Annotated in this window: 157 protein-coding genes, 2 tRNA genes and 3 pseudogenes (2 of these 162 cut by a window edge); 74 read left to right on the top strand and 88 right to left on the bottom strand. The window is 60.7% G+C overall.

Annotation, left to right across the window (positions count from 1 at the left end; translation table 11 throughout):
* The 10 genes from LOY28_RS02525 to LOY28_RS02570 all read left to right on the top strand — a co-directional run.
* On the top strand, window positions 1-1,384 hold the 3' portion of the coding sequence (locus tag LOY28_RS02525) for an N-acetylmuramoyl-L-alanine amidase (protein WP_019582199.1). It extends 47 nt beyond the left edge of the window; only the last 1,384 of its 1,431 coding nucleotides appear in the window; its start codon lies beyond the left edge, outside the window; the stop codon is at window positions 1,382-1,384.
* Complete coding sequence (gene mutL, locus LOY28_RS02530) at window positions 1,381-3,291, top strand: DNA mismatch repair endonuclease MutL (protein WP_018928503.1); 1,911 nt, start codon at window positions 1,381-1,383, stop codon at window positions 3,289-3,291. Before LOY28_RS02525 ends, mutL begins: the two co-directional genes overlap by 4 nt.
* Complete coding sequence (miaA, locus tag LOY28_RS02535) at window positions 3,291-4,262, top strand: tRNA (adenosine(37)-N6)-dimethylallyltransferase MiaA (protein WP_258613015.1); 972 nt, start codon at window positions 3,291-3,293, stop codon at window positions 4,260-4,262. The genes mutL and miaA overlap by 1 nt, the downstream gene beginning before the upstream one ends.
* A gap of 94 nt (window positions 4,263-4,356) precedes the next feature.
* The gene (hfq, locus tag LOY28_RS02540) at window positions 4,357-4,617 is read left to right on the top strand and encodes an RNA chaperone Hfq (protein ID WP_007902656.1); all 261 of its coding nucleotides are present in this window, start codon (window positions 4,357-4,359) and stop codon (window positions 4,615-4,617) included.
* A 12-nt stretch (window positions 4,618-4,629) separates the two neighbouring features.
* Window positions 4,630-5,931: a ribosome rescue GTPase HflX gene (gene hflX, locus LOY28_RS02545; RefSeq protein ID WP_007939591.1), complete on the top strand. Its 1,302-nt coding sequence runs from the start codon at window positions 4,630-4,632 to the stop codon at window positions 5,929-5,931.
* Between the two features lie 96 nt (window positions 5,932-6,027).
* Window positions 6,028-7,200, top strand: a complete 1,173-nt coding sequence (hflK, locus tag LOY28_RS02550) for an FtsH protease activity modulator HflK (protein ID WP_018928501.1) — start codon at window positions 6,028-6,030, stop codon at window positions 7,198-7,200.
* The gene (hflC, locus tag LOY28_RS02555) at window positions 7,200-8,069 is read left to right on the top strand and encodes a protease modulator HflC (protein ID WP_007939589.1); all 870 of its coding nucleotides are present in this window, start codon (window positions 7,200-7,202) and stop codon (window positions 8,067-8,069) included. Before hflK ends, hflC begins: the two co-directional genes overlap by 1 nt.
* A gap of 318 nt (window positions 8,070-8,387) precedes the next feature.
* A complete protein-coding gene (locus LOY28_RS02560) occupies window positions 8,388-9,575 on the top strand; it encodes an ATP phosphoribosyltransferase regulatory subunit (RefSeq protein WP_007939588.1) in 1,188 nt (395 codons plus the stop codon).
* A 54-nt stretch (window positions 9,576-9,629) separates the two neighbouring features.
* Window positions 9,630-10,922, top strand: coding sequence for an adenylosuccinate synthase (locus LOY28_RS02565; protein ID WP_018928499.1), 1,293 nt, complete (start codon window positions 9,630-9,632; stop codon window positions 10,920-10,922).
* 138 nt (window positions 10,923-11,060) lie between these two features.
* Window positions 11,061-12,995 (top strand): methyl-accepting chemotaxis protein, encoded by a 1,935-nt coding sequence (locus LOY28_RS02570; RefSeq protein WP_018928498.1) that lies wholly within the window; start codon window positions 11,061-11,063, stop codon window positions 12,993-12,995.
* A 96-nt stretch (window positions 12,996-13,091) separates the two neighbouring features.
* Here the strand turns inward: LOY28_RS02570 and LOY28_RS02575 are convergent, their stop codons facing one another.
* From LOY28_RS02575 to LOY28_RS02590, 4 genes are all read right to left on the bottom strand, one after another.
* Window positions 13,092-14,657 carry an iron ABC transporter permease gene (locus LOY28_RS02575; RefSeq protein ID WP_258613016.1) on the bottom strand — a complete coding sequence of 522 codons (1,566 nt, stop codon included), beginning with the start codon at window positions 14,655-14,657 and terminating at the stop codon, window positions 13,092-13,094.
* Entirely contained in the window at window positions 14,657-15,667 is a 1,011-nt protein-coding gene (locus LOY28_RS02580) for an extracellular solute-binding protein (RefSeq protein ID WP_018928496.1), read from the bottom strand. Before LOY28_RS02580 ends, LOY28_RS02575 begins: the two co-directional genes overlap by 1 nt.
* Window positions 15,668-15,994: 327 nt before the next feature.
* A tRNA-Leu gene (locus LOY28_RS02585) sits at window positions 15,995-16,081 on the bottom strand.
* A gap of 164 nt (window positions 16,082-16,245) precedes the next feature.
* Window positions 16,246-16,332: transfer RNA gene (locus LOY28_RS02590), tRNA-Leu, on the bottom strand.
* 226 nt (window positions 16,333-16,558) lie between these two features.
* On the opposite strand from LOY28_RS02590, the gene rnr reads away from it, so the two are divergent.
* The 11 genes and pseudogenes from rnr (at window position 16,559) to LOY28_RS02645 (ending at window position 33,448) form a co-directional block, all read left to right on the top strand.
* Entirely contained in the window at window positions 16,559-19,189 is a 2,631-nt protein-coding gene (gene rnr, locus LOY28_RS02595) for a ribonuclease R (protein ID WP_018928495.1), read from the top strand.
* Window positions 19,186-19,953: a 23S rRNA (guanosine(2251)-2'-O)-methyltransferase RlmB gene (rlmB, locus tag LOY28_RS02600; protein WP_018928494.1), complete on the top strand. Its 768-nt coding sequence runs from the start codon at window positions 19,186-19,188 to the stop codon at window positions 19,951-19,953. The genes rnr and rlmB overlap by 4 nt, the downstream gene beginning before the upstream one ends.
* A 234-nt stretch (window positions 19,954-20,187) precedes the next feature.
* A complete protein-coding gene (rpsF, locus tag LOY28_RS02605) occupies window positions 20,188-20,610 on the top strand; it encodes a 30S ribosomal protein S6 (RefSeq protein ID WP_007939579.1) in 423 nt (140 codons plus the stop codon).
* A 28-nt stretch (window positions 20,611-20,638) separates the two neighbouring features.
* Window positions 20,639-20,869: a 30S ribosomal protein S18 gene (gene rpsR / locus LOY28_RS02610; protein ID WP_002551829.1), complete on the top strand. Its 231-nt coding sequence runs from the start codon at window positions 20,639-20,641 to the stop codon at window positions 20,867-20,869.
* Window positions 20,870-20,905: 36 nt separating this feature from the next.
* Window positions 20,906-21,799, top strand: coding sequence for a hypothetical protein (locus LOY28_RS02615; RefSeq protein WP_019582207.1), 894 nt, complete (start codon window positions 20,906-20,908; stop codon window positions 21,797-21,799).
* Window positions 21,800-21,818: 19 nt separating this feature from the next.
* Window positions 21,819-22,265: a 50S ribosomal protein L9 gene (gene rplI / locus LOY28_RS02620; protein WP_007939577.1), complete on the top strand. Its 447-nt coding sequence runs from the start codon at window positions 21,819-21,821 to the stop codon at window positions 22,263-22,265.
* Window positions 22,266-22,401: 136 nt separating this feature from the next.
* Window positions 22,402-23,799 (top strand): replicative DNA helicase, encoded by a 1,398-nt coding sequence (gene dnaB / locus LOY28_RS02625; protein WP_019650685.1) that lies wholly within the window; start codon window positions 22,402-22,404, stop codon window positions 23,797-23,799.
* A 259-nt stretch (window positions 23,800-24,058) separates the two neighbouring features.
* Window positions 24,059-26,363, top strand: a pseudogene (locus LOY28_RS02630) (YgiQ family radical SAM protein).
* A 344-nt stretch (window positions 26,364-26,707) separates the two neighbouring features.
* The gene (locus tag LOY28_RS02635) at window positions 26,708-29,983 is read left to right on the top strand and encodes a DUF2126 domain-containing protein (protein WP_258613017.1); all 3,276 of its coding nucleotides are present in this window, start codon (window positions 26,708-26,710) and stop codon (window positions 29,981-29,983) included.
* A gap of 88 nt (window positions 29,984-30,071) precedes the next feature.
* On the top strand, window positions 30,072-32,558 hold the full coding sequence (locus tag LOY28_RS02640; protein WP_064616026.1) for a circularly permuted type 2 ATP-grasp protein: 2,487 nt from the start codon (window positions 30,072-30,074) through the stop codon (window positions 32,556-32,558).
* On the top strand, window positions 32,558-33,448 hold the full coding sequence (locus LOY28_RS02645; protein WP_019582213.1) for a transglutaminase family protein: 891 nt from the start codon (window positions 32,558-32,560) through the stop codon (window positions 33,446-33,448). Before LOY28_RS02640 ends, LOY28_RS02645 begins: the two co-directional genes overlap by 1 nt.
* A gap of 129 nt (window positions 33,449-33,577) precedes the next feature.
* On the opposite strand, the gene LOY28_RS02650 is transcribed toward LOY28_RS02645, so the two are convergent.
* On the bottom strand, window positions 33,578-33,769 hold the full coding sequence (locus LOY28_RS02650; RefSeq protein WP_018928487.1) for a hypothetical protein: 192 nt from the start codon (window positions 33,767-33,769) through the stop codon (window positions 33,578-33,580).
* Window positions 33,770-33,837: 68 nt separating this feature from the next.
* Window positions 33,838-34,425: a TIGR00730 family Rossman fold protein gene (locus tag LOY28_RS02655; protein WP_018928486.1), complete on the bottom strand. Its 588-nt coding sequence runs from the start codon at window positions 34,423-34,425 to the stop codon at window positions 33,838-33,840.
* Window positions 34,426-34,770: 345 nt separating this feature from the next.
* Here LOY28_RS02655 and azu point away from each other — a divergent pair, with 345 nt between their 5' ends.
* A complete protein-coding gene (gene azu / locus LOY28_RS02660; protein WP_064616027.1) occupies window positions 34,771-35,217 on the top strand; it encodes an azurin in 447 nt (148 codons plus the stop codon).
* Between the two features lie 71 nt (window positions 35,218-35,288).
* Here azu and nadE read toward each other — a convergent pair whose 3' ends face one another.
* The 3 genes from nadE to LOY28_RS02675 all read right to left on the bottom strand — a co-directional run bounded on the left by nadE (window position 35,289) and on the right by LOY28_RS02675 (window position 38,445).
* Complete coding sequence (nadE, locus tag LOY28_RS02665) at window positions 35,289-36,116, bottom strand: ammonia-dependent NAD(+) synthetase (protein WP_018928484.1); 828 nt, start codon at window positions 36,114-36,116, stop codon at window positions 35,289-35,291.
* A 4-nt stretch (window positions 36,117-36,120) separates the two neighbouring features.
* On the bottom strand, window positions 36,121-37,347 hold the full coding sequence (gene pncB, locus LOY28_RS02670) for a nicotinate phosphoribosyltransferase (protein WP_019650677.1): 1,227 nt from the start codon (window positions 37,345-37,347) through the stop codon (window positions 36,121-36,123).
* A gap of 186 nt (window positions 37,348-37,533) precedes the next feature.
* Complete coding sequence (locus LOY28_RS02675) at window positions 37,534-38,445, bottom strand: LysR family transcriptional regulator (RefSeq protein WP_111455418.1); 912 nt, start codon at window positions 38,443-38,445, stop codon at window positions 37,534-37,536.
* A gap of 187 nt (window positions 38,446-38,632) precedes the next feature.
* Here LOY28_RS02675 and LOY28_RS02680 point away from each other — a divergent pair, with 187 nt between their 5' ends.
* From LOY28_RS02680 to LOY28_RS02715, 8 genes are all read left to right on the top strand, one after another.
* On the top strand, window positions 38,633-40,123 hold the full coding sequence (locus LOY28_RS02680) for an aldehyde dehydrogenase family protein (protein WP_018928481.1): 1,491 nt from the start codon (window positions 38,633-38,635) through the stop codon (window positions 40,121-40,123).
* Window positions 40,124-40,217: 94 nt separating this feature from the next.
* Window positions 40,218-41,501 (top strand): FAD-binding oxidoreductase, encoded by a 1,284-nt coding sequence (locus tag LOY28_RS02685; protein ID WP_018928480.1) that lies wholly within the window; start codon window positions 40,218-40,220, stop codon window positions 41,499-41,501.
* A 363-nt stretch (window positions 41,502-41,864) separates the two neighbouring features.
* Window positions 41,865-42,998: a branched-chain amino acid ABC transporter substrate-binding protein gene (locus LOY28_RS02690; protein ID WP_018928479.1), complete on the top strand. Its 1,134-nt coding sequence runs from the start codon at window positions 41,865-41,867 to the stop codon at window positions 42,996-42,998.
* A 171-nt stretch (window positions 42,999-43,169) separates the two neighbouring features.
* On the top strand, window positions 43,170-44,084 hold the full coding sequence (locus LOY28_RS02695) for an ABC transporter permease subunit (RefSeq protein WP_007939055.1): 915 nt from the start codon (window positions 43,170-43,172) through the stop codon (window positions 44,082-44,084).
* Between the two features lie 3 nt (window positions 44,085-44,087).
* Window positions 44,088-45,368 (top strand): high-affinity branched-chain amino acid ABC transporter permease LivM, encoded by a 1,281-nt coding sequence (gene livM, locus LOY28_RS02700; protein ID WP_018928478.1) that lies wholly within the window; start codon window positions 44,088-44,090, stop codon window positions 45,366-45,368.
* A complete protein-coding gene (locus LOY28_RS02705) occupies window positions 45,365-46,237 on the top strand; it encodes an ABC transporter ATP-binding protein (RefSeq protein WP_018928477.1) in 873 nt (290 codons plus the stop codon). Before livM ends, LOY28_RS02705 begins: the two co-directional genes overlap by 4 nt.
* Entirely contained in the window at window positions 46,234-46,950 is a 717-nt protein-coding gene (locus LOY28_RS02710) for an ABC transporter ATP-binding protein (protein ID WP_086944073.1), read from the top strand. Before LOY28_RS02705 ends, LOY28_RS02710 begins: the two co-directional genes overlap by 4 nt.
* Before the next feature lie 745 nt (window positions 46,951-47,695).
* Complete coding sequence (locus LOY28_RS02715) at window positions 47,696-48,463, top strand: SDR family oxidoreductase (protein WP_258613018.1); 768 nt, start codon at window positions 47,696-47,698, stop codon at window positions 48,461-48,463.
* Between the two features lie 120 nt (window positions 48,464-48,583).
* On the opposite strand, the gene LOY28_RS02720 is transcribed toward LOY28_RS02715, so the two are convergent.
* The 7 genes from LOY28_RS02720 to LOY28_RS02750 form a co-directional block, all read right to left on the bottom strand.
* Window positions 48,584-49,711 carry an AGE family epimerase/isomerase gene (locus tag LOY28_RS02720; RefSeq protein ID WP_018928474.1) on the bottom strand — a complete coding sequence of 376 codons (1,128 nt, stop codon included), beginning with the start codon at window positions 49,709-49,711 and terminating at the stop codon, window positions 48,584-48,586.
* A gap of 125 nt (window positions 49,712-49,836) precedes the next feature.
* Window positions 49,837-50,409 carry a HupE/UreJ family protein gene (locus LOY28_RS02725; RefSeq protein ID WP_018928473.1) on the bottom strand — a complete coding sequence of 191 codons (573 nt, stop codon included), beginning with the start codon at window positions 50,407-50,409 and terminating at the stop codon, window positions 49,837-49,839.
* Window positions 50,410-50,437: 28 nt separating this feature from the next.
* Window positions 50,438-51,052, bottom strand: a complete 615-nt coding sequence (gene ureG / locus LOY28_RS02730) for an urease accessory protein UreG (RefSeq protein WP_018928472.1) — start codon at window positions 51,050-51,052, stop codon at window positions 50,438-50,440.
* Between the two features lie 23 nt (window positions 51,053-51,075).
* On the bottom strand, window positions 51,076-51,750 hold the full coding sequence (locus tag LOY28_RS02735) for an urease accessory protein UreF (protein WP_018928471.1): 675 nt from the start codon (window positions 51,748-51,750) through the stop codon (window positions 51,076-51,078).
* The gene (gene ureE, locus LOY28_RS02740; RefSeq protein ID WP_018928470.1) at window positions 51,747-52,247 is read right to left on the bottom strand and encodes an urease accessory protein UreE; all 501 of its coding nucleotides are present in this window, start codon (window positions 52,245-52,247) and stop codon (window positions 51,747-51,749) included. The genes LOY28_RS02735 and ureE overlap by 4 nt, the downstream gene beginning before the upstream one ends.
* Before the next feature lie 215 nt (window positions 52,248-52,462).
* Window positions 52,463-53,095 carry a TetR family transcriptional regulator gene (locus LOY28_RS02745; RefSeq protein ID WP_018928469.1) on the bottom strand — a complete coding sequence of 211 codons (633 nt, stop codon included), beginning with the start codon at window positions 53,093-53,095 and terminating at the stop codon, window positions 52,463-52,465.
* A 159-nt stretch (window positions 53,096-53,254) separates the two neighbouring features.
* Complete coding sequence (locus tag LOY28_RS02750; protein WP_258613019.1) at window positions 53,255-53,773, bottom strand: hypothetical protein; 519 nt, start codon at window positions 53,771-53,773, stop codon at window positions 53,255-53,257.
* Window positions 53,774-54,152: 379 nt separating this feature from the next.
* Here LOY28_RS02750 and LOY28_RS02755 point away from each other — a divergent pair, with 379 nt between their 5' ends.
* A complete protein-coding gene (locus tag LOY28_RS02755) occupies window positions 54,153-56,228 on the top strand; it encodes an AsmA family protein (protein ID WP_258613020.1) in 2,076 nt (691 codons plus the stop codon).
* 25 nt (window positions 56,229-56,253) lie between these two features.
* On the opposite strand, the gene LOY28_RS02760 is transcribed toward LOY28_RS02755, so the two are convergent.
* Window positions 56,254-57,198: a LysR substrate-binding domain-containing protein gene (locus LOY28_RS02760; RefSeq protein WP_018928466.1), complete on the bottom strand. Its 945-nt coding sequence runs from the start codon at window positions 57,196-57,198 to the stop codon at window positions 56,254-56,256.
* Window positions 57,199-57,319: 121 nt separating this feature from the next.
* Between LOY28_RS02760 and LOY28_RS02765 the strand changes: the two genes are divergently transcribed.
* The 3 genes from LOY28_RS02765 to LOY28_RS02775 all read left to right on the top strand — a co-directional run bounded on the left by LOY28_RS02765 (window position 57,320) and on the right by LOY28_RS02775 (window position 59,263).
* Complete coding sequence (locus LOY28_RS02765; protein ID WP_018928465.1) at window positions 57,320-57,958, top strand: FMN-dependent NADH-azoreductase; 639 nt, start codon at window positions 57,320-57,322, stop codon at window positions 57,956-57,958.
* Entirely contained in the window at window positions 57,959-58,264 is a 306-nt protein-coding gene (locus LOY28_RS02770; protein ID WP_007903452.1) for a multidrug efflux SMR transporter, read from the top strand.
* Window positions 58,265-58,372: 108 nt separating this feature from the next.
* On the top strand, window positions 58,373-59,263 hold the full coding sequence (locus tag LOY28_RS02775; protein WP_258613021.1) for a triacylglycerol lipase: 891 nt from the start codon (window positions 58,373-58,375) through the stop codon (window positions 59,261-59,263).
* A 100-nt stretch (window positions 59,264-59,363) separates the two neighbouring features.
* Here the strand turns inward: LOY28_RS02775 and LOY28_RS02780 are convergent, their stop codons facing one another.
* Window positions 59,364-60,239: a DMT family transporter gene (locus LOY28_RS02780; RefSeq protein WP_258613022.1), complete on the bottom strand. Its 876-nt coding sequence runs from the start codon at window positions 60,237-60,239 to the stop codon at window positions 59,364-59,366.
* A 98-nt stretch (window positions 60,240-60,337) separates the two neighbouring features.
* Between LOY28_RS02780 and LOY28_RS02785 the strand changes: the two genes are divergently transcribed.
* The 3 genes from LOY28_RS02785 (at window position 60,338) to LOY28_RS02795 (ending at window position 62,696) form a co-directional block, all read left to right on the top strand.
* On the top strand, window positions 60,338-61,126 hold the full coding sequence (locus tag LOY28_RS02785) for a helix-turn-helix transcriptional regulator (RefSeq protein ID WP_258613023.1): 789 nt from the start codon (window positions 60,338-60,340) through the stop codon (window positions 61,124-61,126).
* A gap of 72 nt (window positions 61,127-61,198) precedes the next feature.
* On the top strand, window positions 61,199-61,504 hold the full coding sequence (locus LOY28_RS02790) for a PsiF family protein (protein ID WP_018928461.1): 306 nt from the start codon (window positions 61,199-61,201) through the stop codon (window positions 61,502-61,504).
* Window positions 61,505-61,682: 178 nt separating this feature from the next.
* Entirely contained in the window at window positions 61,683-62,696 is a 1,014-nt protein-coding gene (locus tag LOY28_RS02795) for an AI-2E family transporter (RefSeq protein ID WP_018928460.1), read from the top strand.
* Window positions 62,697-62,826: 130 nt separating this feature from the next.
* Here the strand turns inward: LOY28_RS02795 and LOY28_RS02800 are convergent, their stop codons facing one another.
* A complete protein-coding gene (locus tag LOY28_RS02800; protein WP_018928459.1) occupies window positions 62,827-64,101 on the bottom strand; it encodes an Hsp70 family protein in 1,275 nt (424 codons plus the stop codon).
* A gap of 296 nt (window positions 64,102-64,397) precedes the next feature.
* On the opposite strand from LOY28_RS02800, the gene LOY28_RS02805 reads away from it, so the two are divergent.
* Entirely contained in the window at window positions 64,398-65,345 is a 948-nt protein-coding gene (locus LOY28_RS02805; protein ID WP_018928458.1) for a DnaJ C-terminal domain-containing protein, read from the top strand.
* Window positions 65,346-65,370: 25 nt separating this feature from the next.
* Entirely contained in the window at window positions 65,371-65,676 is a 306-nt protein-coding gene (locus LOY28_RS02810) for a chaperone modulator CbpM (RefSeq protein ID WP_018928457.1), read from the top strand.
* 163 nt (window positions 65,677-65,839) lie between these two features.
* Here LOY28_RS02810 and LOY28_RS02815 read toward each other — a convergent pair whose 3' ends face one another.
* A complete protein-coding gene (locus LOY28_RS02815; protein ID WP_258613024.1) occupies window positions 65,840-66,967 on the bottom strand; it encodes a sensor histidine kinase KdpD in 1,128 nt (375 codons plus the stop codon).
* A gap of 241 nt (window positions 66,968-67,208) precedes the next feature.
* Between LOY28_RS02815 and LOY28_RS02820 the strand changes: the two genes are divergently transcribed.
* Window positions 67,209-72,128 carry an NEL-type E3 ubiquitin ligase domain-containing protein gene (locus LOY28_RS02820; RefSeq protein WP_258613025.1) on the top strand — a complete coding sequence of 1,640 codons (4,920 nt, stop codon included), beginning with the start codon at window positions 67,209-67,211 and terminating at the stop codon, window positions 72,126-72,128.
* 67 nt (window positions 72,129-72,195) lie between these two features.
* Here the strand turns inward: LOY28_RS02820 and ureC are convergent, their stop codons facing one another.
* From ureC to LOY28_RS02940, 24 genes are all read right to left on the bottom strand, one after another.
* A complete protein-coding gene (gene ureC, locus LOY28_RS02825) occupies window positions 72,196-73,896 on the bottom strand; it encodes an urease subunit alpha (RefSeq protein ID WP_086944061.1) in 1,701 nt (566 codons plus the stop codon).
* A 184-nt stretch (window positions 73,897-74,080) separates the two neighbouring features.
* Window positions 74,081-74,389, bottom strand: a complete 309-nt coding sequence (locus LOY28_RS02830; RefSeq protein ID WP_018928453.1) for an urease subunit beta — start codon at window positions 74,387-74,389, stop codon at window positions 74,081-74,083.
* Window positions 74,389-74,922, bottom strand: a complete 534-nt coding sequence (locus tag LOY28_RS02835) for a GNAT family N-acetyltransferase (protein WP_018928452.1) — start codon at window positions 74,920-74,922, stop codon at window positions 74,389-74,391. The genes LOY28_RS02830 and LOY28_RS02835 overlap by 1 nt, the downstream gene beginning before the upstream one ends.
* A 6-nt stretch (window positions 74,923-74,928) precedes the next feature.
* Complete coding sequence (locus LOY28_RS02840) at window positions 74,929-75,462, bottom strand: GNAT family N-acetyltransferase (RefSeq protein WP_018928451.1); 534 nt, start codon at window positions 75,460-75,462, stop codon at window positions 74,929-74,931.
* Between the two features lie 9 nt (window positions 75,463-75,471).
* Window positions 75,472-75,774 carry an urease subunit gamma gene (gene ureA / locus LOY28_RS02845; protein WP_007937143.1) on the bottom strand — a complete coding sequence of 101 codons (303 nt, stop codon included), beginning with the start codon at window positions 75,772-75,774 and terminating at the stop codon, window positions 75,472-75,474.
* A gap of 48 nt (window positions 75,775-75,822) precedes the next feature.
* Window positions 75,823-76,662 carry an urease accessory protein UreD gene (locus LOY28_RS02850; protein WP_064616043.1) on the bottom strand — a complete coding sequence of 280 codons (840 nt, stop codon included), beginning with the start codon at window positions 76,660-76,662 and terminating at the stop codon, window positions 75,823-75,825.
* A 31-nt stretch (window positions 76,663-76,693) separates the two neighbouring features.
* Window positions 76,694-77,392, bottom strand: a complete 699-nt coding sequence (gene urtE / locus LOY28_RS02855) for an urea ABC transporter ATP-binding subunit UrtE (RefSeq protein ID WP_007937147.1) — start codon at window positions 77,390-77,392, stop codon at window positions 76,694-76,696.
* 57 nt (window positions 77,393-77,449) lie between these two features.
* Window positions 77,450-78,319 (bottom strand): urea ABC transporter ATP-binding protein UrtD, encoded by an 870-nt coding sequence (gene urtD / locus LOY28_RS02860; protein ID WP_018928448.1) that lies wholly within the window; start codon window positions 78,317-78,319, stop codon window positions 77,450-77,452.
* The gene (gene urtC, locus LOY28_RS02865) at window positions 78,316-79,395 is read right to left on the bottom strand and encodes an urea ABC transporter permease subunit UrtC (protein WP_258613026.1); all 1,080 of its coding nucleotides are present in this window, start codon (window positions 79,393-79,395) and stop codon (window positions 78,316-78,318) included. The genes urtD and urtC overlap by 4 nt, the downstream gene beginning before the upstream one ends.
* Window positions 79,395-80,897 carry an urea ABC transporter permease subunit UrtB gene (urtB, locus tag LOY28_RS02870; RefSeq protein WP_018928446.1) on the bottom strand — a complete coding sequence of 501 codons (1,503 nt, stop codon included), beginning with the start codon at window positions 80,895-80,897 and terminating at the stop codon, window positions 79,395-79,397. The genes urtC and urtB overlap by 1 nt, the downstream gene beginning before the upstream one ends.
* Window positions 80,898-81,087: 190 nt before the next feature.
* Window positions 81,088-82,353, bottom strand: a complete 1,266-nt coding sequence (gene urtA / locus LOY28_RS02875) for an urea ABC transporter substrate-binding protein (RefSeq protein ID WP_007937152.1) — start codon at window positions 82,351-82,353, stop codon at window positions 81,088-81,090.
* A 237-nt stretch (window positions 82,354-82,590) separates the two neighbouring features.
* Window positions 82,591-82,959, bottom strand: coding sequence for a DUF6124 family protein (locus LOY28_RS02880; RefSeq protein WP_258613027.1), 369 nt, complete (start codon window positions 82,957-82,959; stop codon window positions 82,591-82,593).
* 403 nt (window positions 82,960-83,362) lie between these two features.
* A complete protein-coding gene (locus LOY28_RS02885; RefSeq protein WP_258613028.1) occupies window positions 83,363-84,373 on the bottom strand; it encodes an iron ABC transporter permease in 1,011 nt (336 codons plus the stop codon).
* The gene (locus tag LOY28_RS02890; protein ID WP_258613029.1) at window positions 84,370-85,317 is read right to left on the bottom strand and encodes an ABC transporter substrate-binding protein; all 948 of its coding nucleotides are present in this window, start codon (window positions 85,315-85,317) and stop codon (window positions 84,370-84,372) included. The genes LOY28_RS02885 and LOY28_RS02890 overlap by 4 nt, the downstream gene beginning before the upstream one ends.
* Window positions 85,314-86,102 (bottom strand): ABC transporter ATP-binding protein, encoded by a 789-nt coding sequence (locus LOY28_RS02895; protein WP_258613030.1) that lies wholly within the window; start codon window positions 86,100-86,102, stop codon window positions 85,314-85,316. Before LOY28_RS02895 ends, LOY28_RS02890 begins: the two co-directional genes overlap by 4 nt.
* Window positions 86,103-86,327: 225 nt before the next feature.
* On the bottom strand, window positions 86,328-87,707 hold the full coding sequence (locus LOY28_RS02900) for a PepSY domain-containing protein (RefSeq protein ID WP_258613031.1): 1,380 nt from the start codon (window positions 87,705-87,707) through the stop codon (window positions 86,328-86,330).
* A gap of 124 nt (window positions 87,708-87,831) precedes the next feature.
* On the bottom strand, window positions 87,832-89,949 hold the full coding sequence (locus LOY28_RS02905; protein ID WP_258613032.1) for a TonB-dependent copper receptor: 2,118 nt from the start codon (window positions 89,947-89,949) through the stop codon (window positions 87,832-87,834).
* 225 nt (window positions 89,950-90,174) lie between these two features.
* A complete protein-coding gene (locus tag LOY28_RS02910) occupies window positions 90,175-90,642 on the bottom strand; it encodes a DUF2946 domain-containing protein (RefSeq protein ID WP_258613033.1) in 468 nt (155 codons plus the stop codon).
* 21 nt (window positions 90,643-90,663) lie between these two features.
* The gene (locus LOY28_RS02915; protein ID WP_258613034.1) at window positions 90,664-91,143 is read right to left on the bottom strand and encodes a copper chaperone PCu(A)C; all 480 of its coding nucleotides are present in this window, start codon (window positions 91,141-91,143) and stop codon (window positions 90,664-90,666) included.
* Window positions 91,144-91,191: 48 nt separating this feature from the next.
* Complete coding sequence (locus LOY28_RS02920; protein ID WP_019582256.1) at window positions 91,192-91,590, bottom strand: DUF2946 domain-containing protein; 399 nt, start codon at window positions 91,588-91,590, stop codon at window positions 91,192-91,194.
* 48 nt (window positions 91,591-91,638) lie between these two features.
* Window positions 91,639-91,950, bottom strand: coding sequence for a hypothetical protein (locus tag LOY28_RS02925; RefSeq protein ID WP_018928436.1), 312 nt, complete (start codon window positions 91,948-91,950; stop codon window positions 91,639-91,641).
* A gap of 253 nt (window positions 91,951-92,203) precedes the next feature.
* Window positions 92,204-92,926, bottom strand: a complete 723-nt coding sequence (locus tag LOY28_RS02930; protein ID WP_258613035.1) for a cobalt-precorrin-6A reductase — start codon at window positions 92,924-92,926, stop codon at window positions 92,204-92,206.
* Window positions 92,923-94,020 carry a cobalt-precorrin-5B (C(1))-methyltransferase gene (locus LOY28_RS02935; RefSeq protein ID WP_258613036.1) on the bottom strand — a complete coding sequence of 366 codons (1,098 nt, stop codon included), beginning with the start codon at window positions 94,018-94,020 and terminating at the stop codon, window positions 92,923-92,925. Before LOY28_RS02935 ends, LOY28_RS02930 begins: the two co-directional genes overlap by 4 nt.
* Entirely contained in the window at window positions 94,013-95,224 is a 1,212-nt protein-coding gene (locus LOY28_RS02940) for a bifunctional cobalt-precorrin-7 (C(5))-methyltransferase/cobalt-precorrin-6B (C(15))-methyltransferase (protein WP_019582259.1), read from the bottom strand. Before LOY28_RS02940 ends, LOY28_RS02935 begins: the two co-directional genes overlap by 8 nt.
* A 143-nt stretch (window positions 95,225-95,367) precedes the next feature.
* Between LOY28_RS02940 and cobG the strand changes: the two genes are divergently transcribed.
* From cobG to LOY28_RS02965, 5 genes are all read left to right on the top strand, one after another.
* Window positions 95,368-96,669: a precorrin-3B synthase gene (gene cobG / locus LOY28_RS02945; RefSeq protein ID WP_309475736.1), complete on the top strand. Its 1,302-nt coding sequence runs from the start codon at window positions 95,368-95,370 to the stop codon at window positions 96,667-96,669.
* Window positions 96,662-97,288: a precorrin-8X methylmutase gene (locus tag LOY28_RS02950; RefSeq protein ID WP_007937188.1), complete on the top strand. Its 627-nt coding sequence runs from the start codon at window positions 96,662-96,664 to the stop codon at window positions 97,286-97,288. Before cobG ends, LOY28_RS02950 begins: the two co-directional genes overlap by 8 nt.
* Window positions 97,288-98,019, top strand: coding sequence for a precorrin-2 C(20)-methyltransferase (locus LOY28_RS02955; protein WP_018928431.1), 732 nt, complete (start codon window positions 97,288-97,290; stop codon window positions 98,017-98,019). Before LOY28_RS02950 ends, LOY28_RS02955 begins: the two co-directional genes overlap by 1 nt.
* A complete protein-coding gene (gene cobJ, locus LOY28_RS02960) occupies window positions 98,019-99,719 on the top strand; it encodes a precorrin-3B C(17)-methyltransferase (protein ID WP_018928430.1) in 1,701 nt (566 codons plus the stop codon). The genes LOY28_RS02955 and cobJ overlap by 1 nt, the downstream gene beginning before the upstream one ends.
* Window positions 99,720-100,194: 475 nt before the next feature.
* Complete coding sequence (locus tag LOY28_RS02965) at window positions 100,195-107,262, top strand: TcdA/TcdB pore-forming domain-containing protein (protein WP_258613038.1); 7,068 nt, start codon at window positions 100,195-100,197, stop codon at window positions 107,260-107,262.
* A 119-nt stretch (window positions 107,263-107,381) separates the two neighbouring features.
* Here LOY28_RS02965 and LOY28_RS02970 read toward each other — a convergent pair whose 3' ends face one another.
* The 14 genes and pseudogenes from LOY28_RS02970 to gcbA form a co-directional block, all read right to left on the bottom strand.
* Window positions 107,382-107,978 carry a MarC family protein gene (locus tag LOY28_RS02970; protein ID WP_018928428.1) on the bottom strand — a complete coding sequence of 199 codons (597 nt, stop codon included), beginning with the start codon at window positions 107,976-107,978 and terminating at the stop codon, window positions 107,382-107,384.
* 82 nt (window positions 107,979-108,060) lie between these two features.
* Window positions 108,061-110,835, bottom strand: coding sequence for a hybrid sensor histidine kinase/response regulator (locus tag LOY28_RS02975; protein ID WP_018928427.1), 2,775 nt, complete (start codon window positions 110,833-110,835; stop codon window positions 108,061-108,063).
* 99 nt (window positions 110,836-110,934) lie between these two features.
* Complete coding sequence (purD, locus tag LOY28_RS02980) at window positions 110,935-112,230, bottom strand: phosphoribosylamine--glycine ligase (protein WP_007937200.1); 1,296 nt, start codon at window positions 112,228-112,230, stop codon at window positions 110,935-110,937.
* A gap of 189 nt (window positions 112,231-112,419) precedes the next feature.
* Window positions 112,420-114,027, bottom strand: coding sequence for a bifunctional phosphoribosylaminoimidazolecarboxamide formyltransferase/IMP cyclohydrolase (gene purH / locus LOY28_RS02985; protein ID WP_018928426.1), 1,608 nt, complete (start codon window positions 114,025-114,027; stop codon window positions 112,420-112,422).
* An 81-nt stretch (window positions 114,028-114,108) separates the two neighbouring features.
* Entirely contained in the window at window positions 114,109-114,429 is a 321-nt protein-coding gene (gene fis, locus LOY28_RS02990) for a DNA-binding transcriptional regulator Fis (RefSeq protein WP_007907419.1), read from the bottom strand.
* Entirely contained in the window at window positions 114,426-115,436 is a 1,011-nt protein-coding gene (gene dusB, locus LOY28_RS02995; RefSeq protein ID WP_018928425.1) for a tRNA dihydrouridine synthase DusB, read from the bottom strand. The genes fis and dusB overlap by 4 nt, the downstream gene beginning before the upstream one ends.
* A gap of 185 nt (window positions 115,437-115,621) precedes the next feature.
* Entirely contained in the window at window positions 115,622-116,860 is a 1,239-nt protein-coding gene (locus LOY28_RS03000) for a DUF3426 domain-containing protein (RefSeq protein ID WP_258613039.1), read from the bottom strand.
* 30 nt (window positions 116,861-116,890) lie between these two features.
* The gene (gene prmA, locus LOY28_RS03005) at window positions 116,891-117,769 is read right to left on the bottom strand and encodes a 50S ribosomal protein L11 methyltransferase (protein ID WP_018928423.1); all 879 of its coding nucleotides are present in this window, start codon (window positions 117,767-117,769) and stop codon (window positions 116,891-116,893) included.
* Between the two features lie 325 nt (window positions 117,770-118,094).
* Window positions 118,095-119,453: an acetyl-CoA carboxylase biotin carboxylase subunit gene (gene accC, locus LOY28_RS03010; protein WP_018928422.1), complete on the bottom strand. Its 1,359-nt coding sequence runs from the start codon at window positions 119,451-119,453 to the stop codon at window positions 118,095-118,097.
* 17 nt (window positions 119,454-119,470) lie between these two features.
* Entirely contained in the window at window positions 119,471-119,935 is a 465-nt protein-coding gene (gene accB, locus LOY28_RS03015; RefSeq protein WP_018928421.1) for an acetyl-CoA carboxylase biotin carboxyl carrier protein, read from the bottom strand.
* A 48-nt stretch (window positions 119,936-119,983) separates the two neighbouring features.
* Entirely contained in the window at window positions 119,984-120,436 is a 453-nt protein-coding gene (gene aroQ / locus LOY28_RS03020) for a type II 3-dehydroquinate dehydratase (protein ID WP_007937215.1), read from the bottom strand.
* Between the two features lie 132 nt (window positions 120,437-120,568).
* Window positions 120,569-122,311, bottom strand: a complete 1,743-nt coding sequence (locus LOY28_RS03025; RefSeq protein WP_258613040.1) for a protein-disulfide reductase DsbD — start codon at window positions 122,309-122,311, stop codon at window positions 120,569-120,571.
* 182 nt (window positions 122,312-122,493) lie between these two features.
* Window positions 122,494-123,000: pseudogene (locus LOY28_RS29995) on the bottom strand (methyl-accepting chemotaxis protein); the annotation flags it as partial.
* 1,491 nt (window positions 123,001-124,491) lie between these two features.
* Window positions 124,492-126,162, bottom strand: a complete 1,671-nt coding sequence (gcbA, locus tag LOY28_RS03035; RefSeq protein WP_018928418.1) for a diguanylate cyclase GcbA — start codon at window positions 126,160-126,162, stop codon at window positions 124,492-124,494.
* 290 nt (window positions 126,163-126,452) lie between these two features.
* Here gcbA and LOY28_RS03040 point away from each other — a divergent pair, with 290 nt between their 5' ends.
* The 6 genes from LOY28_RS03040 (at window position 126,453) to LOY28_RS03065 (ending at window position 133,112) form a co-directional block, all read left to right on the top strand.
* Window positions 126,453-127,520: a DUF2333 family protein gene (locus LOY28_RS03040; RefSeq protein ID WP_064616066.1), complete on the top strand. Its 1,068-nt coding sequence runs from the start codon at window positions 126,453-126,455 to the stop codon at window positions 127,518-127,520.
* 3 nt (window positions 127,521-127,523) lie between these two features.
* Window positions 127,524-128,081 carry an NUDIX hydrolase gene (locus tag LOY28_RS03045; protein WP_018928416.1) on the top strand — a complete coding sequence of 186 codons (558 nt, stop codon included), beginning with the start codon at window positions 127,524-127,526 and terminating at the stop codon, window positions 128,079-128,081.
* 175 nt (window positions 128,082-128,256) lie between these two features.
* Window positions 128,257-128,628: a translation initiation factor Sui1 gene (locus tag LOY28_RS03050; RefSeq protein WP_007914613.1), complete on the top strand. Its 372-nt coding sequence runs from the start codon at window positions 128,257-128,259 to the stop codon at window positions 128,626-128,628.
* 220 nt (window positions 128,629-128,848) lie between these two features.
* On the top strand, window positions 128,849-130,762 hold the full coding sequence (speA, locus tag LOY28_RS03055; protein WP_018928415.1) for an arginine decarboxylase: 1,914 nt from the start codon (window positions 128,849-128,851) through the stop codon (window positions 130,760-130,762).
* 233 nt (window positions 130,763-130,995) lie between these two features.
* Window positions 130,996-132,318 (top strand): contractile injection system protein, VgrG/Pvc8 family, encoded by a 1,323-nt coding sequence (locus tag LOY28_RS03060; RefSeq protein WP_258613042.1) that lies wholly within the window; start codon window positions 130,996-130,998, stop codon window positions 132,316-132,318.
* Window positions 132,315-133,112 (top strand): DUF4123 domain-containing protein, encoded by a 798-nt coding sequence (locus tag LOY28_RS03065; protein ID WP_258613043.1) that lies wholly within the window; start codon window positions 132,315-132,317, stop codon window positions 133,110-133,112. Before LOY28_RS03060 ends, LOY28_RS03065 begins: the two co-directional genes overlap by 4 nt.
* Window positions 133,113-133,135: 23 nt before the next feature.
* Here LOY28_RS03065 and LOY28_RS03070 read toward each other — a convergent pair whose 3' ends face one another.
* Together LOY28_RS03070 and LOY28_RS03075 are read right to left on the bottom strand one after the other, a co-directional pair.
* On the bottom strand, window positions 133,136-134,476 hold the full coding sequence (locus LOY28_RS03070; protein WP_018928412.1) for an MATE family efflux transporter: 1,341 nt from the start codon (window positions 134,474-134,476) through the stop codon (window positions 133,136-133,138).
* A gap of 85 nt (window positions 134,477-134,561) precedes the next feature.
* A complete protein-coding gene (locus LOY28_RS03075) occupies window positions 134,562-134,855 on the bottom strand; it encodes a hypothetical protein (RefSeq protein ID WP_018928411.1) in 294 nt (97 codons plus the stop codon).
* 191 nt (window positions 134,856-135,046) lie between these two features.
* Here LOY28_RS03075 and LOY28_RS03080 point away from each other — a divergent pair, with 191 nt between their 5' ends.
* The 5 genes from LOY28_RS03080 to LOY28_RS03100 all read left to right on the top strand — a co-directional run bounded on the left by LOY28_RS03080 (window position 135,047) and on the right by LOY28_RS03100 (window position 139,587).
* Window positions 135,047-135,349, top strand: coding sequence for a MazG-like family protein (locus LOY28_RS03080; RefSeq protein ID WP_258613044.1), 303 nt, complete (start codon window positions 135,047-135,049; stop codon window positions 135,347-135,349).
* Window positions 135,349-136,098 carry a methyltransferase domain-containing protein gene (locus LOY28_RS03085; protein ID WP_018928410.1) on the top strand — a complete coding sequence of 250 codons (750 nt, stop codon included), beginning with the start codon at window positions 135,349-135,351 and terminating at the stop codon, window positions 136,096-136,098. The genes LOY28_RS03080 and LOY28_RS03085 overlap by 1 nt, the downstream gene beginning before the upstream one ends.
* A gap of 12 nt (window positions 136,099-136,110) precedes the next feature.
* Window positions 136,111-136,740, top strand: a complete 630-nt coding sequence (locus tag LOY28_RS03090) for a DUF4136 domain-containing protein (RefSeq protein ID WP_258613045.1) — start codon at window positions 136,111-136,113, stop codon at window positions 136,738-136,740.
* A gap of 53 nt (window positions 136,741-136,793) precedes the next feature.
* A complete protein-coding gene (locus LOY28_RS03095) occupies window positions 136,794-137,351 on the top strand; it encodes a DUF4136 domain-containing protein (protein ID WP_018928408.1) in 558 nt (185 codons plus the stop codon).
* 253 nt (window positions 137,352-137,604) lie between these two features.
* Window positions 137,605-139,587 (top strand): pilus assembly protein TadG-related protein, encoded by a 1,983-nt coding sequence (locus LOY28_RS03100; RefSeq protein WP_258613046.1) that lies wholly within the window; start codon window positions 137,605-137,607, stop codon window positions 139,585-139,587.
* Here the strand turns inward: LOY28_RS03100 and LOY28_RS03105 are convergent.
* Window positions 139,557-142,322 carry an ATP-binding protein gene (locus LOY28_RS03105; RefSeq protein WP_258613047.1) on the bottom strand — a complete coding sequence of 922 codons (2,766 nt, stop codon included), beginning with the start codon at window positions 142,320-142,322 and terminating at the stop codon, window positions 139,557-139,559. The two genes, LOY28_RS03100 and LOY28_RS03105, sit on opposite strands and share 31 nt — an antisense overlap.
* On the bottom strand, window positions 142,319-142,759 hold the full coding sequence (locus LOY28_RS03110) for a TadE/TadG family type IV pilus assembly protein (protein WP_018928405.1): 441 nt from the start codon (window positions 142,757-142,759) through the stop codon (window positions 142,319-142,321). Before LOY28_RS03110 ends, LOY28_RS03105 begins: the two co-directional genes overlap by 4 nt.
* Before the next feature lie 75 nt (window positions 142,760-142,834).
* On the opposite strand from LOY28_RS03110, the gene LOY28_RS03115 reads away from it, so the two are divergent.
* The 3 genes from LOY28_RS03115 to LOY28_RS03125 all read left to right on the top strand — a co-directional run bounded on the left by LOY28_RS03115 (window position 142,835) and on the right by LOY28_RS03125 (window position 145,438).
* Complete coding sequence (locus LOY28_RS03115) at window positions 142,835-143,305, top strand: prepilin peptidase (RefSeq protein WP_018928404.1); 471 nt, start codon at window positions 142,835-142,837, stop codon at window positions 143,303-143,305.
* A 109-nt stretch (window positions 143,306-143,414) separates the two neighbouring features.
* The gene (locus LOY28_RS03120) at window positions 143,415-144,218 is read left to right on the top strand and encodes a response regulator transcription factor (RefSeq protein ID WP_018928403.1); all 804 of its coding nucleotides are present in this window, start codon (window positions 143,415-143,417) and stop codon (window positions 144,216-144,218) included.
* Window positions 144,219-145,063: 845 nt separating this feature from the next.
* Window positions 145,064-145,438 carry a DUF6124 family protein gene (locus tag LOY28_RS03125; protein ID WP_086944033.1) on the top strand — a complete coding sequence of 125 codons (375 nt, stop codon included), beginning with the start codon at window positions 145,064-145,066 and terminating at the stop codon, window positions 145,436-145,438.
* A gap of 57 nt (window positions 145,439-145,495) precedes the next feature.
* Here LOY28_RS03125 and LOY28_RS03130 read toward each other — a convergent pair whose 3' ends face one another.
* From LOY28_RS03130 to cpaB, 5 genes are all read right to left on the bottom strand, one after another.
* A complete protein-coding gene (locus LOY28_RS03130) occupies window positions 145,496-146,386 on the bottom strand; it encodes a type II secretion system F family protein (protein WP_064616076.1) in 891 nt (296 codons plus the stop codon).
* A complete protein-coding gene (locus tag LOY28_RS03135; protein WP_258613048.1) occupies window positions 146,383-147,267 on the bottom strand; it encodes a type II secretion system F family protein in 885 nt (294 codons plus the stop codon). Before LOY28_RS03135 ends, LOY28_RS03130 begins: the two co-directional genes overlap by 4 nt.
* 10 nt (window positions 147,268-147,277) lie before the next feature.
* Window positions 147,278-148,558, bottom strand: a complete 1,281-nt coding sequence (locus LOY28_RS03140) for a CpaF family protein (RefSeq protein ID WP_018928399.1) — start codon at window positions 148,556-148,558, stop codon at window positions 147,278-147,280.
* Window positions 148,555-149,760: a pilus assembly protein gene (locus LOY28_RS03145; RefSeq protein WP_258613049.1), complete on the bottom strand. Its 1,206-nt coding sequence runs from the start codon at window positions 149,758-149,760 to the stop codon at window positions 148,555-148,557. Before LOY28_RS03145 ends, LOY28_RS03140 begins: the two co-directional genes overlap by 4 nt.
* Window positions 149,761-149,846: 86 nt before the next feature.
* Window positions 149,847-150,779, bottom strand: a complete 933-nt coding sequence (cpaB, locus tag LOY28_RS03150) for a Flp pilus assembly protein CpaB (RefSeq protein ID WP_018928397.1) — start codon at window positions 150,777-150,779, stop codon at window positions 149,847-149,849.
* A gap of 327 nt (window positions 150,780-151,106) precedes the next feature.
* Between cpaB and LOY28_RS03155 the strand changes: the two genes are divergently transcribed.
* The gene (locus LOY28_RS03155; RefSeq protein ID WP_258613050.1) at window positions 151,107-151,304 is read left to right on the top strand and encodes a Flp family type IVb pilin; all 198 of its coding nucleotides are present in this window, start codon (window positions 151,107-151,109) and stop codon (window positions 151,302-151,304) included.
* 85 nt (window positions 151,305-151,389) lie between these two features.
* Window positions 151,390-151,800 carry a response regulator gene (locus LOY28_RS03160; RefSeq protein WP_111455400.1) on the top strand — a complete coding sequence of 137 codons (411 nt, stop codon included), beginning with the start codon at window positions 151,390-151,392 and terminating at the stop codon, window positions 151,798-151,800.
* Window positions 151,801-151,841: 41 nt separating this feature from the next.
* On the opposite strand, the gene LOY28_RS03165 is transcribed toward LOY28_RS03160, so the two are convergent.
* Both LOY28_RS03165 and LOY28_RS03170 read right to left on the bottom strand, forming a co-directional pair.
* Entirely contained in the window at window positions 151,842-152,696 is an 855-nt protein-coding gene (locus tag LOY28_RS03165; RefSeq protein ID WP_258613051.1) for a MaoC/PaaZ C-terminal domain-containing protein, read from the bottom strand.
* 2 nt (window positions 152,697-152,698) lie between these two features.
* Window positions 152,699-154,051, bottom strand: coding sequence for a 3-oxoacyl-ACP reductase (locus LOY28_RS03170; protein WP_258613052.1), 1,353 nt, complete (start codon window positions 154,049-154,051; stop codon window positions 152,699-152,701).
* A 192-nt stretch (window positions 154,052-154,243) separates the two neighbouring features.
* Between LOY28_RS03170 and LOY28_RS03175 the strand changes: the two genes are divergently transcribed.
* A complete protein-coding gene (locus LOY28_RS03175; protein ID WP_064616081.1) occupies window positions 154,244-155,521 on the top strand; it encodes an acetyl-CoA C-acetyltransferase in 1,278 nt (425 codons plus the stop codon).
* On the opposite strand, the gene LOY28_RS03180 is transcribed toward LOY28_RS03175, so the two are convergent.
* Window positions 155,522-156,550: a bile acid:sodium symporter family protein gene (locus LOY28_RS03180; protein WP_258613053.1), complete on the bottom strand. Its 1,029-nt coding sequence runs from the start codon at window positions 156,548-156,550 to the stop codon at window positions 155,522-155,524. It abuts the gene before it with no gap.
* A gap of 84 nt (window positions 156,551-156,634) precedes the next feature.
* Here LOY28_RS03180 and LOY28_RS03185 point away from each other — a divergent pair, with 84 nt between their 5' ends.
* Window positions 156,635-157,426 (top strand): helix-turn-helix transcriptional regulator, encoded by a 792-nt coding sequence (locus tag LOY28_RS03185; RefSeq protein ID WP_018928390.1) that lies wholly within the window; start codon window positions 156,635-156,637, stop codon window positions 157,424-157,426.
* A gap of 179 nt (window positions 157,427-157,605) precedes the next feature.
* Here LOY28_RS03185 and LOY28_RS30000 read toward each other — a convergent pair whose 3' ends face one another.
* Entirely contained in the window at window positions 157,606-158,373 is a 768-nt protein-coding gene (locus tag LOY28_RS30000) for a methyl-accepting chemotaxis protein (protein WP_370694472.1), read from the bottom strand.
* 90 nt (window positions 158,374-158,463) lie between these two features.
* Window positions 158,464-159,552, bottom strand: a pseudogene (locus LOY28_RS30005) (cache domain-containing protein); the annotation flags it as partial.
* A gap of 444 nt (window positions 159,553-159,996) precedes the next feature.
* Between LOY28_RS30005 and LOY28_RS03195 the strand changes: the two are divergent.
* Both LOY28_RS03195 and LOY28_RS03200 read left to right on the top strand, forming a co-directional pair.
* Window positions 159,997-160,890: a PA4780 family RIO1-like protein kinase gene (locus LOY28_RS03195; protein WP_018928388.1), complete on the top strand. Its 894-nt coding sequence runs from the start codon at window positions 159,997-159,999 to the stop codon at window positions 160,888-160,890.
* 72 nt (window positions 160,891-160,962) lie between these two features.
* A complete protein-coding gene (locus LOY28_RS03200; RefSeq protein WP_096481218.1) occupies window positions 160,963-162,180 on the top strand; it encodes an MFS transporter in 1,218 nt (405 codons plus the stop codon).
* Here LOY28_RS03200 and cueR read toward each other — a convergent pair.
* The 3 genes from cueR to LOY28_RS03215 form a co-directional block, all read right to left on the bottom strand.
* On the bottom strand, window positions 162,134-162,547 hold the full coding sequence (cueR, locus tag LOY28_RS03205; protein WP_007940146.1) for a Cu(I)-responsive transcriptional regulator: 414 nt from the start codon (window positions 162,545-162,547) through the stop codon (window positions 162,134-162,136). The two genes, LOY28_RS03200 and cueR, sit on opposite strands and share 47 nt — an antisense overlap.
* Window positions 162,544-164,937 (bottom strand): heavy metal translocating P-type ATPase, encoded by a 2,394-nt coding sequence (locus LOY28_RS03210; RefSeq protein ID WP_258613054.1) that lies wholly within the window; start codon window positions 164,935-164,937, stop codon window positions 162,544-162,546. Before LOY28_RS03210 ends, cueR begins: the two co-directional genes overlap by 4 nt.
* A 94-nt stretch (window positions 164,938-165,031) precedes the next feature.
* A complete protein-coding gene (locus LOY28_RS03215) occupies window positions 165,032-165,415 on the bottom strand; it encodes a hypothetical protein (RefSeq protein WP_018928385.1) in 384 nt (127 codons plus the stop codon).
* 161 nt (window positions 165,416-165,576) lie between these two features.
* On the opposite strand from LOY28_RS03215, the gene LOY28_RS03220 reads away from it, so the two are divergent.
* The gene (locus LOY28_RS03220) at window positions 165,577-165,774 is read left to right on the top strand and encodes a heavy-metal-associated domain-containing protein (protein WP_018928384.1); all 198 of its coding nucleotides are present in this window, start codon (window positions 165,577-165,579) and stop codon (window positions 165,772-165,774) included.
* A gap of 109 nt (window positions 165,775-165,883) precedes the next feature.
* The gene (locus tag LOY28_RS03225) at window positions 165,884-167,080 is read left to right on the top strand and encodes a multidrug effflux MFS transporter (protein ID WP_258613055.1); all 1,197 of its coding nucleotides are present in this window, start codon (window positions 165,884-165,886) and stop codon (window positions 167,078-167,080) included.
* 8 nt (window positions 167,081-167,088) lie between these two features.
* Here the strand turns inward: LOY28_RS03225 and LOY28_RS03230 are convergent, their stop codons facing one another.
* Window positions 167,089-167,259, bottom strand: a complete 171-nt coding sequence (locus LOY28_RS03230; protein WP_018928382.1) for a hypothetical protein — start codon at window positions 167,257-167,259, stop codon at window positions 167,089-167,091.
* Between the two features lie 163 nt (window positions 167,260-167,422).
* Window positions 167,423-168,436: a zinc-binding alcohol dehydrogenase family protein gene (locus tag LOY28_RS03235; protein ID WP_258613056.1), complete on the bottom strand. Its 1,014-nt coding sequence runs from the start codon at window positions 168,434-168,436 to the stop codon at window positions 167,423-167,425.
* A gap of 119 nt (window positions 168,437-168,555) precedes the next feature.
* On the opposite strand from LOY28_RS03235, the gene LOY28_RS03240 reads away from it, so the two are divergent.
* The 3 genes from LOY28_RS03240 to LOY28_RS03250 all read left to right on the top strand — a co-directional run bounded on the left by LOY28_RS03240 (window position 168,556) and on the right by LOY28_RS03250 (window position 172,055).
* Window positions 168,556-169,485: a LysR family transcriptional regulator gene (locus LOY28_RS03240; protein ID WP_019651868.1), complete on the top strand. Its 930-nt coding sequence runs from the start codon at window positions 168,556-168,558 to the stop codon at window positions 169,483-169,485.
* Between the two features lie 316 nt (window positions 169,486-169,801).
* Window positions 169,802-170,536: a helix-turn-helix transcriptional regulator gene (locus LOY28_RS03245; protein WP_028940370.1), complete on the top strand. Its 735-nt coding sequence runs from the start codon at window positions 169,802-169,804 to the stop codon at window positions 170,534-170,536.
* 136 nt (window positions 170,537-170,672) lie between these two features.
* Window positions 170,673-172,055: an MFS transporter gene (locus tag LOY28_RS03250; RefSeq protein WP_258613057.1), complete on the top strand. Its 1,383-nt coding sequence runs from the start codon at window positions 170,673-170,675 to the stop codon at window positions 172,053-172,055.
* A gap of 55 nt (window positions 172,056-172,110) precedes the next feature.
* On the opposite strand, the gene LOY28_RS03255 is transcribed toward LOY28_RS03250, so the two are convergent.
* From LOY28_RS03255 to LOY28_RS03275, 5 genes are all read right to left on the bottom strand, one after another.
* Complete coding sequence (locus LOY28_RS03255) at window positions 172,111-173,064, bottom strand: adenosine deaminase (RefSeq protein ID WP_018928377.1); 954 nt, start codon at window positions 173,062-173,064, stop codon at window positions 172,111-172,113.
* A gap of 81 nt (window positions 173,065-173,145) precedes the next feature.
* On the bottom strand, window positions 173,146-174,111 hold the full coding sequence (locus LOY28_RS03260) for a 2-oxoglutarate and iron-dependent oxygenase domain-containing protein (protein ID WP_258613058.1): 966 nt from the start codon (window positions 174,109-174,111) through the stop codon (window positions 173,146-173,148).
* 136 nt (window positions 174,112-174,247) lie between these two features.
* Window positions 174,248-175,330: a BMP family ABC transporter substrate-binding protein gene (locus LOY28_RS03265; RefSeq protein ID WP_018928375.1), complete on the bottom strand. Its 1,083-nt coding sequence runs from the start codon at window positions 175,328-175,330 to the stop codon at window positions 174,248-174,250.
* 277 nt (window positions 175,331-175,607) lie between these two features.
* Entirely contained in the window at window positions 175,608-176,966 is a 1,359-nt protein-coding gene (locus LOY28_RS03270; RefSeq protein WP_258613059.1) for an 8-oxoguanine deaminase, read from the bottom strand.
* Window positions 176,967-177,165: 199 nt separating this feature from the next.
* Window positions 177,166-177,852, bottom strand: coding sequence for an SDR family oxidoreductase (locus LOY28_RS03275; protein WP_258613060.1), 687 nt, complete (start codon window positions 177,850-177,852; stop codon window positions 177,166-177,168).
* Window positions 177,853-177,944: 92 nt separating this feature from the next.
* Here LOY28_RS03275 and LOY28_RS03280 point away from each other — a divergent pair, with 92 nt between their 5' ends.
* Window positions 177,945-178,358, top strand: coding sequence for a hypothetical protein (locus tag LOY28_RS03280; RefSeq protein WP_258613061.1), 414 nt, complete (start codon window positions 177,945-177,947; stop codon window positions 178,356-178,358).
* On the opposite strand, the gene LOY28_RS03285 is transcribed toward LOY28_RS03280, so the two are convergent.
* Genes LOY28_RS03285 through LOY28_RS03295 form a run of 3 tightly spaced genes read right to left on the bottom strand, consistent with a single transcriptional unit; the run spans window position 178,355 to window position 181,964 of the window.
* Window positions 178,355-179,281 (bottom strand): ABC transporter permease, encoded by a 927-nt coding sequence (locus tag LOY28_RS03285; protein WP_018928371.1) that lies wholly within the window; start codon window positions 179,279-179,281, stop codon window positions 178,355-178,357. The genes LOY28_RS03280 and LOY28_RS03285 overlap by 4 nt on opposite strands.
* A complete protein-coding gene (locus LOY28_RS03290) occupies window positions 179,281-180,387 on the bottom strand; it encodes an ABC transporter permease (protein ID WP_018928370.1) in 1,107 nt (368 codons plus the stop codon). The genes LOY28_RS03285 and LOY28_RS03290 overlap by 1 nt, the downstream gene beginning before the upstream one ends.
* An 11-nt stretch (window positions 180,388-180,398) precedes the next feature.
* Window positions 180,399-181,964, bottom strand: coding sequence for an ABC transporter ATP-binding protein (locus LOY28_RS03295; protein ID WP_018928369.1), 1,566 nt, complete (start codon window positions 181,962-181,964; stop codon window positions 180,399-180,401).
* Between the two features lie 30 nt (window positions 181,965-181,994).
* On the opposite strand from LOY28_RS03295, the gene LOY28_RS03300 reads away from it, so the two are divergent.
* Window positions 181,995-182,171 (top strand): hypothetical protein, encoded by a 177-nt coding sequence (locus LOY28_RS03300; RefSeq protein WP_258613062.1) that lies wholly within the window; start codon window positions 181,995-181,997, stop codon window positions 182,169-182,171.
* A gap of 370 nt (window positions 182,172-182,541) precedes the next feature.
* Here the strand turns inward: LOY28_RS03300 and LOY28_RS03305 are convergent, their stop codons facing one another.
* The 3 genes from LOY28_RS03305 to LOY28_RS03315 form a co-directional block, all read right to left on the bottom strand.
* A complete protein-coding gene (locus LOY28_RS03305) occupies window positions 182,542-183,123 on the bottom strand; it encodes a YigZ family protein (protein WP_019582316.1) in 582 nt (193 codons plus the stop codon).
* A 7-nt stretch (window positions 183,124-183,130) separates the two neighbouring features.
* Window positions 183,131-183,781, bottom strand: a complete 651-nt coding sequence (locus LOY28_RS03310) for a TetR/AcrR family transcriptional regulator (RefSeq protein ID WP_018928367.1) — start codon at window positions 183,779-183,781, stop codon at window positions 183,131-183,133.
* Window positions 183,782-183,891: 110 nt separating this feature from the next.
* On the bottom strand, window positions 183,892-184,812 hold the full coding sequence (locus tag LOY28_RS03315; RefSeq protein ID WP_007940170.1) for a LysR family transcriptional regulator: 921 nt from the start codon (window positions 184,810-184,812) through the stop codon (window positions 183,892-183,894).
* Window positions 184,813-184,938: 126 nt separating this feature from the next.
* On the opposite strand from LOY28_RS03315, the gene LOY28_RS03320 reads away from it, so the two are divergent.
* The gene (locus tag LOY28_RS03320) at window positions 184,939-186,288 is read left to right on the top strand and encodes an aspartate aminotransferase family protein (protein ID WP_018928366.1); all 1,350 of its coding nucleotides are present in this window, start codon (window positions 184,939-184,941) and stop codon (window positions 186,286-186,288) included.
* 63 nt (window positions 186,289-186,351) lie between these two features.
* Window positions 186,352-186,776 carry the start of a CoA-acylating methylmalonate-semialdehyde dehydrogenase gene (locus LOY28_RS03325; RefSeq protein WP_019582319.1) on the top strand. The gene runs 1,069 nt beyond the window's last position, so the window shows 425 of its 1,494 coding nt (coding positions 1-425); the start codon lies at window positions 186,352-186,354; its stop codon lies beyond the right edge, outside the window.

A 186,776-nucleotide genomic window follows, 5' to 3' on the forward strand; every position in this document is an offset into this window, starting at 1 on the left:
GGTGTTGTTTTTGGCGGTGACCGTCGACGCTGTGGCCGAGACGAAGGTCAACAGTGTTCGCCTTTGGCGGGCGCCGGATAACACTCGACTGGTGTTCGACCTGACGGGGCCTGTCCAGCACAGCGTCTTTACCCTGACCGCACCGGATCGGCTGGTAATCGACATCAATGGCGCGACGCTCGGCTCGCCGCTGAACGTCTCCACGGCCAACACGCCGATCACGGCAATGCGTTCGGCACAGCGTACGCCGACCGATTTGCGGGTGGTCATCGACCTGAAAAAAGCCGTCACGCCGAAAAGCTTCACCTTGGCGCCGAACGCCCAGTACGGCAATCGCCTGGTAGTCGACCTGTTCGACAACGCGGCCGATGCCGCGCCACCGCCTGCGCCAACACCGTCTGTGGCCACGGTACCCGCCGTACCCGTCACGCCGTCCGAGCCTTCGATCAAGCTGCCACCCGCACCGGCTGGCAAGCGCGACATTATCGTGGTGATCGATGCCGGTCACGGCGGCGAAGACCCGGGCGCCTCGGGCTCTCGCGGTCAGCGTGAGAAAGACGTGGTGCTGGCCATCGCCCGTGAACTGCAGCGTCAGGTCAATGGCATGAAAGGTTTCCGCGCCGAACTGACCCGTACCGGCGACTACTTCATTCCATTGCGCGGCCGTACCGAAATCGCCCGCAAGAAGGGCGCCGACCTGTTCGTTTCGATCCACGCCGACGCCGCGCCGTCAGCCGCAGCGTTCGGTGCGTCGGTGTTTGCCCTGTCTGACCGCGGCGCTACGTCGGAGACCGCCCGTTGGCTGGCCGACAGCGAAAACCGTTCCGACTTGATCGGCGGTGCCGGCAACGTCAGCCTCGACGACAAGGACCGGATGCTCGCCGGCGTGCTGCTCGACCTGTCGATGACCGCTTCCCTGACATCCAGTCTGAACGTTGGCCAGAAAGTCTTGAGCAACATCGGTCGCGTCACGCCGCTGCACAAACAACGTGTCGAGCAAGCCGGGTTCATGGTGCTGAAGTCGCCGGACATCCCGTCGATCCTGGTGGAAACCGGGTTCATCTCCAACGCCAACGAAGCCTCGAAACTCGCGGCATCGAGCCACCAGCAGGCGCTGGCGCGCTCCATCAGCAGCGGCGTGCGGCAATTCTTCCAGCAGAACCCGCCGCCGGGCACCTACATTGCCTGGCTGCGCGATTCCGGCAAGATCGCCCAAGGCCCACGTGACCATCGCGTGAGCCCCGGTGAAACCCTGGCGATGATCGCCGTGCGTTATCAGGTGTCTGCGGCCACCTTGCGCAGTGCCAACAACTTGCAAAGTGACGAGCTGAAGATTGGTCAGACGTTGACCATTCCAGGCACTGAACTGGCGGCCAAAGAATGAACCAGGTGCTGACCAACACGGCGCGTATCGAGCTACTCAGTCCACGGCTGGCGAACCAGATTGCCGCTGGTGAAGTGGTTGAGCGCCCGGCCTCGGTGATCAAGGAGTTGCTGGAAAACAGCCTCGACTCCGGCGCCAAACGCATCGATGTCGATGTGGAGCAGGGCGGTGTCAAGCTGCTGCGGGTGCGCGACGATGGCAGTGGCATTTCCGCCGATGACCTGCCTTTGGCCCTGGCCCGTCACGCCACCAGCAAGATTCGCAACCTGGAAGACCTCGAACAGGTCATGAGCCTGGGGTTTCGTGGTGAGGCGCTGGCCTCCATCAGTTCCGTGGCGCGTCTGACCCTGACTTCCCGCACTCGCGACGCCGATCAAGCCTGGCAGGTGGAAACCGAAGGCCGGGACATGGCGGCTCGCGTGCAACCAGCGGCTCATCCGGTGGGCACTTCGGTGGAAGTGCGCGATTTGTTCTTCAATACCCCGGCGCGCCGCAAGTTTCTCAAGACCGAAAAAACCGAATTCGATCACCTGCAAGAAGTGATCAAGCGTCTGGCGCTGGCGCGGTTCGATGTGGCGTTCCATCTGCGCCATAACGGCAAAACCATCCTCAGCCTGCACGAAGCCCATGATGACGCGGCCCGCGCCCGGCGTGTGGCGGCGATCTGCGGGGCGGGCTTTCTGGAGCAGGCGCTGCCGATCGAAATCGAACGCAATGGCCTGCATTTGTGGGGTTGGGTCGGGTTGCCGACCTTCAACCGCAGCCAGGCGGATTTGCAGTATTTCTTTGTGAATGGCCGTGCCGTGCGCGACAAACTGGTGGCGCACGCAGTGCGCCAGGCTTATCGCGACGTATTGTTCAACGGTCGGCACCCGACATTCGTGCTGTTTTTCGAAGTCGATCCGGCGGGCGTCGACGTCAACGTGCACCCGACCAAGCACGAAGTACGCTTCCGTGACGGGCGCATGGTTCACGACTTCCTTTACGGCACTTTGCATCGCGCCTTGGGTGATGTGCGGCCGGAAGACCAGTTGGCCGCGCCTGTCGCGACAGCCATGGTCCGGCCAACCGGTATCGAAGCCGGCGAGTTCGGCCCGCAGGGCGAGATGCGTCTGGCGGCCAATGCGCTGCTGGAGCAGCCTCAGGCCCAGCCGTCCTTCAATACTTCGGCGGGCTCTGGCGCCGGTGCCGGTTATCAGTATCAATACACGCCGCGACCTCAGTCCGGCGTGCCCGTCGCCGAAGCCCAGGCGGCCTATCGCGAGTTTTTCGCGCCGTTGCCCGAGGCCAATGCGGTCGCGCTGCCGGCCGGGCAAGATGACATTCCGCCGCTGGGCTATGCACTGGCGCAGCTCAAGGGCATCTACATTCTTTCGGAAAACGCCCAAGGCCTGGTGCTGGTAGACATGCATGCCGCCCATGAGCGGATCATGTACGAACGGCTGAAAGTCGCCATGGCCAGCGAGGGGTTGAGCGGTCAGCCATTGCTGGTGCCGGAATCCCTGGCGGTCAGCCAGCGCGAAGCCGACTGCGCCGAAGAAAACGTCGCCTGGTTCCAGCGTCTGGGTTTTGAATTGCAGCGCCTTGGCCCGGAAACCCTGGCCATCCGGCAAATCCCTGCGTTGCTGAAACAGGCCGAGGCCAACCGACTGGTTAGCGATGTGCTGGCGGATTTGATGGAATACGGCACCAGCGACCGGATTCAGGCGCACCTGAACGAACTGCTCGGCACCATGGCCTGCCACGGCGCGATTCGCGCGAATCGGCGCCTGGCCTTGCCGGAAATGAACGGCCTGCTGCGGGACATGGAAAACACCGAGCGCAGCGGTCAATGTAACCATGGCCGACCGACCTGGACCCAACTGGGCCTGGACGATCTGGACAAACTGTTCTTGCGCGGTCGTTGATGAGCCAGTTCCCTCCCGCGATTTTCCTGATGGGGCCGACGGCCGCCGGCAAGACCGACCTGGCCATCGAACTCACCAAGGTCCTGCCCTGCGAGCTGATCAGTGTCGATTCGGCGCTGGTTTATCGCGGCATGGACATCGGCACCGCCAAACCCTCCAAAGAGATCCTGGCCGAATTCCCGCATCGTCTGATCGACATTCTCGACCCGGCCGAGAGTTATTCCGCCGCGGATTTCCGTCGCGATGCGTTGCAAGCCATGGGCGAGATCACCGCGCGGGGCAATATTCCGCTGCTGGTGGGCGGCACAATGCTCTATTACAAGGCTTTGCTCGAAGGTCTGGCCGACATGCCGGCGGCCGATGCGGACGTTCGTGCGCAAATCGAAGAAGAGGCTGCACGCCTTGGCTGGCAAGCCCTGCACGATCAATTGGCGGTGATTGATCCGCAATCCGCGGCGCGAATTCACCCGAACGATCCGCAGCGCCTTAGTCGTGCACTGGAAGTTTATCGCGTCAGCGGCCAGAGCATGACTGAGCTACGCTTGCGACAATCTGCGCAAAGTACTGAAGCAGCCGCTTCGGGACTGCAACAATTGCCCTATACTGTCGCGAACTTGGCCATCGCTCCGGCAAATCGCCAGGTACTGCACGAGCGCATTAAACAAAGATTCACAAATATGTTGGAACAGGGATTCGTCGACGAGGTCGTAGCCCTGCGAGATAGAGGTGACTTGCATTCCGGGTTGCCGTCTATACGTGCAGTAGGTTATCGACAAGTCTGGGATTACCTGGATGGCAAGCTGACGCAAGCCGAGATGCAGGAGCGTGGAATCATTGCCACGCGCCAATTGGCGAAGCGCCAGTTCACCTGGCTGCGCAGTTGGGCTGATTTATACTGGTTGGACAGCCTCGATTGCGACAATCTGCCGCGCGCCTTGAAATACCTCGGGACCATCTCCATATTGAGCTGAGTCCTTGCAATTGCCGTCTATCCTTGGGGGTGTGACGGCCCCAAGCCATCTGTTTACCTATTTTTTATATTGAATCCTTAAAGGAGTGCGGCACATGTCAAAAGGGCATTCGCTACAAGACCCTTACTTGAATACTTTACGTAAAGAGAAAGTGGGGGTTTCCATCTACCTGGTCAACGGGATCAAACTGCAAGGCACGATCGAGTCTTTCGACCAGTTCGTTATCCTGCTGAAAAACACCGTCAGCCAGATGGTTTACAAACACGCTATCTCTACAGTGGTGCCAGTTCGTCCAATTCGTCTGCCTAGCGCAACCGAATCCGAAGCAGGCGACGCTGAGCCAGGTAACGCCTGATAGGAGTCTCCTTTGTTCTTTGAGCGCCACGGTGGTGGTGAGCGGGCAATTCTCGTTCACTTGGATGGTCAGGACCCTGAGGCGCGCGAAGATCCGCAGGAGTTTCAGGAGTTGGCAATTTCGGCTGGTGCCGAGACCGTCGCGTTTTTTAACGTGCCGCGTCATCGGCCAACCGCCAAAACCCTGATCAGCAGCGGCAAGGTCGAAGAGTTACGCGACCTGGTCAAAGCCGAACAGGTCGATCTGGTGATTTTCAATCACATCCTCACGCCCAGTCAGGAACGTAACCTCGAACGTATTTTCGAGTGTCGCGTGATCGATCGCACGGGTCTGATTCTCGATATCTTTGCCCAACGCGCCCGCACCCATGAAGGCAAGCTCCAGGTCGAACTGGCCCAGCTTGAGTACATGAGTACGCGTCTGGTTCGCGGCTGGACTCACCTTGAGCGGCAGAAGGGCGGTATCGGCCTGCGCGGGCCGGGTGAAACCCAACTGGAAACCGACCGGCGCCTGTTGCGGATTCGTCTACGTCAGATCAAGGGGCGCCTGGAAAAGGTCCGCAGCCAGCGCGAGCAGTCTCGTCGCGGGCGCAAGCGTGCTGACATTCCGACGGTTTCACTGGTTGGTTATACCAACGCCGGCAAATCGACGCTGTTCAACTCGGTCACCGATTCCGACGTCTTTGCCGCCAACCAGCTATTCGCGACCCTCGACCCGACCTTGCGCCGACTAGAGCTCGAGGACCTCGGGCCGATCGTGCTGGCCGACACTGTGGGCTTCATTCGTCACCTGCCGCACAAACTGGTCGAGGCATTTCGAGCTACGCTCGAAGAGTCGAGCAACTCCGACCTGCTGCTGCACGTGATCGATGCGCACGAGCCTGATCGTATGGCCCAGATCGAACAGGTCATGGTGGTGCTCGGGGAGATCGGGGCACAAGACTTGCCGATCCTTGAGGTATACAACAAACTCGATTTGCTCGAGGGGGTTGAGCCGCAGATCCAGCGCGATGCCGATGGCAAACCGCAGCGGGTCTGGTTGTCGGCCAAGGACGGTACCGGCCTGGACTTGCTCAAGCAGGCAGTGGCGGAACTGTTGGGCAGCGATTTGTTTGTTGGCACCTTGCGCTTGCCGCAACGTTTTGCTCGACTGCGTGCGCAGTTTTTCGAACTCGGTGCGGTGCAAAAAGAAGAACACGACGAAGAAGGCATCAGCCTGCTGGCCGTTCGCTTGCCACGGATCGAATTGAATCGACTCGTGAGCCGCGAAGGTCTGCAACCGATGGAATTCATCGAGCAACACACTTTGCAATAAAAGCCTGAGAAAGCGGTTGTGCCGCGGTGACAGGCATTCTGTAGCATTGGTCGGCGCGCCGTGGGTGCGTCTTTGCTTTATCAGATGGAGAGCGCTATGGCTTGGAATGAGCCGGGTGGCAACTCGAATAATCAGGATCCTTGGGGTGGCAAGCGCCGCAATAACGGCGACCGCAAGGGACCACCGGATCTCGACGAGGCCTTCCGAAAGCTGCAGGAAAGCCTGAACGGGTTGTTCGGTGGTGGCAAGAAACGCGGTGATGAGGGTGGTGGTCCGGGCAAGAGTGGCGGCTTTGGTGGCCTGCTCGGCATCGGTCTGACCGTGCTCGCAGCCGTGTGGCTGTACAGCGCTGTCTACGTGGTCGACGAGCAGGAGCAGGCCGTGGTGCTGCGCTTCGGCAAATATTATGAAACCGTCGGCCCGGGCCTGAACATCTATTTCCCGCCGATCGATCGCAAGTACCTGGAAAACGTCACGCGTGAGCGTGCCTATACCAAGCAGGGTCAAATGCTGACTGAAGACGAAAACATCGTCGAAGTGCCGCTGACCGTGCAGTACAAGATCAGCAACCTGCAGGACTTCGTGCTGAACGTCGATCAGCCGGAAACCAGCCTGCAGCATGCGACCGACAGTGCCTTGCGCCACGTGGTGGGTTCTACCGCCATGGACCAGGTGCTGACCGAAGGTCGTGAATTGATGGCCAGCGAAATCAAGGAGCGTCTGCAACGTTTCCTCGATACCTATCGCACCGGTATCACCGTCACTCAGGTCAACGTACAGAGCGCTGCTGCACCGCGTGAAGTCCAGGAAGCCTTCGATGACGTGATCCGCGCCCGTGAAGACGAGCAGCGTTCGCGTAACCAGGCTGAAACCTACGCCAACGGCGTCGTGCCGGAAGCCCGTGGTCAGGCCCAGCGCATCCTCGAGGATGCCAACGGTTACCGCGACGAGACCGTCTCCCGCGCCAAGGGTGAGGCTGACCGCTTCACCAAACTGGTGGCCGAGTACCGCAAGGCGCCTGAAGTTACCCGTCAGCGTCTGTACCTGGACACCATGCAGGAAATCTTCAGCAACACCAGCAAGGTTCTCGTGACCGGCAACAAGAATGGCCAGAGCAATCTGCTGTATCTGCCGCTGGACAAGATGGTCGAGGATGGTCGCCGCACCAGCACTCCGGTGACCGGCGCAGCAGCCAGCAGCAATGAAGTGAATGTGCGTGCGGCGGCTGATCTGCAGCAACAGCAGGCACGTACCAGGGAGAGTCGCTGATGAGCAATAAATCGCTGATCGCCCTTATTGTCGGCGTCGTCGTGGCGATCGTTGCCTGGAACTGCTTCTACATCGTGGCTCAGACCGAGCGTGCGGTGTTGCTGCAGTTCGGTCGCGTGGTCCAGGCCGATGTTCAGCCAGGCCTGCATGTGAAAGTGCCTTACGTTAACAAGGTGCGCATATTCGATGCGCGCCTGATGACGCTGGATGCACCGACACAGCGCTTCCTGACGCTGGAAAAGAAAGCCGTGATGGTCGATGCCTACGCCAAGTGGCGCGTGAAAGATGCCGAGCGCTTCTACACCGCGACTTCCGGCCTCAAGCAGATTGCCGACGAGCGTCTGTCCCGTCGTCTGGAGTCGGGCCTGCGTGACCAGTTCGGTAAACGCACCCTGCACGAAGTGGTATCCGGTGAACGTGATGCGCTGATGGCAGACATCACCGCTTCGCTGAACAAGATGGCGGAAAAAGAGCTGGGCATTGAAGTTGTCGATGTCCGGGTCAAGGCCATCGACCTGCCGAAGGAAGTGAACCGCAGCGTGTTCGAGCGTATGAGCACCGAGCGTGAGCGTGAAGCTCGCGAGCACCGCGCCAAGGGTAACGAGCTGGCCGAAGGCATCCGTGCCGACGCCGACCGTCAACGCCGCGTGCTGCTGGCTGAAGCCTATCGTGAATCCGAAGAGGTTCGCGGTGATGGTGATGCCCAGGCTGCTGCGATCTACTCCAAGGCATACGGCCAGGATCAGGAGTTCTACGCGTTCTACCGTAGCCTGCGTGCCTACCGTGAAAGCTTCGCGAACAAATCCGACGTCATGGTCCTGGACCCGAGCAGTGACTTCTTCCGTTACCTGGAAAAAGCCAAGCCTTGATACGACGTTGACCTGAATCATCCCCCCGCCTGGCGGCTAAAGCCTCGGGCGGGGTGATCCTTTGGGAAAACGTGTGTATGATGCGGCAGCCGGGAAATTCCCGGCTTTTTTGCGTCTGCACGTTTGATTGCTGTTTTTATGCAGGCGCCCGAGTTGAATGACTCGACAGGTTTTTCGAGGAAAGTGGTTGGCGAAGCCGGTTCCAGGCTTTTCGCCACGTTGTTCATGCGCGGGGTTTATGCACATGAGCCGATCATTTTCTGCTTCACTCAAGGCTCGCCCAAAGGCTTGCTGCCCGGATCATAGGGGAATGGCGTAATGGCAACGGTAGACCGCTGGCTGCTGCCAGATGGCATCGAAGAAGTACTGCCACCGGAGGCTGCGCGCATCGAAGTTGCGCGTCGCCAGGTGTTGGATCTGTTCCAGAGCTGGGGTTACGAGTTTGTCGTGACTCCCCATATCGAGTACCTGGAATCCCTGCTGACCGGCGCAGGCCAGGACCTCGATCTGCGCACCTTCAAGGTCATCGACCCGCAGTCGGGCCGGCAGATGGGTTTCCGTGCCGACATCACGCCGCAAGTGGCGCGCATCGATGCGCACACCCTGCGTCGCGAAGGCCCGAGCCGTCTGTGCTATGCCGGTAGCGTGCTGCATGCTCAGCCACGTGCGTTGTCGTCCTCGCGCAGCCCGATTCAACTGGGCGCCGAGTTGTACGGCGATGCCAGCCCGAGCAGCGACGTGGAAGTCATCAGCCTGATGCTGGCCATGCTGCAACTGGCCGATGTGCCGGATGTGCACATGGACCTCGGGCATGTCGGCATCTACCGCGGCCTGGCCCGCGCCGCCGGTTTGTCCGGCGAAGTCGAGCAACAGTTGTTCGATGCATTGCAACGTAAAGCCATCGACGAGGTCATTACCTTGACCGAAGGCCTGCCTGCCGATCTGTCGGGCATGCTGCGAGCGCTGGTCGACCTGTGTGGCGGTCGTGAAGTGTTGAGCGCTGCCCGCGAGCGTCTGGCCAATGCGCCGGCGCCTGTTCTGGCGGCCCTGGACGATTTGCTGGCGATTGCCGAGCGTCTGTCCACGCGTTTCCCGGAGTTACCGCTGTACTTCGACCTGGGCGAATTGCGCGGCTACCACTATCACACCGGTGTGGTGTTCGCCGTGTTCGTGCCGGGTGTTGGCCAGTCCATCGCTCAGGGCGGTCGTTACGACGATATCGGTGCCGACTTCGGTCGCGCCCGTCCGGCGACAGGCTTCTCCACCGATTTGAAAACCCTGGTGACCCTGGGGCGTGCTGAGATCGAGCTACCGTCTGGCGGTATCTGGATGCCTGACAGTACGGATGCAGCACTCTGGCAGCAGGTTTGCCAGTTGCGCAGTGAGGGTCAGCGTGTCGTTCAGGCATTGCCTGGGCAGCCTTTGGCCGCCGCCCGTGAAGCGGACTGCGACCGGCAATTGATTCAGCAGAACGGGCTTTGGCAAGTATCGCCACTGGCTTCTTGAGTTTTCCTGCCGGCCGCCGCCGGCACCAAGTTTGCGCGAATGAGGACAAGTGTTATGGGTAAGAATGTCGTAGTCCTGGGCACCCAATGGGGTGATGAGGGCAAAGGCAAGATCGTTGATCTGCTGACCGAACATGCTGCCGCCGTAGTGCGCTACCAAGGTGGCCACAACGCTGGTCACACTCTGGTGATCGACGGCGAAAAAACCGTCTTGCACCTGATCCCGTCTGGCGTGCTGCGCGAAGGCGTGCAGTGCCTGATCGGTAACGGCGTGGTGGTTGCACCCGACGCCCTGCTGCGGGAAATCAACAAGCTGGAAGAGAAAGGCGTACCGGTGCGCGAGCGCCTGCGTATCAGCCCGTCCTGCCCGCTGATCCTGTCCTACCACGTAGCACTGGACCAGGCCCGTGAAAAGGCCCGTGGCGAGCTGAAGATCGGCACCACCGGTCGCGGCATCGGCCCGGCTTACGAAGACAAGGTTGCCCGTCGCGGTCTGCGCATCGGTGATCTGTTCCACCGTGAGCGTTTCGCCGCCAAGCTGGGCGAGTTGCTGGATTACCACAACTTCGTACTGGTCAATTACTACAAAGAGCCAGCGATCGACTTCCAGAAGACGCTCGACGAGTGCATGGAATACGCCGAGCTGCTCAAGCCGATGATGCTCGACGTCACCGCAGAGCTGCACAACCTGCGTCGTGCCGGCAAGGACATCATGTTCGAAGGCGCCCAGGGCTCCCTGCTGGACATCGACCACGGCACCTACCCGTACGTCACCAGCTCCAACACCACTGCTGGCGGCATCGCCACCGGTTCGGGTGTTGGTCCGATGTTCCTGGACTACATCCTCGGCATCACCAAGGCTTACACCACGCGCGTCGGCTCCGGTCCGTTCCCGACTGAGCTGTTCGACGACGTTGGTGCGTTCCTGGCCAAGCGTGGCCACGAGTTCGGCGCCACCACTGGCCGTGCCCGTCGTTGCGGCTGGTTCGATGCCGTGATCCTGCGTCGCGCTATCGATGTGAACAGCATCTCGGGCCTGTGCCTGACCAAGCTGGACGTGCTGGACGGCCTGGAAACCATCAACATCTGCGTAGGCTACAAGAACGAAGATGGTGCAGTGATCGACGCACCGACCGACGCCGACAGCTACATCGGCCTGGAGCCGGTGTACGAGCAGATGCCGGGCTGGAGCGAGTCGACCCTGGGTGCCAAGACCCTGGAGGAGCTGCCTCAGGCTGCGCGCAACTACATCAAGCGCATCGAAGAGTTGGTCGGCGCGCCGATCGACATTATTTCGACGGGCCCGGACCGCAACGAAACCATCGTTCTGCGTCACCCGTTCGCTTAATAAGTCGTTGATGTAAAACACAAAGGCCCCTTAATCGGGGCCTTTGTCGTTTATGCCTGTTGGACGGCATGACCTTTGCTGTGAATATCGCCTTCAGAATGCCATCAATTTAATGGCGTTAGAGTAGAGGGATTTCCTGTGTCGGCCGTTCTCTCACTGTTACAAAGCCGTTTGTTGCGGCCCGTGTTCGTTACCCTTGGTATCGCCCTTTTGGTGCAGGTGCTGGTGGCTGTCGCTCTGACCCGGAGCACGGTGACTGCGCTGGAAACCGATCTGGGCGTGCGCTTGGGCTCCGATAGCCAAAAGCTCTCCGGTGAGCTGGAGCAGGCGGGGCGTGAAGTCACGTCGAGCCTGGATAACCTGTCCAGCAATACCCGTCAGCGCCTGACCGCTGGGCTGTCTTCACGTTTGAAAGACGAGCAGGCTCAACTGCGTACGACGCTGGAGAAGGACCTGAAGGACTCGGCCAATGACATGGCGCAACTTCTGGCGTCGGTCGCACCCCGCGCCATGTGGGACAGCGACATTCCCACCCTGTCCGAATTCGCTCGCCGCGCCCAGCGCAATCCCAACGTGTTGTTCGTGGTCTATGACGACGCCACGGGCCAGCACCTGACGCGCTATCTCAACCGGGAGAACGCGATCAACAAGGCGCTTCTGGAGAAAGGCCAGGGCGAGCGGGCGTTGGACAAGGTGCTGGACGCAGCGAAGAGCGATCCGTCGGTCTACTACCTCGAAGCCTCGATCAGTCCCAATGGCGTGGAAATCGGCAAAGTCTTGATGGGGGTCTCAACTGCCTCTGTGGAAACCGATCTGGCGGCGCTGGACAAGCGCTTCTCGGCGCTGATCGCCAGCAGCGATCAATTGGTGGGTGACAGCCTCAAAGGTGCGGCGGCCGACAGCGCAACGGCGATGCGCGGACGTCTGCAATCGGCGCAGTCCACTGCTTCTGAAATGAAAGCCAACACCACGGGCGCCGTACAGGAAGCCGCAGGGGCTTTGCGCTGGCGCATCGGCATGGGCCTGGCGGTGGTGGGTTTCGGTGTGCTGCTGTTACTGGCGGTGGTGCTGGGGCGTCGAGTGGTCAATCGCCTGAAAATGCTCATTGTCGCGATGGATGACCTGGCGGCAGGCGAGGGCGACCTGACCAAGCGCGTGCAGATCAACAGCCAGGACGAGATCGGCGACATGGCCTCGGCGGTCAATCGCTTTGTGGATAAATTACAGCCGATCGTGCGTGAGGCGGGTGATGTGGCCCAGCGTACCGGTGTGGAAATCGGCGCCATGACTTTGCGTAATGCTGGTGCCGATGCGGCGGCTGGCATGCAGCGCGATGAAGTGGCCGAAAGCCTGCGCGCGTTGTCGCAAATGGCTGACGAGGCTCAGTCTGAAAGCCACGCCATGCAGGCCGCTTTGCAGCAGGTGGTGGACATTCGTCAGGCCACGGATGAGAACACCCGGACTTCGGCGAAAGTCGGCAGTCTCATCGAGGCATTGGCCGGACAAGTCGACACCGGCGCGAAAGTCATCGAGCGTCTGGCGCAGCAGAGTGAGCAGATTGAAGTGGTGCTGACGGTGATTCACGGGATCGCCGAACAAACCAACTTGCTGGCGCTGAACGCGGCCATTGAAGCGGCGCGTGCCGGCGAGACCGGTCGCGGGTTTGCTGTGGTGGCGGACGAGGTGCGGGCGCTGGCGAGCAAGACCCAGAGCTCCACCGGTGACATTCAGGCGCACATCGTTGCACTGCAGCAGGGCGCGCGTGAGGCCGTCGCGGCAATCGGGCAGGCTGGGCGTCAGGCCAGCGAAGGTCTGCTGGTGTTGCGCGATAGCGCGCGGTTGCAACAGTCGGTGCAGGCGTCGGTCGAGCAGGTGCATGCGGCGATCGGCCTGGCGACCCAGGCCGCGGCGCATCAGGCGCAAGGTGCGCAGGCCGTGCGTGGGCGGGTTGAGACCATCCATGCTCAAGCTGAGAAAGCAGCTCAGGCGGTGGTGGAGACCACGGCCAGCGGCAAGGTGCTGGATGGGTTGGCGGCGCAGCTGAAGGCGAGCCTGGGGCAGTTCAGGGCTTAGGTTTCTCGTTCGCAGGTCTGGTGCCTTCGCGGGCAAGCCTCGCTCCTACAAGGGCTACGTAATCCTTGTAGGAGCGAGGCTTGCCCGCGAAGCTTTTCAACGACTCAAATACATCCGCGTCGTCAGCAGATACACAGGCAACCCCGACACCACAATCAACAACGCCGCATAAGGCGCCGCCGCCGCGAACTCCACATTCGCGGTATGCGCCCAGACTTCCGTCGCCAATGTATTGAGCCCGGTCGGGCTCAGCAGCAGCGTCGCCGTCAGTTCCTTCATCGCATCCAGAAACACCAGCGCAAACGCAGCACCCAGGGCGGGAAAGATGATGGGCAGGGTCACCCGACAAAACGCGCTGAAAGACGACGCCCCCAGCGTGCGTGCGGCCTCTTCCAGCTGCGGCGCGGCCTTGTTCAGCGCGGTGCGAATCGGTGCCTGCGCCAGTGGCAGAAACAACAGCGCATAGGCAATCAGCAGCAACGCCGAGGTCTGGTACAGCACTGGCACATAATGCAGGGCGAAATACACCAGGGTCAGCGCTATCACCAATCCCGGCAGTGCATGCAGCAGATACGGCAAGCGCTCGGCCCAGATTGCCAGTCGGCCTTTATGGCGCACCACCAGCAACCCCACCGGCACCGCCAGCACCAGGCACAGCGCAGCGCCACCGAGCGACAGCGCCAGCGACGAGAGCAATGCCTCGCTGATCGCGGCCACCGGGAACGCTGCCGACGAACCCACCATCAACCAGTACGCCAGCATTCCCAGTGGAATGCCGCTGCCGATGATCGCCAGCAGCAAGCAGTAAAGTTGTCCCACAGCCGCCCACGGCCCGAGCCGAACCTGCTCCGCATGCCGAGCAGCGCCCTGGCCGGTGCGTACGTGACGGCCTTTGCCGCGCACGCGTAACTCAAGCCATAGCAGCACCAGGCACAGCGCCAGCAACACCGCAGAAAGCATCGCTGCATTGGCGTTGCTGAATTCCAGTTCGAACTGCTGATAGATCGCCGTGGTAAAGGTTTGCAGGCCGATGATCGACAGCGCGCCGAACTCCACCAGCATGTGCAGCGCAATCAACAGTGAACCGGCCAGCAGTGATGGCCAGAGCAGGGGCAGGGTGATTTTGAAGAATACACCCCAACGATTCTGCCCCAGGGTGCGGGCAGACTCTTCAAGAGAGGGGTCGAGATTGCGCAGCGTTGCCGCGACCGGCAGAAAGATCAGCGGGTACTTGGACAGCGTCATCACCAGAATCGCCCCGCCCAGCCCTTCGAAGTGAGCACTCAGGGATACCCAGGTGAAGCTGCTGACAAATGCCGGCACCGCGAACGGCAGGCACAGGATCACGCCCCATAATCGCCGTCCCGGCAGATTGCTGCGCTCCAGCAGCCAGGCGAGTGACAAGCCAATCACGCCGCAGGCCAATGTGACGCCCAGCATCAGCGCCAGGGTATTGCGCAGCAGGCCAAACACGTAGGGCCGCCACAGCAGATGCAGTGCCTCGGCCCAGCCGGCTTGCCAGGTTTTGAGGCCGACATAGGCCAGCGGCAACAGGCTGAGTACCACCAGCAGCAGAACCGGTAGCAGTAGCCAGATCGACGGCCGCTTGCGCCTTGGCATGTAACCCCCATGCGAAGCGGGGGCGGATAACGAGGCGCTCATCAGTTCAAGCCAACGTCACGTTCCAGGTCCAGGGCTTCTTCGGCGTTGCCGAGATCGGCTGGCGTGACGTTCGGCGCTTGCAGTTCGCTGAACGGCTTGAGACCGCGATCCGATTCCATGCCCTTGTGCAGCGGGTATTCAGCGGTGGTCTGGGTGATCACACGCTGACCTTCTTCGCTGGCCATGTAGGCGAGCAATTGCTGGGCTTCTTTTGGATGTTTGCTGGATTTCAGTACGCCAGCGCTGGAAACGGTGATCAGTCCGCCGACGTCGCCACCGGTGAAGTAATGCAGCTTCGAGTCGAGTTGGCCTTTTTCACGCTGTAAGGCGAACCAGTAGTAGTTGTTCACCAGCACGGTGGCGACTTCGCCATTTTCCACGGCTTTCAGTGCAACCATGTTGTTGCTGTAGGTTTTGCCGAACGCACGCAGGCCGGTCAGCCATTCTTCGGCGGCGTCCATCCCGTGGACCTTGATAATCGCCACCGCCTGTTCCTGGAAGGCGCCGCTGCTGGGCACGAAGCCAACCTTGCCTTGCCATTTTGGATCGGAGAATTCCATGACCGACTTGGGCAGGTCTTTTTCGTCGATCAGTTTAGGGTTGAAGGCGACGACCCGGACCCGCGCGGTGATGCCGATCCAGGTGCCATTGCCGGCAACGTAGTCCTTGGGCAGGACTTCAAGTGTGGCGGCATCGGCTTTCGCCAGCAGGCCTTGTTCGCCGAGCTTGTTCAGCGGTGGCGATTCTTCGGTGTAGATCACATCGGCAGGGGAGCGATCGCCTTCTTCGACGATCTGGCTGGCGAGTTGGTTGCTGCTGCCCTTGCGCACATTGACGTGAATCCCGGTCTTGGCTTCGAAGGCTTTGGCGACGGCGTCGCCGACTTCCTTGTGTTGACCGTTATAGAGTGTCAGGGAAACCGGATCGGCGGCTTGGGTGAGGGGCGTGGCGAGTGTCAGGCCGAGGAGGGTGATGGTCAGGCCGCGGCGCAGGGTATTTCGAAGCATCATTCGCAGGGTTCCTCACTGTCGCATTGCAAAAACTTGAAACAATGATAAACGATATTGCTTCTCAAGTGCGCCTTGCTGGGCGGGTGAGGGTTTGCTAGAGGGGCTGGTGCAGATCTTTGTGGCGAGGGAGCTTGCTCCCGTTCGGCTGCGGAGCAGTCGCAAACCGGGCAATAAGGATTGACTGAAAGAATGAGGGGGGCGCTTCGCAGCCCAGCGGGAGCAAGCTCCCTCGCCACAAAGGGCGGCTATGGCTTCAAAGGCCAGAAACGCAAAAACCCGCTTTCGCGGGTTTTTGTGAAATTCAAGATCGTGACCTTGAATTTGAATTGGTGCCCAGAAGAAGACTCGAACTTCCACGACCTTACGGTCACCAGCACCTGAAGCTGGCGTGTCTACCAATTTCACCATCTGGGCATGATCTTCAGCGTTGCCGCTGTTGATGTGGCGCACTATACGGAGAGCATTTTGATCTGTAAACCCCTGATTTAATTTTAATAATTCAGAAGCCTGGAATGCAAAAACCCGCTTTCGCGGGTTTTGTGTGAGCCTTGAAATTGATCTAATCTCAAGCTCGAAATTGGTGCCCAGAAGAAGACTCGAACTTCCACGACCTTGCGGTCACCAGCACCTGAAGCTGGCGTGTCTACCAATTTCACCATCTGGGCAGTATCGGCAGCGCTAGTGCGTCGTCGATGGCGCGCACTATACGGAGCGTCTTTTTAACTGTAAACCCCTGTCATCAAAAAAACCTGGAAAATTTTACCGGCGGCATTCAAATCAGCTTCGCGGTGTCGATAAAGGGCTTTAGATGGGCTGTCATAGCCTGAAATTTCCCGTTTCATTACGCCTATGCCAAACTAACCCGCATATAGACAAGGTGAAAACTCTCTAATGGCCGATTGGCAGTCCCTCGATCCCGAGGCCGCTCGTGAAGCGGAAAAATATGAAAACCCTATTCCTAGCCGCGAACTGATCCTTCAGCACCTTGCTGATCGAGGTTCGCCTGCTAACCGCGAGCAGCTGGTCGAAGAGTTTGGTCTGACCACAGAAGACCAGATCGAAGCCCTGCGCCGCCGCCTGCGCGCCATGGAGCGCGACGCTCAACTCATCTACACCCGTCGCGGCACTTATGCGCCGGTGGACAAGCTCGACCTGATCCTGGGCCGCATCAGCGGTCACCGTGACGGTTTCGGCTTCCTGGTCCCGGACGACGGCAGTGACGACCTGTTCATGAGCCCGGCGCAAATGCGCCTGGTGTTCGATGGCGACCGTGCCCTGGCCCGTGTTTCCGGCCTCGACCGTCGCGGTCGCCGCGAAGGCATGATTGTCGAAGTGGTGTCCCGCGCTCACGAGAGCATCGTCGGTCGTTACTTCGAGGAGGGCGGTATCGGTTTCGTCGTCGCAGACAATCCGAAGATCCAGCAAGAAGTGCTGGTGACGCCAGGTCGCAATGCCAACGCGCAGATCGGTCAGTTCGTTGAAGTGAAGATCACTCACTGGCCGACGCCACGCTTCCAGCCGCAAGGCGACGTGGTCGAGGTGGTGGGCAACTACATGGCACCGGGCATGGAAATCGATGTTGCCCTGCGCACCTACGATATTCCGCACGTCTGGCCTGAAGCGGTCTTAAAAGAAGCCGCCAAGCTCAAGCCTGAAGTCGAAGAGAAAGACAAAGAGAAGCGCATCGACCTGCGTCATCTGCCGTTCGTGACCATCGACGGTGAAGATGCGCGCGACTTCGATGACGCGGTCTACTGCGAAGCCAAACCGGGCAAGCTGCGCCTGTTCTCCGGTGGCTGGAAGTTGTACGTGGCGATTGCCGACGTTTCCAGCTACGTGAAAATCGGTTCGGCGCTGGATAACGAATCCCAGGTTCGCGGCAACTCGGTGTACTTCCCCGAGCGCGTGGTGCCGATGCTGCCTGAGCAGTTGTCCAACGGCCTGTGCTCGCTGAACCCGCACGTCGATCGCCTGGCCATGGTTTGCGAGATGACCATCTCCAAATCCGGCGAAATGACCGACTACTGCTTCTACGAAGCGGTGATTCACTCCCATGCCCGCCTGACCTACAACAAGGTCAGCGCCATGCTGGAAACGCCGAAAGCCACCGAAGCGCGTCAGCTTCGCGGTGAATACACCGACGTTCTGCCGCACCTCAAGCAGCTGTATGCGCTGTACAAGGTTCTGCTGGCGGCTCGTCACGTGCGCGGCGCGATCGATTTCGAAACCCAGGAAACCCGGATCATCTTCGGTTCCGAGCGCAAGATTGCCGAAATCCGTCCGACCGTTCGCAACGATGCTCACAAGCTGATTGAGGAATGCATGCTGGCGGCCAACGTGGCCACCGCCGAATTCCTGAAGAAGCACGAAATCCCTGCGTTGTATCGTGTCCACGACGGCCCGCCGCCGGAGCGTCTGGAAAAACTGCGCGCCTTCCTCGGCGAGCTCGGCCTGTCCCTGCACAAAGGCAAGGACGGTCCGTCGCCGAAGGATTACCAGGCTTTGCTCGCGGGCATCAAGGATCGTCCGGATTTCCACCTGATCCAGACCGTCATGCTGCGTTCGTTGAGCCAAGCGGTGTACAGCGCCGATAACCAGGGCCACTTCGGCCTGAATTACGAAGCCTATACCCACTTCACTTCGCCTATTCGCCGCTACCCGGACTTGCTCACGCACCGGGCGATTCGCAGCGTCATCCATTCGAAAATGGACACCCCGCACGTTCGCCGTGCCGGCGCGATGACCATTCCGAAGGCGCGGATCTATCCGTACGACGAAGCGACCCTGGAGCAGCTCGGCGAGCAGTGCTCGATGAGCGAGCGCCGTGCCGACGAAGCCACTCGCGACGTAGTGAACTGGCTCAAGTGCGAGTTCATGAAAGACCGTGTGGGCGAATCGTTCCCGGGGGTGATCACCGCCGTGACCGGTTTCGGCCTGTTCGTCGAACTGACCGATATTTACGTCGAAGGCCTGGTGCACGTCACCGCGCTACCGGGTGACTACTACCACTTCGATCCTGTGCACCATCGCCTCGCCGGTGAGCGTACCGGTCGTAGCTTCCGCTTGGGCGACACCGTTGAAGTGCGCGTCATGCGCGTCGACCTCGACGAGCGCAAGATCGACTTCGAGATGGCCGAAAAAACCATCAGCGCACCGATCGGTCGCAAAAAGCGCGGCACTGAAACCGCAGCGCCTGCTATCAAAACAGCTGCCGAGCCGGTACTGGCCAAGGCCGGGCGTCGTCCTGCCAAGGAAAAGGCCGTCGAAGCCTATCGTCCGAGCGATGCGGCGGCAAAAAATGCCGAGTTGCGCAAAAGTCGTGAAATGAAACAGGCATTGCTGTCTGAAGCGAAAAGCGGCGGTAAAGCGGCGTCTGGGGGAAAGACCGGGCGGTCGGCGCCTGACAAGGCCTCCGGCGGCAAGCCAGCCAAACCGAGCAAACACCGTAAAGGCCCGCCAAAAGCGGGTTCCGCTCCAGCCGCCAGAAGCGGCGGGGCGCGTAAACCTAAGGCCAAGTCATGAGTCAGTTGGAAAAGATCTACGGCGTGCACGCGGTAGAAGCGTTGCTGCGTCACCACCCAAAACGTGTCAAGCAGATCTGGCTGGCTGAAGGCCGCAGCGATCCGCGCGTTCAGACGCTGATCGAACTCGCTGCCGAAAATCGCGTGGCTGTCGGTCAGGCTGAGCGTCGCGAGCTGGACGCCTGGGTTGAAGGCGTGCACCAGGGCGTGGTGGCGGACGTGAGTCCGAGCCAGGTCTGGGGCGAGGCCATGCTCGACGAGCTGCTCGATCGCACCGAAGGCGCGCCTTTGCTGCTAGTGCTCGACGGCGTGACCGATCCGCACAACCTCGGCGCTTGCCTGCGTTCGGCCGATGCGGCCGGCGCGCTGGCGGTGATCGTGCCGAAGGACAAATCAGCCACGCTGACCCCGACGGTTCGAAAAGTTGCTTGTGGCGCGGCGGAAGTGATTCCGTTGGTCGCCGTGACCAACCTGGCGCGCACCCTGGAAAAACTCAAGCAGCGCGGCTTGTGGGTCGTCGGTACGGCGGGCGAGGCTGAACAGGATCTGTATCAGCAGGACCTGACGGGCCCGACCATCCTGATCATGGGTGCCGAAGGTAGCGGCATGCGCCGCCTGACTCGCGACCTTTGCGACTATTTGGTGCGCCTGCCGATGGCTGGCAGCGTCAGCAGCCTCAACGTGTCCGTCGCCACCGGCGTCTGCCTGTTCGAAGCGCTGCGCCAGCGTGGCGTCAAAGCCGCCGGGACCGCCAAAAAGTCCTGAGACTCCTCTGCAGGAGTCGCCGCAGGCGGCTCCTGCAAGTGTTCGGCTTTCCAGTCGAAGTGATTGTTCAAATAATCACCAATTGCCTTGCACCTCCCTCGACCCTTCTCTACAATTGCGCCCCTTGCTGTGACGGCAGGCACGTATGTGTCTATCGCAAGCAAGTCCATAAGTGTCATTCACTCCTTGTCTGACCGCTTTTGAGCGGCAGGCTACAACCCGTAAGGAGCATTCATGCGTCATTACGAAATCATCTTTTTGGTCCACCCGGATCAAAGCGAGCAAGTCGGCGGCATGGTTGAGCGTTACACCAAGCTGATCGAAGAAGACGGCGGCAAAATCCACCGTCTGGAAGATTGGGGCCGTCGTCAACTGGCCTACGCAATCAACAATGTTCACAAGGCTCACTACGTGATGCTGAACGTTGAGTGCACTGGCAAGGCCCTGGCCGAGCTGGAAGACAACTTCCGCTACAACGATGCAGTGATCCGTAACCTGGTCATCCGTCGCGAAGAAGCCGTTACCGGCCAATCCGAGATGCTCAAGGCTGAAGAAAACCGCAGTGAGCGCCGTGAGCGTCGCGACCGTCCTGAGCACTCCGACGCTGAAGGCGTTGACAGTGATGACAGCGACAACAGCGATAACGCTGACGAGTAATCCACGGACCTTTTGAGGAGCCTATTACATGGCACGTTTCTTCCGTCGTCGTAAATTCTGCCGCTTCACCGCTGAAGACGTGAAAGAGATCGATTACAAAGATCTCAACACTCTGAAAGCTTACGTATCCGAGACCGGCAAAATCGTTCCAAGCCGCATCACCGGTACCAAAGCACGTTATCAGCGTCAGCTGGCCACCGCTATCAAGCGCGCCCGCTTCCTGGCCCTGCTGGCCTACACCGACAGCCACGGCCGCTGAGACCGGGCAGTCGACACGTAGCAAAGGATTGAATGCATGCGCGCCTTAGCTGAGTTCATCATGCGCGGCCGTATGCAGGCCACTCTGGTAGTGGCCGGATGCGCAACATTGCCGTTGTTGTATTGGTTGGGTGCTGCCGCTGGATGCCTTGTGCTCCTGCGGCGCGGATTGAAGGACGCCGTTGGCGTACTTGCTCTGGGACTGCTGCCGGCGTTGATCTGGTGGCTTTTCTTCGACGACCCACGGGCACTTCTGGTGCTGCTGGGGTCTTCGAGCCTTGCGTTGGTTTTGCGCGCAAGCGAGTCCTGGAACCGCGTGCTGCTGGTCAGCATAGCGATGGGATTGGTGTTTTCAGTGGTGCTGGGGGCGGCTTTTGCGCCCCAGATCGAGATGCTGGCGCAGGCTTTGATAAAAGTCATGCCGTCGCTACTCGGTGAGGTCTACCAGCAATTGTCGGTAGACGAGCAAGCGCGCTTTGCGTCCCTGATTGCACCGGTCCTGACTGGCCTGATTGCGGCGTTGTTGCAAATCGTCAGTGTGCTGAGCCTGATTGTCGGGCGCTACTGGCAGGCGTTGTTGTACAACCCGGGTGGTTTTGGTCGCGAGTTTCGCGCCATCCGAATCCCGCTGGGACCGGCGATGTTGCTGCTGGCGTTAATGCTTCTGGGGCCAAATCTTGGCCCGCAGATGGCCATGTTGACGCCGTTGTGCAGCGTACCGCTGGTGTTCGCCGGGCTGGCCCTGATTCACGGGCTGGTGGCGCAAAAGCGACTGGCCAAGTTCTGGCTGGTGGGGTTGTACGTCACGCTGTTGCTGTTCATGCAGCTGATCTATCCGTTGCTGGTGGTTCTGGCCATCGTCGACAGCCTGATTGATTTTCGCGGTCGTTCGGCACCGAAAGATGCCGATAGCGCGAACGGTGAAGGTTAAAAGTTAAGAGGATTTTCACATGCAACTGATCCTTCTGGAAAAAGTCACCAACCTGGGCAACCTGGGTGACAAAGTGAACGTTAAGGCTGGTTACGGTCGTAACTACCTGCTGCCATACGGCAAAGCTACCGCTGCGACCCCAGCCAACCTGGCTGCGTTCGAAGAGCGTCGCGCTGAGCTGGAAAAAGCCGCAGCAGACCGTAAAGCATCGGCTGAAAGCCGCGCCGCCCAACTGGCTGAGCTGGAAGTGACTATCACTGCCACCGCCGGTGACGAAGGCAAGCTGTTCGGTTCGATCGGCACCCACGACATCGCTGATGCACTGACCGCCTCTGGCGTTGAAGTTGCAAAAAGCGAAGTTCGTCTGCCGAACGGCACTATCCGCAACGTAGGCGAATTCGACGTAGCCGTGCACCTGCACGCCGAAGTTGAAGCCACCGTACGCGTTGTCGTGGTAGCAGCTTAAGCAGCACTTGTCGGCTGGCACCCTCGGGTGCTTGCCGGTAACATCGGGCACGATCCTGTTTACAGGTCGTGCCCTTTGTCTTTCTGCAGTTCCTGATTTTCACAACCTCTGCTTCTCCTGAATAAACCAAGTGGCCATGAACGATATCTCCGCTCCCGAGCAATACGATCTGCAAACCGCTGCCCTGAAGGTGCCGCCGCATTCCATCGAGGCCGAACAGGCCGTGCTCGGTGGGTTGATGCTGGACAACAACGCCTGGGAACGCGTGCTCGATCAAGTCTCCGACGGCGATTTCTATCGGCATGACCACCGCCTGATCTTCCGGGCCATCGCCAAACTGGCGGACCAGAACCAGCCAATCGACGTCGTGACCCTGGCCGAGCAATTGGACAAGGAAGGTCAGACGTCCCAGGTCGGCGGTCTCGGTTACCTTGGCGAACTGGCAAAAAACACGCCGTCCGTCGCCAACATCAAGGCCTATGCCCAGATCGTTCGCGAGCGGGCAACCCTGCGCCAGTTGATCGGCATCAGTACCGAAATCGCCGACAGCGCTTTCAACCCTGAAGGCCGCACCGCCGCCGAGATTCTCGACGAGGCCGAACGGCAGATCTTCCAGATTGCCGAGGCTCGTCCGAAAACCGGCGGCCCGGTCAGCGTCAACGACCTGCTGACCAAGGCCATCGACCGCATCGACACCTTGTTCAACACCGACAACTCGATCACCGGCCTGTCCACCGGTTACACCGACCTCGACGAGAAGACCAGTGGCCTGCAACCGGCCGACCTGATCATCGTCGCCGGCCGTCCGTCCATGGGTAAAACCACCTTTGCGATGAACCTGGTGGAAAACGCCGTGCTGCGCAGCGAGAAGGCTGTCCTGGTTTACTCCCTCGAGATGCCAGGCGAATCGCTGATCATGCGTATGCTGTCGTCCCTCGGTCGTATCGACCAGACCAAGGTCCGGGCCGGTCGCCTGGAAGACGACGACTGGCCACGCCTGACGTCGGCGGTCAACCTGCTCAATGATCGCAAGTTGTTCATCGACGACACGGCGGGTATCAGCCCCTCGGAAATGCGTGCCCGGACCCGTCGTCTGGTGCGTGAGCACGGTGAGATCGGTCTGATCATGATCGACTACCTGCAACTGATGCAGATCCCGGGGTCCAGTGGTGACAACCGGACCAACGAGATTTCCGAGATCTCCCGGTCCCTGAAAGCCCTGGCCAAGGAATTCAACTGCCCGGTGGTGGCACTGTCCCAGCTCAACCGTTCCCTGGAACAACGCCCGAACAAGCGCCCGGTGAACTCCGACTTGCGGGAATCGGGAGCGATCGAGCAGGACGCCGACGTGATCATGTTCGTTTACCGGGACGAGGTGTATCACCCGGAAACCGAACACAAAGGCATTGCCGAAATCATCATCGGCAAGCAGCGGAACGGCCCGATCGGCTTTATCCGCCTGGCCTTCATCGGCAAATACACCCGATTTGAAAACCTGGCGCCGGGTAGCTACAACTTCGACGACGATGAATAACCTGCGCGGGGACTTTGTGGCGAGGGAGCTTGCTCCCGCCGGGTTGCGTAGCAACCCCAAAACCTGAGTCATCCTGTTTCAGGTGCACCGTATTTGCATATGTTGCGACTGCTTCGCAGTCGAGCGGGAGCTAGCTCCCTCGCCACAGGGGTTGCGTATATCGCTCGCTGATTTCCGACCATAGCCGTCGGAATTGGTCAAAATTTGTGCTATATTCCGCGCCCGCGAAATTCAATGAAAGCCAACACCGGTTATCGACATGCAAGCAGCCAAGCCGTTATTTGACTATCCCAAGTACTGGGCCGAATGTTTCGGGCCAGCGCCATTCCTGCCCATGAGCAGGGAGGAGATGGATCAGCTCGGCTGGGATTCCTGCGACATCATCATCGTCACCGGTGATGCCTACGTCGACCATCCGTCGTTCGGCATGGCGATCATCGGCCGGCTGCTGGAGGCCCAGGGCTTCCGCGTCGGGATCATCGCGCAGCCGAACTGGCAGTCCAAAGACGACTTCATGAAGCTCGGCGAGCCGAACCTGTTTTTTCGGTGTCGCGGCCGGCAACATGGACTCGATGATCAACCGTTATACCGCCGACAAGAAAATCCGTTCCGACGACGCCTACACTCCCGGTGGCCTGGCAGGCAAACGTCCGGACCGCGCGAGCCTGGTTTACAGCCAGCGCTGCAAGGAAGCCTATAAGCACGTGCCGATTGTGCTCGGCGGCATCGAAGCCTCCCTGCGCCGCATCGCCCACTACGATTACTGGCAGGATCGGGTGCGTAACTCGATCCTGATCGACGCCTGCGCCGACATCCTGCTCTACGGCAACGCCGAGCGTGCGATCGTCGAAGTCGCCCAGCGCCTGTCCTACGGCCACAAGATCGAAGACATCACCGATGTGCGCGGCACCGCGTTCATCCGCCGTGATACGCCGCAAGGCTGGTACGAAGTCGATTCCACGCGCATCGACCGTCCGGGCAAGATCGACAAGATCATCAACCCGTACGTCAACACCCAGGACACCGCCGCCTGCGCCATCGAGCAGGAAAAGGGGCCGGTTGAAGACCCTGGCGAGGCTAAGGTCGTACAGATCCTGGCCAGCCCGAAAATGACTCGCGACAAGACCGTCATTCGTCTGCCGTCGGTTGAAAAAGTCCGTGGCGATGCGGTGCTTTACGCTCACGCCAACCGCGTGCTGCACCTGGAAACCAATCCGGGCAACGCCCGCGCTCTGGTGCAAAAGCACGGCGAGGTAGACGTCTGGTTCAACCCGCCGCCGATTCCGATGACCACCGAAGAAATGGACTACGTGTTCGGCATGCCTTACGCGCGCGTTCCGCACCCGGCGTACGGCAAGGAAAAGATCCCGGCCTACGAGATGATTCGTTTCTCGGTGAACATCATGCGTGGCTGCTTCGGCGGCTGCACCTTCTGCTCGATCACCGAGCACGAAGGCCGGATCATCCAGAACCGTTCCGAAGAGTCGATCATTCGCGAAATCGAAGAGATCCGCGACAAGGTTCCGGGTTTCACCGGCGTCATTTCCGACCTCGGCGGCCCGACCGCGAACATGTACCGCATCGCCTGCAAGACCCCGGAAATCGAATCCGCGTGCCGCAAGCCTTCATGCGTGTTCCCAGGCATTTGCCCGAACCTCAACACCGATCACTCGTCGCTGATCCAGCTCTATCGCAGCGCCCGGGCCTTGCCGGGCGTGAAGAAGATCCTGATCGCCTCCGGCCTGCGCTACGACCTCGCGGTCGAGTCGCCGGAGTACGTCAAGGAGCTGGTGACCCACCACGTCGGTGGTTACCTGAAGATCGCCCCGGAACACACCGAGGAAGGTCCGCTCAACCAGATGATGAAACCGGGCATCGGCAGCTATGACAAGTTCAAGCGCATGTTCGAGAAGTACACCAAGGAAGCCGGGAAAGAGCAGTACCTGATTCCGTACTTCATCGCCGCTCACCCGGGCACCACCGACGAAGACATGATGAATCTGGCCCTGTGGCTCAAGGGCAACGGTTTCCGTGCCGACCAGGTGCAGGCGTTCTACCCGTCGCCGATGGCCACCGCCACCGCGATGTACCACTCGGGCAAGAACCCGCTGCGCAAGGTCACTTACAAGAGCGACGGCGTGACTATCGTCAAGAGCGAAGAGCAGCGTCGCCTGCACAAAGCGTTCTTGCGTTATCACGACCCGAAAGGCTGGCCGATGCTGCGTGAAGCGCTGACCCGCATGGGCCGCGCCGACCTGATCGGGCCGGGCAAGAACCAGTTGATCCCGTTGCATCAGCCAGCGACCGACAGCTACCAGAGCGCCCGTCGCAAGAACTCGACGCCGGCTGGCAGCCACAAAGTGGCCAAGGAAACGACCACCAAGATCCTGACCCAGCACACCGGCCTGCCACCGCGTGCCAGCGATGGCGGTAACCCGTGGGACAAGCGTGAACAGGCCAAGGCGGCGGCATTCGCCCGCAACCAGCAGGCAGCCAAGGAGCGCAAGGACGCGGCTAAAGGCAAGGGGCCGAAGCCTGCGCGCAAGCCGGTCGTGCCGCGCTAAACGTCGCTTGAGCTGAACAGAACGCCAACCTCCGGGTTGGCGTTCTGCGTTTCAGGAACAACGAATCTCATTGTGGCGAGGGAGCTTGCTCCCGTTCGGCTGCAAAGCAGTCGTCAGCTTTTTAGGGCCGCTGCACGCCCCAGCGGGAGCAAGCTCCCTCACCACAGAGACCGCGTACATTCACGTCCTCGCCACATTTGCGTGCAACTGCGCCAAACCAATTTTCCGCATCGCCCGATTTTGGTGCTGTACTGCCTCAAGCAATTGGAGAAAGCGCCAACGCCGCTGGCTGGCATAAGTCTTGCGCGCTTTCCTATAAGTTTAAGGCTCGCAGGAGGCACGCCGTGTCGATTCATGTCGCATTGCATCACGTCACGCATTACCGCTACGACCGCGCCGTCGAGCTCGGTCCGCAGATCGTTCGCCTGCGCCCGGCTGCCCACAGCCGCACGCGGATACTGTCCTATGCGCTGAAAGTCTCGCCCGAGCAGCATTTCATCAACTGGCAACAAGACCCTCAGGGCAATTACCTGGCGCGGTTGGTGTTCCCGGAGAAAACCGATGAACTGAGGATCGAGGTCGACCTGCTGGCCGAGATGGCAGTCTTCAATCCCTTCGACTTCTTCCTCGAGCCCTACGCCGAGAAGATCCCTTTCGCCTATGCAGCGGATGAGCGCAAAGAGCTGGCGCCGTACCTGGAAACCTTGCCGCTGACGCCGACATTCAAGGCCTATCTGGACGGCATCGACCGCACGCCGCTGCCCAGCGTGGATTTCCTCGTCGCGATCAACCAGCGCCTGAGCGAAGACATCGGTTACCTGATTCGTATGGAGCCGGGCGTACAGACCCCGGAATACACCCTCGAACAGGCCTCCGGCTCTTGCCGCGACTCGGCGTGGCTACTGGTGCAATTGCTGCGCAACCTCGGCCTGGCGGCGCGATTCGTCTCCGGTTATCTGATCCAGCTGACCGCCGACGTCAAAAGCCTCGACGGTCCCTCGGGCACCGAAGTGGATTTCACTGACCTGCATGCCTGGTGCGAAGTCTATTTGCCCGGTGCAGGCTGGATCGGCCTGGACGCGACCTCGGGGTTGTTTGCCGGTGAAGGACACATTCCGTTGGCGTGCAGTCCCGACCCATCCTCTGCGGCACCGATCAGTGGTTTGGTGGAACCGTGCGAGTGCGAATTCACCCACGAAATGTCGGTCGAGCGGATTTGGGAAGCGCCGAGGGTTACCAAACCCTACACCGAAGACCAATGGCTGGCGATTCAGGCATTGGGCCGGCAGATCGATGCTGATTTGCTCGAAGGTGACGTGCGCCTGACCATGGGCGGCGAGCCGACGTTCGTTTCCATTGATGACCCGGACGGCGCCGAGTGGAACACCGCCGCGCTCGGGCCAGACAAGCGTCGGCTGTCAGCCGAACTGTTCCAGCGCATGCGCAAGCATTACGCGCCCAAGGGCCTGGTACATTTCGGTCAAGGCAAGTGGTACCCCGGCGAGCAACTGCCGCGCTGGTCGCTGAACTGCTATTGGCGCCGCGATGGCGTGCCGATCTGGCATAACAGCGCGCTGATTGCCGACGAGCGGGAAGACTACGGCGCCGATGGCGAACTGGCCGGGCGTTTCCTGGCGAGTGTCGCCGAACGCTTGAAAATTCCGACACGCTTCGTGTTCCCGGCCTACGAAGACAATTTCTATTACCTCTGGCGCGAAGGCGCTTTACCGCAAAACGTCAGTGCCGAAGACTCACGCCTGGAAGAACCTCTGGAGCGTGCGCGCCTGCGCAAAGTCTTCAGCCAAGGCCTGGACAAGGTCATCGGTCAGGTCCTGCCGCTGGCGCGTACTGCCAAGGGCGATCAATGGCAGAGCGGTCGCTGGTACCTGCGCGAGGAACACTGCCGGTTGGTGCCGGGGGATTCGCCACTGGGTTATCGTTTGCCGCTCGGTTCGCAGCCTTGGGTGAAAGCCGCGGAGTACCCGTTCATTCACCCCACGGACCCGAATCAGGATTTCCCGGAGCTGCCGGACACCGACCAGCTACGGAATCACGTTCAACCGAAAACGGCCGACGAACGTGTGCCCGAGATCGACCAGTCCGCCGACTGGCTGACCCGCACCGCGTTCTGCGCCGAAGCACGTGAAGGTCGGTTGTACCTGTTCATGCCGCCACTGGAGCGGGTCGAGGACTACCTGGAACTGGTCGCCGCCATCGAAGCCACCGCCGAGGAACTGCATTGCCCGGTATTGCTGGAAGGCTATGAACCGCCGAGCGATCCGCGTCTGAGCAACTTTCGCATTACCCCGGATCCGGGCGTGATCGAGGTCAACGTCCAGCCGTCCGCTACCTGGGACGAGTTGGTGGAACGTACCGAGTTTCTTTACGAAGAGGCGCGCCAGACCCGGCTGACCACCGAGAAATTCATGATCGACGGCCGGCACACCGGCACCGGCGGCGGTAACCATTTCGTCCTGGGGGGCGCGACCCCGGCTGACTCACCGTTTCTGCGCCGTCCCGACCTGCTGCGCAGCCTGATCAGCTACTGGCATAACCACCCGTCCTTGTCCTACCTGTTTTCCGGGCTGTTCATCGGCCCGACATCCCAGGCACCGCGGGTGGACGAAGCGCGCAACGATTCGCTGTATGAACTGGAAATCGCCTTCGCCCAGATGCCGGAGCCGGGCGAAGAATGCCCACCATGGCTGGTGGATCGCTTGTTGCGCAATTTGCTGATCGACGTGACCGGCAACACCCACCGCGCCGAGTTCTGCATCGACAAACTCTATTCACCGGATGGCGCCACCGGACGCCTTGGCTTGCTGGAACTGCGAGCCTTTGAAATGCCGCCCCATGCGCGCATGAGCCTGGCTCAGCAGTTGTTGTTGCGGGCGCTGGTGGCGCGGTTCTGGCGCGAGCCTTATGCACCGCCGAAACTGGCGCGCTGGGGCACCGAACTGCACGACCGGTTCTTGCTGCCGCACTTTATCGAGCAGGATTTCGCCGATGTAATCGTCGACCTGAATGCCGCCGGTTATCCGGTGCAGGCAGAGTGGTTCGCGGCGCATCTGGAGTTCCGTTTTCCCAAGGTCGGCGACTACGCCGTCAGCGGTATCGAACTGGAATTGCGTCAGGCGCTGGAGCCCTGGCATGTGTTGGGCGAAGAGGGCAGCGCGGGCGGTACGGTGCGTTATGTGGATTCGTCCCTGGAACGTTTGCAGGTCAAGCTGACGGGGTTGCCGCCGCAACGTTATCTGCTGACCTGCAATGGCATCCCGGTGCCGTTGCAACCTACCGGTCGGGTCGGCGAGTTCGTCGCCGGTGTACGTTTCCGTGCCTGGCAACCGTACAACTGTCTGCAACCGACTATCCCGGTCCACGCACCGCTGGTGTTCGACTTGCTCGACACCTGGATGGGGCGTTCGCTGGGTGGTTGTCAGTACCACGTCGCCCATCCGGGCGGGCGCAACTACGACAGCCTGCCGGTGAACGCCAATGAAGCCGAGAGCCGGCGGATGGCGCGTTTCTTCCGCATCGGACACACGCCTGGGAAACTTCCTGTACCGAAACTGGAAATCAACGACGAGCTGCCGATGACACTCGATTTGCGACGCTTTTAAACCGTACGCGACGCTCGGATTTTTCGTCTATCCGGGCGTCATGAGCCTGCGTTAGTCTGACCGTTCTTTGCTGTCTGACGAGCTTTCCATGCCTGACCTGCTTGACTGCTACCCGTTGACTGCGGGCACCTATCACGAACTGCTCGACAACAGCGGCGCCGTGCGCCCGCACTGGCGGCGGCTGTTCGATCAATTGCAACGCAGCACGCCAGCGCAACTGGTGCAGCGTCAGGCGCTGCTGACCCGACAGATTCAGGAAAACGGCGTGACCTACAACGTCTACGCCGACCCCAAGGGCGCTGATCGGCCATGGGAGCTGGATTTGTTGCCTCATGTGATTGCAGCCGATGAGTGGCAGCAGCTTTCGGCCGGGATCGCTCAACGGGCGCGTTTGCTCAATGCTGTGCTGGCGGACCTGTACGGTCCTCAACGCTTGATCGCCGAAGGCCTGCTGCCGGCTGAACTGGTGTTCGGTCATAACAACTTCCTCTGGCCTTGCCAGGGCATCGCACCGCCCGACGGGGCCTTTCTGCATCTGTATGCCGTGGATTTGGCGCGCACGCCTGACGGTCGCTGGTGGGTGACCGCCGACCGGACTCAAGCACCCTCCGGTGCCGGTTACGCCCTGGAAAATCGCACCATCGTGTCCCGGGCCTTCCCCGAGTTGTATCGCGACTTGAAGGTGCGGCACCTGGCCGGGTTCTTCCGCACACTTCAGGAAACACTCGCCCGGCAGGCGCCGAGCGACGATGAAGCGCCGCTGGTGGTCCTGCTGACACCGGGGCGTTTCAACGAAAGCTATTTCGAGCACTTGTACCTGGCTCGTCAGCTCGGTTATCCACTGGTGGAGGGCGGTGATCTGACCGTGCGCGATGCCACGGTCTATCTGAAAACCTTGAGCGGGTTGCGCCGGGTTCACGCGATCATGCGTCGGCTCGACGATGATTTCTGCGACCCGCTGGAGCTGCGCACCGACTCGGCCCTTGGCGTGCCGGGGCTGCTCGAAGCGGTGCGTCAGGGCCGGGTGCTGGTGGCCAACGCCCTCGGCAGCGGTGTGCTGGAGTCGCCGGGTTTGCTGGGCTTCCTGCCGAAAATCAATCAATTCCTGTTCGGTGAAGAGTTGATCCTGCCGTCCATCGCAACTTGGTGGTGCGGCGAAGCGCCGGTGCTGGCCCAGGCCCTGGAAAAACTGCCGGAACTGTTGATCAAGCCGGCGTTTCCGTCGCAGAGCTTTGCACCGGTGTTTGGGCGTGATTTGAGTGAAAAACAGCGCCAGGCTCTGGCTGAGCGCATGCAGGCACGGCCTTATGCCTATGTTGCGCAAGAATTGGCGCAACTGTCCCAGGCGCCGATCTGGCAGGCCGAAGGCGGACAGTTGCAACCGCGAGCCATCGGCATGCGCGTGTATGCGGTGGCCAGTCGGGAGGGTTATCGAGTGCTGCCCGGTGGCCTGACCCGGGTTGCCGCCGAGGCCGATGCCGAAGCGGTGTCGATGCAACGCGGTGGCGCGAGCAAAGACACCTGGGTGTTGGGCGATCGCCCACCCAGCGGCGAACAATGGAAAGCCCAGCGCAACATTGGCGTTCACGATCTGGTACGTCGTGATCCGTATCTGCCATCGCGGGTGGTCGAGAACCTGTTCTGGTTCGGCCGTTATTGCGAGCGCTGCGATGACAGCGCGCGGCTGCTGCGGGTCATGCTCGCGCGCTATGTCGATGGCGATGACCCGCAAGCCCTGGAGGCGGCGGTCGATCTCGGTGAACGCCTGAATCTGTTGCCGGAGGAGGGTGAGTTGCCGGAACGATTGCTGGCGGCGCTGCTCGGCGATGATTGGCCGTTCAGCCTGCGTTCCAATCTACAGCGTTTGCAGTGGGCGGCGTCGCAAGTACGCGGCAAGCTCTCGCGAGAGAACTGGCAAGCGCTGGTGGAGTTGCAGCGCGAGGCCATGGAGCTGGAAACCGAAGAGCCGGATTTCGGCGAGTTGCTGGACTTCCTCAACCGGTTGGTAATGTCGCTGGCGGCGCTGTCCGGCTTTGCCCTCGACGACATGACACGGGACGAAGGCTGGCGTTTCCTGATGATCGGTCGGCGGATCGAACGGCTGCAATTTCTCAGCGGCAGTCTGGCGGCGTTTTTGCGCGGTGCCGGGGCTTTCGATCAGGCCGGGCTGGAATGGCTGCTGGAACTGGGTAACAGCAGCATCACCTACCGTTCGCGATACTTGGCGGTGGCGCAATTGATCCCGGTGCTCGACCTGTTGCTGCTCGACGAGCAGAACCCGCACGCGGTGCTGTTCCAGTTGAAACTGGTGACCCGTACGTTGAAGCGCTTGAACGACGACTTCGGCGCGCCGCGCGAAACAGGTCTGCTGCAGTTGGTGGAGCGGTTGGCGCACTTCGATCTGGGCTGTCTGGAGAACTCGCTGTTCGGCGAGGCCAGTGTTCACGCCGCCATAGAGGGGTTGGCGGATCTGCTGCAAGAGATCGCCGATGCCAGCGGACAGGTGTCGGATCGCCTGGCCTTGCGCCATTTCGCCCATGTCGATGATGTCAGCCAGCGCACGGTGTCCGTCTGATGAGTGCCCATTACCAGATTTTCCACGACACCCATTATCACTACGACAGCCCGGTGTCCCTGGCCCAGCAACTGGCGCATCTGTGGCCGCGCGCCTGTGCCTGGCAGCGCTGCACCGAACAGCAGTTGCAGATCAGTCCCCAGCCGACTTCACGCCGGGATGAGCTGGATGTGTTCGGCAATCCGCTGACCCGGTTGGCGTTCGAGCGCCCCCACGATGAATTGCTGGTCAACGCTCGGCTCACCGTCGAAGTGCTGGAACGGCCGTCGCTGGACTTCAATCAATCGCCGGCCTGGGAAGCGACCTGCAACGCGCTGACCTACAGCGGTCAGCCACTCTCGCCTGCGTTGCTGGAAGCCTGCCGTTACCGCTTCGAATCGCCCTACGTGCATTTGAAACGCAGTTTCGTCGAGTTCTCCGAAAGTTGCTTTCCTGCTGGCCGGCCATTGCTGCTGGGTGTTCAAGCGTTGATGGAGAAGATCTTCAGCGAGTTCACCTTCGACGCCGAGGCGACCCAAGTGGCGACGCCGTTGGTGGAAGTGCTGGAGAGGCGTCGTGGGGTTTGCCAGGACTTCGCGCATTTGATGCTCGCGTGCCTGCGCTCCCGTGGGTTGGCGGCGCGGTATATCAGCGGCTATCTGCTGACACAGCCCCCACCGGGCCAGCCGCGGCTGATCGGCGCCGATGCGTCGCATGCGTGGGTGTCGGTGTTTTGCCCGGTGCTGGGTTGGGTGGATTTTGACCCGACCAACAATGTGCAACCGGCGCTGGAGCACATCACCCTGGCATGGGGCCGAGACTTTTCCGATGTGTCGCCGTTGCGCGGGGTGATTCTGGGCGGTGGCAGCCATGATCCCGAAGTTCGGGTGACAGTGATGCCATTGGAATAGCGCAGACCCCATGCGGGAATGTGTTTTTTGGAGGAGGGTTTCAAATTGGCCTGTGAGGGCCAGCAACATCGTTGCTGACCCTGGACACAGATCCGGTGGGCCTGATCAGATCATCGGGCCCTGAGGGTCTCAGGCGTCGGGCGCCTGATCTTTCGGTGCTTCAACATCATCTTCTGCCGCCACTTCACCTTCTGCATCCGGGTTCAGTGCTGCTGCTTCTTCTTCAGCTGTAGCTTTCTTGCGCTGAAGCTTTTCCTCTTTCTTCTGCTCCTTGGCCAAGTCTCTCTGACGTTTGGCGAAGGAATAATTAGGTTTAGCCATGGGCGATCCTCTGGGGTCGAAGGTGAGGTTGAGCGGCGCATATTCTGCCCTGTATCGGCACCGAGCCGTTAGCTGGGTTTTTGCTCGGTCCATTTTGGCGGTACCGAGGGTTGCCAGGCGTCCAGTGCATCGAGCAGGGTTTGCGGTGATTCGCTCATTTGCAGCATGTCACGGTGCTGCCCGCGAACGAAGCCTTCGCCGACGATATGATCGAGAAAAGACGTCAACTTGCTGTAGAAACCGTTCACTTCCAGCAAACCCAGCGGTTTGCCGTGATAACCGAGCTGGCCCCAGGTCCAGACTTCGAACAGCTCTTCCAGCGTGCCCAGACCGCCGGGCAGGGCAATGAAGGCATCGCTGAGCTCGGCCATTCGCGCCTTGCGCGCATGCATGCCGTCGACCACTTCCAGGCGGGTCAGGCCACTGTGGCCGATCTCCTTGTCCTTGAGGCTCTGCGGAATGATCCCGATCACTTCGCCGCCGGCCGCCAGTGCGGCATCTGCCACAATTCCCATCAGCCCGACGGCGCCCCCGCCATAGACCAGGGTCAGCTTGCGCTCGGCCAATGCTCGCCCCAGGGCGACAGCCGCCTCACGATAAGCCGGATTGGTGCCGGTGCTGGCACCGCAAAATACACAAACGGACGTTAAAGACATGCCTTGCTCCATGGTCAATCAGGACCACAGAGTAAAGGCAGGCTCGCATCGTTCCAAGGGTTAAACCGCGCGTTCAGGTGTTTCGTAAGTGCCACTGGCGCCACAGGCGTAGGCGGCCAACAAACTGCTCAACAAGCTGCTGAAAGACATGACAGGCGCTCCAGGTGAGTAATGATGGCCCTGATGATAGGGCCGTCCCAGACGTCTGGCTGGTAGATTGTTTCGATGGGGGTCATAGCCCGAAAGTTGTATACAATTTTTGATTCAGGTCATAGGAACTTGCGAAGATTTCAGGCAGTCTTCTGTCCATTCGCACTTTTGTTAACCCTGCCTTGGAGATTCACCATGTTTGCCAAACTTGTTGCGGTATCCCTGCTGACACTGGCCAGCAGCCAATTGATGGCTGCCGAGTGCAAAACGACCATCGACTCCACCGATCAGATGTCCTTCAACACCAAGGCCATTGAAATCGACAAAAGCTGCAAGACCTTCACCGTTGAACTGACCCACTCCGGCAGCCTGCCGAAAAACGTCATGGGCCATAACCTGGTGATCAGCAAAGAGGCTGACATGCAGCCGATCGCCACCGACGGCCTGTCGGCTGGCATCGACAAGAATTACCTGAAAGAAGGTGATACCCGTGTCATCGCTCACACCAAAGTCATCGGCGCTGGCGAAAAGGACTCTCTGACCATCGATGTGTCGAAGCTCAATGCAGCCGAAAAATACGGCTTCTTCTGCTCGTTCCCGGGCCACATCTCGATGATGAAAGGCACGGTTACACTGAAGTAATCGATTCAAACGCATAAAAAAAGCGTCCACCCGGGACGCTTTTTTTGTGCTCATTTCTACAGGGGACAGAATCAAGGCGCGAACGGCATCACACGCTTGTGATGTGTTTTCTTGTACGTATCACAAATGATCTTGAACGCTTCCTCGCGCACCGGTTCGCCGTGCAGGAAGGCGTCGATCTCGGCGTAGGTCACGCCGTGGGATGCTTCGTCCGGTTTGCCCGGCGACAGGTCTTCGAGGTCGGCGGTCGGGATTTTCTCCACCAGCGACTCTGGCGCGCCGAAGCTGCGGGCAATCGCCCGGACCTGGTTTTTCACCAGGCCGCTCAGCGGTGCGAGGTCGCAGGCGCCGTCACCGAACTTGGTGAAGAAACCCATCACGGCTTCTGCCGCGTGGTCGGTGCCGATCACCAGGCCATGAGCCGCACCGGCGATGGTGTATTGCGCGACCATGCGCATCCGCGCCTTGGTATTGCCCAATACGAAATCCACCCAGACGGCCTCTTTGCCTTCGAAGGCTGCCACTTCGCCGGCCAGGGATTTGACTGCGGGGCCGATGTTCACCGTGTGGCGTTCGTCCGGGGCGATGAAGTCCACCGAGGCCTGGGCATCGTGTTCATCGAACTGCGTCTGGTACGGCAGGCGCACGGCGATGAACTTGTAGCTGTTATCACCGGTACGCTCACGCAGTTCACGGATGGCGCGTTGGGCCAGTAGGCCGGCGGTCAGGGAATCGACGCCGCCGCTGATACCGAGCACCAGGGTCTTGAGCCCGGAATTGACCAGGCAATCCTGAATGAAGGTGATTCGCCGGGCGACTTCAGCCTCAAGGGCGAGTTGATCCACGAACGGCGGTTGGACCTTGAGCTGTTCAGCAATCTCACGCTGTACGGCTTGCATGAATTCACTCCTTGCTTGATGTACTGGAAAGGGTGGCAGGTACTTGGAAAACGTGTCGCAAATAGGCGACGAAATTCGGGTCTTTGCAGTGAGTCTTGCCAGGCTCATCAGAAATCTTGGCCACCGGTTGGCCGTTGCATGCAGTCATTTTAAGCACGATGCTCATCGGTTCGACACCCGGAATATCGCAGGTCAGGTTAGTGCCGATGCCGAAACTGACATTGATCCGACCACGTAACGCCCGAAAAATCTCCAGAGACTTGGGCAACGTCAGGCTGTCGGAAAACACCAGGGTCTTGCTCATCGGGTCGATGCCCAGCTTGTGGTAGTGGGCGATGGCCTTTTCCGCCCAGAGCACCGGGTCACCGGAGTCGTGACGCAAGCCGTCGAAGAGCTTGGCAAAGAACAGGTCGAAATCGCCGAGAAACGCATCGGAAGTGATGCAGTCGGTCAGGGCGATCCCCAGCAGGCCACGGTACTCTCGGACCCAGCAGTCGAGGGCGGCGATCTGGCTGTCGATCAACCGCGGACCGAGTTGCTGGTGGGCCATGATCCATTCGTGGGCCATGGTGCCCAGCGGCTTCATATCCAGCTCGCGGGACAGGTGCACGTTGCTGGTGCCGACGAAACGACCAGGGAAGTCGTGCTTGAGCACGTTTACCACTTCTTCCTGCACGCGATACGAGAAGCGCCGGCGAGTGCCGAAATCGGCTACCTGCAACTCGGACAATTCATCGGTGCTGGCGTTGGCGGTCAACCAGTCGAACTTGCGATAGAGCTGCTCACGGGCCTGTTCCAGGACGATTTCCCGGTAGCGATAGCGGTTGCGCACTTCGCTGACCATGGCCAGCAACGGCACTTCGAACAGAATCACGTGCAGCCACGGCCCGCGCAGGCGGATGAACAACTCGCCGTTTTCAATGCCGGTGTGGATATAGCGCAGATTGAAACGAAACAGCCCGAGAAAACGCAGGAAGTCCGGTTTCAGGAAGCTGATGCGCTCCAGGAAGCTCAACTGATCGGCGCTCAGGCTCAACTCGGCCAGGCGCTCGATCTGGAAACGGATCTCCGCCAGGTACGGGCGCAGATCCTCGCTGTTACGGCAACGAAACTCCCATTCGACTTCCACGTTAGGGTAGTTGTGCAGCACCGCCTGCATCATCGTCAGTTTGTAGAAGTCGGTGTCGAGCAGGTTCTGCACGATGCGATCGGCAAACACACTCTCGCTCATAACGGGGTCTCCAGGCGGGTCGCGGCCCGTGGCAGCGACGTTGCAGCTGTTTCAATGAATGGGGCTAGTGGCGCATATCAGCGGTGAGGATTGCCAGCAATTTTTTAGACGCTAGAGATCTCTGTGGCGAGGGAGCAAGCTCCCTCGCCACAGATATTGTTCTTGACCACAGATTTTTGTGAGTCTTCAAATCTGTGAGGCATCCGGATTGTTTATCCGCTCCAGCATCCACTTCACAAAATCCCGCACCTTGGGCACTTCCGCCGAGTGCTCCGGATACGCCAGGTAATAGGCGTCGGTGCTGGGCATTGCATGCTGCCAGGGAATGACCAACTTGCCGTCGGCCAATTCCTCTTCCACCAGAAACTTCGGTAGCAACGCTACACCACAGCCGACTTGGGCGGCGCGGATGCACATATAGAACGTTTCGAAACGCGGGCCGTGGTAGCTGTGTTCGGTGTGGTAGCCCTGGCTGTCGAACCAATCGTGCCAGGCCTGGGGCCGGGAAGCGTTTTGCAGCAGGACCAGGTCGGTAAGCTGCGTAGGATCGGTGAACGGCGTGTCCGGCAGACTGCCCGGTGCGCACACAGGAACAAGCTCTTCGCCAAACAGCTTCAGGCATTCGGTGCCGGGCCGTGAGCCCTGGCCGAAGTAGAACGCCAGGTCGCTGCGACCTTGCAGCAGGTCGTCGGCTTCCTGTTCGCTGCACAGGTCCAGATGAATTGACGGATGACGCAGGCGCCAGCCTTTCAAGCGTGGCACCAGCCAGCGCGCGCCGAAGGTCGGAGGCGTGGAGACGCGCAAGACTTCGGTGTCTCCGCCGTAGGAACGCAGGTAATGGGTCGACATTTCGACTTGGGTGAGGATTTTTCGTACCTCCACCAAATACAAATCGCCAGCGGGGGTCATTTGCAGGCGTCGGCGCACCCGGCGGAACAACAGGTGCTGCAACAACTCTTCGAGTTGCGCGACCTGTTTGCTCACGGCGCTCTGGGTCAGGTTCAGCTCTTCGGCGGCGCGGGTGAAGCTCAAATGCCGGGTCACGGCCTCGAAACACTGCAGCGCAGTGATCGACGGCAAGTAGCGTTTATTCAGCATCGGTTCTCCTTGTTCTTGTCTCTCTACGTGGCACGCGTGTTACCGGCAGATTCGCAGCATGAATAAACGGAATGATATCTCGCTTAATCGTCGTTTGTTGGAGAACCTCGGGAGCGCTAAAACTACAGGTCAGATCAGTCGAATTAATCCGGCTGCACGTTTTCTGTTTCTGCTCGAGGAGTGACCCATGGTTGCCGCATTGCTTGATCGTCTTGGTGTGAACCCGGCCCTGTACCAGAACGGCAAAGTGCCGGTGCATTCGCCCATCGACGGTAGTCGGATTGCCGCCGTGAACTGGGAAGGCGCCGCTGAAGTCGAGCAGCACATCAGTCGCGCAGATCATGCGTTCGAATTGTGGCGCAAGGTGCCGGCGCCGCGCCGTGGCGAACTGGTTCGTCAATTGGGCGACATCCTGCGCGAGTACAAGGCCGATCTCGGTGAGCTGGTTTCCTGGGAAGCCGGCAAGATCACTCAGGAAGGCCTGGGTGAAGTTCAGGAAATGATCGACATCTGCGACTTCGCGGTCGGTCTGTCCCGTCAGTTGTACGGTTTGACCATCGCCTCCGAGCGCCCTGGCCACCACATGCGCGAAACCTGGCACCCGCTGGGCATCGTCGGCGTGATCAGCGCGTTCAACTTCCCGGTCGCCGTCTGGGCCTGGAACGCGACGCTGGCGCTGGTCTGCGGCAACCCGGTGATCTGGAAGCCGTCGGAGAAAACCCCGCTGACCGCGTTGGCCTGTCAGGCGCTGTTCGACCGTGTCCTGAAGAACTTCAGCGACGCCCCGCCGCACCTGAGCCAAGTGATCATCGGCGGCCGCGATGCAGGCGAAGCCCTGGTCGATGACCCGCGTGTCGCGCTGATCAGCGCTACCGGCAGCACCCGCATGGGCCGCGAAGTGGCGCCGAAAATCGCCGCACGTTTCGCCCGTAGCATTCTGGAACTGGGCGGTAATAACGCGATGATCCTCGGCCCAAGCGCCGATCTGGACATGGCCGTACGGGCGATTCTGTTTAGCGCCGTCGGCACTGCCGGTCAGCGTTGCACCACCTTGCGTCGCCTGATTGCCCACGAATCGGTGAAAGAAGAAATCGTCACCCGCCTGAAAGCCGCTTACTCCAAGGTGCGCATCGGCCATCCACTGGAAGGCAACCTGATCGGGCCGCTGATCGACAAACACAGCTTCGACAACATGCAGGACGCGCTGGAGCAAGCCTTGAGCGAAGGCGGCCGGGTGTTTGGCGGCCAGCGTCAGCTGGAAGACAAATTCCCCAACGCTTACTACGTTTCACCAGCCATCGTCGAAATGCCGGAACAAAGCGATGTGGTGCGCGACGAAACCTTCGCGCCAATTCTGTACGTGATCGGTTACACCGATTTCGAAGAGGCATTGCGCCTGAACAACGCCGTGCCACAAGGCCTGTCGTCGTGCATCTTCACCACCGACGTGCGTGAAGCCGAGCGGTTCATGTCGGCGGTGGGCAGCGATTGCGGCATTGCCAACGTCAACATCGGCCCGAGCGGCGCGGAAATCGGCGGCGCGTTCGGCGGCGAGAAGGAAACGGGCGGCGGTCGTGAGTCGGGCTCCGATGCATGGCGCGGGTACATGCGCCGCCAGACCAACACCGTGAACTATTCGCTGGAATTGCCGTTGGCTCAGGGGATTACGTTCGATTAAGCAGCAAGCTACAAGCTGTTGATCGATCGTTCCCACGCTCTGCGCGGGAACGATCGATGGTGTGTTGGTTAGGTTTCATTTTCGGAGTCTGGCAATGCCGTTACGCGAAGAGTGTCTGTGGGAAAAACTGACGCCGCAAAGGCCCGACAATGCGGCGCTCAAGGGTGAGGTGACGGTGGATGTCTGCGTCATCGGTGCCGGTTTCACCGGGCTGTCGGCGGCGGTGCATCTGCTGGAGCAAGGCAAAAGTGTCTGTGTGCTGGAAGCGCATCGTGCCGGCCATGGCGGTTCGGGGCGTAACGTCGGGCTGGTCAACGCCGGAATGTGGATTCCTCCGGACGAAATCGAAGCCGGTTTTGGCAAGGCGGTCGGCAGTCAGCTCAACCGTATGCTCGGAGCGGCGCCGTCGCTGGTGTTCAGCCTCGTCGACAAATACAACATCGATTGCCAGTTGCGCCGCGAAGGCACGCTGCACATGGCGCACAACGCGCGTGGCGAGGCGGACCTGCGCAGTCGCGAAGAACAATGGAAACGTCGTGGGGCACCGGTGGAATTGTTGACCGGAGCTGCCTGCGAACAAGCCACGGGCACCCGGAAGATCGCCGCCGCGCTGCTCGACCGGCGTGCCGGCACGATCAACCCGATGGCCTACACCACGGGGCTGGCCAACGCGGCTATCGGCCTTGGCGGTCAGTTGTTCGATCATTCCCCGGTGACCCGACTCGAACGTCAGGGCCAGCGCTGGTCGGTGCAGACCGCCCAGGGTTCGGTGCTGGCCGAACAGGTGGTGATCGCTTCCAATGCCTATACCGAAGGCGACTGGACGGAGCTGCGTCGCAACTTCTTCCCCGGTTATTACTATCAAGTGGCTTCGGTGCCGCTGACCGAAGACGCCGCGCAGCAAATTCTGCCCGGTGGTCAGGGTTCCTGGGACACCCGGCAAGTGCTCAGCAGCATCCGTCGTGATGCCGAGGGGCGGTTGTTGCTCGGCAGTCTCGGCAATGGCAACCAGAAACCGACCTGGTTCCTCAAAGCCTGGGCCGATCGGGTTCAGCAGCATTACTTCCCCTACCTGAAACCGGTGGAATGGGAATGCACCTGGACCGGTTGCATCGCCTTCACCCCCGATCATTTGATGCGCCTGTTCGAGCCGGCACCGGGTCTGGTGGCCGTTACTGGTTACAACGGTCGAGGCGTGACCACCGGCACAGTGGTCGGCAAAGCCTTCGCCGACTACTTGTGTAACGGAAATCCTCAAGCCCTGCCGATTCCCTTCGCACCCATGCAGCCATTGGCGGGCGTGGGGCTGCGAAGCTGCCTGTATGAGGCCGGTTTTTCGCTGTATCACGCGGGCCAGTGCCTGCGGATCGTGATCTGATTGTTGAAATATGTTGCTGGAAGCAGCGCTTTTCAGCGAAGCGGCTAGCCTGTAATGGTGCGGGTTGTAGCAGTTGTGCACCGGCAGTGTGCAGTTCGGTGACGCGGGCTGTTACAGGCAGGTTGCACATCGTTTGGCGCTGCGGTTGCAATGATGGCGCATGCGGGTTGCGCCTTTTGAAATAAATGGTTTCACCTCCCGCGGTTTAGACGGTTGCACGCCCAATGAAAATGGGATCGAAACAGTCGAAATAACAAGAAAGCAGCGACTTTTTTCAGAATAAAAAACCGATGGCACGGCCCTTGCTCTGAGCATTCAGTGAAGTCGCAGTGCCAACTAAAAAAAACCTTGGAGCACCACCTCATGTCCCAGACGTTTTACAAGAAAGGCTTTCTGGCCCTCGCAGTGGCAGCTGCGTTGGGTGTTTCTGCGTTTGCACAGGCTGATGTGAAAATCGGTGTGGCCGGCCCTATGACAGGCGCCAACGCGGCATTTGGCGAGCAGTACATGAAGGGTGCACAGGCAGCCGCTGATGCGGTCAACGCCGCCGGCGGTGTCAACGGGGAAAAAATCGTACTGGTCAAAGGCGATGACGCCTGCGAGCCGAAGCAGGCTGTGACGGTCGCCAAAGACCTGACTGAAAAGAAAGTCGTTGGTGTGGTAGGTCACTTCTGCTCCTCGTCGACCATCCCTGCCTCCGAGATCTACGATGAAGCCGGCATCATCACGATCACCCCAGGTTCCACCAACCCCAAGGTGACCGAGCGCGGCCTGAGTGCCATGTTCCGCATGTGCGGGCGTGACGACCAGCAAGGTATCGTGGCTGGCGACTATATCGTCGACGTGCTCAAGGGCAAGAAAGTCGCCGTGCTGCACGACAAGGACACCTATGGCCAAGGCTTGGCAGATGCCACCAAGGCTCAACTGATCAAGCGCGGCGTAACGCCAGTGCTGTATGAAGGCCTGACTCGCGGCGAGAAAGACTTCAGCGCCGTCGTCACCAAGATCCGTGCGGCCGGTGCCGACGTGGTCTACTTCGGCGGCTTGCACCCGGAAGCCGGTCCACTGGTTCGGCAACTGCGTGAACAGGGCCTCAAAGACGTCAAGTTCATGTCCGATGACGGCATCGTGACTGACGAACTGGTGACCACCGCCGGTGGCCCACAGAACGTTGATGGCGTACTGATGACCTTCGGCGCCGACCCACGTCTGCTGCCAGACAGCAAGACCGTGGTAGACGCCTTCCGCAAGGCCGGCACCGAACCTGAAGGCTACACCTTGTACGCTTACGCTTCGGTCCAGACCCTGGCCGCAGCGTTCAATGGCGCCAAATCCAACAAGGGCGAAGACGCTGCCAAATGGCTGAAAGCCAACCCGGTCAAGACCGTCATGGGCGAGAAGACCTGGGACAGCAAGGGCGACCTGAAAGTCTCCGACTACGTGGTTTACAAGTGGGACAAGGACGGCAAATACCACCAGCTGGAAAAACAGAAGTGATATGAGCGGTTGATCTGCCCGGCGCCTTGCGCGCCGGGCAGTCCTGAAACATGTCCGTGCAGTACCTGTCTTTTCTCGTAGAGCTGCACACAACCGAGTTGCGCCGGCGGCTGAACCCCGGTCCGTCGCACCCGGCTTCTGTGCAGTCTCTCAAGTGCGTGAGATTGCGTTATGGATGGTATTTTCCTGCAGCAACTGGTCAACGGCCTGACCCTCGGGTCGGTCTATGGCCTGATCGCCATCGGCTACACAATGGTCTATGGCATCATCGGCATGATCAACTTCGCCCATGGCGAGGTTTATATGATCTCTGCGTACCTCGCGGCGATCAGTCTGGCTCTGCTGGCTTACTTCGGTATTGAATCCTTCCCGCTGCTGATGCTCGGCACCCTGGTTTTCACCATCATCGTCACCGCGGTGTATGGCTGGGTCATTGAGCGTGTCGCTTACAAACCGCTGCGCAACTCCACCCGACTGGCACCGCTGATCAGCGCCATCGGTATTTCCCTGATCCTGCAAAACTATGCACAGATCAGTCAGGGCGCCCGTCAACAGGGTGTACCAACACTGCTGACCGGTGCATGGCGAGTTGAAGTCGGGAGCGGCTTCGTTCAACTCACCTACACCAAAATCTTCATTCTGGTTGCCGCATTCGTCGGCATGGGCTTGCTGACCTATGTCATCAAGTACACCAAACTCGGCCGCATGTGCCGCGCCACCCAGCAAGACCGCAAGATGGCTTCGATCCTGGGGATCAACACCGATCGGGTGATTTCCTACGTGTTCATCATCGGTGCGGCGATGGCGGCCCTGGCCGGTGTGCTGATCACCATGAACTACGGCACGTTCGACTTCTACGCAGGCTTCGTCATCGGGATCAAGGCGTTCACTGCGGCAGTGCTCGGCGGGATCGGCTCACTGCCCGGCGCCATGCTGGGAGGGATCATTCTCGGGATCTCCGAGTCGCTGTTCTCGGGGTTGGTCAACTCGGATTACAAAGACGTTTTCAGCTTCTCGCTGCTCGTTCTTGTTCTGGTCTTTCGGCCTCAAGGCCTGCTTGGCCGTCCTCTTGTGTCGAAGGTGTAAGCGATGTCTTCAACCACTAAAACCATTGATGTCAAAAAAAGCCTGGTTGACGCGATTCTTGCCGGCCTCATCGCCCTGATTGTGTTCGGCCCGATTGTTGGTGTGGTCCTCGACGGCTACGGCTTCAACCTGCAGCCGACGCGCGTGGCGTGGATAGTCGCCATTGTCATGGCTGGCCGCTTTGCCCTGAGCCTGTTCTTGCAAACCCCCAAAGGCCTGAGAATTCTCGAAGGCTTCGAGAGCACCGGTTCCGGGGTTCATGTTCTGGCGCCTGATTACAAATCCCGGTTGCGCTGGGTCGTCCCGCTGGTGATCGTTGTCGCCGTGGTATTCCCATTCTTCTCCAACTCTTACCTGTTGGGCGTGGTCATCCTTGGGTTGATCTACGTGCTGCTGGGCCTGGGCCTGAACATCGTGGTCGGTCTGGCTGGCCTGCTCGACCTGGGTTATGTGGCGTTCTATGCCATCGGCGCTTACGGCCTGGCGCTCGGTTACCAATACCTGGGGCTGGGCTTCTGGACGGTGCTGCCTTTGGCGGCGATCACTGCCGGGCTGGCGGGGTGCATCCTGGGTTTCCCGGTGCTGCGTCTGCACGGCGACTATCTGGCAATCGTGACCCTGGGCTTTGGTGAAATCATCCGGTTGATCCTCAACAACTGGTTGTCCCTGACCGGTGGCCCGAATGGCATGGCGGCGCCGTTGCCAACTTTCTTCGGTCTCGAATTCGGAAAGCGGGCGAAGGACGGCGGGGTACCTTTTCATGAGTTCTTCGGCATCGCCTACAACCCGGACGTGAAGTACTACTTCATTTATGCGGTGTTGTTCCTGGTGGTGCTGGCCGTGCTGTACATCAAGCATCGCTTGACCCGCATGCCGGTCGGTCGCGCATGGGAAGCCTTGCGTGAAGACGAAATCGCCTGTCGCTCCATGGGGCTGAATCACGTACTGGTCAAACTGTCGGCGTTCACCATCGGCGCATCGACAGCGGGCCTGGCCGGCGTGTTTTTCGCGACCTATCAGGGCTTTGTGAACCCGACCTCATTCACCTTCTTCGAATCGGCATTGATCCTCGCCATCGTGGTACTTGGCGGCATGGGTTCGACCATCGGCGTGGTGATGGCAGCATTCGTGTTGACCGTCGCTCCGGAACTGCTGCGCGGCTTCGCTGAATATCGCGTGCTGCTGTTCGGCATCCTGATGGTGTTGATGATGATTTGGCGACCGCGCGGCCTGATCCGGATCAGCCGTACCGGTGTGACCCCGCGTAAAGGAGTAGCGCCATGAGTGAAGTCGTACTCTCGGTCGAGAACCTGATGATGCACTTCGGTGGCATCAAGGCGTTGAGTGACGTCAGCCTGAAGGTCAAGCGCAACTCGATCTTCGCGTTGATCGGCCCCAACGGCGCGGGCAAGACCACTGTGTTCAACTGCTTGACCGGGTTCTACAAAGCGTCCGGCGGGCATATCGAGCTCAACACCCGTGGGGTGAAGACCAACGTCATCAAAATGCTCGGAGAGCCGTTCAAGGCAACCGATTTCGTTTCGCCGAAAAGCTTCATCAGCCGGCTCCACTACAAGATGTTCGGTGGCACGCACCTGATCAACCGTGCCGGTCTGGCGCGGACTTTCCAGAACATTCGCCTGTTCAAGGAGATGTCGGTACTGGAAAACCTGCTGGTAGCCCAGCACATGTGGGTCAACCGCGGCATGCTGGCCGGCATCCTCAACACCAAGGGTTATCGCAAGGCCGAAAGCGATGCACTGGACCACGCCTTCTACTGGCTGGAAGTGGTGGACCTGGTGGACTGCGCCAACCGTCTGGCCGGTGAACTGTCCTATGGTCAGCAACGCCGTCTGGAGATCGCCCGGGCCATGTGTACCCGGCCGCAGATCATCTGCCTCGACGAACCGGCCGCCGGTCTCAACCCTCAGGAAACCGAAGCGCTGAGCGCGATGATCCGGCTGCTGCGTGACGAGCATGATCTGACCGTGGTGTTGATCGAGCACGACATGGGCATGGTCATGAGCATTTCCGACCACATCGTGGTGCTGGACCACGGCGTTGTCATCGCCGAGGGCGGGCCTGATGCGATCCGACACGATCCGAAAGTGATTGCCGCCTACCTGGGCGCCGACGAAGAGGAACTGGTATGAGTCAACCGATCCTCGAACTGAAAGAGATCGACGTGTTCTACGGACCGATCCAGGCCCTGAAGAAAGTCTCGTTGCACATCAATGAAGGGGAGACCGTCAGCCTGATCGGCTCCAACGGTGCCGGCAAGTCGACCCTGCTGATGTCGATTTTCGGTCAGCCACGGGCGACTGACGGGCAAATCGTCTATCAGGGTGTGGATATCACTCACAAGTCGTCCCACTACATCGCCTCCAACGGTATCGCTCAGTCGCCGGAAGGCCGCCGGGTGTTCCCCGACATGACCGTCGAGGAAAACCTGCTGATGGGCACCATCCCGATCGGTGACAAGTACGCCGCCGAGGACATGGAGCGCATGTTCGAGCTGTTTCCGCGGCTCAAGGAACGGCGTAACCAGCGGGCCATGACCATGTCCGGTGGCGAGCAGCAAATGCTCGCCATTGCCCGGGCGTTGATGAGCCGACCCAAGCTGTTGCTGCTCGATGAGCCGAGCCTGGGGCTGGCGCCGATTGTGGTGAAACAGATCTTCGCGACCCTGCGGGAACTGGCCAAGACGGGCATGACCATCTTTCTGGTGGAGCAGAACGCCAACCACGCCCTCAAGCTGTCGGACCGGGCGTACGTGATGGTCAACGGGCAGATCCGCCTCACCGGCACCGGCAAGGAGCTGCTGGTGAACGAGGAGGTGCGTAACGCCTATCTCGGCGGGCACTAAACCGAAGAGCCTGGAAAACGCCCTGACGAACTCAGGGCGTTTTTTTATGCCCGCACAATCCCTACACGAGGCTGTGGTTTGAGGTAAAGGGAAATTGTGGAAAACAATATTCATGACCTCTCAAAGCGCGACATAAAGCCGCTGCAAATTGCTGTTTTGTCACGGTTTTGACTTGTCCCCGTTTGCTGTGGAGCTGGCTGTGAATAACGTGGGAGTAGCTGGCTGTAAGCCTTTGAATACGTGGCTTTCAGAGGGATGACTGTTTTTTGATCAGGTGCTTTTGGCGAACCTGAAGTGGGCATTGTCAACCTTTTTGTTATGAGCGAAGCCGGTGTGAGCCGAGGTGGACAAGCCTGTGGATAAGTCTGTGGTTAAACTCTGGAAAGACTCGGCTGAGGGCCGTGGTTGCTGGCTTGGCGCCATCGTCGCTATGACCGCTCAGTCGTGCAAATTGCCCTGGACTACACAGCGGATGCCTCAGGGTCAAGCAAAAAACTTTCAAATATGCCCGCAAAGCCTTGTGGATAGCGGCTTGCAGCTTTTCCACTTGCCCCCGGAAACTGTGGACCGGCCTGTGGATAAGGTGCGCGTACATGGCTGCAAGCCACGGGGCATGGGGTGTTGCCAGCATTGATCATTTTTTGTACGGTTTTTGCCATGGTTGCCGCTGTGGAAAAGGCCGGGCATGCTGCCGGTTGATTTTCTATTCCAAGGGCTGACTGTCAGCCGACGCAAGGAGAACACGATGTCCAACACCCTGTTTATTACCGGCGCGACCTCCGGTTTTGGTGAAGCCTGTGCCCGTCGTTTTGCCGAGGCCGGCTGGAAACTGGTGCTGACAGGTCGTCGTGAAGAGCGCCTCAATGCCCTGTGCGCCGAGTTGTCGAAACAGACCGAGGTCCATGGCCTGGTGCTCGACGTACGGGACCGCAAGGCCATGGAGGAGGCGATTGCCAACCTGCCGCCATCCTTCGCCAAGCTGCGCGGGCTGATCAACAACGCCGGCCTGGCCCTGGGTGTGGACCCGGCGCCCAAGTGCAATCTCGATGATTGGGACACCATGGTCGACACCAACATCAAAGGCCTGATGTACAGCACCCGCCTGTTGCTGCCACGTTTGATCGCTCATGGTCGTGGCGCCAGCATCGTCAACCTCGGCTCCATCGCCGGCAACTACCCGTACCCGGGCAGCCACGTGTATGGCGCGAGCAAGGCGTTCGTCAAACAGTTCTCCCTGAACCTGCGCTGCGACCTGCAAGGTACGGGCGTGCGGGTCAGCAACATCGAGCCGGGCCTGTGCGAGAGCGAGTTCTCGCTGGTGCGTTTCGCCGGTGACCAGGAGCGTTACAACGCTACTTACGCCGGTGCCGACCCGATCCAGCCGCAAGACATCGCCGAGACCATTTTCTGGGTGCTCAACACACCGGCCCACATCAACATCAACAGCCTTGAGCTGATGCCGGTGAGCCAGACCTGGAGTGGGTTTGCCATTGAGCGTAATGCCAAGGTGTAAGACCGAGTAACGGCTATTCGCGGGCAAGTCTCGCTCCTACGGATTATGTGTTGTTCGCAGAGTCGCGATTCAACATAAAACCTGTAGGAGCGAGGCTTGCCCGCGAAAACAATTTTTCAGTCAGCGCAAATACTCGGCCAGCCCGCGATAGCAGGTTGCCAAGTGATAAGGCGTGGTCGAAGGCATGTCCTTGCGGCTCACTTCGCCCTGCTCATCGCGACACTCATACCAACCGCCCGCATGCAGAAAGCTTTGTTGCAACGCCTGCAATTGGCGTTGCACCGATGCTTCGCTGTCCGGGCGCAAGGTCAGGGCGCGCAGGTATTCGGCTTGAGCCCAGATGCGTTGGGTTGCGTCGCGAGGGTGATCATCCAGTTCCAGCATCGCTCGCACGGCACCGGTCTGCTGATCGACACCCCGTTGCTCGGTGAACGCAAACGCGCGCTCCAGCGAGGCATGCAGTGTCGAGCCGCGCAGCAATGGCGAGGATTGCAGCAGGAAATACCATTCGAACTGATGGCCCGGCTCGAACCAGTTATCCACAGCTCCCAGCGGCTTCTCCATCAACACCGCATGTCGCGGGTCGATGAAACGCTTTTGCATGGCTGTGCATAACTCGATGAGTGCGTTCTGCACAGCCGCGTCTTCGCGCACCGACAGGGTGGCGAGGAAGGCTTCGGCCAAATGCATCAGCGGGTTCTGCAATGGACCGGAGTCGAGCGAGGACCAATCACGGTCCAGGCTGGCTTCGTACAGGCCGTCGCCCGTGGCGAAACGCTGCGCCACCACTTCCAGCGCGGCATTGAGTACCGACTCCACCAGCGGTTCGCGAACCTTGTCCCAATAATGGGCGCAAGCGAACAGGATGAAGGCGTGGGTGTAGAGGTCTTTGCGCTGGTCCAGCGGCGTACCTTGCGGGTCGATGCTGTAGAACCAGCCGCCATGCTCGGCATCGTGGAAATGCCGTTGCAAGGAACGAAACAGCGCCGCCGCGCGCTCTTCAGCCTTGGGCACCTGGCCGATCAGGCTGGAGAACAAATACAGCTGCCGCGCGCAGGCCATGGCCCGGTAGCGCTGAGGGGGCAGCGGTTTATGCTCGGCATCCAGCGCCTCATAAGGCAACGCCATGTCGGCGTTCCAGCCGGGGCCCTGCCAGAGCGGCACGATCACGTCCTGGAAGTGCTGATGCACTGAGGCGAACAGGGCGGTCAATTCAGGCTGGGAGGCAGAGCGGGAAACATGCGGCATTGGCTGGCGTCGTCACGGCAGGGTTAATTGCGCGACATGTTAGCAGGCCTTAGAGATGCGGTGTCTGTCAGGCCGCCTTCGCGGGCAAGTCGGATCGCGAAGGGGCCAGTTCAGACGCTAGAGAATCAACCCGCGAGCAACCAGACTCCGGTTGCCGCCGACGCCGCACCCGCCAGCCGAACCAATGGTGCCGCGGCCTGAGGCAAGACGCGAACCATCGCATAACCCGCGGCATGCAACGCCGCTGTCGCTGCCACAAACCCTGCGGCATACGCCCAGGGACTGGACATGTCCGGCAATTCCAGACCATGCGCCACGCCATGAAACAGCGCGAACAACGCGGTCGCCGCCACCGCCAGGCTCAGCGGCGGACGCACTGCCAACGCCACCGCCAGGCCCAGCGCCAATACCGATGCCGCAATCCCGCTTTCCAGCGCCGGCAGGTTCAGTCCTTCAAAACCCAGCAAGCCGCCGATCAACATGGTGCCCACGAATGTGCACGGCAGGGCCCAGCGCGCAGCGCCTTTCTGCTGCGCCGCCCACAACCCCACGGCAACCATCGCCAGCAAGTGATCGAGGCCGCCGATCGGGTGGCTGATGCCGGCGATCAAGCCGTTGTCGCCATGGCCCGGGTGGGCGAAGGCAATGGCTGGGGTCAGCAGCAGGGCCATGGCGCCCAGAATGCGTTTCAGTGTCATGGATAAGCTTCCTTGTTGATAAGTGTGATCAGGCCGCAGTCAGCAGGCCCTGGCGTTCGATAAAGGCGATGATTTCTTCAAGACCCTGGCCGGTTTTCTGGTTGCTGAAGACAAACGGCTTGCCGTTGCGCATGCGTTGGGTGTCGCTGTCCATCATCTCCAGCGACGCGCCTACCAGCGGCGCCAGGTCGATCTTGTTGATCACCAGCAGGTCGGATTTGCAGATGCCGGGGCCACCCTTGCGCGGCAGCTTGTCGCCGGCGGAGACATCGATCACGTAAATGGTCAGGTCGGACAGCTCCGGGCTGAAGGTCGCCGAGAGGTTGTCGCCGCCGGATTCCACCAGGATCAGATCCAGCCCCGGAAAGCGCCGGTTCAGTTGGTCCACGGCTTCGAGGTTGATCGAGGCGTCTTCGCGGATCGCCGTGTGCGGGCAGCCGCCGGTTTCCACGCCGATGATCCGCTCCGGCGCCAAGGCTTCGTTGCGCACCAGAAAGTCAGCGTCTTCGCGGGTATAGATGTCGTTGGTCACGACGGCCAGGTTGTAGCGTTCGCGCAGGGCCAGGCACAGGGCCAGGGTCAAGGCGGTTTTGCCGGAGCCGACCGGGCCGCCGATGCCGACGCGCAGGGGTTGTGTGTTCATGTGATTCTCCAAACTAAAAGGCCCTAGGAACGGAACAGACGGCTGTACTGGCGCTCATGGGCCATGCACGCCAGGGACAGACCGAAAGCGGCGCTGCCAACGTGTTCGAGATTGATTCGGCTGGCGTCTTGCTGCGCCTGTTGCAGCAACGGCAGCAGTTCGCTGGTCAGGCGTTGTGCGGCTTGCTGGCCCAACGGCAGGGTTTTCATCAACACCGCCAGTTGGTTTTCCAGCCAGCTCCAGAGCCAGGCGGCCAGCGCATCTTGCGGGTTGATGTTCCAGGCGCGAGCCGCCAGCGCCCAGCCGAGAGCCAAGTGCGGTTCAGGGCGTTGCTCGAGAAAGGCGCGAGCAGGCTCGTCCAGCTCCGGCAAGCCGTTGAGCAGCTGCTGCAGCGAATAGCCCATCTGCCGGCTCTCCTGATGCAGCTCACGTGTTTCGCGGCTGGCGCGATGCTCTTCGCAGCGTTGCAGCAACTCGGCCCAGTTTTCTTCGGCTGCGGCGGTGCAATGGGCGAGCAGTAGCGGTGCTTCGAAACGCGCCAGGTTCAGCAGCAATTGATCGCTGATCCAGCGTCGCGCGCTGTCGGGATCATTGACCCGGCCGTTATCCACCGCCATTTCCAGGCCCTGGGAATAGCTGTAGCCGCCAATTGGCAGCTGCGGGCTGGCCAGGCGCAGCAGCGCCCAGGCGGGGTTCATAAGCGCACTCCGAACTGGTGCAGTTTCGGCGGGTAGTTGAAGTCCTCGTCACCGTGGCGCGAGTGGTGATGGCCACCACCGTAGGCACCGTGTTCCGGCTGGAACGGCGCTTCGATGTTCTCGGCCTTGGCGCCAAGCTGTTCGAGCATGGCCTTGAGCACGTAATCATCGAGCAGGCGCAACCAGCCGTCGCCGACTTGCAGGGCCACGTGGCGATTACCCAGGTGATAGGCGGCGCGGGTCAGTTCGAACGCATTGGCGCAGGTGACGTGCAGCAGTTGTTCGGGGCGAGCACAGACGCGAACGACGCGCCCGTCTTCGGCTTGCAGGCACTCGCCGTCATGCAGCGGTGGCTGGCCGCGCTCCAGAAACAAGCCGACGTCTTCACCCTCGGCACTGAAACAGCGCAAGCGACTTTTGCTCCTGGCTTCGAAGGTCAGGTGCAACTCGGCGGCCCAGACGGGTTGAGGGTCGATTCTGCGATGAATCACCAGCATCGGAAGGCTTCCAGCAATGAACAATGTTCAGGCTAGAGCAAGGGGCTTGCCAATCGGGTGAGAGGTAGGAAATGCCTGTCAGAGCGACGGGGGGGGACTCACAATGTTGCAGGACTTTGATTGAAGTTGGTGCGTGGCGGGTGTTTACGCACCAATTTGCAGCGCACAAAAAGATCGCAGCCTTCTGCCGAAGGCTGCGATTTTTTTCTAACGGGTTACTCGGTACTGCCGAGTCCTTGCCAATGCTTCAGCCCGATAAAGATAAACCGCAACTGCTGGGTGATTTTCGCCTGTGGTGTCAGGTGCTCGGGCAATGCTTCGGCCGGCGGATCGATGATGTCCGGCAGGGTCGCGAACACGCTTTTGACGATCAGATCGGCCATGACGCTCAGGCCGGCGATGTCCAGATGCTGCAGTTTCGGCATCAACGACAAATCGGCCGCCAGGTCCGAGCTGATGTCCTCGCGCAGGCGGCCGATGGCCTGGCGCACCGGCAGCGAGCCGCCGTACTGCTCTCGGGCAAGAAACAGGAACTGCGAGCGATTGGCCGTGACCACGTCGAGAAAGATCCGCACCGAGGCATCGATGATACCGCCCATGACGAATTCGTTATGGCGCACCAGGCGGATGGTTTCGCGGAAGGTCTGGCCGACTTCGCACACCAGCGCCAGGCCCAATTCGTCCATGTCGGCGAAGTGCCGGTAGAAACCAGTGGGCACGATCCCGGCGGTTCGCGTCACTTCACGCAGGCTCAAGCTGCCGAATCCTCGGCCGCTTTCCATCAGGTGGCGGGCAGCGTCCATCAGGGCGTTGCGGGTCTGTTGTTTCTGTTCGGCGCGGGGCAGCATCGCAAGGGTGTTTTCTGGACAGGGACAGCGGCGCACTCTAGCAAATCGGCTTCGCTGGCGTCGAACGGACTGTCGGGGGATCACGCGGGGGAAATGCAGCTTCTATAAAGTCAAAAGCCCAATCCGGGGATTGGGCTTTTTTTCCAGGCCGCCATGGGCTTAGCTCACAGCGCTGTTGCGTTCGATCACACGGTCACCACCACCTTCAGCAAGGGTTTGGCCTTGTGGAGTGCGATCGGCACCGTCAGCCGCCAGGGTTTGGCCTTGTGGAGTGCGGTCGGCACCGTCAGCAGCCAGGGTTTGGCCTTGTGGAGTGCGGTCAGTACCGTCAGCCGCCAGGGTTTGGCCTTGTGGGGTACGGTCGGTACCGTCAGCAGCCAGAGTTTGGCCTTGTGGGGTACGGTCGGTACCGTCAGCAGCCAGAGTTTGGCCTTGTGGGGTACGGTCGGTACCGTCAGCAGCCAGGGTTTGGCCCTGTGGAGTGCGATCCGAGCCATCCTGGGTGATCAGGCCTTTTTCTTTCAGGCGCTCGTTACCGTTGGCACCATCGGCAACGGTCTGGCTGAACACCGAGTGGCTGTCTTTGACTTGTGGAGTGGCCTGATCGGCAGCCGGCAGAGCAAAAGCGGTGCTGGCTAACATTGAGAGGGTCAGGCTAAGCAGTAATTCGCGTTTCATGATGGGTTGCTCCTTGGGAGGGCGATAAAGTGGGTACGAGGTCAATGCTACTCTCGATAAGTCGATATAAAAGTTCATAAACGCAATGGTAATAATCAACGGAATTGATTGTTTGGCCGAGCGGCTCTAGAACGGGCGTTTCCGGCGAACGTTTTTGCACTGAGGTGGGTATTTTCGACTCATTTTCGCCTCGCAAAAGTGCGGGGTCGGTAACGCTGAAAAGGGAGGGGCGAGACGGCTATTTGCGTTCGAATCGGCCTTCGGGTTAAACCTGCGGGCCGTTTTCCAGTCGTACATTTCATGGCAGGCCGGTTCTGGCCTAACGTTTCATCAGTGCGTCGCTGTCAGGGCGCTCAGTCGTATTCAGGAGCTCTGTGCAATGACGCGCACTCGTAAAATGCTTGCCTGGACCTCCGCCAGCCTCGTTGTGCTGCTGGCCGTCCTGGTGCTGATCATCGCGTTCTTCGATTGGAACCGGATCAAACCGCCCCTTAACGCCAAAGTCTCCGAAGAACTGCATCGTCCGTTCGCCATCAATGGCAACCTCGCGGTGGTCTGGCAGCGCGAGCCCGACGAAGGCGGCTGGCGGGCCTGGGTACCGTGGCCGCATGTGGTGGCCGAGGACCTGAGCCTGGGCAACCCGGACTGGTCGAAGCAACCGCAGATGGCCACCCTCAAACGCGTCGAGCTGCGTATTTCACCGCTGGCCTTGCTGACACAGCGGGTGACGATCCCGCGTATCGACCTGACCGAGCCCAATGCCGACCTGCAGCGTCTTGCCGACGGCCGCGCCAACTGGACATTCAAGTTCGACCCCAAGGATCCGAATGCCGAGCCTTCTAACTGGGTGCTGGACATCGGTGCCATCGGCTTCGACAAGGGCCATGTCACGCTCGACGACCAGAGCCTGAAAAGCCGCCTCGACTTGCTTATCGATCCGCTGGGCAAGCCGATTCCGTTCAGTGACATCGTCGGCGACAAAGCGGCGAAAACCGCGCTTGAGAAGGGCGGTTCGCCGCAGGATTACGCGTTCGCGTTGAAGGTCAAAGGCCAATACCACGGCCAGAATCTGGCCGGCCAAGGCAAAATCGGTGGTTTGCTGGCCCTACAGGATGCCGCCAAGCCGTTCCCGCTTCATGCGCAAATGAAGATTGCCGACACCAGTGTCGAACTGGCCGGCACGCTCACCGACCCATTGAACCTCGGCGCCCTGGATCTGCGCCTGAAACTGGCCGGTGCCAGCCTGGGCAATCTCTATCCGCTGATCGGCGTGACCCTGCCGGATACCCCGCCGTACGCCACGGATGGGCATTTGACCGCCAAGTTGCGTGAGTCGGGCGGGGCGGTGTACCGCTATGAGGACTTCAACGGCAAGATCGGCGAGAGCGACATCCATGGCAACCTGGCTTATGTCGCGAGTCAACCGCGGCCCAAGCTCAGCGGGGCGGTGGAGTCCAATCAACTGTTGTTTGCCGACCTGGCCCCACTGATCGGCGCCGACTCCAATGCCAAGCAAAAGGCCCGCGGCGGTGAAAGCAAACAGCCGGCGGACAAGATTCTGCCGGTCGAGGAATTCAAGACCGAGCGCTGGCGCGATATGGACGCTGACGTCGAGTTCACTGGCAAGCGCATCGTCCACAGCGAAAAACTGCCGTTCAACGACCTCTACACCCATTTGGTGCTGACGGATGGTGTGCTCAGTCTCGAGCCCCTGCGTTTCGGCGTGGCGGGCGGCAATCTGGATGCGCAGGTTCGTCTGAACGGGCGCGCCGAGCCATTGGAAGGCCGGGCCAAACTGACCGCGCGCAAGTTCAAGCTCAAACAGTTGTTCCCGTCCATTGAACGGATGAAAACCAGTTTCGGTGAGCTCAATGGCGACGCCGACCTTACCGGTCGTGGCAACTCGGTGGCCAAGCTGCTGGGCACTGCCGACGGCAATTTGAAGATGCTGATCAATGATGGCGCCATCAGTCGCGAGCTGATGGAGCTGGCCGGGCTCAATGTCGGCAACTATGTGGTCGGGAAAATCTTTGGCGACAAGGAAGTGAAGATCAACTGCGCGGCGGCCAATTTCGACATCAAGAGCGGTCTGGCGACCACGCAGTTGTTCGTCTTCGATACCGAGAACGCGATTGTCTACATCGATGGCACGGCGAACATGGCGACCGAGCAACTGGACCTGACCATCAGCCCGGAATCCAAGGGCTGGCGCTTGATTTCGTTGCGTTCGCCACTGTATGTGCGGGGTAAGTTCATCAAGCCGGATGCGGGGGTGAAAGCGGTGCCGCTGATGCTGCGCGGGGCCGGGATGGTGGCACTGGGTGTGATTGCCGCGCCGGCGGCGGGTTTGCTGGCGCTGATCGCGCCGAGCGCTGGCGAGCCGAATCAATGTGCGCCGTTGCTGGAGCAGATGAAGGCGGGCAAGGCGCCGGTGACGGTCAAGCCCACCCGGTAGATCAAAAGATCGCAGCCTGCGGCAGCTACATTGGAACGCGTTCCCCTGCAGGAGCTGCCGCAGGCTTCGATCTTGGCAATAGACCAGACAATCGAGCTTCCTCCTGCAACCACGCAAAAAACGCCCGCACCGGCGGATGCCGTTCGCGCCCTGGAACGCACAGTGCGCTGTATCCGGCCCCGTCGACCTGAATCTCACCCCGGTAAGGCAGCAATAAGCCGCTGGCCACACTCTCCGACACCAGAATATTGCTCGCCAGCACCAAACCTTGCCCGGCAATGGCGGCTTGCAGGGCGTAATGCTCTTCGTCGTATTCACGCACCGCTGGCTGTCCGGCCAGCCAGGTTTCGCCGGATTGCGCGCACCAGGCTTCCCAGCCGTGGGCATACAGTTTGGAGTTATGCCACTGCACGCTGATCAGGGTGGGTACCCGACGGGTCGCCAGGGCCACTTGTTCAGGCGAGCCATAAACCCCGAAGGACTCGTCGAACAGGCACAACCCATACAGGTTCGGGTAGTCGTCTTGGCTGTAGCGCAGCACCAGATCGACGCTGGCGTCCTGATGCAAATCGATGACTTCGCAGTGAGTGTCCAGACGCACGCTGATGTGCGGATGCCGGGCATAAAACCGTCCCAGCCGTGGCACCAGCCAAAGGGCGGCGAAAGCGGCGGTGGTGGAGATCGTCAGGCTCGTGCCGCTGCGTTGCGGGCGCAAGGTATCGACGCTTTGCGCCACCTCCAGCAGGGCGCCATGCAGGCTACGGAACAGCCGTTCGCCGCACTCGGTCAGGCGCACCTGGCGTGGCAGTCGTTCGAACAGCGGCACGCCGAGCCAGTTTTCCAGGGAGCGGATCTGGTGGGAAACCGCCGTCGGCGTCACGGACAGCTCTTCGGCGGCAGCCTTGAAACTCAGCAGGCGCGAGGCGGATTCGAAGGCCCGCAGGGCGGTCAATGGCAACGAGGCAAACATTTAAAACTCCATGGATGAAATAGATTCATCCAGACTGATTTTTGCTCATTTGAAGGCAGGTGGCTGTGCGCTTCAAGCTGCAACCACAAGCCGTTTCAGTTTAGCCCTCAAGGAGATTCAGATGAGCACAATTCTTGCCATTCACGCCAGCCCCCGTGGCGAACGCTCTCATTCGCGGCGGTTGGCCGAGGTGTTTCTTTCAGCCTGGCAGGTCCGTAACCCGCAGTCGCAATTGACCCGCCGTGAAGTCGGCCGGGCGTTGATCCCGGCCGTCAACGAAGCCTTCGTAGCGGCTGCTTTTCATCCGGAGCCTCAAGCGCGACCGTTGTCGATGCAGGCCGACCTGGCACTTAGCGATGAGTTGGTGGGGGAGTTGCTCGGCCATGATCTGCTGGTGATTTCCACCCCGATGTACAACTTCAGCGTGCCCAGTGGCCTCAAGGCCTGGATCGACCAGATTGTGCGGCTCGGGCTGACGTTCAATCACACCCTGGACAACGGCATCGCGCAGTACGAACCGCTGGTGCGGGGCAAGAAGGCATTGATCGTCACCAGTCGCGGCGGGTTTGGCTTCGGCCCCGGCGGTGAGCTTGAAGCGATGAACCATGCCGACCCGTTGCTGCGCACGGCACTGGGGTTCATCGGCATCACTGACGTCACGGTTGTCGCCGCCGAGGGCGAGGAGTCCGCCGAGCGCACCTTCCAGGTTTCCGTAGCCGAGGCCGAACAGCGTTTGCTGGCGCTGGCCAGGGAGTTCTAGATGGCCTGGCTGTTCCTGCTGATTGCCGCCGGGTTCGAGGTCACCTTCGCCATGGGCATGAAGTACGCCGAAGGCTTCACCCGGCTCTGGCCTTCGGTGATCACCGTGGTGGCGGCCGTGGGTGGGATCTATTTCCTGACCTTGGCCATGCGCGAATTGCCGGTGAGCATCGCCTACCCGATCTGGACCGCTATCGGTTCACTGGGCACGGTGTTCCTCGGCTTTGCGCTGCTGGGCGAAAGCCTGACCGCGCTCAAACTGGTGTCGGTCGGGCTGATTGTGGCGGGCGTGGTGGGGTTGAAGTAGGGTGGATGTCATAGATTGGTCACCGGGTTGTCATCTTGGGTGGCGATGCTTGGCTGAGGCCTTGCATCCAGCCTTGCTTCATCTCACCGACCACAAGGATGTTCATCCATGTCGCAAGGCTCTGCCACGCGTTACCCGTTGGTGCTGGTCCCGGGGATGCTCGGGTTTATTCGTCTGCTGCTCTATCCGTATTGGTTCGGGATCATTTCGGCGTTGCGCCGGGACGGTGCAACCGTGATCGCGGTGCAGGTTTCGCCGCTCAACTCAACCGAGGTGCGTGGTGAGCAATTGCTGGCACGAATCGAGGAAATCCTGCGCGATACCGGGGCCGAGAAGGTCAACCTGATCGGCCACAGCCAGGGCTCGCTGACCGCTCGGTATGCTGCCGCAAAACGCCCGGACCGGGTGGCGTCAGTGACCTCGGTGGCCGGGCCCAATCACGGTTCGGAGCTGGCGGACTACCTGCACGATCACTATCCGGCTGACAGCGCCAGGGGCCGATTGCTCACCTTTTTTTTGTGGTTGATCAGCGCGTTGATGTGCCTGCTGGAAACCGGTTATCGCGGGCCGCGACTGCCGGTGGATATCCCGGCTTCGCATGAATCGCTGACCACGGCCGGCGTGGCGCTGTTCAATCAGCGTTATCCACAGGGGCTGCCTGACACCTGGGGTGGGCATGGCCCGGAAGTGGTGAATGGCGTGCGCTATTACTCCTGGTCCGGGACTTTGCAGCCGGGCAAGACCGATCGCGGGTGCAACCTGTTCGACGGCACCAACCGCAGTTGCCGGTTGTTTGCCAGAACCTTCGTGCGTGAAGCGGGGCATTGCGACGGGATGGTCGGGCGCTACAGCTCGCATCTCGGGACGGTGATTGGCGATCAATACCCGATGGATCACTTCGATATCGTCAACCAATCCCTGGGGCTGGTGGGCAAAGGGGCGGAGCCGGTGCGGTTGTTTGTCGAGCATGCCGCGCGGTTGAAGGCGGCAGGCGTTTAAGCCCTGTGGCGAGGGAGCTTGCTCCCGTTGGGCTGCGAATCAGCCCCCAGAATGCGATGCTTTGCGCTCGAGCGGGAGCAAGCTCCCTCGCCACAAAGGGTTATGCGCGGCCCAATGTGGTAGTCCAGCGCTCGGAAAGAATCACCCCACCCAGCGTCAACACCCCACCCACCAGGTGATACAACGCCAACTGCTCATGCAGCACCACCGCCGCAATCAGCGCCGTAATCAACGGCAGCAGGTTGAAAAACAGCGTGGTCCGGCTCGGGCCCAGGCGTACCACGGCCTGCATCCACGCCAGCGGCGCAAGCATCGAGGCCAGCAGACAGGCGTAAAGCACCAGCGGAATGTTATGCAGGGTCGGGCCGATTTTCGGTGAGGCGAGGAACAGCGGAAACAGCACCACCACCGCCACCAGCACCTGTAAATACAGCAACACCAGCGGCGGCAAGCGCAGCTGCCATTTTTTCAGCAAGGTGCTGTAAACCGCATAAGCCAGCGTGGCGATCAGCATCATCGCGTCGCCCAAGTTCACCCCGTGCTCCAGCAACGCGCCAAGGCTGCCGGACGACACCACCACCAGAACACCGGCAAACGACAATACCGCACCGGCCAGGGCTCCGGCGGTCAGGCGTTGGCCGAGGCTGACTATCGCCATGGCCAGCGACATCAACGGCATCAGCGACAGAATGATCCCCATGTTGGTGGCCGACGTCAGCGTTGCAGCGAAATAGGCCAGGCTCTGATAAACCGCCATGCCGAGTACGCCGAGGATGAAGATCCTCCCCAGGTTTTGGCGTATTACCGGCCAATGGGCGATCACCGGCTTAACCATGAAAGGCGTGAACAGAATCCCGGCCAGCAGCCAGCGGTAGAAGCCGATTTCGGCGGGGAAGATTGCGCCCACCGCGAGTTTGTTGATCACGGTGTTGCCGGCCCAAATGAAAATGGCCAGCAGGGGATAAGCGTATCGCATCGGGAAAAAGCCAGAACGTTAATGAGGGGCAATTATCCGTCTGTCTGGATGCAAGCCTATACTGCGATCCAGACAATCTGCCCCTGATTCCGGACAGCATGAACAGTAAACACATCGACCTGCTGGATTTCAGCGAACTGCCGTCGGCGGTGTATTTCCGCTATGCCGACTTCAACGCCCACGAATACGCCGCACCTCACCGGCATCCGTGGGGCACGCTGGAGTACGCGGCCCATGGCGTGTTGCACATGGAAGTCGATGGCAGCCGTTTCATGTCGCCGCCGCAGTACGCGGTGTGGGTGCCGCCCGGGACCGAACACAGTTTCTATAGCCATCAGCCGATCAACTATCGCGCGGTCTGCCTCGCGCCGACGTTGTGCCGCAATCTGCCGCAACAGGCTTGCACCCTGGCGATCAGCGACATCCTCAAGGCGATCCTGAAAGACTTCGCCGCCCGCGATGTGAAAATTCCCGAGCACGACGCGGACCAGCGTCTGGCTCAAGTGCTGGTAGACCAACTGCAACAGGCGCCCATGCAAGAGTGCTATTTGCCCTACGCCAGCAGTCCCGGGTTACTTGGCATTCTGGAAGCCTTGCAGGCCGAACCTGGGGATAACCGGCCGTTGGCGTATTGGGCCGGGCAGGTTCACGTCAGCGAACGCACGCTGGCCCGGCAGTTTGTTCGCGAGTTGGGCATGAGTTTCGGTGAATGGCGGCAACGGTTGCGGTTTCTGGCAGCGATCGAAGCGCTGGACAGCCACCGCAGCATTCAGGAAATCGCTTTCGACATGGGTTACAGCACCGGCTCGGCGTTTATCGCGATGTTTCAGCGCCAGGCCGGGTGCACGCCGGAACAGTATCGGCGCAGCCATCTTGATAGCAGATGAAGGTGTAATAGGCTTTGTCTACACTCCAGAGCGAGGCCGTACCCATCGGTGCGGTAACAAGGAGAAAACTCCATGAAGATGTTGCATGCCCCGTTGTTGATGATCGGTCTGCTGCTCTGCTCCCAGGGTTTTGCTGCCACTGCCCAGCAGAACAAAATGACTACCTGCAATGCCGAAGCTACCGCCAAGAGCCTCAAGGGCGATGAGCGCAAAGCCTTCATGAGTACCTGCCTCAAAGCCGCGCCGGCCGCCGATGCCGCCAAGCCCATGACACCTCAACAAGAAAAGATGAAAACCTGTAATGCCGATGCCACTACCAAGGGCCTCAAGGGCGATGCACGCAAAGCGTTCATGAGTGAGTGCCTGAAGAAAAAATAAGCAGTGTGGGGCGAGCCTGCTCCGGACGGCGATCCGACGATGCAGGCGACTCGGTATCACGCAGAACCGCGTTGATGCTATCGCGAGCAAGCTCGCTCCCAAGGTTCGTGTTTGCTCGCTTCGGCGCCGGAACGCTGGCAGACTGCCAATCCTTTCACGTCGTTCGTTTTGAGGCTGTATGTCAGCGTTTTCTCAGCGTCAGGTCTTGTTGCTCATCAGTTGGGTCATTATTTTTGGCGGTTTGCTGCTGGTGATCCCTCTGCGATTGCTGCCCAGCCTGCTGGCCGGGTTGTTGGTGTTCGAACTGGTCAACATGCTCACGCCGCAATTGCAACGGCTGATCGAGGGCCGCCGTGCGCGCTGGCTGGCGGTGGCGTTACTGGGGACTTTGGTGGTCAGTGTGCTGGCGCTGATCTTTGCCGGTGCGATCAGTTTTCTGCTGCACGAGGCGGAAAACCCCGGTGCTTCCCTCGATAAATTCATGGGCGTGGTCGACCGCGCACGCGGGCAGCTGCCGCCGTTCATCGACGCTTATCTGCCGGCTAGTGCCGCCGAGTTCCGAGTGGCCATCGGCGAGTGGATGAGCAAGCACCTCAGCGACTTGCAACTGGTGGGCAAGGACGCGGCGCACATGTTCGTGACGCTGCTGATCGGCATGGTACTGGGGGCGATCATCGCCTTGCAGCGCGTACCGGACCTGACCAAGCGCAAGCCCTTGGCCGCGGCGCTGTTCGACCGCTTGCACCTGTTGGTCCAGGCGTTTCGCAATATCGTCTTCGCGCAGATCAAGATTTCCCTGCTCAACACCTTCTTCACCGGAATTTTCCTCGCGGTGGTCCTGCCGATGTTCGGGATCAAGCTGCCGCTGACCAAAACCCTGATCGTGCTGACCTTCCTGCTCGGCTTGTTGCCGGTGATCGGCAACCTGATGTCGAACACCTTGATCACCATCGTCGGCCTGTCGCTGTCGATCTGGGTGGCGGTGGCGGCATTGGGGTATCTGATTTTTATCCACAAGCTCGAATACTTTCTCAACGCGCGCATTGTAGGCGGGCAGATCAGCGCCAAGTCGTGGGAGTTGCTGCTGGCGATGCTGGTGTTCGAAGCCGCGTTCGGCCTGCCGGGGGTGGTGGCGGGGCCGATTTATTACGCGTACCTGAAGAGTGAGTTGAAGCAGGTGGGGATGGTTTGATCCCGTGTTGATCTAATTGTGGCGAGGGAGCTTGCTCCCGTGGGGGCGCGAAGCGGCCCCCCTTATCTCCAAAAGAAGGGACTGCTGCGCAGTCCAACGGGAGCAAGCTCCCTCGCCACAGGGTTTCAGGTCAATCCATCGGGCCGTAACGCTTGGCCGCCTCGATCGCCAACCCGCTGCCGATGCTGCCGAAGATGTTGCCTTCCACATGCTGCGCCTTCGGCAACATCGCCGAGACGCTGTTGCGTAGCGCCGGAATCCCGCTCGAACCGCCAGTGAAGAACACCGTATCTACCTGATCGACCCGCACATTCGCGTCGTTCAGCAATTGGGTCACGCTGTTGCGCACCCGCTCCAGCAAGTTGTCGATGGCTGATTCGAACAGCGCACGAGTCAGTTCCACACTCAAACCGGGCTCGATGCGGTCCAGCGGCACATGACGGCTGTCGGCGTGGGTCAGCTGGATCTTGGTCTCTTCCACTTCCATCGCCAGCCAGTGCCCGGCGCGCTGGTCGATCAGCTTGAACAGGCGATCGATGCCGCCGGTGTCTTCAATGTCGTAACGCATGCTGCCCAGGGCCAGGGTCGATTTCTGCGAGTACACCGAGTTGATGGTGTGCCAGGTCGCCAGGTTCATGTGGTGGCTGGTGGGCATGTAGGCGCCGCTCTTCATACGGCTGCCGTAGCCGAACAGCGGCATCAGTCCTTGCAGGCTCAGCTGTTTGTCGAAATCGGTTCCGCCGATGTGCACGCCACCGGTGGCGAGAATGTCGTCGTGACGGTTGTCGTGCCCGCGTCGCTCAGGGGACAGGCGCACCAGCGAGAAGTCCGACGTACCACCGCCGATGTCGACAATCAGTACCAGCTCTTCCTTTTCGATGGTGGATTCATAGTCGAACGCCGCTGCAATCGGCTCGTACTGGAACGAGACGTCCTTGAAACCAATGGCGCGGGCTACGTCCACCAGGGTGTTCTCGGCTTCCTGGTCGGCCAGTTCATCGTCATCGACGAAAAACACCGGACGGCCCAGCACCACTTCCTCGAACTCCCGACCGGCAGCGGCTTCGGCGCGCTTTTTCAACTGGCCGATGAACAGCCCGAGCAGGTCCTTGAACGGCATCGCCGTGCCGAGGACGCTGGTGTCGTGCTTGATCAGCTTGGAGCCCAGCAGGCTCTTGAGCGAGCGCATCAACCGGCCTTCGTAACCTTCCAGGTACTCGTGCAGCGCCAGCCGGCCGTACACCGGGCGGCGTTCTTCCATATTGAAGAAGACCACCGAGGGCAGGGTTATCTTGTCGTCCTCCAGCGCGATCAGCGTTTCCATGCCGGGGCGCAGCCAGCCGACGGTGGAGTTGGACGTGCCGAAGTCGATACCGCAGGCACGGGCTGGAGATGCGTTTTTCATGTCTTTCAAGTTCCGGTTAAAAAACGGCCGCGCAGTGTATGTCAGTGCGGCGCAGATTCGAAGGCCGACTATCTGTTAAATCACATTGATCTACGCTTGAAAGATGCGCCATCACCCCCAAACTTCCCTGCATAGGTTTGGCAATCCTTGGGCGACAGCAAGAACTGCGCCTGGCTGCCGATAAACTACTGATGCGCTGCCCGGTCACAAAATTGAGATTGATCAATCAAGACGCTGTAAACCAGAGCATGCTGTACCGAGTGGCGCGATTTCGATAATGGATGGTGATTCCCTCGATGGACTTCAAAGACTATTACAAGATTCTCGGCGTGGAGCCGACTGCGGACGATAAGGCGATCAAGGCCGCCTATCGGAAGCTGGCGCGCAAATACCACCCCGATGTCAGCAAGGAAAAGGACGCCGAGGCCAAGTTCAAGGACGCGTCGGAAGCCTATGAAGCGCTGAAAAGCGCCGACAAGCGCGCCGAATACGACGACTTGCGCAAATACGGTCACCACGGCCAGCCGTTCCAGGGCCCGCCGGGTTGGCAGAGTCGTGGTGGTTTCGGAGGCGGTGGTCAGGACACGGGCGATTTCTCGGACTTCTTCAGTTCGATCTTCGGCAACCGTGGTTCGGGTTTCGGTGGTGGTGGACGGTCGGGCCATAGCGCCGGTCGTCGAGGGCAAGACGTGGAAATGGAATTACCGGTTTTTCTGGAAGAAACCCTCTCGACCGAATCGAAGAAGGTCAGCTTCCAGGTGCCGCAGTACAACGCTGCCGGCCAGCATGTCAGCAACACCAGCAAAAGCCTGAACGTGAAGATCCCCGCCGGCGTGACCGACGGCGAGCGCATCCGCCTCAAGGGCCAGGGTGCTCCGGGCATCGGTGGCGGGGCCAATGGCGACCTGTACCTGACCATTCGTTTTGCGCCGCACCCCAAATTCGATGTCGAAGGCGAGAACCTGATCATCACCTTGCCACTGGCACCGTGGGAACTGGCACTGGGGACCGAAGTCGCGGTGCCGACCCTGACCGGCAAGATCAACCTCAAGGTTCCGGCCGGCAGCCAGAATGGCCAGCGCATGCGCGCCAAGGGCCACGGCCTGATGCACAAGGCCGGGCACCGTGGTTACCTGTTCGTGCAGCTCAAGGCGGTGATGCCGAAGAAACTCGACCATGACGTCAAGGCGTTGTGGGAGGAGTTGGCGAAAAAAGCCGCTTTCGATCCGCGAGAGAATTTTTGATTCCGAGATAAGGAGGAGCCCAATCATGAGCGACCCCGTGATCGTTCTATTGGACCTGGCAGAATTCTGTGAGGCGACCGAGTTGTCGGACGTGCATGTGATCGAGATCGTCGAACACGGCATCCTCGAACCACAGGGTACAGAGCCCAAGGATTGGCGTTTCACCGACTACGAACTGGTTTTGGCCAAGCGCGCCGCCAAGCTGCGGCGCGACCTGGAGCTGGAATGGGAAGGTGTCGCCCTGGCGCTGGACCTGCTTGACGAGGTCCAGCAACTGCGGGCCGAGAACCGCATGCTCAAGCAGCGGTTGGGGCGCTTGGTGATCGAATAGCTGTAAACACTAAACCTGTGGCGAGGGGGCTTGCCCCCGTTGGGTTGCGTAGCGACCCCAAATCCGGTCATCGCGGTTTTTCAGACTGACCGCATGCGTCGATTTTACGACTGCTGCGCAGCCGAACGGGGGCAAGCCCCCTCGCCACAGCGGTCCCAAGGCGTTACACCTTCCTGGGCAACACCACGCTAAACAGTGTGCCCTCAGCCTCGCTGGAACTGACCTCGATCGTCCCTTGATGGGCATCAACCACTTCCTTGACGATGAACAGCCCCAGGCCAAGGCTGGTGCTCGGCCCGCCGAGTTCTTCGTCGGCACTGCGTACCAGTGGATCGAAGATTGTGCCGATGACCTCGGGCGGAATCGGCGCACCGTCGTTGTGCACGGTGAGGCGAACGCTGTCCGTTTCACCCCTGAGGCTCAGCTTGATCACGCTGTGGTTCGAACCGTGCTGCAAGGCATTGCCGATCAGGTTCTGCAGCATTTGAGCGAGCCTTCGGCCATCCCAAATACCCCGGGTATCGCCTTCGACGCTCAGTGCCGGATCGCATTGCGGATGAGCAGCGCAAGCCTGGGCAATCGCTTCGCGCGCCGTCTCGGCCAGGTCCATGGGCGCCGGTTCGATTGGCAGGCGCTTGCCCAGGCGACTGCGCACCAGTTCCAGCAAATCGCTGACCAGCACCGCCATGTTCCGCGCGCCATCCTTAATATTGTTGGCACAGGCCAAAGCATCGCCTTCAAGCGTTGCTTTACGCAGCAGTAACTCGGCGGACATGCTCACTGCCTGCAATGGCGCTCGCAAGTCATGCCCGAGTATCGCCAGAAACAGATCCCGTGAATGGTTGACCTGTTCGGCATAGGCGGCGGTGGATTCGGCGAGGGCCTCATCGATGGCTTCGTTGAAACGGATCATGTCCCGGAAATAGGTCAGGTCCGGTGACTCCAGGCTGTCGACCCACAACCGAATCACACAGGCCCGCAAATGGCGGAACTCGCTGGTCATTTGCACCAGGTCGAAGCCCACGGTATGCCGCAGTTCGCCATGGCTGGCACCCGCTTCATCCAGGCTTGGGGTTTTCTCCGGGCCTTCGCCCTTGGCCTTGGCGAGCTGTTCGCTGGCGGTTTGCGCGGTGCTCATGTCCCGCGCTGCCGCCAGCAGAATGGCCTTGGCGTGATCGCGCAAGGCTGCTCGATCCATGCACTCGGCCGCCGGGGTGATCGTTCTGGCGAACTGTTCCCATTCATCGACGATACGGTCCACGTGTTGCCTGATGAATTCGGATAAGCGCATGGCCGTTACCTGCCTGGAGAGTCTGGGCATCTTAGCCTCTTTGTAGATCGGTAAAAACTACCGCTGACACGCCGGATCATGCTTGCAGGTCTTGCAGGTGGTACTTATTTGTTTTTTAGATTCTTAAGTTGGAAGGTGTTGTTTGTTTTATCGCTATTTTCCAACAGTTATTTAATCTTTTGTTTTTGCAGGTATTGAATAAGCTTGGCGTTCTTCTCAAACGCATAGGGATACATGCGCAATGAATGAATTGTCAGAAGGGGGCGTTTCCAATATCTCTCAAGAGATGACAGCTGGCGCCAATGTTTATTTGAATTATCTTGCAACCAAAGTTCCCGCATTCATAAAGAAACCATCTGTATCAAGTTTTGTATCAACGACTGATATGAAACCGGACGTTCCCGAGTGGTACATCAAGGCGAGTGCTATCAACCGTCAATATCTCAACGAACTCATCAGTGAGCGCTGGCGGTTGCAAGACAGCCTGGATGACACACTGGGCGATTTGCAAAAGGACATCAATAAGTTCGCCGAACCCTTGCTTGTTCAGGCCCTGAAAGAAAAGCTGAACCTGGATCTGGATGTTCATGCGACATCGGTACGGCTTTATATTCCGGCCCTCCTGGGTTTTGGCGTCGACACCAATGCCAGTCGGCTCAGGCAGTCAACTCTGCTGGGGGCTGCCCTCCATAACTTCGAGGACTCTGAAACCCGTGCTGGCGCCTTTCGTGATGGCTCCGGCATTTTCATTACCGACGCCGAAGGAGCCCTGAGGCGCCATTCATTGACCATCGAAAGTTTTGCGAGCCTTTGCAGGGATCTGGATCTCGGTGCGCAATATCAGCGGCACATCAAAGGGTTGCTGGCCCCTTCGGCGGTTGATGCCAAGGCCTCGCTTGAGCAGCACTTCATCGGGACCGAAAAGGCCGCGTTCAATGAGTCAGCGCTGATTGCCTATTTGAAGAGTGATATCACTTCTTATGCATATGGCAAGTTGCAGCAACTGCGAGACAACCAGACAAACATCACGATGGGCAATCGCCCGTTACAGTCTCATCGGCTGACTCTTTTGGGCGTGAAGCTGTCGGGTATCGTGTTGTTCAGTGCAGTGGCTGATCCGACACGAGTAAAGCGAATCTACAACAGCCTGGTTCCGGCAGACCAACGAACAATGATGGAGTGGTCGCGCAAACTGGCCATTTTACCCGGGCAGGAGTTTGATCAATTCAAACTGCTCAAGGCCTTTTTTGCCAACGGGCCAAGCGGTGTGGTCGACGAGGTGCTGGGCAGGAACGATATTTTTACGCAGAGCCGGCTCGATGGCACCTTGATCGCCTACGTCCCTGATGACCCTGAACATCCCTTGAAGGAATATCCGTCCTTCACCGACTTCATGAAGGAGCTGACGAGCCAGTTGCGCTCGTCGGACTATCAGCAGTTCTTCAGTCGGTTCGTACCGCAAAAAGACCAGGGCAGGTTTTTCGCTCGCGTCAGGGAGCGCTTCAGCACCTTCACCTGGCAGCAGCGGGAGCCGTTGAACATGGGGCCATGGTGGCGGGAAACCGCAGTGGAAAACCCCGACGCAGAACCGATCACCCATGTGATCGAAGGCGCGCTCTGGCCTCAGTTCAGTCGATGGCGGCGCGACAAGGCCATCGCCGATGCGCGACATATCGCCGTGCCCACTGGCGATGAAGATGCCAATGCCCGCTGGGCGCGGCTGAGGAGTTACGCGAACATCGGCTGGAATGTGTTCAACTTCGGCGCAATGCTGGTGCCTGGCCTGGGGGAGGCCATGTTGGGCGTGATGGTCGGGCAAATGCTGCTCGAAACCATGGAGGGCATTGAGGACTGGAGCAAGGGAGACAAGGAAGAAGCGTCGGCGCTTCTGTGCGGTGTCCTGATCAATGCTGCCCAGTTGGCAATCATGGCGGCAGGGCATGTTTTACCCGCGGGCGCAGCGCCAGCGGTCCGGCCTTCATCTTTTGTCGAACAGCTGAAGCCGGTGGTGCTCGCTGACGGCAAGACCCGTCTCTGGAATCCGGACCTGAGTCCGTATGAACATCAAGTCAGTCTGAGTCCGGGTACGAAGCCAAACGAGCGAGGCCTGTATCTGCACAACGATCAGGAATTCCTGTCGATCGGCGGTAAATACTTTGCGGTGCAAGACGATCCACTCACGGGGCAACCGCGGATTCTCCATCCGGATCGAGCGATGGCCTACCAACCGAAGCTTGAACACAATGGCGCAGGCACCTGGCATACCGAGCTCGACCGCCCTGTCGAATGGACCTCGACCGAGCTCATGCGGCGGTTGGGGGCGAGGGTAGAAACGTTCGACGATGCAACGCTTGAGCAGATCCGGATCGCCAGTGGCGTCGAAGCAGATGTGCTGCGTCGGCTGCATGTCGAAAACGAAGCACCGCCGGCGTTGCTGGTCGACACGATCGAACGGTTCAAGACGTGGTCGGACACGGGGAAGATGCCACAGAGCGGTCTGTCGTCATCAGACAATGCCAATGTGCGGGTGCTGCAGGATGCTTTTGCGCAATTGCCCGACGGCGTGGCCGAGGAACTGCTGGCCGCCGCTGCTCCGGCGGATTTGCGAGCACTGGCCGAACAAAAGCGCATTGCCTTGCATCTGCGGCAACAGGTGCGGGCGGCCTTGCTGGAAGTACGTTTGGCGCGCGCCTATGAAGGGCTGTTCCTTGACTCGATGCACGCTCCGGATACGGAACGGCTGGCGCTGCACACCCTGGAAACCTTGCCGAACTGGCCGGGCGACGTGCGCATTGAAGTTCGCGAACATTCGTTCACCGGGCACCTGCGCGACAGCATTGGCCCGGAGAACGCACGTACGCGCAAAGTGCTGGTCAGCACGGACGAGGGCTATGAAGCGCGGGATGCCGAGGATAACCATCTGCGGGGTGCCGACGATCTTTTTTCATCCGTCTTGCACGCTCTGCCCGACGCCGAACGCAAAGCGCTGGGGTACGAGATCTATCAAGGCGCGAACCTCAAATGCAGTGTTCAAAATGCCCCGTTGGCGCGTGACAAGCTGCGTCCGATGCTGGCGGACAACCCTCTGCGCAAGCCCGCCTACGATCCCGAAACGATGAAGTTGCGCGGTGGCATGTTTGCCCCCCAGGGCATTCGACAACTGACCGGCCGAGTGACGCCGCAGGAGCGGGTCAGGAGTGTGCGCCCCGGGTGGACGGAAACCGAGGCCCAGGCTTACCTGGACGGCGGGGGCGACGACGTTACTCCGGAACAGCGGGCAAGCGCATTGGAGGCGGAGTTCGATCGTCTCAATGCCAATTTCCGGCACTGGCTCAATTTACCCACCGAAGCGTTCAGGTACAGCCCTGCCGGCATTGCCGAATGGCAGACCCGAAACTCAATCTACACAACCATTCGCCAGTGCTGGCAGCACACCGGGCCCAGGGATGTGGACCCTTTGGGAAATATGTACGGGACAGCGCTTGATTTCAGAAACGTTCCCCTGGGGCGACACTTGGGAAGCATGCCTCTGTTGGAAGCCGATTTTCAGCACGTCACCAGCCTGAACTTGCTGGGCACTGGAATGAACGATGCCCATGTCACGTTTCTGGTTCATTTTCCGAAACTCCGTTCGCTGAATCTCACCGGTAACCAGCTCACGCAATTTCCTCGTGCGGTGGGGCGAATGCGTGGGCTGACCGAACTGAACCTCGGCGATAACCGGATTGTGCTGGATGCCCAGGGAGCTACCTATTTGAGATGGCTCTCCCGGCTGAAAAGTCTGGACCTGCAAGGAAACCCGTTGGGGAGAGTGCCCGACATCGGTGGGATGCGCATGCTGCATACCCTGATGCTGGGTGACACCGGGATTGATACCTGGCCGGAGGGGCTGTTCGCTCAACCCAGGTTCCGGCATTTTTACCTGAGCCTGCAGCGCAACGAACTGACCGTTATCCCGCAGGTTACGCCCGGCTCAGCCTCCGCGGAGCTGTTGGCGCGCACGGTATTGAATCGCGATCCGCCGTGGTTGTCGGCCGAGAACCTGGAAACGCTCAGAGGTTATATCCGGTCCGTCGGCCTGGACCCCGATCGTCCGTATCCGCCTCGCGGCGTGCGCGACAGTCTTGATTGGGAGGAAGGCTTGACGCGACCTGAGTGGGTGGCCAAACAGGATGTTTGGAACAGCGTTGAGGATGAGTTCGGCTCAGTGCCTTTTTTCAATCAGATCAGGAAACTCACCCAATCAACCGCCTTCAGAACTGACAAAGCCTTCAGGGTGGACATGACGCAAAAGCTCTGGCGAATGCTGGAGGCCATGTCCAAGGACAGCGAGCTGCGGCGCAATCTTTTCGTCATGGGCAGGGAGGAGGTCACTAACTGTGTTGACGCCGGGGCGCAGTTGTTCAATGCGATGGGCGTAGAAGTGCTGATCCATGAGGCTTACGCATTGGCCAACCCGGGCCTGGTGGAGGCCGAACTGGTGCAGCTGGCCAGAGGCAAGTCGCGGCTGGACGAGTTGAGCCGGATCGCCCACAAAGTGGTTGCCGAGCGCCTGGAAAATGGTGAGCAATTCAGGACTGTCGATGCTGAGGGCACAGTGTCAGGAAGTATCGATGAAGTCGAGGTCCACCTGGCTTACATGACGGATCTGGCAGAGCGACTGGACCTGCCCTGGCAGTCCCGTGATTTGCAATTTCGCACGCACACCGGTGTGACTCCCGAGATGATCGAGAGTGCGTATCAGCGGGTCATGGAGCTGGAAACCGGCGATTTACTGCGTGATTCGATCATCGAACAACCGTTCTGGGAAACATACCTACGGGGCACAAATCGAAGCGCCTTCAAAGTTTTCAGGCGCCGAATCGATGCAACGACTGAGTTTTACATGGCGCTTGAAAAGAGGGCCTCCGAACCGAACCTTTCGTTGCAGGCAAAGGCCGATCTGAAGCAGGAGCTCCGGGTACTCGCCGCTGAACTGGGTAAGCTGGAAAGCGAAATTGCTCCGGGCCAGGTCATGACTGACCAAGCCTATGCCGCCGAGTTGAACCTGATCGATATCGAGATGAAAACGCTGCTTAAGACCCTGACCCAACAGGCGATGGATCGGGCGAAACTGCAAAGGGTGGACATCGCCTTTATGAACGCACCAGCAACGGATTGACCTGAGAAACAGCTAACCCGGTACGAAGAATGACACCCCTCGTGCCGGGTTTATGCCTGACCGAATCTCAAAACAGGAAGTAACGCTGAGCCATCGGCAACACATCCGCTGGCTCGCACCAGAGCAAGACACCGTCGGCCTTAACCTGATAAGTCTGCGGATCGACGTCGATGTCCGGCAGGTAGTCGTTGTGAATCAGGTCGGTTTTCTGCACCTCGCGACAGCCTTTGACCACGGCGATTTTCTTCTTCAGGCCCAGGGCCTCGGGCAAACCCGCCTCCTGCGCGGCCTGGCTGATAAAGGTCAGGCTGGTGGCATGCAACGAGCCGCCGTAACTGGCGAACATCGGGCGGTAGTGCACCGGTTGCGGCGTTGGAATAGATGCGTTGGCGTCACCCATCAGGCTGGCCGCAATGGCACCGCCCTTGAGGATCAGCGTTGGCTTTACCCCGAAAAACGCTGGACGCCAGAGCACCAGATCCGCCCACTTGCCCACTTCGACCGAGCCCACTTCATGGCTGATCCCGTGGGTGATCGCCGGGTTGATGGTGTACTTGGCGATGTAGCGTTTGGCGCGGAAGTTGTCATTGCCTTCGCCATCTTGTGGCAGCGGACCGCGCTGCTTCTTCATTTTGTCGGCGGTCTGCCAGGTGCGCGTGATGACTTCGCCGACGCGGCCCATGGCCTGGCTGTCGGAGCTGATCATCGAGAAGGCACCGAGGTCATGCAGGATGTCTTCGGCAGCAATGGTTTCGCGGCGGATGCGGCTTTCGGCGAAGGCCACGTCTTCGGCAATGCTCGGGTCCAGGTGGTGGCAGACCATCAGCATGTCGAGGTGCTCGTCGATGGTGTTGCGGGTGAACGGCCGGGTCGGGTTGGTCGAGCTCGGCAGCACGTTGGCGAAACCGCAGGCCTTGATGATGTCCGGCGCATGACCGCCACCGGCACCTTCGGTGTGATAGGTGTGGATGGTGCGGCCCTTGAAGGCGGCGAGGGTGGTTTCGACGAAGCCGGACTCGTTGAGGGTGTCGGTGTGGATGGCGACCTGGACGTCGTATTGGTCGGCCACTGTCAGGCAGTTGTCGATGCTCGCGGGCGTGGTTCCCCAGTCTTCGTGCAACTTCAGGCCGATGGCGCCGGCCTTGACCTGTTCGATCAACGGCTCCGGCAGGCTGGCGTTGCCCTTGCCGGTGAGGCCGATGTTCATCGGGAACGCATCGGCGGCCTGGAGCATGCGCGCCAGGTGCCACGGCCCGGAGGTGCAGGTGGTGGCGTTGGTGCCGGTGGCCGGTCCGGTGCCGCCGCCGATCATGGTGGTGACGCCGCTCATCAGCGCTTCTTCGATCTGCTGCGGACAGATGAAGTGGATGTGGGTGTCGATGCCGCCGGCGGTGAGGATCATGCCTTCACCGGCGATCACTTCGGTGCTGGCGCCGACCGCGATGGTGACGTTGGGCTGGATGTCCGGGTTGCCGGCCTTGCCGATGGCCGCGATGCGTCCGTCCTTGAGGCCGACGTCGGCCTTGACGATGCCCCAGTGGTCGATGATCAGCGCGTTGGTGATCAGGGTATCGACCACCTCGGCGGCCAGCCGTTGGCTTTGGCCCTGGCCGTCGCGAATGACTTTGCCGCCGCCGAATTTCACTTCTTCGCCGTAGGTGGTGAAGTCCTGTTCCACTTCGATCCACAGCTCAGTGTCGGCCAGACGGACCTTGTCACCGACGGTGGGGCCGAACATGTCGGCGTAGGCTTGTCTTGAGATTTTCATGCGCTTGCCTTGAAAGTGAAGTGCGGTAGTCCGCGGTCCATTGTGGCGAGGGAGCTTGCTCCCGTTCGGCTGCGCAGCAGTCGTAAAATCTGCCGCTCCGATTATTCAGATAGATCGCACCAGCTGTGTTGCGAGCGCTTCGCACTCGAGCGGGAGCAAGCTCCCTCGCCACAGGGTTTGCGTGTCAGTCGAGGTCGCCCATGATCCTGCCGGCAAACCCGAACACCCGGCGATGCCCGGCCAGGTCCACCAGCTCGACCTCGCGGCTCTGCCCCGGTTCGAAGCGCACCGCGGTGCCGGCGGGGATGTTCAGGCGCATGCCACGGCTGGCGACGCGGTCGAAGGTCAGCGCGTCGTTGGTTTCGAAGAAGTGATAATGCGAGCCGACCTGGATCGGCCGGTCGCCGCTGTTGGCCACCTTCAGGCTGACAGTGCGTCGGCCCACGTTAAGCTCGATGTCGCCGGGCTGGATCTGGTACTCACCGGGAATCATCACTGGGCTCCTTGGAGAATCTTGTAGTAGAGGGCGGTCGGTTTGTAGCGCCCGTTCGGGTCGCAGGCGTAGTCCGGAATTTCGCCGGCACGGGTGTAACCCAGGGCCTTGTAGAAGTCTTCGGCGGGGGAGCCGGCCTCGGTGTCGAGGTAGAGCATGCCGCGCTTGTGCTGGCGGGCGGCGAGCTCCAGGGCATGCATCAACTGCTGGCCCAGGCCGCGACGACGGGCGTGTTCACGCACCAGCAGTTTCTGCACTTCGGCGCGATTCAGCCCATTGGCTTTCTGGCACAGGTTCAGTTGCACACTGGCCTGCACCTGTTCGTCCTTGACCACCACCCACAGCAGCACGTTGCCTTTGTTCAGGTTGTCCTGGACTTCATCGAAATGGGCTCGGGCCTGGGTGGCGTCCAGATCCGCCATGAACCCGACGCTGGCGCCATAGCCGACGGCGTCGAGCAGCAGATCAATCAATCCCTGACGATAGTGCGCAAAGCTTTCAACATTGACGCGTCGCAGTTGGGCGGCGTTCATGGGGCATCACTCCTTGTGGGGATCGGGTGGCATTGCGCCCGGATCGAGGATCAGTTGCATGAAGGTCAGGTCCAGCCAGCGGCCGAACTTGGTACCCACCTGCGGCATTTGGCCGGTGACGACAAAACCGGCCCGATCGTGCAGCCGGATCGAGGCGCTATTACCGCTTTCGATGGCGGCGACCATCACGTGTTTGTTGCAGCCTTTGGCGCGCTCGATCAGCGCTGCCATCAGTTGCGGTCCGAGGCCATTGCCACGCTGGTCGTTGCGCACGTACACCGAGTGCTCGACCGTGTGGCGGAACCCGTCGAAGGGGCGCCAGTCACCGAATGAAGCGTAGCCGAGTACGTTGTCGTCGCCGTCGACGATTACCAGAATCGGATAGCCCTGGGCTTGCCGCGCGCTGAACCAGGCCTGGCGGTTGCCCAGGTCCACGGCCTGTTCGTTCCAGATCGCCGTGGTGTTGAGCACCGCGTCGTTGTAGATGTCGCGGATCGCCGGCAGATCGGCGTGCAGCGCATCGCGGATGTGGTAAGTCATGGCGCAGCCTTAGGCGATCGGTTGGTGAACGGTGACCAGTTTGGTGCCGTCGGGAAACGTCGCTTCGACCTGGATCTCCGGGATCATTTCCGGGATGCCTTCCATCACTTGTTCGCGGCTGAGCAGGGTGGTGCCGTAGTGCATCAGCTCGGCCACGGTCTGGCCGTCACGCGCGCCTTCGAGCAGCGCCGCGGAAATGTAGGCCATGGCCTCCGGGTAATTGAGTTTCACGCCGCGAGCCAAACGCCGCTCGGCCACGAGGCCGGCGGTGAAGATCAGCAGCTTGTCTTTTTCGCGTGGGGTCAGGTCCATCGTAGAAATCCATAATCGGCAGTTAAAAAGTCTTCTGTAGGAGCGTATTCAGGTGGCCCATATTCTGGGCGGAACGGCTTCGCGGCCGAGCAACGCAGGCCGGAGCAATCGCCACAATTCAATTAGCCAACCCCGTGCCAACAACGCCTCGCTGGCCAGGCACCGGGCGACCAACAGCCCCGGCAGCTGCGTCAGATCCCCGCGCACCTCATTGGGCAACGAGCGGCACTTCTCCAGCAATTCACTATCAATCTCTCCGGTCACCAGCAACGTCGCAAACACCGGTTGCCCATCCAGCCCGATCGGCGAGTCCAGCAAACCGTCATCCCCGGTAATGCGCTGGCGTTCGTGCCAGAGCAACTGGCCGTCGCGGCGGATATCCAGGTGGGCCTGGAAGTGCCCGAGGTCGAAGCGCTCGCCACTGGCCGGACGCCCCAGCGCGACCACGTCCCAGTAGAACAACCGGGCATCGCCCTCAAGATCAATGCTCGTGCTGAGTTCAGCCTGAGCGGCGCTGAAGATAATCGTCTCTTGCGGCAGCCACTCCAACGTAGCACCGGCGGCCACGCGCAAGTCGAGTTTCTGATAAGCCGGCCCGGCCGCGCGATACCACTTGGCGGCGCCAGGGCTGGTGATTTGTGCCCAGGCGTGGGTGCCGACGCTGGCCGAGATGTCCAGCCGATCACCGCCGGCAATCCCCCCCGGCGGGTGGACGATGATGTGCTGACACACCTCGGGGCCTTCGGCATACAAGTGCTTCTGCACCCGCAGCGGGCCTTGATGACGGCGCTGTACCGGGCGGGTGCTGGCGCCGAAACGGGCGTAGCCCAGCTCCAGCTCGGCATGCCAGCTCGGGGTAAACAGCGCGGTGGGGAGAGGTAAATTCATATCGTCTAATTTATCGTCAGAAGGCTGCAGGTTAGATCGTAACCAGCCCGCGCACACCTTCGGCTTCCATATTTTCACCGCGACCCTGCTGCACGATCTCACCCCGGGACATCACCAGGTACTGATCGGCCAGCTCGGCGGCGAAATCGTAGAACTGCTCCACCAGCAAAATCGCCATATCGCCACGGGCTGCGAGCTTTTTGATCACCGCGCCGATTTCCTTGATCACCGACGGCTGGATGCCTTCGGTGGGCTCATCGAGAATCAACAGCCGTGGTCGGCTGGCCAGCGCTCTTCCGATTGCCAGCTGTTGTTGCTGACCACCGGACAAGTCACCGCCACGCCGTTGCTTCATTTGCAGCAGCACCGGGAACAGCTCGTAGATGAACGCCGGGACCTCTTTGGCTTCGGAACCCGGAAACCGCGACAGGCCCATCAGCAGGTTTTCTTCCACGGTCAGCCGGCCGAAGATTTCCCGACCCTGAGGCACGTAAGCGATACCGGCATGCACCCGTTGGTGCGGCTTGAATGTGGTGATCGGTTGGCCTTCCCAGTTCACCGCGCCTTCTTTGGCCGGCAGCAAACCCATCAGGCATTTGAGCAAGGTGGTCTTGCCCACGCCGTTGCGCCCCAGCAGGCAGGTGACTTCGCCGACCTTCACCTCAAACGTCAGGCCCCGCAGGATGTGGCTACCGCCGTAGTACTGGTGCAGCTTGTCGACTTGCAGCATCTTCAAATTCCCCCTGTGATCGTTCCCACGCAGAGCGCGGAATCGATCAATTGCTCATCAGCGGCCGAGGTAGACCTCGATCACCCGCTCATTGTCCTGCACCTGCTCCAGCGACCCTTCGGCCAGCACGCTGCCCTGGTGCAACACGGTGACGTGGTCGGCGATCGAGCCAACGAAGCCCATGTCGTGTTCCACCACCATCAGCGAATGCTTACCGGCCAGGCGCTTGAACAGTTCGGCGGTGAATTCGGTTTCGGCGTCGGTCATGCCCGCCACCGGCTCGTCGAGCAACAGCAGTTGCGGGTCTTGCATCAGCAGCATGCCGATTTCCAGAAACTGCTTCTGCCCGTGAGACAACAACCCTGCCGGGCGATTGACCGAACTGGTCAGGCGAATGGTTTCCAGCACTTCACTGATGCGATCTTTTTGTTCACCACTCAGGCGAGCCCGCAAACTGGCCCACACCGACTTGTCGGTTTTCTGCGCCAGCTCCAGGTTTTCGAACACGCTCAGGGCTTCGAACACGGTTGGTTTCTGGAACTTGCGACCGATACCAGCCTGGGCGATCTGCACTTCGCTCATCTGCGTCAGGTCCAGGGTTTCGCCGAACCAGGCCTTGCCGTGGCTGGGGCGAGTCTTGCCGGTGATCACGTCCATCAACGTGGTCTTGCCCGCGCCGTTGGGGCCGATGATGCAGCGCAATTCGCCGACGCCGATGTACAGGTTCAGATTGTTGAGGGCCTTGAAACCATCGAAGCTGACGCTGATGTCTTCCAGGGTCAGGATGGTGCCGTGACGTGTATTCAGGCCGGGGCCGACGCGTTGGCCGAGGCCGATGGCATCGCGGCTGCTACCGGCATCCTTGTTGGGCTGCGGTGGGAAAAAGGCCGGTTCGAGCATGAATTCAGCCGTTGCAGTGATCCTCATTGTTCACCCCTTTTCTTCAGCAGCCCGATCACACCCTTAGGCAGATACAACGTCACGACGATGAACAGCGCGCCGAGGAAGAACAGCCAGTATTCCGGAAACGCCACGGTGAACCAGCTCTTCATCCCGTTGACCACGCCGGCACCCAGCAGCGGGCCGATCAGCGTGCCGCGCCCCCCCAAGGCAACCCAGACCGCCGCTTCGATCGAGTTGGTCGGCGACATTTCGCTCGGGTTGATGATCCCGATTTGCGGCACATACAGCGCCCCCGCCAGACCGCACAACACCGCACTCAACACCCAGACAAACAGCTTGAAGCCGCGCGGGTCGTAGCCGCAGAACATCAGGCGGTTCTCGGCATCGCGCAACGCGGTCAGCACCCGGCCGAACTTGCTTTGCGCCAGACGCCAGCCGATGAACAGGCTCGCCACCAGCAACAGTACCGTGGCGAAAAACAACACCGCGCGAGTCCCCGGTTCCGTGATGCCAAACCCGAGAATGCTGCGGAAATTGGTGAAGCCATTGTTGCCGCCAAACCCGGTTTCGTTGCGGAAAAACAGCAGCATCCCGGCGAAGGTCAGGGCCTGGGTCATGATCGAGAAATACACGCCCTTGATCCGCGAGCGGAAGGCGAAGAAACCGAACACCAGCGCCAGCAATCCCGGCGCCAATATCACCAGGCACATGGCCCAGAGGAAGCTGCTGGTGCCGGTCCAGTACCACGGCAATTCGGTCCACGACAGGAACGTCATGAACGCCGGCAAGCCGTCACCCGAGGCTTGGCGCATCAGGTACATGCCCATCGCATAACCGCCGAGGGCGAAGAACAGACCGTGACCGAGGGACAGGAGGCCGGCGTAGCCCCAGACCAGATCGAGGGCGAGGGCGACGATGGCGTAGCAAAGAATCTTGCCCACCAGTGTCAGCGTGTAGGCCGAGACGTGAAGCGCGCTGTCGGGCGATAACAACGACAGCAATGGCAACGCCAGTAGCAAAACGAGAATCACCGCGCCAACAGTGATGGTGACTTTGGGGCCGGCTTTTTTTGTCGCGGTAACGAGCAGAGGCTGGTTCATCAGTCGATCACCCGTCCTTTCAGTGCGAAGAGGCCTTGCGGACGTTTCTGGATGAACAGAATGATCAACGCGAGGATCAGGATCTTGCCGAGTACCGCACCGATCTGCGGTTCGAGAATCTTGTTGGCGATGCCCAGGCCGAACGCGGCCAGCACGCTGCCGGCCAATTGGCCGACACCGCCGAGCACCACCACCAGGAACGAATCGATGATGTAGCTCTGGCCGAGGTCAGGGCCGACGTTGCCGATCTGGCTGAGCGCCACACCACCGAGCCCGGCGATGCCCGAGCCTAAGCCGAAGGCGAGCATGTCGACACGCCCGGTCGGCACCCCGCAGCACGCCGCCATGTTGCGGTTCTGGGTGACGGCGCGCACGTTCAAGCCAAGGCGCGTCTTGTTCAACAGCAGCCAGGTCAGCACCACCACAAACAAGGCAAACGCGATGATCACGATGCGGTTGTATGGCAGCACCAGGTTGGGCAGCACCTGAATCCCGCCCGACAACCATGCCGGGTTGGCCACTTCGACGTTCTGCGCGCCGAACACCAGCCGCACCAACTGGATCAGCATCAGGCTGATGCCCCACGTGGCGAGCAGGGTTTCCAGCGGGCGGCCGTAGAGGTGGCGAATCACCGTGCGCTCCAGCGCCATGCCGATGGCGGCGGTAACGAAAAACGCCACCGGCAGCGCAATCAGCGGATAGAACTCGATGGCTTGTGGGGCGAAGCGCTGGAACATCAGCTGCACCACGTACGTCGAGTACGCGCCGAGCATCAACATCTCGCCGTGGGCCATGTTGATCACCCCGAGCAGGCCGAAGGTGATCGCCAAGCCCAATGCCGCGAGCAGCAGAATCGAACCTAGGGACATGCCACTGAAGGCCTGGCCGAGCATTTCGCCGATCAGCAATTTGCGTTTGACCTGGGCCAGGCTGGTTTCGGCGGCGGTGTGCACACTGGCGTCGGTTTCGACGCCGGGTTCGAGCAAGCCTTCGAGGCGGGTGCGGGCCAGCGGGTCGCCGGTTTCGCCGAGCAAACGCACGGCGGCGAGGCGCACGGCGGGGTCACTGTCGACCAGTTGCAGATTGGCCAAGGCCAGGCTCAGGGCGGCGTGAACGGTTTCGTCTTGTTCGCTGGTCAGCTGCTGGTCGAGGAATTTCAGCTGCGCCGGTTTGGCGCTTTTCTGCAATTGCTGCGCGGCGGCCAGACGGGTTTTGGCGTCGGCGGCGAGCAATTGGTGGCTGGCCAAAGCGGTGTCGATCAGACCCCGCAGGCGATTGTTCAGGCGCAGGGTTTTCGGTTGGCCATCGATGGTCAGCTCGCCTTGTTGCAGGGCGTTGATCAGTTCGATACGGGCCGGATCGGGCTGCGCGGCCCAGGTTTCCAGAAGCTTGGCTTGCTGCACGGGATTGGCCGCGACGAAGTCTTCGGCGTCGCCGGCGTGGGTGACCATCGGCAGTAACAGTGCGATGGCAAGGATCAAGCGGTAAAAGGCAGTGGGCATGTCAGTGTCCTTGCGCGGACTAAGTGTGGGAGCAAACTGTGTGGCGAGGGAGCTTGCTCCCGCTGGACTACGCAGTAGTCCCGTTTTTTGGGGCCGCTTCGCAGCCCAACGGGGGCAAGCCCCCTCACCACAAAGCCCGCTCACACAGGAGTTGTGTCGGGCCTGAGCTCCATGCTCAGGCCCCAGTGGCTCAGTTGCTCTTCACCGCATACTCCGGCTTCTTGTCGTTGCCCGGAATGAACGGGCTCCACGGTTGGGCGCGGATCGGTCCTTCGGTCTGCCACACCACGTTGAACTGACCGTCGGCCTGAATCTCGCCGATCATCACTGGCTTGTGCAGGTGGTGGTTGGTCTTGTCCATGGTCAGGGTGTAGCCGGACGGTGCGGCAAAGGTCTGGCCGGCCAGGGCTTCGCGGACTTTGTCGACGTCGGTGGATTTGGCCTTCTCGGCGGCTTGCGCCCACATGTGGATGCCAACGTAAGTGGCTTCCATCGGGTCGTTGGTCACCGCTTTGTCGGCGCCCGGCAGGTTGTGTTTCTTGGCGTAGGCTTTCCAGTCATCGACGAACTTCTTGTTCACCGGGTTTTCCACCGACTCAAAGTAGTTCCACGCCGCGAGGTTGCCCACCAGCGGTTTGGTGTCGATGCCGCGCAGTTCTTCTTCACCCACGGAGAACGCCACGACCGGTACGTCGGTGGCTTTCAGGCCCTGGTTGGCCAGCTCTTTATAGAACGGCACGTTGGAGTCGCCGTTGACGGTGGAGATGACCGCCGTCTTGCCACCGGCGGAGAATTTTTTGATGCTGGCCACGATGGTCTGGTAATCGCTGTGGCCGAACGGGGTGTAGACCTCTTCGATGTCCTTGTCCGCCACGCCTTTGGAGTGCAGGAACGAGCGCAGGATCTTGTTGGTGGTGCGCGGGTAGACGTAGTCGGTGCCGAGCAGGAAGTAGCGCTTGGCGCTGCCGCCTTCTTCGCTCATCAGGTATTCCACTGCCGGGATCGCCTGCTGGTTGGGCGCCGCGCCGGTGTAGAACACGTTCGGCGACATCTCTTCGCCTTCGTATTGCACCGGGTAGAACAGCAGGCCGTTGAGCTCTTCGAACACCGGCAGCACCGATTTACGCGACACCGAGGTCCAGCAACCGAACACCACCGCCACCTTGTCCTGGGTCAGCAGCTGCCGGCCCTTTTCGGCGAACAGCGGCCAGTTCGATGCCGGGTCCACGACCACAGGCTCCAGCATCTTGCCGTTCACGCCGCCCTTGGCGTTGATTTCGTCGATGGTCATCAACGCCATGTCTTTGAGCGAAGTTTCAGAGATCGCCATGGTCCCGGACAACGAATGCAGAATACCGACCTTGATGGTCTCGGCGGCCTGGACAGTCCAGGTCATGCCCATCGCGGCAATGCTTGCCGTGAGTGTGAAAGCCTTGATCAAACTGCGACGCTTCATTGTGCGATCTCCATGAACGTTAAAGTTTTTTATGGTTGGCAGATGCGGACGACTGAAGGCTGTTTTGCAAGGGCTGTGCCCGGTCGGGGACGGACAAGGAAATGTCGTATTAGAGTGGTTGCGGGGTTTGCGTGACGCACCATGAAGGGACGGGGCTGGCGCGTTGGTGCGAGAAGATGCGCCACATTGGGGCGATGCAGCCATCGCGGGCAAGCCCGCGATGGTCGATAACGCGGTCTACGCCGGGTCGACGTTATCCAGCGCCCGGTTTACCGCCAGCTCCGCCAGCATGATGCTCTGTTGAATCGCCAGCGCCGTGTAGCGCTGTGGGGCGGTCAGGTCGTTGGCGAAATCGCTGGCCAGGACACTCGCCGTGGCTAACGATTCACAGGCGTGGGCCAGCAGGCTTTCGGTATCCATGTTCGGGGCGACGATGAACATGGTGCTGGGGCGGCGGGGTTTTTCGGTGTAGCGCGCCGGGGGATCGAGGTAGTAGTCGAGGGCGCGTTTGATGGCTTCGCGATCCTTGAGTAATTCTTCGTTGCGCGAGACTTCGGCGTTGGGGGTGGTGGTGTTGAAGGGTGGGTCGGGAATTAATTTGTCCATTGAAAAATTTCTCCAGCGTTGGAGCCCCCACTTGCCGCTTCTCACACGGGAAGAGGTGGCAGCTATGTGCGAGGTGAGAAGACCGGTTATGGACACCCGGCCGGACCGAAGTCCGCCCGCACACAGCCGCCATAACACATTTGCAGGCAGCTAATAAGCTGGCGGCGATTATGCGTGTACAGACACTGGATGACCATAAGTTGCCGGGCTTCTCACACCCGATCACTGAGTTTTCAGCGACAGCCAAAGACTAGAGAGCCCGCTTCCGACGGACAACCTGAAAGATGCGTGGGAAAGGTCTGCGTTCTGATACATCCGTTAAACATTCAAAAGCAGAACGCGGAGCGTCCCTGGCGGCATTCCCACGCAGGAGCGTGGGAACGATCCCTGTGGGAGCGGTGAGTCAGCGGCGGCGCATCAGGCCGATGAAGAACAGCCCGCCAATCGCGGCGGTGGCGACGCCGATGGGCAGGTCTTCCGGGGCGATCAGGGTGCGTGCGGCCACGTCGACCCAGACCAGGAACAGACTGCCCAATAACACGCACACCGGCAGCAACCGCCGATGCTCGGCCCCCACCAACCGTCGTGCAATGTGCGGCACCATCAGCCCGACAAAACCAATCGAGCCACTGATCGACACCAGTACCCCGGTCATCAATGAGGCAATCAAAAACACCCGCAGCCGTACGGTGCGGGCATTGAGGCCCAGGGTCACGGCGGTCTGCTCGCCGGCCATCAACGCATTCAACGGCCGAGCCATCCCCAGCAACAACACCAACCCGAGCAACACACTCGCCGCCGGTACCGCCAGCAATTCCCAGCGCGCCAGCCCGAGCCCGCCAAGCATCCAGAACATCACCGCAGAACTGGCGCGGTGATCACCGAGAAACAACAGCAAATTGGCAACCGCCATCATCACGAACGACACCGCCACGCCGCACAACAGCAGCCGATCACTGTCCAGCCGCCCATGACGGTTGGCGATCATCAGCACGACCAGCATGCTCAGCAGCGCGCCGATAAACGCCGCGATGGGCAAGGTCAGCAGGCCGACGATTTCACCGACATGCAACACCACGATCACCGCGCCGAGGGTCGCGCCGGAGGTCACGCCCAACAAGTGCGGATCGGCCAATGGATTGCGCGTCACCGCTTGCAGCACCGCACCGATCAGCGCCAGGCCGGCGCCCACCAGCGCGCCGAGCAACATGCGCGGCACGCGGATCAGCCAGACGATGTGTTCCTGGCCGGCCGTCCAGTTCTGCTCGCCAACACCGAACGCCTTGTGCAGCAGAATTTGCCACACCACCTCCACCGGTACCCGCGCCGGGCCAAAACCCAGCGACACCACACACGACATCAGCAACAGCACGCCGAGGCCGATCAGCAACAAGGCATAGCGACGGTCGATCATTCGCCGTGGAAACCCTTGGCCAGGGTTTCGACCGCCAGCACGTTGTCGATCCCCGGCGTGGCTTGCACGTACGGAATGACGATGAAGCGCTGGTTTTTGATCGCGTCCACCGATTGCAGGGCCTGGTTGTTCAGCAAAAACTGCTCCTTCTGTTCAGCGGTGACTTCGCCGTAATCGACGATCACGATCACCTGCGGATTGCGCTCGACCACGTTTTCCCAGTTGACCCGGGTCCAGCTCGCCTCGACGTCGTCGAGAATGTTGCGCCCGCCGGCCGCGTCGATCAGCGCCTGCGGCATGCCCAGGCGCCCGGAGGTCATGGCCCGGTCTTCACCGCTGTCGTAGAGAAATACCCGAGGCTTGTCCGCTGGCAGATCCTGGCGCACCTCGGCGACTTGCGCCTGCATCCGGGCGATCACGGCGTTGGCGCGATCCTGCACGTCGAAGATTTTGCCGAGGTTGCGCAGGTCGTTGTAGGTGTCATCCAGGCTGGCCGGTGGGCGCTTCATCACGAACGCGCAGGACTCGGTGAGCTCGTAGACGTTGATGCCCAGCGGTTGCAGGGTTTGCGGCGTGAGATCACCACCGACGCGCATGCCGTAATCCCAACCGGCGAAGAAGAAATCGACGTTGGCGTTGAGCAGGGTTTCCACCGACGGGTACTTGGCCGCCAGTTCCGGCAAGCCATCGAGGATGGTCTGCATCTGGGGCGTCACCGATTTCCATCCGGTCACGCCGCTGTAGCCGGCCATCCTGGGTTTGAGACCGAGGGCGAGCATCATCTGGGTCATGTTGATGTCGTGGCTGACCGCGTGTTTCGGCGCTTGCTTGAAGGTCACTGCGCGGTTGCAACTCTGGACAGTCAGCGGGTATTTCGTGGCTTCGGCGAAGGCATGGGTACTGCCCAGCAACAACGCGACGCAAAGCAGGGAACGCAAAGTCATGGTTGGGTTATCCAGGTGATTCGTGGGTAGCCGTGCAAGGGATGGTCATCGATCAGGGCGTCGACGCCGAACACGTTGTGCAGCAGGTGTGTGGTCAGGACTTCTTTGGGTGTGCCGCTGGCGACGATGCGACCGTGATGGATCACGTACAGTCGATCACAGAAGGCCGCCGCCAGATTGAGGTCGTGAATGCTCGCCAGCGTGCCGATCTGCAGGCGTTTGACCAGCTGCAGCAGTTCCAGTTGATAGCGCGGGTCGAGATGATTGGTCGGTTCATCGAGGATCAGCAATTGCGGTTGCTGGGCCAGGGCGCGGGCGAGGATCACCCTCTGCTTTTCACCGCCGGACAGGGTGGCGAAGGCGTGGTCTTCGAAGCCCTTGAGGCCGACTGATTCCAGGGCGTGGGCCGCGAGGTTGCGGTCGTGCACGGTGTCGCCGTCGAACAGTCCTTTGTGCGGCGTGCGGCCCATGGCGACCACTTCATCGACGGTCAGGCCGAAGGCGTCGGGAAATTCCTGCAACACCACGGCGATGCGTTGCGCACACCAGCGTGAGGACTGCTTCCAGACGTTGTGATGGTCGAGTTTTATCTCGCCATGTTCCGGTTTGCTGAAGCGATAAGCGCACCGCAGCAGGCTGGTTTTACCGCTGCCGTTGGGGCCGATCAACCCGACGAACTCACCGGCAGCCACGTGCAAGGAGGCGTCACGCAGCTGGAACTGGTGATGGCAGTGGCCGTGGCCCAGGGGTGTCCAGGCGAGGTTGGTGATGTTCAGCGAAGTCATTTCATTCCTGATGATCGTTCAAGCCAACACACAACCTGTGGCGAGGGAGCTTGCTCCCGCTCGGCTGCGCAGCAGTCGTAAAGCCCGACAACGCGGTATACCCGGAGAAACCGCGGCGTCAGGTTTGGGGTTGCTGCGCAACCCAGCGGGAGCAAGCTCCCTCGCCACAAAAGCTTGGCGGGCCCGCATTGTATTGGCTTTACGCGTACGCGTATCTCGCCTGTTTCATGATGAAGGTGAGGTGGATTCAATTTGCCGGCCCAGGCGCGACAGCAGCCCCCAATCCAATAGCCATACGACAACCAGCGAAGCCCCCACCAACGGAAACATCACCGCCAGGGCGAACATGATGACCATTGCGGTTTTCCATTTCGGCAGGTCGTGACGCAACGGTGGCACACCGAACTTGCCCTGTGGCCGACGCTTCCACCAGATCACCACGCCGCTGACGGCGCTGAGCAAAATCATCAGGCAGATCAGCAGCACGATGATCTGATTGAACGGGCCGAACATCTTGCCTTCGTGCAGCATCACGCCGACTTCGGTGGCGCGGGCGACATTGCTGTAATGCTGCCAGCGCACGTCGGCGAGGACGTCGCCGGTGTACTGGTCAACGTGCAGGGTGGCATCGTTGCGCGGGTCGTCGGCGAACACCGCGATGGTGAACACACCGGTGGCGGTGGTGGGGAAGGTGATGCTGTAGCCGGGCTCGACCTTGCGCTGCACGGCGATGTTTTGCACGTCTTGCAGGCTGATGGTCGATGCCGCCGGGCCGGCCTGGGTACTGGCGTGAGCCATGTGTTCGGCATGGTCGCCGGACATCGGCATCGGCGTGTTTTCCATGGCCCATGGCACGGTCTGGCGTGTGGCGCTGTTGAGGCTGCGGGCCTCGACGTCGGACTTGGGCACGTCATTCCACATGGCGACCGGAAAGCGGTTCCAGAGGTCGGCGTATTGCTTGCCCCAGAAGCCGGTCCAGGTCATGCCGCTGAGCAGCATCACCAGCAAAAACGCCGCGCCCCAGAAGCCAGTCACTGCGTGCAGATCACGCCACAGCACGCGGCCGCGACTGTTCAAACGGGGCCAGAGAATGCCGGCGCGCTGGCCACGCGGCCACCACAAAAATACCCCGGAGACCACCAACACCACACCCCAACCGGCGGCCAGCTCCACCAGCCGATCACCGACGGTGCCGATCATCAGCTCGCCGTGAATCGAGCGTGCGAGCGCCTGCAGATTGTTCTTCGCGTCTTGCTCGCCGAGGATGTCGCCGTGGTACGGATCGATGAACACGTTCAGTTCATGACCTTCATTGATCACCACGAATTGCGCGCTGCGTTCAGCGTTGACCGGCGGCAGGTATTGTTTGATCCGGGCCTGTGGATACGCCTCTTTCACCCGTTTGAGCAGGTCGTCGGCGGCCACGGTGTGATGACCGGCCGGGATGTTCATCAGGCTGCCGTACATCAATGGATCGAGTTGCGGTTTGAACAGGTAGACGATGCCGGTCAGGGCCAGCATCACCATGAACGGCGCGACGAACAGGCCGGCATAGAAATGCCAACGCCAGGCCAGGTTGTAGAAATTCGGTTTGGGCTGTTTCACTTCGAGTGCTCCGCTAGGCTTGGATCTTTTGTCATTGTCTGGTGACTGCTGCGCAGTCATTCGCGGGCAAACCCGCTCCCACGGCGGTGTTGAAGCTGTGGGGGCGGGCTTGCCCGCGATGCTCTTAGAAGCTCATGTCGACCTTGGTCCAGAGCGTGCGCCCCGGTTCGTTGATGGCTTGCGGATCATTGGCCGGGAAGCCGAAACCGGCGTTACCGGCCAGGTTCAGGTGTTCGGCGTAGGCCTTGCCGAACAAGTTGTCGACGCCGCTGCTGACCTTCCAGTTCTTGTTGATCCGGTACGCGCCGTTGAGCGAGAACACGCCGAACCCCGAGCTTTTGTCGAAGTCTTTGCCGACCACGTTGCCCTTGTTCCGGTCGATGCGGTTTTGCGCCGCGACCACCCGCCACAAGGCGCCGGCGCTCCAGTTGTCTTCGCTGTAGGTCAGGCCGAAACGTGCATCCAGCGGTGGCATTTGCGGCAGGGCAGTGCCGTCGCTGCTGTTCTTGCCCCAGGCATAGGCCAGGGTCGCATCGGCTTTCCAGTTGGCCGTCAGTTTGTAGGCTGCACCGAGTTCGCCGCCCATGATTCGCGCGTCGATGTTCTCGGCTTGCGAGGTCATGCCCATCATTCCCGGCGTGTAGTTGAACAGGATGTAGTCACGCACCTGCCCGACATATCCCGAGGCCCAGGCTTCGAGGTCGGCGGTCTTGTATTGCAGGCCGAAGTCGAGCTGGGTGGTTTTCTCCGGCTTGATCGCGTCGAACGCATTCACCGAACCGGCAGGGCCGGACTTGGGTGAAAACAGCTCCCAGTAATCCGGGAAACGCTGGGCATGGCCGAGGCCCGCATACAGCGTGGTCGGGCTGTCGGCCAGGTCATGCTCGTAACGCACGAAACCGCTGGGCAGGGTGTCGGCGCGGGTGTCGTCGGCGGTCGGGTTGGGGCGGGCCATCATCCCGGAGCCGATGGTCTGCCGATAATCCTTGGCCGAAGCACGGTCCAGTCGTGCGCCGGTGATCAGCCGATCACGGTCGGCGGCGTACCAGGTCAGTTCGCTGAACACGCCGTAGTTGTGGAAGTCGGCGTCCTTGTTGCGCGGCACATCCTTGTAGGCGTCGACGCCCATGGCGCTGCGTTGGCGGTGCTCGTTGGTCTGCGCATCCAGGCCACTGATCAATTGCACATCGGCCCAGCGCCAGGTGGCTTTGATCCGCGCGCCGAGAGTCCGGCGGTCGACGTTGGAAGCCATCGGGCCGGCCATCATCCCGGTGCCGGACGGCGTGCGCAGGGTGTAGTTGTCCATCACGTGGTCGGCGTAGTTGTAGTAGACCTGCGCCTCGACCTTATCCAGCACCTCACCGATGTTCGACTGCTCGAAGCGCAGGCCCAGGCTTTCGCGCAAGAACTGTGAACCGTCCATGCCGCGCCCGGCGTAACGGGCTTCGCCGTCGCCCTTGCCGGCAGTCAATTCCAGCAGGGTGTCGGCGTTCGGCGTCCAGCCGACAGCAACATCGCCGTTCCACTTGTCGTAGCGCGAGGGCACGGTGTCGTTGTTGCCGTCCTTGTAGTCATCGGAGTGCGCGGTGTTGCCGATCACGCGCACGTAACCCAGCGGCCCGCCAGCGGCGGCGTCCACCACTTTGTCGAAGCGGCCGTTGGAGCCGGCCAATACGCTGGCATTCACCCGGGTGCCGAGTTCGCCGAAGCTTTCCGGCTCCCGGTCGAACAGGATGGTGCCGGCCGATGCGCCGGGGCCCCAGAGCACGGTTTGCGGGCCTTTGATCACGGTGAGTTTGTCGTAGGTTTCCGGTGAGATGTACGAGGTCGGCGCGTCCATCCGGCCGGGGCAGGCGCCGAGCATCATGCTGCCGTTGGTGAGGATATTCAGGCGCGAGCCGAACATGCCGCGCAGCACCGGATCGCCATTGGTGCCGCCGTTGCGCACCAGGGCGAAGCCGGGGATGGTCTTCAGATAATCACCACCGTCGCTGGCCGGCACCGGTTGGCGCGGGTCCTTGGGGTTGGTGACGACAGTCAGCGGCGAACTCGGCGCGATGGCGGTGATCACCGTCGGGCTCAGTTCTTCGGTGTGGCCGGCGTGTTCATCGGCCAGCACCATTGGCGTCAGCAACAAGCCGCAAAGAGCAGCGGTGGCGTGCCTGAAGCGAACGCGGGATGGGTTCAGGGCAAAAAAAGCCTGGGCAGCGCCCAAACGTGTGTCAGCAGAAAACCTGGACATGAAAATTTCCATCGAACAGTCGTAAACGACACGGCCGGCAGCCGACGCAAATTCCTGTAGGAGCGAGCTTTTGTGGCGAGGGAGCTTGCTCCCGCTGGGCTGCGCAGCGGCCCCTTTTGTGAGTGCTGCGCACTCAGGCGGGAGCAAGCTCCCTCGCCACAAAAAAATCGCCCCCACAGGTTGCTTGGGTTGACTTGCGGACCGTGTGGGATCGGAGGTAGGTGTTTACGCGGCGATGGGCGGGGCGCGGGTGCGGGCGCCAGGGAAGAAGGTTTGCCGGGCGTGGCCCAGGCGGGTGGCGGGTGTGGTGAAGGTGGTGGCGGGCGGGGTGTCGAACGCGGTGAATGAAGCGCCACCGGTGAGCGCTGGGCAATTGAACAGCAGGCTGCAATAGCCGCATTTTTCCCACAGCGCGTGATGCTCGGCTGTCGGCCGGCAGTGTTCGGCGGCGGGTTGTGCGTCGTGGTCGGCGTGCTCCATTGCCGACATGTCCGAGCCCATGTCCATCGACATGTTCATGGACATGCCTATCGCCATGCTCGAAGCAGCCGCGCGCGAATCCATCGGCATCGACTGAGAAATCAGCGGGCCGATAAAGATCATCAGCATGGCGAACAGGCTGATCCAGCTGCCGCGGGTCAGGCTCATTGGCTGACGGCAGCGCACGGATGGCCTGGCGCTATGCGGGCGCATAGACGTTTTCAACGGGGGCGATTACTGGGCGTGCATGTGCGCTTGCATGCTGTCCGGTGCCTTTTTCTGCACCGAGACCTCGACCGTTACATCACCGGACTTCTCAAAGTGCAGGGTCAGCGGAAAGTGCTTGCCGTCGCTCAACAGGCTGCGGTCTCTGAGCTCCAGCAGCATCACGTGGTACGCCATCGGCGCGAAGGTGACTTCGCCGCCAGCCGGGATTTCGACGTCGGGCACTTGCTGCATTTTCATCAGATCGTTTTGCATCACATGTTCGTGCAACTCGGCCTTGCCGGATATCGGCGAGCCGACGCTGAGCAGCCGGTCGGCGGTTTTGCCGTTGTTGTGAATCACGAAATACGCTGCGACGGTGGGCGCGTTGGGCGGCAACTCCTGCGACCACGGATGGGCGATCTCAAGTTCGCCAACCTTGTATTCGTGGGCATTGGCAAAACAGGCAGGCAGCAGCAACGCAGCCAGGACGATGAGTTTGTTCAACATGGCAGTTCTCCAGAACGATTCAAAACGCAGGTCAATTGCGAGAAGGAATCACACCAGAGGGGACGCGCGGGGGTTAAGACTCGGCCATTGCTGGCGCGGTGTCGGTGTGTCGAGCGTGGCCGGCGGCACGCTTCGATTGGCCTCGAATCGCGCGTAATACAACTGCGGCGTATGCCCCGGCAACGCCACCAACGGCGCGGAGCCCGAGCAACACCAGCAATGCTGCATGTTGGAATGATCGTCGTTCTGCGGGGCTTTCTGCTCGATGTCGCCCAGGGAAATCGCCACCAGCTTCGTGCCGCTGGAAGAGCAGAAACTGCCCCACAGCAACTGTTCGGCCGGCGATTTCGCCGTTTGCGCCATCGCTCCGGACATCGGCATGGCGAGCATGTTGAACAGCACTGCAAAGCAGGCGATCCAGGCAAATGCGAGCCGTTGTCGGGACATGGGACAGATCCGTTTGAGTGGGCGATCAGGCGCGGCTATTTAGCCTGATCAGGGGCGATAAGTAAAAAGACCGCGTGCGGTGTGGTGTCGCAGCGAGTCAGTCAGCATATCGAGCAGCCGGCGTGCAAGCTCAGCCTCGCCGTTTTGAAAGAGTGTAGCGACTTCGACTCTTAATGCCTGAGCGAATTGAGGGTCACTTTGGATTCTTGCCCGGATTGTGTGTTTGACATCTCTGAGCGCTACACGATTGAAGCTTCCATCGCCCGGGTCTTCCTCTTCGCAGGCCTTGATGTAGTGCCACATATCGGCAGACGTCAGGAGAAACTCAGTGATATCGAAGCGAGTGAATTTTTCAGTCATCCGCCATCTCCCGTTACATGGGTGGGGCTTGAAATATGGGGGTTGGGTTGTGAGCCCACAAGTCAGTCGATTTGGATGATGTTGTGCGTTAGGTCCGATGGATATGTAGGGGATTGCGCATTTTCTGTAGCAGCTGCCGAAGGCTGCGTTCGGCTGCGTAGCGGTCGTGATCCCATGCGCCGCAGTCAACCTGGCAGACCGTGGTGTTTGATTTTACGACTGCTGCGCAGCCGAACGCAGGCTTCGCCAGCTGCTACCAGTTTTGTGTGAGGGCCGTTAAAACCTCAGTCACCGCCCCAAACTCCCGCTCAACCCCCGGCAACACCGGCCGCTTCAACACCAGCACCGGCACTCCACGTTCCCGCGCCACTTCCAGCTTCGGCTCGGTGGCGGTGCTGCCACTGTTCTTGCTGATCAGCACATCGATCTGCCGCCGCTCGAACAGCGCGCGTTCATCCTCGATCAGAAACGGCCCACGGGCGCCGATCACTTCGCAGCGCGCGTTGCCCGGATAAACGTCCAGTGCACGCAACGTCCAGAATTGCTCCGGCGGGATTTCGTGCAGGTGCTGCAATGGCTCGCGACCGAGGGTGAACAGCGGTCGGCGAAAAGGTTTCAGCGCTTCGATCAGCTCGGCCCAGTCGCTGACTTCGCGCCAGTCATCTGCGGCTTGTGGCTGCCAGGCCGGACGGCGCAAGGCCCAACAGGCAATGCCGCTCAACTTCGCGGCGGTGGCGGCGTTGTGGCTGATGCGGGCCGCGTAGGGGTGGGTCGCATCCAGCAGCAGGTCAATGCCTTCGTCACGAATGAACTGCGCCAGACCTTCAGCGCCACCATAGCCGCCAACGCGGACCTGGCAGTTCAGATCGGTCGGCACCCGACCGACACCGGCCAGACTATAGATGTGCTCCGGCCCCAGGGTTCGGGCGATGGCCAGGGCCTCAGTGACGCCGCCGAGCAACAACACGCGCTTCATTGAACAACTCCCGCGTGGCCGACAATCCCGCCCTGGCGATCGATGGCGAACACTTCGACCTGAACCTGCGCCGGCACCACGCTGCGGGCAAAGTCGAGGGCGTGCTGGCACACCGCGTCGCCGAGGGCGATTCCGGCGGCGCTGGCCATGGCCAAGGCTTGCTGACTGGTATTGGCTTCGCGGATCGCCTGTTGCAACGCCGCATCGGCACCGACCGCCGCGGCCCATTCAGCCAGTTGCGGCAGGTCGATGCTTGAATGCCGACTGTGCAAATCCATGTGCCCGGCCGCCAGTTTGCTGATCTTGCCGAAGCCGCCGCACAGGCTGAGTTTTTCCACAGGTACTTTACGCAAGTGCTTGAGCACCGCGCCGACGAAGTCGCCCATTTCGATCAGGGCGATTTCCGGCAAGTCGTAGACCCGGCGCATGGTGTCTTCGCTGGCGTTGCCAGTGCACGCGGCGATGTGCAGGTAACCGTTGGTTTTGGCGACGTCGATGCCCTGGTGGATCGAGGCAATGTAGGCGGCGCAGGAGAATGGCCGGACGATGCCGCTGGTGCCGAGGATCGACAAGCCGCCGAGAATGCCCAGCCGCGGGTTCATGGTCTTCAGCGCCAGGGCTTCGCCGTCCTCGACGTTTACCGTGACCTCGAAGCCGCCCTGGTAATTCAGTTCCTCGGCCAGCAACGTCAGGTGATCAGTGATCATCTTGCGCGGCACCGGGTTGATCGCCGGTTCGCCGACGTTCAGCACCAGCCCTGGCCGGGTGACGGTGCCGACACCACGGCCGGCGCTGAAGCGGATGCCCGGTTCGCTGTGCAGGCGCACCTGGGAAAACAGCAGGGCGCCATGGGTCACGTCGGGGTCGTCGCCGGCGTCCTTGATCGTTCCGGCTTCGGCGCCGTCGTCCGTCAGCCGACAGAATTCCAGGCGCATTTGCACCCGTTTGCCTTTGGGCAGAATGATCTCGACGGCGTCCGCTTCCACGCCGCCGAGCAGCAGGCGGGCGGCGGCGAGGCTGGTGGCGGTGGCGCAGCTGCCGGTGGTCAAGCCGCTGCGCAGCGGGGCGGGTTGTTCGGCGGTTTCGTCACGCATCGAGGGGTTTCGTCACGTCCAGCAAGGTAATCGGCAGCGCCTGACGCCAGGTATCGAACTCGCCCAACGGTTGCGCCTGGGCGACGTGAATGCGGGTCAGTTCACCGCCATGCCGTTCACGCCAGGCCATCAAGGTCACTTCGCTTTGCAGTGTCACAGCGTTGGCGATCAACCGGCCGCCGGGTTTGAGTTGCGCCCAGCAAGTATCGAGCACGCCTTCACGAGTGACGCCACCGCCGATGAAAATCGCGTCCGGGCGTTCGAGTCCGCTCAGGGCTTGCGGCGCACTGCCGCGAATCAATTGCAGGCCGGGAACGCCCAGGGCATCGCGGTTGTGTTCAATCAACGCTTGCCGTCCCTCATCCGCTTCGATGGCCAGCGCCCGGCAACTCGGGTGAGCGCGCATCCATTCGATGCCGATCGAGCCGCTGCCGGCGCCGACGTCCCACAGCAGTTCGCCGGGGATCGGGGCGAGGCGAGAAAGGGTGATGGCGCGCACGTCGCGTTTAGTCAGTTGGCCGTCGTGCTGGAAGGCCGAATCCGGCAGGCCGGCCAGGCGCGACAGGCGCGGTGTGTTGGGTTCAGCGATGCATTCGATGGCGATCAGGTTCAGATCGGCGATCGCCGGGTCGCTCCAGTCGTTGGCAGCGCCCTCGATGCGCCGTTCGGCTTCGCCGCCCAGATGTTCCAGTACGGTCAGGCGACTCGGCCCGAAACCGCGCTCACGCAGCAGCGCCGCAATGGCCGCTGGACTCTGGCCGTCGTTGCTCAGCACCAGTAAACGCACACCACTGAACAAATGAGCGTTGAGCGCCGCGACGGGACGGGCGACCACCGACAGCGTCACCACATCCTGCAACGGCCAGCCCAGGCGAGCGGCCGCCAGTGACACGGAGGATGGGGCGGGCAGGATCAGCATTTCTGCGCCGGGTAGTTGCCGCGCCAGGCTGGCACCGACGCCAAAGAACATCGGGTCGCCGCTGGCCAGCACGCAAACCGGCTCGCCCCGCAGCGCCAATAGGGGTTCAAGGGAGAATGGACTGGGCCAGAGCTGGCGCTCGCCGCGAATGCACACGGGCAACAAATCCAGTTGCCGTTGGCCGCCGAATATCCGCGAAGCGCCCAGCAGGGCGCGACGGGCGTTCTTGCCCAGCCCCTTGAAGCCGTCTTCACCGATACCTACTACTGTCAGCCAGGGCGACATCTGCAGTCCTCAAAAAATGCCTCAAACGGGGTGTTCCGACGGGCAGGCTTTTCATGCCGTCGGACAAAGCAGGCATAATACCGCGCCTTCGCCCGCGAAGCGCCTTTCCCACACAGCCGGTCGCCCCTTTGAACGAACGCCCGATGTCTACCGCCTTACGCCCCTCGGCCTGCCCGGGGTTGCTGCGTATCGTCCCGGCGCTGGATGGCGGCATCTGCCGGATCAAATTGAACGGCGGCTCGATCAGCGCGGCCCAGGCTGAAGCGGTGGCCAGCGCGGCCGAACGGTTTGCCGGGGGCGTGATCGAGGCGACCAACCGGGCCAACCTGCAGATTCGCGGAATTGGCAGTGAGCAGACGGCTTTGATCGACAGCCTGCTCGCCGCAGGGTTGGGGCCGCGTACCGCGGCGGGCGACGATGTGCGCAATCTGATGCTCAGCCCGTCTGCCGGGATTGACCGGCACATGCTCTTCGACACGCATGCGCTGGCGGAGCAGATCCTCACCACGCTGCAAAGCCACGAACGTTTCCACGAGCTCAGCGCCAAGTTTGCCGTGCAACTCGATGGCGGCGAGGCGTTGGCGATGCTCGAGCACCCGCATGATCTGTGGTTGTCTGCTGCTGAGCGAAACGGCGAGCTGCTGCTGGCGTTCGGTCTGGCGGGTTGCCCTACGGACAGGCCCGCAGGCGCGGTGTCACTCGAGCAGGGGCACGCACTGGTGGTAGCGGTGCTGGAGTTGTTTCTCGACCTGGCGCGTCCGGATCAAACACGAATGCGTCATTTGCTGGCCGAGTATCCACTCGCAGAGTTTCTCGCTCGCCTGGCCGAGCGTGTGCCCTTGAAGTCGATTGCCGATTGGCAGCGTTCACTGAACCTGGACACTCTGCACATCGGCGCTCATCCGCAACGTGAAGCCGAACACGTCTATATCGGCGCCGTCCCCCCTTTGGGGCGGCTCGATCCCGTCATGCTCAGGGGCGTGGCGCAACTGGCGTGCGAATTCGGCGACGCGAGTCTGCGTTTCACTCCATGGCAAAGTCTGTTGCTGCCCAACGTTCGAAAAGAGCGGGCGCCTGAAGTGATTAGGCGTCTGGAGCAACTGGGCCTGCTATGTGACGCTGATCAGCCTGTGTCACGGTTGATCGCCTGCACCGGTTCCGCTGGCTGTGGCAAGGGCCTGGCCGATACCAAGAGCGACGCCATGCAGTTGGCCGCGCTGTTGCAACGTCACGATCAAGCAGTGCATTTGTCCGGCTGCCAGCGTTCCTGCGCCGCGGCCCATGTGGCACCGGTCACGCTGCTGGCTGTCGCCCCCGGTCACTACGACCTCTATTTTCGCGATGCAGGGCATCCGGGTTTCGGCGCCCTGCACGCACACAACCTTACTATTGAAGCGGTCGCAGCCTTGCTCGACGCCCGCTCACGGAGCCCCCTTGATGCTTGATTACATCCGCGACGGTCAGGAGATCTATCGCAACTCCTTCGCGATCATTCGCGCCGAGGCCAACCTTGCGCGTATTCCGGCCGATCTGGAGAAACTCGCGGTGCGGGTGATCCACGCCTGCGGCATGGTCGAGGCCATCGACGGTCTGCAGTTTTCCGAAGGCGCCGGCAAGGCCGGGCGCGACGCGCTGGCGGCCGGTGCGCCGATTCTGTGCGACGCGCGGATGGTCAGCGAGGGCGTGACCCGCGCGCGTTTGCCGGCCAACAACCCGGTGATTTGCACCCTGCGCGACGACAGCGTGCCGGAGCTTGCTCGCGAGTTGGGCAATACCCGTTCCGCCGCCGCGCTGGAGCTGTGGCGCCCGCATCTGGAAGGCAGCGTGGTGGTGATCGGCAACGCACCGACCGCACTGTTTTATCTGTTGGAAATGCTCGATGCCGGCGCGCCGAAGCCGGCGCTGATCCTCGGCTTCCCGGTGGGCTTCGTCGGTGCCGCCGAATCCAAGGCGATGCTCGCGGCGGACAGCCGTGGCGTGCCTTTCGTCATCATGCAAGGCCGGCTGGGCGGTAGCGCCATGGCCGCCGCCGCCGTCAATGCCCTCGCCACGGAGATCGAATGATGCAGCAACCTGGACGTTTGATTGGCCTGGGCGTCGGCCCCGGTGATCCGGAACTGATTACCGTCAAAGCCTTGCGCCTGCTGCGCGAATCGCCAGTGGTGGCGTACTTCGTCGCCAAGGGCAAGAAGGGCAATGCATTCGGCATCATCGAAGCGCATCTGCAAGATCCACAAACCCTGCTGCCGCTGGTTTATCCGGTGACCACCGAAGCGCTGCCGGCACCGTTGTCGTATGAACAAGTGATCAGCGATTTCTACGATACGGCCGCTGAACAACTCGCCGCGCATCTGGACGCCGGCCGTGATGTGGCGGTGATCTGCGAAGGCGATCCATTCTTCTACGGCTCCTACATGTACCTGCACGATCGACTGGCCGAGCGTTACGAAGCCGAAGTCGTGCCGGGTGTCTGCTCGATGCTCGGCGGTGCCTCGGTACTCGGTGCGCCGCTGGTGTATCGCAATCAGAGCCTGTCGGTGTTGTCCGGCGTGCTGCCCCACGAAGACCTCAAGCGTCGCCTGGCCGATGCCGATGCGGCAGTGATCATGAAACTGGGGCGCAACTTTCCCAAGGTCCGTCAGGTGCTGGAGGAACTCGGTCTGGCAGAGCGTGCGCTGTATGTGGAGCGCGCGACCATGGCCAACCAGAAAATCGTGCCGCTGGATCAGGTCGAGCCGATGTCCTCGCCGTATTTCTCGCTGATCATCGTTCCCGGCGAGCGGTGGCAAGGCTGATGACTCATTCCACGCCCGCAATCGTCATTCTCGGTCAAGGCAGTCTGGCCACTGCCCGCCGTATTCAACAGGTGTATCCGGCTGCGTTGATCCACGGCCTGGCCGGACGGGTCGAGGGCGCCGACCGCACTTATCCCGAATTCGGCGCGACCCTGCGCGAGCTGTATCAGCAGGACACGCCGATCATTGCCCTGTGCGCGGCGGGGATCGTCATTCGCACCCTGGCCGCGCTGTTGCTGGAAAAGGGCGCCGAACCGCCGGTGCTGGCCGTGGCCGAAGACGGCAGCGCGGTGGTGCCCTTGCTCGGTGGCCTCGGTGGAGTGAACGTCATGGCGCGCGAGATCGCTAGCGGGTTGCAGGTCGCTGCGGCGATCACCACCAGCGGCGAACTGCGCTTTGGCACCTGCCTGCTCAATCCGCCAAGCGGTTACGCCCTTGGCGATCTGGAACTGGGCAAGCGTTTTGTCTCTGATTTGCTCGCCGGGCACAGCGTGCGCATCGAAGGCGCGGCGCCGTGGCTGGAGCAGGCGCAGTTGGTGGAAGATCCGCTGGCGCAGCGTTCGATCCATGTCGGCAGCAACGTCCGTGAGGCAAGTGCCAATGAGCTGGTGATTTATCCGCGCAGTGTTGCGGTGGCGATTGGCGCCGCCGCAGATTTGCCGAGCACTGTTCGCGCGGCGTTACAGCAGGCGAACGTCGCGGTGCAGGCGCTGGCCTGTCTGGTGGCGCCTGACACTGAAATGGCCAACCCGGTGTTGCATGAAGCGGCCGTTGCGCTGGGTGTGCCGCTGCGTTTTGTCGCGCCGGCGAGCGATATCGGCGCGTTGGCCCGTAGCGCGGTGCCCGAGGCGACGATCATCGCAACGGTAAACAATGCGGCTGTGGCCGTGACCGAACAGCCACTGGACCTCACGCAAGTCGGCCGCCCACGCGGGCGTCTGGCCGTGATCGGCCTCGGCCCGGGCGCCGCCGAACTGATGGTGCCGGCCGTCAAGGCCGAATTGGCCCGGGCCACCGATGTGCTCGGCTACGAAACCTACGTGCGCATGGCCGGTCCCTTCCGCGCGGATCAGGTTCTGCATTGCACCGACAACCGCGAAGAAATGCAGCGTGCCCGCCACGCCTTCGAACTGGCGGCCCGGGGTCGTTCGGTGATCGTGGTGTCCTCAGGCGACCCGGGCGTGTTCGCGATGGCGGCGGCGGTGCTCGAAGCCTTGCACGAGTCGAGTGACCCGGCCTGGCACACTGTCGAGCTGGAGATCCTGCCGGGCGTCTCCGCGTCGCTCGCCACCGCTGCCCAGGCCGGTGCGCCGCTGGGGCATGACTTCTGCGTGATGTCCCTGTCGGACAATCTCAAGCCGTGGTCGATCATCGAAAAGCGTCTGGACCTGGCCGCCGAAGCGGACCTGGCCCTGGCGTTCTATAACCCGATCTCACGTTCACGGCCATGGCAACTGGGGCGTGCGCTGGAGATCGTCGCGCAGCATCGCAAACCTGAAACGCCGGTGGTGCTGGGGCGGGATATCGGCCGACCGGGACAGACCTTACGCACGACCACCTTGGGGGCGTTGACCCCGGATCAAGTGGACATGCGCACCATGGTGCTCGTCGGCTCTTCCACTACCTGCGCATTCCCTCGCGCGGAGGGCGGCGATTGGGTGTATACGCCACGCTGGTACGGTGAAAAACCGGCGTCCTGATATCCAGCGGCCCTTCGGGGCCGCAGTCTTTTCCGTCACTTCACAGCACTGGAATCCCAGTGGTCGGGTTGGTTTTTTCCACGTTCGAACGTGTCGTCCTTTTCAGCGGCTGTCATGGGATTTGGCGCGGTAGCCTGTGGTCTTTTTTCTGTCGCTAATGTCTTGTTTTATTTATTCGGAAATATTAAATATTTTGCATTGTTGAGTGTGTGACAGGTTTGTTTGAAGTGGCAGTGGTTTAATGTTTGCTCGTGGTGTGTTAAGTAACTTTTGGTGTCGTTAGAGTGTGTTGTTAAGTTTTTTTGTTTCTGCTTTATTGAAATTAATTGAATTTCTTCCTGTTTGAGCTTGCCTGTTTCAAGGCGTAGTTTTCAACTTCCAGGCCAAGACTTTAGATGCCCTGTTGTTTGAGTGTCTGTGTTTATTGGCTGGCCTATTCGTTGATAATTAAACCGAAACAGTAAACGGGATACGCATGCACGATATTGAACGCCGAAACAAGGATGGTTATGTTGATTTTGTCAGTCTTTTCAAACTGGCGGATCTTGAACGCGGATTGTCGTCGCATAAAGACAGTCCACACTACGAGGAACTATTGCGTTATTACTTTGCCTGTGTGGGGTTGCTGGAGTCGCCAAGACTGCTGGAACCGTTAGGGTTATTCAAACACACGCTGACACTGTTGCTGGGCAACAAGCGAGTCAAACGCAATCTTGATTCGCAGACGCCGGGCAATGCTGACGACACCGCGATGCAACTATCGCAGATACATGACGAAGTCGAACGGTATGAGTCGCGTCTTCGGTTCAGTGTGGAGCAGATGAACACAGTGGCGACGGAAGTTCCCAAGGTGTTGCATTTTGTCTGGCTCGGTGGCGGTCTCGGCGCCATTCAGCGCGATTACCTCAACCTATGGAAACAGGTGTTGGCCGAGCATGGCTACACCCTCAATCTCTGGTATGACAGCGATGCGCTGCTGGCATATCAAACCAACAAACTGATTGTTGACGCCGCCAAGGCGCATGCCCTGACGCAGGTCGCAGACAAAAGTATCTCCGAAGATGAACTGGCAACCCTGTACGAGGAGCGCGCTATTGTTCTGAAGCAACAGATGTACGCACACATCAATGCGGCAGTGGCAAACGGTGAATCAGCCGATGAGGCACGGATGGATTTGCTGACTCGGGCCTACGGCCAGGATGCGGCGAAGCTGCAAGCGTTGAAGGAAAGTAATCACCGCAGTGTGCAGGACATGAACGGTTTCCAATTGCGCGATCTTGATGCGGCCGAGGTGCCGTTGCAATTACAGGGCATCTACGAACAGGAAATGCGATTACGCGGCAATCTGGCGGCGGCGTCCGATGTGGTGCGTGTTGAAGTTCTGTTTGGCGAAGGTGGCCTCTATGCCGATGTGGATAACCTGCCGCCGTTATCGAGAACGCTGGGCGGAGTCGATATCCACGGTTTCGGTTCCGATGCGCATTTGGGGATTTTGCAGTTATTGCTCAATGACAATCCTGAATGGATGCCTGGGCGTCGCGCATCCTCCAGTTACATCGAGACGATTCCCCCTGAGCATTTGCCGGCACTGGAGGCTTTTGTAAAAAGCCGGCCGGGCCTGAGTGAGGTATTTCAGCCACCGGCAGATCGGTTGGCCCGACCCTTTATGCTGCGAGCGGCGTCGGAAGGCAGTTCGATAACGAATGCATTTCTGATGGCGCATCCCCGCTCGACGATTCTGCAAACCGTGCTCGAGCGTTTCCGGTTCAACTATGAGGTGATTGAGGCTTCGAACCGGTTGGCCGCCCGACGAGGCGTTGCTTTGAGCGATGTTGATGCCATGGCACCGCTGGTGCAGGAAGTGGTGGAAGGAACGTATGGGCCGCTGATCGAGCTGTCGATGGAAGAGGAAATATTTGCAGGGTTTCTGATCGATGCCATTGCGACCTACTTTCGCGACGGCATTCGGCTTCAGAGCGAAGGGACTATCTACCTGACCGGCCCTGGAGCCGTGCGTGATGGCATGGCCGATTACGCAAGAGCCCACTTTACCCCCTCGGTGGCTGAGGCCGTGCGCAAGGAGGCCGCCATTGCGCGCTACACGTCGGTCAACCGCGCCACCGAAGAAGAACTGGACCATTCCTGGAAGGACAATGAAACCGACCCTGATAAATGGGTCAGTAATGAGCAGAAACGCTGGCAGGAAGGCCAATACAAGACCCGTTACAGCGGCGATATCGCGCAATTGCTCAAAGGCCCGACGATTGAGTTCGAGCAGGGCTGGCCGGTGATCGAAGAGCGGCCGGTGCTGCTGACCCACGTGCTGGAGCGTTTGGTCGAAGGGCTGGGCGAGCCGTTCATGGCGGCGATGAGTCGGGGGCACACTGGCGCTATCCGCTTCGAAGATCCACTGCCGCTGAGTTTTGATGATCGCCAGGCCATTCGTAATCAGCCCCTCGAATCGCAAGCCCCTGCTTTCCTGAACGATGGGAAAAGCCACAACCCGGGTGTCGATGAAGTGCTGAGCGACATCGCCAATGGCACCCGTCACTTCGTCGAGACGACCCCCTTGCAGAGGCTGTCGCTGGGGGTGTTGTTGGGAATGGACTCACTGCATAACCAACGCTTTGTGGAGTTCACCGGTGAGCTGGACAATCTGGCCAACAGCATGGTCGGGCAGGGCGCTTCAGGCCGTTACGCCGTCATTGAGCGGCAACTGTACAAGCGCGAGGCACCGGGATTCATCGCCAGTCTGAACAGTGATTCAGAACCGGCGCCGAGGGCGGTCGGCAGCGCACTTGAACTGAAAAAGGCTGCATTGACACAGGCGCGGACGGCGGGCCAGTGGGGGCGCCATGTGGCGCAAATCCAGCAGGTGGCGACCCTTGAACATCGCATGCAGATCGTCGAGAAGGTGGGGCAGATACTCGACGAGATCGAAGCCAGCAGCATCAAACTGGTTCCCCAGGATCTGCTGCTGCGCAGCGGTGGCGAGGCGGTTGGTGGTCGGTGCTACCCGTTGACCCTGGTGATGAGCGCGGCACTGATGCAGGACGACATGGCCTCCCGGCAGTTGCGTGAACGTTTCTATCTGTCCGCCATCGATCCCGAGCAAGCTGATTCGGCAACCTTCCTTCAAGCGCTGGAAGAGCTGCGGGATGTGCAATTGAACGATGTAGGGGCACCGCTTGACCGCGCGGACCTGGATCAGGTCACTGCCGCTCTCGAGCAACATGAAGGCAGCCGCGCACTGATGCTTAACTCCGACAATCATTCGATGCTGGTGGCCAAGACCGTAGAGGGCGATCACACCACTTATCATTTTTACGACCCCAACTTCGCGTTGTTCGAATTCGAGCAACCGGCCATGTTCAAGCGGGCGCTGGAATACTTTTTTCTGAAGCAAGGCATGGCACGGCATTACGCGGCCTATGGTTCGCAAGCCCGGCCGGAGTTTGACCTGATTGACTTGCATGGGGGAAAGGTGTCTGACTTGAAGCTGTCTGCCGGATTTGCCGTGGAGCAGCTACTGAAGTCCGAACCGTTGCCGGGAGCACCGCTGCGTCCGATTCGCCAGCGCCTGAACAGTGCCCGTGGGCAATCGCTGGTCAACAATTGGCATCTGGGCAGCAGTTTGCTGGAGCTCGATAGCCACTGGTGGGGACAGCAGATCGCACACGCCAGCGTCGGTTTGCAGGAGTTGCATGCGTCGGTAACGCCGCTGGTGCCGTTGTTCGAAACGCTGGAAATTACGCCCGAGGGTAAATATCGGGTGAGTCTGATCAATCCGTCAGACCCGGAACACGAGGTTCAGGTGATCAGCGGCGATCACCGTCTGTTGCGGATCAAGAATTGGCTGTCGGAACAGTTTTCGACCCTGGCGCGTAAACCGGCCGGGACGGGCGGTGTCGTGGATCCGACCGAGATCGGCAGTGTTCACACCCTCAACGCAGGGTTCGCCATTCAGGCGTTGATGAACGCGTTGCGTGGCCGGGAAGGGGAGGGCCGGACATTGACCACCGCCGTGCGCCTGCACGCTTACGTCAACTATGCCCAGTTGGTGCATGGCACCGTCGTGGATGTGGTTGGCCTGGTGCAGTTGGTTCGCACCGCGTTGAGGGAAGAGAAAATCATCGCTCGTACTTGCGCTCCGGTCGTCGGCGAAGCTTTGGGGCATGCAGCCGGTGAAGGCGTCGGCGCTGTATTGGGGCTGGCCAACGTCGGCTTTGATATTTATCAGCTGTCGACGGCGCAAAACGAAGTCGAGAAGGCCCAGTTCGGTACTCAATTGACATTCGATACCGCCAGCCTGGCGCTCACGGCAGGCGGTATCGGTGCAGGACTGGCCGGCGCATCGACCGCCGCTGCGGTGCTCGGTGGCGCCGGGGTGATTCTTGGTGGCCTGGCCATTGGTGTTGCTGCACTGGCCCAAGGGTTTGCCAGCATCTTGCGAGACGCCGAGGAGGTCGGCAAGTTCTTCGACGACATGGATCGGGGTTATCGCTCGCATGGCTACCGGTTCGATCACACCGTTGGCGCCTGGGTCGTGCGGCCTTCGCTGATCGTCCAGCGCATAGATCTGGGTGCTGGCAAGTTGCTGCTCGACAGCCCGAAGCTGTTTCCACTGCACGACCACTTTGGAGTGCCGGGTTTCGATGTTGATTACACGCGGGCGATCAATATCCGCCAGGAATTGAACCTGCCCGGTCAAAAAGAATTTGCACCGCCCACAGGGCAAGCCATTGTGCTGCCATGCACACCGCAAACCTTTTACGGCTATGAGTACAAGGCGCTGCCGTTCGCCTCCGCATTTCACGACCCTGGTTTTGACACGGCCCGGCGCCTTGAAAAAAAGCAAGCGGATGGTCAGCGGCTATTTCTGTTTACGTTCTATTCCTTTCCGTCGCATTACATCCTCCACCGCCTGAATCCGGTGTATCGCGAAACAGTCATCGAGGTGCAACTGGATGCGGTGGATCGTTCACTGGTGGTCCCCGTTTTGCCGGATGCCTGGCACGGCAAGCTGTCGTATGAGCTGACAGGCGCGGGGGGGAGCTGTTCATTGATGCTCAATCCCGGTGCAAGTATCCGTCTTGTCTCTCCAAGCCTGAAGCAATGCCGCTGGGTGTTGCAGGCAAGCTGGGCGAGTGAAAGTGACATCCGCATCGAGCCTTACGGCGAACTGTACATCGGTACTGTCCATGTGAAAATTGCCGGCAAAGGTCGTCATGAGGTGCTGATCCAGGTGGCGGATAAACAGTTGTTCAGCGTTGACCCTGGCAAACGCCAATTGGACATTCTCCAGCAGACAGCGCCTGAAGGACTCGATGAACAGGCATTGCTGGCGCACTACAAAGGCCTCGCGCAGGAGCATCGACTGGTATTGCCGTACACGCAGATCCATCGTTACCTGATTCCGTACGAGGCGCCGGACGAGCCCCGTTACACCAATGCCTGGTATGACTGCGCTGAAGATCGTTTCCTGTATATCCGCAACGAGACCGTCCTTGAGGCCGACGAGGCGCAGCTGTCGATGGTGGTCGAGGGTTCTGCTTATTTCTACCAACCGGAGGGCCACCAGATCTGGCAAGTCGATGCCGCCACAGGCTTGCTCAAGAATCGCTATCGCTTACTGCTAGAGGACAGCAAAGGCTCCATTCGCAGTATCGAAGCGGATGCTCATGGTGTGATTCATGTCGTGCAGGAGTACGTCACGGGCAATCAGGCCGCCAGGCAGTACCGTTACCTGATTCATGAAGGTCGATTGCTGTTGAGTTCCGTGACTCACGATATGGCGCGGGAACTGCAGGCGTTGGTGTTTGCCAGCGAAACGCTGGCCGACTGGTCATCGGTGTTCGGCAAGTATGTGTCTTTCAATCCTGTTCCTGAGCGGGACGGCTTCACAACGGTCGACTGGCAGCCGGCGCCTTACGTTTCGATCTGTTGGAAGTTTGACCCGGATCGGCGAGACATGGCGTGGGTTCGCAGTCGCGATCAGTTGCTCATTCATCCGCTGCCCCGACCTCAACACACGCGTGGCTGGGCCGATTCGATCAAGCACCTGAACGATCTGATGCTGTTGCCGATGGCCGACGACAGCGACATATTCTTCATTTACGACCGGCTCGCCCAGACCCTTTGCCGACTGCAACGGACCGTGACGGAGGGCAAAGGACAGTGGGGCCACCAATGGGTGCAGCCCGCCGGTCTCAAGCAGGTCGTGGCCGTCGAGAGCGGCTATGTGGCACTCGATGAGGAGGGGTTGTTTTTCAACCTGACCGCGCAAGGCGAGGTGCAGCTGGGCGGCCTGAGCGAGCAGTGGCTCAACGGCCGCGCCCAGTGGTGGCAGGCGCTGGAGCCGATTGCCGAGCGTTACCCAGGCAAAAATATTGCCATTGTCGGCCTGCGCAATTTCGCCGATAACGGCAACGTGGGTGCCTGGTATGTGAGTAACCGCCTGGTGCTGTGCGATCCGGGACTCGACAAGGAAATTCGCCTGCTTGGCATTACCCCGGACAATCAGGCGATCTGGCTGTTCGATCTGTCCAGCGGTGAAATCTGGAATCAGACGTTCATCGATCCGCAGCAACTTGATCAGGCATTCGGCACGGGCTCGCGATTGTTACTGGGCGACAGGTTGCCGGCTCATCAACCAGAGTGGGCGGATTGGCGTTTTGCCGACGTGACCATCGAGGGCGCCGGCTTGCGTGGGACAACCGTTGACGGCGTACTGCTCGAACTCCGCCATCAAGAGGTGGAGATCATCACTGGCGTCAGCCACGACTGGGTGAACGCCCATGGCGAACACTTGATCGAAAGTCTCCAGGCGTTACTGGAAACGGCGGAACATGCCGAATTTGTATCTGTGGAGTCCGAACCCGGCAGCTTGCAGTGGTATGCCGTCCAAAGCGCCCGGTTGATCCGGATTACCGGTAAGGATCTGCCCGCAGATTATTCGCTGCTGGGCACTCAAGGCCAGGTCAATGTGTTGCTGCATGAGGCCCGGGAAGGACGGGTGCGTGTGTATCCGGACAGGCGAAGCATCGGGCCGTTCGATTATGTCCAGCGCAACGCCGAAGTGCTGGTTGTCGAAGGAGAAAAGACCCTGGGTGATCTCCTGCCGCTGATTCCCGATGACGTCAATACGTTGATTCTGCGATTGGGGCAGGGTGCCGTGACTTATCACCTGACGAAGGCTGTCTGGCTGAGGCTCGACTCAGTCATCGTCGACTGCCGGCACGCACTGGGTGAAGTGCCGGCCATTCCAGGCAAATTGATCTGGGCCTTCGATGATCCGCAAAGATTGCTGTTCGAGATTGTTCAGGAACATCTGGTCATCGTTGACCCGGACAGTGAGCACAGTTTGATCTTCCGTGATGTGTGTTCCGTCGACCCGGCATTGCGCGGTGATGTGTTCCTAGCGTTTGAAAAGCTGCAATCCCATCCGGTATCGATGTTCGTGGCGCGGTTGCGCGACAGGAAAGAAAAAAACGGCAGTGCAACGCTGCAGGAGTTGTTGGCGGAGCCGGCAGTCGCAGGATAAGCAGCGACTGGCGCCGGGTTCATGAAAAAAGGCCGCGAACGATTCCGTTCGCGGCCTTTGACATGATGGGGGCGGTGTGGCGATCACCACGTTCACGGGATGACGGAGTTGTTCGCTTATCAGGGCACCAGATAGCCTTTTACGCCGGTAAAGATGATCTGTGCTGCCAGCGCACAGACAAAAAGTCCCATCAAGCGACTGACGATTTGCAGGCCCTGATCGCCAAGAATCCGCTCGATACGGTTCGACAAGTAAAGCACCACCCCCACCGTGAAACTGGCCAGGGCAATGCTGAGGATCGCGGTGAGTTTGTCGTCCCAGTGCGGTTGGCTGACACCCATTACCAACAGCGCACCGATGGTGCCCGGGCCGACGGTCAGGGGGATGGTCAGCGGGACGATGGTCACGTCTTGCTGCACGTTGTCGGTTTGCACCACCGACTTACCCTGGGCCATGCCCAGCGCCGAGATGAATAGCACGCTGCCGGCGCCGATGCGAAATGCATCCACGGTAATGCCGAACACGTCAAATATCACCCTCCCGAACAGGTACAGCAAGACGCTGGAAACCAGTGTGGCAATTGCCACTTTCCAGGCCAGGCGACGTTGTTCCTTGCGCGAATAACCGCGGCTCAGACTGATGAAACAGGACAACACGAAGAACGGGCTGTAGAGCACCAGCATCTTCAGATAAACGCTGAATAACACGTGGAGCATAATGTCGGCTCGCGGCAGGAGATTGTTGGAGCGGAGTCTATCAGCCGGTTTAGAAAGTTGTCGGCGCGCGACGGGAGATTGCTCAGAACGTCGAAGCCGTACGATTCTGATGATCGCGCTGGGCAACCCAATGCTCGATCAGGTCGCGCAACTGCGACAGCTCGACCGGTTTGGCCATGTGCCCGTCCATGCCGGCCTGACGCGCGCGCTCTTTGTGCTCGGCGAGGATGTGCGCGGTCAACGCCACCACGGGGGTGCGAATCCGCTGGTTGCCGACTTCCCAGGCACGCAATTGCTGGGTGGCGGAGAAGCCGTCAAGGATTGGCATTTCGCAGTCCATCAGCACCAGGTCGTAACGCTGGGCCTTCATTGCCACCAAGGCTTCTTCGCCGTTGCTGGCGGTATCCGGTTGCAGGTTGAGCTTGCCCAGCATGCCGCGGATGACCTTGGTCGAGATGCTGTTGTCTTCGGCCACCAGGATACGGAAGTCGCTGGGCACCTTGACCGGAAGGGTAGGGCCGGTGGGCAGGTGCTGCGAGGTCGCCGGGCCGTTGTTGCGCTGGTTCAGTTCGTCCGCCAGGGTGGTCTTGAGGGTGTAGCCGGCCACTGGCTTGGCGAGGATGCGCTTGATCCCGGAGTTGCGCGCGATGATCTTGCTCGGCGCGTTGCTGATGCCGGTGAGCATGATCAGCAGAATGTCGTGGTTCAGGCTAGGGTCTTCCTTGATCTTGGCGGCCAGTTGCATGCCGGTCATACCGGGCATGTTCTGGTCCAGCAGGACCACGTCGAAATAATCGCGCAGGTGGGCCTTGGTGCGCAGCAGCGCCAGGGCCTCCTTGCCGGACGGTACGGCGCTGACGTTCAGGCCCCAGGCGCTGCACTGCTGCACCAGCACCTTGCGACAGGTGTCGTTGTCGTCCACGACCAGTACGCGTGCGCCTTGCAACGGACTGTCCAGGTCCGAGGTCGGATGCTCGAGACGGTCCGGGTCCAGTGGCAGGGTCAGCCACAATGTGCTGCCTTGGTTGGCGCCGCTCTTGATGCCGAATTCGCCCTGCATCAAACGGATCAGCTGACGGGCAATCACCAGCCCCAGATTGCCCCCCAGGCTGGTGGCCGAGAGGAAATGTTTGCTGTGCAGCTCGGCGTGCATCAGTGCGTCGCGCTCTTCAGCCTCCATCGGCTGGCCGCTGTCCTGCACGGCGATGCGCAGCCGCGGTTTGGCGCTGCGTTCATCCAGGGCGACAACGATCAGAATCTCGCCTTCGTCGGTTTTCTTCAGGGCGTTTTCCAGCAGGCTCAGCAGGGTCTGGCGCAGGCGCGTCGGATCGCCGCTGATGACGCGCGGTACCTGTGGCTGGATAAAGCTGATCAGCTCGATGTTCTGTTGTTCGGCCTTGGCGCGGAAGATGCTCAGGCAGTCTTCGATCAGGGCATTGAGGTCGAACTGCACATCGTCCAGCTCGATCTGTCCGGACTCGAGCTTGGAGATGTCGAGAATTTCGTTGATCAGTGTCAGCAGTTCGTTGCCGGCGCTATGGATGGTTTGCACATAGTCGCGCTGCTTGACCGACAGCGGTGTGCCCAGCAGCAGTTCGGTCATGCCCAGCACACCATTCATCGGGGTGCGGATTTCGTGGCTGATTTTCGCCAGGAATTCAGCTTTGGCGTTTATTTCGGCATTGCTGGCAGCCAGGTCGCGACTGACGCTGAAACGGTCTTCGGTGATGCTACGCTGTCGCTCGCCCAGGGCCACACTCATCAACAGGCCACTGATACAGATAAACACCAGCAGGGTGATGATCAGGCCTTGCGGGGCGACAAGGGTCAGCCCCTGCAGCGCCGGCAGGATAATCAACGTGCCAAGGTTGAATACCACCATGGCCGCCACGAACAGGCGAGCCGGGCGATAACCTTTTTGCCAGTGATGGGCGCTGACGAACAACATGCTCAGGCCGGCCAGGGCAACCAGTGCGTACGTGATCAGGTTCAGCGGCAGGGTGTTGACGAACAACAGCAGCAGGCCGCAGGCCACGATGAACAGGATGTCCCCCAGCAGCAGCTTGTTCAGCGGGTGCGGGCCGAGCGGGGCGAAAAAACGGTAGGCGAACATCAGGCCGCAAGGTGCGGTCAGCAGCAAGGCAAGATAGGCACCGGGTGTTTGTACGACGGACCAGTTCGGCAACCATGGTCGGGCCAGGTTCAGCAGCAGCACCAGGCTGAGCAGCAACAACCCTTCGCACGCTGCCAGCCAGAGGCTGCTGCGCGAGCGGGTGTAGGTGTAGCGGGTCAGGTTATGCAGGATCAGCATCCCGAGACAGCCAAAAAGCAGACCGTAGATCAACGTCTGGTTCTGAGTGGCTGCGCTCATGACCGCCGATTGCAGGGTGATGTAAGGCCGAAACTGGTGTTCGGAGACCAGTCGCATATAGACGTCGAGGGTTTTGTCGCTTTGCGGCAGCGGCAACATGAAGTCGTTGCCGGGCAGGGGGCGCTCAGCCTGAGGCTGCCCGGTGCCGGTATTCAATTGATCGATCAGCTGGTCGCCATCGAGCACATACAGATTGAGGTGCGACAGGTCGGGAGCGAACACCCTCAGCAACTGTTCGTGTTTGCCGGGTGCCAGCCTGAAACGCAGCCACAGCGCACCGTCAGGCCCGGCTGCGGTGAGGCGGTCGAGTTCAACGGGGCTGAATTGATTGGTGTAGCGGCCGGAGCGGATGTCGCTCAGCTGCAGATCGCCCTGTTCGTCGAGCAATACCGCCCAGCCACTGCCTTGCGAGGCCTGGGCCGGGAGCATGCAGAGCAAGGTCAGCAGAGTGACGGTGAAGCCTATGGCAATCCTGAGCCAGCGCACGGCGAAATCCCTTCGTAGGTTGATGCCAGAATATAACTATGCGCGGCGCCGGAATAGTCCGGCAAGGGCTGCAAGCCCTTGCCTGGCCGAATGGATGGCTTATTCCTGATTTTCGCCACGCTCGCGGGCAATGGCACGGTAGCCAATGTCCTTACGATAGAAGCAGCCTTCCCAGTCGATTTTAGCCGCCAGTTTGTAAGCCTGCTGCTGGGCTGCGTCGACGCTGGTGCCCATGGCGGTTGCGCACAGTACCCGACCACCGGCCGTCACCACCTGACCGTCCTTGAGTGCAGTGCCGGCGTGGAAGACTTTGCCTTCCAGTGCCGCGGCTGCATCCAGACCGTTGATGGCAACGCCTTTGGCGTAGTCACCCGGGTAACCGCCAGCGGCCAATACGATACCGACGCTCGGACGTGGATCCCACTGTGCTTCGACCTTGTCCAGCGCTTGCGCCAGGGCCGCTTCGACCAGCAACACCAGGCTCGACTGCAAACGCAGCATCACCGGTTGGGTCTCAGGATCGCCGAAACGGCAGTTGAACTCGATAACTTTTGGGTTACCAGCCTTGTCGATCATCAAGCCGGCATAGAGGAAACCGGTGTAAACATTGCCTTCCTCGGCCATGCCGCGCACGGTTGGCCAGATCACCAGGTCCATGACCCGCTGATGGACTTCGGCGGTGACGACCGGTGCCGGGGAGTAGGCGCCCATGCCGCCGGTGTTCGGACCGGTGTCGCCGTCGCCGACGCGTTTGTGGTCCTGGCTGGTGGCCATCGGCAGCACGTTCTTGCCGTCGACCATGACGATGAAGCTGGCTTCTTCGCCGTCCAGGAACTCCTCGATGACCACGCGGGAGCCGGCATCGCCAAACGCGTTGCCAGCGAGCATGTCGCGCACCGCGTCTTCAGCTTCAGCCAATGTCATGGCCACGATCACGCCTTTGCCGGCGGCCAGGCCATCGGCCTTGATCACGATCGGTGCGCCTTTTTCACGCAGATAAGCCAGGGCCGGCTCGATCTCGGTGAAGTTCTGGTAGTCGGCGGTCGGGATCTTGTGACGCGCCAGGAAATCCTTGGTAAAGGCTTTCGAACCTTCCAGTTGCGCGGCACCTGCGGTCGGGCCGAAGCAATCCAGGCCACGGGAGCGGAACAGGTCGACAACGCCTGCAACCAGCGGCACTTCCGGGCCGACGATGGTGAGGGAAACGTTTTTCTCCGCGAAATCTGCAAGCTGCTCGAGGGCCAGCACGTCGATGGCGACGTTCTCGCACTTGGCTTCAATGGCGGTGCCTGCGTTGCCCGGGGCAACGAACACTTTCTGCACGCGCGGATCCTGAGCCACTTTCCAGGCCAGGGCGTGTTCACGGCCACCGCTGCCAATGATCAAAACATTCATTTCAAAAACCTCGGATGACGCTAATTCTGTTTTGGAACCTAAAGCGCTTCACGCCGTAGGAGGTCGCAATGAAGCCGGTAGATGCAAGGCGGAGTCGACCTCGATGAGCGGAGTTGCCTTTTGGCAATGAGCATCATCGAGGTCGGCTCCAACGCAGCAGGTACCGGGTTCAGTGCGGCCGTTGTCTTATTAGTGACGGAAGTGGCGCATGCCGGTGAAGACCATGGCGATGCCGGCTTCATCAGCTGCCGCAATCACTTCGTTATCACGCATCGAGCCACCTGGCTGGATCACCGCAGTGATACCGACCTTGGCTGCGTTGTCGATGCCGTCGCGGAACGGGAAGAACGCATCCGACGCCATGACCGCGCCCTGCACTTGCAAGCCGGCATGTTCAGCCTTGATCGCGGCGATACGCGCGGAGTTCACGCGGCTCATCTGGCCGGCGCCGACACCGATGGTCTGACGGTTCTTGGCGTAGACGATGGCGTTGGACTTGACGTACTTGGCGACTTTCCAGGCGAAGATCAGGTCGTTGATTTCCTGCTCGGTTGGCGCGCGCTTGGTCACCACTTTCAGATCTTCGCTGCCGATCATACCGATGTCGCGGCTCTGTACCAGCAAACCGCCGTTGACGCGTTTGTAGTCCCAGGCTGGAACGCGGTCAGCCGACCACTCGCCGCAGGCCAGCAGGCGTACGTTGGCTTTGGCGGCCACGATGGCGCGGGCTTCTGCGCTGACGGATGGGGCGATGATCACTTCGACGAACTGACGCTCGACGATGGCCTTGGCGGTTTCAGCATCCAGCTCGCGGTTGAACGCGATGATGCCGCCGAACGCCGACTCGGTGTCGGTGGCGTAGGCCAGCTCGTAGGCTTGACGGATGCCGCCTTCGGCGTCCGGGCTCACGGCCACGCCGCACGGGTTGGCGTGCTTGACGATCACGCAGGCCGGCTTGACGAAGCTCTTCACGCATTCCAGCGCGGCGTCGGTGTCGGCCACGTTGTTGTACGACAGCTCTTTGCCTTGCAGTTGGGTCGCGGTGGCGATGCCGACTTCGGCAGGCTTGGCTTCAACGTAGAACGCCGCGCTCTGGTGCGGGTTCTCGCCGTAGCGCATTTCCTGAGCCTTGATGAACTGGCTGTTGAAGGTGCGCGGGAATTCGCTGCGGCCGGAGGTCGAGAGGGTTTCAGCCGCCTGGTTCACGGTGCCCATGTAGTTGGCGATCATGCCGTCGTAGGCGGCGGTGTGTTCGAAGGCCTTGAGCATCAGGTCGAAACGCTGAGCGTAGGTCAGGCCGCCGGCCTTGAGGCTTTCCAGAACGTTGGCGTAATCGCTGGCATTCACCACGATGGCCACGTCTTTGTGGTTTTTTGCCGCCGAACGGACCATGGTCGGGCCGCCGATGTCGATGTTCTCGATGGCAGTCGGCAGGTCGCAGCCTGGCTTGTTGATGGTGGCTTCGAACGGGTACAGGTTGACCGCTACCAGATCGATCGGCTTGATGCCGTGCTCGCTCATGATGGCGTCGTCGATACCGCGACGACCAAGGATCCCGCCGTGGATTTTCGGGTGCAGGGTTTTCACCCGGCCGTCCATCATTTCTGCGAAACCGGTGTAATCCGCGACTTCCACTGCGGCAACACCATTGTCGCGCAGCAGCTTGAACGTCCCGCCGGTGGAGAGGATCTCTACGCCCAGGGCTTCGAGCTCTTTGGCGAATTCAAGGATCCCGGTCTTGTCGGAAACGCTGATCAAGGCGCGGCGGATCGGCAGGCGGGTAGTCTGGTCGGTCATCTCAATTTCCATCAAAAGCAAAGGAGTCAGCAAAAAAGGCGACCGGTTTTACGTGGGCGCCTTTCTGGTTTGATTGAATGCTTACAGCAAATCGTACTGCTTGAGTTTCTTGCGCAGGGTGCCCCGGTTCAGTCCGAGCAGCTCACTGGCCTTGGTCTGGTTGCCCTTGACGTAGTTCATCACGCATTCGAGCAGGGGGGCCTCGACTTCGGAGAGCACCAGGTTGTACACATCCGTGACGGCAGCGCCCTCAAGGTGGGCGAAATAATTGTGCAGCGCCTTCTCGACACTCCCGCGAAGGGTCTGACCTTCTTCGCTCGGTGTATTGAGGTGCTGTTTCAAATTCACGTTGTCGCTCACGGGTGTTGTTCCACTCACTAAAGTCTCGGTCATCATCGTCATGCGGCCACCCCTTCTCCGTCCCCTGTCAGGCTCTTGTAACGTTCGGCGAAGAAGCCTCGAACGTAGGCGCATTGTGCTTCCGTATCTTCCAAACGATTGAAGTGGGCGCGAAACTCCCTGGCGCCCGGCAAGGTTGCGAGATACCAGCCCACATGCTTGCGAGCTATGCGCACGCCCATGACGTCGCCATAGAAGGCATGCAGCGCGGCCAGATGCTCAAGCAGAATACATTCCACCTCGATCAGTTCCGGTGCCGGGAGTTTTTCACCGGTACGCAGATAATGGTCGATTTCACGAAAAATCCATGGCTGCCCCTGGGCAGCCCGGCCCACCAACAGGCCATCGGCACCGGTCGCGTCGAGCACGTACCGGGCTTTCTCGGGCGAATCGATATCGCCATTGGCGAAGACCGGAATCGACACCGCCTGCTTGATCGCGGCAATGGTGTCGTACTCAGCTTCCCCGGTGTACAGGTCGGCACGCGTGCGGCCATGTACGGCCAACGCCGTGATGCCTGCCTGTTCGGCGATCTTCGCCACCGTCAGACCGTTCTTGTTCGCCCGGTCCCAGCCGGTGCGGATCTTCAGGGTGACCGGCACATCGACTGCAGCCACCACGGCCTGCAGGATCTCGGTCACCAATGCTTCATCTTTCAACAGTGCGGAACCGGCGGCCTTGTTGCAGACCTTCTTCGCCGGACAGCCCATGTTGATATCAATAATCTGTGCGCCCAGCTCGACGTTGGCCCGGGCCGCATCCGCCAGCATCTGCGCATCTCCGCCGGCGATCTGTACCGAGCGGGGCTCGGGATCGCCTTCGTGGATCATGCGCATCCGCGATTTGCGGGTGTTCCACAAGCTCATGTCGCTGGTGACCATTTCCGAGACTACAAGTCCAGCGCCCAATCGTTTGCACAGCTGACGAAAGGGCTGGTCGGTGACGCCCGCCATGGGGGCGAGGATCAAGCCGTTGTGCAATGTATATGGACCGATGCGTACCGCCGACATAGGACTTCCCTGTTGTGGGGCCGGATCATGAGAGTTCGAAAAAGGGTTGGCATGATACCCGCTCTCGATGACTGGATAAAGGCTGAATTGAACAAAATCTGAACAACTAATTCGTTATCGCCAGCGGTTTGGTTTGAACGGTCAAAGTCAGGAAACCGCCGTCAAGCCTGCAACGCTTGAGTGTTTCACTCGGGCGAATGGAAGCTCAGGCTGTAGTTCACCGCTTTGGGGCCTGGGTCGAGAATGTCCAGCGCGATGTGGATCGGCGTTTGCGGCGGCATTTCGGCCAGGCCTTCGAGATCGCCGTTGAGGTACTCGCCGGGCTTGAAGCGACGACTGGCGATCAGGTGGCCGTTGAGGTCGGCAAAGCGCAGCTCCAGCAGCGGGAACGGCTGGGAGAAGGGCGCACGGTTATAAATGATGGCATCGACCACCAGCGCCCCGTTGAAGTCCGGGTGGCTGCGGACCACCAGATTGCTGCTTTTGACTTTCGCGATGTCGACCTTGGACGGCACTGTGCAACCGATGTGCGGGCAGAGTTGCTGGAACCACGGACGATACTGGTCCTGGCGCGCCAGTTCGTCGAAGTGGTAGGCGACGTACTGGCCAACGAGGCCGGCGGCGCCGAGCAGGATCAGCAGCAGCCAGAAAAAGCGCCGACCCCAGGGGGAGCGGCGTTTTTGCCAATCCAGTTGCAGCGGGTCGTCGGTCAGGTCCTGCAGCACTTCAGCGCGCATGGCCGGTTCGCTGCGTTCGCGTCGCTTGCGCAGGGGCTCGACGGGGGGCAGGTCATCGTCGATCTCGTCGTCATCGGTTTTCGCCGACAGGCTGCCAAAAGGGATCGGGGCGTCGAGCGGGTCGTGCAGGCGCAGCTGCTGTATCTCGGGCTCATCGTCCAGCGGCACGGGCTCCATGGACAGCGAAGGCTCGGTGCGCGAGTGTTTGCTTGGCTCGATCGTCGGTTCGACCATCGGTGATGGCGTCTGCACGTCGGCGGCTTGCGCACGATCGGCGGCCGACTCACTGAAGAGACTGTCGGGCCAAGGGGCTTCGTCGTGTTCGGTGCTGTCGCGACGAGCACTGAGGCTGTCTTCGCGGGGGTGACCGAACTCCGTCGTCGGCTGGATTTCCCGCTGTTCGAGCCGGGCGAGTTCTTCGTCCAGGTCCAGGCTGTCCAGGTCCATCTCGGCCGCGGTCCATTGCTTTTGGCTGATGGCCCGCTGCACTGGCGGCTCTACGGGCGCCGATGCAACCGGTTTTACCGCTTCCTTGCCGGCACGCTGCTCAAGCAGCTGCCTGGCGGCGTTGAACACCTGCAAGCATGAGCCGCAACGAACCACCCCCCGGGCCACGCTCAACTGAGCATGGCTGACGCGGAAGCTGGTTTGGCAATGCGGGCATTGGGTGACGAAGCTATCGGTCATGCGGCAATCCGGTTTATGCAGGCGCTCATTCTAGCGCCGACGGCCAGTGATGCGTACCCAGCCGTCGCGATTGGCGATCGGATCCAGATCGAAGTCCCGGGCATAGGCAGCGGCAACCTCTTCGCCCTGTTCGGCGAGGATGCCCGACAGTGCCAGGCGACCGCCGGACTTGACCAGGCTGGACAGTTGCGGCGCCAGGGAAACCAGCGGGCCGGCGAGGATATTGGCGACCAGTACGTCGGCTTGAACCTGCGGCAAATCTTCCGGCAGATAGAGCGGGAACAGCTCGTCGGCAATGTTGTTGCGTCCGGCATTGTCGCGGGAGGCCTCCAGGGCCTGCACATCGATATCGGTGCCGACGGCTTGTTTGGCGCCCAGCAACAGGGCGGCAATCGCCAGAATCCCCGAGCCGCAGCCGAAATCCAGCACGTTGCAGTCTTTCAGGTCCTGGCCATCGAGCCATTCCAGGCACAGCGCGGTGGTCGGGTGAGTGCCGGTGCCGAACGCCAGGCCCGGGTCCAGTAGCAGGTTCACCGCGTCAGGCTCAGGGGCGGCGTGCCAGCTCGGGACAATCCACAGGCGCTGACCGAAGCGCATCGGCTGGAAGCCATCCATCCAGCTGCGTTCCCAGTCCTGGTCTTCGATCACTTCGCTGTGATGCTCGGGCAGCGGGCTGCCGGTCAGCAACTCCAGGTGGGCCAGCACGCTGGCGGCGTCAGTGCCGCCTTCGAACAAGGCCAGCAGGTGTGTGTGCGACCACAGCGGAGTGGTGTTGAGTTCCGGCTCGAAGATCGGCTGATCTTCGGCGTCCATGAAGGTCACCGATACGGCGCCCACTTCAAGGAAAGCGTCTTCGTAGGTTTCGGCTTGTTCTGGGCTGATGGCGAGACGGACTTGCAGCCAAGGCATGGCGGGCACCTTTGAAAAATATTGATTGCAGCCTAGCGGGCTGCGAGAAGCGCGCAAGTTTACGCGAGCGCGCGGCAGAAGACGACCGGGTTGCCATCCAATAGCGGAGACGTCGGTCTCTGTGGCGAGGGAGCTTGCTCCCGCTGGAGCGCGAAGCGGTCCCAAAATGGCAGATACGGCTCTGTCTGACACAACTCGGATGAATGGTCTTGCGGCTGCTGCGCAACCGAGCGGGAGCAAGCTCCCTCGCCACAAGGTTTCCGGGCGGCATCTCCAGAAACAACAAAGCCGCCCGAAGGCGGCCTTGTCATGTTCCGGCTGAAGCTTAGTGCTTCTCGCCAGCCAGCTTGTGCTCGAGGTAGTGAATGTTCACCCCCCCTTTGCAGAAGCCTTCGTCACGGGTCAGATCACGGTGCAGCGGGATGTTGGTCTTGATCCCGTCGACAACGATCTCGTCCAGCGCATTACGCATGCGCGCCATGGCTTCGTCACGGGTTGCGCCGTAGGTGATCAGCTTGCCGATCAACGAGTCGTAGTTCGGCGGAACGGCATAGCCACTGTACAGGTGCGAATCGACGCGAACGCCGTTGCCGCCTGGTGCGTGGAAATGCTTGACCGTGCCTGGGCTCGGCATGAACGTTTTCGGGTCTTCGGCGTTGATCCGGCATTCCAGCGCGTGACCGCGGATGACCACGTCATCCTGGGTGAACGACAGCTTGTTGCCGGCGGCGATGCTGAGCATCTCCTTGACGATGTCGATGCCGGTGACCATTTCCGATACCGGGTGCTCTACCTGGACACGAGTGTTCATCTCGATGAAGTAGAAGCGGCCGTTCTCGTACAGGAACTCGAAAGTGCCGGCGCCACGGTAGCCGATGTCGATGCAAGCCTTGACGCAACGGGCGAGGACTTCCTCGCGCGCGTTCTCGTCGATACCCGGTGCCGGCGCTTCTTCGAGAACCTTCTGGTGACGACGTTGCAGCGAGCAGTCGCGGTCGCCCAGATGGATGGCGTGGCCCTGACCGTCGGAAAGCACCTGAACTTCCACGTGACGTGGGTTGGTCAGGAATTTTTCCAGATAGACCATCGGGTTGCCGAACGCTGCGCCCGCTTCGGAGCGGGTCAGTTTCGCCGAGGAGATCAGGTCTTCTTCTTTGTGCACCACGCGCATGCCACGACCACCGCCGCCGCCAGCGGCTTTGATGATCACCGGATAACCGACTTCGCGACCAATGCGCAGAGCGGTTTCTTCGTCTTCAGGCAGTGGGCCGTCGGAGCCCGGAACGGTTGGAACGCCAGCGGCGATCATGGCGTGCTTGGCCGATACCTTGTCGCCCATCAGGCGGATGGTATCGGCTTTCGGGCCAATGAACGCGAAACCGGAGTTCTCGACCTGTTCGGCAAAGTCGGCGTTTTCCGCAAGGAAGCCGTAGCCTGGGTGAATGGCGGTAGCGCCGGTCACTTCAGCAGCGGCGATGATGGCCGGAATGTGCAGGTAGGAGTGAGCGGCGGAGGCCGGACCGATGCAGACGGATTCGTCTGCCAGGCCCAGGTGCATCAGCTCTTTGTCGGCCTTGGAGTAAACGGCGACGGTCTTGATGCCCATTTCCTTGCAGGCACGCAGAATCCGCAGGGCGATCTCACCGCGGTTGGCGATCAGAACTTTTTCCAACTTCGCAGTCATCAAAGGCTCTCCGCGATTCAAACGATGGTGAACAGCGGTTGGTCGTACTCAACCGGCTGGCCGTCTTCGACGAGGATGGATTCGATCACACCGCTGGCTTCAGCTTCGATGTGGTTCATCATCTTCATGGCTTCGACGATGCACAGGGTGTCGCCTTTCTTCACGGTCTGGCCAACTTCAACGAAGGATGGCGAGGACGGCGAAGATTTGCGATAGAACGTGCCGACCATCGGCGAACGGGCAACATTGCCGTTCAGCGTTGGAGCCGCTGGAGCCGCAGGCGCAGCGGCAGCAACCGGAGCGGCGGCAGCAACTGGAGCCGGTGCCGGCGCATGCATCGGAGCCGGTGCATAGTACTGCTGAGCCGGCGTCTTGCTGTGACGGCTGATGCGTACGGACTCTTCGCCTTCCTTGATCTCAAGCTCGTCGATGCCGGACTCTTCCAGCAATTCGATCAATTTCTTAACTTTACGGATATCCATGAATCATCAACTCCCAAGGGTCGGTCAGGGGCGTTTAACGCTTGTTGTTCAAGCCGTTGCCTGTCTTTCAAGCTGCTCTAGTGCGGCCTCCAGGGCCAGTCGATAACCGCTGGCGCCAAGGCCGCAGATCACTCCCACCGCTACATCGGAGAAGTAAGAGTGATGGCGGAAAGGTTCGCGTTTATGCACGTTAGACAAATGCACTTCGATGAATGGGATGCTCACCGCCAGCAGCGCGTCACGTAACGCGACACTTGTATGCGTAAAAGCTGCTGGATTGATCAGAATGAAGTCCACACCTTCGCCGCGAGCAGCGTGGATGCGGTCAATCAATTCGTACTCGGCGTTGCTTTGCAGGTAAAGCAAATGGTGGCCGGCATTGCGCGCCCGCTGTTCCAGGTCCTGGTTGATTTGTGCCAGGGTGGTTGCACCATAGACGCCCGGTTCCCGGGTGCCGAGCAGGTTCAGGTTAGGGCCGTGCAAAACCAATAGGGTCGCCATCTGCTGCTCCTTTGTGATCCGTGTGCAATTGTCAGAACCCGGCGACTATGCCGCAAAGACTTTGTGACTGTCCAGTTCTATGCAATAGGCAGCACGATGGCCGATGTTTGCGCGAAATATGTGACCGGGTGATTAAATCCGGTCATTTGCTTTCGCAACACGTTCGGCGAAGTCCGTGGCGTTTATCTCGCCGATCACTCGCACATCGGTGCGTTCGACGCCGTCCCTGCCGAAAAACATCAGCGCCGGAGGGCCGAACAGCTTGTAGCGGTCGAGCAGGGCGCGCTGTTCGGTGTTGCTGGCGGTGATGTCGAAGCGGATCAGTCGATAGCCTTTGAGACGTTCGACGACGTTGGCATCGTTGAGCACTTCGTGTTCGATGACTTTGCAACTGATGCACCAGTCGGCGTACCAGTCGAGCAGCAGCGGCGTGCCGGAGGATTTGGCTTCGGCGAGGACGCGATCCAGTTCGGCTGGAGTGCTGATGGTTTGCCAGGTGCTGGCGATTGGCGCTTGCTGCTCGTTGCTGGCGACGAGGCGCGGCTGGCCAATGGGGTTGAATGGATCGGACTGACCGCTGAACGCGCCGTACCAACAGGCCAGTGCATAAAACAGCAGAAACATCCCCAGCAATTGCCCCAGGCGTTTTCTCGGCGGCTTATAGACAAACTCCAGCGCGCCCATGAACAAACCGACGCCACCGGCGAGCAAGCCGATCAACAGTAAAGTGATCTGGCCTGGCAATACTCGGCTGAGCAAACCGATCGCCAGCCCCAGCAAGAGCACACCAATCGCGTTTTTCACGTAGATCAGCCACGGCCCGCTTTTCGGCAACCAGGCCGCGCCGCCAGTCGCCACTAGCAACAGCGGTGCGCCCATGCCCAGGCCAAGCATGAACAGTTTCAATCCGCCGCCCAAGGCATCGCCGCTGGCGCTGATGTACAGCAGCGCACCGGCCAGGGGAGCCGAGACGCAGGGCGAAACCAGCAGGCTCGACACCACGCCCAGCACCGCCGCGCCCCACAGTGAGCCACCTTCGGTGCGCCCGGCGATCCGGTCCAGGCGGCTGCTGATGGCGTAGGGAAGTTTCAGTTCGAACACCCCGAACATCGCCAAGGCAAACACTGCGAAAAACATCGCGAACGGCACCAGCACCCAAGCCGATTGCAAGCGCGCCTGAAGATTAAGCTGTGCGCCGAACATGCCCATCAATGCACCCAACAGGGCGAAGCAGATGGCCATCGGCAGCACATAAGCCAGCGACAGGTTGAAGCCACGTAAACCGCCAATCTGCCCGCGCAGGACTACCCCGGAGAGGATCGGCAGCATCGGCAGCACACAGGGGGTGAAGGTCAGGCCGAGGCCTGCGAGGAAGAACAGCGCCAGTTCGCGCCAGCCCCAGGCTGTGGTCGTGGCACCGCTGCCATCTATACTCAGGCGCTCGGTCTCGGGCGGGTAGCACAGGCCTTTGTCGGCACAGCCTTGATAGGTCACGGCCAGCGTAAAGGCGCGGGAATCGGTGCGTGGCAGCTCTACATCGAGAATGCCGTGGTAAACCTCGACATCGCCGAAGTATTCATCGTGCTTTTGTTTGCCCTTGGGCAGTTGAGCCGCGCCGAGGCCAACGTCGGCCGGATCTGCGCGAAACTGGAAGCGATGGCGGTAGAGGTAATAACCCTCGGTGGCGACGAAACGCAGCTTGATCGATTGCGGCGTACTTTCTACCAGGCTCAACTGAAAGGCTTCGCGCACCGGCAGAAAGTCGGCGCTGTTGTTGATCGAACCCAGGGTGGAACTGGGGCGACTGTCCAGCAACCCGGCGGCGGAGGCCGGGAGGGCGAGCACTAAAAACAGCAGGCAGAGCAAACGGCGCATGACAATCTCGCGTATTGGAGGTGCGGGCATGATAGCTGAGTGTGCAATGTATGCGACTACGCCGATCTCCCGTAGGCGCTGCCAAAGGCTGCGATATTTTGACTTTGATCTTCAACGCTCGATCCGCCGCCAGGATCAACATCAAATGATCGCAGCCTTCGGCAGCTCCTGCAGGGGGGCAACTAGACGCGGAAGGCTTGAACGGCGGTATGCAACCGTCCGCCCAGCACCAGCAAATTCTCCCCTTGCTCACGCCCCTCGCCGATGCGCAGCAAGTTATCCCCACCCAATTGATGAATCCGCTCACTGTGATCGCGGATTTCGCTGACAGCGCCGCTCTGCTGGGCAGTGACATCGGCGATGCGCACGGCGGTGTCGGAAATGGTCTGGATCGCTCCGACGATTTTATCCAGCGCACCGTCGGCGGCCTGGGCCTGGTTGGCCGTGGCTTCGGCGTGTTCGACCTGGGCGCGCATGCCTTCGACCGATTGTCGCGCGGCGGTTTGCAGGCCGGCGATCAGTGTCTGAATCTCGGCGGTGGCACCGGCGGTGCGCTGCGCCAGTGAACGAACCTCTTCGGCCACCACCGCAAATCCCCGGCCCATCTCCCCGGCGCGGGCCGCCTCGATGGCGGCATTCAGCGCCAGCAGGTTGGTCTGATCGGCAATCGAGCGAATCACCGTCAGCACGCCGCCGATAGTCGCCGACTCTTCGGCCAGATGTTCGATCATCTGCGCGTTGCCTTGCACTTCACCCACCAGCGCATGCAGCCCGGTGAGGCTCAGGCCGATGACCTTCTGACCATGCTCCACCGCCAGCCCTGCATGACGACTGGCGTCCGCGGCCTGGCTGGCATCACCGGCGACTTGTTGAATCGTTGCTTCGAGTTCACCGAGAGAGTCGCGGATCAGCGCGGTGTCGCCGGCCTGATGCTCGGCGCCGCTGTGCAGGTCATTGCTCAATTCGGCCAGCGTCCGGCTGCTGCCGGCGACTTGCTCGGCATTGAGGCGAATGGTCCCCACCAGGTCGACCAGATAGGCACGCAAGCGATTGAGCGAAGCTTGAATGTCATGCAGTTCGCGGTTGGTCGCACCCAGTTGAATGTCGCGACTGAAGTCGCCCTCGGCCCAGATCGAAAGGGCTGGCGCCAGATTGGTCAGGGTTCGGGCCAGGCGTCGCTGTAAGGTATCGATGAGCAAGGCGATCAGCAGAATCAGCCCGATCATCACGCCCTGCATCAGCCGCACTTCGCCCTGGATTTGCCCGTGCTGGGCGCGCACTACCGGTTCCAGCCCGGCGATGGCCTGCTGCACGGCGGTGATTTTCAAGTGAGTCGCGGCGCCGAGGTCGGCGCGTTTCTGGATCTGTTCGCGCGTACGTGCCAGTTCAGTCGGGTAGCGGGTGAGCAGGCTGTTGAGTTCGCGCTTGAGGCTGACGCCGGCGTCTTCGGCGACGGCTTTCTCGGTGTTCTCCAGGCCCATCATGGCGGAGAAGTCATCGGTGTTCGATTCACTGCTGGCAGTCACCCCCAGCAGCGGCAAGCTGTTCAATTGTTCAGCCTGAACGCGGATGCTGGCGACTTCGCGCTCGACATCGGCGGCCAGTTCACTGCGCCCGCTGCTGACCAGTTTGTCCCGGGCCAAAGACAACTTGCCCAGATGCTGGGAAGCTGCGAGCAAAGGCGTCAGGTACGCCGCGTTGCCGTTGGCGTACTGGCTGAGCTGATCGAGGCTGGCACCGAGCTCGCGTTCAGCTTGCAACAGCAGGGCTTGTGGATCGCCGGCGAGTTTGCCGGCAGCCAGCAGGTCCGTCTTGCTGAACTCTTCCAGGCTCGACAGGCTGGGGTGCAAGGTATCGGCCAGGGGCGGAGGTAATTCGCCGAGCTCCTTTTGCAGGCTGTCGATGGCCTGGCTGGCGCTGCTCAGACGCAGGGCATCGCCGCTGGCCAGGTAATCCTCGACGTTGCGCGCCACTTCATTTTGAAACTGCTGGGACAGGCCCAGGTAACGCTCCATCAACAGATAGGGGCGTTCCAGGGCTTTTTGCGACCACCAGAGGGTCGCGCCGAGGGCCACGCACACGGCGACCAGAAGGAGGGTATTGAGATTGGTCAACAGCTTCAGGCGCATTGCGGACTACCAACGGCAGAATGGTAAGTGCCTGAAGTTATTGCGTTTCTGTTACAGCGTTATGACCGAATCGGTCGATTCCGATGAAAAAGTGGCACTTTGCTTTGACTCCCGCGCGGCTTGCACGCGGTTGCGTCCGGCGTCCTTGGCGCGGTACAGCGCCTCGTCTGCCTGTGTGGCCATCATCAGGCTGTCGGAGCCTTCGTGCAGTTCGACGACGCCGGCACTGAAGGTGCACCAGAGGTCCTGGGGCTGCGCGGGGTAGTGAATTTCCGCAAAGCGCTGACGGATTTCATCGAGCACCTTGTAGGCCGATTCAATATCGGTGTCCGGCATGACGATGGCGAACTCTTCACCGCCGTAACGGCCGATGAAGTCGCTCTTGCGCAACCGTTGCTTGAGGAACAGCGCCAGGCTCTTGATCACCCGGTCGCCCATGGGATGGCCGTGGCTGTCGTTGACCCGTTTGAAGTGGTCGATGTCGAGCATCGCAAAGCTCAGCGGCTTGTTTTCGCGACGGGCACGGAATGAACAGTCTTCGAGCAGCTGCAGGATATGGGTGTGGTTGTACAAGCCAGTCAGGCTGTCGCGCACCATCCGCGCTTTCAGATTGCGCGCCCGCGCCGCGCGGTTGCGCACGGTGGTGATCAGGTGGCGCGGCTTGATCGGTTTGGTCAGGAAGTCGTCGCCGCCCTCACTCATGGCGTCGAGCTGCTTGTCCAGATCGTCTTCGGCCGACAGATAAATGATCGGCACGCTGACATAGCGGTCGTTATGGCGGATTACCTTGGCCAGTTCCGTACCGGTGCAGGCCGGCATGTACATGTCGAGGATGATCAGGTCCGGCTGGAAATCCGCCAGCTCGGCCATGGCCTGGATCGGTTCGATCAAGGTCCGCGTGACGATCCCGGCGCTGTTGAGCAGGCGTTCGGTGTGCAAGGCCTGTGCGCGGGAGTCGTCGATGATCAGCACTTTATAAGGTTCGTACTGGGCGACGCAGGTCAGCACTTCGATCTTTTCCAGCAGGCTCGAGGCTTCGAGGGTGCCGGTGAGAAACTCCTGGCCGCCGGCGCGCACGGCGGCGAGGCGGGTCGGGGTGTCGGTTTCGTGCAGGCTGAAAAACAACAGCGGCAAGGGCTGCTCCAAGCCTTGCTGGGCTTCGGCCGCCAGTTTCAGGCCGATGCCGGCGCCGCTGAAGTCGACGTCCATGACAATCGCCGCCGGTAAGCGCTCGACCATCGAGGCGCGGAACGCGGCGACGCTGTCGAGGGCTTGGGCGCTGAGCCCGAAGAATTCAAGTTGCTTGGCCAGCCGTTCGGCCCGGTCGTGATCCTGCAGCATCACGTAGATCGGCTTGCGCAGCGGTGGCAGAAAGGTGTGTTCGAGCTGATCGCCATGGCGCAGGCCGGTGCGGGACAAGCGCTGCATCAGGCGGTTGAGGTCAGTGATCAATCCGCTGCTCAGGCGTCCGCGATTGGCGTCGACGGCCTCCAGCGACTGGCCGATATGACGGGCCAGCAGGGTGTGTTCCGGTTGTTCGAAACGTTCGGCAAAGCGCAGCAGGCGCAGATTGGCCTCGCTCAGCTCCGACAGGTCGGTGATGGACCATTCATTGCGTTGCAGACGTTGCCATATCTCAAGAATCTGACGTGCCTGATGAATTACCCGCTGGGCAAAGTGGTGCTTGAGGCGCTCACGGCTGGGGTCTTCTGGCTCGGTCATATCCTGACTACTAGTTAGGGTGCATGCTGAGATCGACTGGTGGCTCTATGCTAGCATCTCTTTTCAATTGCATGAGTGTCCTGCGTCAATAATCTGCAAAGCGACATCATTCAGTTCCCGACCGACTGGTCGCATAGGCTCAACGCTGTGCTTCATTTATAGTGATGGCTTCGATTGCAGTCATTGTAAGGCTCGCTGTGTCCCGCAGGATTTAATGCGCGGCAAATAAGGCACGATGGCGTAGGGTTGTAGTCGAACCGATGAACTCAAGTGATTGAAAGGATATCGCCATGCTGGACTGGAAGAACCGCACGGGCAGCGCGCCTGAGCGTGCCGCTGAACCGAAATCGGCCACCCGCAGTTATTTTGGTGGCCTGTTGTTCAGCCGGGCGCTGGCCACTCTGATTTGCCTTTACTTGTTGGTGGCTATCGCGCTGGGCTGGTACTGGAGCCAGGAACCCGCGCTGTTCCCGGTTCAGCAGAATGCCCAGATGGCAGCTGAGAAAGAAGGTAAGCAGATGGTGGTCGGGTACACCACGGTGGAAACCCTCAAGACCGTCGCCGGTACCTTGCTGACCAAACCGGGTGGCTATATTTCCAACGACCGTTTCCCGCCGGGCCTGTGGATGGACAATATGCCGAGCTGGGAATATGGCGTGCTGGTCCAGGTCCGCGACCTGAGCCGTGCGCTGCGTAAAGACTTCGCCCGTTCCCAGTCGCAGTCCGCCGAAGACGCCGACCTGGCCAAGGCCGAGCCGCGCTTCAACTTCGACAACAAGAGCTGGGTGTTGCCATCCAGTGAGTCCGAGTATCAGGAAGGCATCAACTCCCTGAGCCGCTATCAGGCACGCCTGTCGGGGCCTGACCAGAAGAGCGCGCTGTTCTACGCCCGCGCCGACAACCTGAACAACTGGCTGGGTGATGTAGGGACCCGTCTGGGCTCGCTGTCGCAACGGCTGTCGGCCAGCGTTGGTCGGGTCAAGCTCAACACTGCGCTGAAAACCGAAATCCCGGCGCTCGGCCAGGTGCCGCAGGTTGACGAAGAAGTCGTTGAAACCCCGTGGATGCAGATCGATAACGTGTTCTACGAAGCCCGTGGTCAGGCCTGGGCATTGTCCCATCTGCTGCGCGCCATCGAAGTCGACTTCGCCGATGTGCTGGCGAAGAAAAACGCTACGGTCAGCGTGCGCCAGATCATCCGTGAGCTGGAGGCTTCGCAAGAGCCGGTCTGGAGCCCGATGATCCTCAACGGCAGCGGCTTCGGTGTGCTGGCCAACCACTCGCTGGTCATGGCCAATTACATCTCCCGGGCCAACGCCGCGGTGATCGACTTGCGTCAACTGCTCAATCAGGGCTGAGTCATGGTAGATAGCGCTAAAGAGGCCGCCCACCGCGCGGCCTCCGATGCCGAACAGATCGCCTGGGTCGACGAGCGGGACAACCTGCTCGGCGCCCTGGTGCGCTCCGACCTGCGTGAGCGTGGGCTGATCGGGCGCGGCACCTACATCATGCTGTTCAATTCTGCCGGTGAGCTGTGCGTTCACCGGCGCACCCTGAGCAAGGCGATTTATCCCGGTTATTGGGACGTGGCGGCCGGCGGCATGGTGCTGGCCACCGAGACCTACGCCGAATCGGCGGCCCGTGAGCTGGAAGAAGAGCTGGGGGTGAGCGGTGTGGAACTGACCGCCCACGATCACTTTTTCTTCGAGGACACCGGCAACCGGCTCTGGTGTTCGGCGTTTTCGGCGGTGTGGGACGGCCCATTGATCCTGCAGCCGGAAGAGGTGCTGGAAGCGCGCTTTATCCCGATCGATCAGGTCCTGCTGGAAATCCAGCAAAAGCCGTACTGCCCGGACTCTTTGGCAGCCCTGAAGCGCTATCTTCGCGCCCAAGGGGATGACGTCGCAAAAGAGCTGTAAATTGGCGCCGATTGGCTCTTAGCAAGTCGGCTTTTTGCCGTTACACTGCGCGACCTTTTCAAGCTGAACCGGCAGTGCCCGGCTCAGTAGCGCTGCCCCTGCCTGAGTGGGGCTTCGCGGTCGATAACCTTGCCCAAGGTTGCGATCAGTCTTTGTCCTCCCAAGAGGATTGCCGGTGGCCAAAAAAGCCGCATCCTTCGCCGCCCTTGGTGGCCTGGTATTTTCCACCGACGCAGGTCGTCATTGCCCGGAATGCAGTAAACCGGTGGATGCCTGCATCTGCAAACAAACCGTTATCCCGGCCGGCGACGGCATCGCTCGCGTGCGTCGTGAAAGCAAGGGCCGTGGCGGCAAGACGGTGACGACCATCACCGGCGTGCCGCTGGCCGAAGACGCGCTCAAGGAACTGGCCACCACGTTGAAGAAACGTTGTGGGACCGGTGGGGCGTTGAAAGACGGGATCATCGAAATCCAGGGCGATCATGTCGAGCTACTCTTGGCTGAGCTGATCAAACACGGTTTCAAAGCGAAGAAGTCCGGCGGCTAGCAGCCTCTGTGAAAACCACCCGCGGCTTGATCCAGTCCTGATTTCATTCTGGTCTGGCGTCGTCTCCATGGTTTTCACAGAGCCTGTTCAAGACCGGTTTCTAAACTCACTGCGGTCAGCGAGGTCTACCCCCTCGTTGACGAAACGTCATTTTCATTCTTTAGACTGCGCCGGCCTGAACTCAAGGCGACGCTCTATGACTTCTTTATAGGGGACTTCGATGTCCGTAAGACGCACACGCAAAGACGATGGCAGCCAATGGACAGTTGCGGACAGCCGCAGTGTTTACGGGATTCGCCATTGGGGGGCCGGGTATTTCGCGATCAATGACGCCGGTCGCGTCGAAGTTCGTCCGAACGGCCCGACCAGTTCGCCTATCGACCTGTTCGAGCAAGTCGACCAACTGCGCAAAAGCGGTTTGTCCTTGCCGCTGCTGGTGCGTTTCCCAGACATCCTGCAAGACCGCGTGCGTCAGCTGACCGGTGCGTTCGACGCCAACATCGAGCGCCTGGAATACCAGAGCAAGTACACCGCGCTGTACCCGATCAAGGTCAACCAGCAGGAAGCGGTGATCGAGAACATCATCGCTACCCAGAACGTATCGATCGGTCTGGAAGCCGGCTCCAAGCCTGAGCTGCTGGCGGTACTGGCGCTGGCGCCGAAGGGCGGCACCATTGTCTGCAACGGTTACAAGGACCGTGAGTTCATCCGTCTGGCGCTGATGGGCCAGAAGCTGGGCCACAACGTGTTCATCGTGATCGAGAAAGAATCCGAAGTCGGTCTGGTGATCGAAGAAGCGGCGTCGCTCAAGGTCAAGCCTCAGGTCGGCCTGCGTGTGCGTCTGTCGTCCCTGGCGTCGAGCAAGTGGGCAGACACCGGTGGCGAAAAATCCAAGTTCGGCCTGTCGGCGGCGCAACTGCTGTCGGTGGTCGAGCGTTTCCGTGCCGCTGGCCTGGACCAGGGCATTCGCCTGCTGCACTTCCACATGGGTTCGCAGATCGCCAACCTGGCGGACTACCAGCACGGCTTCAAGGAAGCGATTCGTTACTACGGCGAACTGCGCAACCTTGGCCTGCCGGTCGATCACATCGACGTCGGCGGCGGTTTGGGCGTGGACTACGACGGTACTCACTCGCGTAACGCCAGTTCGATCAACTACGACATGGACGATTACGCCGGTGTCGTGGTCGGGATGCTCAAGGAATTCTGCGACGCGCAGAGCCTGCCGCACCCGAACATCTTCTCTGAAAGCGGCCGCTCCCTGACCGCCCACCACGCGATGCTGGTGGTGCAGGTGACCGACGTCGAGAAACACAACGACGACGTGCCGAAGATCGACAACAAGGAAGAACTGCCGGAAACCGTGCAGTGGCTGGTTGACCTGCTCGGCCCGACCGACATCGAAATGGTCACCGAGACCTACTGGCGCGCCACGCACTACATGAGTGACGTGGCCACCCAATACGCCGATGGCAAGCTGACCCTGGCGCAAAAAGCCCTGGCCGAGCAATGCTACTTCGCCGTTTGCCGCCGCCTGCACAACTCGTTGAAGGCCCGTCAGCGTTCCCACCGTCAGGTGCTCGACGAACTCAACGACAAGCTGGCCGACAAGTACATCTGCAACTTCTCGGTATTCCAGAGCCTGCCGGACACCTGGGCCATCGGCCAGGTCCTGCCGATCCTGCCGCTGCACCGTCTCGACGAAGAGCCGCTGCGCCGTGCAGTGCTGCAAGACTTGACCTGCGACTCCGACGGCAAGATCAAGCAGTACGTCGACGAGCAGAGCATCGAGACCAGCCTGCCGGTGCATGGTCTGAACGAGGGTGAAGACTACCTGTTGGGGATCTTCCTGGTCGGTGCCTACCAGGAAATTCTTGGCGACATGCACAACCTGTTCGGTGACACCGACTCGGTGAACATCTATCAGAATGCTGACGGCAGCGTGTACCACGCTGGTATCGAAACCCACGACACCATCGAAGACATGCTGCGTTACGTGCACTTGTCGCCGGAAGAGCTGATGACTCACTACCGCGACAAGTGCGCCAGTGCCCGCATCAGCGCCAGCGAGCGCACCCAGTTCCTTGATGCCTTGCGTCTGGGCCTGACCCGTTCGTCTTACCTGTCTTCTTGAGGTAGGGCACCGCGCCCATCAGGTTGTCTGAAATTTCTCCGTAGGTTGCGGAAATTTCAGATGACCTGGTGCGGGGCTTCTCTTTTGTCACGCGAAATAGCCCACATACCGAGCAATCCAAGCGATGTGGTCTTCTTTTCGCGTAGGTCATTTCCTAAGTTGTACTTCGGCACTCTACTCGGCCATGTCTCTCAGCGAGAATCCCCGGCCGCCCCTCCTGTAGAGAATCGCCGATGTTCGATTCAGTCAACGAGCCGTCATTTCGTCTGGATATAGCGGGTCTTGCCGACCCCTTTGAGGTCTTGACCTTTACCGGTAGTGAAGCGATCAGCGAGCCTTTTGCGTTCGACGTGGATCTACTGAACGATGACCCGACACTGGACCTTGCAAGCCTGCTGTACCGCTCGGCCTTTTTGCACTTCGGGCCGCAGGGGGAGGGTATTCACGGACAGTTGCTTGGCCTCGTTCAACCCGGCCATGGCAATGAGCCCAGGCTTTGTCGCGTGCGTCTGGGTCCCAGGCTTGCTTGCCTGGCCCAGCGCTTCAATCAGCGAATTTTCAGCGATCGCTCGGTGCCGGACATTCTCGCCCAGGTTCTCAAGGAGCACGGCATTGCCGGCAAGGATCGTCGTTTCGACCTGAACGGCGATTACCCGTCCCGTGATTTCTGCACGCAGTACCGGGAGTCGGACCTGCAGTTTTTCCAGCGTCTATGCGCCCAGGAGCGGCTTCATTACTACTTCGAGCACCGTACGCGCGGGCATTGTCTGGTCTTGGGCGACGGTCCGGGGCAGTTTCGCCGTGGCGAAGAGAGGGTCTTCGAGGATGTGAGCGAACGACCGGGAGTGCATCAGTTCAAGCTTCATGGCTGCGGGCAGATTGCCGAGGGGCAGACGAACCTGCCAACGCTGCGCAGCGGTCAACTGATGCCGTTGTCCGGTCATCCGTATGCGGACTGGAATCGTCTCTGGCTAGTGACCCATGTCGAGCATCAGGGAGGACAACAGCCAGATTTTTTGTATCGCAACCAGCTGCGCGTCGTTGCGCAGGAGGTGCCTTACATCGCGGTTCATCCCGTTGTGAAACCCAGGATGCACAGCCTGCAAAGGGGATGGGTAGTCGACGTCGGTGAATCTCGCCCCGATCCCGGCAGATCGGTCGCCGTGCAGTTTGACTGGCTATATCAGGGCGAAGGCGCAGCCCCCAGCCACTGTTGGTTGCCGTTGTCTGGCGAGCTGGAAAGCGCGGGTGTCATGCCCTTGAGTGAGGGCACGCAAGTGCTGGTGAGCTTTATCGAAGGTGATCCTGATCAACCGTTGATCAGCGGATTTCTTCCCGGTGCACCGTCCAGCGCAGAGCCGGGCATGGTCGAGCTGCTATCCGCCTCGACCACTGAAGCCAGCCGCGCGGTTGATGGTTTATTGGGCTTGCTGCAATCCAGCGAACCCTTGGTACTCCTGTGTTTGCTGCCAGGTGGGGGCAGTTTCAGTCATTGCGCGCAATCCTTATGCACTTGCCGGGCAGCGACGCAGCTTGGCCAGAGCGGTGCGGCATGATTGCCGTTCAGGCGCCCGACTCGACCCCGCAATGGCTGTTGCTCGATGTGCCGGGCGTGCCTCAGGCCGGTGCGATGTTGCGGCAACAGTTTGCTCATGTCCGATGGTTCTGGCTGTTCGAAGGCACCGAGTTTCATCCGTTGCGTGAGCAGGGGCCAGTGTTGGTCGACCTTCGCGAATGCCCGGCACTCGCCGAGCTGTACTCAAGTGAGCCGCATACATGGGCCGGGTTGCTGCTGGTCAGTGAAGCCTCTTCATCACAACTGCTGGAGCATTTGCGCCGCATGCTCACCGTCACCTTCAGCCTGCATCACCGGGCCTTGTTGAGTTACTACAACCCTCAAACGGCGAGTTACTTTTTCGATGCCTGCGATGCGCAGGAGCTGAGTCGCTGGCTCGGTCCGATCGATCAGTTACGCTGGTTCGGCGGCACTTGGGCCGATCGGGCCATTGGCTGTCTGGGCTGGCAACAGTTGTTCAATCCACGGCTTGCCGTCAGGCCGCTGGCCATCGAAGAAAACCTCAGCTCGCGTCAGCGAGACAGCTTGCAGACCTGCCTGCTGGAGCAGCATGCCTGGCGCTGGAGCCGATCCACCGGCACCGACTACAACAGCTTGTGGGCTCACCTGCAGGAAGGGCTGGCGCTGGGTTTCAGTGAGCGCTCGGTGCTCGATGGCTGGTTATGGCTGCGCTTGCAGCACCCTGACGCCGTGCCAGGGCAGTCGTTATCGGGAACCACCCAGCAGGAGCGTCTCGATAGCCTGCGCAACCTGTGGCAGAACGATCAACCCTGAACGGGTTGAAGGTATGTCGCTCGTCATCCTTTTAACCAGCCGTCGTTCTTGCGCAAGTACCAGGCGAATGTGCCAAGGGTCAGGCTGCGCAGCACCATGAACAGCAGGAAGGTTATCCACAGTCCATGGTTGCCCAAGCCTTGCAGTATCCAGGCGAAGGGCAGTAGCAGGATCACGGTCAACAGCATGCCGTTGCGCATTTCCCGGGCGCGGGTGGCGCCGATGAACAGGCCGTCGAGCAGGTAACTCCAGACCGCAATCAGCGGCAGCGCGGCGAGGTACGGCAGGTAGATGAAGGCGGTGTCGCGCACGCTCTGGATGTTGGTCTGCATCTGGATGAACAGGTGCCCGGCGTACAGAAACAGCAAGGCGAACCCCAGGCTTGCCAGCAGCGACCAACCGCACGCCACCACCAGTGAGCGGCGCAGGGCATCACGGTCGCGAGCGCCGATGGCGTGTCCGCACAGGGCTTCCACGGCGTGGGCCAGACCGTCCAGCGCATGGGCGGTCAGCAGCAGGCCGTTGAGCAGCAGCGCATTGGCGGCGACCGTGGCATCGCCCAGTCGTGCACCCTGCACGGTGATCAGGAAGAACACCGACTGCAACGCCAGGCTGCGGATGAAAATATCGCGGTTGACCGCCAACAATGGGCGCCAGCTCTGCCACAACGCCAATGCGGCCCAGGCGATATGGCCGGGATAGGCGCGCAGGGCTTTGCGGGTCATGAATAGGCCGATCAATGCGCCGGTCCACTCGGCGATCACCGAGGCCCGTGCCGCGCCGACCACTCCCCACTCCAGGCCAAGCACAAACCACAGGTTGAGTGCGATGTTGACCAGGTTGGTGCTCAGCAGAATCGCCAGCGGAGCCCGGGCATTCTGGGTGCCGAGAAACCAGCCGACCAGCGCATAACTGGCCAGCGCCGCCGGCAGCCCGAACAGCCGTGTGTGGAAAAACTCGCGGGTCAGTTGATCCAGCTCCGCCGACGGTTGCATGAAGTGCAACGCGACCCCGCTCAACGGCACGCCCAACGCCCCCAACAAAATGGCCAGGCCCATGGCCAACAACAGACCTTGCAGCAAAATCTGCCGCAACGCAGCGCCATCCCCACGCCCTGCAGCCTGGGCGGCAAATCCGGTGGAGCCCATGCGCAGAAAGCCCATGGCCCAGGCAAGAAAGGTATACAGACTGGCGCCCACCGCGACGGCGCCGAGCTGATGAGCATAGGGCAGGTGACCGATGACGGTACTGTCGACCAGCGCCACCAGCGGTACGGAAATGTTCGAGAGAATCATCGGGGCGGCGAGCGCCCAGACGCGGCGATGGGTCGGACGGTCGCGCCAGTCGGCAATCAGGTTGGACATGCAGGCTCCTTGGGGGCGCCTGCATTGTAGCGACGAACTCGGAATCCGCATCAATCCATTGTGGAAGCGAGCCTGTGTGGCTGCCTTAGTGAATGATCCAGCTCAGTAACCACAACCCCAGCAGCAACCAGATAATCCCCATGATGATCGACGCGTTCATGAAGGCGCGGATCGCCGACCACAGCAGCATCAGCCCGAGGATCAAGGTGATGATGCTGATGATCGAGGTTTCCATGCCCAATGCCTGGGCCAGCCCTTCGACAAAATTGCTGCCGGCGTTGCTCAACAGGTTGAACAGGCCACTGAGGGTGTCGATGATAAAACGGATGACCGAACCGATTGCCTGGCCGAGCCATTCGAAAAAGCTGTCTACCTGCATGTGTACGTCCTGATGGAGTGGTGGCGTGGTTGCCGGATCCGAGCCTTGGGCTATTGATCGTGCTCCCGGGTTCCCGTGGAAGCTGCCGAAGGCTGCGATTTTTTTGAGTATGGCGCAAGTACGCAGGCACAACGCTGCCACTTGCCTTCACCCGTCATCCCCCTGAAGCTATACGCCTTCAGGAGAGCCCGATGAACCTTGTTGAACTGACCGAACGCCTGCACGCCATTCGTGACCGCAATGACTGGCGGCAATTTCACAGCCCGAAAAACCTGGCCATGGCCGCGAGCGTGGAAATGTCCGAGCTGGTGGAAATCTTCCAGTGGCTGACCGAAGAACAGTCGCGCCAGTTGCCGGCGGACAAACTGGCCCATGCCGGGCAGGAAATCGGCGACATCGTGCTGTATTTACTGCTGCTGTGCAGCGAGTTGGGACTGGACATGAATGAAGTGGTACGTAACAAGCTCGCGGACAGCGAACGGCGGTTCAGCTGATGAGCGACCGTCATTTCGATCAGTTGGCGACCCGCTTCGCTGAAAAAATCTACGGTGGCGCCAAAGGGGCGATCCGCCTCGCGGTGCTGCAGGCCGACCTGGCCGAAACCCTGCCGGACCGCCCGTTGCGCGTACTGGACATCGGTGCCGGCCTGGGCCACATGTCGTTGTGGCTGGCCCAGCGCGGTCACCAGGTGACCCTGGCCGAACCCGCCGAGCCGATGCTTGAAGGCGCTCGCCAGCGTTTTGCCGAAGCCGGGCAGACCGCGACATTCATTCAGGCGCCGTGGCAGGAGTTGCTTGGTCAGCTCACCGAACCCTACGACCTGGTGCTGTGCCACGCCGTGCTGGAATGGCTGGCCGAACCCCATGCGATTTTGCCGGTGTTGCATCAACTGACGAAGCCGGACGGCTGGTTGTCCCTGGCGTTCTATAACCGCGATGCGCTGATCTACCGCAACCTGCTCAAGGGCCATTTCCGCAAGATGCGCAAGAACGACATGGCCGGCGAGAAGCAGAGCCTGACGCCGCAACAGCCGCTTGATCCACGGGATCTGGCAGCGCAACTTGAGGGGCTGTGGCGGGTCGAAACCCAGAGTGGAGTGCGGGTTTTTCATGACTACATGCCGGTGGAATTCCAGGCCCGCGCCGAACTGCTCGACTTGCTCGAAATGGAACTGGCTCACCGCCGTCACCCAAGCTTCGCCGGGCTTGGGCGCTACTTGCACTGGATCTGTCGGCCGATCTGACCGGAGTGCGCAATGAATAGTCGTTCAGGTTTACTGGTGATCTGTCTCGGGTTGGCGGCCTGTCAGGGCAGCAACCCTTACATCGCGACGTCCAATCCCTTGCCACCGGCACCGCCCCAGGCCGCCGGCACTTTCGACCGCAGCGCCTACCCGGCGGCGCCACGGGATTACGGTCGCTACCGCAGCTGGGCCTGGCTCAACGGGCACCTGCCTGCGGGCACGGCCTGGGCCGATTCGGAGCAGGTGGCCGAAGTCGTCAGCAATGCCCTTGACCAGCGCGGCTTGCGCCCACTGCACGACAACCGCCCGGCGGACCTGTTGGTCAGCGCCGACCTGCATCTGGAAACCCGCTTGCGCCAGGTGCAGGACGGCTCTGGTTACGGTGGCGGCTATGGCGGCGGGTATTACGGCGGTGGTTACAACCGCTACGGCACGGGTTACGGCATGTACAACAGCGTGCCGGTCGTCCGTACTTATCAGGTACAGGTTGTGGTGGTGCGGGTCGATCTGTTCGACGCAAGCACCGGTCAACCGGTGTGGAGTGCCAGTGCCGAAACCAGCAGTCAGGGCAACCAGAGCGAACGTGCCGATGCCCTGCGCGAAGCAGTCGAAAAGGCCATGTCGGCGTATCCTCCTAGTTAGCTTCCTGTTCAGGAAGCCTCCCGCAGGTGCATGTCTTCAATCGGAGAAAAATCATGTTCCGCCGTCTCGTTTTACTGGCCATCGCCGCGCTGCTCACTGCCTGCGCCGCCAACGAGGTCAATCATGACTTCGATGCCAGTCGCGACTTTGCCGCCTATCGCAGTTGGAGCTGGAAAGAGCCCGCCGTGCAATACCGTCCCGACGACCCAAGGATCAAGAGTGACCTGACCGAGCAACGCATCCGCCAGGCCGTTGCCGATCAACTGGATCAGCGTGGCTTGCGTCCGGCCGCCGCCGGCGCCAAGGCAGACCTTAAGGTGCAGACCTACCTGATCGTTGAAGATCGCCAGCAACAAGTGACCACCTCCTATGGTGGCGGTTATGGTGGCCCATGGAACGGTTATTGGGGCGGGCCGATGTACAACGAAACCCGCAACGTCAGCTACAAGGTGGCGACCATCCAGATCGACCTGCTCGATGGCAAGGACGGCAAACTGGTGTGGCGTGGCAGCGACGAGCAAACCCTCAGCCGCACACCGAAGCCAGAGGACCGCAGCAGTACGATACGCCAGACGGTCGGGCGCATATTGGCTAACTATCCACCGCGCTAAATGGCTTAACCCTCTAACACTACAGCCCCTGTAGGAGCGAGGCTTGCCCGCGAAGAAGACACCGCGGTTTTTCAGTCATTACGCGTTATCGTTCTTCGCGGGCAAGCCTCGCTCCTACAGGATCTTCGTCGTCACACAAGCCCACAATAAGTTGGTGGGATGGCTAGTTGCCAGCAATCCGGCAAACCCTTGTCTACACTGCTCTTCATCAATGGAGGTAGCCCTCGGCGGTGTGCCGGCAAAGGAGTGCGCCATGTCTCCCTGCTTGCAGTTTCGTAGCCCGGCCCGGCAACGGGGATCGATCGGTTTGATGGCAGTGCTGACCCTCGGCATGGCCCTGGTGTTCCTGCTGATCGTGGTCGACAGTGGCCGCTTGTACCTGGAGAAACGCAGCTTGCAGCGGATAGCCGACATGGCCGCACTGGAGGCTGCCACGCGCAACGGTGATTGCGCCGTGGGTGCCAGCGCTACCGCCTATGCCACCGCCAGCGTAAACCGCAACGGCTTCACCCTTCCTGACCCCACGCGCAGCCTGGCGGTAGCCTGTGGCACCTTGAGCCTGGACGCCAACAGTCTTCGGGTTTTTGTGGCTAACCCAAGCAGCAGCGAAGCCATTCGGGTGATCGTCAGTCATTCAGTGCCGCAGAGTTTCGCCGGTGGCGTTGGCGCTCTGTTCGGCGGTGCGCCGGCCGGGGCCACCCTCAACCTGACGGCGACCGCCGTTGCGGCGCTGCCGCCACCGCTGGCATCGCTGACCCTGCGCACCACAGCGCTGAGCATCGATAGCAGCAAGTCGGCCACCCTCAATGCGCTGTTCGGCGGTTTGCTCGGCGGCAGTCTGAACGTGTCCGTGGCAGGGTGGGATGGGTTGGTGAACACCAACATCAGGCTGCTGGGTTACCTTGATCGACTGAAGGTCGACCTCGGCCTCAACGCCGCCGGGTATAACCAGGTATTGGGCGCTTCGGTGGCCGTCAGCCAATTGATCCAGACCGCCATCAATGTGCTGGACCCCGGCGGCACCCTCGGCGCGACGGCGACTATTGTCGGTCTGCAAGCCCTCAAGGTGGCCGCTGGCTCCACGACTGTGGTGTTGGGCAATCTGCTGCACGTCGAGAACGGCAGCGACGTCTCAACGTTCGAGACGACTGTGAGTGTGTTCAACCTGATCGAAGGCGTCGTGCAACTGGCCAACAAGAAAAACGGTGTGGTGGCGACAGTGCCGATCAATCTGGCAGGGCTGGCGCAAATCACCGCTCGGGTGCAGGTGTTGGAGCCGCCGCAACTCTCCGCGATCGGCAATCCGAAAAACGCCGCGCTGGATCCGCTGGGGCCCAATCGGATCTACGTGAGAACCGCACAGCTTCGCACGTTGTTGTCGATCGACTTGCCGGCGCTGGACGCCATCGCGGCGCTGGTCAATGCCGCGGCGGATCTGGCAGGACCGCTGACCAACACCCTCAACGCCTTGCTCAATCTCGACCTGGTGGCGGTGCTCAATTCACTGACCTGTGCCATCGGCGTGCCCTGTCAGACGCCCGACGTCATCGTGCTACCGGGGCCGATACGGCTCGACGTGGCGCTGGACGTCGCCAGTGCCGATAGTTACGTCACGGCTTACAGCTGCATCAGCAACACCAACAAAACCCTGACCACCAACACCAGCGCATCGCTGGTGAACCTGAAAATCGGCCGGATCGATGCCGCCAGTATGTTCGGCAGCAACACCGCACCACCGACGGTCACGGTGCAGCCGTTGAAACTGATCGATATCGGGATCAAAACCTGTCGCAGGTTGTTGTTCGTGCCCATCACCTGCGATCCGCGTGTGCCAGGCGTCGGTGGTGGCATCGATGTCGTTGCCGACACCAGTGTGGCGGCGAACACCAACATGCCCCATGTCTACTCCGCACCACCGGCCAACAGCCTGCCGGACATCAACCAGCCGCCGTTTTACTATTCATTTTCCACCAGCAGCATTGTCAGCAACTTGCTCAACACCCCGGTCAACCTTCACGTCGATATGTATGGCCCGTCAGGCAGTCTCGTCGGCGGTCTGGGGGCGATCCTGAGCAGCGTGACCAGTTTGCTGGTCAGCGCAATCAACGGCGTGCTCAACCCGTTGCTCGATAGTCTGATCAACACTGTGCTGATAAGCCTTGGGGTCGACTTGAACAAGGTCGACGTCGGCGCCAACCTCAGTTGTCACTCAGGGCGCGCGTCGCTGGTGATCTGATCGCCCGTGACAGGCAACTCAATGCAGAAACGCGCGCCTTCGGCCGAGTTTCTTACGCTCAACCGTCCGCCCATGTTCTCGACGATGCCGTAACTCACCGACAACCCGAGCCCAGTACCGACGCCCACCGGTTTGGTGGTGAAGAATGGCTCGAAAATCCGCTCCAGCAACCGTGGGTCGATGCCGCCGCCGTTGTCCTCGACCCACAGCCGCACTGAATGCTCATCACGTTCGGCGTACAGCGAAATCCACGGTTTGAACGCCGGGTCGGCCTCGCGTTTGCTCAGCAACGCATCCCGTGCATTGACCATCAGGTTGATCAGCACCTGTTCCAGCTGATCGACGTAACCGCGCACCTGCACATCAAAACCGCTCTCGCTGACCCGCAGCTCAATGCCTTTGCCGCGCAAGCCTTCGGACAGCAGCGCCAGCGTGCCCTCGATGGCTTGAACCGGATTGAACGGCTGCTGCTCGACCTCCGAACGCCGGCCGAACACCCGCATGTGATCCACCACCTTCGCGGCGCGCTGGACTTGTGCGTCGATGCGATTGAGCTTGTCAGTCAGGTAATCGATTTGCGCATCGCCATTGCTCAGACGCTTGAGCACATTGACGATGGCCATGCGCATCACGTTCAGCGGCTGATTGATTTCATGGGCAAGCCCGGTGGCCATTTCGCCGAGGGTGGCCATTTTCGCGCTCTGGGTAAGCTGCTGCTGGGCGCGCCTGACCTCAGTGTTGTCGCGGCCCACGGCCTGAATTTCCAGCAAACGACCCTCTTCGTCGAACACGCCGCGATCCGACCAGACCCACCAGGCATGTTCCCGTCCCGGCAGTTGCAGGTTGATCTCCGCAGTGCTGACCGGGAACTCCGGGCTCAGTCTACTGAGGCGCTGGAGGAACGCTTCGCGCTGCTCCGGCGACATCCAGCTGCCCAGATTCACCCCCGGCAGCTGCTCGGGCTGGCATTCCAGATAGGTCGCCAGAGGCCGGTTGCCGAACGTCAGCGTCAGGTCGGGGCGGTAGCGGCAGATCATCGCCGGGGAGTCTTCCACCAGGATCCGGTAGCGCTCTTCACTCTGTTTGACTTTCTCGGTGGCCAGGGTCGCCTCGGTGACATCCAGCCACAGGCCCACGGCTTCCACCGGCAACCCGAGGTCATCGCGCAGCAGTTTGGCTTCGTCGAGCAGCCAGTGGTAATCGCCGTGACTGTCGCGCAGTCGATAACGGGCGCTCACCGAACCCTCGCGCAGCAGTTGCCGGGTACGCTCGAAATAGCCGTCGCGGTCTTCAGGATGGACCCGCTCCACCAGCGAGCCTGCGGCGCAATCGGCGAGCGACCAACCGAGCAGCGGCAACAGGCTGTCACTGAAAAACGTCGGTTGCAGCGCCCCTTCGACATAGCGCTGCACGTAGATCACCGCCGGTGAACTGGCGATCAGGTTGTCCAGCCGGGCATGGGCGGCAGCGGCGTTCTGCTGTTGGTTTTTGATGTCGCTGATGTCGAGCATGAAACCCACCAGCCGGCGGTTTTTACCGATGCCCAACGCCTGGCCTTGCAGTCGATACCAGATCGGCGCTTGCGCCGTGTCGGGGCGATGCAGACGTACGCACAACAGCAACGGCGCGCCTTCGTCTTGCAAGGATTGCAGGCGAATCGTCAGCTCTTCACGGTCGGCGGGATGAATCTGTTCGAGCCAGTCGTGCAGCGGAAAACGAGTGCTCGCAAGGTTCAGCGTACTGGCGAGCGACGGCGCCAATTGCACTTCGGCATGGTCGCTGAAGACCTCCCACCAACCGGTACCGAGCAAGGCTTGTAGAGATTCCAGCCGCTCCAGTTGCAGGTGGTGCTGATGCTCGCGCAAGCGCTCCAACAGCGGCCCGGCCAGGGCGGCGGTGAGTTGCAACCAGTCGCGCTCGCTCAAGTCGGGGGCACGTTCTTGCACCGGGTAGAAACCACAGAGCAACCACGCGACCACGCCCTGGGCATTGCGATAGGGCACCGCGAACCCTTCGGCATTACCGAAGATGCTTTGCAGGCGTGGGTGCTCGCTGGGTGTCAGCTGTTGGGGGACTGAGCCATTCAAACTGTCGAGGCCGGTGCCCAGGCGTTGATGGGTTTCCCACAACCTTGGTGCATCGAAGGCCGCGTACTGCTGGTGAATCAACCAACCCTCGGCCTGTTCATCGAGCAAGGCCATGGCCATGCACGGGATCTGAAAACGCTGGGCCAGGCCTTGCAGTTGTTCGGCCAGTACCTCGGGCAGGCGCGTCAGGCTGCACAGGCGCAACTGCTCGCTGACCTGCGCCGCGAGCAACTGGCACTGTTCACGACTGCGCGCTTGTCGACGTTCGAGCAACAGATCGCCGATGTCGATCAACTGCAATAACCATCCTTCGCCCAACGGCTGCACCCAGCCGCGCAGGTGCAGCGGTTGTCCGGCGAGGCTGAAAAAATCCAGGTCCAGGTTTTGTCCTTGCCACTCGGCCGGTGTGCCTTCGACCGACAGGGCGCTATGGGGCATGAGGTAATCGAGCAGGTGCGGTGACTGCGCGTCGGGTATCTGTTGCGCCAGCAGATGCCGCAACGGACCGCTCAGCTGAATCACTCGACCTTCATCATTCAGATGCAGCTGCAAGCCGACACGCTGCACGCTCGCAGGCTCTGGCGTGTTCGGGGTCTGTGGCGGGTGACGATTGAGCAGACGCCCGAAGAGTTTGTCCCCGGAGCTCAAAACTGCAGGCTCGATTGGGCCGTGAGGGTCGGCGGCAGATTGGGCACCGAACCGATTCCCGGCAGTACCAGAAACGGCAGCACTTGATTCAGTTTACTGGTGGGGTAGTTGATGCTGACCGTCAGCACGCCGCCGGTGTAGGTGGCGCTGGCGTCGGTGGCCACGTTGAAGTTCAGCGCGGCGGGAATCCAGGCCAGCTGCCGGGTCAGTTCGGTGGTCGCGATGTTTCTGACCGCCGTGTCGTAATTGGCGGTGCTCGGGTCCAGCGCCACACTGCGACGCACCGCTTCGGCCGTGGACTTATTGAACGATTGCATCAGCAACAGCGGCAGGCTGTAACTGACCAACCCATAAAACACGGCGAAAAAAATCACGAATACCAAGGCGAACTCAATCGCCACGGCACCTTTTTGCTTGCGGGGGAGGCCTGTTTTCATGAGTGCGTCTACCCTGACAATTACTGCGTAGTGTCAGCATAGAATCATTCAGCCAAAACGGACGTTTTTTACCGGATGCAGAGCCTTGTCCTACTCATCTGGCTGACGCTTTGCGCAGCACAGGATGCCCGAGAGCGCCACATCGCCAATGGCCTGACCGTCGGTGCAGGTGTGCTGGCGCTTATCTATCTGTTGTGGACAGGGACTACGTGGCTGGGGGCCGAGGCGGTGCAGGGCGGCTGGGCTTTGTTGTTGGCATTGGCCTTCACCTTGCCCGGTTATGCAGTGCGACGCATGGGGGCAGGCGACGTGAAGCTGATGGCGACGCTGGGTCTTGCGACGGACGGTACGCACCTGCTCGGCGGTTTCATCGGCGCCGGGGTGGCCAGTGTGCTCTGGCTGCTGCTGGCGCCAAGACTCTGGCTGCATATGGGGCAGAGGCTTAGAGCGCGTCTTCGTTACCTGGAGCCTGGCGCGTCAAAAAAGCAGCCCTTTGCGCCGTTCGTGCTGGTGGGTGTGCTGCTCACACTGGCCTGGATGCATTAATCGCAGGCGTCCCCTGTTCTATGTACATAGTTGGAAAGTGCGTCTACTTTCAAAATTGTTGTTGTACAGCCTGTGGTGTCGGTGCAGGAGCAGCCAAGCCAGACTTGGCATGGAGTGGCACGTGAACAAGCTTACCTCGGCAGTAAAAGTTCTTGTGGTTGATGATGAGCCGTTGATTGTCGAAGAGCTTTGCGAGTTCATCGAGCTCAATGGTTATCGCTGTGTGCCTTGTGTCTCCGGCCATCAGGCGATCGAGCGTTTCAGCGAAGACGTGAATATCGGCTTGGTGTTGTGTGATTTGCAGATGCCTGACATGGATGGCATCCAGCTTGTCCAGGCGCTGCAGCGGTTGTCGGGCAAGCACCGGGCGTTCGAGGCGATCATGCTCACCGGGCATGCGAACAAGCAGGATGTGATCAAGGCTTTGCGTATCGGGTTCGCCGATTACTATCAGAAGCCGATTGATCTGGCTGAGTTGCTCGAAGGTTTGCAGCGTCAGGAGGTGGCCTTGCAGGAGCGGCAGAGAAATCTGCAGTTGGGGCATTTGAGTCAGAAGCTGCAGTATCTTTGTGAATCGATCGATGAGCTTTATCAGGATCTGGACAAGGTTCGTCGGGGGGCGTCTCCGGAACCTGTGTCAGGTTCAGTTGACGGTGTGGTCGGTGAACCGGAGCGGGTGGTGGGGATGCCGGCGGTGTTCAATCAGTTGTCGCCGCGTCAGTTGGAGGTGGCGCAGTTGGTGGGCAAGGGGCAGACCAATTATCAGATTGCCTGTGAGTTGGGGATTACCGAGAACACGGTGAAGCTTTATGTGTCGCAGGTGTTGCGGTTGACGCATATGCATAATCGTACGCAGGTGGCGTTGGCGTTGTCGCCCGGGAATGCCGGGGGGCGGCGGGTTTCTGCGCATTGATCTTGGCGGCCTTTGGGCCGACCATGTTCTTGTTGACCGGGTACATATCCATTTCTGCGGTAACGGCTGCTTAGGGTTCCGCTCTTACAGCGGGTCACTTTTGGCAAACGCCCCAAAAGTAACCAAAAGGTCTCGCCCCGAACGTACGGCCCCTCGCTGAGGCTCGGGGTTCCTTCGCTCCGGTATTCATCTGGGGGCATCGCCCTACGGTTGGCTTCGCTTCAACCTACATGCGATGTGTTCGACTGCGTCGAACGGCGCTGCGCGCCAATCCCCAGATGAACACCTCCACTCAGCCTCCCGAAGGGGCGGGTGGATCAAGATCAAAAGCGGCAGGCGAGCTAACGCTCGGCCTGTAGTTTGGCGGGTGTATGCCGCTCCCCTGTGAGCTGCCGAAGGCTGCGATCTTTTGATCCTGGCGGCCTGACAGCCGACCAATCTCTCCCAGACATACACCGACCCACTTGTAGGAGCGAGCGGTGCGGCGATCCGACTTGCCCGCGAAGACGGCCTTACAGGCAACGATGTTTATTGGTCGGTAAAAACGTCAGAACCTTCCCACATGTTTTTCAGGTTGCCCGTCGGAAGCGGCGTCTCTAGCCTTTGTCCGTCGCTGACAATTCAGCGACCGGGCGTCGCGGCTCGATTCTTGAGGCATAATCGCTCCACCGAACAACAACACTTTTTGGTGTCTGTCGTTTCGTGTCATGGCGACTGTGCGCGGGATACCTTCGGGTATGCCGAGCAAGCCTCAGGGGTCGGTCCGCGAACCCGCGTACAGCTGCCACCCCAAATTGCGTCGCGGCAATTTGGAAGTGGCTCCATTTCATCCCGGAGGTGTAATCATGTTCAAAGCCACACCAAATCCCCCTGAAACTGACGACGTTTCGCCCTACGAATCCCTCGATTCGAAAAAACTCAACGAAGCCGCCGAACGCGCGCTCGACCACTACCTCAAGCCACCACCCAAACAACCCGAAGGCCGCAAGCCAAGCAGGATGTTTCAGGTCGCCCCGGACATGGACAACGAAAGCCTGCTGGCCCATGTCTGCGAATCACTGGCCTCAGCCAGCGTCATGACCAGCGATATCGCCGCCTATGTCGACGCCCCGCAGCGGCATACGCTCCTGGCGATTCAGCAGGTGATCATGCTGGCCGAGCTGGCGGTGAATCGGGTGCTGGATAACGTCGACGTACCAAAAGCCGCGCCACACAGCTGACCCCTTGCAGGAGCGGGCCCCTCACCACAGGCTCGCTCCTACAGGATCGTCAGTCTTTCAAGAACCAAAAGCCCGCGCCAGCGCGGTGAAGCTCGGTCCGGCCAGCACGATCAGCAATGCCGGGAAGAGGAACAGCATCATCACCACGGACATTTTCGCGGACATTTTGGAGATGTATTCCTGCAAGCGTGTCAGGCGTCGGTCATCGAGCAGCAGCTTGAGCGCCAGCAGTGATTTCATCGCGCCGCCGCCTTGGTGAATCAGTTGTTGAAGGATCACGCAGGTGTCGGTGAATTCGTCCACCGCGAGCAATTGGGTGGCCTTGTTCAGTTCTTCGCCCAGTTCCAGACCGGAATCGACCCGCGCCAGTATCAGGCGCAATTCGTGGGTCAGGGTCGGTAGCAGTTGTTTGCCTTCGACGCTCAACACTCGCAGTGACTGTTCCACCGCCATGCCGGATTCGAACAGGATGCGCAGCAGTGGAATGAAGGTTGATACCTCGATCGCCAGTTGTTTTTGCCGCTGCTGCGCGGCGGCGGCGAGCAAGCGTTTGGGCAGCAGGTAGCCGAGGGCTGTGGCGAGGGTTGGAGTGATCCAGTGGTTGTTCACCTGCGGGAAGAACAGGCCCTGAATCAACAGGCACAGGGCCAACGCCAGCACCGGTGTGCCGATCTGGCAGGCGGCGAACAGCGAGCGTTGTCGGGCGCTGCGCCAGCCGAGGCGGTTGAGCAGGGTCTGGGTTTCGTTGTCCAGTTGGATCGAACGCTGACCGATGCGGCTGTCGCCCAGCAGTTGTAGCCAGTGACTGACGCGATGGTCGCTCAGCGGTTTGCCGTCCAGCCGTTGGGCTACCTGGCGTGCACGCCGGTGCTGGTCCAGCAGGCCACTGAGCAGCAACAGCGTGGCCGCCAGAAACAGCAGTGCGCTCAGCAGCAGGGCGATTTTCATACGCTTCGCAACATGCGCCACAGCGCTAGGCAGCCCACGACCTGCAAGCCGAACGCGGTCGCCAGCATCATTTGTCCCGAGCCGCTGTTCCACATGGCCAACAGGTATTTCGGATTGGACACCAAAAAGTAACCGGCAAGCCCCACAGGCATCAGCCCCAGCACCACGGCCGTGACGCGGGTTTCGCCGGTCATGGCGCGCAGTTGGCGCGCCGCCTGGTCTCGTTCGCGGATCATTTTGATCAGGTTTTCAAACAGCTCACTGGCATTGCCGCCGTAGCGGTGATTGACCTTCAGGCCCAGGGCGAACAGGCGAAACTCGTCTTTCTCATACAGCTCGGCGAGGTCCGAGATGGCGTCTGGCAGGCTGACGCCCAAGTGCACGTTGCGTTGAACCCGACCCATGGCGTCTTTCAGTGGCGCTTCGGCGGCGTTGATGGCGCCCAGCACTGCATCGGCCAGGGTGCGTCCGGACTTCAGGCTGCGCACGGTGTGGTCGAGCAGCGTCGGCAGTTGTTCGATCATGCGCTTGAGTCGGCGCTGATATCGCCAGCTGATGTACAGCCGCAGAGCCAGGGGCGGCACCAGTAGCAACATCAACAAACCGATCCAGCCCGCGAGGGCAAACCCCAGCAGGGCGCCCAAGGCCCAGAGCAGCAGCCACGACCCGATGCGCTCGGTGGGGCGCCCGAGGCCGGCGCGTAGAAAGGTCCGTTCCAGGCCAGACCAGGATGATTTCGCCACGGTCAGTTGCGGTTGCCCTTGGGTCAGGCGGCCGAGGGTTCGGTCGATGCCGGCCTGGCGCAGACTGTTGTAGAACAAACGGATCGACACCCCCAACAGCGTCAGGCAAAGCAGGATGAGCAGCGCCGGTTTGAGCATGCCGTGACCCTCAATACGCCAAGGGAGAGAGTGCCGACTCGCGACGCAGTTTGTCGCCGGCGGGGTTGGCCGCCTCGCGCAGAAAACCGCGGCCGGTGTGTCGGTCGAAGCGGAACAGGGTGTTGGTCACGTAGACGTCGTCACGAATACCGACGACCTCCACCACTTCGCTGACGCAGCGGCGGCCATCGGGCAGGCGCGTGAGTTGGATCACTACGTCCAGCGCCGCGCAAATCATTTGCCGCAGGGTGCGTTCGGCGATGAGCCGCCCGGTCAGGCCCACCAGCGTCTCCAGGCGCAACAGCGCATCCTGGGCGTTGTTGGCGTGCACGGTGCTCATGGAGCCGTCGTGCCCGGTGTTCATGGCGGTGAGCACGTCGACCACTTCGACGCCGCGAATCTCGCCGAGGATGATCCGGTCCGGGCGCATCCGCAGCGCGTTGCGAATCAGGTCGCTGGCCTTCACTTCGCCGTGGCCTTCGGCATTCGGCGGTCGGGTTTCCAGGCGTACCACGTGAGGATGGCCGAGTTGCAGTTCGGCGACGTCTTCGATGGTGACCAGCCGTTCGTGAGGGGCGATCAATTGGCTGAGAATGTTCAGCAGTGTGGTCTTGCCGGTGCCGGTACCGCCGCTGACCAGGATGTTGCAACGCTTGCCCACAGCCTCCTGAATGAACTCGAAGATCGCCTGGTCGATGGTTTGCATCGCCATCAGGTCGGTACTTTTGAGCATGTCCTTGCGGAACTTCCGAATCGACAGGCATGGGCCGTCGAGGGCAATCGGTGGAATGATCGCGTTGACCCGACTGCCATCGGGCAGGCGTGCATCGACCATCGGCGAAGACTCATCGAGCCGTCGGCCCAGGGGCGCGAGAATCCGTTGCATGACCCGCTCGACGTGGTGGTCGTCGATGAACCGCAGGTCACTGAGGTGCAACACTCCCTCACGTTCGACGAACACCCGGTGCGGGCCGTTGACCAATATTTCGGTCACCGCCGAGTCGCGCAGCAGCACTTCCAGCGGACCGAAACCGGTGAGTTCGTCGACGATTTCTTCCGCCAGCCGTTCCATCTCGTAGCGGGAAATCGCCAGGTGCAGACGGGCGATGTATTCGGCGACTTTGTCGGTGACGAACTGCGACAGCATGGGCCGCGACCCTTCCAGCAGGTTTTTTCCGGACTCTTCGATGGCGTCGATGATGTAGCGGTGCAGCACCAGTTTCAGGCCTTCGTGGTCGGTATTGCCGGTCGGCCCGTGCGAAGGCGCGCCGAAGAGTTTTTCCCCGCTCATTGCACGCCCCTCAACCGGTTGAACCAGCCGGCCTTGGGCTTATCCGGGCTTTCGGAGCGTTTGGCCAGCTGCTCGCCGAGGGCGCGCAGGCTTTGGGTCAGGCCCTCGCGCGGGGCCAGCTCGAACAGGCTCAGCCCTTGATTCTTGGCGTTGAGTCGCACTTCCGGGCTGTAGGCAAACACCGCGATCACCTCCATGCCGAAAGTTTTGCCCAAGGTGTCGGAGTCCGGCGCGACGCTGCGCAGGTAGCGGTCCACCAGCAATCTGGCGTGGTCGAGCTTCAGGCCTTTTTCGCGCCAGCGGCTGAGCACCTCAAGGTTGCGTCGGCAGTCGAGCACGTTTTGATCGGTGTACCACAGCAACTTGTCGCAATGGCTGACGAAGGTGCGCAATGCTTCACTGTCCGACTGGCCGGTGAGGTTCACCACGATGTGCTGGAAATGTTGGCGCAAGGCACTGAGCAGCATGTACAGCTCGGCGGCGCTGGTCTGTTCGAGCGGTTCATCGTTGCTGGCGTAGGCGAGGATTCGCAGCCCGGCGTCGCAGGTAGTGAAGGCGCTGTCGATCAGCGTTGCGTCGAGGCGCCTGAGGTGGCGCAATGCATCGCCGAAATGAAACGAACTCTCCAACCCCAGCAAGGCCAGGCTGTCGCCACGGGGCAGCCCCAGATCCAGCAACAGCGTTTGCTGGCCGCTCTTTTGCACCACGTGCGCCAGGTGGTTGGCGAGCAACGCGCCGTCGCCATTGCCCTGCGCACCGTAAAGTACGGTCAGGCCACCTTGTGGAATCTGTTGGGTGTTCGGCGCCACGGTCGGCAGGCGTTTACTCAGGCGTCGCACCAGGCCGGCGACTTCACTGGACCGCGAGCCGTAAGAGACAAAATCCCGTGCTCCGGCGCGCATGGCATTGAGCACCAGTTGGTTGTCCATGCCATCGCCCAGGGCCACGATCGCCAGCATCGGTTTGGCTTCCAGGGCTCCCTCGATCAACGCGCTCTGGGCCACCACATGCTCATGGTCCAGGCCCACGAACACCAGGCTGGCGAAGGTCACGTCCACCAGTGTCAGGAGCTCGTCGAGGTTGCCGCCCCCGGCGCTGATCACTCGACCCAAAGGGGCGAGCGCCCCTTGCAGCCACTCGAAGTCGGTGTTGTTGCGTGTGATCGCGAGGAAGGTCTGGCTCAGGTTCTGGCTTTGGCTCATTGCGATAATCCGCCGTGTTTATCGACGTGGCCGTTTTCGAGGAAGTGCTGCGTGAAACATCTGCGCATGGAGAGTCCTCGCTCGATTCAGGGCGTTTGTTGGGTGACGGCATTGCCGCGAATGACTTCCACGCTCGGCTTGCGAGGTGCTGCGCCTCTGGGGGCGGGGGATTGTGGAGTGCCGGCCAGGGCGAGTTGACTGAACTGCACCAGCTCGCGGTTGGCGTTGGCCAGGCTCGCCGATGAGTCACCACGGCCGGCCCAGTATTGGCTCAGGCGTTGTTCCTCGGCGCTGCGCACAGCCAGACGCAAAACCCCGACCTGCGCCGCGAGCATCAGGCGGCTCAAGAGGGATTCAGGGACGGCGAGCAACACGGTGCGGGCGCTGGTGCGCAGTTGTTCCTGCTTGAGTTTCTCTTCATGGCTGAGTGCCGGGTTGGCAGGCTTGCCATCATTCGTCAGCCCCAACTGCTCGCCGACCCCGAGTACGCGCAACGCCGGGACCACGACCTGGGCCGACTGCTGGAGGTTGTTGGTGTCCATGCGCAGAAACAGCAGCACATCGACATAATCGCCGGGGCTCAATTGGCCGCCGACATTGATCACATCATCCGCCGCCACGGCGAGGGCGCGTTCATCGGCGCGGATCATCCGCGCCAGCGTACCGCCGGCTTCGAAACTCTGATCATTGAGCCAACTGCCGGCGGTGAGCGCGCGCCAGGGTGTACGGCCAATGGCTTGTTCGAGACGGGTCAGGCAGCCCACCGGGGCGGTACGCAGTTTTTCCAGGGTCACGTCGGCGGCGGTGATCTGCTCGAACGGTGCGATATCACGCAGCAGCACCACCACCGGTTGGCGGGTCGGGTCGTCCACCGAGGCCAGTATCGAGGGCGTTGATGTGCCGATTTGTGCGACAGGCTCGGGGGCCGGTTGGCGACTCAGCGCCAGCCCCCAGTAACCGGCAATGATGGCGCCTGCCAGGAACAGCCCGGCCAGGCCCAGGGTGACGCGGCTGTTCATGAAGGCTCTCCCCCTTTCCTGCGGCGTAACGCCCCCAAGCCTTCTAACGAGATGACTTCGTAATCAGGCAGTTATGAACGTGGGACTGTTTCGCTATTTGACGGTAGCGCAGGTAAAGCAAAATGCCATCACTGAGCGGTAAATATCTGACAAAAGTAACGGGCTGATGCCCAAAGTACTGTTTTGTGACGTTAATCAACCGGTTACTGCTTAAGTATTAATGCGTTCTTACAGTTGTTGGGCATGGGTTTGCCGACAATGCTGATGCTGGCATATGGGAATCATGTTGCGGCAGTGCAACAACCGCTGTCATTCAGGAGACGCGTCATGTCCTTCACTAAAACGGTTCAGAAGATCAAATCCCAAATCGCTTTTTACAAAGACCTTGCCAAAGACACTGAAGGCGCTTCGGGCATCGAGTACGCGATCATTGCAGGCATGGTGGCACTCGCGCTTGCGGCGTTTGTGACACCCATCTCCACGAGGGTCTCCGCAATGTTCCTCACGCTTCAAAACGCGCTTTGATTTGAAGGCTGGCAATGGGCAGTCATTTGCCAATCCCGTAAAGGGCCTCTAACGTCATGGCTCAGTCCATTGCAGGTGTTGCCCCATGAACGCTCCAGCCCTCCCTCGGCAACAGCTTCTTCTGGTCGATGATGAGGAGGATGCGTTACTGGAACTGGCGGAGTTGCTGGAGGGCGAGGGTTTTACGTGTTTTACGGCAACGTCGGTCAAGCTCGCCCTGCATCATTTGACTCGTCATCCTGATATTGCGCTGGTGATTACTGATTTGCGGATGCCGGAGGAAAGCGGCATATCGTTGATCAAGCGTCTGCGTGAGCACACGGCTCGTCAGCATTTGCCGGTGATTGTGACGTCGGGGCATGCGGATATGGAGGATGTGAGTGACATGTTGCGCTTGCAGGTGCTGGATCTGTTTCGCAAGCCGATCTATCACGTGCGTTTGTTGGATACGTTGAATAATTTGTTTCCGCAGCCTCGGGGTTTGGTGAGTTCCTGAGCGTACTGTGGCGAGGGGGAAAGCCCCCTCACCACAATCCATCAGGCAACCGGCCGCCACTGCCCCACCATATGCTCGATCTCCCCGCTCCCCATCAACTGGAAGTCCCCACTGGACCCCTCCGCGCTGGACATCAGCGTCACTTCGCTGGGCAAACGCACCGGTTTTCTGAACTGCACCGCAATCTCGACGTTGGCCGTCGGTAGATGATCGCTCAGGGCAGCCAGGGTGCGCGCCTTGTTCCACAGGCCATGGGCGATGGCGCTGGGAAAGCCGAAGAGTCTGGCGCTGATCGCGCTCAGGTGAATCGGGTTGTAGTCTCCAGACACTTTGGCGTACCGGCGACCAATGTCCGCCGGTGCTTTCCAGTGGGCCACTTCGGTCAGCGACAAGGTCGTTGCAAACGCTTGCTCGACAGGCTCGCCTGCCAGTTTGACCCCGCGACAGAGCATCTGGCTTTCGGCTTCCCACAGCAGCCCCAATTGGTCGTCGAGCGTCGTCACTAACTCGAAGGTCGCGCCCTTGGCATGGGGTTGCAGGTTCTGCACCTTCACGCTGACCCGCACGCGGCTCACGCCACCCATGGGGCGCATGACTCGGATGCGATTGCTCAAGTGAATCAGCCCCAGCAGCGGGAAGGGAAACGCCTTGGCGGTGAGCAGCTGCATCTGCAAGGCAAACGCCAGGATGTGCGGATACGTCGGTGGCAGCAGCCCGTTGTCGGCGAAACCACACACTTTGCGATAAGCCTCCAGGCGTTTCGGATCGACGTTGACCCAACAGTGATAACCCAGCTCAGGCAGTGCGGTGCCGGTGATTTTGCGTCGCGTTGCCGCTCTTAAATACAGCGTCTGCAAGCCCGGTTCGCTATTGAGTGTGTGCCAGTCGGTGGTCATGGTCAGGCTCCCAACACGCTTTGCCCGCACACGCGCAGTGCTTGCCCGGTAAACGCTCCGGTGCCCGGTTGTGCCATCCAGGCCACGGCTTCGGCGACGTCTTGCGGCAGGCCGCCCTGGCCCAACGAACTCAAGCGCCGCCCGGCTTCGCGTACGCCGAAGGGCAGGTGCGCGGTCATCTGGGTTTCGATAAACCCTGGCGCCACCGCGTTGATGCTGATGCCGCGCCCTGCCAGCAGTGGCGCCCAGGCCTGGGCCAGGCCAATCAGCCCGGCCTTGCTCGCGGCGTAATTGGTTTGCCCGCGATTGCCGGCGATGCCGCTGATGGACGCCAGCAGGATCACTCGGCCGTCGTCGCGCAGGGTGCCGCTGTCGAGCAGCGCCTTGGTCAGCACTTGCGGTGCGTTGAGGTTGACCGCCAGCACCGCGTCCCAGAATTCCGGGGTCATGTTGGCCAGGGTTTTATCCCGGGTGATGCCCGCGTTGTGCACCACGATGTCGACGCCGTCCGGCAAGTGTTCGATCAGTTGCGTGGCGGCGTTTTCGGCGCAGATGTCCAGGGTGATGCTGCGTCCGCCGAGGCGAGCGGCCAGGGCGTCGAGATCGGTTTTGGCCGGCGCCACGTCGAGCAGGATCACCTCGGCGCCGTCCCGGGCCAGGGTTTCGGCGATCGAGGCGCCGATGCCCCGGGCTGCCCCGGTTACCAGTGCCTTGCGCCCTGACAAGGGGCGTGTCCAGTCCATCACCTGCGTCGCACACGCCTTCAAACGTATGACTTGTCCGGAAATGAACGCACTTTTGGGCGAGAGGAAAAATCGCAACGGGCCTTCGAGTTGATCTTCGGCCCCTTCGCCGACATAGATCAGCTGCAAGGTGCCGCCGTTGCGCAGTTCCTTGGCCAGCGAACGGCTGAACCCTTCCAGCGCCCGTTGGGTGCTGGCGGCGAACGGGTCGCTCAAGGTCTCTGGCGCGCGACCAAGAATCACCAGGTGCGCATGGTGATCGAGGTTTTTCATCAGTGGCTGGAAGAACTCGCGCAGCTGTTTCAGCTGATCGACCTGCACCAGGTCACTGGCGTCGAACACCACGGCTTTGAGTTTCTGGCCGTGGCCGGGAATCCACGCGGTGGCCAGGGTCGGGTCGGTGCCGTAGCTGTAAATCGTGTCGGTCAAGCGGTTGGCGAGGGTGCTGACTTTTTCCGTCAGCGGGCCACCGCCAATCAACAGCGCCCCCTCGACAGGCCGCAATCGGCCTGCTTGCCAGCGTTCCAGCCGTACCGGCGACGGCAGACCCAGGGCACCGACCACACGATGGCCGATGGACGAATTGGCGAAGTCGATATAGCGGTCAGACATGAATCACGCTCCAGAAGCCGGGGTTAAAAGTGTGGACCAGGAATGGCAATTAGTCGTTCGATCCACGAGATAAGGCCTACGCTTGAACATTGCAGGTTGGTTTGAGCTTGGGTTTAGCAGGTCTTTCAGGAATTGCAGCCCGCTCCCACAGGGATGTGTGTTCACCATTGACTATCAGAAGGAGCTTTTTTCATGACTCAGCTGCGTCGCGTCGCGATTATCGGTGGTAACCGTATTCCTTTTGCCCGGTCCAACGGGCCGTACGCCACTGCCAGTAACCAGGCGATGTTCACCGCAGCGCTGGAAGGCCTGATCGAGCGCTATAACCTGCACGGTGTGCGCATGGGCGAAGTGGCCGCCGGGGCCTTGCTCAAGTATTTGCGCGACTACGGCCTGACCCGTGAATGCGTATTGGGCTCGCGGTTGTCGCCGACAACGCCGGCCTACGACATCCAGCAAGCCTGCGGTACGGGGCTGGAGGCAACATTGCTGGTGGCGAACAAAATCGCCCTGGGGCAAATCGAATGTGGCATTGCCGGCGGCGTCGACACGGCCTCGGACGTGCCGATCGGTGTCAACGAAGACTTGCGCAAGATTCTCTTGCAAGCCAACCGCGCCAAAAGCACCGCTGACAAACTGAAAACCTTCCTGCAATTGCGTCCCCGACACCTGATCCCGGACTTTCCAAGTATCGGCGAGCCGCGCACCGGCCGGTCGATGGGCGAACACTGTGAATTGATGGCCCAGACCTGGGGCATCCCGCGTGACGAGCAGGATCGGCTGACCCTCGAAAGCCATCAGAAACTGGCGGCGTCCTACGCCGAAGGCTGGCACAACGATCTGATGACGCCGTTCCTCGGCCTGACTCGGGACAACAACCTGCGCCCGGAGCTGACCCTGGAAAAACTCGCCTCACTGAAACCGGCCTTCGAGAAAAGTGCCAAGGGCACCCTGACCGCGGGCAACTCCACGCCACTCACCGATGGTGCGTCGGTGGTGCTGTTGGGCAGCGAGGAATGGGCGAAGGAGCGCGGTTTGCCGGTGCTTGCCTATTGGCGCGATGGCGAGGCGGCGGCGGTGGATTTCGTCAACGGTGCCGAAGGGCTGCTGATGGCGCCGGTGTATGCGGTGCCGCGATTGCTGGCGCGCAACGGCCTGACCTTGCAGGATTTCGATTACTACGAAATCCACGAAGCGTTTGCCGCGCAGGTGCTGTGTACGTTGAAGGCCTGGGAAGATCCGGAGTACTGCAAAACCCGTCTCGGCCTCGACGCGGCGCTGGGTTCCATCGACCGCAGTCGCCTCAACGTCAAAGGCAGTTCACTGGCCGTCGGGCATCCGTTTGCCGCCACCGGTGCGCGCATCGTCGCCAACTTGGCGAAGCTGCTGGACGCGGCGGGCAAGGGCCGAGGGTTGATTTCGATCTGCGCCGCCGGCGGTCAGGGCGTGACGGCGATTATCGAGCGCTGATTATTGAGGGCTGAGCACTGCCGCGTTTTGCTGCGCGGCCAGTTGCCGGTTGCGGTTGGCGTAACCCTCGGCCATCACCGAGCACACGATCAGCTGCAACGGGTGGTAGATCATGATCGGCAGCAGGATCAACCCAAGGCCGGGGTTGGCGCCGAAGATCAGCGCCGCCATCGGTGCCCCGGCCGCCAGGGACTTCTTGCTGGCGCAGAACACTGCGGCGATCTCGTCGGCGGGGCTGAACTTCAGCGCGTGGGCGGTGCGGGTGGTCATCCACAGGATGATCGCCAGCAGAATCGCGCTGCCAATCAACGCCGTGAGAATCACGCTGTTGCCCTGTTGCTGCCACATCCCCGAGACCATCGAGTTACAGAACGCCGAGTACACCAGCAGCAGGATCACCAGCTTGTCGGCGATGTTGGTGTAGCGCTTGTGCCGAGCGAAAAACCTGCCCAGCCATGGCCGCAGCAATTGCCCGAGTACCAGCGGCAACAACAGCATCGCGCACAAGTCGAGCAGGGTTGAACCCAGGTCGATGCCGCCAGCGCCGCTGCCGACCACGAAACTCACCAGCAACGGTGTCAGGAAAATCCCCAAGACGCTGGACAGGCTCGCGTTGAGAATCGCCGCCGGTACGTTGCCGCCCGCGCTGCCGGTCAGGGCCACGGACGAAGAGATGGTCGAGGGCAGGGCGCAGAGGTAGAGGAAACCGAGCATCAGCAACGATGGAATGTGTGAGCCCAGCAGTGTGTCGCTCAGCAGCCAGATCAACGGAAACACCGCAAAGGTGAAGGCTTGAACCATCACGTGCAGCTTCCAGTTTTTCAGCCCGTGGCGGATCTGCTCGCTGGAGAGGTTGACCCCGTGCAGGAAGAACACCAGGAACACACCGATGTTGATTACATACTCAGCGTGCATCCCGCCGCCGGTAGCGCCGAAGGTCGGGAAGAAATACGCCAGCAGCGTGGCGATCAGCATGCCGCACAAGAACCAGTCGGTGACCACGCGTTTAAGGTGTTTGAAGGCATGCATAACCGGCACCGAATCCATTTGTAAGAATTGATGACTTAGCCTAACGTCGGCCCTGTCAGCCGTCTTGCGACATAAGGCCAATCAATGCCGACTAACGGACAACTTACCCTCGAGCGGACCATCCCGGCGCTGACGGTGTTGCCGCGTCCGTTGTATGCGCGGGCGGAAAGCCTGAACGCCGGTTCGTGGACGCCGCCTCATCGTCATGATTGGGTGCAGTTTTCCTACGCCATCAGCGGCGTTCTCGGCGTGCACACCGCCGAGGGCAGTTTCTTTGCGCCGCCGCAGTGGGGCATCTGGATTCCGGCGGATCTCGAACATCAGGTCGTGACCTCGATGCGTGCCGAAATGCGCAGCCTGTATGTGCGCCGCGAGGACTGCCAATGGGCGGACGGGCGTTGCCGGGTGCTGGAAGTCACGCCTTTGGCGCGGGAGCTGATCAAGCGCTTTTGCCAGTTGCCGGTGGAGTATCCACAGGGCGACAGTCAGGAGGCGCGATTGGTGGGCGTGCTGCTCGATCAGTTGGCGAGTCTGCCGGAGGTGGGGTTTTCCTTGCCGCTGCCCCGGCATGAGCGACTGCTGGGTTTGTGCAACGAACTGATCGAAAGTCCCGAGTGCACGGTGACCTTGCAGGAATGGGCCGAGCGTTTGGGCATGTCGGAGAAAACCCTGATGCGGCTGTTTCAGCGCGAGACCGGGTTGAGCTTCCGCAGTTGGCGGCAGCGCATGCGGCTGCTGTCGTCGTTGAGTTTGCTGGAGGAGGGGGACAGCGTGACCAATGCCGCGCTGTCTTGCGGGTATGACTCGACGTCGGCGTTTATTGCGGCGTTCAAGGGGTTGTTCGGGTTTACCCCCGGGGAGTTGTTCAAGCAGTAATTGTGGCGAGGGAGCTTGCTCCCGCTGGAGCGCGAAGCGGTCCCAATTCAGCCAACGCGGTGCATTAGATATTCCGCGTTTGCCGGTTTACGACTGCTTCGCAGCCGAGCGGGACGGTGCGGCGATCCGACAAGCTCCCTCGCCACAGGTATCGGTTTCGACCAGTTGGATCAGTGACTTCAGGTCCTGAAGCGGCGAACCAACCCGTCCAGCTCATTCGACAAGCCTGCCAGGCTCTGAGAATCCAGCCGCGCCGAGTTTGCCAATTCCGCCACCAACTGCGCATCGCCATGAATCTGGCTGATATGCCGATTGATGTCCTCGGCCACCTGATGCTGTTCCTCAGCCGCCGTGGCGATTTGAGTATTCATGTCACGAATCACATCCACCGACTCACGGATCTGCCCAAAGCTGCTGCGCGCTTCACCGATGCGGGTCACCGATTGCTGAGACACCTCCAGGCTCGCATGCATCTGCTGTGTTACCTGACTGGTGCGCTTGGCCAGGTTGCCCAGCAGGCCGTCGATTTCCGCCGTGGAATCGGCAGTTCGTTTGGCCAGGGCGCGAACTTCATCCGCCACCACCGCAAAGCCACGACCCTGTTCACCGGCCCGGGCTGCTTCGATGGCCGCGTTCAGGGCCAACAAGTTGGTCTGTTCGGCGATGGAACGGATGGTCCCGAGGATCGACTGAATGTCGTTGCTGTCGCGCTCAAGCTGTTGCATCGATTGCGCCGACTGTTCGATTTCCTGGCTCAAGCGATCGACACTGCTCACCGCGGCATCGATCTGCTGCTGGCCTTCACGGGCCTGGCGCTGACCGCTGTCGGCCGACTCGGCGGCCTGGCTGCAAGAGCGCGCGACTTCGTTGGCGGTGGCGACCATTTCGTGGAACGCCGTGGACACCATGTCCACCGCTTCACGCTGACGCCCGGCGGCTTCGGCCATGTCGCTGGACACTTGGGTCGAACTCTTGGAGGTGGCGAGGATCTTGGTCGCGGCGCCGCCGATGCTTTGAATCAGGTTGCGGATCGCCGCCAGAAACTGGTTGAACCAGTTGGCCAGTTGCGCGGTTTCATCGCTGCCACGGATGTGCAGGTTCTTGGTCAGGTCGCCTTCGCCCTGGGCGATGCCTTCCAGACCGCTGGCCACGCTGCGGATCGGCCGCACGATCAGGCTGGCGAAACTGGCGCCGACGATGGCGAAGAACACCGCCAGTACCGCCGCGATGATCGCGATCAGCCAGGTCAGTTGAGTGGCCGAGCTCATCACGTCGGTCTGCTTGATCAGGCCGATAAAGGTCCAGCCCAGTTGCTCCGACGGCCAGACGTTGGCCATGTAGCGCTCGCCATTGAGCTCAACCTCTACCAGCCCTTTGCCGGCCTTGCCGAGTTGCGCGTAACCGTCGCCGAGGCTGCTCAGTGCTTTGAAATTGTGTTCCGGCTGCTTGGGATCGACCAGTATGGTGCCGGTGTTTTCCACCAGCATCAGGTAGCCGGTTTCGCCGAGTTTGATCTGTTTGACGATTTCAGTGAGCTGCTTGAGCGTCACGTCGATGCTGACCACGCCGCCATTGCTGCCCAGTTTGTTATCGATGGTGCGCACGGTGCTGACGTAGGTCGCGTCATCCTGGGCCCAGTAATAGGCCTCGGTGCGAAGCGGCTTGCCCGGCTTGGCCTGGGCCGCCTTGTACCAAGGGCGCTGGCGCGGGTCGTAATTGCTCAGCTTCGCATCGTCCGGCCAGGACACGTAACCGCCCGCCGCCGTCCCGAGAATCGCATAGGCGTAGGCCGGGTGGCTGTTGCCCAGGTCCTGGAGGAGGGCGAAGACCTTCTTGTCCATTTCGCCTTGGGGAATGCTCTCGGCGTTGGCACTCATGTAGGTCTTGAGGCTGTCGTCGGAGTTCTTGATCAGCGGTTGGGTCGCCAGGTAGTCAACGTTCTGGCTGATGCCATCAAAGAACAGCTGCATGGCATTGCTGACCTGACGAATCTCGCGGCCACTGCCGTCGACAAAATTGTCCTTGGCATCACTGCGCAAGTTCAGCACGACGAGGGTGGCGACCAGCACCACGGGCAAGCAGGCGATGATTGCAAACGCCCAGGTCAACTTCTGTTTGATGTTCATCCGCGCTCCAGTTTTTCTTGTAGGCCCACGCAGTACTGATGACTCGCGGATTATTGGCAGCCGAAAACGTTTGATACGCCCCGATCCTTGAGCGCGCCTTCTTGATTGTTGTTGAGGCGATTGTCAGACAATTCCTTTTCTCTCTAATGACTTCGGCTGAAGCGCGGGGAAATTGAGGTCTTTTGAGAAAAATCCTGCGAACGCCAGGGATCGAGGTTAGATTCTGTCGCAAATACCTTGGCACTCCGTCGTCAACAAGTGGTTCTCGCTCAGCTATGATCCGGGGCGGTCGATGAGTTTTGCCTGATTAATCCGGCACATTGTGTGCTTCTTGATGTTCATGGGAACGTTCATAGGTCGGCAACCCCTCCCCCCAATGAGAGGATTGCCGTATAACGAATGACTTTCGCGTGTTTGGTAATAAAGGACCCACAATAAAAGCTGATGAAGACTCCAAAACGCATTGAACCCCTGATCGAGGACGGTCTGGTCGACGAGGTGCTGCGCCCACTCATGAGTGGTAAAGAAGCAGCTGTTTATGTGGTGCGCTGCGGCAACGAGCTGCGTTGTGCCAAGGTCTACAAGGAGGCGAACAAACGCAGTTTTCGTCAGGCGGCCGAGTATCAGGAAGGTCGCAAGGTGCGCAACAGCCGGCAGGCTCGCGCAATGGCCAAGGGCTCCAAGTTTGGCCGCAAGGAAACCGAAGACGCCTGGCAGAACGCCGAAGTGGCGGCGCTGTTCCGCCTGGCCAGTGCCGGGGTGCGGGTGCCCAAGCCGTACGACTTCCTCGAAGGCGTGCTGCTGATGGAGCTGGTGGCCGACGAGTACGGCGATGCCGCGCCGCGTCTGAACGATGTGGTGCTGGAGCCGGATCAGGCACGCGAATATCACGCCTATCTGATTTCGCAAATCGTGCTGATGTTGTGTACCGGTCTGGTGCACGGTGACCTGTCCGAGTTCAACGTGCTGCTGACGCCGACCGGCCCGGTCATCATCGACCTCCCGCAAGCAGTGGATGCGGCGGGCAACAACCACGCGTTCAGCATGCTGGAGCGGGACGTGGGCAACATGGCGTCGTACTTCGGTCGCTTTGCGCCGGAGTTGAAACGCACCAAGTACGCCAAGGAGATGTGGGCATTGTACGAAGCCGGTACCTTGCACCCGGCCAGCGTGTTGACCGGCGAGTTCGACGAGCCGGAAGAACTGGCGGACGTCGGCGGGATCATGCGCGAGATCGAGGCGGCCCGTCTCGACGAAGAGCGTCGCCAAGCGATTCGGGCGGCGGACGATGCGCCACCGAGCAAAGCCGAAGAACCGCCTCCGCCGTGGATGCAGTGATCGGTTGACCCAAAACCCGGCTTTGGCCGGGTTTTTTACACCAGCAATACCCCGCACACTCAAGGACTGAATGTGAACTCCATCCGCAATGCTCAGTTGATCATCGCCGCCCGGCTGATTTCGGACTTCGGCGCTTTCCTCAACATGGTCGCCCTGGCTACCTACGTCTACCTGCTCAGCAATAGCGCCATGAGCGTCGGCATCTTCCTCGCCAGCCGTGTCGCCGGGGGTATCCTGGCCAGCCTGATCGGCACCCGGTTCTATCGCCGCTGGGCCGGGCGCCTGCCGCTGATTGCCTTCGATCTGCTGCGTGCCGGTTTGCTGGGTCTGCTGCTGGTGCTGCCGGTCAGCCAACAAGCGTTGCTATTGCCGCTGATCGCGTTCGGCCTGGGGTTTGGTAATTCGATGTTCGCCATCGGCCTCAACAGCCAATTGCCGCACCTGATCGAAGAGGCGCAATTACTCAAGACCAACGCCTGGATAACCTCAGCGTCGTCTGCGGCGATGGTCAGCGGGAGTCTGGTGGCCGGGTTGTTGGTGGCGGGGTTTGGCTTTGAAACAGTATTTGCATTGAACGTGGTCACGTACCTGCTGGCAGCGCTGCTGATTGTGCCGTTGCGGTTTTGCGGACCGGCCCCCAGCTGTGATGAACCTCTTCACAAACAGGGCGAATGGCAGGCCTTGCGCCAGGGTTTGCGCACGGCGCCGGTACTGGCGGCGATGTTGGCCGTCGCCATGGCCGACACCTTGGGCAGCGCCGCGCACAACGTCGGTCTTCCGATCATTTCAAAACTGCTCACACCCGAGTCGGCCAGCACCACCCTGGGCCTGATGCTGGCGGTGTGGGCCTGCGGCAAGTTCATCGGTGCGCGAATCGCCAGTCGCCTGAAAGGCACGGACAACGCGCACCTTGAGCGGCGATTTTTCTTTGGCGTGTTGCTGATGTCCTGCGGTTTCATCCTGACGTTTCAGCAGCAGACCCTGTACGGTTTGCTGCTGTTTTCGTTGCCCGCCGGGATAGGCGACGGTTTTTCGGAGGTCGGCCTGATGTCGCGCCTGCAACGTGAACCGGACAGCCTGCGCCTGCCGATTTTCAGTTTTCTGACGCTGCTGCAAATGACCGGGTTCGGCGTCGGCATGTTGATCGCCGCGCCGTTCTATTCCTGGTGGACACCCGGCGCGGTGGTGTTGTTGTTCCACGGCATTCCCCTCACCCTGTTGCTGGTGGTGAAGGGGTTGGCGCTCAAGAATGAGCGGGTTCGACGCAGCAACCCGAGGCCAGCTCCTTGAGAATCGGGCAGTCCGGGCGGTGGTCGCCGTGGCAGTGTTCTACGAGGTCTTGCAGGGTGTCGCGCAACTGACCAAGTTCGCGAATTTTCTGGTTCAGCTCATCGATGTGCTGACGGGCCAAGGCCTTCACATCGGCACTGGCGCGCTGGCGATCCTGCCAGAGGGTCAGTAGTTTGCCGACTTCTTCCAGTGAAAAACCCAAGTCCCGAGAGCGCTTGATGAACGCCAGGGTGTGCAGGTCGTCGTCGCCATAGACCCGGTAGCCACTGTCGGTGCGATGGGCCGCCTTGAGCAGGCCGATGGATTCGTAATAGCGAATCATCTTCGCGCTCAGACCGCTCTGGCGGGCCGCTTGGCCAATGTTCATCGGTTGTCCTCCAGGTCTTTGGGCTTCCAGGTTTTCAACAGTAACGCATTGCTGACCACGCTGACGCTCGACAGCGCCATGGCCGCGCCGGCCAGCACCGGGTTGAGGAAGCCGAATGCCGCCAGTGGCAGGCCGATCAGGTTATAGACGAAGGCCCAGAACAGGTTCTGGCGAATTTTCGCGTAGGTCTTGCGGCTGATCTCCAGCGCCGCCGGCACCAGCCGTGGGTCACCGCGCATCAGAGTGATGCCGGCAGCGTGCATGGCGACATCCGTGCCGCCGCCCATGGCAATGCCGATGTCAGCAGCAGCCAGGGCCGGGGCGTCGTTGATGCCGTCGCCGACCATCGCCACCACGCCGGTTTTTTTCAGCGCGGCGACGGTGGCGGCTTTGTCCGCCGGCAGTACTTCGGCGTGAACATCCTTGATGCCCAGCGCTTGGGCGACGACTTTGGCGCTGCCGCGGTTATCGCCGGTCAGCAGGTGGCTGCTGATATTGCGGGCGCTTAGGCGTTGCACCGCTTGCAGGGCACCGGGCTTGAGCGTGTCACCGAAGGCGAACAGGCCCAGCACCCGAGGTTCGGGGCTTTGTTCGATCAACCAGGACAGCGTCCGGCCTTCGGTTTCCCAAGCGCTTGCGGAGTCGGCCAATGGCCCGGCATTCAAGCCACTTTCTTCCAGCAAACGCCGATTGCCCAGGGCCAATCGCCGACCATCGAGGCTGCCGGCAATGCCGCGCCCGGTCAGCGATTGACTGTCGCTGACATCGGCCACGGTCAAGCCGCGTTCGGTGCAGGCATCCAGCACCGCCTTGGCCAGCGGGTGCTCACTGCCGCGTTGCAGCGCTCCGGCCATTTGCAGCAAGGCGGCTTCGTCACCCTCGATGGCACTCAAATGCGCGATGCGCGGCGTGCCCGAGGTCAGTGTGCCGGTCTTGTCGAACACCACGGCGCTGACTTCGTGGGCGCGCTCCAGGGCTTCGGCATCCTTGATCAGAATTCCGTGGTGCGCCGCCACACCGGTGCCTGCCATGATTGCGGTCGGAGTGGCCAACCCGAGTGCACAAGGACAGGCGATCACCAACACCGCGACGGCGTTGATCAATGCAGTTTCCAGCGGCGCGCCATACAGCCACCAACCAACCAGGGTCGCCAGTGCAATCAGCAGCACCACGGGCACGAACACCTGGCTGACTTTATCCACCAGTTTCTGGATCGGCGCTTTCGCCGCCTGCGCGTCTTCGACCAGGCGGATGATCCGCGCCAGCACGGTTTCTGCGCCGAGCGCCATGGTCCGCACCAGCAGCCGACCTTCACCGTTGATCGCACCGCCGGTGACCTTGTCGCCCGGAGCTTTGGGCACCGGCAGGCTTTCGCCGCTGATCAATGCTTCATCGGCGTGGCTCTGGCCTTCCACCACTTCGCCATCCACCGGGAAGCGCTCGCCGGGTTTTACCAGAACCAGATCGTTGAGGCGCAAAGCGCTGATCGCAACCTCCTGCTCGCGGCCGTCGATCACTTGAATGGCTCGCTCCGGACGCAAGGCTTCGAGGGCGCGGATGGCGCTGGCGGTCTGGCGCTTGGCGCGGCTTTCCAGGTATTTGCCCAGCAACACCAAGGCAATCACCACCGCCGAGGCTTCGAAATACAGGTGCGGCATGCGACCGGCAGCGGTGGCCCACTCGTAAACGCTCAAGCCGTAGCCGGCGCTGGTGCCCAGAGCCACCAGCAAATCCATGTTGCCGGCACCGGCGCGCACGGCTTTCCACGCAGCGACATAGAAGCGGGCGCCGAAGACGAATTGCACCGGCGTTGCCAGCGCGAACTGCACCCACGCCGGGAGCATCCAGTGCACACCGAAAGGTTGCAGCAGCATCGGCAGCACCAGCGGCAAGGCGAGGGCGATGGCCGCCAGCAAGGCCCAGCGTTCGCGCTGCAGGCGTTGTTGCTGATTATCGGTTTGCGGGTGTTCGACTTCCCAGACGCGGGCGGAATAACCGGCCTTGGTCACGGCGCCGATCAAGGTTTGCGGATCGACCTGGCCGAGCAGCTCAAGGTGCGCCCGTTCGTTGGCCAGGTTGACGCTGACACTTTTCACTCCCGGCACCTTGGTCAGTGCCCGTTCGACGCGGCCGACGCAAGACGCACAGGTCATGCCGTCGATACTCAATTCAAGGGTCTGCTGCGGCACGCTGTAACCAGCCCGCTGCACGGCGTCCATCAAGGCCGGCAGGCTGTCACTGGGCGCTTGCACCCGGGCCTGTTCGGTGGCCAGGTTGACGCTGACGGCCGTGGCGCCGATGACTTTGCTCAAGGCACGCTCGACACGCCCGGCGCAACTGGCGCAGGTCATGCCGGCAATCGGCAGATCGAAAGTGGTGGATTCGGACATCGGTCACGCTCCCTGTAGAAATTGCCTACAGGATCAACCTTGCCATGCTGGCAAGGTCAAGTGCCATGTCTCAGATCAAAAGATCGCAGCCGACTCAGTATTCCAAAGCTGCAGGCTTGAGGTACATCCCTTCCTGCGTCATCGCAATCCGGAACTTCAACACATCCCCAGCCTTGAGTTTGATGTCCTGCGACCCCGGCGCGAGCATGCCCGGGTTGCAGCCCGGCGCCTGGCCCGGCAGCAGTTTGAGGCGCAGGGACACATTGCCCGGCGGCAGGTTGAACGAGGTGCTCTGTTCCTGGAACAGCCGCCCGGCCAACTGATCCTGGATGTACACGCCGATCTCGCAGGAAGTCGACACTTCCAGGCGCTCGCGGGAAATGATCAGCACGCCGTAGTCCTCCCCGGCGGCTTGAACCGAAGGTGTCGCGGCAAAGAGGCTGAGGAAGCCAAACAGGCTGAGAGCTGACCAGCGCATGGCTGAATCTCCTGATGTCGAGTCATAGATGGACGCAGCTTGGCCGAGCGCGACGCCGATTGCCAGCCCGGCAGCTTGCTTCAGAACTTGACCTTGCCATGGTGGCAAGCTCGAGACTGCGCGCAACCCTCATGTAAGGGCTTCATTAAAGGAGACGTCCCATGCAAGTGTTCAACGTTGAAGGCATGTCCTGCGGTCACTGCGTCAAGGCTATCACTGAGGCGCTGCAAGCCAAGGATCCGGCAGCCAGCGTACGCATCGATCTGGCGGCAAAAGAAGTCGGCGTAGAAAGTGTGCTGACAGCCGATCAGGTAATCGCCGCCATCACTGAAGAGGGTTACGGGGTAAAACAGGCCTGAGCTATTTTTAATAGTTAGCGACCTATCGGAATGTTCAAGGCGTCCACGCCCGGCTAGACTGTCAGCCTGCCGATCCATGGCTAACCTGTCTGCCTAACCTGGACGCCTGATGAACCTGCGCACAATCCTGATTCTCGGCGCCTTGAGCGCTTTCGGTCCCCTGGCGATCGATTTCTACCTGCCGGCCTTCCCGGCGATGGCGCTCGCTTTCGGTACCGACGAAAAACACGTTCAACTGACCCTGGCGGCCTATTTCCTGGGGCTGTCCATCGGCCAACTGGCGTACGGCCCGGTGGCGGATCGCTTTGGGCGACGGCTTCCCTTGCTGACCGGTGTCGGTTTATTCACCGTGGCCTCATTGGCCTGTGCTTACGCGCCGAGTCTTGAGTGGCTGATCGGCGCCCGCTTTGTCCAGGCGCTGGGTGGTTGCGCGGGCATGGTGATCGCCCGGGCAGTGGTCAGCGATAAATGCGATGCGGTGGGGTCGGCGAAGGTCTTTTCGCAGTTGATGCTGGTGATGGGCCTGGCGCCGATTCTTGCGCCGATGCTGGGCGGGTTGTTGGTCAACACGACGGGTTGGCAGTCGATCTTTCTCGTGCTGACCGGTTTCAGTGCGCTGGCCGGGTTGGCGGTGGCTCTCGGGCTACCGGAAAGTCTACCGGCCCATGTGCCGCGCCAACCGTTGTCGGGCGCGCTACACCAGTACGGTCGGTTGCTGGCGGACCCGATATTCCTCGGTCATGCCCTGACCGGTGGTGTCGCCATCGCCGGGATGTTTGCCTACATCGCGGGCTCGCCGTTCGTCTTCATCAAACTCTATGGTGTGCCGGCCGAGCATTTCGGCTGGCTGTTCGGGATCAACGCGGCGGGGTTCATTCTGGTGGCCCAGGTCAATGCCCGGTTGCTGGCGAGACGCGGTCCGGCCTTCTTGCTGGCGCGCACTGTCTGGCTTTACCTGACGGGCGGCCTGGCTCTGTTGGCGGTCAGCTCGCTGCACACTGCGCACTTGTGGCCGTTGCTGATTCCACTTTTTGTCTGCATCGCCAGCCTGGGTTGTATCGTGCCCAACGCCTCGGCCTGCGCGATGAGCGGCCAGGGCGCACGGGCGGGCAGTGCCTCGGCGATGCTCGGTTGCCTGCAATTCAGCGTCGCCGCCGGGGCCGCGGCGCTGGTGGGTGTTTTGCACGATGGCAGTGCCATGCCGATGGCCATGGTCATCAGCCTGTGCGCAATTGTGGTGGTGAGCGTGGCGATGCTCACCCGGCGTTTGCAGAATGCCCGGGCGTTGGAACAAGCCCAGGCCTGAGGACGGACTCAGCCAGCAGTGCGCTGCTGACGGCCGGGAATCTGATGGGGCGCGAGCAAGCGCGCTTCAAGGGTTTTAGTGAAGGCCAGGGCTTCGGCTTCACTGCGGAACGTCACAGCGTGTTGATCCAGGCGAACCTGCCAGCGGGATGTTGCCAATTCTTTTATCAGGATCTTCATTGCTGAGTTCCTCTTGTGAAAGACGTCTCGCAAAAGACATCACGTAAAAGATTGTTCGCAGAGTTTTCGATTGTAGACCTGAATACGATCGCAATTGTGACAACGATCAACTCTCTGACTGACGGCAAAAGATCGCTGGCGCAGCGATCTTTTGATCTTCGGGTCAGAACCCCTCAAGCACAATCTTGCCCTTGGACTTGCCGCTTTCCAGCCGTTCATGGGCGCGACGCAGGTTGGCGGCGTTGATGGTTCCGAAGTGCTCACCGACCGTGGTTTTCAGTGTGCCGGCATCGATCAGCCCGGCGACGCGGTTGAGCAGTTTGTGTTGCTCGATCATGTCGGCGGTTTCGAACAGCGAGCGGGTGTACATGAACTCCCAGTGCAGCGACAGGCTCTTGCGTTTGAGCTTGGTCACGTCCAGCGCCTTCGGATCATCGATCAGCGCCAGTTTGCCTTGCGGCGCCAATGCCTCCACCAATTGATCCAGGTGTTGGTCAGTCTGGGTCAGGCTGGCAACGTGGGTCACATGCTCGAACCCTGCACGTTTGAGTGCTTCACTCAGCGGCTGACTGTGATCGATCACCTGATCGGCGCCCATGTCACGCACCCAACTCTGGGTTTGGGCACGGGACGCGGTGCCGATGACTTTCAACCCGGTGAGCTGGCTGGCCAATTGCGTGAGGATTGAACCAACGCCCCCGGCGGCACCGACGATCAGCAGGCTCTGGCCCTCATCGGTTTTGCCTTCGCGTATTTGCAGGCGTTCGAACAACAGTTCCCACGCGGTGATGGCGGTCAGCGGCAGGGCGGCGGCTTCGGCGAAACCAAGGGTCTTGGGCATCTGGCCGACGATGCGCTCATCCACCACATGAAGCTCGCTGTTGCCGCCGGCACGGACGATGGAGCCGGCGTAGAACACCTTGTCGCCGGCCTTGAACAAGGTCACTTCGCTGCCAACAGCCTTGACCACTCCCGCCACGTCCCAGCCCAGCACTTTGGCCGCGCCACCTTCAGGCTGTACGTTCTGGCGAATCTTGGTGTCCACCGGGTTGACCGAAATGGCTTTGACCTCCACCAACAGGTCGCGCGGGCCGGCGACCGGTTCTGGCAGTTCGATATCTTGCAGGGATTTTTCGTCGCTGATCGGCAGGGAGGCGAAGTAGGCAATGGCTTTCATAGTGGGATCCTGGGAGAGAGATGATTTCGATGGCACAGATGATTGGTTATTTCTCTGCAAGATAAAACCCGCTAAAAGAGCAGTCTCTTTCAACATTTTTTTGATAATTGGGGCTGAAGATGTTGCGTTTCGATGACTTGCAGTTGTTCGTTCGGGCGGCGGACCTGGGCAGTCTGTCGGCGGCGGCACGGGGGATGGATATGTCGGCGGCGGTGGCCAGCGCGGCGTTGAAGCGCATCGAACAACAACTTGGCGCACGCTTGCTCACCCGCTCTACCCGTAGCCTGCGCCTGACGGCCGAAGGCGAGGGCTTTCTGGAGTACGCCCGGGCCGCCTTGAGCAATCTCGATGAGGGCCGCCGTTTGCTGGCCAGTGGGCAGGATCAGGTCAGTGGGATTTTGCAGCTGTCGGCACCTTCGGATTTCGGGCGCAACCTGCTGCTGCCATGGCTCGACGAGTTTCAGCGCGAGCATCCGAAACTCACCGTACGGTTGCTGCTGGGCGACCGCATCGCCGACCTGTTCCGCCAACCGGTGGACATCGCCCTGCGTTACGGCGAGCCGGAAGACTCGAGCCTGGTGGCCTTACCCATCGCACCGCAGAACCGTCGCGTGCTGTGTGCTGCGCCGAGTTATCTGGCCCGACATGGCGAACCACGGCAGCTGGAGCAATTGGCGCAGCATAATTGCCTGCTGTTTATGCTCGGTAGCCGGGTCCACGATCACTGGAGTTTTCACGACGGCAAACGTGAGGTGAGCCTGACCGTCAGCGGCGATCGCTTCAGTGACGATGCCGATGTGGTGCGGCTGTGGGCCGTGGCTGGAGCGGGGATTGCGTATAAGTCCTGGCTCGATGTCGCCACCGATGTGCTCGCCGGTCGCTTGAAAGTGCTGATGCCTGAATTGCTCTGTGAGCGCGCACCGCTGAATTTACTGTGCGCCCATCGCGCACAATTGAGTAAGCCGGTGAACCTTTTGCGGGAAATGCTTGCCAGCCGATGCGCTCGGATAAGCAGTCAATTTCCGACGATATCGGGTGTCGATCATTAGTCGCAGGCAAATAGCGAAATTTCTGTCAGGAACTATCACCACCAATGGATTCCCGAGGGCAGGAACCGGCGGTTAACCCGCTTATACTAGCGCCCGCCTCATGTACGCGCCGTCGATCTCGCAATGGCGAGTCCACGTTCGAGTCGGTCAGACCCTACGGTCATCACCGGACCTTCGCTGCACCCGCGAAGCAATGGCCTGGGTGAGCGGGTGGCTTTGCCCGGCTTATGGCGGTTTTCGCGTCTTGGCCGAGGACACATTACTGGTCAAGATGTCTCTGAGCAGTAGACGAAACGATTCAACAGGGAGTGAATACATGGAACATGCACCTTGCATCAGCCAGATTGCCACGTTGCTGGCTGACCCAAAGCGCAGCGCAATGATGTGGGCCTTGATGGACGGCACGGCACGGCACACTGAGGAGCTGGCGTTGCTGGCGGGCCTGTCGCCGTCTTCGGCCAGTGCGCATCTGGGGCGCTTGTCCACCGGCGGTCTGTTGAAAGTCGAAACCCGTGGGCGCAAACGGTTTTTCCGGCTTGCCGCGCCCGAAGTCGGCGCCGCGATAGAAGCCCTGGCCAGTGCTACCCTGGCCAGCGCGCCTCGGGATATTCCAGAGGTGTTCAAACGTACGAGTCCTATCGCCAAACCTCAGGCGGCGCCTTCGTCACTGCTACGGGCCAGGCTTTGTGACGACCATCTGGGCGGTACCCTGGCCGCCGATCTTTACCAGCGTCTGCTGGATGCCGGCTGGATCGAGCAGCTCGATCAGCGGGTCATGATCACTCACAAGGGTTCCACGCAATTGGCAGCACGCGGTGTGTTCATCCAGGCGCTGGCCCACCGCAACGGCAGAGTCGCCTGCGCATGCCCGGACTGGAGCGAAAGACGCCCGCACATGGGTGGTTCCTTGGGGGCGGCCTTGTTGCAACTGTTCATGCAGTCCGGCTGGTTGAGCCTGCCCAGCGATTCGCGAGCCTTGCAGATCACGGCCACGGGGCAACGTGAAATCCATCGTTTCGCCAAGGAAACCGAGCTGGAAATGGCGCTTTAGAGCCATTGGGGGGCGATGTTCGGGATTCTGGGCTTCAGGCGTCGTTCAGAGCTGTGGGCAGGTCGTATCCAGCAATAACCCCCAGTCACTATCGCGCACACTCGATCCGGGGACTTTCGGATTGGGGGAAGGTGGCATGGAAACACGAAGCTTCAGCGCGGCAGAACGACTGGAACGGCTGCCCATCAGTGGTTATCACCGCATCATTTTCATCATCATTGCCTTGGCGTTTTTCTTCGACTCCATGGACCTGGCGATGATGACCTTCCTGCTAGGCTCGATCAAAACCGAGTTCGGCCTGAGCACGGCGCAGGCCGGGTTGCTGGCCAGTTCGAGTTTCTTCGGCATGGTGGTGGGTGCCTCGCTGTCCGGCATGCTGGCCGACCGCTTCGGGCGCAAACCGGTGTTCCAGTGGAGCATTGTGTTGTGGGGCATCGCCAGCTACCTGTGTTCCACGGCGCAGAACGTCGAAATGCTGACGTTGTTCCGAATCCTCTTGGGGATCGGCATGGGCATGGAGTTTCCAATTGCGCAGTCGATGCTGTCGGAGCTGATTCCGGCCAAGCGGCGTGGGCGTTACATCGCATTGATGGACGGCTTTTGGCCGCTCGGTTTCGTCGCGGCCGGGTTGCTGTCGTACTTCCTGTTGCCGGTGATTGGCTGGCGCGACATCTTTCTGGTGTTGGCGGTGCCGGCGGTGTTCGTCCTGGCGATTCGCTTTTTCATTCCCGAGTCGCCGCGATGGCTGGAACAGGCCGGGCATCATGATGCAGCGGACACGGTTTTACACCGCATCGAAGAACGGGTTCGGGCTTCATTGGGCCGTTCGGATCTGCCTGAGCCGATTCGCCTGCCACGGGTGGCGAGTCAACCGGGCAACTTCTTCTCCGCGCTGCGGGAAATCTGGTCGGTGCAATATCGCCGGCGCACGATGATGATCTGGAGCGTGTGGTTCTTTGCCTTGCTGGGTTTCTATGGCTTGACGTCCTGGCTCAGTGCGCTGCTGCAACAGTCGGGTTTCGCCGTGACCCAGTCGGTGTATTACACGGTGCTGATTTCCCTCGGCGGGATTCCCGGGTTCCTCATGGCCGCCTGGCTGGTGGAGCGTTGGGGGCGCAAACCGGTGTGCGTCGTGACCTTGCTCGGCGGCGGGGTGATGGCGTTTCTTTATGGTCAGAGCGCGGTGTTCGGCGGCAACGTCAGCCTGTTGATCACCTCGGGACTGCTGATGCAGTTCTTCCTGTTCGGCATGTGGGCGGTGCTCTACACCTACACCCCGGAGTTGTACCCGACGTCGGCACGGGCCACGGGCTCGGGGTTCGCTTCGGCCATCGGCCGCGTGGGTTCGCTGCTCGGGCCAATGGTGACCGGGCTGGTGTTCCCGATGACGGGGCAGGACGGAGTGTTTGCGCTGGGGGCGATGTGCTTTGCGATTGCAGCGGCAGTGGTGTGGATCTTCGGGATGGAAACCCGGGGCAAGACATTGGAAGAATTGAGCGAGCCGGTGATCATCAATTAATCACCGAACCTGTGGGAGCGGGCTGGCCCGCTCCCACAGGTTTATCGGGTGACCTTTAAGGTTTCACCAACCGCGCATCCAGGCTGTTCTGCGCCAGACGCTTGGCCTGATCCTGGGTCATGCCCAGATCGGTGTACAGCGCGTGGAAGTTCTCGGTGACATAGCCACCGAAGTACGCCGGGTCATCGGAGTTCACCGTGACCTTCACGCCGCGTTCGAGCATGTCGAGGATGTTGTGCTGGGACATGTGATCGAACACGCAGAGCTTGGTGTTCGACAACGGGCACACCGTCAGCGGGATCTGCTCATCGATGATCCGCTGCATCAAGCGCTCGTCTTCGATGGCGCGCACGCCGTGGTCGATGCGCTGGATTTTCAGCAGGTCGAGGGCTTCCCAGATGTACTCGGGCGGGCCTTCTTCACCGGCGTGGGCCACGGTTAGGAAGCCTTCGTGGCGGGCACGGTCAAATACGCGCTGGAACTTGCTCGGCGGGTGGCCCATTTCAGAGCTGTCCAGGCCCACGGCCACGAATGCATCACGGAACGGCAGCGCCTGGTCAAGGGTTTTCTGCGCTTCGTCTTCGCTCAAGTGGCGCAGGAAGCTGAGGATCAAACCGCTGGTGATCCCCAGTTGCTGCTCGCCATCTTTCAATGCGGCGGCGATGCCGTTGAGCACCACTTCGAACGGGATGCCACGGTCGGTGTGGGTTTGCGGGTCGAAGAACGGTTCGGTGTGAATCACGTTCTGTTCCTTGCAGCGCAACAGGTAGGCCCAGGTCAGGTCGTAGAAATCCTGGGAGGTGCGCAGCACATCGGCGCCCTGGTAATACAGGTCGAGAAATTCTTGCAGGTTGTTGAAGGCGTAGGCCTTGCGCAGGGTGTCGACGTCGTTCCACGGCAGGGCGATCTTGTTGCGTTCGGCCAGGGCGAACAGCAGCTCAGGCTCCAGCGAACCTTCCAGGTGCAAGTGCAATTCTGCCTTGGGCAGAGCGTTCAGCCAGTCGTACATTTTTGAAATCTCATCAAGTGCAATGGGGGCATTCTACAGATGCCCGCCGAAACAATGAGTAAAACCTGACCAGCCGGTTCATTACACGGCTTCCTGTTCCCGTCGATAAGCGTAGGTGTCGGCAAAGCGCGAGAGCAAGAATTCGGCGCAAGTGGTGGCCGGATACTTCGCCGGATGCTGTTCGTCCTGGCAACCGGGCAGGCATTCGATGGGGGTGTCGGGGTGTGGCTCGGCAAAGAACGGCATCGAGTACCGATCCACTCCCAGCGGGCTGATCACCCGATGTGGCGTCGACAGGTAACGGTCGTTGCTCCAGCGCGCCATCATGTCGCCGAGGTTGACCACGAACGTGCCTTCGATCGCCGGTGCATCGATCCATTCGCCTTTTACGTTGCGCACTTGCAAACCGCCAGCGGCGTCCTGGTAGAGCAGGGTGATGCAACCGTAATCGGTGTGAGCGCCGGCACCTTGCTGATCGATGGAGCTGGCAGTGTGGCGCGGCGGGTAATGGATCATCCGCAGCACGCTGACCGGTTCTTTGAAACGGCTATCGAAGAAGTCACGCTCGATGCCCAATGCCAGGGTCATGGCTCGCAGCAGGGTTTGCGCGAGTGCTTGCATGTCGACGTAGTGCTGCTCCATCAGCGATTCCCAACCGGGCATCGACGGATGACGGTTGGGTCCGCGCAAGGGTTTTTCCGCCAGCACCTCGGGATGATCGGCCGGCAGATGCAGGCCCATGTCGAAGGTTTCTTTCAGGTCGCTGGGTTTGCTCGGGTCGAGTTGTTCGGTGGCGATGGCGCCATAGCCGCGGTGGTGGCGGGTCCGGGTGATGTCGATCTTGAGTTTTTCGGCGGCGGGCAGGGCGAAGAAGCGTTGGGCATGGTCGAGCACGGCCTCGATGCGCGACGAAGCGATCGGGTGGCCCTTGATATAGAAAAAGCCCCATTCGCGGCAGGCGCGGTCGATGCTTGTGGCGACCGATTGCCAGGCTTGAGCGTCATCGCTGTAGAGCGGGGCGATGTCGATGATCGGGAGTTGGTTCATGAAGTGTTCCAGGCGAGGTTTTATGCTGGGGCCAAAAGATCGCAGCCTCGCTTCGCTCGACAGCTCCTACAGGTGTAAGTCAATCCATGTAGGCGCTGCCGCAGGCTGCGATCTTGGCGGTGTCACGGGTAAAAAATCACTTCGGCATCTCAGCCTTCATGCCTTCGACGTAGTAGTTCATCGACGCCAGTTGTGCATTGGTCGCGCTCACGCCCGCCGGGATTTTCTCCACGCCGGCCTGATCCTTGATCGGCCCGGTGAACGGATGCAACGCGCCGCTCTTGATGTCGGCAATGATCTGCTCGGCTTCGGTTTTCACTGCGGCCGGCACCAGGTCGCTGATTGGCAGCTCAACCGTGCCTTCCTGCAAACCGCCCCAGTAATCCTGGGATTTCCATGCATGGTCGAGCACACTTTGGGTCGCCTGAATGTAGTGCGGGCCCCAGTCGTTGACGATAGACGTCAACACCGCTTTCGGCCCGAAGTGCGCCATGTCCGATGCATAGCCGACGGCATACACGCCACGCCGTTCTGCTGCCTGGATCGGCGCCGGGCTGTCGGTGTGCTGGAACACCACGTCCACGCCCTGATCGATCAGCGCATTGGCGGCGTCGGCTTCCTTGCCCGGATCGAACCAGGAATTGACCCACACCACTTTGATCTCGGTGCCCGGGTTGTACTTGTTCAGCGCCAGCTGGATGGCGTTGATGTCGCGGATCACTTCTGGAATCGGGAAGGAAGCGACGTAGCCGATTTTCTTGGTCTTGGTCATCTTCGCCGCAAGGAAACCGCCGACGTAGCGGCCCTCGTAAGTGCGTGCCAGGTAAGTGCCGAGGTTCTTGTCCTGCTTGTAGCCTGTGGCGTGTTCGAAGGTCACCTTGGGAAATTGCTTGGCAACTTTCAGGGTCGGGTTCATATAGCCGAAAGACGTGGTGAAGATCAGGTCGTACTGGTCCTTGGCCATGTTGCGGATCACCCGCTCGGCATCGGCGCCTTCGGCGACGTTCTCCACGTAGTTGGTGGTGATCTGGTCACCGAACTTCTCCGCCAGTGCCTTGCGTCCCTGTTCATGCTGATACGTCCAGCCGTGATCACCGATCGGGCCGATATAGACGAAGCCGACTTTCAGCGGGGCGGCAGCACTGGCGGTCAGGCTGGCGCTCAGACCGATGGCTGCGGCGACAGCGCAAAGCAGCTGCTTCAACGGACGTTTGTGCATGAACTGGAACTCCATTTTGTTGTGAGGTGTATCGGGTCAATGCAAATTGCTGACCAACAGGACAACAAAATCCGGGGCCGCATAACGGCATTCGCGGGCAAGCCTCGCTCCTACAGGTTTTGCGTTGCACCCAATCCCGCGATAGGCACAATTCCTGTAGGAGCGAGGCTTGCCCGCGAAGGGGCCCTAACGACCACCACAGAACCATCCCGGTGCACCCTCGCGAATTCACGCCATCCGCTGGTGCGAGTGTCTCCCGCAATAGGTCTGCGTCGACTTAGACGCCGGCGATCAACTGCCGAGCCGCCTGGCTGTGATCGGCGATCAACCCTTTCAGATCCAGCCCCTCGACTTGCCCCTCGATCACCCGCCACTTGCCGCCGATCATCACCCGGTCTGCCCGGTCCGCGCCGCACAGCAGCAGCGCCGACACCGGATCATGGCTGCCGGAGAAGCGCAGTTCATCCAGTTTGAACAGCGCCAGATCCGCTTGCTTGCCCACCGCCAGTTCGCCGATGTCGCTGCGCCCGAGCAACTGCGCCGAGCCCTTGGTGGCCCAGCCCAGTACGCGTTCCGGGGTGATCTTCTCTGCGCCATAACGCAGACGCTGGATGTACAGCGCCTGTCGGGTTTCGAGCATCATGTTCGAGGCGTCGTTGGACGCCGAACCGTCCACGCCCAGGCCCAGCAACGCGCCAGCGTCGGTCAACTCGATGGTTGGGCAAATCCCTGAAGCCAGGCGCATGTTCGAACTCGGGCAATGGCAAATACCGGTGCCGGCCGCGCCGAGGCGGGCGATTTCGTCGGGGTTGAAATGAATGCCGTGGGCCAGCCAGGTGCGTGGGCCGAGCCAGCCGACGCTGTCCAGATAATCCACGGTACGCAGGCCGAAGCGTTGCAGGCAGAAGTCTTCTTCGTCGAGGGTTTCGGCCAGGTGAGTGTGCAGGCGCACGTCGAGGGTGTTCGCCAGTTCGGCGCTGGCAGACATGATTTGCGGGGTTACTGAAAATGGCGAGCAGGGCGCCAAAGCGATCTGGATTTGCGCGCCGTCACCCCGTTCGTGGTACTCGGCAATCAAGCGTTGGCTGTCGGCGAGAATCACCTCGCCCTGCTGCACGGTCTGCTGCGGCGGCAGCCCCCCGTCTTTTTCACCAAGGCTCATCGAACCGCGAGTGAGCATGGCGCGCATGCCCAGTTCGCGGACACTCTCGACCTGCACGTCGATCGCATTTTCCAGGCCTTCCGGAAACAGGTAATGGTGATCGGCCGCGGTGGTGCAGCCGGACAGCAGCAACTCGGCCAAGGCGACTTTGGTGGCGAGGGCGAGTTTTTCCGGCGTGAGCCGGGCCCAGACCGGATAGAGGGTTTTCAACCACGGGAACAATGGCTGATTGACCACCGGCGCCCAGGCGCGGGTCAGGGTTTGATAGAAGTGGTGATGGGTGTTGATCAGCCCCGGCAAGATCACATGTTCGCGGGCATCGAAGACTTGTCCACAGGGTGCTGACGGTTGCTGGCCGACGCCGAGCACTTCGACGATCAAACCGTCTTGCAGCACCAGACCGCCACGGGCATCGAGCGCGTTGGCCGTGAAAATGGCGAGGGGATTTTTTAACCAGGTACGGGTCGCAGGCATAGTGGCCGGCTCCTCTGAAAGTGGGGTTCAGGGTTGCCAGCTCAGTGTTGCCCTGTCTGCTGATCCAGGGTCGCCGCGGGGGGCGAGGTGCGGAGTTTCAATCAAAAAAGCTTCGCGGGCAAGCCTCGCTCCTACAGAGTCATGCGTCGGACCTGTAGGAGCGAGGCTTGCCCGCGAAGGCGTCAAATCCAACACCCGATTACCAGGGAATGGTTTCACCCCGGTAGTTCACAAAATGATGCCCGCCCTTGCCGGCATACGTATTCACCTGATCGATCAGCCCGCGGGTGCTGGTTTCCACATCAATGTCGGCACCTTCGCCACCCATGTCGGTCTTTACCCAGCCCGGGTGCAGCGACAGCACGGTGAGTTTCTGTTCGCCCAATTGCGTGACGAAGCTGTTGGTCATCGAGTTCAGCGCCGCTTTGCTGGCCTTGTACAGCGCCAGCTCCGGCGCGTCGGGCATGGTCACGCTGCCCAGCACCGAACTCATGAACGCCAGCACGCCACTGCCTTCACGAATCTGCGCGACGAAACGCTGGGCCAGGTTGATCGGCGCCACGGCGTTGGTGAAGAACAGTTGACCGACCTCGGCCAGGGTCGCGCCACCCGGCGTCTGGACCTCCGGCCCCTTGACCCCGGCATTCACGAACAACAGGTCAAACACCTCGCCCTTGAGCTGTTGGCTGAGGGCGATGACCGCTTGCTGGTCGTCCATGTCGAGTTTTTCGATCCGTACCTTGCCCAACGCCTGCAAGGCTTCGGCACCCTGTGGGTTGCGCACGGTGGCGGTGACTTGCCAGCCGTCGGCCAGCAGGGTTTTCACCAGACCGAGGCCCAGTCCCCGGGAGGCGCCGATGATGAGTGCGGTTTTTGCCGTGGACATGAATGGCTTCCTTGATGTCTCGAGAGGGCTTGACCCTGGAGCATACTCCAGGCTTTAGCCTTGTTGCTCCCTGAATGTATGGAGCAATGCCAATGTGGACTTCAACGCAATATCGTCAACTGGTGCGTGGCAGCGGGTGGTACGACCTGATCGTCACGGCGGCATTTGCCACGCCGTGGAGTTTTGCGGCGTTGCATGGCGTGCTGTTAAACCTGAGTCAGACTTTCAATCTGCCCGGCGAGCTACCGCCGTTCGAGCCGGTGCACATGTTGATGGCGAATCTGTTGGGCTCGATTGTGTGCGTATGGGCCGTGCTGCGGATTCGCGATCCGCAGCAGATGTTTGGGCGATATGACGCGGTGGGGAGGTTTCTGTTTTCGGCCTGGCAGGCTTATGCGCTGGCCCATGGGGCGAGTTCGCTATTGGTGATTTTCCTGTTCTTTGAACTGATGTGGGGTGTGGCCCAAGCGTTGCCTGTTCGGACGCCTTCACGGGCCACCATTTAATGCCCCGCCCGCCACGGCTGCCCCAACGACACCGGCGCATACAATCGTGTGCGCACGGCATCCCGGGACAGCAGCACTAACACCACTATGGTCGCGACATATGGCAGCATTGCCAGCAGACTCGACGCAATCGCCAGCCCCAAGCCCTGCGCCACCAAATGCAGGATGCTGGCGAGACCGAACAGATAAGCTCCAAGCAGCAACCGCCACACTCGCCAACTGGCAAACACCACCAGCGCCAGGGCAATCCAGCCGCGACCGGCGCTCATGTTCTCTGCCCACATCGGCGTATAGGCCAAGGACAAATATGCCCCAGCCAACCCCGCCATCGCCCCGCCAAACAGCACCGCCAGCGTACGCACGCGCAACACCGGCAAGCCCATTGCACTGGCGGCGTCCGGGCTTTCGCCGACCGCCTGAATAATCAACCCGACGCGACTTCTCACAATCACCCAGGCCACCAGCGCAAACAGGGCAAACGACAGATACACAAGCAGGTCCTGGGCAAACAGCATCCGCCCGATCAGCGGAATTTCACTCAGATAAGGAATCGCCAGCGGCTCGAAACCCGCCAACGGTTTGCCGACCCACGCAGCGCCAACGAAGGTCGACAGGCCCACGCCGAAGATCGTCAATGCCAACCCTGTCGCCACCTGGTTGGCGTTGAACACCAGCGCTACCAGGGCGAACAGTGACGACAACAGCATCCCGGCGAACATCGCCAGCAACACGCCGAGCCAGAGGTTGCCGCTGTTCAGGGCGACGATAAAACCGATCACCGCCCCAAACAGCATCATGCCTTCCTGCCCAAGATTGAGGACGCCGCTCTTCTCGCAGATCAACTCGCCCAACGCCACCAATAACAGCGGTGTGCCGCAGCGCACCATGGCATAGAAAATATTGCTCAGCAGATCGATATCCATCACAAGGCTCCTGCTTGTACGGCGGTGGTCGAGGTGCGCCGTACCCAGCGCAGGTTCAAACGTGGTCGGTAGAGAATCAGCACGTCACTGGCCAGCAGGAAAAACAGCATCATCCCCTGGAACAATTGAGTGATGGCTTGCGGCAGGTTCATGCTCATCTGCGCGCTTTCGCCACCGATGTACAGCAGCGCCATCAACAGGCTGGAAAACAGAATGCCGATGGGATTCAGCCGCCCGAGAAACGCCACGGTGATCGCCGCATAGCCATAACCCGGCGAAACCTGCGGCACCAGTTGGCCGATGGGCCCGGTGACTTCGCAAACCCCGGCCAGCCCCGCCAGGCCACCGCTGATCAACAGCGCCAGCCAGATCAGCCGCTTCTCGCGAAAGCCGACAAAACCCGCCGCGCGCTTGTCCAGCCCGAGCACTTTGATCTGGAAACCGACAAAGCTCTTCTGCAACAACACCCACACCGCAACCAGCGCGAGCAAGGCGAAATACACGCCCGCATGGACCCGACCGTCCTCCATCAACAACGGCAAACGACTGGCATCGCCAAACATCGCCGACTCCGGAAAGTTGAACCCGGCCGGGTCCTTCAGCGGCCCGTGGACGCAGAACAGCAGCAGGTTCAACGCGATGTAATTGAGCATGATGCTGGTGAGGATTTCATTGGCGTTGAAGCGTGTGCGCAACCATGCCGTCAGCCCGGCCCATGCGGCACCGGCCAGGGTGCCGGTGAGCAGGATCAACACCAGCGCCCAACGGCTTTGCAGGTCGATGATGTTCACCGCCAATGCACTGCCGGCCAAGGCGCCGAGCAGCAACTGACCTTCGGCGCCGATGTTCCAGATCCGTGCCTGATACGCCACTGCCAGGCCCAATGCACAGAGCAGAATCGGCAATGCTTTGACCAACAACTCAGAGACCCCGTACAGGTCGCTGATCGGTGCAATCAGCAAGGTGTGCAAGGTCAGCAACGGGTCGTGGCCCAGCGCGATAAACAACAATGAGCCACAGCCCAGGGTCAACACAGCCGCCAGCAACGGCGAGCACCACAACATCAGGCGCGATTGCTGGCCACGGGGTTCGAGAGAAAGCAGCATGTGAAACTCCGTTAAAACGTTACGGGTGCAGGTGATTGGGGTGCATCGAACTGGCCGGCCATCCAGCCGCCGACATCGATCAGGCGGGTGTCGACGGTGGCTTGCAGTGCCGACAGCCGGCCGCCGCACAGGGCGCCGAGGCGATCGCTGATCTGGAACAGTTCGTCGAGGTCTTCGGAGATCACCAGGATCGCCGCCCCAGCGTCGCGCAAGGCGATCAGCGCCCGGTGAATGGTCGCGGCGGCGCCGACGTCCACGCCCCAGGTCGGGTGCGCGGCCACCAACAACCTGGGTTGCTGAAGGATTTCCCGGCCGAGGATGAATTTCTGCAAGTTGCCACCAGACAGGCTGCGAGCCGCTGCCTGGGCATCGGGTGTCTTGACCCCGAAGCGGCGGATGATGTCTTCGGCCAGTGCCTCGACTTTGCTGCGCTGGATCAATCCATTGCTGACCAGCCCTTGTTGAAATGCGGTGAGCAGGGCGTTATCCGCCAGGCTCAGTTCCGGTACCGCGCCATGCCCCAGACGCTCGGCGGGGACGAAGGCCAGGCCGAGTTTGCGTCGTGCATCCGGCCGCAGGTGCGCCACCGGTTGCCCGCCGAAACTGATTTTCGCCCCGTCATTTCCCGGCAGCCGTTCTTCACCGCTGAGCAAGGCCAGCAACTCATCCTGGCCATTGCCGGCCACTCCGGCGACACCGACGATTTCGCCGCTGCGCACCTCGAGATCGATGCCCTTGAGCGAGCAGCCGAACGGGTCCGGGTTGTACCAGGACAATCCGGTCACGTTCAGAAACGCGTCAGCCCCCCTGACCTTCGGATAGTCAGTAATCAGCTCAGCGGCTTCACCGACCATCAACTGCGCCAGTTGCCGGTCCGAACACTCGGCCGGCACGCAATGCCCGGCCACTCGTCCGCCGCGCAACACCGTGGCGCTGTGGCACAGCGCGCGCACTTCGCCGAGCTTGTGGCTGATGAACAGAATGCTGCAGCCCTCGGCGGCCAGTCGACGCAACGTGATGAACAATTCGTCGGCCTCTTGCGGGGTCAGTACCGACGTCGGTTCATCGAGAATCAGCAGGCGGATGTCCTGCATCAGGCAGCGAATGATTTCCACCCGCTGACGCTCGCCGATGGACAGGCTGTGGACCAGTCGCTCCGGTTCCAGCGCCATGCCATAGCGTTGGGACACCTCGCGGATTTTCGGTTCAAGCTGCTTCGGCGTACCGGCCGCAGCGCCCATCGCCAAGGCGATGTTCTGCGCCACGCTCAGGGTTTCGAACAGCGAGAAATGCTGGAACACCATGCCGATCCCGAGGCTGCGGGCCTGGGCCGGATTGCGCATGGTCACGCGCTGGCCCTGCCAGATCATCTCCCCTGAGTCGGCGTGTGTGACGCCGTAGATGATCTTCATCAGGGTACTTTTGCCCGCACCGTTTTCGCCGAGCAGGGCGTGGATTTCACCGGGCGCAATGCTCAAGTCGATGGCATCGTTGGCCAGGCAACCGGGGTAACGTTTGCTGATTCTGCGCAATTGCAGGCGGGGTGTTTGATCGGGGGGAGGCGCAGGGTTGGACATGACAGGCTCGGGTCGCAAAAGGATATGCCTGTGGATAAAGCAATTTCCTGGCCATTGAGTCAGGAAATCGGCAAAAGCCTGTTGGCACAGCCGTTGCGGACGCTGCCTCGACCTATTCCAACTCCTGGAGAGGCACCACTTGAGGGCAAGGTTTTGGATCAGGCTCCGGTTTTGCGCGCGATCAATTGGTCAAAAAACGAGCAATAAGCTGCAGGCATTGTCAGGCATGGGGCTGCGCCAGCCATGAACGGGTTATCCACAGCTTGTTCCACAGTATCTGTGCGCAAGCCGACCGTGTGGGCATAAGCACCGAGGGGCTTTCTTCTAATGGCGATAAACCACTCTAACTGATTGTTTTTACGTGGAATAAACGTCGCGGATGGCGAGTTGGACGAAAAATGAGCAAAGCCCGCAAAGCCGCATGACAGAAGGGTTACAGCAGAATGTGCTCAGGTTATCCACAGCCGGGTGCACAGCAGATGTGGGCAAGTGTCGAGAGCAAAGAAAATCGGGGTGCCCCAAAAGATCGCAGCGCCCATAGGCGCGTAGAGCTGCCGAAGGTTGCGATCTTTTGATCTTAACGCTGCAACAAAATACGCCCGCGACTTAAGTCCGCCAGCTGCGTTTGCAGCGTACTTATCTGCCCGTCGCCAATCGCCAATTGCAGTTCCACACCATTGGCCGTGAAGGTTTCCTCCACCACCAAACCACCCAGCTCCGCGACCCGAAGCTTCACCAACGCCAACTCGCCAAATGCACAGGCACAACTGACCGGCACCCGACTGATCAACTCGACTTTCGGTGCCCCTTGCAGGCATTTGTTGGCACTGCCGCCGTACGCTCGGGCGAGGCCGCCGGTGCCCAACTGGATGCCGCCATACCAGCGGATCACTACGACCGCGACCTGATCGCAATCCTGCGCTTCAATCGCCGCAAGGATCGGCCGGCCAGCGGTGCCACCGGGTTCGCCATCGTCAGTGCTGCGGTATTGATCGCCGAGCTTCCAGGCCCAGCAATTGTGCGAGGCGTTCAAATCACTGTGTTGCTCGATGAACGCCTGGGCGTCGGCTGCGCTGGCGATCGGCGCGGCGAGGGCGATGAAGCGGCTTTTGCGAATCTCTTCGCGGTATTCGCAAAAACCGCTGAGGGTAAAAGGCATGGGTGTCTTAAATAGCCGGCGTCAGGCCGCAGCCTTTGAGAATGATGCGAATCAGGTTGCTGCCGGCGTCTTCCATGTCTTGCTTGGTCAACTTGGTGCGCCCGGTGACACGGCAGATCTGCGTGGCAAAGTCGGCGTAATGCTGGGTGCTGCCCCACAGCAGGAAAATCAGGTGCACCGGGTCGATCGGGTCCATTTTGCCGGCGTCGATCCACGCCTGGAATACCGCGGCCCGACCTTGAAACCAGGTGCGGTAGTCCTGGTTGAAATGCTCGGTCAGGCAATCACCGCCGCTGATGACCTCCATGGCGAAGACCCGCGAAGCTTGTGGCTGGCGCCGGGAGAATTCCATTTTGGCGCGAATGTATCGCGTCAATGCTTCTGCCGGATCGTCCTCGACGGTCAGGGTATTGAAGGTGCTGTCCCACAATTCAAGGATGTTACTCAGCACCGCCACGTACAAACCGAGTTTGTTGGTGAAGTAGTAATGCAGATTCGCTTTGGGCAACCCGGCTTTCTGCGCAATGGTGTTCATGCTGGTGCCTTTGAACCCGTGACGGGCGAACTCGTCTTCGGCGGCTTTGATGATGGTCTCTTCGTTCTTCTGACGAATGCGGCCGGCGGGTTTGCCGCCGTGGGCTGGGACTTCAAAGGTCATAGGCACTTCCGAACAGGTAGATGGGTGCAACCAGATGCGTTGATAGCGCACCCACGGGCCTCAGACAAGTCCTATGGCGATAAAACCTTGGGCACCGCTCCCACAAGCTTTCAGCGAGTCGCCGCCAGACTCTCCAAAAAACTCTCCAGAACCAGATGCGGGCGACGGCCCTTGCGTGTAACCGATGCCAGGCTCAGGTCATAAAAACGTGCCTTGGGTTTTAGTGCACGCAAACGGCCTTGCTGCACCCAGAGGCTGGCGTAGTGATCCGGCAGGTAACCAATGTAGCGCCCGGTCAGGATCAGAAAGGCCATGCCCTCGCGATCCGACGCACTGGCGGTGCAATTGAGCGCCTGGTAATGGGCCTGAATCTCGGCGGGCAAACGGAAGGTCGGGGCGATGGCGTCCTGGCTGTTGAGGCGCTCATCATCCAGTTGTTTGTCGTCGACATAGAACAGCGGATGGCCGACCGCGCAATACAGCAGCGAGCGTTCGCTGTAGAGCGGCTGATACTCCAGCCCCGACAACGCGCTGGCTTGCGGCACCACGCCGACATGCAAGCGACCGTCGAGCACGCCTTGTTCGACTTCATTGGGCGCGATCATGCGGATCTGGATCTGCACGTCCGGGCCGCGTTCCTTCAGTTGGGCCAGGGCGTGGGTGATGCGCATGTGGGGCAGGGTGACCAGGTTGTCGGTCAGGCCGATGGTTAATTCGCCGCGCAAGTGTTGGTGCAGGCCGTTGACCTCGGTACGGAAACTTTCCAGCGCACTTAATAGCTGCAACGCAGATTGGTAGACCTCACGGCCTTCTTCGGTCAGGGAAAACCCCGCGCGACCTCGTTGGCACAGGCGCAGCCCCAGGCGTTGCTCCAGATCGCTCATTTGCTGGCTGATGGCCGAGCGACCGATACCCAGCACCGATTCCGCCGCGGAGAAGCCGCCACACTCCACCACGCTGCGAAAAATCCGCAGCAGGCGGATATCAAAGTCACTGACTTGCGCCAGCGGATCGGGGCGACGGGTACTCATAGTTTAGTCCGGGCCTGACTGAAGGTTAGAAAAGTTGGATTTCACCGACTTTATCCCCGTGGCAATTTAGCTGCAAGAACGCTTTTGATCTCCACGCCGCTTATTTTGCCCTGCGAGGTTTTGCCCATGAACGTGCCTGAAAACGCCCCGACTTCCCTGGCCAGCCAGCTCAAGCTTGACGCTCACTGGATGCCCTACACCGCGAACCGCAATTTCCAGCGCGACCCGCGCCTGATCGTGGCGGCCGAGGGCAGTTGGCTGACAGACGACAAGGGCCGCAAGGTCTACGATTCGCTCTCGGGTCTGTGGACCTGCGGCGCCGGGCACACCCGCAAGGAAATCCAGGAGGCGGTGGCCAAGCAATTGGGCACTCTCGATTACTCGCCGGGCTTCCAGTACGGTCACCCGCTGTCGTTCCAGTTGGCCGAGAAAATCACCGACCTGACCCCGGGCAATCTGAATCACGTGTTCTTCACCGATTCGGGTTCCGAATGTGCAGATACCGCGGTGAAAATGGTGCGTGCCTACTGGCGCCTGAAAGGCCAGGCGACCAAGACCAAGATGATCGGCCGCGCTCGTGGTTATCACGGCGTGAACATCGCCGGCACCAGCCTCGGCGGCGTGAACGGCAACCGCAAACTGTTCGGTCAGGCGATGATGGATGTCGATCATCTGCCGCACACCTTGTTGGCGAGCAATGCTTTCACTCGTGGCATGCCGGAGCAGGGTGGTATCGCGCTGGCGGATGAATTGCTCAAGTTGATCGAACTGCACGATGCCTCGAACATCGCAGCGGTATTCGTCGAGCCATTGGCCGGCTCCGCTGGCGTGCTGGTTCCGCCGCAGGGTTACCTCAAACGTCTGCGCGAGATCTGCGATCAGCACAACATCCTGCTGGTGTTCGACGAAGTGATCACCGGTTTCGGTCGTACCGGTTCGATGTTCGGTGCCGACAGCTTTGGTGTCACTCCGGACCTGATGTGTATTGCCAAGCAAGTCACCAACGGCGCGATCCCGATGGGCGCGGTGATTGCCAGCTCCGAGATCTACCAGACCTTCATGAACCAGGCGACGCCTGAGTACGCGGTGGAATTCCCGCACGGCTACACCTATTCCGCGCACCCGGTGGCTTGCGCCGCAGGCCTGGCGGCACTCGACTTGCTGCAAAAGGAAAACCTGGTGCAGAGCGTGGCCGAAGTCGCACCGCATTTCGAAAACGCACTGCACGGTGTGAAGGGCAGCAAGAACGTCATCGACATTCGCAACTACGGGTTGGCCGGTGCGATCCAGATTGCACCTCGCGACGGCGATGCCATCGTGCGTCCGTTCGAAGCTGGCATGGCGCTGTGGAAAGCCGGGTTCTACGTGCGCTTCGGCGGCGACACCCTGCAGTTCGGCCCAACCTTCAACAGCAAGCCGCAGGACCTTGATCGTCTGTTCGATGCAGTCGGCGAAGTGCTGAACAAGATCGACTGATTCCCTCTTCTATATAAAGGCGTCCTTTCAAAGGACGCCTGTGGACAATTTCAGGAGCCCCGCATGAGCCTCATCCCGCATTTGATCAATGGCGAACTGGTGACCGAAGACGGTCGCACGGCCGATGTGTTCAACCCGTCCACCGGCCAGGTTATCCACAAGCTGCCGTTGGCCAGCCGCGAAACCATTCAGAAGGCCATCGACTCGGCCAAGGCTGCGTTCCCGGCCTGGCGCAATACGCCAGCGGCCAAGCGCGCTCAGGTGATGTTCCGTTTCAAGCAACTGCTGGAACAGAACGAATCCCGCATCGCACAACTGATCAGCGAAGAACACGGCAAGACCCTGGAAGATGCTGCCGGTGAATTGAAGCGCGGGATCGAGAACGTCGAGTTCGCGTGCGCGGCACCAGAAATCCTCAAGGGTGAGTACAGCCGTAATGTCGGGCCGAACATCGATGCCTGGTCGGATTTCCAGCCATTGGGCGTAGT

The organism is Pseudomonas sp. B21-017, assembly GCF_024749245.1.
In the GTDB taxonomy this organism is placed as follows: Bacteria; Pseudomonadota; Gammaproteobacteria; order Pseudomonadales; family Pseudomonadaceae; genus Aquipseudomonas.

Coding starts and splice junctions, on each gene's coding strand:
- LOY28_RS02650 (WP_018928487.1), bottom strand. CDS start 33,769: ATGGCTAAACCTAATTATTCCTTCGCCAAACGTCAGAGAGACTTGGCC.
- LOY28_RS03110 (WP_018928405.1), bottom strand. CDS start 142,759: ATGAAAACAGGCCTCCCCCGCAAGCAAAAAGGTGCCGTGGCGATTGAG.
- nadE (WP_018928484.1), bottom strand. CDS start 36,116: ATGCAAGCCGTACAGCGTGAGATTGCTGAACAGCTCAAGGTCCAACCG.
- LOY28_RS02965 (WP_258613038.1), top strand. CDS start 100,195: ATGCACGATATTGAACGCCGAAACAAGGATGGTTATGTTGATTTTGTC.
- LOY28_RS03270 (WP_258613059.1), bottom strand. CDS start 176,966: ATGCCTGCGACCCGTACCTGGTTAAAAAATCCCCTCGCCATTTTCACG.
- LOY28_RS02645 (WP_019582213.1), top strand. CDS start 32,558: ATGAGTGCCCATTACCAGATTTTCCACGACACCCATTATCACTACGAC.
- LOY28_RS02940 (WP_019582259.1), bottom strand. CDS start 95,224: ATGTCGCCCTGGCTGACAGTAGTAGGTATCGGTGAAGACGGCTTCAAG.
- LOY28_RS03265 (WP_018928375.1), bottom strand. CDS start 175,330: ATGCACAAACGTCCGTTGAAGCAGCTGCTTTGCGCTGTCGCCGCAGCC.
- LOY28_RS03165 (WP_258613051.1), bottom strand. CDS start 152,696: ATGACCACCGACTGGCACACACTCAATAGCGAACCGGGCTTGCAGACG.
- cobG (WP_309475736.1), top strand. CDS start 95,368: ATGTCTACCGCCTTACGCCCCTCGGCCTGCCCGGGGTTGCTGCGTATC.
- gcbA (WP_018928418.1), bottom strand. CDS start 126,162: ATGACCGAGCCAGAAGACCCCAGCCGTGAGCGCCTCAAGCACCACTTT.
- ureC (WP_086944061.1), bottom strand. CDS start 73,896: ATGAAAATCTCAAGACAAGCCTACGCCGACATGTTCGGCCCCACCGTC.
- LOY28_RS03295 (WP_018928369.1), bottom strand. CDS start 181,964: ATGTCCAACCCTGCGCCTCCCCCCGATCAAACACCCCGCCTGCAATTG.
- LOY28_RS02720 (WP_018928474.1), bottom strand. CDS start 49,711: ATGCCGCATGTTTCCCGCTCTGCCTCCCAGCCTGAATTGACCGCCCTG.
- LOY28_RS02705 (WP_018928477.1), top strand. CDS start 45,365: ATGAGTGAAGTCGTACTCTCGGTCGAGAACCTGATGATGCACTTCGGT.
- LOY28_RS03250 (WP_258613057.1), top strand. CDS start 170,673: ATGGAAACACGAAGCTTCAGCGCGGCAGAACGACTGGAACGGCTGCCC.
- purH (WP_018928426.1), bottom strand. CDS start 114,027: ATGACCGACCAGACTACCCGCCTGCCGATCCGCCGCGCCTTGATCAGC.
- LOY28_RS03040 (WP_064616066.1), top strand. CDS start 126,453: ATGCTGGACTGGAAGAACCGCACGGGCAGCGCGCCTGAGCGTGCCGCT.
- LOY28_RS02970 (WP_018928428.1), bottom strand. CDS start 107,978: ATGCTCCACGTGTTATTCAGCGTTTATCTGAAGATGCTGGTGCTCTAC.
- LOY28_RS02910 (WP_258613033.1), bottom strand. CDS start 90,642: ATGCGCCCGCATAGCGCCAGGCCATCCGTGCGCTGCCGTCAGCCAATG.
- LOY28_RS03100 (WP_258613046.1), top strand. CDS start 137,605: ATGTCTCCCTGCTTGCAGTTTCGTAGCCCGGCCCGGCAACGGGGATCG.
- hfq (WP_007902656.1), top strand. CDS start 4,357: ATGTCAAAAGGGCATTCGCTACAAGACCCTTACTTGAATACTTTACGT.
- LOY28_RS02840 (WP_018928451.1), bottom strand. CDS start 75,462: ATGACTTACCACATCCGCGATGCGCTGCACGCCGATCTGCCGGCGATC.
- rpsF (WP_007939579.1), top strand. CDS start 20,188: ATGCGTCATTACGAAATCATCTTTTTGGTCCACCCGGATCAAAGCGAG.
- LOY28_RS03240 (WP_019651868.1), top strand. CDS start 168,556: ATGTTGCGTTTCGATGACTTGCAGTTGTTCGTTCGGGCGGCGGACCTG.
- urtC (WP_258613026.1), bottom strand. CDS start 79,395: ATGAACCAGCCTCTGCTCGTTACCGCGACAAAAAAAGCCGGCCCCAAA.
- LOY28_RS02795 (WP_018928460.1), top strand. CDS start 61,683: ATGTCAGCGTTTTCTCAGCGTCAGGTCTTGTTGCTCATCAGTTGGGTC.
- LOY28_RS03195 (WP_018928388.1), top strand. CDS start 159,997: ATGAAGACTCCAAAACGCATTGAACCCCTGATCGAGGACGGTCTGGTC.
- LOY28_RS02755 (WP_258613020.1), top strand. CDS start 54,153: ATGACGCGCACTCGTAAAATGCTTGCCTGGACCTCCGCCAGCCTCGTT.
- LOY28_RS02780 (WP_258613022.1), bottom strand. CDS start 60,239: ATGCGATACGCTTATCCCCTGCTGGCCATTTTCATTTGGGCCGGCAAC.
- LOY28_RS03130 (WP_064616076.1), bottom strand. CDS start 146,386: ATGAAAATCGCCCTGCTGCTGAGCGCACTGCTGTTTCTGGCGGCCACG.
- LOY28_RS30000 (WP_370694472.1), bottom strand. CDS start 158,373: ATGGCCGAAGCCGCCGGGCGTCAGCGTGAAGCGGTGGACATGGTGTCC.
- ureG (WP_018928472.1), bottom strand. CDS start 51,052: ATGAACACACAACCCCTGCGCGTCGGCATCGGCGGCCCGGTCGGCTCC.
- LOY28_RS02725 (WP_018928473.1), bottom strand. CDS start 50,409: ATGACACTGAAACGCATTCTGGGCGCCATGGCCCTGCTGCTGACCCCA.
- speA (WP_018928415.1), top strand. CDS start 128,849: ATGTCCGTAAGACGCACACGCAAAGACGATGGCAGCCAATGGACAGTT.
- LOY28_RS02680 (WP_018928481.1), top strand. CDS start 38,633: ATGGTTGCCGCATTGCTTGATCGTCTTGGTGTGAACCCGGCCCTGTAC.
- LOY28_RS03115 (WP_018928404.1), top strand. CDS start 142,835: ATGCAGAGCCTTGTCCTACTCATCTGGCTGACGCTTTGCGCAGCACAG.
- LOY28_RS03170 (WP_258613052.1), bottom strand. CDS start 154,051: ATGTCTGACCGCTATATCGACTTCGCCAATTCGTCCATCGGCCATCGT.
- LOY28_RS02895 (WP_258613030.1), bottom strand. CDS start 86,102: ATGACTTCGCTGAACATCACCAACCTCGCCTGGACACCCCTGGGCCAC.
- rlmB (WP_018928494.1), top strand. CDS start 19,186: ATGAGTCAGTTGGAAAAGATCTACGGCGTGCACGCGGTAGAAGCGTTG.
- LOY28_RS02655 (WP_018928486.1), bottom strand. CDS start 34,425: ATGTCTTTAACGTCCGTTTGTGTATTTTGCGGTGCCAGCACCGGCACC.
- miaA (WP_258613015.1), top strand. CDS start 3,291: ATGAGCCAGTTCCCTCCCGCGATTTTCCTGATGGGGCCGACGGCCGCC.
- LOY28_RS03245 (WP_028940370.1), top strand. CDS start 169,802: ATGGAACATGCACCTTGCATCAGCCAGATTGCCACGTTGCTGGCTGAC.
- hflC (WP_007939589.1), top strand. CDS start 7,200: ATGAGCAATAAATCGCTGATCGCCCTTATTGTCGGCGTCGTCGTGGCG.
- LOY28_RS02575 (WP_258613016.1), bottom strand. CDS start 14,657: ATGAGCGCCTCGTTATCCGCCCCCGCTTCGCATGGGGGTTACATGCCA.
- LOY28_RS02615 (WP_019582207.1), top strand. CDS start 20,906: ATGCGCGCCTTAGCTGAGTTCATCATGCGCGGCCGTATGCAGGCCACT.
- fis (WP_007907419.1), bottom strand. CDS start 114,429: ATGACGATGATGACCGAGACTTTAGTGAGTGGAACAACACCCGTGAGC.
- LOY28_RS03125 (WP_086944033.1), top strand. CDS start 145,064: ATGTTCAAAGCCACACCAAATCCCCCTGAAACTGACGACGTTTCGCCC.
- prmA (WP_018928423.1), bottom strand. CDS start 117,769: ATGCCTTGGCTGCAAGTCCGTCTCGCCATCAGCCCAGAACAAGCCGAA.
- LOY28_RS03230 (WP_018928382.1), bottom strand. CDS start 167,259: ATGAAGATCCTGATAAAAGAATTGGCAACATCCCGCTGGCAGGTTCGC.
- rplI (WP_007939577.1), top strand. CDS start 21,819: ATGCAACTGATCCTTCTGGAAAAAGTCACCAACCTGGGCAACCTGGGT.
- accB (WP_018928421.1), bottom strand. CDS start 119,935: ATGGATATCCGTAAAGTTAAGAAATTGATCGAATTGCTGGAAGAGTCC.
- LOY28_RS03060 (WP_258613042.1), top strand. CDS start 130,996: ATGTTCGATTCAGTCAACGAGCCGTCATTTCGTCTGGATATAGCGGGT.
- cpaB (WP_018928397.1), bottom strand. CDS start 150,779: ATGAACAGCCGCGTCACCCTGGGCCTGGCCGGGCTGTTCCTGGCAGGC.
- LOY28_RS03145 (WP_258613049.1), bottom strand. CDS start 149,760: ATGAGCCAAAGCCAGAACCTGAGCCAGACCTTCCTCGCGATCACACGC.
- accC (WP_018928422.1), bottom strand. CDS start 119,453: ATGACTGCGAAGTTGGAAAAAGTTCTGATCGCCAACCGCGGTGAGATC.
- ureE (WP_018928470.1), bottom strand. CDS start 52,247: ATGCTGGTGATTCATCGCAGAATCGACCCTCAACCCGTCTGGGCCGCC.
- azu (WP_064616027.1), top strand. CDS start 34,771: ATGTTTGCCAAACTTGTTGCGGTATCCCTGCTGACACTGGCCAGCAGC.
- LOY28_RS03275 (WP_258613060.1), bottom strand. CDS start 177,852: ATGTCCACGGCAAAAACCGCACTCATCATCGGCGCCTCCCGGGGACTG.
- purD (WP_007937200.1), bottom strand. CDS start 112,230: ATGAATGTTTTGATCATTGGCAGCGGTGGCCGTGAACACGCCCTGGCC.
- LOY28_RS03175 (WP_064616081.1), top strand. CDS start 154,244: ATGACTCAGCTGCGTCGCGTCGCGATTATCGGTGGTAACCGTATTCCT.
- LOY28_RS03310 (WP_018928367.1), bottom strand. CDS start 183,781: ATGACCTTTGAAGTCCCAGCCCACGGCGGCAAACCCGCCGGCCGCATT.
- LOY28_RS02675 (WP_111455418.1), bottom strand. CDS start 38,445: ATGCTGAATAAACGCTACTTGCCGTCGATCACTGCGCTGCAGTGTTTC.
- LOY28_RS02785 (WP_258613023.1), top strand. CDS start 60,338: ATGAACAGTAAACACATCGACCTGCTGGATTTCAGCGAACTGCCGTCG.
- cueR (WP_007940146.1), bottom strand. CDS start 162,547: ATGAACATTGGCCAAGCGGCCCGCCAGAGCGGTCTGAGCGCGAAGATG.
- LOY28_RS03255 (WP_018928377.1), bottom strand. CDS start 173,064: ATGTACGACTGGCTGAACGCTCTGCCCAAGGCAGAATTGCACTTGCAC.
- rnr (WP_018928495.1), top strand. CDS start 16,559: ATGGCCGATTGGCAGTCCCTCGATCCCGAGGCCGCTCGTGAAGCGGAA.
- LOY28_RS02770 (WP_007903452.1), top strand. CDS start 57,959: ATGGCCTGGCTGTTCCTGCTGATTGCCGCCGGGTTCGAGGTCACCTTC.
- LOY28_RS02710 (WP_086944073.1), top strand. CDS start 46,234: ATGAGTCAACCGATCCTCGAACTGAAAGAGATCGACGTGTTCTACGGA.
- LOY28_RS03140 (WP_018928399.1), bottom strand. CDS start 148,558: ATGAGCGGGGAAAAACTCTTCGGCGCGCCTTCGCACGGGCCGACCGGC.
- LOY28_RS03075 (WP_018928411.1), bottom strand. CDS start 134,855: ATGCAGGTAGACAGCTTTTTCGAATGGCTCGGCCAGGCAATCGGTTCG.
- LOY28_RS03280 (WP_258613061.1), top strand. CDS start 177,945: ATGTGGACTTCAACGCAATATCGTCAACTGGTGCGTGGCAGCGGGTGG.
- ureA (WP_007937143.1), bottom strand. CDS start 75,774: ATGGACCTGACCCCACGCGAAAAAGACAAGCTGCTGATCTTCACCGCC.
- LOY28_RS03065 (WP_258613043.1), top strand. CDS start 132,315: ATGATTGCCGTTCAGGCGCCCGACTCGACCCCGCAATGGCTGTTGCTC.
- LOY28_RS03070 (WP_018928412.1), bottom strand. CDS start 134,476: ATGTCCAACCTGATTGCCGACTGGCGCGACCGTCCGACCCATCGCCGC.
- LOY28_RS02830 (WP_018928453.1), bottom strand. CDS start 74,389: ATGATTCCCGGTGAGTACCAGATCCAGCCCGGCGACATCGAGCTTAAC.
- LOY28_RS02935 (WP_258613036.1), bottom strand. CDS start 94,020: ATGCGTGACGAAACCGCCGAACAACCCGCCCCGCTGCGCAGCGGCTTG.
- livM (WP_018928478.1), top strand. CDS start 44,088: ATGTCTTCAACCACTAAAACCATTGATGTCAAAAAAAGCCTGGTTGAC.
- LOY28_RS02835 (WP_018928452.1), bottom strand. CDS start 74,922: ATGAACGCCGCCCAACTGCGACGCGTCAATGTTGAAAGCTTTGCGCAC.
- LOY28_RS02930 (WP_258613035.1), bottom strand. CDS start 92,926: ATGAAGCGCGTGTTGTTGCTCGGCGGCGTCACTGAGGCCCTGGCCATC.
- LOY28_RS02920 (WP_019582256.1), bottom strand. CDS start 91,590: ATGTCCCGACAACGGCTCGCATTTGCCTGGATCGCCTGCTTTGCAGTG.
- LOY28_RS03080 (WP_258613044.1), top strand. CDS start 135,047: ATGAACCTTGTTGAACTGACCGAACGCCTGCACGCCATTCGTGACCGC.
- dnaB (WP_019650685.1), top strand. CDS start 22,402: ATGAACGATATCTCCGCTCCCGAGCAATACGATCTGCAAACCGCTGCC.
- LOY28_RS02800 (WP_018928459.1), bottom strand. CDS start 64,101: ATGAAAAACGCATCTCCAGCCCGTGCCTGCGGTATCGACTTCGGCACG.
- cobJ (WP_018928430.1), top strand. CDS start 98,019: ATGACTCATTCCACGCCCGCAATCGTCATTCTCGGTCAAGGCAGTCTG.
- LOY28_RS02925 (WP_018928436.1), bottom strand. CDS start 91,950: ATGACTGAAAAATTCACTCGCTTCGATATCACTGAGTTTCTCCTGACG.
- mutL (WP_018928503.1), top strand. CDS start 1,381: ATGAACCAGGTGCTGACCAACACGGCGCGTATCGAGCTACTCAGTCCA.
- LOY28_RS03090 (WP_258613045.1), top strand. CDS start 136,111: ATGAATAGTCGTTCAGGTTTACTGGTGATCTGTCTCGGGTTGGCGGCC.
- LOY28_RS02790 (WP_018928461.1), top strand. CDS start 61,199: ATGAAGATGTTGCATGCCCCGTTGTTGATGATCGGTCTGCTGCTCTGC.
- aroQ (WP_007937215.1), bottom strand. CDS start 120,436: ATGGCGACCCTATTGGTTTTGCACGGCCCTAACCTGAACCTGCTCGGC.
- LOY28_RS03120 (WP_018928403.1), top strand. CDS start 143,415: ATGGAGTGGCACGTGAACAAGCTTACCTCGGCAGTAAAAGTTCTTGTG.
- LOY28_RS03095 (WP_018928408.1), top strand. CDS start 136,794: ATGTTCCGCCGTCTCGTTTTACTGGCCATCGCCGCGCTGCTCACTGCC.
- LOY28_RS03215 (WP_018928385.1), bottom strand. CDS start 165,415: ATGCGCTGGTCAGCTCTCAGCCTGTTTGGCTTCCTCAGCCTCTTTGCC.
- LOY28_RS02685 (WP_018928480.1), top strand. CDS start 40,218: ATGCCGTTACGCGAAGAGTGTCTGTGGGAAAAACTGACGCCGCAAAGG.
- LOY28_RS02905 (WP_258613032.1), bottom strand. CDS start 89,949: ATGTCCAGGTTTTCTGCTGACACACGTTTGGGCGCTGCCCAGGCTTTT.
- LOY28_RS02880 (WP_258613027.1), bottom strand. CDS start 82,959: ATGGACAAATTAATTCCCGACCCACCCTTCAACACCACCACCCCCAAC.
- LOY28_RS02885 (WP_258613028.1), bottom strand. CDS start 84,373: ATGATCGACCGTCGCTATGCCTTGTTGCTGATCGGCCTCGGCGTGCTG.
- LOY28_RS03320 (WP_018928366.1), top strand. CDS start 184,939: ATGAACGTGCCTGAAAACGCCCCGACTTCCCTGGCCAGCCAGCTCAAG.
- LOY28_RS02760 (WP_018928466.1), bottom strand. CDS start 57,198: ATGTTTGCCTCGTTGCCATTGACCGCCCTGCGGGCCTTCGAATCCGCC.
- LOY28_RS02775 (WP_258613021.1), top strand. CDS start 58,373: ATGTCGCAAGGCTCTGCCACGCGTTACCCGTTGGTGCTGGTCCCGGGG.
- urtE (WP_007937147.1), bottom strand. CDS start 77,392: ATGCTGCAAGTCGACAAGCTGCACCAGTACTACGGCGGTAGCCACATC.
- LOY28_RS03000 (WP_258613039.1), bottom strand. CDS start 116,860: ATGACCGATAGCTTCGTCACCCAATGCCCGCATTGCCAAACCAGCTTC.
- urtA (WP_007937152.1), bottom strand. CDS start 82,353: ATGAAGCGTCGCAGTTTGATCAAGGCTTTCACACTCACGGCAAGCATT.
- LOY28_RS03185 (WP_018928390.1), top strand. CDS start 156,635: ATGCCGACTAACGGACAACTTACCCTCGAGCGGACCATCCCGGCGCTG.
- pncB (WP_019650677.1), bottom strand. CDS start 37,347: ATGAGCGAGAGTGTGTTTGCCGATCGCATCGTGCAGAACCTGCTCGAC.
- LOY28_RS02640 (WP_064616026.1), top strand. CDS start 30,072: ATGCCTGACCTGCTTGACTGCTACCCGTTGACTGCGGGCACCTATCAC.
- LOY28_RS02745 (WP_018928469.1), bottom strand. CDS start 53,095: ATGCTGCCCCGCGCCGAACAGAAACAACAGACCCGCAACGCCCTGATG.
- LOY28_RS02950 (WP_007937188.1), top strand. CDS start 96,662: ATGCTTGATTACATCCGCGACGGTCAGGAGATCTATCGCAACTCCTTC.
- rpsR (WP_002551829.1), top strand. CDS start 20,639: ATGGCACGTTTCTTCCGTCGTCGTAAATTCTGCCGCTTCACCGCTGAA.
- LOY28_RS02560 (WP_007939588.1), top strand. CDS start 8,388: ATGGCAACGGTAGACCGCTGGCTGCTGCCAGATGGCATCGAAGAAGTA.
- LOY28_RS02805 (WP_018928458.1), top strand. CDS start 64,398: ATGGACTTCAAAGACTATTACAAGATTCTCGGCGTGGAGCCGACTGCG.
- dusB (WP_018928425.1), bottom strand. CDS start 115,436: ATGTCGGCGGTACGCATCGGTCCATATACATTGCACAACGGCTTGATC.
- LOY28_RS02695 (WP_007939055.1), top strand. CDS start 43,170: ATGGATGGTATTTTCCTGCAGCAACTGGTCAACGGCCTGACCCTCGGG.
- LOY28_RS02690 (WP_018928479.1), top strand. CDS start 41,865: ATGTCCCAGACGTTTTACAAGAAAGGCTTTCTGGCCCTCGCAGTGGCA.
- LOY28_RS03025 (WP_258613040.1), bottom strand. CDS start 122,311: ATGCGCCGTTTGCTCTGCCTGCTGTTTTTAGTGCTCGCCCTCCCGGCC.
- LOY28_RS03285 (WP_018928371.1), bottom strand. CDS start 179,281: ATGGATATCGATCTGCTGAGCAATATTTTCTATGCCATGGTGCGCTGC.
- LOY28_RS03085 (WP_018928410.1), top strand. CDS start 135,349: ATGAGCGACCGTCATTTCGATCAGTTGGCGACCCGCTTCGCTGAAAAA.
- LOY28_RS02820 (WP_258613025.1), top strand. CDS start 67,209: ATGAATGAATTGTCAGAAGGGGGCGTTTCCAATATCTCTCAAGAGATG.
- LOY28_RS03290 (WP_018928370.1), bottom strand. CDS start 180,387: ATGCTGCTTTCTCTCGAACCCCGTGGCCAGCAATCGCGCCTGATGTTG.
- urtB (WP_018928446.1), bottom strand. CDS start 80,897: ATGCCCACTGCCTTTTACCGCTTGATCCTTGCCATCGCACTGTTACTG.
- LOY28_RS03045 (WP_018928416.1), top strand. CDS start 127,524: ATGGTAGATAGCGCTAAAGAGGCCGCCCACCGCGCGGCCTCCGATGCC.
- LOY28_RS02750 (WP_258613019.1), bottom strand. CDS start 53,773: ATGAAACGCGAATTACTGCTTAGCCTGACCCTCTCAATGTTAGCCAGC.
- LOY28_RS02815 (WP_258613024.1), bottom strand. CDS start 66,967: ATGCGCTTATCCGAATTCATCAGGCAACACGTGGACCGTATCGTCGAT.
- LOY28_RS02765 (WP_018928465.1), top strand. CDS start 57,320: ATGAGCACAATTCTTGCCATTCACGCCAGCCCCCGTGGCGAACGCTCT.
- LOY28_RS02810 (WP_018928457.1), top strand. CDS start 65,371: ATGAGCGACCCCGTGATCGTTCTATTGGACCTGGCAGAATTCTGTGAG.
- LOY28_RS02915 (WP_258613034.1), bottom strand. CDS start 91,143: ATGTTGAACAAACTCATCGTCCTGGCTGCGTTGCTGCTGCCTGCCTGT.
- LOY28_RS03210 (WP_258613054.1), bottom strand. CDS start 164,937: ATGTCCGAATCCACCACTTTCGATCTGCCGATTGCCGGCATGACCTGC.
- LOY28_RS02955 (WP_018928431.1), top strand. CDS start 97,288: ATGCAGCAACCTGGACGTTTGATTGGCCTGGGCGTCGGCCCCGGTGAT.
- LOY28_RS03160 (WP_111455400.1), top strand. CDS start 151,390: ATGAACGCTCCAGCCCTCCCTCGGCAACAGCTTCTTCTGGTCGATGAT.
- hflK (WP_018928501.1), top strand. CDS start 6,028: ATGGCTTGGAATGAGCCGGGTGGCAACTCGAATAATCAGGATCCTTGG.
- LOY28_RS02890 (WP_258613029.1), bottom strand. CDS start 85,317: ATGACTTTGCGTTCCCTGCTTTGCGTCGCGTTGTTGCTGGGCAGTACC.
- LOY28_RS03225 (WP_258613055.1), top strand. CDS start 165,884: ATGAACCTGCGCACAATCCTGATTCTCGGCGCCTTGAGCGCTTTCGGT.
- LOY28_RS02565 (WP_018928499.1), top strand. CDS start 9,630: ATGGGTAAGAATGTCGTAGTCCTGGGCACCCAATGGGGTGATGAGGGC.
- LOY28_RS03180 (WP_258613053.1), bottom strand. CDS start 156,550: ATGCATGCCTTCAAACACCTTAAACGCGTGGTCACCGACTGGTTCTTG.
- LOY28_RS03235 (WP_258613056.1), bottom strand. CDS start 168,436: ATGAAAGCCATTGCCTACTTCGCCTCCCTGCCGATCAGCGACGAAAAA.
- urtD (WP_018928448.1), bottom strand. CDS start 78,319: ATGAGGATCACTGCAACGGCTGAATTCATGCTCGAACCGGCCTTTTTC.
- LOY28_RS02735 (WP_018928471.1), bottom strand. CDS start 51,750: ATGAACCCCGCCTGGGCGCTGCTGCGCCTGGCCAGCCCGCAGCTGCCA.
- LOY28_RS03135 (WP_258613048.1), bottom strand. CDS start 147,267: ATGCTCAAACCGGCGCTGCTCATCCTGCTTTGCCTGACGCTGTTGGGG.
- LOY28_RS02850 (WP_064616043.1), bottom strand. CDS start 76,662: ATGAATTTACCTCTCCCCACCGCGCTGTTTACCCCGAGCTGGCATGCC.
- LOY28_RS03315 (WP_007940170.1), bottom strand. CDS start 184,812: ATGAGTACCCGTCGCCCCGATCCGCTGGCGCAAGTCAGTGACTTTGAT.
- LOY28_RS03155 (WP_258613050.1), top strand. CDS start 151,107: ATGTCCTTCACTAAAACGGTTCAGAAGATCAAATCCCAAATCGCTTTT.
- LOY28_RS02715 (WP_258613018.1), top strand. CDS start 47,696: ATGTCCAACACCCTGTTTATTACCGGCGCGACCTCCGGTTTTGGTGAA.
- LOY28_RS03305 (WP_019582316.1), bottom strand. CDS start 183,123: ATGCCTTTTACCCTCAGCGGTTTTTGCGAATACCGCGAAGAGATTCGC.
- LOY28_RS03220 (WP_018928384.1), top strand. CDS start 165,577: ATGCAAGTGTTCAACGTTGAAGGCATGTCCTGCGGTCACTGCGTCAAG.
- LOY28_RS02580 (WP_018928496.1), bottom strand. CDS start 15,667: ATGATGCTTCGAAATACCCTGCGCCGCGGCCTGACCATCACCCTCCTC.
- LOY28_RS03260 (WP_258613058.1), bottom strand. CDS start 174,111: ATGAACCAACTCCCGATCATCGACATCGCCCCGCTCTACAGCGATGAC.